Origin of the sequence: Pseudomonas sp. GM25 (assembly GCF_000282255.1) — a bacterium.
Classification (GTDB): Bacteria; Pseudomonadota; Gammaproteobacteria; order Pseudomonadales; family Pseudomonadaceae; genus Aquipseudomonas; species Aquipseudomonas aphyarum.
Map to the genome: position 1 here is coordinate 1 of NZ_AKJQ01000043.1, position 189916 is coordinate 189916.

Sequence of the window (189916 nt, forward strand, 5' to 3'; positions counted from 1 at the left end):
AACCTTATTCAGGACGAGACACTGGATGTAAAAAGGGCCGCTATTCAGCGGCCCTTTTTTTCGCTCATCAGAAACCGAGCTTGTCGCGCAGTCCGTAGTACCACGCGCCGAGCGCGGCAAACGGTGTGCGCAGCAGTTGCCCGCCGGGGAACGGGTAGTGCGGCAGGTCGGCAAACGCATCGAAGCGCTCGGCTTGTCCGCGCAGTGCCTCGGCCAATACCTTGCCGGCCAGGTGCGTGTAGGTCACGCCATGGCCGCTGCAGCCCTGGGAGTAATAGATGTTGTCGCCCAGGCGTCCGACCTGAGGCAGGCGCGACAGGGTCAGCAGGAAATTGCCGGTCCAGGCGTAGTCGATTTTCACATCCTTGAGTTGCGGGAAGGCCTTGAGCATTTTCGGGCGGATGATCGCTTCGATGTTTGCCGGATCCCGCGCGCCATACACCACGCCGCCGCCGAAGATCAGGCGCTTGTCGCCAGTGAGGCGATAGTAGTCGAGCAGGTAATTGCAGTCTTCGACGCAGTAGTCCTGCGGCAGCAGGGATTTCGCCAGCTCATCGCCCAGTGGCTCGGTGGTGATGACCTGTGTGCCGCATGGCATCGATTTGGCCGCCAGTTCCGGCACCAGATTGCCGAGGTAGGCGTTGCCGGCCACGATGATGAATTTGGCTCGGACCTTGCCTTGCGGTGTGTGCACGACCGGATTGGCGCCGCGTTCGATGCGCACCGCCGGTGACTGTTCGTAGATGGTACCGCCCAGGGACTCCACGGCGGCTGCTTCGCCCAATGCCAGGTTAAGCGGGTGGATGTGACCGCCGCTCATGTCGAGCATGCCGCCGACGTATTGATCGCAGGCGACCACTTCGCGGATGCGGCGTTGATCGAGCAGTTCCAGTTGGGTATGGCCGAAGCGCTCCCACAGGCGCTTCTGCGATTCCAGGTGACCCATCTGCTTGGCAGTAATGGCAGCGAATACACCGCCGTCTTTCAAGTCGCACTGAATGTTGTACTTGCTGACGCGCTCACGAATGATCCGGCCGCCCTCGAACGCCATCTGTCCGAGCAGTTGCGCCTGTTTCGGGCCGACGCTGCGTTCGATCACGTCGATGTCACGGCTGTAGCTGTTGACGATCTGCCCGCCATTGCGCCCCGAAGCGCCGAAGCCGACCTTGGCGGCTTCCAGCACGGTCACGCGAAAACCGTTCTCCAGCAGGAACAGGGCCGAGGAAAGTCCCGTATAACCAGCGCCGATCACACAGACATCCGTCTCCACGTCATCCTGCAGGGCAGGGCGTGGTGGTACGGCGTTGGCCGACGCAGCGTAATAAGACTCTGGGTAAGGGGTGTTCGCCATCCTGCAGCCTCTGTTTAATATATTTTACGAGTGCAGCGATCCTACCCCAGTTGAAAAACCTCCGCCAGCCACCGGGAAATCTTCTTGCGGTGGGTCGAAATTAAATATTTTGCATATTCATAGGGTTAGGTGAAAAAAAGGTGTTGACACCCCTCCGGAATTCCGTAGAATGCCGCCTCACAGCAGGCACGTAGCTCAGTTGGTTAGAGCACCACCTTGACATGGTGGGGGTCGTTGGTTCGAGTCCAATCGCGCCTACCAAACAAAATCCGCTCTGCTGGGCGGTCTGAAAGGGCTCACCGAAAGGTGGGCCCTTTTTTGTTGTCTGCGATTTTCAGAACCTTTGCAAAATTTCGGTTTGGTCGACCGCCGCTACACTTCGGCACATTTGCAGGGGTGTATTCATGAGTCGCCAATTCAGGCGCGCCGGTCCAGGCGATATCGAAAGCCTGTTGAAGATTGATCCTGTCGCTGAAAAAGATAGCTGCCGTCGCGAGTACATCACGTGGGCCGTCAGGGCAGAGGAGTGCTGGGTTGTCTGCGAGGCGGACGATCCTGGCGCTCCCCTCGGCTACGGATGTCTGGATCGAAGCTTTTTTGGAGAGTGGTTCATACCTCTCGTGGTCGTCTCTAGTGCGAACAGGCGTTCCGGCGTGGGGCGGCAGATCGTGAGCGGTCTGGAGCAGCATGCCGGTGCAGAAAAGATCTTCACGTCGACCAATACGTCCAACTCGCCGATGCGACAGATGCTGACCAATCTTGGATATCAGCACAGCGGCATGGTGGAGAACCTTGATCCGGGGGATCCTGAGCTCATTTTTGTAAAATTCTTGAGCCAGGCGCATATTGATCGTGATGGATTTTGATCCATTCGTCGCCGACCGTCGCGAGCGACCATTTAAATAGTGTGGATATTTAAGGGGTTACGGATTTTATTAACCATCCGGTTATCAAAAATACGTTGTTACATACTGGAAAAATCAGTAATATCCGCCCCGCGTTCACCACCACGGTTTATGCATTTTTAAATCCCAAGCTTCCATCAGCTGCTTGGGATTTTTTTTGCCCGCGATTTGCCTCTCCCGCACCTTTGCCCATTCTTTCGTCTCGCCCGCTTCTGTTTTACGGGAAGGGTGGCAGGCAGCCCCACATTTTTTCGACTACTACTGTTTGGCTGATTTCAACTCTGCCGGACAGGAGTTCATCGATGCTGGTTCATTGGTTTCTTGCAGCGATTCATTTACTGGCGTTTGCCTTGGGCTTCTGGGCGGTGTTGACGCGTGGAACGGCCTTCAGCCGTCTGGCGTCCGGCTCCGGTGAGGTCGGGCGCGTATTGCTTGCCGACAATCTTTGGGGGCTTTCGGCGCTGGTCTTGCTCATCACCGGCGGCATGCGCGCCTTCGGAGGTTATGAGAAGGGAACCGACTATTACCTGCATCAGCCACTGTTTCATCTGAAGATGACGCTGTTTGTGTTGATTCTGCTTCTGGAGCTCGTGCCGATGATCACCCTGATCAAGTGGCGCATGGCCAAGGCGCGCGGCGCTGCTCCTGATACAGGACGTGCGAAGGTATTCGCGCGGATCAGTCATGCCGAAGCGCTGCTGTTGATATTGATGGTCGTGGCGGCCACCGGGATGGCGCGTGGCGTTACATTCGACTAGGCGGGCGAGATTCCCGGCCGCTATTCGGAAACGTCCGACAGCCAGCCCGTTGAATGACGGTTAGTATCGGTTGCGAGAAGGGTTGAGGCAGGAAGGGGCGTGGCACGCGCCGTCACCAGGGAGGTGGGGGAATGGCAATACGGCGCTTGAATCTTTAGCCAGTCATTGCGCGCAGGCAAACGAACTGGCTACTGACTGCGGTAGGGCTCAGGGCGTTTGTGGCTTGTCCGGAGCGGTCAGGCCAGCCTGGATGCGCTGGTAGATCTCTTCCCGGTGCACTGCAACGTTCTTCGGAGCATTGATGCCGATTCGAACTTGCTGGCCGCTGACGCCGAGAATGGTGATCGTGATGTCATCACCAATGTTTATGCTTTCACCGACTTTGCGGGTGAGTATCAGCATGGTCTTCTCCTTGATTGCTTTGTAGGGCACCTGATTCAGACAGTGCAGAGGTCGGTGGTACGTATAGATTAGTGCGAAGTCTTACAGTTTGGGTGCCTCTTTCTGACGCGCAGCAGCGGCATTAATTCCCAGCGCGTAACTATACAGGGGCCGTCGGCATCAATCTCGTAGTTTTATGCCGCAATTTGCGGGGCTCGGAAAGTATTCTCGAATGTTAAGATCGCCGCTTTGAGAATTCAGAGGGAAGCGTTGTGCGCAAATTGGTCTGGGTAGTCGCGGCACTGGCATTGGCAGGATGTGGCGAAGGCAAGAGTGTGGATGCGCAAAAGCCGAAACCGGCGGTGGTAACGGCGCCTGCTGCGGTGGGCCCGCAGTGGGATCTCGAAGTGCGCGGTGAAACCCCTCAGGCCGTCAGCGACCTCAGTGGCTGGCTGATCGAGCATGGTTTTGTGGCCAGTGTCATCAAGGACGCCAGCGGCAAGACCCGGATCCTCCTCGGCCCTTTCAATTCGAAGGCTGACGCAGAGGCGCGTCAGGCGGATGTGAATGCGGCGCTGGTCAAGGCGAAGAAGCAGAACATCGAAACGCTGGTGATCGAGCGCACGGCGACGCAATAAGGATCCATTCGGCGGAGCTGACTAAAGGGTGTCCCGCGTGATTCGTTTTTCAAGGAGTCACTGAAGATAGCCAGAAGGAGCTCCGCATGGCCTCCGCCAATCCTTACAAATTGTTCGACGTCGTTTTGCGTCACAAGCAGCAGTTGAGCCCGCATCTCATGCGGATCACGCTCTCAAGCCCCACGGTCACCGAGATGGCGACCTGGGCGCCGGATCAGCGAGTGAAGCTGTTTTTTCCTGCCGCAGACGGCTCACCCGCCAAGCTTTCTCAGGGCGAGGGGTGGTACGCCCGTTTCCGCTCGATGCTGATCGATCGTCGCCCGGCGATGCGCACCTACACCATCCGTCATTTGCGAGCTGAGTCAGGTGAAGTCGATATCGATTTTGTCCTGCATGGCGAAACCGGCCCGGCCTCCCGTTGGGCGTTGCGAGCGCAACCTGGCGAGTCGATGCAGATTCTGGCGCCCGACAGCCGATTCTCGGCGCAAGAAGCAGGGGGATTTGAATGGAAGCCACCGCAAACGCTCAAGCAACTTCTGCTGGTCGCCGACGCCACAGCGTTGCCGGCCGCCATGGGGATTCTGGAAGAGCTCGCGACATTGGCCGAACCGCCGCAGACCCAGGCGTTTTTTGAAGTCGACAGTCGTGAAGACATGCTGGCTGTTCCTGACTGGCCCGGACTTTCGGTGCAATGGCTGATCCGCGATCACGCAGCTGCCGGCACGTTGATGGGGGAAGCCGTGCGGCAGGCGACATTGCCTGTCGATGCATCGCCGGTGGGGCAAGCGGTCGAGCTGGCGGATGTCGACATCGAAGAAGAGATTCTTTGGGAGATCGCCGATACGGCCAGCGAGGGGTTCTATGGCTGGATCGCTGGAGAATCCGCCGCTGTCATGAGTCTGCGCAAGTACTTGATCAAGGAGCGTGGCATCCCGCGCGAGTCACTCAATCTGATGGGCTACTGGCGTTACAACAAGTCCGGCGGCTGAGCACAAAAAAGGCCTTGAGTTTATCGCTCAAGGCCTTTTCTTTTGATCAGGCAATCAACCGCAGGCTTTCAGATTCACCGGGCCGACAAATTCGTTGCCGCGTCCCATCACGCAGGCCACGCTCTGGTTACGCTGACGTTCCCAGTCTTGCACCGGATAAGTCTTGTCCCAGGCTTCGTACAGTTGCCGATCCTGCTTCGACAAGCGCAAGCCGTATTGTTTGCTCATGTAAAAGTAGGTGCGGGCGATCATGCCGCGGATCGAAGGGCGGGGCATGACCTTCTTCGCCTTGAAGTCGACTTGAGTCAGGCAGGAGCCGTACTGACCCTTTTCGACCGGCAGCCAGCCGTAGCTGAAATTGCTGCGGTCGCCATTCACCTCGCCGATGCTCGGCACCAGGTTGTGCAGGTCGGCTTCGGCTTTCTGATAACTTGGGTCGTAGCGGGTGCAATTCTTGCGACCGCCTTCCTGCCAGCATTGACGCTGATGGCCGAACTGCCATGCGGGAACGATGTGCTCCCATTCGATGCGGGACGCCCGCTTGGCGTTCTTGCGTGGGACATAGCCGCACGCGGCCAGATCGACCTTGTTGCCGGTGTATTTGCACCCGCAATAGAACTCGGTGGATTGTGGTGCGTACAGCTTCCAGGCGACCTTCTTGGCCTCGGTGAATGTACGCGGTGCGCCGGCGTGCGCACCCAGGGAAATGAAAAGCAACAGCACAGCAGCAAAACGCAGAATCATTGAATCAATCTTCCTTCGGCACAACCCAGAAAATCTGTACGCCGCCATCGTCGCGGTAGGCGAGGGTGACGTTGTCGTTCTCGTCGATCTCTTCCAGCAAACGCTCCCAGTCATCCACCGGCTCGTCCGGAAGGCGGAAGATCAGTGCGGCTTTGGCTTTTTGTGCGGTGGGGGAGTTGATGATTTTTTGAACGCGCATGCCCATGCGTTCGTAAGCGTCAGGAGCATCAGGGGAAGTGGCCACGAGGTTATCCTTATTAAGCTGTACGTGCATACAGTATTTAACTGTAGGCATTTTCGCAACTGCTTAAAATTCAAGAAAATCCTCTGACAGCGGTTTTCCGGTTTTGATGTCACTCAGGTGAAATTTTTCTTTGGAGGAGGCGCAAGCTTCACCCTTCGTCAAGTTGACGAAGGGTGAAGTCAGTGCCCGATCGGGAAAAGATCAGGCGAGGTCAAATCAGTATTCCCAGAACATCCGTTGCAGCTCTTTGCTGTCGTTGGTCTTGGTCAACGCGACCATGGCCAGGATGCGGGCTTTCTGTGGGTTCAAGTCGTGAGCAACCACCCAGTCGTATTTGTCGTCAGGCTGTTCGGCGTTGCGCAGGACGAAACCACCGGCATTGACGTGAGACGAGCGAATGATCTGCACGCCGTCCTTGCGCAGCGCTTGCAGGGTCGGAACCACGCGGGAGGAAACCGAACCGTTGCCGGTACCGGCATGGATGATCGCCTTGGCGCCGGACTGGGCGAGGGCCTTGTAGGCCGTGTCGCTGACATTGCCGTAGGAATAGGCGATTTCTACATCAGGAAGGCTCTTGATGTTTTTGATGTCGAACTCCGAATCCATGGTGTGGCGCTTGGCTGGCAGGCGGAACCAGTAGGATTTGCCTTCTACCACCATGCCGAGCGGGCCCCAGGCGCTTTTGAAGGCTTCGGTCTTGATGTTGATCATCTTGCTGACATCGCGACCCGACTGGATTTCATCGTTCAGGGTGACCAGTACGCCTTTGCCGCGAGCTTCTTTGCTGCTGGCGACGGCCACGGCGTTGTACAGGTTCAGCATGCCGTCCGCCGACATGGCGGTGCCCGGGCGCATGGAGCCGACGACGATGATCGGCTTGTCGGTTTTTTCCACCAGGTTCAGGAAGTATGCGGTCTCTTCCAGGGTGTCGGTGCCGTGGGTGATGACGATGCCATCGACGTCTTTGCTGTCGGCCAGTTCGGAAACACGACGACCCAGTTGCAGGAGGTTTTCGTTGGTGATGCTTTCCGAGGCGATTTGCATGACTTGTTCGCCGCGCACATTGGCCAGCGTGCTCAGCTCGGGAATGCCGGCGATCAATTGCTCGATGCCCACTTTCGCGGCCTGATAGGTCGCGCTGTTGGCAGCGCTGGCGCCCGCGCCAGCAATGGTGCCGCCGGTGGCCAATACCACCACGTTGGCCAGTTTGGCCTGGGTTTCAGCTTCTTTTGCCTGGAGGGCGGTTGGCAGGAGCAGGAGGAGGGCCAAAGCGCCCGGAACGAAACTCTTCAAAGCAGATGTCATTATTTTTCTCTCTAGTAGTGAGACGGTGCTGATGCAGGTTCATCTAGATGCGCCCCGGGCCGATCTGAATGCCAGGGGTGCAGGGAGGGAGCAGGATCTGTACCAGTCGTACTGTGCTTGAGAGAAATGTTTAACCTTATGATTTAAATCAAGATTTATTCGAAGAGTGGCTGTGAGCTTCCCTCGCTCATCCGGGTTTCCGAACGTGGGATGTTTTCTCGTTCGGCTCACCGAAAAGGACTACGAGCCTCGTCCACAGACTGAACTGGCTGCTTTCCAGATCTCTGCTAAAGAAAACGGCGCGCTGGCCGATGCGCCTTGATAGGGATCCAATTTTTCAGGAGTTCAAATGTCATTGACTATCGGTTTGCCAAATCCCGGCGCGGTCACTATCGGCGGAAAAACGGCCGCGACGATCAATGCCCTGAGCGAGGCGAACGAGCAAGCATCGGCCGAGGCGCTGGGTAAAGACGCGGGCGAAACCAAGGAAGTCAGAACCGGTGGCGGCCCCGTGCAGGAAGAGGCGCCAACCGAGAGCAGTGGCAATCAAAGCATCACGATAAAAATACTGCTCAAGCGCATGAAGGAATTGCAGCAGCAATTGCAGGAGCAGCAGCAGCAATTGGCTGCCGCGCAGGCAGCGAGTTATCCGACCGAAGAAGCCAAGACGACTGTTGTGATGTCGATTCAGGGGCAGATCGCAGACACCAACGCAGCCCTCATGGAAGTGGCCGGCAACCTGGTTCGTGAGATGGCCAAGGGTTCTGGCAGCGGCGGTGTGATCAACACGACCGCGTAGGAAAAGGGGCGATGACGGTTATTCGCCCTACAAAAAAAGCAGATCTTCAGTCGTTGACAAATGTCGGCAGGATTCGCATAGTTCGGTCTACGCAAACGTTTGCGCGGCCTTCGCGATAGATTGAATTGTCGTGGGGTGCAGCGAGCTTACGCCAGCGCAAGCGTTGCTCACAATAATCATAAGATCGGAGTGAACCCATGAAGCTGCCATTCGCTGGACGTCTTCTTGCTGTTGCCATGCTGGCTGCCGCATCCGCCGCACTGCCTGTCTCTTCGGCCTTCGCCGAATCCCCTGAAAAACCAAAAGTCGCCCTGGTCATGAAATCCCTGGCCAACGAGTTCTTCCTGACCATGGAAGATGGCGCCAAGGCCTACCAGAAAGAACATTCCGCCGATTTCGACCTGATCTCCAACGGCATCAAGGACGAAACCGACACGGCGGGGCAGACGCGCATCGTCGAGCAGATGATTCTGGCGAAGGTCAACGCGCTGGTCATCGCACCGTCTGACTCCAAGGCGATGGTGCCAGTGATCAAGAAGGCCGTCGATGCCGGTATCACCGTGATCAACATCGATAACCAACTCGATCCGGCTGTGATCAAAAGCAAGAACATCAGCGTTCCGTTCGTAGGCCCGGACAACCGCAAAGGCGCGCGTCTGGTGGGTGAGTACCTGGCCAAGCAACTGAAGGCCGGTGACGAAGTCGGCATCATTGAAGGTGTCTCCACGACGACCAACGCCCAGCAGCGTACCGCTGGCTTCAAGGATGCGATGGAGGCTGCACAGATCAAGGTTGTCTCCCTGCAGTCCGGTGACTGGGAAATCGACAAGGGCAACAAGGTGGCCGCTTCGATTCTCAGCGAATACCCGGACGTCAAGGCACTCCTGGCCGGCAACGACAGCATGGCCGTGGGCGCCGTTTCCGCCGTGCGCGCTGCCGGCAAGGCCGGTCAGGTGCAGGTTGTCGGTTACGACAACATCAATGCCATCAAACCCATGCTGAAGGACGGCCGCGTTCTGGCGACTGCTGACCAGTACGCCGCGAAGCAAGCGGTGTTTGGCATCGAGACCGCGCTGAAAATCATCAAGGGCGAGAAAGTCGACAGTGGTGCGAACGGTGTGATCGAAACGCCGGTCGAGCTGGTCACCAAATAAGTCCACTGGCGACACAATGGCGCTCGTCCGTCCGGGCGAGCGCATGGAGATTTTTATGTCAGTTTCCGCTCCGAACGCTGTCCTCTCGGTCAGCGGTATCGGCAAGACCTATGCGCAACCGGTTCTGACCGGCATCGACCTGACGTTGATGCGCGGTGAAGTGCTGGCGTTGACCGGAGAGAACGGTGCCGGCAAAAGCACCCTGTCGAAGATCATCGGCGGTCTGGTCACACCCACCACCGGCCAGATGCAATTCCAGGGCAAGGAGTATCGCCCCGGCAGTCGCACGCAGGCTGAAGAGCTGGGTGTGCGCATGGTCATGCAAGAGCTCAATCTGCTGCCGACGCTGTCGGTGGCCGAGAACCTGTTCCTCGACAATCTGCCGAGCAACGGTGGCTGGATCAGCCGCAAGCAGCTGCGCAAGGCCGCGATCGAAGCCATGGCTCAAGTCGGCCTCGATGCCATCGATCCGGACACACTGGTCGGCGAGCTGGGTATCGGTCACCAGCAAATGGTCGAAATCGCTCGCAACCTGATCGGCGACTGTCACGTGCTGATTCTCGACGAGCCGACCGCAATGCTGACCGCCCGCGAAGTCGAGATGCTCTTTGAGCAGATCACCCGGCTGCAGGCGCGTGGCGTCTCGATCATCTACATCTCCCATCGCCTCGAAGAACTGGCCCGGGTCGCACAGCGCATTGCCGTGCTGCGTGACGGCAATCTGGTATGCGTCGAGCCGATGGCCAATTACAACAGCGAGCAACTGGTCACCCTGATGGTTGGTCGCGAGCTGGGCGAGCATATCGATCTGGGGGCTCGCCATATCGGCGCGCCGGCCCTGACGGTCAAAGGCCTGACCCGCTCCGACAAGGTTCGCGACGTGTCCTTTGAGGTTCGCGCCGGTGAGATTTTTGGCATTTCGGGGCTGATCGGGGCAGGGCGCACCGAACTTTTGCGGCTGATCTTCGGCGCCGATGTCGCGGACAGCGGCACTGTGGCACTCGGTTCGCCGGCAAAAACGGTGAGCATCCGTTCGCCTGTCGACGCGGTGCGCAACGGCATCGCCCTGATCACCGAGGATCGCAAGGGAGAAGGCCTGCTGCTGAGCCAATCGATCAGCGCCAACATTGCCTTGGGCAACATGCCGGAGATTTCCAGCGGCGGGTTCGTCAACAACGGCGATGAAACCAAGCTCGCGCAACGGCAGATCGACGCGATGCGTATCCGCAGTTCCAGCCCGACGCAGTTGGTGTCGGAGCTGTCCGGCGGCAATCAGCAAAAGGTGGTGATCGGGCGCTGGCTCGAGCGCGACTGTTCGGTGTTGCTATTCGATGAGCCGACTCGTGGTATCGATGTCGGCGCCAAGTTCGATATTTATGCCTTGCTCGGCGAACTGACCCGTCAGGGCAAAGCGCTGGTTGTGGTGTCCAGCGATTTGCGCGAGCTGATGCTGATCTGCGACCGCATCGGCGTGTTGTCGGCGGGGCGCCTGATCGACACGTTCGAGCGCGACAGCTGGACCCAGGATGACTTGCTTGCCGCCGCGTTCGCCGGCTACCAGAAACGTGATGCGTTGCTCAACGAAGCAGCGCCTAGGGATCTCCCATGAAAACTGCATCTTCCGCCGGCAAATCCAGTGGCAATTTCTACGGCCTCGGCACTTACCTGGGCCTGGCCGGCGCGTTGCTGGCAATGATTGCGCTGTTCTCGGTCATGAGCAGCCATTTCCTGTCGTACAACACCTTCAGCACCCTGGCCAACCAGATTCCCGACCTGATGGTTCTGGCGGTGGGCATGACGTTCGTCCTGATCATCGGCGGGATCGACCTGTCGGTAGGCTCGGTGCTGGCACTCGCGGCATCCACGGTCAGCGTGGCGATTCTTGGCTGGGGCTGGAGCGTATTGCCGGCTGCCTTGTTGGGCATGGCCGTTGCCGCGTTGGCCGGCACGGTTACCGGCTCGATTACCGTGGCGTGGCGAATTCCGTCATTCATTGTGTCGCTCGGTGTGTTGGAGATGGCCCGTGGCCTGGCCTATCAGATGACCGGTTCGCGTACCGCCTACATCGGTGATTCCTTCGCCTGGCTGTCGAACCCGATCGCCTTCGGTATTTCGCCGTCGTTCATCATTGCCTTGCTGGTCATCTTCATTGCCCAGGCTGTTCTGACCCGTACCGTGTTCGGCCGCTATCTGATCGGCATTGGCACCAACGAAGAAGCGGTGCGTCTGGCGGGGATCAATCCCAAGCCCTACAAAATTCTGGTGTTCAGCCTGATGGGGCTGCTCGCTGGTATCGCGGCGCTGTTCCAGATTTCCCGGCTGGAAGCGGCCGACCCGAACGCTGGTTCCGGCCTTGAGCTGCAAGTGATCGCTGCCGTGGTGATCGGCGGCACCAGCCTGATGGGAGGCCGTGGTTCGGTGATCAGCACCTTTTTCGGCGTGTTGATCATCTCCGTGCTGGCGGCCGGTCTGGCGCAGATTGGCGCGACCGAGCCGACCAAGCGCATCATCACCGGTGCGGTGATCGTGATCGCCGTGGTGCTCGACACCTATCGCAGTCAACGCGCAAGCCGACGGGGCTGATAAATGGCAACGATCAAGGATGTGGCGGCACTTGCAGGAATTTCCTACACGACCGTGTCCCACGTAGTAAACAAGACCCGACCGGTGAGCGAAGAAGTGCGGCTCAAGGTCGAGGCGGCGATCAAGAGTCTCGACTATGTGCCGAGCGCCGTGGCCCGTTCGCTGAAAGCGAAAACCACCGCCACCATCGGCTTGCTGGTGCCCAACAGTCTCAACCCGTACTTCGCCGAACTGGCGCGCGGGATCGAGGATTACTGCGAGCGTAACGGCTACTGCGTGATTCTCTGCAACTCCGACGACAACCCGGACAAGCAGCGCAGCTACCTGCGGGTCCTGCTGGAAAAGCGCATCGACGGCTTGATCGTCGCCTCGGCGGGTGGCGACAGTGGTCTGGCGCAAGGACTGGCGGGCGTAAAGACGCCGATGGTGATTGTCGACCGTGGACTCGAAGGCGTGGACGCCGACCTGGTGCGCATCGATCACGAATATGGCGCGTACCTCGCGACGCGGCATCTGCTTGAGCTCGGTCATCGCGACATCGCCACGATCGGTGGTCCGGCCAGCACCAGTGTCGCGCAAATGCGTCAGGCCGGTTTTGCTCGAGCGCTGAAAGAGGCCGGTGTTGAAGTATCCCCTTCGCGCATGCTGGAAAGCGACTTCACCAGCACTGGTGGTTACAACGCTGCTTCCATTCTGCTTGAACGTAACCCTCCGAGCGCGATCTTCGCCGGTAACGACATGATTGGCATAGGTGTGTTGCGGGCCGCTGCGGAACGCAACGTGCGCGTGCCTGCCGAGCTGTCGGTGATCGGCTTCGACGATATCCAGATGAGTCGTTACGTGTATCCAGCGCTGACGACCGTGGGGCAGTCGATCCTGCAACTCGGCGAGATGGCCGCGGAAGTGTTGTTGCGAAGAATTGCTACGCCGGGTCTGGCGACGGATCAGCGGATCGTGACCCCGAGTATTGTCCTGCGCGAATCGACTGCACCGCTGTCCGGCGTGTTCACCGAATACCGCTGAAACAAATTGAAGAGTAGTGATGTATGTCCGCAAATGTAGTGGTAATAGGCAGCCTGAACATGGATCTGGTCACCCGGGCGCCGCGCTTGCCCCGGGGTGGTGAGACGCTGATCGGCCATTCCTTCGCAACCGTGTCCGGTGGCAAGGGTGCCAATCAGGCGGTGGCTGCTGCGCGACTGGGTGCACAGGTGTCGATGGTCGGCTGTGTCGGCAACGACGACTATGGCGTGCAATTGCGCGACGCGTTGCTGGCCGAGCAGATCGACTGTCAGGCGGTCAGCGTGGTGGAGGATTCCAGTGGCGTGGCGCTGATCGTGGTCGATGACAACAGTCAAAACGCGATTGTCATCGTGGCCGGTGCCAATGGTTCGATGACCCCGGCGGTCATCGACCGGTTCGATGCCGTGCTGCAAGCGGCCGACGTGATCATCTGCCAGCTGGAAATTCCCGATGCCACGGTAGGCCATGCGCTCAAGCGCGGACGTGAACTGGGCAAGACAGTCATCCTCAACCCGGCGCCGGCCAGTCGCCCGCTGCCGGCAGACTGGTTTGCCGCCATCGATTACCTGATACCCAACGAGAGCGAGGCCGCCGCCCTCAGCGGTTTGCCGGTGGACTCGCTGGCGACCGCTGAAAAAGCTGCGGCACACCTGATGTCACTGGGCGCCGGCAAGGTCATCATCACGCTGGGGGCTCAAGGCTCATTGTTCGCCAACGGCACGGGTTACCAGCATTTTCCTGCACCCAAAGTGAAGGCTGTCGATACCACTGCCGCCGGGGACACGTTTGTCGGCGGATTTGCGGCTGCACTGGCGGCCGGCAAAACCGAGGCCGAGGCCATTCGTTTCGGGCAGGTCGCTGCGGCCCTGTCGGTTACCCGGGCAGGTGCCCAGCCGTCCATTCCCACTACCTCCGACGTACAGGCATTCAAACCCGCATGAAAAAGACTCCTTTGCTCAATGTCGCCCTGTCGCGGCTGATTGCTTCCCTCGGCCACGGCGACATGGTCGTGATCGGCGATGCCGGCCTGCCGGTACCGCCGGGTGTCGAGTTGATCGACCTGGCGTTGACGCACGGCGTTCCGGATTTCGTCAGCACCCTGAAAGTCGTGCTCAGCGAGATGCAGGTGGAAAGCCACGCACTGGCCAAGGAGATTTTCGACAAGCAACCGACCGCGCTTTCCACGCTGGACGAGCTGAATGACGAAGGCTCGCTGGGGCGGCGTGACCTGCTCAGTCACGAGCAATTCAAAGTACTCAGCCGACAGGCACGAGCGATTGTTCGTACGGGCGAATGCCAGCCGTACTGCAACATCGTGCTGGTGTCTGGAGTTACGTTCTAAACAGGGTTCGCCCCTTTTGATTTCATCTGCACAAGGAATGCGCCATGCACCGCTATGCTCAAAAAATGCATCAATTGATTCGGAGTCTGCTGCTTTTGTCCGTGATAACCGCGACCGGCGCCCAGGCGGCGGAAAAGATCGACCTGATCATCGACACCGACCCGGGCGCCGACGACGTGGTTGCCCTGTTGTTTGCCCTGGCCTCCCCGGAGGAGCTGAACATTCGCGCGTTGACCACCGTGGCCGGCAACGTGCGTCTGGACAAGACTTCGCGTAATGCGCGGTTGGCCCGTGAGTGGGCAGGGCGGGAAGAGATTCCGGTGTACGCCGGCGCGCCGAAACCGCTGATGCGCACGCCGATCTACGCCGAAAACATCCATGGCAAGGAGGGCCTGTCGGGTGTCGCCGTGCATGAGCCGAAGAAAGGCCTGGCCGAAGGCAATGCGGTCAACTACCTGATCGACACCCTGAAAAAAGCCAAGCCGCACAGCATCACCATCGCGATGCTCGGCCCGCAGACCAACCTCGCCCTGGCGCTGATTCAGGAGCCGGAGATCGTTCAGGGGATCAAGGAAGTGGTGATCATGGGTGGCGCCCACTTCAACGGCGGCAACATCACGCCAGTGGCCGAATTCAACCTGTACGCCGATCCGCAAGCAGCGGAAGTGGTGCTCAAAAGTGGCGTGAAACTGACTTACCTGCCGCTGGACGTGACCCACAAGATCCTGACCAGCGATGCGCGCCTGAAGCAGATCGCGGCGCTGAACAACAATGCGAGCAAGATTGTCGGCGACATCCTCAACGAGTACATCAAAGGGGATATGGAGCACTACGGCATTCCGGGTGGCCCGGTGCACGACGCCACCGTCGTGGCTTATCTGCTCAAGCCTGAGCTGTTCACTGGCCGGTCGGTGAATGTGGTGGTCGATAGCCGTGAAGGCCCGACCTTCGGCCAGACCATTGTCGACTGGTATGACGGCCTCAAGGCGCCGAAAAACGCCTTCTGGGTGGAGAACGGCGATGCCCAGGGCTTCTTCGATCTGCTGACCGAGCGTCTGAAACGTCTGAAGTAAGCGATACGCCCGCAGGTGCCAGCTTGCGGGCTTTTACTCCCTCTCGGTGTCCGATGTCCCTTTGAAGTCATCGGGATACTTCTCGAACAGCTGGGCGATGAACGATTGCGCGCCCTGTGTTCCCAGCGTCTTCACCAGCAAGTCGATGCTGATCAATGCCAATTCTTCCGGACTGCCCGGGCTGTAAGAACTGTGCCCTTGCGGCCAGGTGGCCTTGATGTCGGCGGTAATGCTTACGGTGGTCATGGCAAGGCTCGGTCGCGGGATCGGAGTTTTGAGTTAACCACTTTGCCGAGCGTTTGGCACTGCGACTTAGGCATGAGCGCAGGGCTATGCGACACTTGGTCGTTTCCGCAAAAAAAACAAGGATTGCGCTGTGCAGATCGATTTGAATAGCCCCGACGGCCTGACCCTTGATGCTGTCCGCCGGATGCTGGCGTCGGCCAGTGATGACGAACACACCCAACTGCGCGTGACCAAGGGCGGGATTGCCTATATCTCTTCGGGTGTCACTGGCGGTCAGGACATCGATGGCCTGCTGTTTCGTCTGGAGACCTGGGCAAAAGGCTCGGGATACGTGGGAAATGTCGCAGCCAGCGACGAAGTCTGGGTCATGCAGATTTTTAATGCGCTCAAGGACAACTGGCCGAATCCGCCTTACGACTACATTGATGTCTACTGAGCGTTATTAATATTCAGTGACGTTTTACGGGGTGATGCTTCAGGTGTTGCTCAGGCACACTCGGCGTTTTTCCGATCGTGGGGCAGGGTGATAGCACTCACCGTGAAACCAAACGCCGTATTGGCGGTCGCACGATCTCTGCTCAAAATTGAAATAAGGAGGCTTCAATGCCTTGGAAGTTCGCGTCACTGGGTGCACTGATGGCCGTTGCTCTGTTGGCTGGTTGCTCTACGACCTCCAGCGAGTCGCAGAAGGAACCCGTGGCGACTGAGGCCGGACATGGTCGTTGTGAAGCATCGGCTGCGGAGTTCGCTCTCGGCAAGAAAGCTTCGCCGGAGCTGTTGGAGCAAGCGCGCAAGAAAGCCGGTGCGCAGAACGCCCGGTTCCTCAAGCCGAATGACATGATTACTTTGGAGTACCGCTCCGATCGCCTCAACCTGAATACCGATCAGAACCTGGTGATCACCCGCGTCAACTGCGGCTGAGCCTTCGGGCTTTTGTTTCACCCATAAAAAACCCCGTCACATGGACGGGGTTTTTTTAGTGCGCCGAGAAATTACTCTGGGCGAACTTGTGCAGCTTGCATACCCTTTTGGCCTTTCTCAGCCACGAAGGAAACGGTTTGGCCTTCTTTCAGGCTTTTGAAACCGTCAGTTTCGATAGCTTTGAAGTGTACGAACAGGTCGTCACCGCCACCTTGAGGAGTGATGAAGCCGAAGCCTTTTTCATCGTTGAACCATTTAACGGTGCCGGTTTGGCGATTAGACATGGTGTATCTCCAAGAAACATATATTTTCAGTAGTACTGTGCTGCTCAGGCCAACTGGGCACACCGGGGTATCATAGTCGAAATGTTCGCTTTGGTAGCCCCCCGGACGTGCTGTTTGCCAATCAGTCGTGTTTTCTTTACTGCCTGTTTCGGCTGGAGGCCCCGGTTTACAAGGCTTCGAGCGAAAAATAAAGACAATAAAAAAACCTGTAAAACCTGCATAAATCGTACGAAAAGGCCTGATTCAGATGCTTTTCAGCGGTGCTGAGGGCAGTGAAAAGGCCTGTTTCATCATTTTTTCGCAGGGGCGTTGGCCTTGCATTTGGCAATTTGCCCCAGGGCTTTCTGCTGCAATTCCTGGCTGGCCTTGTTGTCCATCAGCGCCTGAATGTCTTTGGCCGGGTAGGACTTGATGGCATCTGCGCCGCACGCGCAGTGGGATTTTGCGGCAGCGGCACCGATTTGCGGAGTCGCCGCCTGGGTGCACTGAGCCATGTATTTCTCGCGCTCGCCCTTTGGCCAATCGGCGTGGGCGCTCAGCGGCAGCAGCAAAACGAGGGGGGCGACTGCAGCAAGCAGGGTGTTAAGACGCATGCGAGGATGCTCCTTGTGGGTCAATGTCTTGTTATCTGAGGGCCCAAAGGCCGATCAAGTTCAGCACTCTGGCATAAAACAGACGATTTGCCTCTCGGTAAAAACCAGAGTGCATCGGTGACCGTTCATCTGTGCTAGCATGCCCCGCTCGGGCGTTTCGCAGGCTCTGGATGACCTTCAGTCCCGGTAGCGGCAGTGCACGAATTTTCTGATTTGAATCCCAGTCACTCTGGTTCGGTTTTCCGGTTGGCCGCAAGGCTCCTGCCGCTGTAAGGCAGGCGTTCGTCATTGAATGGCCTGGATCGGATCTTGTACTGGCTCATCCCAACCCACGTGACCTTTGGTAGGGGTCACCACTAGGAGAGGAGGCGCCATGCCAACTATTACTCTTCCCGACGGCAGTCAACGTTCATTCGATCACCCGGTTTCCGTAGCCGAGGTCGCCGCATCCATCGGTGCCGGTCTGGCCAAGGCCACCGTGGCCGGCAAGGTCAACGGCAAGCTGGTCGACGCCTGCGACATCATCGACAGCGACGCGACGCTGCAAATCATCACGCCAAAGGATGAAGAGGGGCTGGAGATCATTCGCCACTCTTGCGCCCACCTGGTCGGCCATGCGGTCAAGCAGCTGTATCCGACTGCAAAAATGGTCATCGGGCCGGTTATCGACGAAGGCTTCTATTACGACATCGCCTTCGAGCGTCCTTTTACGCCGGACGACATGGCGGCCATCGAACAGCGCATGCAACAGCTGATCGATACAGAATATGACGTCATCAAGAAAGTCACTCCGCGTGCCGAAGTGATCGAAGTGTTCAAGGCCCGTGGCGAGGACTACAAGCTGCGTCTGGTCGAAGACATGCCGAACGAGCAGGCCATGGGCCTGTACTATCACGAAGAATACGTCGACATGTGCCGCGGTCCGCACGTGCCGAACACCCGCTTCCTGAAATCCTTCAAGCTGACCAAGCTGTCCGGCGCCTACTGGCGCGGTGATGCCAAGAACGAGCAATTGCAGCGCGTTTACGGCACTGCCTGGGCAGACAAGAAGCAACTGGCTGCTTACATCCAGCGTATCGAAGAAGCTGAAAAGCGCGATCACCGCAAGATCGGCAAGCGCCTGGGCCTGTTTCACACCCAGGAAGAAGCGCCGGGCATGGTGTTCTGGCACCCGAATGGCTGGACGCTGTACCAGGTACTCGAGCAGTACATGCGCAAGGTGCAGCGCGACAACGGCTATCTCGAGATCAAGACGCCGCAAGTCGTTGACCGCAGCCTGTGGGAGAAATCCGGGCACTGGGCCAACTACGCCGACAACATGTTCACCACTGAGTCGGAAAGCCGCGACTACGCCATCAAGCCGATGAACTGCCCTTGCCACGTGCAAGTGTTCAACCAGGGCCTGAAGAGCTACCGTGAGCTGCCGATGCGTCTGGCCGAATTCGGTGCCTGCCACCGTAACGAGCCGTCGGGTGCGCTGCACGGCATCATGCGTGTGCGCGCGTTCACTCAGGACGATGCCCACATCTTCTGCACCGAAGAGCAGATGCAGGCTGAATCCGCTGCGTTCATCAAGCTGACCATGGATGTTTACCGCGACTTCGGCTTTACCGATGTCGAGATGAAACTGTCCACTCGTCCGGAAAAGCGTGTCGGTTCCGACGAGCTGTGGGATCGCGCCGAAGCAGCCCTGGCTGCAGCCCTTGATAGCGCTGGCCTGCCGTACGATCTGCAGCCGGGTGAAGGTGCGTTCTACGGTCCGAAGATTGAATTCTCGCTGAAAGATTGCCTCGGCCGCGTGTGGCAGTGTGGTACCTTGCAGCTCGATTTCAACCTGCCTGTGCGTCTGGGGGCCGAATACGTCTCCGAAGACAACAGCCGCAAGCATCCGGTGATGTTGCACCGTGCGATACTCGGTTCGTTCGAGCGTTTCGTCGGGATTCTGATCGAGCACTACGAAGGTGCATTCCCTGCGTGGCTGGCGCCAACCCAGGCAGTGATCATGAATATCACTGATAAACAGGCAGATTTCGTCGCTCAGGTCGAAAAAACTCTCAACGAAAGCGGGTTTCGTGCCAAGTCCGACTTGAGAAATGAAAAGATCGGCTTTAAAATCCGCGAGCATACTTTGCTCAAGGTTCCATATCTCTTGGTTATTGGGGATAAGGAAGTCGAGATGCAGACTGTCGCTGTGCGTACTCGTGAAGGTGCTGACCTGGGCTCGATGCCCGTCGCCCAGTTCGCTGAGTTTCTCGCGCAAGCGGTTTCCCGGCGTGGTCGCCCAGATTCGGAGTAATTATTATTAAGCGTGAAATGAGACAAGATAAACGAGCTGCACCGAAAGCCCCGATCAACGAGAATATCTCGGCACGCGAGGTTCGGTTAATTGGCGCTGATGGCGAGCAGATTGGCATCGTCTCGATTGATGAAGCGCTTCGTATTGCTGAAGAAGCAAAGCTTGATCTGGTAGAAATCTCTGCAGACGCAGTCCCACCGGTTTGCCGGGTGATGGACTACGGCAAATCGATCTTCGAAAAGAAGAAGCAGATTGCTGCGGCGAAGAAAAACCAGAAGCAGATTCAGGTAAAAGAAATCAAGTTTCGTCCAGGGACGGAGGAAGGGGATTACCAGGTAAAACTGCGCAACCTGGTACGTTTCCTGAGTGACGGGGACAGGGCCAAGGTATCCTTGCGATTCCGCGGCCGTGAGATGGCCCACCAGGAGCTGGGGATGGAACTCCTCAAGCGGGTTGAAGCTGACCTGCTCGAGTACGGTTCGGTCGAACAGCATCCTAAGATGGAAGGACGCCAGCTGATCATGGTCATCGCCCCGAAAAAGAAGAAGTAATCAACAGGGCACGGCAGGCCTTCTGATTATGTTTATCAACTGAATGCGGAGTATCCGAACATGCCAAAAATGAAAACCAAAAGTGGTGCTGCTAAGCGGTTTCTGAAAACTGCTAACGGTATCAAGCACAAGCACGCTTTCAAGAGCCACATCCTGACCAAAATGTCGACCAAGCGTAAGCGTCAACTGCGCGGTAGCAGCTTGCTGCATCCGTCTGACGTGGCAAAAGTCGAGCGCATGCTGCGCCTTCGTTAATTTTTGGATCAAGAATAGAGGAAGTAACTCATGGCTCGTGTAAAGCGTGGCGTCATTGCCCGTAAACGTCACAAAAAAATTCTGAAACTTGCTAAAGGCTACTACGGCGCACGCTCCCGCGTATTCCGTGTTGCCAAGCAAGCGGTAATCAAGGCAGGCCAATACGCCTACCGTGACCGTCGTCAGAAAAAACGTCAGTTCCGCGCTCTGTGGATCGCTCGTATCAACGCTGGTGCTCGTGTTAACGGTCTGTCCTACAGCCGTTTCATCGCTGGCCTGAAAAAAGCGTCCATCGAGATCGACCGTAAGGTTCTGGCTGATCTGGCAGTGAACGAAAAAGCGGTGTTTGCTGCGATTGTCGAGAAAGCTAAAGCCACCTTGGCTTAAGTACCCCCGACAATCACCCGGCCTCACCTCCGTGGGGCCAGGTGGTAAACGTCTTAAATAGGGGAAGAGCCTTCAAGCTCTTCCCCTATTTTGTATCTGGAGTCTGTACATGGAAAACCTGGATGCGCTGGTCTCTCAAGCACTAGAGGCTGTGCAAAGCGCTGAAGATATCAATGCCCTGGAGCAAATCCGGGTTCAATACCTTGGCAAAAAGGGTGAATTGACTCAGGTGATGAAGACCCTGGGGAATTTGCCGGCAGAAGAGCGTCCGCAGGTCGGCGCCCTGATCAACGTTGCCAAGGAACGTGTCACAGGCGTTCTCAATGCGCGCATGGCTCTGTTTGAGGAAGCCGAACTGGCTGCCAAACTGTCTGCCGAATCCATTGACGTGACCCTGCCGGGCCGTGGTCAGACCTCCGGTGGTCTGCATCCGGTAACCCGGACTCTGGAACGTATCGAACAGTTCTTCACCCGTATCGGCTACGGCATTGCCGAAGGCCCTGAGGTCGAAGACGACTATCACAACTTCGAGGCGCTCAACATCCCAGGCCACCACCCGGCCCGGTCGATGCATGACACCTTCTATTTCAACGCCAACATGTTGCTGCGCACCCATACCTCGCCGGTACAGGTCCGCACCATGGAATCGAAAAAGCCGCCGATCCGCATCGTCTGCCCAGGCCGTGTGTACCGCAGCGACTCCGATATCACCCATTCGCCGATGTTCCACCAGGTCGAAGGCCTGCTGGTCGATCGCGATATCAACTTCGCCGACCTCAAAGGCACGATCGAAGAGTTCCTGCGGGTGTTCTTCGAAAAAGAACTGGCCGTGCGTTTCCGTCCTTCGTACTTCCCGTTCACCGAGCCTTCCGCCGAAGTCGACATGGAATGCGTCATGTGCAGCGGTAAAGGCTGCCGCGTCTGCAAACAGACTGGCTGGCTGGAAGTGATGGGCTGCGGCATGGTTCATCCGAACGTGTTGCGCATGTCCGGGATCGATCCGGAAGAGTTCTCGGGCTTTGCCTTCGGCATGGGCGTTGAGCGTCTGGCCATGCTGCGTTACGGCGTGAACGACTTGCGTCTGTTCTTCGACAACGACTTGCGGTTCCTCGCGCAATTTCGCTAGTCGTAACGAATTCTTAGGAGAGCAGGATGAAATTCAGTGAACAATGGCTGCGTGGCTGGGTCAGCCCGCAGGTAGATCGCGACGCGCTGGTTGCACGTCTGTCGATGGCCGGTCTTGAGGTCGATAGCGTTACGCCGGCCGCCGGTGTTTTCAGTGGCGTGGTCGTGGGCGAGGTGCTGAGCACCGAGCAGCACCCCGATGCCGACAAATTGCGCGTATGCCAGGTCAGCAACGGCGCGGAAACTTTCCAGGTCGTGTGCGGTGCGCCAAACGTGCGTCCGGGCCTGAAGATTCCGTTCGCGATGATCGGTGCCGAGCTGCCGGGCGACTTCAAGATCAAGAAGGCCAAGCTGCGCGGCGTCGAGTCCAACGGCATGCTGTGCTCGCAATCCGAGCTGCAGGTTGGTGAAGGCAATGACGGTCTGATGGAGCTGCCGGCCGATGCGCCGGTGGGCGAAGATTTCCGTGTTTATCTGGACCTGGAAGACGCCAGCATCGAAGTCGATCTGACTCCGAACCGTGGCGACTGCCTGTCCCTGGCCGGTCTGGCCCGTGAAGTCGGCGCTCTGTACGACGCTCCGGTCACTCGCCCGGTGGTGATGACCGTTCCGGCGGTGCACGATGAAGTGCGCTCGGTAGAAGTCCTGGCACCTGCTGCCTGCCCGCGTTATCTGGGCCGCGTCATCCGCAACGTTGACCTGTCCAAACCGACGCCACTGTGGATGGTTGAGCGCCTGCGTCGCGCCGAAGTGCGCAGCATCGACGCTGCCGTCGACATCACCAACTACGTGATGCTCGAGCTGGGCCAGCCGCTGCACGCTTTCGATCTCGCCGAAATCAATGGCGGCATCCGTGTGCGCATGGCGGAAGAGGGCGAGAAGCTCGTACTGCTCGACGGTCAGGAAGTCAGCCTGCGTAGCGATACGCTGGTGATCGCCGACCACACTCGCGCTTTGGCCATTGCCGGCGTGATGGGTGGCGAGCACAGCGGTGTTTCCGCGACCACTCGCGACGTATTCCTTGAAAGTGCGTTCTTCGACCAGATCGCTGTCGCGGGCAAGGCTCGTTCCTACGGTCTGCACACCGACGCTTCGCACCGCTACGAGCGTGGCGTGGACTGGCAACTGGCTCGTGAAGCCATGGAGCGCGCCACTGGCCTGCTGCTGGAAATCACCGGCGGCGAAGCCGGCCCGATCATCGAGACCGTCAGCGAGCAGCACTTGCCGTCGATCGCGCCGATCACCCTGCGTGCTCAGCGCATTACCCAGATGCTGGGCATGGAAATGGATTCGGCCGAAGTCGAGCGTCTGCTCAACGCTTTGGGTCTGAAAGTTTCCGCCGACGGAGCAGGACAGTGGCGCGTAGAAGTGCCGAGCCATCGCTTCGATATCAGCCTGGAAGTCGATCTGATCGAAGAGCTGGCACGCCTGTACGGTTACAACCGCTTGCCGGTTCGTTACCCGCAAGCTCGTCTGGCGCCACAGGCCAAGGCCGAAGCGCGCAGCGATCTGCCGGAACTGCGTCGTCTGCTGGTTGCTCGTGGTTACCAGGAAGCGATCACTTACAGTTTCATCGATCCGAAGCAGTTCGAGCTGTTCAACCCGGGCGTTGAGCCGCTGCTGTTGGCGAACCCTATCTCCAATGACATGGCCGCCATGCGTTCGTCGCTGTGGCCGGGTCTGGTCAAGGCGTTGCAGCACAACCTCAACCGTCAGCAGGATCGTGTTCGTCTGTTCGAGAGCGGTCTGCGCTTTGTCGGTCAGCTGGAAGGTCTGAAGCAAGAGCCGATGATCGCCGGTGTGGTATGCGGCAGCCGTCTGCCGGAAGGCTGGGCGCAAGGTCGCGATACCGTGGACTTCTTCGACGTCAAGGCTGACGTAGAAGCGGTGCTGGGCTTTGCCGGTGCGCTGGATCAGTTCACTTTTGCCCCGGGCAAACACCCTGCACTGCATCCGGGCCAGACCGCGCGCATTGAGCGGGAAGGGCGTGAAGTCGGCTTTATCGGCGCGATTCACCCTGAGCTATCGAAATCCCTGGGTCTCGACCGTCCGGTCTTCGTCTTTGAGCTGGTCCTGGCTGAAGTCGCTCTGGGTAAAATGCCGAAATTCCACGAGTTGTCGCGCTTTCCTGAAGTGCGTCGTGACCTGGCACTGATTGCGCACAAAGACGTTGCAGCCTCGGCTGTACTGGACGTAATCCGTGAAAATGCAGGCGAATGGCTGACAGACCTCAGGCTATTTGACGTATATCAGGGTAAAGGCATTGATCCTGATAGAAAAAGCCTCGCAGTCGGCTTGACCTGGCAGCATCCATCGCGCACTCTTAATGACGATGAGGTGAATTCGACGACGCAAAATATCCTCACCTCGCTCGAACAAAGGTTGAACGCCACGTTAAGGAAGTGACGTATGGGGGCTTTGACGAAAGCTGAGATGGCGGAACGTCTGTATGAAGAGCTGGGCCTGAACAAGCGGGAAGCCAAGGAATTGGTTGAACTGTTTTTCGAGGAAATCAGGCACGCTCTTGAAGACAACGAGCAGGTCAAATTGTCGGGTTTCGGCAATTTCGACCTTCGGGACAAACGCCAGCGGCCTGGCCGCAACCCGAAAACGGGGGAAGAAATCCCGATCACGGCTCGCCGTGTGGTCACCTTTCGTCCAGGGCAGAAGTTGAAGGCCCGAGTTGAGGCTTATGCTGGAACCAAGTCATAACGACGAACTACCCGTTATCCCGGGCAAACGCTACTTCACCATCGGTGAAGTCAGCGAGCTGTGTGCGGTAAAACCACATGTGCTGCGCTACTGGGAGCAGGAGTTTCCTCAACTCAACCCCGTCAAACGCCGCGGAAACCGCCGGTATTATCAGCGCCAGGACGTGCTGATGATCCGGCAGATCCGCGCGCTCCTTTACGATCAGGGGTTCACCATCGGCGGCGCGCGCCTGCGTCTGTCCGGCGATGAAGCCAAAGACGACACCACTCAATACAAGCAAATGATCCGCCAGATGATCGCCGAGCTCGAAGATGTTCTGGTGGTTCTCAAGAAATAATTTCCTGCTTTTAAATACTTCCAGTTTTCAAAAGCTTGCGATATATTCTTGAGCGTTCTTCGAGATGGAGAACGAGTTTCAAACCTAGTCGGGGCGTAGCGCAGTCCGGTAGCGCACTAGCATGGGGTGCTAGGGGTCGAGTGTTCGAATCACTCCGTCCCGACCATATAATTCAATGACTTAGCCCAACTTTAGCGAGTTGGGCTTTTTCATGCGCAGTGACTTTTGCAGGGGATCCAGTTGCCTCTTCATCAAGGTCAGACACTAAAGCCGATCATCCCGATCGGCTTTTTTGTGCCCTCACAAAACTAGCCCGCGATTTCACTGACAGACACCCAGCGCCGCTCCTCAGCCGCGACCCGAATCGCCGTCGCCAGTCGTTCAACTTCAAACGCTTCCTCGAAATCAGTCCCGGTTTGCCCGTTCCCGGCCAACGCCATGATCAGCTCATGCACTTCCAGCGTTTTCAGCTCGTTGTAGCCCAGTTGATGCCCCGGCGCCGGGCTGAATGCTGCGTAGCCGGGCAAGTCCGGTCCGGCCAGTAAACGCTGGAAGCCGCCCTGGCCGGCGCGACACAGGCGTAGCTCGTTCAGGCGCTCCTGATCGAACGCCAGGGTGCCTCGGGTGCCGCTGATTTCGAAGCTCAGATGATTCTTGTAGCCATGCTTGAGCCAACTGCTGCTGAAGGTGCCGCGTGCGCCGCTGGCGAAGCGCAACAGCGCATGGGCCTGATCGTCGACCGCAATGCGGCGTTGTTCCTGGCTGCCGGTTGTGGCCGGGCGTTGGCCATGGACGGTCTGGGAGTCGGCACACACCGCTTCGACATCACCCATTAGATAGCGCGCCATGGCGAGCAGGTGACTGCCCAGATCCGCCAGTGCTCCACCGGCATGTTCGGGTTCGCAGCGCCACGACCAGGGGGAGGCTGGATCGGCCATGAAATCTTCGCTGAATTCACCTTGAAAACTGATGATCTCGCCGAGTTCGCCACTCAGGATCAGCTCGCGTGTCAGGCCGATGATCGGGTTGTGCTGGTAGTTGTAGCCGACCCGGGTGACGACGCCGGCATGCTTCGCCGCCACGTGCATGGCAAGAGCTTGTTCAAGATTCACCGCCAACGGCTTCTCGCAGTAAACCGGTTTTCCGGCGGCAAGAGCGGCCATGGCCATCGGGTAGTGCAGGTGATTGGGTGTGGTGATGGCGATCAGGTTTACCTTGGGGTCGTCGATCAATCGCTGCCAGTCGCCATGGGCCTGCTCAAAACCCCAAGCGGTGGCGCAGGCTTGCGCGCGTGCGGGATCGGCGTCAGCCAGGGCGGCAAGGCGAAGGGTGAAGGGCAGTTCGAATGCCCCGCTGACATTGCGAAAGGCCAGGGCGTGGGCGCGCCCCATGAAGCCCGTGCCGATAAGGCCGATTCCGAGTTCACGCATGACAGGATCCTTTGAGTTCTTGTTTTCAGAGATCCTGTTTATAGAATAAATATTCCCCGAGTTCAAATAATGGAATAAATATTTTGAATTGCCGCATTCGCTGGGATGGCGGTTTGGTCAGTCTTCAAACCCGACCTGCTCGTGAATCTCATCCACCTTCAACTCCAGTCGATAGGCCACGGCGATAAACAGCGCCTGGCACAGGCACAGGGTCGCACTCAGGGATCGGAACGCAAACGAACTGCCTTCGTTGACCAGCAGCAGGGTGTTGGCGCGCTTGGCCAGGGGCGAGAGATTGCTGTCAGTGATGATCAGGGTTTTCGCCTGATGGTGTTGGGCGATGCGCAGGCAGTGCTGGGTTTCCTTGCCGTACGGCGTGAAGCTGATGGCGATCACCAGGTCATTGGCGCGCACGCTGCGCATCTGCTCGCGATAGCTGCCGCCGAGGCCCGAGACCAGGTGGATGCGCTTGTTGGTGTGTTGCAGGTTGTAGACCAGATAGTCGGCCACGGCGAACGAGCGGCGCACCCCGACCACATAGATATTGTCGGCATTGACCACCAGGTCCACGGCCTTTTCGAATGCCTGGTCATCGAGCTCCTGGCCCAGGCGTTCGATGCCCGACAGGGTGGCGTCGATGCATTCGCGGGCCAGATCGCCGCCGCTGGCTTTCTGCGACTTGTTGGCGATCATGCTGCGAATACGCTGCTGGTAGTTCTGCACCGGCGTGGCTTTGTGGGTATACGCCTCGCGGAACAGCGCCTGCATTTCACTGAAACCGCTGAAACCGAATCGCTGGGAAAACCGCACGATGGCCGACGGATGCACTTCGCACTCGCGGGCGATGTCGCTGATGCGGTCGACCATGATCCGGTCGCTTTGCTGGCTCATGTAACTGGCGATGCGTTTGAGCTGGCGCGGCAGGCTTTCGTATTCACGGGTGATGAGCTGCAGCAGACGCTCGGCATTGATCGGGGGGCTGGCAAGATCGCTCTCGGGCGTGCTCTCGGCGGTAGCCGGCTGATCGGTGCTGGACATAAATAATCCTTCTGACTTGTTCTTATAGGAACGTGGTTCTTCTCGTCCCCTGACAATAGGTTGGCTGTGCGCAGTCTACAGGCTCGGCCCGGACAAAATCTTGGGCTTGCGCCAGCGCGATGCCTGCTGAAACGATGCACTGCGTCTGGAGCGCCTGCACTGAAGTTTATTGGAAAAAATATTCCACGTGAAAAATAATTGGAATATTTATTGATTGTTCGATCCGGCTTGTTTTAGTCTGCATCCACCAAGAGTGTCCGGCGCGGTCACCGCGTTGGGCACGGGCTGATAAAAATAACAGGAGCCAGCATGGGCCAGACTCGTTTTGCCAGTGGACGTCAATTGGATCTGATTTGCCTCGGGCGCCTCGGCGTCGACCTCTATGCGCAGCAAGTCGGGGCACGGCTGGAGGATGTGAGCAGCTTCGCCAAATACCTCGGCGGCTCCTCCGCCAACATCGCCTTCGGCACCGCCCGGCTGGGGCTCAGGTCGGCGATGCTGAGCCGGACCGGCGACGATCACATGGGGCGTTTCCTGATCGAGTCGCTGGCCCGTGAAGGCTGCGATGTCAGCGGCATCAAGGTCGATCCGGAGCGACTGACCGCCATGGTGCTGCTCGGTCTCAAGGATCGGGAAACCTTTCCCCTGGTCTTCTACCGTGAAAATTGCGCCGACATGGCGCTGCGGGCCGAAGACATCAGCGAAGCCTTTATCGCCTCCAGCAAAGCCTTGCTGATCACCGGCACTCATTTCTCCACCGATGGCGTCTACAAGGCGAGCACCCAGGCGCTGGACTACGCCGAAAAGCACAACGTCAAACGGGTGCTGGACATCGACTACCGCCCGGTCCTGTGGGGGCTCGCCGGCAAGGCGGACGGCGAAACCCGTTTCGTTGCCGATCAGAACGTCACCCAACATGTGCAACAAATCCTCCCGCGCTTCGACCTTGTGGTCGGGACCGAAGAAGAGTTTCTGATGGCCGGCGGTTCCGAGGATTTGCTCACTGCGCTGCGCAATGTCCGACGATTGAGCGCGGCAACCCTGGTGGTCAAGCTCGGCCCGCAAGGTTGCACAGTGATCCACGGGGAGATTCCACAACGTCTTGAAGACGGCGCGATTTATCCCGGCGTGCGGGTCGAGGTGCTGAACGTACTGGGCGCCGGCGATGCGTTCATGTCGGGTTTCCTCAGCGGTTGGCTGGAGGACGCAAGCGACGAGCGTTGCTGCCAGTTGGCCAATGCCTGCGGTGGTCTGGTGGTGTCGCGCCATGCCTGCGCGCCGGCGATGCCGACCCGTGCCGAACTCGATTACCTGTTCAGCAGCCCGGTGCCGATTACCCGTCCGGATCAGGACGCCACCCTGCAACGCCTGCATCAGGTCAGTGTGCCGCGCAAACAGTGGAAGCAACTGTTCATCTTTGCCTTCGACCATCGCGGGCAACTCGTGGAACTGGCCCAGAAGGGCGGACGCGACCTCGGCGCCATCGGCGAACTCAAGCAACTGTTCATCAAGGCCGTGGAGCGAGTCGAAAGCGATTTGCGCGAGCAGGGCATCGAAGCCGATGTCGGGCTGCTGGCGGATCAGCGTTTCGGCCAGGACTCGCTGAACGCCGCCACCGGTCGAGGCTGGTGGGTGGCGCGGCCGGTCGAGGTGCAGGGCTCGCGGCCACTGGCCTTCGAGCACGGGCGCTCGATCGGCAGCAACCTGATCGCCTGGCCGCAAGAGCAAATCATCAAATGCCTGGTGCAATTCCATCCGGACGACGAACCGATGCTGCGCCTGGAGCAGGAAGCGCAAATCAAGGCGCTGTATCAGGCATCGCAAGTCAGCGGTCATGAACTGCTGCTGGAAATCATCCCGCCCAAGGATCACCCCTCACCGCATCCCGACGTGTTGTATCGCGCGCTCAAACGCCTCTACAACCTGGGCATCTATCCGGCGTGGTGGAAGATCGAAGCGCAGAGCGCTGAGGAATGGCAACAGCTCGACGAGCTGATCCAGGCGCGCGATCCCTATTGCCGAGGTGTGGTGCTGCTGGGCCTGAATGCCCCGGCGTCAGCGTTGGCCGAAGGCTTTCAACAGGCCAGTCAGAGCCAGACCTGCCGTGGGTTCGCCGTGGGCCGGACGATTTTTCAGGAGCCGAGTCGCGCCTGGCTGGCCGGGGAGATCGATGACGAGACGCTGATCCGCCAGGTACAGGGCACCTTCGTCGAGCTGATCGATGCCTGGCGAACGGCCCGGGCCTGAGCCGCGGTTGAACATTCTAGAAATAACAAAAAAAGGTGCAGCCATGCCCGCTATCCGAATTGGCATCAACCCGATTTCCTGGAGCAACGACGACCTGCCGTCCCTCGGCGGTGAAACGCCGCTGAGCACCGCCCTCAGCGAAGGCAAGGCCATCGGTTATGAAGGCTTCGAACTCAACGGCAAGTTTCCCAAGGACGCCAAAGGCGTTGGCGACGTGTTGCGCCCGTATGACCTGGCGCTGGTGTCCGGCTGGTATTCCAGTCGCCTCGCGCGCCGTTCGGTAGCCGAGGAAATCGACGCGATTGCCAGCCATGTCGAGCTGCTGGCAAAGAACGGCGCGAACGTGCTGGTTTACGGTGAAGTCGCCGATTCCATTCAGGGCCAACGGATTCCGCTGGTCGAGCGCCCGCGTTTTCACACCGAACAGGCGTGGCAGCAATACGCTGACAAGCTGACCGAACTGGCGCGCTTCACCCTGTCCCAGGGCGTGCGTCTGGCGTATCACCACCATATGGGCGCCTACGTCGAATCGCCTTCGGACATCGACACCCTGATGGCGTTGACCGGTAATGAAGTCGGGCTGCTGTTCGATTCGGGCCATTGCTACATGGGCGGCGGCGAGCCCTTGCAGGTGCTGCGCAAACACCTGTCGCGCATCTGCCACGTGCATTTCAAGGACGTGCGCAAACCGGTGGTGCAACTGGCGCGCAACAACCTGTGGAGCTTCCCCGACTGCATCATCAACGGCACTTTTACCGTTCCAGGGGACGGTGACATCGACTTCGCCGAACTGCTGGACGTGCTGCTGGCGGCCGATTACCACGGTTGGCTGGTGGTCGAGGCCGAGCAGGATCCGGCAGTGGCGCCGAGTTACGTCTATGCGAAAAAAGGCTTCGACACCTTGCGGGCGCTGCTCGACGAGAGGACTGCGCGATGAGCCTGCTGGTCAAAAGCAATGCCCGTGGCCGGACCATGGTCGAGCTGGCTGAAGGTGAACTGCAATACGTGGGATTCGCCGCCTATCGCTTGAGCCTGGGCGAAACCTTGCCTGTCGCAGCGGGCGACAAGGAGCTGTGCCTGGTGCTGCTCAGCGGTCGGATTGGCATCCACGGCGAAGCGCCGGGGCAGGGGGCTTTCAACTGGGACAACCTCGGTGATCGCCAGTCGGTGTTCGAAGACAAATCCCCGTTCGCTGCGTACCTGCCACCCGGCAGTCAGGCGCAGGTGGTGGCATTGAGTGACTCGCAAGTGGCGGTTTGTTCCGCTCCCGGTTCGACCCCCACGAACCTCGGCCCGCGCCTGATCAGGCCTGAAACCATGAAGCGCAGCGTGCGCGGCAAGGGTGCCAACACCCGCTATGTCTGCGACATCCTGCCGGACAGCGAGCCGGCGCATTCGCTGCTGGTGGTGGAAGTGCGCACGCCGTCGGGGCACTCGTCGAGCTACCCGCCGCACAAGCACGACACCGACGATCTGCCGCACCAGAGCTTTCTCGAAGAAACCTACTACCACCAGATCAACCCGCCCCAGGGCTTCGTGTTCCAACGGGTCTACACCGACGACCGCAGCATCGATCAGGCCATGGCCGTGGAAAACAGCGACCTCGTCGTCGTCCCCAAGGGCTATCACCCGGTCAGCGTGCCGTATGGCTACGAGTCCTACTACCTGAACGTGATGGCCGGGCCGAAACGCGTCTGGCAGTTCCATAACGACCCGCAGCACAGCTGGCTGCTGGATCTCTGAATTCCAACTTTCGCACGGAGAACAAGAACGATGAGCGACACCCCGGTCATAGGCCACTACATCGATGGTCAGGTGCAGTGCAGCGGTAGTGAACGATTCAGTGATGTCTTCAATCCGGCCACCGGCGGCGTTCAGGCGCGGGTCGGGCTGGCCAGTCAGAAGACTGTGGACGCTGCCGTCGCTTCGGCGTTGAAGGCCTTCCCGGCCTGGTCCGAGCAATCGTCCCTGCGCCGTTCGCGGGTGATGTTCAAGTTCAAGGAATTGCTCGATCGTCATCACGACGAACTGGCCGAAATCATCAGCCGTGAACACGGCAAGGTGTTTTCCGACGCCAAGGGCGAAGTCACCCGAGGCATCGAAATCGTCGAATACGCCTGCGGTGCGCCGAACCTGTTGAAGACCGAGTTCAGCGACAACATCGGCGGCGGCATCGACAACTGGAACCTGCGTCAGCCACTCGGCGTCTGCGCCGGGGTCACGCCGTTCAACTTCCCGGTGATGGTGCCGCTGTGGATGATTCCGCTGGCGTTGGTCACCGGCAACTGCTTCATTCTCAAACCGTCCGAGCGCGATCCGTCCGCCAGTTTGCTGATGGCTCGCCTGTTGACCGAAGCCGGTTTGCCGGACGGCGTGTTCAACGTGGTCCAGGGCGACAAGACGGCGGTCGACGCCTTGCTGCAGCACCCGGACATCGAGGCGATTTCGTTTGTCGGTTCGACGCCGATTGCCGAATACATCCACCAGCAGGCCACCGCGCGCGGCAAGCGGGTGCAGGCGTTGGGCGGCGCGAAGAATCACATGATCGTCATGCCCGACGCGGATCTGGATCAGGCGGCGGATGCTTTGATCGGCGCCGCTTACGGTTCGGCCGGTGAGCGCTGCATGGCGATTTCGATTGCGGTCGCGGTCGGTGAAGTCGGTGATCAACTGATCGCCAAACTGCTGCCGCGCATCGATCAATTGAAAGTCGGCAACGGTCTGCAAGGCGACAACGACATGGGCCCGCTGGTCACCGCCGAACACAAGGCCAGGGTGGAAGGTTTTATCGATCAGGGCGTAGCCCAGGGCGCGCAGCTGATTGTCGACGGCCGCCACTTCAAGGTGCCGGGGGCCGAGGCGGGCTTTTTCGTCGGCGCGACGCTGTTCGATCACGTCACCACCGACATGAGTATCTATCAGCAGGAAATCTTCGGCCCGGTGCTGGGCATCGTGCGCGTGCCGGATTTCGCCAGTGCCGTGGCGCTGATCAACGCCCATGAATTCGGCAATGGCGTGTCGTGTTTTACCAGCGATGGCGGGATCGCCCGCGCCTTCGCTCGCAGCATCAAGGTCGGGATGGTCGGCATCAACGTGCCGATTCCGGTGCCCATGGCCTGGCATTCGTTCGGAGGCTGGAAGCGCTCGCTGTTCGGCGATCACCATGCCTACGGAGAAGAAGGCATTCGTTTCTACAGCCGCTACAAAAGCGTCATGCAGCGCTGGCCCGACAGCATCGCCAAGGGCCCGGAATTCAGCATGCCGACGGCCAAATAAATCATCTGCGCGGAGAACAACAAGAATGAGTACTCCCCTGCGTTTTGCCCTGAACCGAATGGTCGCTCCACGTTTGTCCCTGCCGGCGTTCATCGAGTTGGCGGTGACCCTCAAGGCCGATGCCATCGAGATCCGCAACGACCTCAAAGGCATCGAGATCGAGGACGGCACCGCACCCGGACACGTGCGTGAGTTGTGCACGGCCCACGGCATCAGCGTGCTGTCGATCAACGCGCTGTATCCGTTTGACGTGTGGAATGACGAGCGCCGCGCGCAGGCCTTGAAGCTCGCTGCCTATGCCCGCGATTGTGGTGCGCGGGGGCTGGTGATGTGCCCGTTGAACGACCGTGCCGATCCGCGCAGCGTCGCCGAACGTGCGTCGGGCCTGCGCACCGCGTTGAGCGAGCTGGCGCCGATCCTGCGTGATCACGGCCTGCTGGGTTTCATCGAGCCACTGGGTTTCAAAGCCTGCTCGCTGCGCCGCAAACGCACGGCGGTGGAGGCGATCAAGGCAGTCGGCGGGCTGGATGTGTTCCGTCTGGTGCACGACACCTTTCATCACCATTTGGCCGGTGAGCAGGAGTTTTTCCCTGAGCTGACAGGGCTGGTGCACATCTCCGGTGTCGAGGAGACCGAGGCGCCGCTGGCGAACCTTTGCGATGGTCATCGGGTGCTGGTGGGCGCGGACGACATTCTCGGCAACGCGGCACAAATCAACAGCCTGCTCGCTGGCGGCTACAGCGGTTACCTGTCGTTTGAACCGTTCGCCGACAGCGTCCATGGCCTGGCGGATATCCAAACGGCGATCGGCGCGAGCATGGACCACCTGAGCAAATCCCTGAGTTGACAGTGCCCCTCGCAGGGATCGGATCTGAATTTGAAAGGTGCGGTTATGACCACAACAAGACTGACCATGGCCCAGGCCCTGGTGAAATTCCTCGACAACCAGTACATCGAGGTCGATGGCGTTCAGAGCAAATTCATCGCCGGGATCTTTACCATTTTCGGCCACGGCAACGTGCTGGGTCTGGGGCAGGCGCTGGAGCAGGACAGCGGTGACCTGATCGTCCATCAGGGCCGCAACGAACAAGGTATGGCCCATGCTGCAATCGGTTTCGCCAAGCAGCATCTGCGGCGCAAGATCTACGCCTGCACCTCGTCCGTGGGGCCGGGCGCGGCGAACATGCTGACCGCTGCCGCCACCGCGACCGCCAACCGGATTCCCTTGCTGCTGTTGCCGGGTGATGTCTATGCCTGCCGTCAACCGGACCCGGTGTTGCAACAGATCGAGCAGTTCCACGACCTGAGCATCAGCACCAACGATGCGTTCAAGGCCGTGAGCAAATACTGGGATCGCATCAACCGCCCCGAGCAATTGATGACCGCGGCGATCCACGCCATGCGTGTGCTCACGGATCCCGCCGAAACCGGCGCCGTGACCCTGGCCCTGCCGCAGGACGTGCAGGCCGAAGCGTACGACTATCCCGATTATTTCCTGCAAAAACGTGTGCACCGGATCGAGCGTCGCCCGGCCACTGAAGCGATGCTCGGCGATGCCGTGGCGTTGTTCAAAGGCAAACGCAAACCGCTGATCATCTGTGGCGGCGGCGTCAAATACTCGGGCGCCAACGCGGCGTTGCAGGCGTTTGCCGAGCGCTTCGATATTCCCTTCGCCGAAACCCAGGCCGGCAAGAGCGCGCTGGTGTCCAGCCATCCGCTGAACGTCGGCGGCATTGGCGAAACCGGTTGCCTGGCGGCAAACCTGCTGGCCAGGGACGCGGATCTGGTCATCGGTGTCGGCACTCGCTACAGCGATTTCACCACGGCGTCGAAATCCTTGTTCCAACACCCTGACGTGCAATTTCTCAACCTCAACATCAGCCCGTGCGATGCACTGAAACTCGACGGCGTGCAACTGCTGGCGGATGCCAGGACAGGTTTGTCGGCGCTGGCCGAAGCGCTGGGTGACTACCGTTCCGGCTGGGGCGATCAACCCCGTCAGGCACGGGCGCAACTGGATGAGGAAGTGGATCGCCTGTATCAGATCGACTATCAGGCCCGGGATTTCATCCCGGAAATCAACGACCACCTCGATCCGGCGGTGTTGCGCGAGTTCATCGAGCTGACCGGTTCCTGCCTGACTCAGAGTCGCGTGCTCGGCGTGCTCAATGAAACTCTTGCCGATGACGCGGTGATCGTCGCCGCTGCCGGCAGCCTGCCCGGTGACTTGCAGCGCAGCTGGCGCAGCAAGGGCGTTAACACCTATCACGTCGAATACGGATATTCGTGCATGGGCTATGAGGTGAACGCGGCGCTGGGCGTGAAGCTCGCCGAGCCTGAGCACGAGGTTTATGCGCTGGTGGGCGACGGCTCTTACATGATGCTGCACTCGGAACTCGCCACCTCGATCCAGGAGCGGCGCAAGATCAACGTGGTGCTGTTCGACAACATGACCTTCGGTTGCATCAACAACCTGCAGATGGGCAACGGCATGGACAGCTTTGCCACCGAGTTTCGTTACCGCAACCCGCAAACCGGCAAGCTCGACGGCGCTTTCGTGCCGGTGGATTTCGCCATGAGCGCGGCGGCCTACGGCTGCAAGACCTACAAGGTGAACACCGTTGAAGAGCTGCGGGCGGCGCTGGCCGATGCTCGCTTGCAGACAGTCTCGACCCTGATCGACATCAAGGTTCTGCCCAAGACCATGATTCACGGTTACCTGTCGTGGTGGCGGGTCGGCGTGGCGCAAGTCTCCACCAGCGCCCGCACCGACGCGGTGGCCAAAACCCTGAACGAACGACTGGCCAAGGCCCGTCAGTACTGATTGCCCTGAATCGAACAACTACAAGGAATCCTTTCATGTCATTGCTTTCCCAAGCGTTGCGGCTAGGCGTCATCGGCACCGGGGCCATCGGCCAGGACCACATCCGTCGTTGCAGCCAGACCTTGCTCAACAGTCAGGTCGTGGCGGTTACCGACATCAATCTGCAGCAGGCGGCCAAGGTCGTCGCTGACCTGAAACTGACCGCCGAGGTCTATCCCGACGGCCACGCGCTGATCCAGGCGCCGGACGTCGAGGCGATCCTCGTCACCTCCTGGGGCCCGAGCCACGAGGAGTTCGTGCTGGCCGCCATCGCGGCGGGCAAACCGGTGTTCTGCGAGAAGCCACTGGCGGTGACCGCCGAAGGCTGCCGCAAGATCGTCGAGGCTGAAGTAGCCCACGGCAAACGGCTGGTGCAGGTCGGTTTCATGCGTCCGTACGATGAAGGTTATCGCGCGTTGAAGTCGGTGATCGACAGCGGCCAGATCGGCGAACCGTTGATGCTGCATTGCGCGCACCGCAACCCGAGCGTGGGTGAAAACTACAAGACCGACATGGCGATCACCGACACGTTGATCCATGAGCTGGACGTACTGCGCTGGTTGCTCGATGACGATTACGTCTCGGTGCAGGTGGTGTTCCCGCGCAAGAGCAGCAAGGCCCTCGCGCATTTGAAAGATCCGCAGATCGTGCTGTTGGAAACCGCCAACGGCACGCGCATCGACGTGGAAGTTTTCGTCAATTGCCAGTACGGCTACGACATCCAGTGCGAAGTGGTGGGGGAGACCGGCATCGCCAAACTGCCGGAGCCGTCCCAGGTTCAATTGCGCAGCGGGGCCAAGCTGTCCAACGCGATTCTGATGGACTGGAAGGATCGCTTTATCGCGGCCTATGACGTCGAATTGCAGGCGTTCATCGATGGCGTGCGGGCAGGGCAGGTCGGTGGGCCGTCGGCGTGGGACGGCTTTGCCGCAGCGGTTGCTGCCGATGCGTGCATCGAAGCGCAGAACAGCGGGGCGATCGTCAAGGTCGCACTGCCTGATCGCCCCCATTTCTACAGCTGACGCAAATCCCTGTGGGAGCGAGCTTGCTCGCGATTGCGGTCTATCAGGGCACATCAATGTGGAATGTGCCGCCGCCATCGCGGGCAAGCCCGCTCCCACAGGGGCCGCGTTTTATTCAGGGAAATACTTGTATGCGCATCGGACTTGTCGGTTACGGCCATGGCGGCCGGTTTTTTCATGCTCCGCTGATCAGCAGCCTGCCGGCGGCGACGTTCGTCGGCGTGGTCACCCGTTCAGCGGAGCGCCGACAGTTGCTGGCGGCGGAGCATCCGGGTGTGCCGGCCTTCGACAGCATCGGCCAGTTGGTGGAAGCGGGAATCGATGTGCTGGTGGTATCGACGCCCCTCAAAGGACGGCCGGCACTGGTGCTCGACGGCATCGAACACGGCGTGGCGGTGGTCAGCGACAAGCCGTTCGCCGCCGACTGGCAGCAGGCGCAAACCCTGATCACCATGGCCGAGCGCCAGAATGTACCGCTCAGCGTCTATCAGAACCGGCGCTGGGACTCGGACTTTTTAACCGTGCGCAAACTCATCGAATCCGGCGCGCTGGGCCAGGTCAGCCGGTTCGAGTCGCGGATCGAGCGTTACTCGCCGTCGTCGGTTCACAACGGCAGCGGCGGTGGTTTCCTGCGCGATCTGGGCAGTCATCTGGTCGATCAGGCGCTGTTGCTGTTCGGCCCGGTGACACGGGTTTACGCCGAACTGGACTACCTGGAGAAAGATCAGGCATTCGATCACGGCTTCTTCATGTCCCTGACCCACGCCAGCGGCGTGACCTCGCATCTGGGCGGCAGTTGCCTGCAAAACAGCCCCGGCCCGCGTTTTCGGGTGAGCGGTACGCTGGGTTGTTACAGCGTCGAGGGGCTGGACGGGCAGGAGGCCCAGGCGCTGGCCGGGCTTTCGCCGAAAACCGAAGGCGAGCGCTGGGGCGTCGAGGAGCATCGCCGCTGGGGCTGGTTCGAGCACGGAGAAGAGCGCGAGCGGGTTCCTTCCGAACGCGGCTGCTGGAGTCAGTTCTATTTGCAGCTACAAATCGCGTTGCAAAACGGTGGCCCACTGCCCGTGGACGCCCGTGATGCACTGGCGACAACCCGCGTGCTAGACGCTGCGCGCCTGAGTTTCAAGCGTCATCAGGTAGTGGAACTGAGCGAGTTTGCAAGCCATGGAATAAAATCATAATAAAATTCTAAAACAGGTTGATATGGAAAATATTTTCCAATAAAGTCGATTCCAGTTTCACTGTCTCGCGACACGTTCCAACGCCTCGACTGCTTGTCCGCTTACTGAAATCGTCATGCCTCATCCATAAAACCAACAAGAATGTGGAGAAAGACTTTTCATGAAGACCAAGACCCGTTTTGCCTCACTGGCCTTGTCCCTGATGTTCGCCAGCGGCGCCGCGCTGGCCGATATGAAGATCGGCGTCAGCATGTCCCAGTTCGATGACACCTGGCTGACCTACCTGCGCGAATCCATGGACAAGAAAGCCAAGTCCTATCCCGACGGCGTCAAGCTGCAGTTCGAAGACGCCCGTAGCGACGTGGTCAAGCAACTGAGCCAGGTCGAAAGCTTCATCAGCCAGAAGGTCGACGCCATCGTGGTCAATCCGGTGGATACCGCCGCCACCAAAAAGATTACTGAAGCGGCAGTGAAGGCCGGCATTCCGCTGGTCTACGTCAACCGCCGCCCCGATGACCTGAACCTGCCCAAAGGCGTGGTAACCGTTGCTTCAAACGACCTGGAGGCCGGCGAGATGCAGATGCAGTACCTGGCCGACAAGATGGGCGGCAAGGGCGACATCGTGATTCTGCTGGGTGACCTGGCGAACAACTCCACCACCAACCGCACCAAGGGCGTCAAAGAGGTGCTGGCCAAATACCCGGACATCAAGGTCGAGCAGGAGCAGAGCGGCGTCTGGCTGCGGGATAAGGGCATGACCCTGGTCAACGACTGGCTGACCCAGGGCCGCAAGTTCGATGCGGTCGTCTCCAACAATGACGAAATGGCCATCGGTGCCGCCATGGCCCTGCAACAGGCCGGCGTCGCCAAAGGCAGCGTGTTGATCGCGGGTGTCGACGGTACGCCGGACGGCTTGAACGCCGTGAAGAAGGGCTCGCTGGCCGCTTCCGTGTTCCAGGACGCCAAGGGTCAGGCCGACGGCTCCATCGATACCGCGGTGAGAATGGCGAAGAACGAGCCGGTCGAGCCGGCGGTCTGGGTGCCGTTTCGCCTGATCACGCCGCAAAACGTTGACCAGTTCAAATAGTCCGTCCGTTCAATAACAACAATAAGCCCGCAAGGTGGCGACCGCGACCTTGCTGATGGAGTACCTGATCATGTTCGCTTCAGCGACTGCTTCGAGCACCCCTTTGACGGGGAGCCCGCCCACTGCACTACCTGTCGAAGAGCCGTACCTGCTGGAGATCCTCAACGTCAGCAAGGGTTTCCCCGGTGTGGTGGCGTTGTCCGATGTGCAACTGCGGGTACGTCCCGGTTCTGTGCTGGCGCTCATGGGCGAGAATGGCGCGGGCAAATCCACCCTGATGAAAATCATCGCCGGCATCTACCAGCCAGACGCCGGCGAACTGCGCCTGCGGGGCAAACCGTTGGTGTTCGAAACACCACTGGCAGCGCTTCAGGCCGGGATCGCAATGATCCACCAGGAACTCAACCTGATGCCGCACATGAGCATTGCCGAAAACATCTGGATCGGCCGCGAGCAGCTCAACGGCTTGCACATGATCGATCACCGGGAAATGCACCGCTGCACGGCGAAACTGTTGGAGCGCCTGCGGATCAACCTTGATCCCGAAGAGCTGGTCGGCAATCTGAGTATCGCCGAGCGGCAGATGGTCGAGATCGCCAAAGCCGTGTCCTACGACTCCGACATCCTGATCATGGACGAACCGACATCGGCCATCACCGACAAGGAAGTCGCTCATCTGTTCTCGATCATTGCCGACCTGAAAAGCCAGGGCAAAGGCATCATCTACATCACCCACAAAATGAACGAAGTGTTCGCGATCGCCGATGAAGTGGCGGTGTTCCGCGACGGTGCCTACATCGGCCTGCAACGTGCCGATTCCATGGACAGCGACAGCCTGATTTCGATGATGGTCGGTCGCGAGTTGAGCCAGTTGTTTCCGGTGCGTGAAAAGCCGATCGGCGATCTGTTGCTGTCGGTGCGCGACCTCAAGCTCGATGGCATCTTCAAGGGTGTTTCCTTCGACCTGCATGCCGGGGAAATCCTGGGCATTGCCGGGTTGATGGGCTCCGGCCGGACCAACGTGGCCGAAGCGATCTTCGGCATCACGCCCAGCGACGGTGGCGAGATCCGCCTCGATGGCGAGGTGGTGCGCATCAGCGATCCGCACATGGCGATCGAGAAGGGCTTCGCGCTGTTGACCGAGGATCGCAAACTCAGTGGTCTGTTCCCGTGCCTCTCGGTGCTGGAAAACATGGAAATGGCGGTGCTGCCGCACTACGCCGGCCACGGGTTCATCCAGCAAAAAGCCTTGCGCGCCTTGTGCGAAGACATGTGCAAGAAGTTGCGGGTGAAAACCCCGTCGCTGGAACAGTGCATCGACACCCTGTCGGGCGGCAATCAGCAGAAAGCCTTGCTGGCCCGCTGGCTGATGACCAATCCGCGAATCCTGATTCTCGACGAGCCGACCCGCGGCATCGACGTCGGCGCCAAGGCCGAGATTTACCGGCTCATCGCCTACCTCGCCAGCGAGGGCATGGCGGTGATCATGATTTCTTCGGAACTGCCGGAAGTGCTCGGCATGAGCGACCGGGTGATGGTCATGCACGAGGGCGACCTGATGGGCACCCTCGACCGCAGCGAGGCGACTCAGGAGCGGGTGATGCAACTGGCTTCGGGCCTGTCCTCGGTTCATTAATGGATACCGCTGGCGGCCGAGGCCGCCGTCGATGATGCGATAGAAAGGTGAGTGGTTATGAACGCGATACTGGAAAACAAACCGGCCACGGCACCGGTCAAGAGTCGTCGGCGCTTTCCGACGGAACTGAGCATTTTCCTGGTGCTGATCGGCATTGGCCTGGTGTTCGAACTGTTCGGCTGGATCGTGCGCGACCAGAGCTTTCTGATGAACTCCCAGCGGCTGGTGTTGATGATCCTGCAAGTGTCGATCATCGGTCTGCTGGCGATTGGCGTGACCCAGGTGATCATCACCACCGGTATCGACCTGTCGTCGGGCTCGGTGCTCGCGTTGTCGGCGATGATAGCGGCCAGTCTGGCGCAGACCTCGGATTTCGCCCGGGCGGTGTTCCCGTCACTGACCGATTTGCCGGTCTGGATTCCGGTGATTGCCGGGCTCGGTGTCGGGCTGCTGGCGGGGGCGATCAACGGCAGCATCATCGCCATCACCGGGATTCCGCCGTTCATTGCCACACTGGGCATGATGGTGTCGGCCCGTGGCCTGGCGCGTTACTACACCGAAGGCCAGCCGGTGAGCATGCTCTCGGATTCCTACACGGCGATCGGCCACGGCGCGATGCCGGTGATCATCTTTCTGGTGGTGGCGGTGATCTTCCACATCGCGCTGCGCTACACCAAATACGGCAAATACACCTACGCCATCGGCGGCAACATGCAGGCGGCGCGCACGTCCGGTATCAACGTCAAACGCCATCTGGTCATCGTCTACAGCATCGCCGGGTTGCTGGCGGGGCTGGCCGGCGTGGTGGCTTCGGCTCGCGCCGCCACCGGACAGGCCGGGATGGGCATGTCCTATGAGCTGGATGCGATTGCCGCCGCAGTTATCGGTGGTACCAGTCTGGCGGGCGGGGTGGGGCGCATCACCGGCACGGTGATCGGCGCACTGATCCTGGGGGTGATGGCCAGCGGGTTCACGTTTGTCGGGGTCGATGCGTATATCCAGGACATCATCAAGGGACTGATCATCGTGGTCGCGGTGGTGATCGACCAATACCGCAACAAGCGCAAGCTCAAACGCTGAAGTCCATCATCCCGGCCTTGGAAAAGGGATGCGCGTAAAACAGTCAAGCCGATCGGAAGATCGGCTTTTTTGTGTCTGCGAAAACTGCAGAGGCGGCAAAGTCGTTCAGGGTTTCTTTTCTTCCATCCCATCCTTTGAGCCACTGGATGTTTGCGCATCCTTCTCTGTCTCGTGGGACTCTGCACCGGAGTTCGACCCCGAGGCTTCCTCACCCTTTTTGTCGGCCTTGTCTTCCTTGGATTCGGTGCCTCCCTGATTGACTCCAGGAATGCCGGTTGGCGGGACGCTGCTTCCCGCCATTGCAAGCGGTGCGGTGGCAGACAAAAGACTTCCAAGCATGAGGGCTGCAATGGTTCTGTTCATCGTCGGGGCTTCCGCGTCGGTTGGATTTACCTTGGAAAATCAGAGGCGAAACAAAGTGCCGAGCGGCTGACGGGCGGGAGAGGTGGGAGACGGGTGGCTGTGTAGCCGCGCATCTGTGTGGAGAGCCTCCGGTCGAGCATGGCTGCAACAGGCGGCAAATTGCTGGCCCCCGAATGTTTCAAGTCCCGGCAAACTCGCCTTTTTTCAAAAGGTTAGGTGGGCTATATGCGGACGATTGTCATCACCGTAGCAACGCTTTCCCTCGCTCTGTTCGCGTTGGAGGCCCAGGCCAGGGAACTGAGCAAGAGCCATCGTTTTGCGTGTACCTGGGGTTCGGACATCGCCGCCGGTGCGCAACAATCGAAGCTTTCGGGCATTTCTCTTTATGGTGCGCGCAAGCGCTTGCAGGCGCGCAAGTTCCAGCAACCGTGGATGCGCATGACCGCCATGGGCATCACCGAGCAGACCTACGACAGCGCGTCGCGGCTCAAGCCGGCGGCCGTCAAGCAGACCTACTACGAACAGTGCGTTCGGCACGAGCTGGCCCAGCGTTGAACGCAAAAGCCCGGCCTGAAGAGGTCGGGCTTTTTCATGTCCGGTGCAATGAGAGCGTCACTTGTCACTTTCGCAATTGACCATCCACGACACGCCAAAACGATCCACCAGCATGCCGAAGCGCGCTGCCCAGAAGGTGGCTTCCAGCGGCATGTCGACACGACCGTCCTTGGCCAGGGCGTTAAACACCCGTTCGGCCTCGGCGATGCTGTCGACATTCAGGGAAATCGAGCAACCGCTCATGCCTTGGGTCGGGCGGTCGGGCGTGGTGTCCGACGCCATGAGCATCTGATCGCCGACTTTCAGGCAGGTGTGGATGATCAGGTTGTGATGCTCTTTGGGGACATGTTCGGCGGCTGGGGTTTCGCCGAAGGTCATCATCGCTTCGAGTTTGCCTTGCAGGCATTGCTCGTAAAACGTGAAGGCCGCGCGGCAGTCGCCGTTGAAGATCAGGTACGGGTTGATTTTCATGAGGGTGCTCCCGAATAGGCAGTTAGACGCGGCGCGGCCGGGTGTGTCGAAGCAGCGTCATGGATTGACTCCATCCAGCAAAGCGTTAGAACGCCGGATTGCCAGCCGATGCTGCAAGAATTTCCTTTCGGGGTGACCGATGGTCTGCGGGGAGGGGCGTCAGGAGTCGCGCGGGTTCTTCTGTACCGCGGCGCCCGCCACCCGGGCGGCAGGTCGGGTTTGCATCAGCGCATCGATCGCCTTGCGATAGTTCTGTCCGCCCAGCGCCATGCTGTTGTTGTGCGTTGCGCCCGGCACCAGCAACAGGCGTTTCGGTTGTCGGGCAGCGGCGAACAGTTGCTCGCTGAAGCGTGACGGCACGAATGCGTCGGCCAGGCCGTGCACCACCAGCAGCGGCATGTGGATCTCGGCGATCTTGTCGATGGAATCGAATTTCTGCGACAGCAACCAACGCACCGGAAGAGAGGTATTGGCCACGGCAGCCGCGACATCCGCCAGTGACGTGAACGTGGATTCGATAACCAGTCCCCGCACCGGCAGTGGGGTGTGATTTCTGGCAGCATCGCGGCCAAGTTCGGCAGCCAGATCGATGGCGACAGCGCCCCCCAGCGAATGCCCGTAGATCAGGCGTTTGTTCGGGTCCGGTTGCAACAGCTGGAAGCGTTCCCAGGCCACCCGCGCATCTTCGTACACCGTGCTTTCCGACGGCAGGTCGCCATGGCTCTGGCCGAAGCCGCGATAGTCGATGGCCAGTACCGAATAACCTGCTGCGCGCAATTGCTCGATACGAAACAGTTGCCCGGTGAGGTTCCAGCGTACGCCGTGCAGATAAAGAACGGCCGGAGCATCGGCGCGCTCCGCCGGCCACCACCAGGCGTGAATGTTTTGCCCGGCCTTGAAGCTTTTCGGTTTCAGATCGAGTTCCTGCACGCTGCCGGGCAAGCCGTGATACCAGCCGGCGGTGCCCGGTTCGATGCGGAACAACAGCTTGCGTTCGGTGTGTTCCAGCACGGCACAACTCGCCGGCACGCCGATGATCAGGGCGGCCATGCAGGCGAACGCCAGACGGCGGCGTCGAAGTCGGGTCATGAAGGCAAGGAACATTAAACGTTTCACCACGGCGTGGACAAAGAACGCTTTTTACCAGATGCCTAGACTCGCGCGTGACATTTTCGACCACCGCACGCCTGCAACGATTACAAAATGCTGCAACGACTCAGTCGATCTTCAGCACGATCTTGCCGATGTGGTCGCCCGCTTCCATGTGCGCATGGGCCTTGGCTGCGTCGGCGAGCGGGTAGACCTTGTCGATGATCGGCAGGCAGCGTCCGGCGGCGAGCACCGGCCAGACGTGTTCGCGCAACTGATCGGCGATGGCAGCTTTTTCCGCCGAGGTACGTGCGCGAAGCAGGGAGCCGGTGACCACTGCGCGCTTGCCGAGGATCGCCAGCAGATCGATGTCATTGGCCCGCGCGCCACCGAGGAAACCGAGCATCACCAACCGCCCATCCATCCCCAAGGCGCTGATATTCCCGTTGAGGTACGAGCCGCCCATGATGTCGAGGATCACATTGACGCCCTGGCCGGCGGTTTTTTCAGCGATGACAGCGGCGAAATCCTGTTCCCGGTAGTTGATCGCTTCGCCGCCCAGATTGTGGATCGCTGCGCATTTGTCCGCACTGCCGGCGGTGGCGAAGGCTTCGATGCCAAACTCGCGGCACAGCATCAACGCGGTGGTGCCGATGCCGCTGGTTCCGCCGTGGATCAAGGCGCGCTGGCCACGGCTGGCGCTGCCGAGGCCGAACAGATTGGCCCACACCGTGAAAAAGGTTTCCGGAATTGCAGCTGCCTGAATCCAGTCCAGCCCATCGGGAATCGGCAGGGCCTGGCCGGCCGGGACCGTGCAGTATTCGGCGTAACCTCCGCCATTGGTCAGCGCGCAGACCCGGTCACCGACCGCGAATGTGCTGACGCCGTTGCCAATCGCCACGACTTCGCCGGCTACTTCAAGGCCAGGAATCGGGTTCATGCCGGGCTTCATCGGGTATTTGCCGGCACGTTGCAGGGCGTCGGGGCGATTGATGCCGGCGGCGTGTACGCGGATCAGTATTTCGCCTTCTGCGGCGACCGGCAGCGGGACGCGTCGGGATTGCAGAACTTCGGGCCCGCCCGGTTCGGTGATTTCGATTCGGGTCATTTCGGTAGGCAACGTCATTTTCGATTCCTCTTGAAACAAGTGATCAGTAGATGGGAGCACAGGCAGGGCGCAATGATTCCCCTCATTGGGCGCAGCAGCGTTGTTCGACGGAGGAGGGCAGCAGTTTCATGGCGTGCTCAAGTATCAGCGCGATCACGATGGCACCGCCGGCAATCACAAAGAGCAGGACATGCTGTCCGCCCGTGGCGTTGAACAGCGCCGAATAGGCGAATCCGGCCAGCGCCTGAAACGTGGCGAACGACACCGTGGCGCGGCTCCACGCCACCTGTTGGCGATGATGATCCGGCACCAGCTCATGCACCCGGGCCAATGCCAGCGGGACAATGCCCGGTGGAAACGAACCGAGGATCACCGCCAGCAGCGCCAAGGCGAGGAACGAATGCGAAATGGCCAGCAAGCCAAGGGTGATCGCCTGCACCACCAGCACCAGACGAATGCCGGTCCGCGCGCCGAGATGATCGGCGAGGAAGCCATAACTCACCGGGCCGACGATGGCGCCCAGCCCGTACATGATCCAGACCAGCGCGCCGACGTGCGCCCCGGCGCCCAGTCCACGGGCGACGTAATCCACCAGGAAAACCATGGCCGGTACCAGCCCGGCGGCCATGAACGCGTACTGGGCAAACAGCAGATAAACAGCAGGCGGTGTCGATTCGACCGGATCCACCTGAGCCGTTGCGGTGGTTGCATGGGGCAGCTCTGAGGGCCAGCCGAACCAGCTCAAAGCCGTCAGTGCAAGCGACAATACGCCCAATCCCAGCCAGGTCGCCTCCAAACCCAGACTTAACAGCAGCGGAACAATCGTGCCCGAGCCGGCGATACCCAGACCGATGCCGAGGAAAATTGCCCCGCTGGCCAGGCCTTTGCGCGCGGCCGGTACGTGGGGCAGCACGGTCGCGGCCACCAGCACCATGATCGCGCCGCCCGCGATACCGGACAGCAGGCGCCAGCCGAAATACCAGCTCACCGACACCGGGTACGCACAGGCGAAAAACGCCACGGTCACCGCCAGCATCATCAGCCGCAAGGCGTTTCTCTGGGTGAGCCGGCGTGCCAGCGGTCGGCCGAGGAGGGCGCCGATCAGGTAACCGACCAGGTTGGCCGCGCCGAGATAGACCACATCATGGGCGGAAAACCACTGCGCCTGAATCAGCGAAGGGATCAGCGGCGTGTAGGCGAAACGCGCCAGACCGATGCTGACCAGGCTGGCGCAGAGTCCGGCGAAGATCGCCAGCCAGACACTCGTGTCCGGACGTTCAGGCGAAGCAGTTGAAGTGCGCATGACGGCAATCCTGTGGAAAGGTTTATGGCGTCCAGCATATCGGCTATCGTTGCTGCGTTAATGCAGCGAGTTTGCGTGGTTACGATGCGTTTATGCATCAATGGAGAACGGTATGAACTGGGATGACGCACGGGTATTTCTTGCGGTCTGCCGCGAGTCGACATTACGCGGCGCCGCGCGCGTGCTGGGCGTGGATCAGGCGACGGTCGGGCGACGCATCACCGCACTGGAAAAGTCGCTGGGCGCGACCTTGTTCCTGCGCACCTCCGAGGGCTATGCACTGACGGCCGTCGGCGAAGCGGCGCTCAAGTCGGTGGAAAAAATGGAGCATTCGGCGCTGGAGCTGGAGCGGCGTATCCAGGGCCTGGACGATCGCCTGACCGGCAGTGTGCGAGTCAGCACCACCGATTCGCTGGCCATCGATTTCCTGATCCCGGCCATTGCGCAGTTGCACGAACGGCATCCGGACGTGCGCGTACAACTGGACGCCTCCACGCAGATCCTCAGCCTGGCCAAACGCGAAGCGGACATCGCCGTGCGCAACACCCGCCCGGACAACCCGGACCTGATCGCCCGGCGCATCGCGCGCTGGCCGGTGGGGCTGTTTGCCTCGCAGGCCTATGTCGACAGGCATGGTGTGCCGGCGCCGGGCAGTGCGTTTGAGGGCCATGATCTGGTGGTGTACCAGCCATATCTGCAAGGCAACAAGGACCTGACCCTGGTGACTGAGCCCGTGACTCGCGGGCGGATCGTCGCCGGTCTGAGCTCCAGTCTGCTGGTCCGACGCTCGATTGCCGCCGGTCTGGGTGTAGGAGAAATTCCGGTCTACATGGGCGAGCGCGATGGTCTGCTCAGGCTGTGGCCGGAGCGTACGCGGCCGTTGCCTTATGAAGTGTGGCTGGTGACCCATGCGGATTTGCGCCATACCGCGCGGGTCAGGGCGGTGATCGAGCAGATTGTCGAAGCGTTTGCGCTGGAGAATGAGTAGTCCTTGATGCCGTGTAGGACGGCTACATCAGCTGACGATCTTGCCTACAACAGCGCCAGAATCCGCTGGCTTGTGAGTTTTTTGGCCGGGCCCTATCGTTTCTCACACCCGGAGTGAACAGGTGAAATGCTCCGAGGTAATCAATCCAGGGAAGTGTTGATAAACGTCAGAGGTGCGGAATTGATTGCAAGGGAATTCAGCCAATTTCAAGCAAGCGACATGGCCGGGCAAACGGATAGTAGTGAGTCTATGAACTACATAACGCGAGACGAATTCAGCGCCAGGATCGAGGTCATCGAGACACGAATCGATGCACGGATCGAATCCATGTCCGCCAAGATCGATGGCTTTCTGACCCAGCAGGCCGAGCGGGACAAGGTGCGGTTGGAGCAGGAGCAGTCTCAGGAAGCTGCTCGATTGGAGTTGGAAGCAACTCGACTGGAGCGAGAGCGCTCTCAGGAAGCCGCTCGTCTGGAACGAGAGCGCTCTCAGGAAAAAGTTCGACTGGAACAGGAGCAGGCTCGGAAAGAGGCTCGGCTGGAGCGAGAGAGGACTCAGGAAGAAGTCCGCCTGACTCGGGAGCGGTATCTGGAGGATTTTCGCCAGGAGCAAGAAAGGATTCGGCTGGCAAGGGAAAAGGCCAATGAAAAAGCCTGGCTGGAGCGAGAGAAGACTGAGCAAAGAATTCGTCTGGCGCAGGAAAAGGTTCATCAGGAGCGCGACAAACGTTATGCGTTGATGACGGCTCGTATGGATCGATCCCTGGAGCGTATAGACGAGGCAATGAGAATGGTCTCGACGAACAAGGCGAATTACTGGGCCGCGACCACCGTACACTTTCTGGGGATGGTTGCCATTCTCGTCGGGTCCTACTACGCGAATCAGGCAAACGTGCTCGTCACGATGCAGACAACCCTGGCAATGGTTCAGTCGGTGAAAGAGGCTGGAAATTCTGCCCCGGCAGTGCTGATGACCTTGCCTGCAGAATGAAAAACGGCCTTCAACGAAGGCCGTTTTTTCGAGTGATGAAAACCACGGGCTTATGGCATTTCCGGCAATTCCTGCGGGCGCAGGTCAAACACCAGGACCTCGGCATCATGGCCATTGCTCAGGGTCAGTGCCTGTTCTTCACGAACCCGCACGCCGTCGCCTTCCTTCAACTGCACGCCGTTCAGTTCAACGCTGCCGCGAGCAACGTGCACGTAGGCATAGCGGTTGGCAGGCAGCTTGAGGGTGACGCTTTCCTGGCCATCGAACAGCCCGGCATACACCCGTGCATCCTGGCGCACTTTCAGCGAGCCGTGGCTGCCTTCGGGTGAAATGATCAGTTGCAGGCGACCGCGTTTTTTCTGTTCGCTGAAGTGCTCTTGCTGGTAACGCGGTTTCGCGCCGCTGACGTCCGGCACGATCCAGATCTGCAGGAAGTGCACAGGCTTGGTCGCCGAGTGGTTGAACTCGCTGTGGGCCACGCCGCTGCCGGCGCTCATCAGTTGCACATCGCCGGGGCGGATCACCGAACCGGTGCCGAGGGTGTCCTTGTGTTCCAGGGCGCCTTCGAGCACATAGGAGAAAATCTCCATGTCACGGTGCGGGTGCTGGCCAAAGCCCTTGCCGGCGGCGACGCGGTCATCGTTGATCACCAGCAGGTCGGAGAAACCCTGTTCACGCGGGTCACGGTAGCTGGCGAAGGAAAAGGTGTGGAACGACTTCAACCAGCCATGATTGGCCAGACCACGGTCGGAAGCTTTACGAAGGGTCAGCATGATGAAATCTCCTTTCAGGACGTTGATTCGTCCGAGTGAGGAGAAGGTTAATGGTTACCATGCGATACAATAAGTAGATGAAAATTGAAACACTGTCCGTTTTGAGTTGACAGTTGTGAGCACTGGATCACGCATTCTTTTCCAACGGTTCCACCGTATCTGGCCATAATGCGCACACTTATGATTCCACATAGATTTTGGTGATACCCCCATGAAGACCGTGGCAATGGTGCTGTTTCCGGAATTTCTGCTGCTCGACATGGCCGGGCCGCTGGAGGTCTTTTCGGTTGCCAACCGCTACCTGAAACCGGAGGCCCACTATCACCTGACCACTCTGGGCACCGAGCGCGGGCCATTGCGTGCGTCCAATGGCGTCCTCGTGCACACCGATCGGCATATCGACGAAGCCAATGAGCGCTACGACTTGCTGCTGGTGCCGGGTGGCCCTGGCGCCTACAACGAAAAACACCCGCCGTTGCTCGACTGGCTGCAAGGCGCGGTCAAGCGAGCTGGGCAATATGGCTCGATCTGTACCGGCGCCTTCGTGCTGGGTCACGCCGGCTTGCTCGACGGCTATCGTGTGACCACCCACTGGAATTACACCGAACGCCTGATCAAGGGGTTTCCGAAGGCAAACGTCGCGACCGACCAGATTTTTGTCGCGGATCGCAACCTGATCACCTCCGGAGGCGTCACGGCCGGCATCGATATGGCGTTGGCGGTGGTCGCCCGCGATCATGGCAAAAAGGTTGCCCAGGACGTGGCCAAGGTGCTGTTGGTGGTGATGAAACGTCAGGGCGGGCAAGCGCAGTTCAGCCCGTTGATGGCGGCAGTGGCGCCCCAGGAAACCCCGATCACCCGGGTGCAGAATCATGTGCTGGAGCATCTGGAGGAAGCCTTCACCGTCGAGCGCATGGCAGGTCTTGCGAACATGAGTGCACGGCACTTCGCCCGGGTGTTCGCTCGCGAGGTCAACATGACGCCCATGGAATTCCTGCAAAGTGCGCGTATCGATTGCGCGCGAAATCTGCTGGAAACCAGCGATCTGCCGCTGAAAACCGTCGCCTACAAAAGCGGTTTCGGCAGTGTGCGGCACATGCGTTTTCTGTTCGGCGAAAAGCTCGGGCTGACCCCGACGCAATATCGCGAACAGTTCAGCTAGAGCAGTTCTGTCCGTTACGGGCATCCGGATGTCCGTGCTGGACCCCGCGTAGTGGTTGTACCGTCATCGAGGCCTGCGAAGATAACGGACATGAACAGCCTCAACGAATTGAACTCGGCGTCGGTCCTGCGTTTCGGGCCGTATGCGTTCCATTTGCGCCAACGGCTGATCCTCGAAGGGGATCGGCAATTGCGCATGGGCGGTCGTGCGCTGGACATTCTGCAAGTGCTGGTCGAGCGCGCCGGACGGGTGGTCAGCAAAGAGCAATTGATCGCGCTGGTGTGGCCGACGTCGGTGGTCGAGGAGATCAACCTGCGGGTGCACATCGCCGCGTTGCGCCGGGCCCTCGGTGATGGTGAAAACGGTCAGCGCTACATCGTAAATGTGCCGCAATGCGGGTACAGTTTCGTGGCACCGGTGCAGGGCGACAGCGTCGCCCAAGTGGTGTTCGAAAGCCTGCAAGCGCCCCAACACAATTTGCCCGCGCGGCTGACGCCGGTCACCGGGCGCGATTCACTGGTCGGTGGTCTGGTCCGGCAACTGCCGTTATCCCGGCTCCTGACGGTGACGGGACCTGCCGGCGTCGGCAAGAGCACCGTGGCGTTACGCGCAGCGGAACTGCTGCTGCAACATTTTCGAGACGGCGTGTGGCGGGTGGATTTGTCGCAGATCGACGAAGACACCCCGCTCCTCGATCACCTGCTGAAAACCCTCGACATCGATTTCCCCACCCTGGCCGCGCGCCACGCCTTGTTGGTGCTGGATAATTGCGAGCACCTTCACGCAACCTGTCGGAGCTTGCTGGAAACATTGCTCGACGCCGCGCCCCGTCTGTCGATCCTGGCCACCAGCCGCGAACCGTTGCGTCTCGGTCTGGAAGTCCTCCAGCCGCTGCCACCCCTGACCCTTCCCAAAGCCTCGGCCCTCAACAGCGTCGCCGAGGTCATGGGCTATTCGGCGGTGCAGCTGTTTGTCAGTCGTGCCCGTGCGCGTCAACACGGCTTCAGTCTGCGTGAGCAGGATCTGGAAACGGTGCGCGATATCTGTCGGCGGCTCGACGGTCTGCCATTGGCGATCGAACTGGCAGCCGCGCAGATCGATGCGCTGGCGCTGGTCGGCCTTCAGACGCAACTGGATCAAGGCCTGCAAGTTCTGAGTCACGGTCGCCGCACCGCCGTGACACGCCACCAGTCGATGAAGGCTGCGCTGGACTGGAGCTATCAGCGCTTGAGCGAACAGGAACAACGCGTGCTGCAACGCTTGTCGGTGTTCAAGATGGCATTCACCCTGGATGCCGCCATCGGCGTGATCAGTTGCGCGCAATTACCACCCTCGACACTGGTGGCAGTGGTCGAGCAGTTGGCGGCCAGGTCATTGCTGACAACGGACCGATCCAGCGGAGCACTGCGCTATCGAATGCTCAACACCACGCGCCGCTATGCCCGCGAACAGCTGGAGCAGGGCGGCGAACTGAGTGATGTCGAGCGTCGGCACGCGCGCTACCTGGGCCGTACCCGGCCAGCCTCAAGCGGCCGACTGACCGCGCAGTTCGTCGAGCAGTAAACGCACCTTGCGCAAATCCGGGGTGGCATAGCCTTCGGTGAAGCGCTGGTAGATCGGTGTCAGCAATTCGAGTGCCTCATGGTAGCGCGACTGGCGCTGCCACAACTGCGCCAGCGACGTCGCGCTGCGCAGTTCCCAGGCCAGGGCGCCTTGCGTCCGCGCAATCTCGAGCGATTGCTGCAAGGCGCTTTCGACCGTGTGATGACAGGGCGAATCAGCCGCCAGCAATCGCTCGGCCCGAGCCCGCAAGATCTCTGCCGTGCTCCATCCGGCCGCGCCACTTTGTGCTCGTTCGAGCAACGCATCATCAACGAAACCCGGATCCAGCGTGACCATGATTTCCCTGACCAGGCCGCTGTCGGCAGGCGGGATGGCGGGGGCGTTGTCGGCGTCGATCACCTGCGCGTAGTGCCGGGCCCACGTGTAGAACAGCAGCACAGAATGCTTCTGCGCCTGTTCGAGCAGCAGTTGCAGCAGCGCGCGGGCGTTTTGTACGTCGCCGTTGTAATGGGCGATCAGGCACGAGGCGAGTGCCAGGGTGTAGCAGATCGAGGTGCCGTGGTTGATCTGCACCGCGATGTCCAGCGCCTGCCGCGCCGTGCGCCAGGCCTGCTCGGGAAAACCTTGCAGCCACAACACTCGGGCGAGGACGGTCAGCGAGGCGACGCTCTGATCGTATTGCACGCCGAAACCGTGAGTGAAACGGTTGAGATGGCCGCTGTGGGCCATGCGCTGAATGACCTGTTCGGCGTGGATTCGCGCCTGATGCTGATCGCCGGCGTAATGCAGCGCGAGCACCCGCAAGCGGTGGGTACTCAGGGACAACTGCGCATCGCCGTGCACACCGAGGCTTTCGAATTGCTCGCTCTGCTCCAGCGCCATCTGGTAATGCCCGCAACTGAGATTGACCGCCATGTGCCCCGACACGGCGCGCAATTGCCCGGCCTTGTCGTCGTGCCTTTCCGCCAAGAGACGGGCACTGGCAAAGGCTTCGATGGTTTCCGGCGTGCCGCCCCAGGTGTGATAGCAGGCGCTGCCGAGGGCCAGTTTCAAGGCGATTTCCAGTCGCGGGCAGGGCTCGTCGGAGGACGCCAGCAACGCGAGTGCCCGGCGCACATGAACGCCGTACTCCTTGAGCAGGGACAGCTCCTGCCACAACGGCGCCGATGTCGCCGTCAGGCGCACGCCGAGCGCGCGCGAGCCTTGGTCATTCAACGTCCAGTCCAGTGCTGCTCGCAAGTCTTCAAGACCACGGGCGTAACGCTCGATCCAGACTTCGGTCGCTGTGTTTTCCCAATCGGCCTGGGCCTGATGCATCAGCGCCAGGCTGCGTTCGGCATGGCGTTCGCGGGTTTCGCCGAGCTCGGTGGCCTGGTCGAGTTTTTCCAATGCATAGCGACGAGTCGTGTCGAGCAGGCGATAAAACACTTCTTCATCACCGACCTCGACGTTGAGCAGCGACTTGGCGACCAGTTGCGTGATCGAGGCAAACACTTCGTTCGACTCGATGTGCTGACCGACGATAACCGCCGCCGCCGATTCCAGCGTGAACGCGCCACGAAACACACCCAGTCGACGCAGACCGGTCTGTTCGCAGGCGTTGAGCAGATTGAAACTCCAGTCCAGCGTAGCGCGCAGGGTTTCATGCCGGCCGAGGCGCGTCTGATTGCCCGCCGGCAAACGCCCCTGAAGCTGACTCAGCAAACCGTCCAGCCCAAGGCCCGCGACCTGCGCGGCGGCCAGTTCCAGTGCCAGCGGAATGCCGTCCAGCCGTCGACAGATGTCGATGATCAACGGCAGATCAGCGTTACCCGGTTCAAAGTGTTCGTGCGCCGCCATCGCCCGTTCGACGAACAGTTGCAGCGCAGAAAATCCCATCGCCTGATCGCGGTCGAGCACTGCAATCGGTGGCGGGCAATCGAGAGATTCCAGGCGCTGCACATACTCGCCCTCGGCGCGCAGGCTTTCGCGGCTGGTGGCCAGAATGTGCACCTGCGGCGCGCCACGCAGAATGCTTTCGCTGAGCAACGCCACGGCGTCGATCAAGTGCTCGCAGTTATCGATCACCAGCAGCATCTGCCGCTCGCGCAGGCTGTTGATCAGGCAGGCCATCGGTTCACTGTCATGCAGCGAAAGGTCCAGCAGGGCGGCGAGGTGCGAGCAGATCGAAGCGGGATCGTTGAGTGGCGCCAGATCCAGCAGACGAATCCCGTCGCGATAACGGCCGATCAGCTGTTCGGCGACGCGCAGGGCCACGGTGGTCTTGCCGATGCCGCCGGGGCCGACCAGGGTGATGCAGCGCTGGCGCGGCAGTTGCGTCATCAGGCTGTCGACCACCGACTGGCGACCGATCATCCGCGTGCGGCGCAATGGCAGGTTATGCCGGCCAATAGTGGCGGCGGGGCGTTGTTCAATCGATTGCAGCACGACCGGCGCGACGAAACTGTAGCCGCGCTGCGCCACCGTGACGATGTAGCGTTGCCCGGCCTGACCGTCGCCGAGGGCCTTGCGCAACGCGGCCATGTGTACCCGCAGATTGATGTCTTCCACCACGCTGTCCGGCCAGACCCCGGCGATCAGCTGCTGCTTGCTCACCACCTCGCCGGCGTGGGCCAGCAGGATCAGCAGAATGTCCATGGCGCGGCGGCCCAGGCGCAAAGGCTGGTCGCCTTCAAGCACCAGCCGCTGGCCGGGATGGATCCGATAGGGGCCGAAACCGATGGCCTGATTCGGGGAAAGACTCAACCGCTCACTCCTTCGACGTTTTTTATGATCCTGGTCCGCCTCGGTGAAGAATCCGTGACGGGCAGGGCGGGGAGCGACTCGAGGGTCACGCAAGCCGTCTAATCCGCAGTATCCGCGCATATTCCTCAGGATTTGTCGCCAGTGCAACGTGCGCACAATGCACGCGCCCCGGCATCGCTCGGCATCCAGTGCCGTCACCACTGTATTTAAAGGCCGGAACCCGTGCCGGAACCCGTGCCGGTTCACCCGACAGCCGGGAAAAATTAACAACGATTAACTCGTCCGCGCCCGCTTCAGAGCCAAAACTCCGGGGCAATGGAATGCATACGTCCGGAGGACGCTGCGATGAGCAAGGTAGTGGTGGTCTATCACAGTGGCTACGGGCACACCCGCGTCATTGCGCAGGCAGTGGCCCAAGGTGTGGAACGCCACGTGGGCAGCACCTGCCTGTTGCTGGCGGTGGAAGACGTCGAAGCCCACTGGGATGACCTGCACCGCGCCGACGCCATCATCTTCGGCGCGCCGACCTACATGGGCAGCGCCTCGGCGGCGTTCAAGCAATTCATGGAGGCCACGGCCTCGTTCTACCTTGCCCGGCCGTGGCGCGACAAGCTCGCGGCGGGCTTCACCAATTCCGGCAGCCTGTGCGGCGACAAGCTCAACACCCTGTTGCAAATGGCGGTGTTCGCTGCCCAGCACTCGATGATCTGGGTCGGGCTCGATCTGCTGCCGGCGCGTGCGTGCGAAGGTGTGTTCGACGGCCAGTTGAATCGCCTCGGCAGCTCCCTCGGCGCCATGTCCCAATCCTGCGTCGAGCAACCGCCCGAGCAGGCACCACCACTGGAAGACCAACAAACCGCCGCGCACCTGGGCGAGCGGGTGGCGCGACTGGCTCAGCGGATGGCTCGGGAGTGAAACCGCCTCAGCGGTTTTTCATGACCTGACAACGCCACGCAAACGGATTGATCCCTTCGCTGCGGGTGAAAATGTGGCAGAAGTGCGCCTGATCGCAGAAACCGCATTCGAGGCTGATCTGCGTAAGGCTGTGGTTCGTGTGCTGGATCAACAGCTTGGCCCGGGCAATGCGCTGGGTGCGGATCCAGTCTTGTGGCGAGTACCCGGTGCTGCACTTGAACGCCCGGGAAAAATGGCTGCGCGACAGTGAGCAGGCGCTGGCCAGTTCGGTGACTTCAAGGCTGTCGCCGAGGCGTTCGAGGATCAGCTGTTTCACCAGCCGCTCACGTTGCGGGCTGAGGCCGCCGGTGCTGGTCTTGCGGGGTTCGCTGGCAGGGGCGCGGGCGACGGTTTGCTGTAAGTGAGCCATGGCCAAGGTCCGTGTCGGTGGGGAACGCACGGTCAGCGCTTTCCCTCAGGTCAATAAAACAACGCTGCGCAGAGGGATTCATTGTTTGGCGAGGGGCGAAGGCTGACGAGTTAAACGTTGTTAATTCCACTGTCAGCTCCAACTCAGCACACCGCTGCAAGTCCCCATGACGGGAACCGGGCAGGATGGCGACGATGGGGAGCGGGCCATAAGGGCCGCAGAATCGGGCTCGTTCGAGGGGATGAATATGAAAGGTTTGTTCAACGGCGCAATCGGCGTGGCGTTGGTCGGTGTGATGTCCACCGCCATGGCGCAGGCGCCGCAGGTCGGCACGCAGGCGCCAGGCTATTTTCGACTGGCGTTGGGCGATTACGAAGTGACGGCGCTGTTCGACGGCTACAACGATTTGTCGCCGAAGCTGCTGCAGGGCATGAGCCAGAGCCAGATTCGCGCCTTGCTGGCCCGCCGCTCGATTGAAACGCCGGGTGTGCAGACCGCGTTCAATGCGTTCCTGGTCAACACCGGCAAACAATTGATTCTGGTGGATACCGGCGCGGGCCAGTGCATCGGCGCCACTGCCGGCCAGCTCTCGGCGAACATGCGGGCGGCGGGCTACAAGCCGGAACAGGTCGATGCGATTCTGCTGACTCACCTGCACCTGGATCACGTCTGTGGACTGGTCGACGGCCAGCAACAACCGATCTTCGCCAATGCGACGGTTTACGCCGCCAAGGCAGAAGCCGATTACTGGCTCGACCCGCAGGCCCTCGCCAAGGCACCAGCCGGCGCGCGGGAGTTCTTCAAGATCGCTCAGGACTCTACCGCGCCATACGTCTCCGCCGGGCGCTTCAAGACATTCGCGGTGGGCCAGTCGCCGTTGCCGGGCTTGGTCGAAGCCACGCTGGAAGCCGGGCACACGCCGGGCAGTACCACTTACCGTTTTACTTCACAGAATCAGAGCATCGTGTTCATGGGGGATCTGGTGCACAACCTCGCGGTGCAGTTCGATCATCCTGAGGTAGCGATCAGCTTCGACGTCAACAGCCAGCAAGCGATCAAGAGTCGTAACGCGGTGTTCAGTGCAGCGGCAGCCAGCAAGACCTGGGTAACGGCTGCGCACTTGCCGTTCCCGGGCATCGGCCATATCACCGCGGTCGACAAACACTTCCAGTGGGTGCCGGTCGAATACGGTCCCTACAAACGCGCGGCCAAAGTGCCGCTCATCGAGTAAAGTGCCCACCTTTCACGTCAGGCTCAAACAAGGAAAACGTGCCCCATGAACCGAAACGATCTGCGCCGCGTCGACATGAACCTGCTGGTGATTTTCGAAGCATTGATGTTCGAAAAGAACCTGACCCGCGTCGCCGAAAAACTGTTCATGGGCCAACCGGCGGTGAGCGCGGCGCTGGGCCGCTTGCGCGATCTGTTCGACGACCCGCTGTTGCTGCGCAACGGTCGCGGCATGGAACCGACGGCGCGGGCGCTGGCGATTCTTCGGGAACTGCAACCGGCGATGGACGTGATTTCCGGTGCGGTCAGCCGGGCGAAGGAATTCGATCCGGCGACCAGTTGCGACGTGTTTCGCATCGGCCTGTCGGATGACGCCGAGTTCGGTCTATTTCCACCGTTGCTGCGCCAGTTGCAGGAAGAGGCGCCGGGGATCGTGGTCGTGGTGCGACGCGCCAACTACCTGCTGATGCCGACGTTGCTGGCCTCCGGGGAAATCTCCGTCGGCGTGAGTTACACCACCGATCTGCCGGCCAACGCCAAGCGCAAGAAACTGCGCGACATTCCCTGCAAGGTTCTGCGCGGCGACAACCGCCCGGGCCCGCTGACTCTCGACGAATACTGCGAGCGGCCTCATGCGATGGTGTCGTTCTCGGGGGATCTGAGCGGCAACATCGACGTGGACCTGGCCAAGGTCGGTCGCAGCCGCCGGGTGGTACTCGGCGTTCCGCAATTCAGCGGCTTGCGCGCGCTGCTGGCCGGCACCGAGATGATCGCCACCGTGCCGGACTACGCCGCGTGTGCGTTGGTCGAAGGCTGTGCGTTGCGAGCTGAAGATCCGCCGTTTCCGATTGATGCGGCGCAACTGTCGATGGCCTGGAGCGGGGTGCATGACAACGATCCGGCGGAGAAGTGGCTGCGGTCGCGGATCAGTCAGTTCATGTCGGTGACGCTGGATATTCCGGTGGTTTAAGCGTGCCGTTCGTCTGAATCAACCCGCAACCTGTTAGTTCTGACAGTGGTGCGTGCTTGTCTTCCCGTGTTTGATGGGCCAATGCCGAAGCGGCCAGTTATCAAGGGAAGTGAATATGGACACGCCGATTCCTGCGCTCACCCGTGACGATCTGCCACCACTGGCAATTGAAGAAAGTTCGAAGGGTTTCCTGGTGCCAGCGGCCGCCCGGTACAACCTGACGGTAACAATCGACTTCCCTTGGTTGCCAGGGGACTTTATTACGATCAAGGTGGCTGGAACTCCAGGTTCCGGTTCCTATACGTCGCCGCGAATCCCGATCGGCGGATTCAAACGCCCTTTTACGACCCACATTGACACCACATTGGTGGCTTTCAATCTCGGGCTGACTGTCATCGCCTTTTACACGCTTTACCGTGGCACTGAACCGTCTGTGGAATCACAACCTTTGCCGCTTTACATACCGCTCATCAACCAACTTGATCTGCCCCTGCCGGTGATTAAAGAGGCAAGCGACGAAGGTGAGGGCCGTGACCTGGATGTGAGCGAACTGACTGAGGTTACATTGCGTATCCGGTCATGGCTGCTGAGCAGGCGCGAGCAGTTCTTCTGGCTCCTGCTCACAGGTGTGAAGCCCGACGGCGATGTCTGGGAGGCCTGGTATTGGCAAGCGCCGGAGAACGTCGTCGGTAATGGATTCAGTCTCGGATATTACGAACAAAAGGTCCCTGCTGCACCGCTGCAAGGTCTGAAAAATGGCAGCGTGCTGACGTTGAGTTTTTGGGCCGGGCTGCAAAACAGTCCGGATCAATCCGATGCCCAGGCATTTGCCCATCGAAACTACATCGTACGGACTGCACCTGTGAGGGCGCCGAGGATAATGTCGGTGACGGGGCCGCAGGGGCTGATTGCCGACGGCGGGGAAACTCCGTCCAGCCGTGTCACCGTCGATGGTGTTGGCACTGACGGTGCCGAGGTTGTGCTGTTTGATGGGCAAACACGCCTGGACTCGGTTTTGGTTAACGCCGGCACCTGGCAGTTTTCAGTCACGGCATTGACTGACGGCGAACACGTCTTCAGGGCCGAATATGTTGACGGCGGAGCGTCCAACACCTGGACGATAAAGGTTGTTTTCAGCCAAGAACTGAGGATCAAGGAGGCCCCGGACAACGTCACCTTGAACCCGGCGGATGCTGAGGTGAGCCTGACCGCCGTTTTGAATGTTCCCGACGACGCCGACTTCGTCAGTGCCACTTGGGCTGCCGAACCCGGTACGCCGTCTGCCGGTTCTCGCACTACGGCTTTGGTCCCCGTAAGTGCGATGCTCATGGAAATACCGTTGCCGGTCGCACTGGTGGCTTACAGCATGAATAAAACTGCAGCTATCTCGTTCACACATGTACGAGGTACGTCGGCACCGGTTACTTCGACACCCTGGCCGCTGAAGGTTTTGCCCATACCTGAGGCGTTGCGGATTCCGCCTGTGATCGCCGAAGCGAAAGGCACTGAACTCGACCTGAAAGATGTCGTTGCCGGCGCGACTGTGCAATTTCTCACCTGGCTGGGTATTGCCACCGGACAACGGCTTGAATTGAAGCTGACCGGTTTTAATGCCAGCGGCACCGAGCACAACCTCTCCATCTGGACAGACTCGCGCAATGCGGTACATCGGGCATGGGTGACGGCAGGCCGCTACAGCACGCTCATCCGCTCCGACTACATGCTTGCGCTCGGACCCGGAAGCACCTTGTCTGTGTTGTTCGCCGTGTACATGGATCAGGTGCCGGGTTCGGTAGCGCGTATCGATTTCAAAGCGCGGGAATACACAATCAAGGACACCCGTTGACCTGAGGACAAAAGAGCACACCTGTTCAATTTTGCCCTACCTGTTCGTTGCACTATTTGCGGCAATGATCGATCAAGGGTAGGGCCATGCAACTTTCTCAGCGCAATGACCAGGCGCAAAACCTCGGCCTGCTGTTCCTGCGAGTGACCGGCGGGTTGTTTCTGCTGTTTGTCCACGGCTTGCCCAAGCTGCTGGACTTCACCGCGCAGCTGCAACTGATCGAAGACCCGTTTCACCTCGGGGCCCACCTCACTTTGATTCTGGCGATCTTCGCCGAAGTCCTCTGCCCGCTACTGATCGTCGCCGGAGTGCTGGCGCGTCTGGCGTGCTTGCCTATTCTGTTTGTGCTGCTGGTGGCGCTGCTGCTTGTGCATCCGCAATGGAGTGTGGCCGAAGGGCAGTTCGGCTGGTTGCTGTTGATCCTCTTCACCACTGTTCTGATCGCCGGGCCGGGACGGCTGGCGCTCAATGTTCGTTTGCCCGGAGTGCTCCGTTATGCCTGATGCCCAGACCCTGAAAAAACCGGGACCCGAAGAAACCGTGACGCTGATCGTCAAGCACCGGGTCAAGGCCGGTTTTGAAGCGCCTTACGAAGCCTGGCTGCGCAATATCGTCAGCGTGGCGGGGCGCGAAGAAGGGCATCTGGGCGTGGACGTGATGCGCAGCCAGCAGGGCGGCCTGGCATTGTTCACCTGCGTGCTGCGTTATTGCTCGACCGACGCGATGCAGCGCTGGCTCGACTCGCCGCAGCGTCAGAAGCTGATCGATGAAGCCGCGCCGATGCTCGCCGACGGCGACCAGACCGAAGTCAACGCAGCCAATGAATTCTGGTTCACACCGACGGCCGAAGCCGGTTCGCCGCCACCGCGCTGGAAGCAGGCGGTGGTGACGCTGCTGGTGATTCTGCCGCACACCTTGCTGGTGCCGCTGATCTGGGGGCCGCTGCTGCAACTCAATGACTTTCTCTCCAACTACGTGGTCGCCACGTTCCTGATCACCCTGACCATCGTAGTGTCGGTGGTCTACGTGTTCATGCCGCCAGTGACCCGTCTGTTTGCGCCGTGGCTAGAAGCCGGTCAGTCACACAAACACCACGAATCCAACGCAAACCCGCCGCGCTGAGCCGGCGGGTTTCGCTCCGTTTCACTTATCTCGAAGGAACTGCGATGAACGCCGATCTGATTCTGTTCAATGGCCAATTTCATACGGTAGACCGCGAAAAACCCCTCGCCAGTGCCGTGGCGATCAAGGACGGCCGCTTTGTCGTCGTCGGTAACGATACGCAAGCCATGGCCCTGCGCGGCGCCGGTACGCAAGTGGTCGACCTCAAGGGCCGCTGCGTGATTCCCGGCCTCAACGACTCGCACTTGCACCTGATTCGTGGCGGCTTGAACTACAACCTCGAACTGCGCTGGGAAGGCGTGCCATCGCTGGCCGATGCGCTGCGCATGCTCAAGGATCAGGCCGACCGTACTCCGACCCCGCAATGGGTGCGCGTGGTCGGTGGCTGGAACGAATTCCAGTTCGCCGAAAAGCGCATGCCGACCCTCGAAGAAATCAACCAGGCCGCGCCGGACACCCCGGTGTTCATCCTGCACCTGTATGACCGCGCACTGCTCAACCGCGCCGCATTGCGCGTCGCCGGCTACACCCGCGACACGCCAAACCCGCCGGGCGGCGAGATTGTGCGCGATGCCAACGGCAACCCGACCGGCATGCTGGTGGCGCGGCCGAACGCGATGATTCTGTACTCGACGCTGGCCAAGGGGCCGAAGCTGCCGCTGGAATATCAGGTCAACTCGACCCGCCAGTTCATGCGCGAACTCAATCGCCTCGGCCTGACCAGCGCCATCGATGCCGGCGGCGGTTTCCAGAACTACCCGGACGATTATCAGGTGATCGAACAACTGGCCAAAGACGACCAGTTGACCGTGCGCATCGCCTACAACCTGTTCACCCAAAAGCCGAAAGAAGAACTGACCGATTTCCAGAACTGGACCGGCAGCGTCAAGTTGCATCAGGGCGATGACTTCCTGCGCCACAACGGCGCCGGCGAGATGCTGGTGTTCTCGGCAGCCGACTTCGAAGACTTCCTCGAACCGCGTCCGGACCTGCCGCAGACCATGGAACAGGAACTGGAGCCGGTAGTGCGCCACCTGGTCGAGCAGCGCTGGCCGTTCCGTCTGCACGCCACCTATAACGAATCGATCAGCCGCATGCTGGATGTGTTCGAGAAGGTCAACCGTGACATTCCGTTCAACGGTTTGCCGTGGTTCTTCGACCACGCCGAAACCATCACCCCGCAGAACATCGAGCGGGTGAAAGCGCTGGGCGGCGGCATCGCGATTCAGGATCGCATGGCGTTCCAGGGCGAATACTTCGTCGACCGCTACGGCAAGCAGGCCGCCGAAGCCACGCCACCGATCAAACGCATGCTCGCCGAAGGCGTGCCGGTCGGCGCGGGCACCGATGCCACGCGGGTGTCGAGCTACAACCCGTGGACCTCGCTGTACTGGATGGTCAGCGGTCGCACCGTTGGCGGGCTGGCGCTGTACGAAGAAGGTTTGCCACGCACCACCGCGCTGGAACTGTTCACCCACGGCAGCGCCTGGTTCTCGTCCGAGCAGGGCAAGAAGGGCCAGATCAAGGTCGGTCAACTGGCGGACCTGGCGGCACTCAGCGCGGACTTCTTCCATGTCGAAGAAGAAGCGATCAAGTGGATCGAGTCGGTGCTGACCGTGGTCGGCGGCAAGATCGTTTACGCCGCCGGTGACTTCGAAAAACTCGGGCCGGCCAGCGTGCCGGTGCTGCCGGACTGGTCGCCAGTGGTGAAAGTCCCGGGCCATTGGCGCCCGAATTCGCCCTTGCAGGCCCAGGTTCACCAGTGCAGCGGCCCGTGCGCGGTGCATACCCACAGCCATGAAAAAGCGCGGATGTCGAATGCGCCGGTCAGCGATTTCGCCGGTTTCTGGGGCGCGTTCGGTTGCTCCTGCTTCGCGTTCTGATGCTTTTGAAAAAGCGCCGCTTTGTGTGAGCGGCGCTCCCCGCAACAACCATCCATCGAGGAGTTTCACATGAGCAACGTTCCTTACAGCCGCCTGAACAAAGACGATGCCGTTGTACTGTTGGTCGACCACCAGACCGGTCTGATCTCGCTGGTGCAGGATTTCTCGCCGAACGAGTTCAAGAACAACGTGTTGGCACTGGGCGACATCGCCAAGTTCTTCAACCTGCCAACTATCCTCACCACCAGCTTCGATTCCGGCCCGAACGGCCCGATCGTGCCTGAGCTGAAAGAGCAATTCCCGGACGCGCCGTTCATTGCCCGCCCTGGCCAGATCAACGCCTGGGACAACGAAGACTTCGTCAAGGCCATCAAAGCCACCGGCCGCAAGCAACTGATCATCGCCGGTGTGGTGACTGACGTGTGCGTGGCGTTCCCGACCCTGTCGGCCATCGCCGAAGGTTTTGAAGTGTTCGTGGTGACTGACGCTTCCGGCACTTTCAATACCACCGTGCAGCAGGCGGCGTGGGCGCGGATGTCGGCTGCCGGCGCGCACCTGTTGAACTGGTTTGCTGTGGCGTGCGAGCTGCAAGGCGACTGGCGCAACGACATGGAAGGCCTGGCGAATCTGCTGTCGAATCGCCTGCCGAACTATCGCAACCTGATCAACAGCTACACCAAGTTCACTGCCCAGTAATTGGCTGGAGAAAATGCCCGCTGAAGAGCGGGCATTTTTTTGTCTGTTGAAAAGGGCTCAGCGCTTCTGCAACCACCCCAAAAACCCACCCTTGCGAACCGGCACAGGCTTCGCCATCAACGCCAGCCGACTGTTCTGCTGCCGTACCGCCTGCAACTTGTTCAACGCCCGACCCACTTCACTGCGCTGCTCCATACAAGCGCGAGTCAGGTTCTTGTCGAGGCGATAAATGATCGAAGAGGTGAGTGCTGTGAACGTCGCTTGCGAAGGCGTATCCGCCAGAATGCTCTGCTCACCCATGACCTCACTCGGCCCCATGCGCCCGGCCTCGGTGAAGCCGTTGCCGTCCGGCACGCTGGCGCTGACCACGCCGGTGGCGATCACGAACAGGCTGTCCGGGACTTCCTCCAGATCGAGCACCACCTGCCCGGCGCTGTACTGCTGCGCGACCATCGATTCGGCGAGGCGATCGCGTTCTTCATGGCTCAGCGAGCGGAAGATTTTCACTTCATCGAGCAAGGCGCGGGCGCGGGTCGAAGGTTCGATCACACCGTCCGGGTGCCGCGAAATGCCGGCCGCTTCGAGGTGGCGGTGGGCGAGGTCGAACAGTTGATTGCGCACGTCGCTTTTCTTGCCCAGCTCGGCGATGAAACCGCTGGCCACGTATTCCGACATTTCGTCGCCGGCCTCTTTCAACACCGCTTTCGGAGCAGGCGACAGCAACAGGCTGCTGCTGCCTTGCAGCGTACGGTCGAGAGCGTCGAGTACCCGGCGCGGGCGGATGTGGTTCGGCACCTTGATGCTGATCGACACGCCGTGCAGGTTGTTCGGCCGGCTGAGGTTGACGATCTTGGCCTTGGCCGCCACCGAGTTCGGCACCACGGCCAGGGTGCCGGTGCTGGTCAGCAGGTGCGTGGCGCGCCAGTTGATGTCGAGCACCTTGCCCTCGACGCCGTCGATGACCACCAGATCATCCACCTGATACGGTTTGGTGGTGTTCAGCACGATGCCGGAAAACACGTCGGCCAAGGTGCTTTGCAGCGCGAGACCGATGACGATCGCCACCACGCCGGAAGTCGCGAGCAGGCCTTTGACCGGCAGATCCAGCACATAACCGGCGGCTGCAACAATCGCCGCCAGAAACACCAGCGCTCCGATCACGTCCTGCAACAGCCGGCCGCTGTGGCCGATGCGGCGCATCAGGATCAGGCCGATGACTTCGGTCAGCACCCGCGCGGCGTACAGCCACCAGAGAATCCCCAGTGCCGTCGCCCCGAGTTGCGCCACCGGGTCATCGGCGAACAACGGCGCCTGCAACGGGCTGACACCGGCGTTGATGGCCAGCGCGTTGAAGGCCAGAAACAACACCAGTCGCACAGCGACCCGTTGCGCGCGATGTTTGAACGGCGCGAGATGCCAGAGCAGGGTATCGAGCACCAGCAGCAGGGCGCTCCAGGACAGCAGGTGGGCAGAAAAAAGGCTCATGAGGTGAACTCCGGCGGGCACAAAAGAAAACGCCACACCCGAAGGTGTGGCGAGGGGTTGCACTCAGTTCAGATGGGTCTTGAGTTCTGCCGCTGCCTGGCGCACGGCGGCTTTCACCTCGGGGATGCCGTTCAGCGGGTTGAGCAGGCCGAAGTCGTGAATCATCCCGTTGTAGCGCACCGAGGTCACCGGTACACCGGCCGCGTCGAGGTGGCGGGCGTAGCCTTCGCCTTCGTCACGCAGCACGTCGAACTCGGCGGTCTGCACCAGCGCGGCGGGCAGGCCCTTGAGCTGTTCGGCGCTGGCGTTGAGCGGCGAGGCATGGATCTGCGCACGCTCGGCCGGGTTGGTGGTGTAGTTGTCCCAGAACCACTGCATCATGCCCTTGGTCAGGAAGTGGCCCTCGGCGAATTGCTGGTACGAGCCGTTATCGAACCCGGCGTTGGTCACCGGCCACATCAGCAACTGGAAGCGCAGGGCCGGGGTTTTCTGCTCCTTGGCCATCAGCGCCACGACCGCCGCCATGTTGCCGCCGACGCTGTTGCCGGCCACCGCCAGACGTTTGCCGTCGACTCCGATGTCCTTGCCGTGCTCGGCCACCCATTTGGTTGCCGCGTAAGCCTGATTGATCGCGGTCGGGTACTGCGCTTCCGGCGACGGCGTGTAATCGACGTACACCGCGACCGCGCCAGAGCCCACCACCAGATCACGAATCAAGCGTTGGTGCGTCGGGAAGTCGCCCAGCACCCAGCCGCCACCGTGGAAGAACATGAACACCGGCAGCTCGCCTTTGACCTTGGCCGGGCGCACCACTTTCAGGTTGATGGTCTGGCCATCGACCTTGATCGCCTTGTCGCTGACTTCAACGCCGGACAGGTCAACCTTCACCGAAGCCTGGGCGCCAGTCAGCACTGCACGGGCGTCTTTCGGGCTCAGTTGTTCGAGCGGTTTGCCACCGCCGGCGGCGAGGGCGTCGAGGAAGGCCTGAGTGTTGTGTTCGACGCCAGTGCTTTCGGCGGCGAACGCGTTGCCGATGGACAGGGCGAGGAGGGAAGCGGCGAGGGTTTTCTTGATGTTCATGTGCAATTCCTTTTTAAGTCGTTTGAGTTTTTGTATGCCTTGGGATCGGGCTGCTGTGGCGCTGGGCTTCAGGCCTCAGCAACACCGTGAGCACAGATTAATGAGGTGCCGGAAAGTGAAAAAGCGGCTATAAAGCGTTTAACTGTCAACCAGAGAGTGACAATGAACCCGTTCGAAGACATGCGTATTTTTTGCCAGGTGATGGACTCCGGCAGCTTCACGGCGGCGGCCGATCAGTTGGGCCTGTCCAAGCAGTTCGTCAGCCGTCGGTTGATGCAACTGGAGGAGCGCCTCGGCGTGCGATTGCTCAACCGCTCGACCCGGCGCCTGGACGTGACCCCGCTGGGCCAGAGCTATTACGAATCGGCGCTGCGTTTGCTTGGCGAAGTGGAATCGGTGGAGCAGGGCATCGCCGGGCAGACCGCCGAGCCGCGCGGGGCGATTCGCGTGAGTGCACCGCTGTCGTTTGCGCTGGCCCATCTGGGCTGCCTGCTGCCGCCGTTTCTGCAGCGTTATCGCGAGGTCACGGTGGAGGTGGACCTGAGCGACCGGCCGGTAGACTTGCTGGGCGAGGGTTACGATCTGGCGCTGCGCATCGGCGTGCTGGAGGACTCGACCCTGATCGCCCGACGCATCGCTTCAATCGAGCGGGTGTACTGCGCCAGTCCTGGGTATCTGGCCGAACGCGGTACGCCGGTCAAACCGGAAGACCTGCTCGGCCACGACTGCCTGCCTTACGGCCATGGGCGTTCGGTGCAGTGGCGGTTCAACGCGGGGCAGGGCAAGCCGCTGCTGGTGAATGTCACCGGGCGGATGCGCGTCAACAACGGTGAGTTGCTGCGGGATGCGGCGGTGGCGGGGATGGGGATTACCTATCTGCCGACGTTCATTGTCGGCGCGGCGCTGAAGGATGGCCGGCTGGTGCCGGTGCTGGATGAGTTTCGACCGGAACCGCTGACGCTGTCGGCGGTGTACCCGCAGCATCGTCAGGCGTCGCGACCGGTGCAGGCGTTGATCGAGTTTTTGCGGGAGCGGCTGGATAAGGCACATGCGATTTTGTAGCCGCTCAAATCTTCAGTAGCCGATAACTGTGGGAGCGGGCTTGCTCGCGAAAGCTTTCTGTCTGCCAGCGAAGAGGTTGTGTGTGCCGACGCCTTCGCGAGCAAGCTCGCTCCCACAGGTGGTGTGTTTCAACGTGAGTCAGTTGGCGCGCTTGTCATCGCCAGGCTCACCGCCGACGTGAACCCCGCGATTGTCACCGGGTTCGCCCGCCGCATGCAGGCCGTGGTCATCACCGATTTCGCCGGCACGATGTACGCCATGGTCATCACCGATCTCGCCAGCGCGGTGTACGCCATGGTCATCACCGATTTCACCGGCGCGATGCACACCGTGGTCATCGCCGATCTCTCCGGACCGATGCACACCATGGTCGTCGCCGGGCTCTGAATGCGTGCCGCTACGGCCCGATGACGCCGTATTGCCGGAATGGCCCGAGCCGTGGTCACTGCCGCTGTGGCCACTGTTGCCACCGCCGCCACTGCCACTGTTGCCGCCACTGCCGCTGCCGCCGTGACCACCACCATTGCCACCGCTGCCGCCGCCACCTCCTCCATTACCGCCACCACCGCCACCGCTGCCGCCACCTCCATTGCCGCCGCCACCGCCTCCGCTGCCACCCCCGCCGTTACCGCCTCCGCCACCTCCGCCGCTACCTCCACCACCACCGCCACCACTTCCCCCATCCTTGGCCTGAACACTCGACACCCCGGACAGGCTGTCCGGAATCAGTACGGTAGACGCCGACAGGACTGCGCCGATGGCCATTGCGAGCACGAGCTTTTTAATGTGCATATCGTTCTCCGTCTTTGTTGTCTTGATTGGGAACGTGGATGTGCCTTGTTTTGCGTGTGATCCGACCCGTTCCCGAGGTCAGTGGATACTCGAAGCCAGTTCGAAGATCGGGATGTACATCAGGATCACGATGACCCCGATCAACAGGCCGATGAAGGTCATGAGCAGTGGTTCGAACAGACGCACGAACCACTCGATCCAGCGGCTGATTTCTTCGTCGTAGAAATCGGCGCTGCGTTCCATCATTTGCCCCAGGTTGCCGGACTGTTCGCCGGCGCGCAGCAGGCGCAGGGACACGGGCGTCACCAGGCGATTGAGCTCCAGCGCGGTGGACAACGACTGCCCCTCGCGCACCCGCTCGCAGGCCTGATCCAGGCGGGCTCGCGAGGCTACGGTGAGCAGGCCGCGCACCATGCCCATGGCCGTCACCAGTGGAATCCCGCCTTGCAGCAGAATCCCCAGTGAGCGGTAAAACCGCGCCAGCTCATACATGAAAATCCGCTGGTGCACGGCAGGCAGTTTCTCCACCAGCCGATCCAGCCCACGGCGAAACGCCGGTTGTTTCTGCAGCACGGCGAGGGCGATGACGATCGTCGCCAACAGGCCGAAAAACTCACCCTGATGCGCATGCAGAAACATGCCGCTGCTCATCAGGATCTGCGACAGCCACGGCAGGTTCGAGCCCAGCCCTTCGAACACCAGGCTAAAGCGCGGCACCACGTAGCCCATCAAAAACAGCACCACGCCACCGCCGACCACCAGCAACAGCAGCGGGTAGATCGAGGCGCTGACGATCTTCTGCCGCACCTCGTCCATGCGCTGGCGATAGCTCACGTAACGGCCCAGCGCATCGCCGACCGCGCCGGTCTTCTCGCTGGACTGTACCAGCGCAACGTACAAGGGCGGGAAAACCGCCGACAACTGGCCCAGTGCCTGGGAGAACGATTTGCCCTCGTACAGCAGCCGCACCAGCTCGCTCAAGGTTTTGCGGGCGGCGGGGGCGGTTTCTTTTTCGGCGAGGCTTTCCAGCGCATCGATCAGCGGCAGACCGGCGTTGAGCAGGGTGGTCAGTTCCTGGCTGAACAGCACCAGATTGAAGGTTTCACGCTTGCTCAGGCGCAACGAGCGCCAGTGGCGCTCGGCGTGCAGGCTGACCACGCGCAAGCCCTGATCCTCGGCGATGCGCCGCGCTTCGCTCTGACCCGGCGCCTCGACACTCAGCGACACCACCCCGGCCTTGCCCACTGCTTTGAGTTGAAATCGCATGCCGTGTGCTCCGCTTATTGCCAGTTGGTGACTTCGGCGTTTTCGCCTTCGCCGCCAGGCTGGCCGTCCTTGCCCATCGAGAGCAGGTCGTACTCGCTGTTTTCGCCGGGATAGCGGTAGGTGTAGTTACGCCCCCACGGATCCTGCGGCAGTTTTTTCTGCAGGTACGGGCCGGTCCATTTGGCTTCGTCGCTCGGTGCGGTCACCAGCGCCTGCAAGCCCTGTTCGGTGGACGGGTAGTGGCCGACCTCCAGCCGGTACAGATCCAGTGCCTTGCTCAGGCCTTCGATCTGCGCCTTGGCGACCTTCACCTCGGAACGCCCCAGCTGGGCGAAATATTTGGGCGCGACGATCCCGGCCAACAGGCCGAGCACCACCAGCACCACGAGCAATTCGAGCAGGGTGAAACCGCGTTGGGCACGCGGACGAAAATGCAGCTTCATGATGACCTCCCGTGAGTGGCAGCCGTGTCGCCGAAAGGGCTTATGCAATTGCCATGCTCAGCCCCCGATAAATTCGGCTGTCGGGCTGAGGCCCTTGTATTACGGGCTTTTCAAGAGTCGGCACAGTGCTTGCGTACGGCTGATTGACGACGGGTCAGTGGGGCATTTCCCCCAATTTTTCGGGGCCTGTCAGGGGAGGCCCAATGATCCATTCATTCACTGCAGGACTGCTCGGCTGTGTGCTGTTAAGCGGTGTCGCGCAAGCCGATGTCTTCGTATCCGTGGACGCCAAGGGCAGCTACGTGCTGTCCAACGTCCACCGTCCCGGACGCACCTACGAGCGGGTGATCCGCGAAGCCGATGCGCCGCTGGTCAGCCTTGACCGGCAGCCGCAATTGATCGCCAACCAGCCCTACGCCGAGCTGGTATCAGCCGCCGCCACCGCCAATCAGCTGCCCGAAGCCTTGCTGCATGCGGTGATCAAGTCCGAATCCAATTACAACCCCGGCGCCACCTCGTCCAAGGGCGCCGGCGGGCTGATGCAGCTGATGCCCGGCACCGCGCGGGACATGGGCGTGACCGACGTCTACGACCCCAAGGCCAACATCCAGGGCGGGGCCAAATACCTCAAGCGCCTAATGACGATGTTCGACAACGACATCGCCCTGGCCGTGGCCGCTTACAACGCCGGGCCAGACGCGGTGCTCAGCCGGGGCCGGGTGATCCCGCCGTTCGCCGAAACCCAGCGTTATGTCCCGAGCGTGCTGCGTCAGTACCGGCGGTTGCAGGGGCTGGCCGTGGATGCACCGTTGTAAAGGATGTCCCCGGTTTCCCCACTATCGGGGCAAACCGATGGCCCCGGAAAAAGTGGGGAAACGGGTGGGGAATATCCCCCGGATTCTCAAGTGGTTTGTGTAACTGGTTGAGATGGAAAGCAATTTTTTGTGGCACGCGGATTGCTCCAAGGGGTTTATCGAGAATCGTTCCCTGTGAGCACCCACTACGAGGTTTCCGATCATGGTTGGCATTCACCACGCACCGTCCCTGTTGAACTGGCTGCTGTTGCTGGCTTCGATGCTCAGCGTCGAACTGGCCAGCGCCGCCGTGCGCTGCGAGCGCAATCTGGTGGCCAATGTGGTCGCCTTCGATCAACCGCTGATGTTCAACCGCCTCGGTGCGCAGAACGTCAACGGGATGATGTTCGCGTTGCGCCGCGATGTGGTCGATGACCATGACGTCTCGCTGGCCTACGGCGGCAGCGCAGTGCCGGGGAAAGTGTCGCTGCGTGCGGACAAGCGTCCACGGCCATTGGTGCTGCGGGTGGCCGCCGGTGATTGCCTGACGATCAATCTGCAGAACCTGCTCGATTATCAGGCCAACCCCAACAAGCACTTCGAAGGGCCTGAGGGCGAAGAAGAAGGCGAGGAGGGCATCGAGAACGCCGGCGGTGCGGAAGACTTCAAGGTCGACGAGCAGGTCGCCGACCGCCATGTCGGTTTCCAGGTCAACGGCCTGCAAGCGGTGAACAGCATCGACGACATTTCCTCCTACACCGGGCGTAATGCCAACACCCTGGTGCCGCCGGGCGCGAGCCGTTCGTACGTGCTGTACGCCGAGCGCGAAGGGGCGTTTGCCGTCAGCAGCCGTGGCGCGACATTCGGCGGGGAGGGCGCGGCCGGCAACGTCGCCAATGGCCTGTTCGGCCAGGTCGTGGTGGTGCCGAAATCGGGACGCACCTATCGCAATACCCTCACCGAAGAAGAAATGCGTCTGGCAACCACCGGCCGCACACCGGCCGGTCACCCGATCGTCGATTACCAGGCCCGCTACCCGCAGCGCGAACCGTGGTTGCGCGAAGGCAAGGCCGGCACGCCGATCATCAGCATGGTCGACGGCAACGAAATCATCTCCAGCGAAAGCGATGCAATCGTCATGGGCAGCAACGCCGATGGCAGTTTTGCGAACAGTACCTATCCGCTGGAATCGGTGGGCAAGCGCAACCCGGCGATCCCCAACCGCCTCGAGCCGTTTCGCGATTTCGCCTCGCAGTTCCAGGACGAAACCGCCGCCACCCAGGCATTCCCCGCCTACTGGGCCGACCCGGTCATGGCCCATGTGCTGGAGCCGACCCGCGACTCGTTCATGATCAACTACGGTTCCGGCGGCATGGGCGCTGAAGTGGTCGCCAATCGCCTCGGCGTGGGACCGATGCACGACTGCCTGTCGTGCGCCTACGAAGAATTCTTCCTCAGCTCGCACACTGTCGGTGACGTGGCGATGCTGGTGGACGTGCCGGCCAATACCGGGCTTGAGAACATCGCCCCCGGCCAGACACCCAGCGCAGATCAGGTCGGCGTCAAGGCCACCATGGCCCTGTATCCGTCGGAGCCGTCGAACGTCAACCACAGCTACATCGGTGACTTCGTCAAATTCCGCAACACCCACAACGGTCACGAGCAGCACATCTTCCACCTGCACGGCCATCAGTGGCTGTTCAACCCCAACGACGACAACTCCGATTACGTCGACGCCCAAGGCATCGGCCCAGGCGCCGGCTATACCTACGAAATCGCCAACGGCGGCTCGGGCAACCGCAACCGGGTGGCCGGCGATGCGATCTATCACTGCCACTTCTACCCGCATTTCGCCCAGGGCATGTGGTCGATGTGGCGGGTGCACGATGTGTTCGAAGAAGGCACCCGGCTGGAAGTCTCGCAACAGGGCTCCGATGGTTATCACAGCGAACCTTACGCACTGCGCAGCGGTAAACCGGCCGCCGGTGCCCGGGCCTTGCCGGATGGCGAGATCATTGCCGGCACGCCGATTCCTGCCGTCGTGCCGCTGCCCGGCAAAGCCATGGCGCCGATGCCGGGCAAAGTGGTGGTGGTGCCGAAAATCGGCGAAACCCTGGTCGCCGGCCACGATGACGACGATGAGGAAGAAGAGGGCGATGACGACGGCGAACACCACGGCGGCAACGGTGGTTCGCAAGCCATTGGTTCCCTGGCCCTGGTCGATCGCAGCGAAGCCAACCGCAACGCCGACGGCAGCCTGAAAAACCCTGGTTATCCGTTCTGGATCGGCGGCATGGAAAGTTCGGTGGGTCAGCGTCCGCCAACCCCACCGCTGGACATGCTCGACGCCGCCACCGCGCAATCGTTGAAAGCCAGCGGCAAAGCGCTGTGGGCCAACCTCGACCCGAATCAGTCCGGCGGCTGGGACGGCGGATTGCAGCGTCACACCCTCGACGGGGTATCAGCCGGAGGCGCGGCGCACACCGTGACCACCTCGCTGGACTTCTCCAAGGAAGTCACCCGCGCCAAACCGATTTACCTGCCGGAAGAGGGCACTGAAGTGGAACAGGCCGCGATGGCGTTCCACGCGAAAAAGGATCACCCGAGCTTTGCCTTGCTGCCCGGCAACCAGATCGTGGCCAAGGCCTTCCGCACCAACGGCGCCTTGCCGATTGCCGGCGCGCCGTACTACGAACCGTGCATGGACGACCGGCAAAAACGCCTGACCAGCAGCGCCGGCAGCGGTGAATTCGCCAGCGGCGACCGGCTGGACGGCATGTCTTTCGTCGGCGCCTCGACCTTCACCGCCGACCGGCCACGGATCTACAAGGCCGCCAACATCCAGTTCGACGCGGTCTACAACAAGGTCGGCTATCACTTCCCGCAAGCCCGGATTCTGGCGCTGTGGGAAGACGCCTGGCCGGTGATCACCAAGCAGCGTCCGCCAGAGCCTCTGGTGATGCGCATGAACACCTTCGACTGCGTGCAATACCAGCAAACCAACCTGGTGCCTGCCACCTACGAGATGGACGATTATCAGGTGCGCACGCCGACCGACGTGATCGGCCAGCACATTCATCTGCCGAAGTGGGACCTGACGTCCGCCGACGGTTCCTCCAACGGCTGGAACTACGAGGACGGCGTGCTCTCCCCGGGCGCCGTTCAGGAACGCATTCACGCGATCCGCGAATTCAACCAGTGCGAGGGCACCGACCCGCGCGACGGCACCCAGGCGTGCCCGAAAGCCAAGGCGCATCCGTTCTTCGGCCAATTCGGGCGCAGTGACTGGATGGGCGCGCGCACGGCCATGCAGCGCTGGTTCGTCGACCCGGTGGTCAACGCCAAGGGCGTGGATCGTGGGCTGGGCACCATCTTCACCCACGACCACCTCGGCCCATCGACTCACCAGCAGATCGGGCTGTATGCCACGGTGTTGGCGGAACCGGCCGGTTCCACCTGGTTCCACGCCGAAACCGGCGAGCCTCTTTACAGCGGCGCGCGGCAGGACGGCGGGCCGACCTCGTGGCAGGCGGTGATCAACACCGGCGACCTCGACGGCGACGGCAAGAACGACAGCTTCCGTGAGTTCTTCCTCGAATACAGCGACTTCCAGCACGCCTATGAAGCCGGTGTGTACGTGGGCGCCGGCCCCAACGGCGTGCCTAACCCGCAAGCGTTCCCCGCTACGGCCGACAGCTTCCGCTACGCGATCAACCCGCCGGTTCGCAACAACGCCAGCACCCTGCTCGAAGGCGTGCTGGAAGTGCAGGGCGGTCAGGTGCCGGGCTGCCCGAGCCGGCCTTGCCCGCAAGCGATCTCCGTGGATGATCCGGGCATGTTCGTCGTTAACTATCGCAACGAGCCGCTGGCCCTGCGGGTTTACGATCCGAACAAGGTCGGCCCGGACGGCAAGCGCGGCATGCAGGCCGACGGCCTCGGCGGCGATCTGGCGTACGCCATGCAAAGCCGTACCGACCGGGCGATCCCGGCGATGAACCTGGCGCCGAACCTGGTCACGGCCGCTACCGGTCCGACTGGCGGCACCACATTGTTCCCGCCGCACATCAACAAGGGCGGCAGCGAGCCGGGCGATCCTTTCACCCCGATGCTGCGTACCTACACCGGCGACAACGTGCGTCTGCGGGTGCATGCCGGCGGCCACGAGGAAGAGCACAACGTCACCCTGCACGGCGTGAAATGGCTGCAGAGCGGTTCCGGTTTCGGCAACAGCTCCAACTCTGGCTGGCGCGCCTCGCAGATGATCGGCATCTCCGAACAGATGGGCTTCATCGCCCCCGTGTCGATGCTGTCCAGCTCTGCGGCGACCACCGGTGACTATCTGTACTCGATGGATGCTTCGATCGAAGGCTACTGGAGCGGAATCTGGGGCGTGATGCGCAACTACACGGCCAAACGAAATGACCTGTTCGCCATCCCGAACAACCCGAGTCCGGCCGGCATGCGCAATACCGTGGCGTTCGAAGGCAGTTGCCCACGGATCAGCGCCAACCCCAACGGCATTGGCACCCGGCCGACGGTGCAGCGCAACTATGAAGTGGTGGCGGCGTTGGCCAACGACATCCTCGGCAATCCGCTTGGCCTGAGCATCGGCGATTCGGCCGGGCTCGGTCAGCATGTCGGCGGGCCGCTGAATCCGGCGGGCGGCACCCTGGTGCTGAACTCGCGCACGGTGAGCATCCCGCAAGTGACCGTGACCGATCCGGAGGACGGCGAGACCATCACCATCGGTGGCCAGAGCGGGCCGCTGCATGATCCGACGGCGATCCTGTACGTGCGCAAATCCGACCTCGATCCGGTCAGCGGCAAGCTCAAACCCGGCATTCCGGTCGAACCGCTGGTGCTGCGCGCAGCGGCCGGGGACTGCATCAACATCACCCTGGAAAACCGTCTGCCGAGCGTGATGCCGGACCTGACCCAGACTGCGGTGATGCAAGGCATGGTCAAGCGCGACCGCAACAGCGGCCTGGGCTCGACCACCTTCAGCAACAACCTGATGCGGCCGTCCAGCCACGTGGGGCTGCACGCCCAACTGCTGGCCTACGACATCACCAAGTCCGACGGCACCAACGTCGGCGCCAACCCGACCCAGACCGTGCCACCACGGGTTGGCAGCAGCGGCGCCTACCCGACCCGTACCTATCAGTACTACGCCGGGCACCTGGAGCGTGAAGGCAAACCGATCACGCAACTGGGCCGCAGTGTCGACAACATCAACGCCACGGCCGTGGAGTTCGGTGGCCTGAACTTCACCCCGGCGGATGTGATCAAGCAACCGCAAAAAGGCCTGGGTGGTGCAATGAGCATCCTGCCGATCGGCGCGACCTGGGTCGACGATGCACGCAAGGTCAACGCCACGGTCACCGCACCGGGGCAAACGACCTACCGCGACTTCGCGATGGTCTGGCACAAGGCGCTGAATACCCGCTGGGCCAATGGCCGGCCGGTCGAAGGCATCGCTGCCGAGGGCTTCGGTGTGCCGACCGATCCGCAGGACAACTCGAGCATGGCCATCAACTACAAGACCGAGCCGCTGTGGTATCGCTTCGGCCTCGCCCCGGATGCGCCGTTCGGCCATGCCGATGGCGCGGGTTACGGCGACATGACCAACGCGCACATGGCCTACAGCAATGCGCTGGTGGGGGGCGATCCGCAGACGCCGGTGCTGTATGCCAAACCGGGTCAGCCGTTCCGTACGCACATCCTGATGCCGAGCGGCGGCAGTCGCGGCACGACGTTCCAGCTCGACGGACACGTCTGGTCGCTCAACCCGTTCCAGGCCGAGAAGAGCGACACCGGCGGCTACCCGATGGGTGCGCCGGGCGTGGGGTCGGTGCGCTTCGGCTACAACCCGATGTCGATGTACATCGGCGCTCACGAAAGCGTCCTGCCGGCGGCGCACTTCAGCTTCATGATCCCGAGCGCCGGGGGCAGCAACGCGATACCGGGGGACTACCTGTTCCGCGATTACGCCGCCTATGGCAACACCTCGGGGCTGTGGGGATTGCTGCGGGTGACCAATGAGCCGGAGCCGGCGCCGCCTGCTCAGTAGGTGCCAATGCGCGGCCTGTGGGAACCGGTGAACCCGCTCCCACAGGTGAGGAAAGGTTTGTAGGGGAGAGAGGTATGAACAGGATCATCAACATCATCGGCGTCTGCCTGCTGGCGATGGCCGGCGCGCTGCTCACGCTGAGCGAGATTGCCTTGGCGCAAACCAGCGCGGAGCAGGTGCTGACCCGCGACGGCGTGTCGATCGCCTTCGATCTGAAGCCGCTGGCCAGCGACGGTCAGTTGCGTGAGGGCGAGTTCGCCGACGTGCAGTTTCGCGTCACCGACGGTGCGTCCGGCCAGCCATTGTCCGGTGTGGCACCGGGGGCGTGGATCGATCCGCAAGCCGTTGCCGCCGATCAGGCCCAGGGCCGCGACCAGAGCTGCAAGTCGCGGGTCGGCACGTTCCTCAAATCCAACATCGGCGCGCGGCCGTTGCTCGACCTCAACAGCTATTTCCTGCTGGTAATGAACCGTGATGCCAGCGTTTCGGTAATCGATCCATCGGTGTCGGTCGGCGGCATCACCAGCACTTTGGCGCGGATCGAACTCAAGCAATCGCCGATGGACTGGGTCACGCCCAAGGACAACAAAAAGGTCTTCGTGTCGATGCCGACGGCGGGGGAAGTGGCGGTGATCGACAGCGAGCAATTCAAGGTGATCGACTCGGTGGCCGCTGGCAGCCAACCGGTGCGGGTCGCGCTGCAACCGGACGAGCGCCTGCTGTGGGTCGGCAACAACGCGAGCAAGGCTGAAGAATCCGGGGTCACGGTGATCGACACCCAGAGCCTCAAACCGCTGAAACACCTGGCGACCGGGCGCGGCCACCACGAAATCACGTTCAGCAAGGACAGCCGTTTCGCCTTCGTCAGTAACCGCGACGACGGCACCCTGAGCGTCATCGACATTGCCAGCCTGAGCCTACTGCAACAGGTCAAGACCGGTGCCAGCCCGTTGTCGGTGGCGTATTCGCCGCTGTCCGGCGCGGTGTACGTGGCCGATGGCAAGGACGGCACCGTCACTGTGATCGACAGCAACAGCCGCGCCGTACGCCGGGTGATCAAGCTGCAACAGGGCCTCGGCCCGATGGATTTCAGCGCCGACGGCCGTTTTGGCGTGGTGCTGAACACGGTGGAAAACCGCGCCACGGTGATCGACGCGGCCAACGATTCGGCGATCCATGATCTGGAAGTCTCGGCCGAACCCTATCAAGTGGTGTTCACCCAGGCCTATGCCTACGTGCGCGGACTGGCTTCGCCGAAAGTCACCATGATCAACCTGTCTTCGCTCGGCGAAGGGCGTCAGCCGATTACTCAGGGTTTTGAAGCCGGGCCGCAACCGCCACGGCTGGCCGGGGATCTGCCGCTGGCACCGAGCCTCGCGGTGTCGCGCGATGACAACGCGGTGTTCGTGGTCAACCCGGTGGACAACACCACCTATTTCTACGCCGAAGGCATGAACGCGCCGATGTCCGGTTACCCCAACCGGGGGCAGATCGCCCGCGCCGCGCTGGTGATCGACCGCAGCCTGCGCGAAGTCTCGCCGGGGCTCTACAGCGCCCGGGTCAAGCTGCCGGCGGCGGGACGCTTCGATGTGGCGTTCCTGCTCAACCAGCCGAACATCATTCATTGCTTCAGCGCCCAGGTGGCGTCCGACGGCGCGCCTGAAAAACACCTGGGCGCGGCGAAAGTCGAGTTCCTGCTGGACAAGACCGCCGTGGCCCTCAACGACCCTTACGTGGTGCGCTTTCGCATCGTCCAGGGCAAACAGAAAATCCAGCGCAGCGGTGTGACCGACGTGCAGTTGCGCTACTTCCTCGCGCCGACATCCCGGCCCCGCGAAGTGGCCGCACGGGAAGTCGCCGACGGCGTGTACGAAGCGCCGGTGACCCTAGACCGCAGCGGCGCCTGGTACCTGCATGTGCGCGCGGCCTCGCTGGGCGCCGGTTTCGACGACAAGACATTTGCCAGTGTCCGGGTGCTGCCCGGCCAGACTCAGTGACGAGGAAAAGACCATGAACCGATTTGCATCCCGTGGCCTGCTGACCCTGTGCCTGTTGGCCGTCGGTATCCAGCAGGCCAGCGCCCACTCGGCGGACGAGCATGCCGGGCACACGGCACCGGCCGCCAACAGCCAGGAGCACGCCCAGGTCAAGTTCGCCGACGTGCCGCTGCTCGACCAGAACGGCAAGACCGTGCACCTGGAGCAGGATCTGGTGCACAACAAGATCGTCGTCATGAGTTTCATCTACACCAGTTGCACCACGGTCTGCCCGGTGGTCTCGTCGATCATGGGCAAGGTGCAGAAACAGCTCGGTGCCCGGGTCGGCGCGGAAGTGCAGCTGGTGTCGATCAGCATCGACCCGCAGCGCGACGACCCGAAACGTCTGCAGGATTACGCCCGCACCTTCCAGAAAGGCCCGGGCTGGAGCTGGCTGACCGGTTCGCCGCAATCGATCACCGCCACCCTCAAGGGCCTCGGCAGTTTCAGCGGCGACTTCAAGAATCACCAGCCGCTGATCCTCGTCGGTGACGGCAACAGTCGTCACTGGACGCGTTATTACGGCTTCACCGACCCGGCACTGCTGGCCAAGGAAGTCGAGAAACTCAGCGGCCTGCGCACCCACGCCAAACACACCGCGATTGCCATGGAGCAACAACCATGAGAACCCTGGACTGGATCACCCTGACGGTTTGTTTCTGGATTTTCAGCGCCATGGCCCTGGCTCACGAAGGCCACGAACAACCGGCACCGGCAACGACAACGACAACGACCAGCGCTGCGCCCGCACCGGCCAAAGGTACCCACGACGCGAAAACCTGGTTCACCGATACCCCGTTGCTCGACCAGCACGGTGACGTCCAGCGTTTCTACAGCGATGCGCTGCACAACCGCGTGGTGCTGCTCAACGTGATCTTCACCAGTTGCAACGACGCCTGCCCGCTGATCACCCGCAAGCTCAAGGAAGTCCGCGAGCTGCTGGGCGACAAGGCCGACGGCATCACCTTCATTTCCCTTACCAGTGATCCGCTGCGCGATACGCCGGCGGTGCTCAAGGCTTACACCTTGAAGCAGGGTGCCGATGACCCTCACTGGCTTTTCCTTACCGGCGACAAGGCGCAGATGGACCTGGTGCTGGGCCGCATCGGCCAGATCGTGCCGACGCCCGAGCAGCACTCGACCCAGTTGATCGTCGGCGATGTGGCCAACAAACGCTGGAGCAAAATCCGTCCCGACGCCCCGGCCGCCGCCATTGCCCAGCGCTTGCAGCTGCTGACAATGCCCGTGGCCGGCCGCTGAGTCCGCGCCATGAACCTCGGCCGCGTCCTCGCCCTGATCCTGCTCGCCGGCGTCAGCCTCGGCGCGGTCGCATTGCCGCTGACCGATGAGGAAAGCGCCGGCAAGCGCCTGTACCGCGAAGGCCTGTCTGCCAGCGGCGAGCCGATCATGGCGCGGGTCGGCGCGGCGGATGTGTTGCTACCGGCTACCAGCCTGCCGTGCGCCAACTGCCACGGCGCCGATGGTCTGGGCCGACCCGAAGGCGGGGTGCGTCCGCCGGAGCTCAACTGGTCGCGGCTGACCAGCATCCATGGGCAGCAACAGGTCAACGGCCGCAACTATCCGGCCTACACCGACAGCAGTCTGGCGCGGGTGATCCAGCAGGGCCGCGACCCCGGCAACAATCGCCTCGACCCGAGCATGCCGCGCTTCCTGCTGTCGATGAAGGATCAGCGCAACCTCACGGCGTACCTCAAACGCCTGGCCGATGACCGCGATCCGGGGCTCGATGACCAGACCTTGCACCTGGGCACCTTGTTGCCCAGCCAGGGGCCGCTGTCCGAGGAGGGCGCCACCATCGCGGCGGTGCTCAACGGCAGCGTCGCGCGGATCAATCAGGCCGGCGGCATTCACGGTCGGCAGTTGCGCCTGACCGTGGCCGATCCCGGCCCGGATCGCGCCAGCGCCGAACAGGCCCTGCAACGGCTGATCGAGGAAGAGAAAGTCTTCGCCCTGATCGCACCGCTGGCCCCGGCGCTGGACAGCGAACTGGCGCCACGTCTGGAGCAGTCCGGCGTGCCGCTGATCGGGGCCATGTCGCTGCTCGGCCCGGTGCAGGCCAGCCCGCAGATTTTCGAACCGCTGCCGGGGCTGCGTGAGCAACTGATCGCGCTGGCCGATTACGCCACCGCCAGTTTGCGGGTGCTGCAAGGGCCGACGCTGATTGCCTATCCCGATGACCCGGCGCAAGTGCTGGCGGCGCAGACCCTCGGCCGCTACTTGCAGGATCACGGCTGGCAAAAAGTCCATTTGCAGGCCTATGACCCGACGGCGGACAGTTTGCCATTGGGCTCGCGCTCGGTGTTCTACCTGGGCAGCGGCGGTGGTTTCAGTCGGCTGGCGACCGGATTGCAGAATGCCGGGCAGGTGCCGTACCTGTTTGCCGCATCGAGCCAGGTGGCGGGGGATCTGCTGCAAGTGCCGGAGGGTTTTTCCCGGCGGGTGTTTCTGGCGTATCCGTTCGTGCCCAGCGACTGGACCCAGGCCGGGCGCATGGCGCTGACGCTGTTGCGCGAGCATCAAGGCCTCGGCGCCCAGCACGCGGTGCTGCAAGTCGGCGCCTACGCCTCGATGCTGTTGTTCAGCGAAGGCATGAAGCAGGCCGGCCGCGACGCCAGCCGCGAAAAACTGGTGGCGGCGCTCGAAGGCCTGCACGACTTCGACACCGGCCTGACCCCGCGCCTGAGCTTCGGTCCCGGCCGACGATTGGGCCTGAGCGGGGCGCACGTGGTCACCGTTGACTTGCCCGACCAGCGTTTTTATCTGGTCGCTCCCTACAAACCGATTATTGCCACGCCCTGACCGGAGGCCCTGATCATGAAGCTCAAAACCCTGTGTTTGCTGCTGACATGCTGGTTGCCGGTGGCGCTGGCGCTGGCGAACAATGAACCGGTGGCCGCCCGGGTCAACGGCGAGGCGATTTCCGAGTTTCGCCTGGAGCGCTTTTTCGCCGAGTACCTGGAAGATCAGGGCCGCGCCGTGGCGAGCATCCGCAACCCCAAGGCCTATAAACAACTGCGTCAGGCCGCGCTGGACACGCTGATCGACAAGGAACTGCTCTGGCAGGAATCGCGCAAGCGCGGGGTGAAGATCGATGCGCAAGCCGTGCGCGAACAGGTCGAGCAGACCCGCACCGCCATCGGCGGCACCGACAAATTCCTCCAGCGTTTGCAGGACGCCGGTTTCGATGAGGCCTCGTTCACCGAGTACACCCACCGCGAACTGGCGGCGCAACGGATGTTTGCCGAGCTGACCCAAGTCCAGGCCCCGGACGAGCAAACGGTGCGGGCTTTTTTTGCAGAACACCGCGCTGAAATGGGCGCGCCGGAGCAGATTCAGGCCCGGCACATTCTGGTCAAGGTTGCCGGCGATGCCGATGCCGCCACGGTTGAAGCGGCGCGGCTACGCTTAGAAGAGTTGCGTGCCGCTATCGCAGGGGGGCAAACCTTTGCTAGCGTCGCTCAATCGGGATCGGAAGATGTCACCGCCAGCCAGGGCGGGGACCTGGGGTATTTCGCCCGTGGGCAAATGGTACCGGCGTTTGAAACGGCGGCCTTTGCTCTCAAGCCTGGCGAAGTCAGCACGGCGGTGCGTACACCGTTCGGCTGGCATTTGATTTTTGTCGAGAACCACAAGGAGGCGGCCGATGTCCCAGAGGAGCAAGGGCTGGAAACAGTCAGGGCGTACCTCGCCCGACAGCAACAGACCCAGGCTCGTCGTCAGGTGCTCGCGCAATTACGGGCAGAGAACAGGATCGAACGAATTGACGACGACTGAAGGTTCCCCCCCAATAGTGGGGAATGGCTTCGATGCCCATTCAGGTGCTTCCCCGTTTCTGGGGAACGGGGTACCGGGACGAGCGGGCATTTCCATTCAATTCAAGGACATGAAGACAAAAAATTACCGGCACTCAGCCTGGCATGAAGTGTGCGTTACCTCTTGTGAGGCGCACTCCAGCAGGCTCCGCTTTCGGGATCTGTAGCTGCAAGGAGTTCACCTTGGTTAACAAAGTACTGGTTGTCGAAGACGAACAGCTGCTTGCACAGAACCTTCAGGATTATCTGTCGGCGCAAGGGCTGGAAGTCCGGATTGCACATGACGGCGCAGAAGGAATCGGCCTGGCCGAGACTTTCGCCCCCGACGTGCTGGTGTTCGATTACCGCTTGCCCGATATGGAAGGGTTCGAGGTGCTCGACGCGGTTCGCCAGAACAGGACGTGTCATTTCGTGCTGATAACGGGTCACCCGACCGCTGAAGTCTGTGAGCGGGCGCGGCAACTGGGGGTCAGTCACATCCTGTTCAAACCGTTTCCACTGGCGGAACTTGCCCGAGCTGTCTGCGACCTTCTGGGGATCCAGCGCGAAGCGAAACCCGGGGCGAGCCCATCCGAAGGCTTCGTCGAACGACGCCAGAGCAGGACCGAGAGCTTCCCGTTGCAGTTGTACGATGGCAGTTGGGTGCTGGCGGACCGCCGACGAAACAGGTCGGAGGCCATGGCACCGGACGACGATCAAATGCTCACCGGGGAGTAATGGCGCGATAGACGTTCCGGCACTCGCCGAATTCGCCTCCCGCGCCGTCAGGGCCTCAAGCCCCGGGTGTTGGAGAGCAAGCCATGGATCGTCTGTCCGTTGTCGTCGAACCGCTGTCGGTCAATCCTCCACAGGAGGCACAGACCCCGCCACGCTTTTCCAGTGAGCAACTGGCCCAGGCCCGGGCACGGGCCTCCACTTCCGGGGAACGGGTGCTCGACGCGCTGGCCGTGCTCTGCGAACTGGCGCCAATGCCGTTCATTGCCAGCCTCGGCGCCACCCTGCATTACCCGGTGCTCGACACCGACACGCTGTTTCTGGCGACCCCGGTGTTCGACCGGGTCACCCTCGCGCAATGCCTCAAACGTGAATTCATCCTGCTGCGCCACAACGACGAAGTCATCGGCGTGTTCGCAGACCCCTTCGACACGTCGCGTCTGGCCTGGATCGACGAATGCCTGCACGGCGCGCCGCTGTATCTGGTGCACGCCGATGACCTCAAAGCTTATCTGGCCCGCCACGAAGAAAGCTTTCACGCCGTCGAATCGCTCAACGCCCAGGCCGACGCCGGCAGCGAGACCGACACCCTGCAAAGCCTGTCGCTGACCAGCATCAGCGAAGACTCGAGCGTAGTGGTGAAACTGGTCAACTCGACCCTGTACGACGCGCTGAAAATGCACGCCAGCGACATCCATCTCGGCACCACCGGCCAGGGTCTGGTGATCAAGTACCGGATCGACGGCGTGCTGAACAACATCGGCAAGATTCAGGGCAGCGAGTTCGCCGAGCAGGTGATCTCGCGGGTCAAGGTCATGGCCGAACTGGACATCGGCGAAAAACGCGTGCCCCAGGACGGTCGCTTCAAGATCGGCATCAGCGGCCGGCAGATCGACTTTCGGGTGTCGATCATGCCGAGCATCTTCGGCGAAGACGCGGTGCTGCGGGTGCTGGACAAACAGGACCTGGCCGACAAGGTCTGCGGCGTGCAACTGCAAGCGCTGGGCTTTGAAGACGAAACCCTGCGCCAACTGCGCCGCCTGGCTGCCGAACCCTACGGCATGGTGCTGGTGACCGGCCCCACCGGCAGCGGCAAGACCACCACGCTGTACGCGATGATCACCGAGATCAACCACGGCGTGGACAAGATCATCACCATCGAAGACCCGGTGGAATATCAGCTGCCCGGCGTGCTGCAAATCCCGGTCAACGAGAAAAAAGGCCTGACCTTCGCCCGGGGCCTGCGTTCGATCCTGCGTCACGACCCGGACAAGATCATGGTCGGCGAGATCCGCGACCCGGACACCGCGCAGATCGCCGTGCAATCGGCGCTCACCGGTCACCTCGTATTCACCACCATTCACGCCAACAACGTGTTCGACGTGATCGGCCGCTTCACCCAGATGGAAATCGACCCCTACAGCCTGGTCTCGGCGCTCAACGCGATTCTTGCCCAGCGTCTGATCCGGCTGGTGTGCAGCAGTTGCAGCACGCCGGTCAACCCGAGCGATGAAGAGCTGCGCGCTTCGGGCCTCGATCCACAGAAAGTCGATCACTACCACTTCGTCCACGGCAAGGGCTGCGGCCACTGCCGGGGCAGCGGCTATCGCGGCCGCACGGCGATTGCCGAGCTGCTGCACCTGGACGACGAACTGCGGCAGATGATCGTCGAGCGCCAACCCATCACCCAGATCAAAGCCCTGGCCTGCGCCCGTGGTTTGCGCCTGTTGCGCGAATCGGCGCTGGAGCTGGTGGAGCACGGTCGGACCACGCTGGAGGAGATCAATCGTGTCACTTTTATCGCGTGATCAATTTATCGCCGTGCTCGGCGCCAGCGGTGTCGGCCTCGGCCAGCGCCGGGGCAGCGACACCCTGTGGCTGGGCAGCGTCGGCTACATCGACGAAGGCTTCCAGAGCTACGCGGTGGCGCTGGACACCCTCGACCGTCTGCTCGGCGAACACACCCGCGCCGGTGCCGAACTGAGCGTGGTGATCTCCGGCCACTTCAGCCGCTTCTGCCTGGTGCCGTGGAGCGAGCAGATCAGCAGCCCTGACGAACTGCGTGGCTTCGCCCAACTGTGCTTCGAAGACCTGTTCGGCGCCCCGACCCAACCGTGGAGCCTGGTGTTGTCCGCCGAGCCTGCCGGGCATGACCGGATCGCCAGTGCCTTGCCGCAGGACTTGCTGGAACGCCTGCGCACGCTGGTCACGGGTCGCGGCCTGCGTCTGCGCTCGGTGCAGCCGTACCTGATGACCGCGTTCAACCGCTTCGACAAAAGCCTCGATGCCGGCGACTTCCTGTTCATCGTCGCCGAACCGCAACGCAGCGTGTTGCTGCTGGCAAGGGAAGGGCGCTGGTCGTCAGTGCGCTCGGTGGGCGGCAGCGACAGCGATGCGGCACTCAGCGCGCTGATCGGTCGCGAACGGCAGCTGCAAGCCTCCACCAGCGAACGCGCCTTCAACGTTTATCTGCACGCCCCGGCGCGCCTCGATGCGCAACCGGATGTGGCGGGGGTGCACCTGCGCACTCTCGAAGACGACTCGATGACCGTGCGTGACGCCTTGTACGTCATGTCCCGGGCGGTGGCCTGACATGCGCGCCTTGAACCTCGACTTCCAGCCTCGTCCGCGTTCCGGCCCGTTGGGCTGGAGCCTGCTCGGCGGCGGTGTGTTGCTCGCGCTGGTGTGCTTCGGCGTGCAGCAGCACCTCGGTGATCAGGCCGAGCAACAGCAAGGTCACCTGCAACACACCCAGCGCCAGCTCACCGGCGACAGCGGCAGCAAGACAACGCTGAGCCCGGCGGAAACCCGCGAACAGGCGCAGAACCTCGCCGAAATGCGCAAGGTCTCGCAGCAACTGCGCCGCCCCTGGGAACGCCTGTTCGCCATGCTCGAAGCCATGCCGCGCGACGACATCGCCTTGCTGACCCTGACCCCGGATGCACGCAAGGGCCAGGTACGGATCAGCGCCGAGGCGCGGGATCTGCAAGCGATGCTGGATTTCCACAAACGGCTGGAGGCCAGTGACGAGCTGTCCGACGTGTCGCTGCTGAGCCACGAAATCGTCGTCAAATCGCCGGAGCAACCGGTGCAATTCAACCTGTCGGCGACCTGGGAGATAGGCGATGCGAATCCCTAGACTGATCGTTCACGAATACCTGCAAGGCCTCGGCGTTCCGGGCCTGGCCGGTCTGGCGCTGCTGCTGGTCACGGTTGCCTGGGCACTCGGCGGTTTGCTGCCGGGCTGGCAGTCGCTGCAACAGCTCAGCCAGCAAACCCAGGAAGCCACCGAATACCTGGCCAAGGTCGAGGACGGCAGCATCGCGCCGCCGGTGGTGCCGCAACGTCAGCTCGATGATTTTCGCAACAAGCTGCCGGCCCAGCCGCAAGCCACCGTCGCCATCGATCGCATCTATGCGTTGGCTGCGCAGGAGCACATCACCCTGGCGCGCGGCGAATACGCCCTCGGCGTCGATCCCAAGACCCATCTGGCGCGCTACCAGATCCTGTTGCCGGTGCGCGGCAGCTACCCGCAACTGCGCCGCTTCCTGCACGCCTTGCTCGGCCAGTTGCCGGCGGTGGTAGTGGAAGACGTCGAGTTTCAACGCAAGAAGATTGCCGACACCGACCTCAGCGGCCGGATCCGTATGACCCTCTACCTGTCGAGGTCGTGATGGACACCAAACGCATAACCGGCTGGGTGGCGTTCTTCGGGGTAGCGGCGGCGCTGGCCTGGTTGCCGGAATATTTCTCGCCGAGCGACGAGGCGGATTCGACCGAGGTCGCCGTGGCCAGCCCGGCCAAAGCCAGCGCCCGTGGCGCCTTGCCCGCCAGCAGCGCCAAGGCGAATGCGGCGCCGATCAAGGACTTGAGCCCGGCCGGCGACCTGTTTGCGAGCAAATCCTGGAAGGCCGCGCCGACCCTGGCGACGGTCACCGAACAAGCGATCAACCCGACCCCGGTGGTGCAAGCCCCGAGCCTGCCACCGGTGCCGTTTCAGTTCGTCGGCAGGCTGCATGACCGCAGCGACCTGCAGGTGTTCTTGCAGGACGGCGAGAAAATCTACGTCGTGCGCAGCGGGGATGTGATCGACGACACCTGGAAGATTGCGGCGATTTCCGATGTGGAACTGAGCCTGGTCTACCTGCCTTTGCATTTGTCGCAGACCTTGTCTGTGGGGAGTACGCAATGAACAGATCCCGTTTGCTGATGAGCCTCGGCCTGTGTGCCGGGCTGGCCGCGTGCAGTTCCGCGCAGGTCGCCAACAAGGAGGCTTCCGACCTGATCGAGCAGGGTCAATACGAGGCCGGGCTCGCCCGGATCGAAGAAGGCTTGCGCGAAGATCCTCGCGACACCGAACTGCATTTGCTGCTCAACAGCGGACGGGCCAAAGCCATTACCGCGCTGCTGACCTCCGGCGACACCGACCGCGCCCGCCGCGATTTCGCTTCGGCCCGCACCGCCTACAGCCGGGTGCTGACCATCGAGCCGAACAACCGCCGCGCCCAGGATGCCCTGCGCCAGCTCGACTACCTGCGCAGCATGGACGAGAAGCTGGAACTGGCCCGTGGCGATCTGCGCCGGGGCGACATCTACGGCGCCGACCGCCAGGTCAAACAGATCCTCGAACTCGACCCGAAAAACGACGGTGCGCTGGAGCTGCAAGGCAACATTCGTCTGGTGCAGAGCCGCAACGTGATCCAGTACCCGCAACTGCGCACCCGGCTCGATCGCCCGGTGACCCTGGAATTTCGCGACGCCAACCTCAAGACCATTTTCGAAGTGCTGTCGCAGGTCGCCGGCCTGAATTTCATCTTCGACAAGGACCTGCGCCCGGACATGAAAGCCACGATCTTCGTGCGTGACGTGCGCATCGAAGACGCCGTGCAACTGCTGCTGCAACAGAACCAGCTGCACCAGAAAGTGGTGAACGAAAACACCTTGCTGATCTTTCCGGACTCGCCGCAGAAGCTCAAGGATTACCAAGAGCTGGTGATGCGCACCTTCTACCTGACCAGCATCGACGCCAACACCGCGCTGAACATGATCAAGACCATGCTCAAGACCCGCGACGTGTTCGTCGACGAACGCCTGAACACCCTGACCATGCGCGACACCGAAGACGCCGTGCGCATGGCCGAGAAACTCCTGCAATCGCAAGACCAGTCCAACCCCGAAGTGGTGCTGGAAGTGGAAGTGATGGAAGTTGCCACCCAGCGGATTCTCGACCTCGGCCTGCAATGGCCGAACACCTTCGGTGTGGTCAACAGCGACGGTTCGGCGGTGACCATTCTCGATCAACTGAAGGGCATCAACTCCAGCCGGATTTCGATCTCGCCGTCGCCGCAAGCCAAGATCAACGCCCAGGACAACGACATCAACACCCTGGCCAGCCCGGTGATCCGCGTCAGCAACCGCGAACAGGCGCGCATCCACATCGGTCAGCGGGTGCCGATCATCAGCGCCACCTCGGTGCCGTCGACTCAAGGCCCGGTGATCACCGAAAGCGTCACCTACCTCGACGTCGGTCTGAAGCTCGAAGTGCAACCGACCGTGCACCTGAACAACGAAGTGGCGATCAAGATCGCCCTGGAAGTAAGTAACGCCACGCCGCTGGAGCCGACCCGCCAGGGGACGATTCCGGTGCAGGTCGATACCCGCAACGCCCAGACCTCGCTGCGCCTGCATGACGGCGAAACCCAGATCCTCGCCGGCCTGATGCGCAACGACCACGGCGCGACCGGCAACAAGATTCCGGGCCTCGGCGACATTCCGGGTCTGGGCCGGTTGTTCGGCAGCAACAAGGACACCATCGGCAAATCGGAACTGGTGCTCTCGATCACCCCACGGATCGTGCGCAACCTGCCGTACCAGAGCCCGTCGGACATGGAATTCCCGACCGGCACCGAAACCAGCATGCACATCCAGGCGCCGGACCGCTCTCAGAACTACACCATGCCAGCGCCTGCCGCGCAGCCTCGTGCAGTCGGTGAAGCGGCCGTGGCAACCACTCACGTTACCGTCGAGAAGCCTTGATCATGAACGCCTCCCAGCGCGGTTTTACCTTGATCGAAGTCGTGGTGACGCTGGCCCTGATCGGCCTGCTGGCCGGCATGGCCGCGCCGCTGACCGAGACCCTGGTACGGCGTGGCAAGGAGCAGGAACTGCGCACCGCGCTGTATCAGATTCGCGATGGCATCGACGCCTACAAGCGTGCCTTCGATGCCGGCTACATCGAGAAATCCCTGAACAGCAGCGGCTATCCGCCGAACCTTAAAGTGCTGGTCGAAGGCGTGCGCGACGTGCGCAGTGCCAAGGGTGCGAAGTTCTACTTTCTGCGCCGGATACCGCGGGATCCGCTGGTGCCGGCCAAACGTGACGACAACGGCGGTTGGGGCCTGCGGGCCTACAACAGTTCGGCTCAGAACCCGCGCGATGGCGAGGACGTGTTCGACGTCTACTCCCACGCCCGGGGTAAAGGCCTCAACGGCATCGCGTACCGCGAGTGGTGATTCTCATGCGCCGGGAAAAGGGTTTTACCTTGCTCGAGCTGATGGTGGTGATGGCGATCATCGCGACCCTGATGACCATCGCCTTGCCACGCTACTTCAACAGCCTCGAGGCCTCGAAAGAGACCACGTTGCACCAGAGCCTGTCGGCCATGCGCGAGGCGCTGGATCACTATTACGGCGACACCGGGCGCTATCCCGATTCCATCGAACAACTGGTGGAAACCCGCTACCTGCGCAACGCGCCGCTGGACCCGATCACTGAACGCAATGACCAATGGGTGCTGATCGCGCCGCCGGACGGTGTGGCGGGCGGCGTCGCCGATATCAAGAGCGGAGCTACCGGGAGGGCGCGTGATGGCAGCCAGTATTCCGAGTGGTAAGCACGTGGAGCAGGGTGGGTTCACCTACCTGGGCGTGCTGTTCCTGATCGTGATCATGGGCATGGGCCTGGCCAGTGCCGGCGAGTTGTGGTCGACCGTGTCGCGCCGCGATCGCGAGAAGCAACTGCTGTGGGTCGGCACCCAGTACGCCCAGGCGCTGCGCAGCTACTACCGCAGCTCGCCGGGCCTGGCGCAGTACCCGAAAGAGCTGGTCGACCTGCTGCAGGACGAACGTTTTCCGGAAGCCCGCCACCACCTGCGTCAGCTCTATCCGGACCCGATCGGCGGTGGCGAATGGGCGCTGCAACGAGGTTTCGATGGACGCATCACCGGCATCAACAGTGCCTCCACCGAGGTGCCGTTGAAGCAGGCGGACTTCCCGTCGCAGTGGTCGGATTTCGAAGGCATGCAGCGTTATTCGGACTGGCAGTTCGTGGCCGAGAAAGCCTTTCTTGATGGCACCAACGGCCCTGCAAAAGGCCAGTCAGCGCTGCCGCAGGCGTTGCAGCCATGAGCCGGAAATGGTGGTGCGCGTTGATCCTCGCGGCCGTGGCGTCTTTCGCCAGCGCCAGCGAAGAAGACGAAATGATGGGCTTCATCGTCGACGACACGATCTCGCACATCGGCCACGACTTTTACTACTCGTTCAGCGAGCGCCTGCGCGACACCAGCCGCATGGATTTCAACCTGGTGGTGCGCGAGCGCCCCGACGCACGCTGGGGCAGCCTTGTGACCGTCGAATATCAACAACGCCTGGTGTATCGGCGCTTCCTGCCGCCGAACACCGTGGAACTGAAGGACGAGGCCTACGAGGCCGCCGACTCGGTTCGACTGGAGGTCGTCCGGCGCAAGCTGGAAGCCTTGTTGCAGGACACCACCGACCTTGAGAAGGACGAACTATGAACACGACAACGTTCTCACGGCGCAGCGGATTCTGGATCTCGGGGTTGTTGATCGGGCTTGCCAGCGCCGCTGCCGTCCAGGCCACCGAACTGGTCTACACGCCGGTCAACCCGTCGTTCGGCGGAAACCCGCTCAACGGCACCTGGCTGCTCAACAACGCCCAGGCGCAAAACGACCACGACGATCCTGACCTCAAGAAACGCTCGACGGTGGCCGGCACTTCGGCCCTCGAACGTTTCACCAGCCAATTGCAGTCGCGGTTGCTAGGGCAACTGCTGGACAACATCTCCACCGGTAACACGGGGAGCCTGTCCACCGACGCTTTTATCGTCAACGTCGTTGATGACTCGGGGGCACTGACGATTGAAGTGACCGACCGAGCGAGCGGCGAAGTTTCCGAAATTCAGGTGAACGGCCTCAACCCATGACGGGATGACGGTTCCGGGGAGTGATGGACATGAAAAAAATAATAGCGCTAGGGCTGATGTTGGCAGCATTACAAGGGTGCAGTCTGCGCGAGCCGATGCCGGCCGAGCAGGACACCGATACCCCGACCCTGACCCCCAGGGCCTCGACCTACTACGACTTGCTGAAAATGCCGCGACCCAAGGGCCGGCTGATGGCGGTGGTGTACGGCTTCCGTGACCAGACCGGGCAGTACAAACCGACCCCGGCGAGTTCGTTTTCCACCAGCGTCACCCAGGGCGCGGCGTCGATGTTGATGGACGCGATGCAGGCCAGCGGCTGGTTTGTGGTGCTCGAGCGGGAAGGGCTGCAGAACCTGCTGACTGAACGCAAGATCATTCGGGCTTCGCAGAAGAAGCCGAATACGCCGGTGAACATTCAGGGTGAGCTGCCACCGTTGCAGGCGGCGAACATGATGCTCGAGGGCGGGATCATCGCTTATGACACCAACGTGCGTAGCGGTGGGGAAGGGGCGCGGTATCTGGGGATCGATTTGTCCCGTGAGTACCGGGTGGATCAGGTGACGGTGAATTTGCGCGCGGTGGATGTGCGTAGCGGGCAGGTGTTGGCGAATGTGATGACCAGCAAGACGATTTATTCGGTGGCGCGCAGTGCGGGGATTTTCAAGTTTATCGAGTTCAAGAAGTTGCTTGAGGCTGAGGTCGGGTATACGACTAATGAGCCGGCGCAGTTGTGTGTGTTGTCGGCGATTGAGGCGGCGGTGGGGCATATGGTGGCGCAGGGGATTGAGCGGCATCTTTGGCAGGTGGCGGGGGATGCTTCTACCCCGGGTCAGGATGATGTTTTGAATCGGTACCTGACTCAGAACAAGGTTGATCCGGATGCCGAGTGAACGTGGCGGCCTTCGGGCCGACCAGGTTCTTGTTGGGTTGGGTGAATATCCGTTTCTTCGGGTGTTGCCGCTGGCGGTTCCGCTCTTACAGCGGCTCACTTTTTCAAACGCCAAAAAGTAAGCAAAAGGCTTGGCCCCGGCGTTCGGCCCCTCGCTGAGGCTCGGGGTTCCTTCGCTCCGGGATTCATCCGGGGGCATCGCCTCCGGTTTGCTTCGCTGCACCTCCTCTCGATGCATGCGGCTTCGCCGCATGGTCGCTGCGCTCCCACCCCCGGATAAATCCCTCCACTCAGCCTTCCGAAGGGGCCGGCACGTCAAAAGCGGTACTCGAGCTAACGCTCATTGTGTTGAGTGGTGAGAAGCGGAAAGCGAAAAACAGAAAGCGGATTGCTTTTGCTTTGATCGTTCCCACGCTCCGCGTGGGAATGCAGCCCGGGACGCTCCGCGTCCCATTCTCGAATGTTTAAAAGTTGTTTCGATTTTGCCGATCCTTCCCACAAGGTTTTCAGGTTGTCCGTCGGAAGCGCGGGCTCTAGCCTGTTTCGGTCGCTGCCAATTCAGCGATCGGGATTGGAAACCCCGACTAGAACCGAGCGCACAAGCGCTTTTCATAACGTATGCTTGCGCACCTTGAAAAGTGTGCACTCCGTTATGGCGGCTGTGCGCGGGAGACCTTCGGGTCAACCGGGTTCTCCGTTCCCCGGGTTTCCAGCCTGCGTACAGCTGCCACCCCTTCGTTCGGAAACCGAATGGGCCAGCTTCATTTCAGGATCGGAGATTCACCATGTTCAAACCAACGCCAAACCCACCCGAAACCCAATCCAACCCCGAAACCGACCCAACCTCCCCATACACCTCCGTCAACTCGAAAAAACTCCACGAAGCCGCCGAACGCGCGCTCGATCATTACCTATGCCCCGGCGCCCACATCATGGGCAGCGTCAACGAACCCGCCCCGATGTACCTCGCCAACCCGGCCTACAACACCGAATCCCTGCTCGCCAACGCCAGCGAATCCCTGGGCTCTGCCAGCGAAATGCTAAACAACTTTGCCGCCACCCTCGACCCCGCCCACCGCAAAACCGCCCTGGGTATCGCGCAGATCCTCATGCTGGGTGAACTGGCCGTAAATCAGGCCTTGGATCATGTCGAGCTGAAGGACTGATCCATCACCAACCCAATAAAAAAACGCGACCCAGCAACGGGTCGCGTTTTTCTCATTCAAACTGGAGCCACCATGGATCCCCTGATCTCCACAATCGTTTCAGACTTCGAAAGCGAAGAGCAGGCCGCCAGCTACGACCGCTGGTTGATTGCCAAAATACAGGCTTCAATCGATGACCCACGCCCCAGCATTCCGAATGAGCAGGTGATGGCTGAAATGTCGGCCCTGATGGAGGACAAACGAAGAAAGCATGAGGCGGGGTAAGTGCTTTGCGTTGGCAAAGTGAAAAGTAGAAAAGCGCAATGCCGATTTTGGCTACTCTACCGCTTCCTGACGACTAACTATTTTTGAGGAGCGCATGGACCTTTCACCACCACTGGAAATCGACAGCGCAGCCTATGCAGAATTCTTGGGTCTGTGGGAAATGGGCTCTTTTGATAACCAGCGATTGGGGCAAGCCTTCTACAACCATTTTCGCCTCCATCGGTTAACCGATCAGGCTTTGTTACAGGGGCTGTACGAGGCAGACGGCAAGAAGGCTCGAGCCGCTATAAGTCGTATATTTCATCTCAATTAGCATCAGCCCTTTTGCGCATCGATTCCATCAAGGCATATATCTCGGCCATCACCTGGTCATGCGGAATGCTCGGACGCGGATCATCGAGAGAAGCCTGTACTTCGGCCCGAAACCAACGGTCATAACTCGCAGCCTGCTCCTCGGGATCAAGGTCCGAACCCACCGGGCACAGTGGGTCGAACGGTATCGCTGTCGTCGCTGTCTGAATGAATTGCATGTGGGCCAAGCTCCATGGGGATCAAGTTGTCCCGGCAAATCCTAGAGCCTGCACTTCCGACGGCCAACCGCCAGAACTCGTCAGAAAATTCCCGAAGCTTCTGAAAACGTTCCATTTTTCCGTAGGACGCGACCATGGGCTTTTACCCATGGGTGACGTTAGAATGCCATCACTTTCAGTGTGCAAATCAAAAGGAATGAATAAGTGCTCATACTGTTCGCGCTGGCGCTGTTGTTTACCGTGACGTTCGCCTTGATTGGGGTGGTTGGTGTGATAGCGCCGAAGCTTTTCAGGGACAGAAAAACCGGTCGGATCCCCAGCCGGTTCAGCCTGTTCCTGGCAGGGTTGGTCATGAGTGGAGCGTCTTTCGCTCTTCTCACCTATACCTCCACCAAGGTTCAGCAGGCCGCAGGCTTTGGCGGGTCGGGGGGCGTTTCCGCCAGCGCCAACCGCGACGCTTCACCTTCTGCGACTTCCATGGGATTGAGCGTCGACGAGTTTCATGACGCGTTCAACGCCGCTATCGGTCGATACAAAAAAGAATACAAAGCCGCCGACTTTGATGTCGACACAACCGGCGTTACGGGGGTGTTCAATTACATTTTCAGCCAGGACCTGACGATGATGGGAACCCTTGACAAGGATGACGGCAACGTCGACTTGATCATCATCAATATCTCTCCAAACGAGGAGGAGGCGGAGCAGCTTCGTATGTTGACTGTTCTGTTGGCGACCACCGAGGCACTCAATCCTGACATTCCAGTGGAGGAGAACAAAAAGATGGTGATGGAGGTATTCCATGAATCCATTGTGAAGTTCAATTCTGAAGATTCAGTCGAGCGTCGGGTAGGCGACCTCAAATACTCGGCGAGGACGGGTGATCACACAGGCATGATGTTTTCTGTCGTGAAGAGCAGCGAAGGCTGAATCGTCCTGCTGGCATAAAAAAGCCGCGATCCCTCACCCGGGGATCGCGGTTTTTTTTACCCAACACTTACTGCTGCAAAACCGTCGCCTGGTTAGCCGACCCGAACTGTTGAATGGTCGCGGTCTGTGTCATCCCGCTCTGATCCACGTTCGCAATGTTCCCGGTCCCGCCCTGGGTCACGTACGCCACGTTCATGGTGTCAGCCTGTTTCACGGTGATCATGTTGTCGCTGCCATACAGCTGCGCGGTGTAGGCCTGGTTGCCGGTGCCGGATTGGTCGAATTCGGCACTGTTGCCCGAGCCGTTCGATGAGCCTTGAACCAGGTTGGTGGTGCCGCGTTGGTCGGCGATGAGGATGTTGTCGCTGCCGTTCTGATCGAAGTACAGCTCGTTGTAGGAATCAGCCTGGCTGACCGTGGTTTTGTTGCCAGTGCCGGTCTGGTTGGTGGTCATGATGTGGCCGATGCCGTCCTGTTTGAAGCTGGCGATGTTGCCGTTGCCGGCCTGGGTGACGGTGGCGCGCTGGCTGCTGCCGAACTGGCCGCCCAGTTGCGGGCCTTTCCAGTTGCTGGCGTAGACCTTGTTGTCGTTGCCCACCGAGGTGGCGTTGAGGGTGTGGCTGTCGCCGTTCTGGTAGGTGAAGTGCACGTTGCCGTTGCCGACCTGATAGAGCGCCAGGGTCGAGTTGACCGACTCGAACTGGTCGGCATAGATAGCGTTGGTGTTGCCGACCTGGGTCACGGCGGCGGTGTTGTTTTCGCCGAAGCTCTGGTCGACCACGGTTTCGTTGCTGTCGCCGTACTGGTTGACGGTGGCCTGGCTGGCCAGTTGCGAGTCTTGCCAGATTTCGGTGCCGTTGAGGTTGCCGAACTGGTTGATGGTGATGTTGCCGCCGGTGCCGTTGCGCTGGTCGCCGTAGGCGTAGTTGTTTTCGCCGGCCTGGTTGATGCCGATCTGGCCGCCGTTGTGCAGCACTTGTTCGGCGGTGCCGTAGTTGGCGGTGCCGTACTGGGTGATCACCGAGCTGTTGCCGGTGCCTTCGTACAGTTGCTCGATGTTGGCTTCGTTGCTGTCGCCGAACTGGAAGGTCTTGCCTTCGCTGCCGTTCTGCGAGTCTTGATAGACGAACGAGAAGTTGCCGGTCCCTTGCTGTTGTTGCAGGGCCTGATTGCCGGCGCCGAAGCCGAGGGACTGGCTGGCGTGGGTGGTGTTGAAGGCGCCGACCTGTTGTTGGGTGATGGTGCTGTTGTCTTCGTAAAGCTGTTCGGCGTAACCGGCGTTGTAGTCGCCGACCGCGTCCTGGGTGATGACGCTGGTGGCGGTGTCTTGCACGGCGGCGGCGTCGTTGCCCTGGCCCAGTTGAGTCTGGGTGGCGGTGCTGAACGGGGCCTGGGTCTGCTTGACGTTGGCGATGTTGGCGGTGCCGAGCTGGCTCTGGGTGGAAATGCTGTCGTCGGCCATGGCCTGGGCACTGATCATGACCAGGATGGCGGCGGTGAGGGGCGTCAGTTTGAACATGATGAACTCTCCGATGATTGCAGTGCTTAGCGATATTGCTTGACCGAAACGCTCATGCCGTTGCCCGACTGGGTCACGGCGCTTTGCAGCCCCGTGCCGGCCTGCTCGATGCTGGCGTCGTTGTTGTTGCCGTTTTGCGAAATCTGCGCACGGTTGTGGCTGCCGGTTTGCGTGATGGACGCGGCGTTGCCGGAGCCGTTTTGCGTGATCAAGGCCATCAGGTCGCTGCCTTGTTGCAGGATGTACGCCTCCTGATTGCTGCCCGACTGCACGATCTTGCCCAGCAGCGACTGACCGTTCTGCGAGAGCAGGGCGAGGTTGACCTGGCCGTTCTGGTCGATCAGGGCTTGCTGGCCCACGGGGGGCGGCAGTTCGCCGAGATCGGCGCTGTTGGGCGCCAGGTCATCGTTTTCCATCAGGTCGTCGGCGCGCACGCCCGCACTGACGCACAGGGCGAGCAGGCAAAGCAGGGCGGCGGTCGGCGTGTTCATGGCGTTGTCCTGTGTTGTGTGTTGCTCAAATCCGGAATCGCGGCTGAGTCAGCCCCACCCACCCCGCGCCTGGCGGTGTGGGTTGGGTGGGGCGTGGGCTCAGAGCGTGGTCACCGAGATGGTGCGAACGGTGCCCTGGGACGAACGGATGGTGGCGGTCGGGTTGGCTGATGGCACGACCAGCGTGTTGTTCAGCGTCAGCCGCCAGCGTCCGGTCACCGGTACCGTGGTTGTGCCCAGCGTTACCAGCCCGGTCGGGGTGGTGACCTGCACGGTGATGGTGTTGCCGGTGGTCACCGACGAGGTGCCGGCGAAGTCCCAGTTGAAGCGGCCGCCGGAACGGGCCTGCACGGTCGAGGTGGTGATCGTGAAGGTTTCCGCCGCTGGCCGTGGCGACACTTGCACCGTGACGGTCGCCGGCGTCGACTGGGCGTTGAAGCTGTCCCGGGCGATGTAGGTGAAGGTCGTGGTGAAGGCCGTGGTCACGGTGGCCGGTGGGGTGTAAGTGATCACCGTACCGTCGGTGCTGACCGTGCCGCGTCCTGCTGGCGGTTGGGTCAGGCTGGCGACGCCCAGCGGTGTGTTGCCTTCCGGATCGGTGTCGTTGGCCAGGACGTTGATCGGGATCGCGACACCCAATGTGGCGACGCTGTCGGCGACGGCGGTCGGTGGCCGGTTAGGCGCGACGGTCACCGTCACGGTCGCCGGGTTGGCCGAGGCCAGACCTTTGCTGTCTTGCGCCTTGTAGGTGAAGGTCGTGGTCAACGGTGTGGTCACCACGGCTGGCGGGGTGTAGACGACCGAGGTGGTGCCGCTCAGCGCAACGGTGCCTTGGCCGGCGGCCGGTTGAGTCAACGCGGTGATGGTCAGCGGCACGTTGTTGTCCGGGTCGCTGTCGTTGGTCAACAGGCTGAGGGTGATCGGCACGCCGAAGCTGGTGCTGCCGGTGTCGGCGTTGGCCAGCGGCGCCTGGTTTTCACCGGTGTCCGGTGCTGCACCGACCACTACGACTGGCTCGGTATCGCTGCCGCCGGCGGCGGATTTGACCGTGACGGTGGCTGGAGGCTGGGTCAGGTCGGCGACGGTGATTTTTTGCAGCGTGCCGGTTTTCGACAGACGTCCGTAGCCTTGCGCGACCATGTCCGGCACCGCGACTTCATCGGTCGAGGTGGCTTCGATCAGCAGGCTGTGGTTGGCCCAGCTGTAGCGGGCGGTCTGGATTTTCACCACGTCGGTGAGCTTGGCCGAGACGGCGGTCGGACGGGTGGTGCCGGCCGGGTTGGTCGCGGTCACGACCACCACCGACGGCAGGGTGCCGTTGCCCAGGCGCTGGCCGAAGAACAGCCCGTTGTTGTCACCCAACAGACTGGTCTGGCACGGCGTCGGCGGTGGGCCGGGCAGCAACGCCAGGGTTTCGCGGAAGCACAGGGTCGTGCTGCTGTCAGCCTTGGCGAACACCTCGGCACGCACACCCGCCGAAGTCCGGCGATAGGTGGCGCGGTCGATGGCGACATGGGTCTGCTGACGGTTGTCGAGCACCTTGCCGGCGACGGTGAACAGGTTGGTCTGAATCGAGCCGGCACCCGACGGACCATCGATCCGCAGGAAGTTGGTGTTGAACGGACTGCCGGTCACCGCTTCGGTGAGGTTCGGGTCGCCGACGAAGGTTTCGATGCCGCCGGTGTCCGGGTTCACTTCGGTGTATGGGCCGTTGATGCTGCGCAGGAACGGGCCGATGGCGCCGTTGAGCGCACCGCTGAAGTTGCCCGGCGCGCCGATGCCGATGTCCTTGGTGATGTTGATCGCGCGCCGGCCCGGTGTGGTGACGTTGACGGTTTCAACGCCATACGGGTGGGTGATGGTGTAGGTGCCGGCCACCGGGACGTTCACCCGGATACGAATCCGCGCGAAGCTTTGCTGATCGCCATCGACCGGATTCTCCGAGGCGAACGCCGCTTCGATGCCGGCGACATAGGCGTCCACGCCGAAACCGGCGCCGTTGTTGGGGATCGCGGTTTCCGCCAGGAACCAGAAGGCTTCCGGCGGCCAGTTGTCGGGGAATACCATCGGCAGGGTGTCATCGAACACGCCCGGTTCCGGCAGCAGGGTGCACATGTACGCCGGCGGGGTGCTGACCGGCACCCGCGAACTGGCGGCGCGCGACTGGCAGAGCTCCATCGACAGCAGGTTGTTGTCCTGGTACCACATCGGGAATTTCCCGGTGGCGAAGGTGTAGGGGCCGGGATCGACGGCGGCCAGTTGCGCGAACGCACTGCCGGTCAGCGAGATTGTCAGCCCGAGCGCGTTGAGCGCGAAGCGTGGCCACTTGTTCATGATGCCTCCTGATGCGGATCTGGGCATGTGAGCGTTCATTGCACGATGACCACTTCTTCGGTATCGCTGCCGCCGTTGGACGACGTCACCCGAACCTTGGCCGGTGGAATCGGCGTGATCCCGGTGGCCAGGGTTTTCACCGCGCCGTCGCCGCCCAGCGCACCAATGGCGGCGCCGGTGCCGGAGGTGGCGGTGAGCACCGGTGGCGAGGTTTCGTCACTGGTCGAGGCCACCACGGTCAATTGCCCGGAACTGAGGCTGTACTCGGCGCGCTGGATCACCACCAGGTCGGTCAGGGTCATGGGCAGGGTGGTCGGTGAACTGGTCGCGATCGCCAGATGGTTGTCGGCGGTCACTTGCAGCACGGTCGGCAAGGTCGGGTTGACCGCCGATTGCGCGTACCAGCTGCCGGTGCTGTCGGCTTCTTTCATGTTCACCACAGGCGTGCTGCTGGTGACGGCGGCGGTGCCTGGCGCTGGCGGGGCCTGGACGAATACGTCTTGCTGGGCCACCGGCGCACTGTCACCCGGTTTGCGCGAGTAGGTGCTGCGCTGCGGAATCAGCGGGGTCGGCCGCACCACCGTCGACAACTTGCCGGACACGGCGAAGGTCGTGGTGCGCAGGTCAATGCCGCCCGGGCCTTCGATGCGCACGTAGTTGGTGTTGAACGGGCTGCCGGTCACGGCTTCGTTGAGGTTCGGGTCGCCGACAAACTGCTCGGCCGCGCCACTCACCGGGTTGGTCTCGGTGTACGGCCCGTTGACGCTGCGCAGGAACGGACCGATGTCGCCCTTGAGCGCGCCGTCGTAGGTTTTCGGAGTGCCGATGCCGATGTCGCGGGTCATGTTGATGGCGCGGCGACCGGGGGTATCGACGTTGAACACATCGACCCCGTAAGGGTGGGTGATGACGTAGGTGCCAGCGGTCGGCACATCCACGCGAATGCGAATCCGCGCGAAGCTGACCTGATCGCCTTCGACCGGCTCTTCGGCGGCAAACGCGGCTTCGACGGCGCTCACGTAACCGAGGTTGATTCCGCGCGCGGCATCGACCAGCGAGGTCTCGCCGGTGAACCAGAACGCTTCATCGGGGAAGTTGGTGGGGAACACGATCGGCTGCGTGTCATCGAACACGCCGGGGGTCGGCAGCAGCGAGCACATGTACGACGGGGCGCCCGGTGTGCTCGGCACGCGGGAGCTGAGCGCTTTGGACAGGCACAGATCCAGGGTGCGACCGTGGGTGTCCTGATACCAGCTGGCGAAACCGCCATTGGCCGGTGTGTAGGGACCCGGATCGACGGCGAACAGAGCGGCCTGGGCAATGCCCTGGGCCAAGGCGCTCACGACCAGGACGGTCGCGGTTTTGGACAGTAAAGGGTGCATGAGTTAATCCCTCTATCAAAGTACCTGCCCCTTGGGGATGGGTCAGTTGCAGAGGGCTTTACAACTTCCATACCAACGACGGGCCAACCGGCCGCAAACGCCCGTGGCGCAAGGGTTCGCGGCTTGGCGTGGGGGAAAAGGGCGCAAGCCCGGATAGGGCGACTGTCCCCAGCATTGGGGATTGTGGGGGCATGAACGCCTGGCGGTTTTTGCCTGACCGGGAAATCGGCCGAGCATGGGGCCGTTCACCCCCCGGATCCGGGCAAACACCCAACCGTGGGCTATAACCCTATAGGGACGTATCGGGAAGTCGCCGCCATGAACATGCAGTCAAAATCGCTACCGATCGAGGAGAGCAGCCAGCGGCTGAACTCGCGCAAGCAGCCGTTCAACCTGTTGCGCTGGTTTTCATTGATCAGCATGGCAGTGATCGGCACCGTGGCCGTGGCGCTCGGAGCGGTGTCGACACGGTTCGTGATCGAAGAAAGCGTGCAGCGTGATGCCTTGCTGACCGCGCAGTTCATTCAGGCCATCGCGTCGGCGGAAGTGCGCCACGTCTCGATCCCCAATATCCGCACCATGGGCGAATTGCTCGACCCGCGCCAGGACAAGAACTTTCCCGACGTCGACCCGCAAGCCCGAGCCAGCGCCCGGGGCGAATTTCTCGATCACATCGAACACCTGCCGGACGTGATCCTCGCCAACATCTATGCGCCGGACCGTACCGTGATCTGGTCGACCAACCCCGCGCTGACCAACACCCGCATTCATGCCGACGAAGACCTCGACCGGGCGTTCGATGAAAAGATTCCGGTGTCGGCGAGTTATCACGATGTGGACAAGGGCCGTGAAGAACAGAAGTTCGTGGTGCCGCCGGAATACATCTTCATCGAAAACTACATCCCGCTGTTCGACGCCGAGGGCAAGAACGTCACGGCGATGGTCGAGATCTATAAAGAGCCCAAAGACCTGATCGCCCGCATGGAGCGCGGGCTGACGCTGATCTGGCTGGCCACCGCGCTGGGCGGCGGGCTGATTTACCTGGGGTTGTACTGGATCGTGCGGCGGGCGGCGATCTTGCTGGCGGCCCAGCAAAAACAACTGATTGCCAACGAAACCTTTGTCGCGCTGGGCGAGATGTCATCGGCGGTGGCTCACAGCCTGCGCAACCCGCTGGCGACCATCCGTTCCAGCGCCGAACTGGCGCTGGAGTTCGACGCGGGGCCGGCGCAGAAGAACATCAAGGACATCATCGGCCAGGTCGACCGCATGTCGAAGTGGGTGCGCGAACTGCTGCAATCGTTGCGCCCGCTCAATGACGACCCGGAACCGGTGAACCTGGTGGCGGCGCTGCACGACAGCCTGATGGCGTTCGAGCAGCAGATCGCCAAGGCCGGCGTGCACGTGGTGTTTCATCCCCAGCAGACGCCGATGGTGCTGAGCCAGCCCATCCAGCTCACGCAAATCCTCAACAGCCTGCTGGCCAACGCGCTGGAGGCCATGGACAAGGGCGGCACGCTGACCATCACCCTCGAACCGAGCGACAGCCGTGGCGTGAGCGTGATGCTCAGCGACACCGGCAAAGGCATGAACGAGGAACAGCGCAGCATGGCCTTCCGGCCGTTCTTCACCACCAAGCAGGGCGGCCTCGGCGTGGGGCTGGTGCTGGTCAAACGGATCATGGAACGCTTCGGTGGCGGCGTAAGCCTGGACAGCCGCGAAGGCGAAGGAACCACCGTTCGTCTGGCGTTTCAGCTCATTCAGTAAATTGGGGTGAACTTTCCCCCAGCAGTGGGTGTCAGGCCCCGGTCACCGGGGAGTGGGGAATGCAACAGCGCGCCCAAGTCCCTGTAACAACTGGAAATGATTTTCTGGCGAGGTAATTGCAAAACACCATCACCCCTTCCTTAGATGAGGCGGCTGGTGATGGACAGAGCAATGCGTGACCCCAAAAAGCTGTTTCTGTTGACGCCACTGAGCGTCTTTCTGATGTTGACCCTCGGCCAGATGACCGCGGTCCGAGCGAGCCCGATCGACGACGAGAACCAGCCGGAAACGTCTGACCCGTCGGCCTATTACGACGAGCCCGCAGACCGCGCCGGTGCGCTCAACGCGATCCTGACCATGCCCGAGGCCAACGAAGACTCCTTCGATCTGCCCGATGGCATCAAAGGCACGCGGAACACGACGCGCACGGAAAACATCCTGCCGCCCACCGTCCAGACCAGTTTCAATTACCCCACCAACGGCAAGCCGAGCCCGCTGTACGGTGCCCAGCCGTTTACTCAGCAACTGGTGCTGTTCGAAGAGTTCGGCCCGGAAAAACTCGACCCGACCACACCGGCCGCGCCGTTGAGTTTTCCACCGGCGGCCATCGGCCCGGCGCCGGCGCAAGACCCGAACAACATCGCTCGCAGCGCGCCTCCCGGTACGGCGCTGGATGCGTTCCTGCGTCAGCCGGGGCTCACGCCGTTTCCGAGTCAGTTCGCCAACACGGTTGACCGCAACCCGTGGCAGGCGCAGATCGAACTGTTCCTCAACCGTCACATCGGTTCGTCTGCCGAAGGCCGGCCACCGGGAAAAGGCTGGGCCCATCAGCGCTGGAACGAGTTCTACCCGCAAGTCGCCTACAAGACCGTGCAGACCGGTGCGCGCCTGAACGGCGGCCTGCGTGACAGCCGGCAGATGCACGGTTATGCCGTCGGCGAATTCGGCCCCGGCGGTCTGTACCACAACGTCGCGGGCGTGCCGGCGACCGATGGCACGGCCAAGGGTGTCGACCCACGGTTCCACCCGGCGATGCCGGTGCAGGACCACAACTCGGTGTGGACCTTCGACGGCACGCTGCCGCCGAAACTGTTGATGGTGCGCTATGGCCAGCCGGTGCTGATGCGTCACTACAACGGCTTGCCGATCGATCCTTCCGCCAACCGCGGGTTCGGTCTGCACACCATCACCACCCACGAGCACAACGGCCACGCGCCAGCGGAAAGCGACGGTTATGCCAACGCGTTCTTCTTCCCCGGCCAGTACTACGACTATCGCTGGCCGATCCAGCTCGCCGGTTACGACAGCATCAATACCAAGGCTGAAGACCCACGCGCGGCGTTCCCGTGCGCACCGGGGGAAACCCTGTGGGTCAACGATATTCAGCCTGCGAAAAAGACCTGCGACCACGGCACCATCAAGATTCGCGGCGACTGGCGCGAAACCATGAGCACCCACTGGTTCCACGACCACATGCTCGATTTCACCGCGCAGAACGTCTACAAGGGCAACGCGGCGATGATGAACTACTACAGCGCGCTGGACCGTGGCAACGAATCGGTGAACGACGGCGTCAACCTGCGTTTCCCCAGTGGCAGCGCCTTGCCGTGGGGCAACCGCGACTACGACGTCAACCTGGTGTTCGCCGACAAGGCCTGGGATCAGCAAGGTCAGCTGTGGTTCAACCCGTTCAACACCGACGGCTTCATCGGCGATCAGGTGTTGGTCAACTGGCAGTGGAAACCGACCCTCGACGTGCGGGCCCGCAGTTATCGCTTCCGCATCCTCAACGGTTCGGTGTCGCGCTACTTCAAGCTCGCCCTCGTGCGTGAAGTCAAAGGCAACGGCGGCGAATTCCAGGGGCCGAAAAACTCCGGCGTGTCGTACACCCGTGTGCCGTTCCACATGATCGCCAACGACGGCAACATCATGGAGCACAGCGTGCCGTTCGACGGTTCGATGGACCTCGATGCCGACGGCGACAAGCAGAACCACAACGCGATCCTGCCGACCCAAGGCATCGCCGAACGGTTCGACATCATCGTCAACTTTGCGAAAAACGGGATCAAACCGGGCGACAAGGTGTTCTTCGTCAACCTGCAAGCCCAGGACGACGGCAAAGGCCCGAAAGAAGTGATCCCGCTGGCCGACGTGCTCTCCGAGAAATACCTGCCGGTGATCAAGCAGACCAGCAAGGGCCCGCAGTGGGACAAGGGTGACCCGGTGGTGGGCAAGGTCCTGCAGCTCAACGTCAAGGCGTTCACCGGCCAGGACCTGGCCATGGACCCGGCGGCCTACGAGCCGGCCAAACCGGGCAAGGCCGAAGGCATGGTGATGATTCCGCTGAAGATCCACCGCGACAACGCTGCCGACAAGGCCCTGCTCGCGAAGGCGCTGCACCGGACCTTCATCTTCGGCCGCTCCGACGGTACCGATGAAGCGCCGTGGACGATCAAGACCGATGGCGGTTTCGGCTTCCACATGGACCCACGCCGGTTGAATGCCTCGACCAAACTGGCCAGCGGCCCGACCGACGCCGGGGTCAGCGGCACCGGCACCCTGGAAGTGTGGAACATCAAGGCCGGCGGCAAGGGCTGGAGCCACCCGGTACACGTGCACTTCGAGGAGGGGATCATCCTCAGCCGTGGCGGCAAGGCACCGCCAGAGTGGGAAAAATGGGCGCGCAAGGACGTCTACCGGATCGGTTCGGAAGCCGACGGGCTGGACAGCGTCGAGATGGCGATCAACTTCCGCGAGTTTGCCGGGACTTACATGGAGCACTGTCACAACACCCAGCATGAGGACAACTCGATGCTGCTGCGTTGGGACCTGGAAAAACCCGGGCAACTGCAGTTGATGCCGACACCGCTGCCGAGCTGGGATGGTGTGCGCTACGTCAACTCCGCCGCACTGCCAACCTTCCGCACTGGCGATGGCTTCGGCCCGCAAGTGACCGTGAAACCATGAGCAGGGAGGGAGCCGACATGACACAGCCAACGCCGCGCTCCCGCGCCCTGGGCATGCACCTGATTCTGGTGCTGGTCACCTGCCTGCTCGGCAGTCAGGTGCTCATCGCCCATCAGGCGCAGCCCGAAGGCGCCAGCGAATCCGCCACCCCGTGGGGTGGCGACTATTTCCCCAACACCCTGCTGACCGATCAGGACGGTCGGCAGGTGCGTTTCTTCGATGACCTGATCAAAGACAAAGTGGTGGTGATCAACTTCATCTTCACCTCGTGCAGCGACTCTTGCCCACTGGAAACCGCGCGCCTGCGCCAGGTGCAGAAACTGTTGGGGGACCGGGTCGGGAAAGACATCTTTTTCTACTCGATCACCATCGATCCGCTGAGTGACACCCCCGAAGTGCTCAAGGCCTATTCGCAACGCTTCAAGGTCGGCCCCGGCTGGAAATTCCTCACCGGCGAGTTCGAAGACGTCACCGACCTGCGCAAGAAGCTCGGGCTGTTCATCGAAGGCGTCGACAACGGCCGCACGAAGGATCACAACCTGAGCCTGATCGTCGGCAACCAGAGCACCGGGCGCTGGATGAAAGCCTCGCCGTTCGAGAACCCGTGGATCCTCGCCGACCAGCTCGCCAATACCCTGCAGAACTGGAAGCAGGCCAGCACCGAAGAAAGCTACGCGGACGCCCCGCAGATTCGTCCGCCGAGCAATGGCGAAGAACTGTTCCGCACCCGCTGCGCTTCGTGCCACAGCCTCGGCCCGCAGGATGGCGAAGGCATCGGCATGCGCAACATCGGCCCGGACCTGATCGGCGTGACCCGCCAGCGTGACCCGGCCTGGCTCAATCGCTGGATCCGCGAACCGGATCGCGTGCTGGCGGAAAAAGACCCGATCGCGCTGCAACTGTTCGAGCAATACGAGCGCATCCCGATGCCGAATCTGCGTCTGGATGAAGCTTCAGCGCAATCGGTCATCGACTTTCTGAGTGCCGAAACCGAGCGTCAGCATCCGTCCGTGCAACCCTTGGCCGACGGGGCGTTGACGCCAGTAAAACCGGGTTCTGCAAGCGAAGCGGTGAGTCGTATGCAGTAGCGGCTAAATAGCATCATTGAACCGTGTGTCACGGTCATTGCCACCTACACTCATTCGAGAAGGCGGCTGTAACGGGCTCGACACAAAAACGCCAGGGCATTCCCATGCAGCGACTGGAAGAACAAAAAACAGCAGCGCCGAACGTAGCGTTGGCAGCCATCAAGAGTTGGGGCGGGCAGTTCAATCTGCTGCGCTGGTTCTCGCTGGCCAGTTTTTTCATCATCGCGGCCGTGGCGCTGGGGCTGGGGTATATCTCCACGCGCTTCGTGGTCACCGAAAGCGTGGAGCGCGATGCGCTGCTCACCGCGCAATTCGTGCAAGCCATCGGCGATGCGGAAATGCGCCACGCCAACATCACGCCGCAACGGACCATGGGCGAGATGCTCGACCCGCGCCAGGACGGGAACTACCCCGACGTCGACCCGCTGGCCCATGCGTCGGCCCGCGCCGAGTTTCTCGATCATGTCGAACACTTGCCCGACGTGTTGCTGGCCACGGTGTACGCCCTGGATCGCACGATTATCTGGTCGACCAACCCCGAGCTGATCAACGTCAAGATCGAAGATGACGACGAGCTGGACGAGTCGTTCGAAATGAAAGTGCCGGTGTCTTCCAGCTACCACAAGATCGACGACGAAAAGCCCGAACAGAAGCTGTCTCGCGAACCGAAGTACCTGTTCATCGAAAACTACATTCCGATGTTCAACGCCGACAAAAGCAAAGTCGTCGCCATGGTCGAAATCTACAAGGAACCGGCGGATCTGGTGGACCGCATCGATCGAGGGTTCGCTTCGATCTGGGCCGCGACGATCCTCGGTGGCGCGGCGATTTACCTCGGATTGTTCTGGATCGTGCGCCGCGCCTCGACGCTGCTGCAGAGCCAGCAACAGCAGCTGATCAGCAACGAAACCTTTGTCGCCCTGGGGGAGATGTCCTCGGCGGTGGCCCACAGCCTGCGCAATCCACTGGCGACCATTCGTTCCAGCGCCGAACTGGCCCAGGAAATCGCCAGCCCGGGCGCGCAGCGCAATATCGGCGACATTATCAGCCAGGTCGACCGCATGTCGCGCTGGGTGCGCGAGCTGCTGGTGTCGTTGCGCCCGATGAGTGACGACGGCGAGGCGGTGGAATTGCTGGCGGCGGTCGAGGACACCCTGGGGGCGTTTGACGCGCTGATCCGGCGCAATGGCGTCGAAGTGCGATTCACGCCACAAAATTGCCCGCCGGTCGTCAGTCAAAAGGTGCTGCTGACGCAAATACTCAATAGCCTGTTCGCCAACGCCCTGGAAGCGATGCCCAAGGGGGGCGTACTCAGTGTCGAGATTGAAACACCGCACACCGGTCATGTGCGCATGACCCTGAGCGACACCGGCAAAGGCATGAGCGCGCAGCAGCAACAGCTGGTGTTCAAACCGTTTTTCACCACCAAGCAGGGCGGCCTCGGGGTTGGCCTCGCGCTGGTCAAAAGAATCATGGAGCGGTTTCAGGGTTCGGTCATTCTGACCAGCCGGGAGCAGGAAGGAACCCGCGTCAGTCTCAACTTTAGAGTGGCATCGGGAGGGGAATATGGAACACAGCATTCTGCTGGTCGAGGATGACGAACTGCTGGCCGAGAATATTCAGACCTACCTGGAGCGCAAAGACTTCGAGGTGACGGTCTGCCACTCGGCCGAGGACGCGCTGGGGCAACTGGAAAGCTTCATGCCGGATATCGTCCTGACCGACAACTCGCTGCCGGGCATGAGCGGTCACGATCTGATCCAGAAGCTGCGCATCAGCGCGCCGGAACTGAAAGTGATCATGATGACCGGCTACGGCAACGTCGAAGACGCGGTGGTCGCAATGAAGGAGGGCGCCTTTCATTACGTCACCAAACCGGTCGCGCTGCCGGAACTCAAACTGCTGCTGGACAAGGCCCTGGCCACCGAACGGATGGAGCGCACGCTGTCGTTCTATCAGGAGCGCGAGGCGCAGAAGTCCGGGGTGCAGGCGCTGATCGGCGAGTCGTCGCCGATGCAGTACCTGAAAAACACTATCGGCCAGTTGCTCGACGCCGAGCGGCGCATGGCCAACACCGATCTGCCGCCGGTGCTGGTGGAAGGCGAAACCGGAACCGGCAAGGAACTGGTGGCCCGCGCGCTGCACTTCGACGGCCCGCGCAGCAAAGGCCCGTTCATTGAGTTCAACTGCGCGTCGATTCCGTCCAACCTGGTGGAATCGGAACTGTTCGGCCACGAGAAAGGCGCGTTCACCGACGCCAAGGATCGCCGGGTCGGGCTGGTGGAAGCGGCGGACGGCGGCACGCTGTTTCTCGACGAGATCGGCGAAATGGACCTGCTGCTGCAGGCCAAACTGCTGAAGCTGCTGGAGGATCGCACCATTCGCCGGGTCGGCTCGGTGAAGGAACGCAAGGTCAACCTGCGGGTAATCAGCGCCACCAATTGCAACCTTGAGCAAATGGTCCAGCAGGGCAAGTTCCGCCGCGATCTGTTTTTCCGTTTGCGGATCATCTCGATCAAGGTGCCGCGCCTGTACGCCCGTGGCGAAGACATCTTGCTGCTGGCCCGGCACTTCCTCGCCAGCCACGGCAAGCGCTATGGCAAACCGAACCTGCACTTCAGCGATCAGGCCGAAGAGCTGCTGCTCAGTTACACCTGGCCGGGCAACGTGCGCGAACTGCGCAACATGCTCGAACAGACCGTGCTGCTGGCGCCGAGCGACACCATCGCCGCGCATCAACTGAACGTGTGCATGAGCCTGTGCGATGAGCTGCCACCGCAGCATCAGCACGAGGTGCCGCACACGCACTTCGAAGCGCGCCCGGCGAGCAACACCGAATCGATGAACCTGCCGGAGGTCGAGCGCGACATGGTGCGCAAGATGCTCGACAAGACCGACTGGAACGTCACCAAATCGGCGCGCCTGCTGGGCCTGAGCCGCGACATGCTGCGCTACCGCATCGAAAAGCTCGGCCTGGCCCGTCCGGACAAGCGTCAGTGGTAGACCGCGTTGCTGCGCGGACTCGGTGTGCCGAGGCATTCCAGCACGCACGTCGGGTCCAGCACTTCGTCGTTGACGTAGATGCCGCGTTCGGCATCGTAGGTGCGGATGAATACCCGCACCGTCGCATCGGCCACAGTGGGCAGTTGCGAGTCATGGAACACGTGGCGATCCGGGATGACGATGAAATCCTGCGGCGACGCGTCATCGAACGGCCGAGGTGGCTGAGCGGACAGCGACGGCGGAGCAGGGTGGGCAAAAGGCTGGTCCGCCCCGTAGTAGTTGAAGTTGCTGTCCAGCGCCTGCACCTGCGTGGCGGCGAGCAGACAGGCGGACAACAGCAGTCGATTGAACATTCCCATGGCAGCACCTGTGGAAGCGGATTTCCCCAAGGCTATTAACTATAGCTGTCCGCGGTGCAGGCGTAGGTGCAGGCGTTGGTGCAAGTGTTGTCGGCTTACAAGTTCGCAACAACCTGTTGCGCGAGGCTGAACTAGACTCGGGCCCGCTCAATTGTGAGCATCGCCCGGAGTGCGCCATGGAAGTGCCAAATAATAAAAACGCCGTCGAGAGCAATCGTCAGGCGTGGAATGATTCCGCCCGTCATCACCAGGATTCGCCCGACTGGCAGGCCTTGCTGACCGAAGTCACGCAGGCTGACTTTTCCTGCCTCGACGACACCCTTCGCGGCTTGCTCGAGCAGGTCGGTGTCGATGGCAAAGACGTCGTGCAGCTGTGTTGCAACAATGGCCGCGAAAGCCTGTCACTGTTCGCCCTCGGCGCCCGGAGCGTGGTCGGTATCGATCAGTCCAGCGCGTTTCTCGAACAGGCTCGCGAACTGAACAAGCGTTCGCCGCACAACGCCGAATTCATCGAGGCCGATATTCATCATTTGCCTGATTCGCTGCGCGTCCGTTTCGACGTCGCGCTGATCACCATCGGCGTCTTTGGCTGGATGCCCGACATCGGCGAATTCTTCCGCCACGTCGTCTCGACCCTGAAACCGGGCGGACAACTGGTGATCTACGAAACCCACCCGTTCCTGGAAATGGTCGACCCCGAGGCCGAAGACCCGTTTCGCCTCGCCACTTCATATTTCCGCGAAGAACCTTTCGTGCTGGAAAAACCGATCGTCTATGTCGGCAAGGTCGAACAGCCGGCGGCCAAGTCCTACTGGTTCGTGCACACCCTCGGCGCAATCTTCACCGCCGCCATCGAGGCCGGCCTGAACATCACGCACTTCAAGGAATACCCACACTCGAACCGGGAAGAAGTCTATGACCAGTACCAGAACCGCGAGGCGCAGATGCCGATGTGTTTTACGTGGGTGGGGGTGAAGCGCTGAGGCAGGTACAAGAGGGGGAGGCGAGAGGCGCTGTTACTTTTTCGGTGAGTCGGATACGGGCTTGCGTCACGTATCCGATTGCTCGAAACAACTCTTCATCGTCACCTTCTGCCAGTACCTGAGAGAGGTACTCACGGATGGTATTCAGATCAACCAGAAGTGCCGTCATTTCAAAATCGGATGTGTTTTGTTCCATCGGTTTGTCTCTGCGTTTCTGCATGAATGTATTCATTCACATGATTGCGAGCAGCCAGATGGAGCCGAAACTGAATGTCGCTGGTTCCTGTACGAGCGTAGGAAGATTCTGCGGCGCCGTCCTGGCCGCCGCAGGTTAAACCCTTCAAGCCTGCGCAGCCGCCGTCACCACCGGCCGTCCCGGTTTGCGCAGCGGGTCCAGGCGTGAGCCTTCATAGCGGGTTTCGCGGAAGAACCGCCATTTGCCGAACAGGCAATAGACGTGCATGACGCGGCCCTGCTCGTGGTAGCCCATGCGGATGTGCAGTTTCAGCGCCGGGATGTTGTGGGTTTCGCAGACGTCGACCACTTTGTTGCAACCCTGGGCTGCCATGGCTTCCCAGAGGGCGACCTGGACGTCCACCGACAGGCTGCTGCCGAAGTAGGCGCGGGTCATCTCGCCGCCGAATTCGAAGAACTCGCCGGGTTTGACCGGGAAGGTGCAGCCGTAATAGTGGCGGTCGTGGTAGTCGCGAATGCTGCCCCAGATAAACCCGACCGCGTGGCCGTCGGCGTCCAGGTACATGTGCCCGGTGTGGCCCTCGTTGGCCAGCTCGGCCATGGTCTCCACCCGGTCACCGAAGTGCCTGGCGAACGCGCCGGCATTCTCGGCGGTGATGTCGACTTTGCGCAGGCCGTCGTAAGGGCGCAGCTTGTGCGGCGGTACCGGGCTGACCAGGTCGCGTTCCATCCACAACAGTTCCCAATGGAAGAACACGTAGCGTTTCCACAACGTGCCGAAAGTGCGGCCCAGGCCTTTTTGCTTGATACGTTCGCGCAGCTTTTCAATGACGCTCATGATGCCCTCCGTGGCCGAAGCCCGGGTGTTGTGGATGACGCTTTTGTGGGTATAGATCACCCCTGCAAGTCCATGTCAAAGCGCCAGCTTTGAAAGTATTGCAAGTTGTGTAACGGTTCAGAGTGCCGCAGCACCGCGTAGAAAATCCTTGTTCAGATCGGCATAGGAAACCCGTGGAACGCCCGCCAGCCGCTGCTCTAGCACGCGGCTCAGGGACTCTCCGGGTTGCAGATAGGCGTCACCGAAATCCGCACCGAGCTGGTTCGGATGGGCGACGATTTCCAGCACGCCGTCGGTCGGCGCAGCAGCGTTGCGCAGGTCCACCGGTGTACAGACGTAATCCGCCGTGGCCCCGGCCAGACCTTGCAACCGACGGTTGAGCAAACCCTTGAACACGCGTTTGGGCAGGCTGAGGTTTTGCCCCAGGTTGCGCGCCAGGCGCACCGGCACACCTTGATGGGCAGCGAAGCGCGCGACGATCTCGCCGATCGGCCAGATGTTGTGCACGTGCTGATGCGAATCGAGGTGACTGGGACGCACACCGTGATCGACGCAGCGCTGCCACTGCGCCTGCAATTCTTCCTGCACCGCCTCGCGATCTTCGCGGCCCAGCCACAGGCTGTGGCGCGCCAGGCTGAGGTCGAACACGCCGTGGCTGTCGCAGAAGGTGCGACGCTCGAGAATGGCCCGGCTCAAGGGCCGGCCGTAGGTCAGGTTGAAGTGCAGACCGATCCGGCCTTCCAGCAGCGGCAGCCGGGCCATGGCGCAGGCCGCTTCGAACGCCGGCATGTTGGCCATGGCGGTGGCGGAGCTGATGACCCCGGCCTGGAACGCACCGAGGATCACCGCGTTTTCGTTCGGGCTCAGGCCGAAATCGTCAGCGTTGACTATGACTTGGCGAGGCATGTTCGCCCTCCTTGGTGGGGTTGATCACAGGTGTCGCAATGACCGCCGCCTTGGCCGCCGCACGCTTCGCCCGCCATTGTTGCAACGCAGGCTTGAGCCGGTGCCAGACGCGCAGACCGAGTCCCAGCAACAGACCGCTGGGACGCCACGAGTAGAAGCTCCAGCGCCAGTGTTCCAGTTGCCCGGTCATGCGTTCGTGCAGTTGATGGCTGGAGTTTTCCAGGCTTACCCGCGAGGCATCGATCCAGCGCCAGTTGTCGTCCAGCCCCCAGCGAATCCATTCCTCCAGCAGCACCCGGCCGCTGCCCAGGTCGGCGTATTGCGGCAGGAAAGCGAGGTTGTAGTCGTAGAGTCGGCCCTGCTCGAACAGACCGAGCCGATAGCTGATGCAACGCCCGTCCAGTTCCAGCACCACCACGCGCACCCGGCCCGAAGCGGCGAGGGCGGTGAAGGCGTTTTCCATGCAACGGCGGCTGCGTTCGCTGGCAAAGATCCCGACGCCTTCGTCGCCTTTCCAGCTCACCGCCTCGACTTCGCTGATGGCCTGCAACAACGGGCCCATGGTGGCTGCGTCGGGAATGATCCGCCGGACTTCGGCGCCACACGCGGCAATCCGCTTGCGGGCTCGGCGCAGTTTGTAGCGGGGATCGCCCGAGACTTCCTGGCGGTCGGCGTCGCTGATCAGGTGCACCGGCACTCGGCAGCTCAAGCGACGTTCGCCGGTGGAGCTGTGGGCCATCCATTCGGTGAGCACGCTTTCGTCGCCGACCGGCTCGGCGATTTCGTTGAGTTGCAGCAGGGCGTGGGGCACTCGCTGGCGAATCAGCCGCAGGGCCTGGCGCATGTCGTCGGCATTCAGCAGTGATAGCAACGCCAGGCGATCGGCCAGCGGATAACCCAGGTGATGCACCACCCGAAACGGCAATCCGAAAAACTGTTCACGGCTCGTCACCAGTGGCAGGCACAGGCGCAATTCGTCTGCTTCCCAACCCAGCAATACATGCAGCCGCTCGTGCGCATCGAGCGCCTGCTCTGCCGCGCACAGCCAGTCGAGGCTGTTGAACGGCGTGTGATCCGTCACCCGCAGGCGCAGCGCTTCATAGGCCGCCGCCGGGAAATCAGGTGCGCACAACGAGGTGCGCCATTCGAATTGCGCCATAGGCTCAGGTCGCCGTTGCTGTGACAGGTGGACGGGAAGGTTTGCGCAGCGCGTCCAGGCGCGATCCGCTGTAGCGGGTTTCGCGGTAGAAGCGCCAGCGACCGAACAACTCATACACATTCATGATCCGGCCCTGTTCGGTATAGCCCATGCGCAGGTGCAGCTTGAGCGCCGGGATGTTGTGGAACTCGCAGACGTCCACGACCTTGTCGCAGCCCTGGGCGGCCATGGCTTTCCACAGTTCCAGTTGCAGGTCCACCGACAGTTCGGTGCCCCAGTACGAGCGGGTCAGTTCGCCGCCGAACTCGAAAAACTCGCCGGGTTTCACCGGGAACATGCAGCCGTAGTAATGGCGGTCGAAATAGTCCCGCGCGCTGCCCCAGATGAACGCCACCGCATGGCCCTGATCGTCCAGGTGCATGTGCCCGGTGTGATTTTCCCGGGCGAGTTCCGCCATGGTGCCGACGCGGTCGCCGAAGTGGCGGGCGAAGGCACTGGTGTTGTCCGGGGTGATCTTCACCACCCGCAGCGGCGGGTAGGGTTTGAGGCTGTGAGGTGGCACCGGACTGACCAGATCGCGCTCCATCCACAGCAGTTCCTGGTGAGAAAAGACGTAGTGCTTCCACACCTTGGCCACGGTAGCCCGCAGGCCTTTCTGTTTGATGTGCTCGCTGACTTTTTGCAGAACATTCATGGTCGTTGCTCCTGATGACGAGTCATCGCGCGGCCAGAGGCCTGCGCGGCCGGACATCAACAGGGCGGTCATGAGGCGCTCCAGCTCAGGGCAAACAGGGTTTGTCCCGGCAGCTCGAAGCGCACGCGACCGTCCTGACAGCGAAAAGGCGCGTCGCGGCTGCGGTTGTCGGCGCCGAAGTAGCGCAGCGCGCCGTTGTTCAATGGGCATTTGGCGCCCGCCAGATCGACACGCTGCAAACGCGTGCCCTTGTTCACGCCGAGCAGCCCGCGTTGATCGTCGCTGGCCATCGCCAGCACATCGACTTCGAACGCGTCGTTCTCCAGCCACAGCACGTTGTGCATCCAGTGCTGCTGGATGAACTGCTGCGCCAGGCCCACCGGTTTCAACTCGAAGCGGTCATCGCCCAGCACCCGCAACATGCCTTTGGGGTATTGCGGCTCATCGGCGGCCTGGAACCAGTTGAGCATCGTCAGCAGACCGTCCTGGGAGGCGTTGATCACCACCGAGGCCCACCACAGCGAGGTGAAATGGGTTTCCTGATCGTAGGGGCTCAGGCTCGAGCCGCTGGACAGGTTGGTCTGATCCAGCAGCAAGGCCTTGCGCGGCTGGCCCTTGGCATCGAGGCCGACCAGATCGGCAGCGCGGCGCACGCTGTCGCGGTACACGCGAGTGGCGAGCAGGTCGCGAATCATCCATTCGTGCCAGGCCAGCGCATCGACCTGATCGGCGGATTCACTCAGCAGGCGCCGGGCCCAGTCGATGCCACGCTTGTTCGCCGCGTTGTCAGCGAATGGCCCGTTGACCAATCGCGAACTGGCCGGCATCGCGATGCGCACGCCTGCCTTGGCATTGGCCGGATCGCTACGCACCTGCCGGGCCATGCTGGTGAAGATCGAACGGTATTGCTCGTAACTCGAATAATTCAGGTTGGGCTCGTCGGCGAACCCGATGTAGTGCGTGCCTTTGCCGCCCAGCGCACGGGTGCCGGCGAGCCAGGCGTCGAGTCCGCTGTTGCTTTGTACGTCGGCGCGCAGGTCAGCCTGGCGCTGACTGCCGGCGAGCAAAGTGATGTCCTGACGGATGCCGAAACGGTCCTGATAGACCTGGCGAAACGCATCTTCGAAGTGCGGCTTCTTCGCCGTCACGTCGACGAAACTGTAGTAACTGGCGGCCGTCGGTTTCAGCGCATCGAGCACCGGATGGCTGGCGGGCGGCGGCATCACGTAGGGCAGGGCGATGCCCAGATCCGGGGTGCGGCCAAGGACTTTGTCGTGCAGGGTCAGGCGCGTCTGGCCGTCGTCTTCGCGCAGCGGTTTGAGCTGTTGCGGGGTCTGCGCGAACAGATTGGCCGTGCCGTCGAGCCAGAACGCCGCTTTGCCGCTGCCTTGCAGACGCAGGCGCCAGACTTGTTCGCGTTCGCTGACCGGCAACGCCACCTGATCGAACTGCCAATAGGCGCGATAGGGTTTCAGCGCCAATGTCAGGGGCTGCCCGTCACCGACCCGCTGCGCTTGCAGGGCGCTGACCCCGCCGTGGAACTTGCCCGCCAATATCGCGTGCTCACCCGCGGCGACCTTGAAATACAGCTCATCGCCGTTACGGGTTTCCGCACTGAAATGCACCTTGGCCGGAGCGAACAGGGCCACGGTGTTTTCGTCGTGCTCGACTCGATAACTGCGGAAACTGTAGCCGGGGATTTCCAGCTGATAACTCGCGGCCCCCGGCGCCAACGGCCAGCTCTGGCTGCCACGGGTTTCACTGGCCTTGATGAAGCGCTCGCCCTGCAATTTGCCCCGGCCGTCGAGCAGGAAGAGGTGCTCTTCGTTGGCTTCTGCCTGCCACGCCGGCGCCCAGCGCACGGTCACCGTGTCGGGGCGATCCGCTTGCAGGTACAGGCTGCCGTCACGAATGTCGCCCCAGCGCATCGACGCCGCGAAGGCGTCCAGCGACAGGCCGAGACCGAACAGCAGGGCCAGGCCTTTCATGCTGACTTCCGTTGTAAAAAACGACGCTGCAACATCAGCCACATCGGCGTAAGGTCGCTGGGCAGGATGATCAGGGTTTGCCAGAACGCCACGCCGCTCAACCGGCAGTACAACACCAGCATCGCCACGGTCACCGCCAGATAGGCAATCGACGAAGCCGCCGCCGCGCCGACGATGCCGTAGGCCGGAATCAGCAGCAGGTTCAGCGCAAGATTGAGCAGCGCGCCGATCCCCATCAGCAACGACACCGTGCCGGGGCGGTTCTTGCCGATCAGGTCCAGGCGCAGGATGCTCGCGTAGCACAGGCCCAGCAGCCCCGGCAGCAATGCGAGCAGCGCCGGATACGCCGGTTGGTAGGCGACGCCGAACAGGGTGACGATCAGCCATTCGCCGATCACGGCCATGGTCAGGCAGGCGCCGAGCATCACCGTGGCGGTCAGGCGCAGGGCCAGCGGCGTGACCTTGTCCATGCCTTCGTCCTGTTGCAGCAGGCGTTTCATCAGCGGCGTGGTCACCGCTTCCGGGACGATCAGCAGCAGCTCGGCGGCGGCGCTGGCCATCGCGTAATGCCCCAGGGCTGTGCTGCCGAGCAAGGCGCCGATGAACAGGTAATCGGAACGCAGGATCACTTGCTGGAACAGCAGATCCGGGTGGCTGCGTGCACTGAAGCGCAGCAGCTCGTTCTGGCTGGCGCGATCCCATTGCAGCTGCAACGGCTGCGCACGTTTGAGCCACAGCCAGCCGACCAATACCACCAGGCTGATGCCGGCCAGCCAACTGATCAGCGCGGCTTCAAGGGCCGCTTCTTTCCACATCCAGAACAGCGCGAGAAACAGCAGCAGCGGCGCCAGGGATTCCACCAGCCGCAAGGCGTTGAACGCGACCACGCCGCCGGACGCATTGTGCAAGGTCAGCAGACCGCTTTTGAGCACGGTCAACGGCACCGCCAACAGCAACAGCCACGCCAGCAGACCGAGTTGCATCGTCACGTCCAGTTCACTGCCGAACTCGCGCACCAGTGCCACAACCAACAAGGTCAGCAGACCCGCCAACAAGCAGCCGAACACCAGCACTTGGGCGAGCAACAAACCCATCGGCCGTTGCTTGGCGGCCTGATAACCGACCGCCGAATTCAAGCCGCCACTGGTGGCCGCGCTGATCAGATCGGGCAACGTGCTGAGCAGAGCGAACAGGCCCCGTTCGCTGGGCCCGAGAATTCGCGCCAGCAGCACATTCCTCAGCAGGCGCAGGGCGATCATCGCCAGTTTGGTGCCCATGCTCAGCGCCAGATGCTTGAGGTAACTGCTTCGACTCATGGTCGCGCCCCGCGATAGATCCGCCACGACAGCAGTTCCGGATTGCGCGCGGTGCGCTGACTGACGCCGAAGCGTGGCAGGTTCAGCGGATCACCGGTGCCGCGATAGATGCCGCTGCCAGTGCCGAGCGCGAAGGGGTAATCGTGATGGGCGATCTGTTCGCGCACCCGCTCATCGTTGTCGCCGTTGGGGTAGCAATAAACCGGCAACGGCCGGTTGCAGCCATTGAGCATGGCATCGCGGCTGCGGCTGATTTCTTCGCCCAGGCGCACATCATCAAGACCGGTGAGGATGGCGTGACTGGCGCCGTGGGGACCGAACCGCACCAGGCCGGAAGACTCCATTGCCCGCACCTGATGCCAATCGAGTGCCTGAGGCTGCGACTCTTGCGGGCATTCGTCGGTCAGGCGTTCAAGCATCATCGGGTCGAGCGCTTTAAGCCCTTGCAGGTAATGCAGCAGGGTCAGACTGCGCCGATCCACATCGATGTCATCCAGAAGCACCGGCACGGGATGGTGGATCGACTGCAAATATTCGATCAGGTGCATGCGCGGCTTTTCGCCATGGCTGCCCCACAGGGTTTCGCCGATGCTTTCCCACCAGAAACGCTGACGGCTGCCGATGAAATCGGTGGAGAGAAAAATGCTCGCCGGCACCTGATGTTTCTGCAGCAACGGAAAGGCATTGGCGGCGTTGTCGCGCCAGCCGTCATCGAAGGTCAGCGCCACCTGCGGACGCTCGGTGCGCAAGGCGTTGGGCTGGAGGATTTCCATCAGCGGCACGCAATCGAAATGCTTGCGCAGCCACACCAGCAAATGTTCGAAGGCCTTGGGCCCGACGCACAGTTCGTTGCGGTGCGGCAGGTCGGCGGCGCGATCGTTGGCCAGCACCCGGTGCAACATCAGGATCACACCGGCGCCGTGTAACTGGTTTCGTCCCACGGACGAGTTGAGATAGAGCCAGCCGCTGGTGCGTTTAATCAGTTGTTTGATCGCCATGGCTCTGTCCCTCTCAACGGTTTTGGTCAGGGTTCCACTGGGCGTAACGCTGGCCGCGCAGGAACTGCCACAGGCCGATGCTCATGCCCGCCAGTGTCACCAGCAGGAATGCCGCAAGGCGGAACGGTTTGGGTAAGCGGTGTTGCGAATCCAGCAGGCCGGCAATCGCGATGGCGTAGCCGACCAGTTGCGCGATCAGGCAGAGGCGATAGAAACCGTGCTCTTCCCACAGCCAGAAATTGCTCAGCAGCAACGGCAGCAACAGGATCGGCGCCAGGCGGCGGATCAGCTTGTGGCTGATCAACGCAATCGAATACAGCCCGTGCTTGAACGGGTTGAGCAGTTCGCTACGTTGCGCCAGGCTTTGCAGACCGCCGACGGTGACCCGCTGGCGACGGCGAAATTGCTTGTCGGCTTCGTCGACGCCGTGGTCGATCACCTGCGCTTCGGGCACGTAGACGATGCGTTTGAATTTCACCGGGGCGCAGGTGCTGATGAAGAAATCGTCGTTGACCTCGGCCGGCACATTCTCGAACAGTTCGCGGCGCAGGGCGAGCAGGGCGCCGTCGGCGGAAACCATGCAACCGGTGCGATTCTCGACCCGGCGCAACCAACCTTCGTAGTGCCGATAAAGGCTGTCGCCGATGCTTAAACCGCCGCCGGTGACCGGAATCACCATGTGCCCGGCGCAGGCGCCGACCTGCGGATCGCTCAAGGGCGCCAGCAGGTAGCCGAGGGTTTCCCGCGACCATTGGTTGTCGGCGTCGGTGAACACCAGAATGTCACCCGTGGCCAAAGCCGTGCCGGCGTTCAGCGTGGCGGCCTTGCCCTGGCGGGGCAGGTCGAGCACGGTGATTCGCGGGTCGACGACCTTGTGCGCGCAGGCCACGGTGTCGTCGGTGGAGCCGTCGCTGGCCAGAATGATTTGCAGGGTCGCCGGCTGATAATCCTGGGACAGCAGCGAGCGCAGCTTGTGTTCGATGTGCCGCGCTTCGTTGTGGGCGGCGATGACGATGCTGATGTTCAGCGGCGGTGCCGGGCTGTGGCGCCACGCCGGGAAAAGCGGCGCGAGCAGCGTCAGCAGCAGCGGGTAGCCGACATAGGCGTACACCGGCAGCAGCAGGCACATCCAGAAAATGAATTCAGCCACGGGCAGGCCTCCTGGCGTTCCAATGACACAGACTGAGAATGAACGCGGCGCCCGCCAGGTGCAGGCGCACCCAGTGCAGGCCCCACAGTTGCAGGGTGAAACCGAGGTCATGTTGCCGGCGGCTCTGACGCACGCTGAGTACCAATCCTGGAATCAGCGTCAACATCACCATGATCGCGGCGTGATGGGGAAAGCCGTCGAGCAGGGCAGAAATCGCCAGGAAATCGAGAATCCAGACGAAGATCGACAACATTGGAAATCGCAGCAGGCGCAGGCTGAACCCGTGACTGCGCAGCAGTTGCAGATGGCTGCCCTGGCGCCACAACTCCTTGCCCATCCATTCGCGCCAGTTCATTTCGTAGCCCCAGTGCAGGGCCACGCTTTCGTTGACCGCGAGTAACTGGGCGCCCCGTTCGCGCAGACGCAGGGTGAACTCCTTGTCCTCGCCAGTGCGCAGGGTTTCGTTGAAGCCGCCGACCTTGTCAAACCAGGACCTGCGCATCAACAAATTGGCGCTGGGCAGCCAGTCGACGACGTGGGCGGCGTGGTTCGTCGGGCGTAAGGTGCGGCGCTGCCACGCGGTGGCGTACCACGGCGCGGCGGCGGGGGTGTGCAGGTCGAGCCCGAAGACATCGGCCTGGCCTTCGGCTTCGAGCGCGAACAGTTGGGTGAGCCAGTCTTCGGGCATTTCGATGTCGGCGTCGATGAACGCCAGCCATTCCCCGGTGGCAATCGCCGTGCCGCGATTGCGCAGCGCACCGATCAGTAGCCCCGGCATCACCAGCACCTGGGCGCCGAACTGCCGGGCGATCTGCGGGCCGTCGTCGCTGGAGCCGTTGTCGACCACGATCAGCTCGCACTCGACATTCGCCGCGTGCGCCGCCTTCTGCGCGGCCAGCAGGGTGCGGCCAATGTGCCGGGCCTCGTTGTACATCGGGATGACGATGCTGATCCGGCTCATGCCCTGGCCTCCGTCGTCGGAGCCTGCTCGGCTTTCAGGCGCAGAACGCTGGTCAGCGCGAGCATGATCCACAGGTATTTCTGGTTCGGTGCGCTGAGGAACATCAGGAACAACGTCAGCGACAGAAAACTCACGCCCAGATGGGTCATCAGATCCGCCTGTTGCCAGTTGCGCCGCAGCATCCATTCCTTGCGCGCACGCATCAGGTTGTACAGGCCCAGCGCGAGCATGCCGACGAACATCAAACCAGCGGGAACCCCCAGTTCGCTGAAGATTTCCAGGTAAGTGTTGTGCGCCCGGCGGTACAGGTCGCCGATCTTGCGGTTGGCGGAAAACGCCTTGGCGTAGCCGGTGGTGGCGTAGTGCAGCGGGAAGGTGCCGGGGCCGGAACCGAGCAGCGGGTTCTCGCGGATCATCTGGCTGCCGACCACGATGTACGAGGCGCGGCGGCCGAGGGATTCGTCGTTGTGCCCCTTGGCCCCGGCGCTCAATACGCTGAGGGACTGGATGCGCGCGATGTAGCCGGCAGGCATCGCGTAGATCGCCAGCGGAATCGCGATCGCCGCGCCGAGCATGGCGAAGCCGAGATGACGCGGACGAATCCGCGCCAGTTGCGCGCGGTAGTGCCAGCAACCGATCACCAGACTCAAGGCCAGCACCACCAGCCCGGAGCGCGACTCGGTCTTGGTCATGCCGCCGAGCAACAGCAGGCAGCAACCGCCCCAGAACAGGCGATGCAACAGGTTCGGGCTGCGGATCACCAGCAGCAGCCCCAGCGGAATGGCGAACGCGATCAGCAGGGCGAAGGCGTTGGGGTCTTCGAGCAGGCCGGCGGCGCGGCCCTGATCCTGGAATTTGGTGGAGAACATGGCCATGGCGCAGGTCGTGCTGACAGCCAAAGTCACCAGTCGGGCAAACAGGTCGAGGTTCAGCTCGCGGCCGATCAGCAAGGTGATGACAAACAGAATCAGGCCGACGCTGATTTCCCGCAGGTGACCGAGCGACATGCCCATGTCATCGGTGTTCAGCAGGCTCAGAAAGTACAGGGTCATGAAGGCGATCAGAAAGCGCCAGATATTGCTGCGCAGACGATCCGAAGGAATCTGGTGCATCGCCAGTTGCAGCATCAGGATCACCGCCAGCGAAGCGCCGATCAGTTTGCTGCCCGACAGTGAGCTGTCTTTGAAGAAGCCCTCGAACGGCACCAGCGCGGCAATCCCGAGCAGGCCCCAGGTCGGTTTGCGGTACAACACCGCGAACCCCACCAGACCGAGCACGGCGCCCGGCGCGAGGTAGGGCCAGGGGCTGGCCAGCAGAGCGATGCAGACCAGGCCCAGCAGACTGACGATCGAGAGCGGAAAAATCATGCGCGTGCCTCCCGTGCCGTGCGGATGTACAGCTGCGACCAGCGTTCGGCCAGGGCCTTGAGGTCGTAGCGGTCCTGTTGCGTGCGTTTTGCGTTGTCGCGCAGTTGCCGCGCCAGGCCAGGCTCGGACAGCAACGTGTCGAGCTGGCGGGCGAGGGCGGCGCTGTCGGTCGGGGCAGCGAGCAAACCGTTGTGGCGGTGCTCCAGCACATCGGGAATCCCGCCGACACCGAATGCCACCACCGGTACCCCGGCCTGCATCGCTTCCAAAAGAATCATCGGCGTGCCTTCGGTGCGCGAGCTGATCACCAGCGCATCGAGTTGCTGCCACCAATGCCGCATGTCGGTCTGATAACCCGGCAAGCGGATGCGTTGCTGCAAGCCCGCGGCGTCGATCCGTGCCTGCAAGTCTTCGCGTTCCGGGCCGTCGCCGAGCATCACCGCGTCGAGTTGCGGGTGCTGATGACACAGCGGGATCAGCGCGTCGAGAAACAGATCCGGACCTTTCTCACTGCTCAAACGCCCAACGTAGCCGGCGAGCCAGCGTTGCCGGGGCGCATCGGAAAGCAGCGCGGCGGCTGCCGGCAATCCGTTGGGGATCACCTGCAACTTCTCCGCACGCACGCTGGCCTGACGGTGCAACACCGCGATGCTTTCGGCGACGCACACCACCCGATCCACCGATGCCGTGCGGCACAGTTGCAGGCTCAGCCAGGTGTAGAACTTCTGCTTGCGGCTGCGCGGGGTGAAACCGTGTTGAGTGATCACCAGCGGCAGGCGCAACAGCGTGGCGCCGACCCAGCCGAACAACAGGCCTTTGAAATTGTGGGTGTTGATCAACGGCCGTTCACCGCGACGCTGACGCAAGTGCCGCAGCAGGGCAGCGAGCCCTGCGCAGCCTTGTGCATCGACGCCGGCCTCGCGAAAGCGCGCGATCAGTTCCGGCGGCGCGTCGAGGAACAGCACCTGGTGCTGCCCCGGCGTTGCCAGGCAATGATCGAGCAACATCCGCTCGGCCCCGTAGAACCCGCCGCTGCTGAGCAAATGCATGATCGGCAGCGCGGCGTTCTGGGTAGAGGGCGTGTTCAATTGCGCACCCAGTGCAGGAAGCTCGGTACGGTCCAGTTCTTGTGCGGGTTGCTGGGCAGCGCGTTCTGGTCGTTGATCACCAGCAGCACCGGCAGGCCCAGCTCGTGGCTGATTTGCGCCGGGTGTTTGAAGCGGTGATCGAAGAACTCACGCACATAGACCAGTGCAATCGCCAGCAACAGACCGGTGAACAGCCCGAACGGAATGATCAGCATCGGTTTGGGGAACGCCGCTTCGGTCGGCTCGAACGGCGGGCTCAAGACCCGGGCATTGGACAAGTCGTCGTTCAGCGAGCGGGTGGTGCTGCTTTCGGCAAAACGCTGGGCGTAGGTCGAGAACGCGGCATGCATGGCGTCGATCTCGGTGTCCATCTGCCGCAGCTTGCTCTGGGTTTGCTGCAGCTCGTGGATGCGGTTCTTGAACTCGGCGATGCGCGCGGTTTTCTGGTCGATCACCTGTTTCACCACGGCCAGGTCGTTGGTGCGTTCCTGGATGCGGTTGCTGACCACTTTGAGGAACTGCTGGCGGGTGCGGGCGATCTGCTCGCGGGTCAGCAGCATCGGCTCGCTGCCGGGCTGGAACACCGCCAGATCGTTCATGTAGCGGCTGACCTGAGTGGTCAGTTGCTCACCGAGCTGTTTGATTTCCCGGTCTTCGAACGCCACGTTGTCCACGGTGGTGGTGAAGGTGTAGGGGAAGGTGTAGTCATTGAGTTTGTTGTTGCTGGCGGCGGCCAGGCTGGTTTTCAGGTACTCCAGCCAGCGTTGGCTTTGCAGCAGGCGATCCTGGTACAGGTTCAGCGCCTGCTCCTCGGTGTTGATCGCGTTCAGGCGGAAGGTGATTTCCTCCTTCGGATCCGACGAGCCGACACTTTCCAGCAGTGCCTGACGGTTGCCTTCCAGGCCATCGAGGCGCACTTGATAAAGCTGCTTCTTGGACTCGTAGAACGATTGCGGCAGGTCGATCGATTGCAGCGCCTGACGGCTCACCAGATAGTTCTGCAACAGGGCGGCGACGAAAGTCGTGCCTTGATGCGGATCGGGGAAGCTGTAGACGATCGAGATCACGTTGGAGCCGGGCAGGGTCTCGATTTTCAGGCTGTCGATGGCTTGCTGGGTCAGTGCATCGAGCGCGGTGTCGCGCACCGGATCGGTCTCAAGCCCCAGAGCGTTGCGCACGGGGTTGATCACATACTGGCGCAGCGGCGAGCTGATGTAGCGCTTGAACGGCTCGCTCACCAGCTTGTTGAACATTCCGGGCGACGGAGTGTATTCGCCCTTGTCGCGCAGTTCGCTGATGGTCTGACGGATCAGCGCCGGCGAGCGCAGGATATTGCTCTCGGTTTCCATGTCCGCCAGCGACGGCGGGATGAAGGTGGCGTTGTCCACGGTCAGCGACGTGGTGGCGTCGCCCTGTGAAAGTTTTTTCGACTGCACGATCACCTGAGCGGTGATATCGAAGCTCTGTTTGAGCAACAGCGGCAGCACCAGCGCGATCACTGCAAAGATCAGGAAGACCCGTTTCACCAGTTGCTTGTTGGCGAAGAAGATCCTGAAGAACTCATGCAGGTAGTTTTCCTTTGGATTCATGTCGGTCACCTGAGAGTCAGTTGCTGTCACTGTCTTTGTTGTCGACGCGGTAGCCGAAGCTGAAGCCCACGCCCTGGAACAGCACCACGTCGGCCAGTTGCCTTGCGAGTTCGCCGGCGCTGGCCAGTTTGGTTTTTGGCACGTACAGCATGTCGTCCGGTTGCAGGTAGGCGATTTGCGGCGCCTCGCCCGACAACGCTTTCTCGACGTCGTAACGCACGGCCTGCACCTGATTGCCGTTGCGCCGCATGATCACCACCGAATCGAGCCGCGCCTTGACGTTGGTGCCGCGCGCCAGGGTCAGCGCTTCAAGCACCGACACTGGCCGGCGGATCGGGTAGGACCCTGGCTGGCCGACTTCGCCCAGCACGTAGATCTCGTTGCCGGCGGTGGACTTGAGCAGCACGTCCACGGTCATCCGGCCCGGCAGTTGCGCGTACTTCTTGTTGAGGAAAGTTTCGAGCTGATTGACGGTCATGCCTTGCAGCGGCACCGCACCGATTTCCGGGAAGCTCGCGTAGCCGTCGGTGCCGACGGTGATCTCGCGGCTCATGCCGGTGGCCGGGTGGTTGAGGGCGTTTTTCAGGTTCTGCTCGTTGGTCAGCGGACTGATGATCTGCACCGTCAACTGATTGCGGTTGGGCTGGAACAGCTGTTTGCGCTGATAGGCGCGCTGGATTTCCTGGCGCGCTTCTTCGCTGGTCAGCCCGGCGATTTTCACCGAGGTGTTGGCGCCCGGCAGTTCGATGGTGCCGTCCGGCAGCACCAACTGGTTGCCGTTGAGCTGGCTGGCGGCGGTGAAGTTCAGGCCGATCTGGTCACCCGACTGCACGCGGTAAGCGTCCGAGCCGCTGGTGCTGATGTGGAAGATCACGTCCAGCACATCCTGCGGGCGCAGGGTCTGCTCGATCTTCGGCATGTCGGTGGCCTGGGAGTTGGCCGGGGTGGCGGTGAGAATGTTCACCGGCATGTTCTGGGTTTCGGAGGTGCTCGAGCAGCCTGCAAGCGGCAGCATCAGCAGCACAAGAATCCTGGCGTTCATGGCGTCATCCTTTGCGGTTGCTTACAGGTTTTTGTAGAGCCATTTGGGCATGTAGTACTTGCGCCGGTTGAACACGCTGCCGACCACTTTCGCCCCGGCCTGGGTCAACCGCTGCACCGCCGCTTGCGCGACTTCCCAGCGGGTGTCTTCGGCGCGTACCACGAACACCACGCCGTCGACCTGAGTGCTGATGACCAGCGTGTCGGCGGCCGAATACACCGCGTCGCCGTCGATCACCACAAAGCGGTACTGGCTGCCCAGTTGATCGAGCATCGGGCTCAGGCGCTCGGCGGTCAGGTGTTCCATGGTGCGGATCGGCCGGCCGTTGGGCAGCACGTGAAACGGCAGGCTCGACACCTGCACCACGCAGTCCTGCAACAGCGGCGGGTTGTCCGGGTTGAACAGCAGGTCGCGCAGGCCGCGCTCCTTGCTCAGGTTCAGTTGCTGGGTCAGGTTGCTCGCCGACTGGCTGGCGTCGACGTACAGCACCTGGCCGCTGCTCATCTGCGCCAGTTGACTGGCCAGCGCCAGGGCGCTGGTGGTGGTGCCGGCGCCGGGGTTGGCGGCGGTCAGGAACAGGATCCGCAGATCCAGGTCCAGCACGGTCGAGGTCAGATTCGACTCGCTGGGGCTGGCAATGCTCAGGCTTTTGTTGGTTGAACCGTCCATTAGCTTGCTCCGTGGCCGCTGAATACTTTGAAGGGGGTTTTCAACAGAATCTTCAGATCAAGCAGGAGGCTCTGCTCGGCGATATAGCTGAGGTCCAACTCAACGCGCTGGTCGAAGTCGATATTGCTGCGTCCGGAGATCTGCCACAGGCCGGTCATGCCGGGGTAGATCGCCAGACGGGCGAGGTGACTGTCTTTGTAGCGGTAGGCGTTGAACGAGGTCGGGCGAGGGCCGACCAGGCGCATGTCGCCGGTCACTACGTTGATCAGGTTGGGCAGTTCGTCGAGGCTGGTGCGCCGCAGGAAGCCGCCGATCCCGGTGATGCGCGGGTCCTGGTCGATCTTGAAGTCGATGGCGTCGGCACCGTGCTTGTTCAGGTGGCGCAGCGACTCCTTGAGCTCTTCGGCGTTGGCGACCATGGTCCGGAACTTGTACATGCCGAACTTGCGCCCGCGATAACCGGTGCGCTTTTGCACGAACATCACCGGGCCTTTGCTGGTGAACTTGATGGCCAGCGCCAGACCGATCAGCAGTGGCGAAATCATCAGCAGGATCATCAGCGCGCCGAGGCAGGCCACCACCCGGTTGGTGCGCGACAGTTGCCACGGCCGGCCACCTTCGCGGCCGGTCATCCAGCCCTGACCCTGGCGATGGATCGCCGCGTCGAGGCGCATTCGCTGTTCCGGATCCATGCGTTTGTCACGCACCAATTGTTGGATCGGTACACCTTTCTCATGTCCAGTCATGGAGTCCTCCGCTGATGGTCAGCCGCGTGCGGCGCGTGGGCGATAGGCAGTGGGGTAGTAATCGCGGAACCAGGCGATGAACCGCCCCAGTCCCTCATCCAGCTCTATCCGGGGCTGGAACCCGGTGGCCTGGGCCAGGTCGCTGGCCTCGGCGCAGGTGTTGAGTACGTCGCCCGGTTGCAGCGGCAGCAGCTCGACCACGGCTTTCTGGCCGAGGTGTTTTTCCAGCAGGGCGAGGTAGGTTTTCAGCGCCACCGGGTGCTGGCCGCCGATGTTGAACAAGCGCCACGGGGCCATGCTGCTCGCCGGATCGGGTTGTTCGCGGTCCCACTCGGGGTTGGCCCGGGGCGCCCGCTCGATCAGGCGTGCGATGCTTTCGATGATGTCGTCGATGTAGGTGAAATCGCGCTGATGCTCGCCGTAGTTGAACAGCTTCAACGGCGAGCCTTCGCTGATCGCCTTGGCGAACTGGATCGGCGACATGTCCGGCCGGCCCCACGGCCCGTAGACCGTGAAAAACCGCAGCCCGGTGCAAGGGATGCCGAACAGGTGGCTGTAGCTGTGGGCCATCAATTCATTGGCTTTCTTGGTCGCGGCGTACAGCGACAGCGGGTGATTGACGCCGTCCTGCACCGAATACGGTGTGCGCTGGTTGGCGCCGTACACCGAACTGGACGAGGCGTAGATAAGGTGCGCGACCGGGTACTGGCGGCAGCACTCCAGAATGTTGAGGAAACCATCGAGGTTGCTGTGCAGATAGGCCCGTGGATTTTCCAGCGAGTAGCGCACCCCGGCTTGCGCCGCGAGGTGCACCACGACTTGCGGCCGTTCGCGAACGAACAACGCTTCCAGCGCCGAGGCGTCTGCCAGATCAATCGTGGCGAGCTGGAAATCCCCGACCTGCTCGCGCACCCAGTCCACCCGATCGTGCTTGAGCTGCGGGTCGTAGTAGCCGTTGAAGTTGTCCAGGCCGATCACCTGATGCCCGTCGCGCACCAGCCGCAGCACGCCATGAGCACCAATGAAGCCGGCCGCACCGGTGACGAGGATTTTCATGGCCGCAACCCGTCAGGCGCGATGTGGCGCAGACCGATGCCGCTGTAGTGCAGGCCGGCGGCTGCCACTTGTTCCGGGTTGTAGAGGTTGCGTCCGTCGATGATGACTTTCGAGCGCAGCTTGCTGGCCAGCAGCTCGAAATCCACCACGCGGAAATTCTTCCACTCGGTGCAGATCACCAGAGCGTCGGCGTCTTCAAGAGTGTCGTCGCGGGTGGCGCACAGGTGCAGGTCATTGCGGTAACCGTAAATGCGCCGGCACTCGGACATGGCTTCCGGATCGTAGGCCTGCACGCTGGCGCCTTCGGCCCACAGCGCATCCATCAGATAGCGGCTGGGGGCTTCGCGCATGTCATCGGTGTTCGGCTTGAACGCCAGGCCCCAGATCGCGATCGACTTGCCGGCCAGGCCTTGGGGGAATTGCGCCCTGAGTTTGCTGAACAGGATGTGCCGCTGCGCGTCGTTGACGTCGGTGACGCTGCGCAGCAGTTTCAGCGGCATGCCGTTGTGTTCGGCGGTGTGCAGCAGGGCGCGCAGGTCCTTGGGAAAGCACGAGCCACCGAAGCCGCAGCCCGGGTAGATGAAGTGATAGCCGATGCGCGGGTCGGAACCGATACCCTTGCGCACCGCTTCGATGTCGGCGCCGAGCAGTTCGGTGAGGTTGGCCAGCTCGTTCATGAAACTGATGCGGGTGGCGAGCATCGCGTTGGCCGCGTACTTGGTCAGCTCGGCGCTGCGGTTGTCCATGAACATCAGTTTTTCGTGGTTGCGGCAGAACGGCGCGTACAGCTCGCTCATCTGCTCGCGGGCCAGGTCGTCGCGGGTGCCGACGATAATCCGGTCCGGCCGCATGCAGTCGGCGAGGGCGCTGCCTTCCTTGAGAAATTCCGGGTTGGACACCACCCGCACCGCCAGGGCGCTTTTGCCGCGCCGCTGCAGTTCTTCTTCAGCGGTGTGCAGCACCTGATCCGCCGTGCCGACCGGCACCGTGGATTTGATGATCAGCGTGCGATCGTCCTCCATGAAGCTTGCGATCTGCCGCGCCACGTTGAGTACATGGCTGAGGTCGGCGGAGCCGTCTTCGTCGGCCGGCGTGCCCACGGCGATGAAGATCAGTGCGGCATGTTCCACCGCATCGCTGGCCTGGGTGCTGAACAACAAACGCCCGGCCTTGATGTTTTCTTCCAAAGTTGCCGAAAGACCCGGTTCGCTAATAGGCGGTACTGCCTGTTGCAGTTGTTTAATCTTGTTCGGGTCAATATCGACGCACAATACGCGATGTCCGACATCGGCAAGTGCGGCTGCTTGTATCAGGCCAACATAGCCCGTACCAAATACGCTCACGTCCATATTGGCGTGCCTCGTAAGACGGTGATGGAAGATCGAAATGGAACTGTCAAAAGGGGTATAGCGCAGCGTGGGGAAAGCGTGTCAGCAAAATGACATGTTGCAAGGGTATAACACCCCCATTTTTGGGGGCGAAAGGCCATCAAGTGCTTGCTGTAGATGGATTTGTCCCGTTCTTGACGGGTTTTTCACATTCCGAAGAAAACGATAAACGGTCGTAGGCCGCGAAATTCAAGGGTTTTAACGACTTGGGTGTGTCAGATTTGAGTCAACAGTTTTTTGACGCTTTTGCATTATGTCCGACATTTCTTGCGCTTTGATGGCCCGGTGCTAGTGTCAGATTTTGACCGACAAATGATTGACCATGTCTCGTCGGACGCGCCCCGGAATTGCCATGTTTCGATACCTGAAAGAACTGCTTTTAATTATTTATCTGCTGCTTTATTTCGAATATTACCTTGACCGCTTAAATGCGATGGGTATGGGGTTGGCAGTACTTCTTTTTGGCGCGATGTTTTTGACGCTGACTTTCGCATTATTACTAACAGCCTATATACGTCAGACTTTCATTCGGCATTTGTTCGCATTAACCCTGTTTGTTTCGGCGGTGTTCTTCGATGTTTATACGAGGGTGACCGCCGATTACCTGACCTACAGCAGTTTCGTCTCGCTGGTGTACTCCGGCGGCTTCATCCAGGAGGCGGCGTATCAGTACCGGGGGGCGATTATCCACGGGCTGCTCAACGGGTTGTTGCTGTTGTTCGGGATCGGTCTCAAGCCCCGGCACGCGATCCCGGTGCCCAATGCCTTGCGGATCGCTGCGCCGTTGTGCGGTGTATTGCTGCTCAGCGCCGTGTTGTTCGTGCGGGCCGGCGAGGGCGCGCGCGGGTTGCCGATCATGTACACGCCGCTGGCCTATCTGAACCTGTTCGGCTACGAAGCGCTGCACAACACCGTCGGCCCGCGTGAGCCGGTGACCCTGGCGCGCAATGGTCCTGCGGTCGGCCACGACATCGTGCTGATCATCGACGAGAGCATTTCCGGCAATTACCTGGACATCAACGCGCCGTTCGGTGTGCACAGCAACCTCAAGCAGGCCCGTCCGGGCGTCGAGATCTTCAATTACGGCTACGCGGCGTCCATCGCCAATTGCAGCGCCGACACCAACATCACCCTGCGCTACGGCGGCACCCGCGCCGACTACATGCGGATCAACAGCACGCTGCCGTCGATCTGGCAGTACGCCAAGAAGGCCGGCATGCGCACGGTCTACATCGACGCTCAGCGCACCGGCGGCAACCTGCAGAACCTGATGAACGATGCCGAGAAAAAGGACATCGACGAATTCGTGCAATTCGACCAGACCAGCGTGCGCGACCGCGACATGGCCGCCGCCGCCAAGCTGATCGAACTGCTCAACGACGACAAACCGGAGCTGGTGCTGATCAACAAGGTCGGCGCGCATTTTCCGGTGCACGACAAATACCCGGACGCCTTCATGGCCTACCGCCCGACCTTGCCCCGCGGACAGTTCACGGAAGTCGCCGACACCGGTGAACGCACCGGTTTCAACGGCCAGCCGGATGACTGGGTGCTGTATCGCAATGCCTACAAGAACACCGTGCTGTGGAACGTCGGCGAGTTCTTCTCGCGGGTGTTTGCCCAGGCCAATCTGAACAACGCGCTGCTGATCTACACCTCGGATCACGGCCAGGATTTGCACGAGCGCGGTAATCCGGGACTCAACACCCACTGCGGCGGCGACCCGGTGGAGGAAGAGGGGCTGGTGCCACTGGTGGTGATTCAGGGCGATCAGTTGCAGACGCTCGACTGGTCGGCGCAACTGGCGGCCAACAAGGATCGCTCCAGTCACTACAACATCTTCCCGACCCTGTTGCAGTTGATGGGCTACGACCTGCCGGGAATCGAGTCGGTGTACGGCAAACCGCTGAGCGTGGCGACGGCAGATGAATTCACCTTCAACTACCGCTTCAACGCACGGCTGGGGGCCAAACCCGAGTGGAAACACATCGACCTGAACAGCATCGTCACGCCGGGTGAGGTGCCGACGAGTGTGGCGGTGGGTCAGTAACGCGTCGGTATCCGCTATCCTTGGCCGACACGGATCGATCGGATGGCGGCATGCTCCAGGTTCAAAACGTCTTCAAAAGCTACCTCACCCCGCAAGGCCCGTTGCCGGTGCTGCAAGGCATCGACCTGACGCTCAAGCCCGGCAGCAGTCTGGCGCTGATGGGCGAGTCGGGCAGCGGCAAGAGCACGCTGCTGCACCTGATCGCCGGGCTCGACAAAGTCGACAGCGGCAGCATCAGCAGCGGCGAACATCGGCTGGACCGGATGAACGAGGCGCAACTGGCCAACTGGCGGCGCACCGAAATCGGTCTGGTGTTCCAGCAGTACAACCTGATCGGCAGCCTGCGCATCGAAGACAACCTGGCGTTTCAGGCGCGGCTGGCCGGGCGGCATGACCCGCGCTGGCAGCATCATCTGGTGCAGCGTCTGGGGCTGGGCGAATTACTCAAGCGCTATCCCGAACAACTCTCCGGCGGCCAGCAACAGCGGGTTGCGCTCGGCCGGGCGCTGGCGGCGCAACCGAAACTGTTGCTGGCCGACGAGCCCACGGGCAGCCTCGACGAAGCCACCAGCGACGAAGTGTTGCGGCTGTTGCTGGAATTGCTCGATGACACTCCGACCACCTTGCTGATGGTCACCCACAGTCAACGCGTGGCGGCGCGGCTGGCGGAGCGCGTGGTGCTGTCCAGCGGTCGCTTGACGTGAAGGTTTTCCGCCACGCGTTGATGGCGCTGCTCAGTCACTGGCGGCGCCATCCGGTGCAGTTTTTCAGCGTGCTGACCGGGTTGTGGTTGGCCACCAGTCTGTTGACCGGAGTCGAAGCGCTCAACAGGCAGGCGCGGGACAGTTACGCCCGGGCCAGCCAGTTGGTTGGCGGCGAACCCCAGGCCAGCCTCAGCACGCCAAACGGCGCGACGTTCCCGCAACAATGGTTCGTTGATCTGCGGCGCCTGGGCTGGCCGGTGTCGCCGGTGCTGCAAGGGCGCCTGATTCTTAAAGGCCACGAAAACCAGCGTCTGCAATTGATGGGCATCGAGCCGGTGTCGTTACCCGGCGACAGCGCGGTGGCCGGGCAGGCGATGCCGATCGAGCGCATCGTCGAGTTCTTCAGTCCGCCGGGCAGCACCTGGATTTCTCCCGAAACCTTGCGGGCGCTGAACCTCGCCGAGGGCGCGACCCCGGCCACCGAAACCGCTCAGACGCTGCCGCCGCTGCGCGCGCAAACCGACATGGCACCCGGCGTGCTGCTAGTGGACATTGGCGTCGCTCAGCGCGTGCTCGAACAGCCCGATCAACTGTCACGTCTGCTGTTGCCGAAGGATTTTCACGCCGAGGTGCCGGCCGCGTTCAAAGGCCAGTTACAGCTCAAAAGCAGTGGCGAAGAAAACAACCTTGCTCGACTGACCGAAAGCTTCCACCTCAACCTCGATGCCCTCGGGTTTCTCTCGTTCATCGTTGGGTTGTTCATTGTTCACGCGGCTATCGGTCTCGCGCTGGAGCAACGCCGGGGATTGCTGCGCACCTTGAGGGCCTGCGGGGTCAGCGCGCGGATGCTGATCGCTTGCCTGATCGTTGAGCTTGGCGCGTTGGCGTTGATCGGCGGATTGTTCGGCGTGGTCAGCGGTTACTGGCTGGCGAGCGTGCTGTTGCCGGACGTCGCGGCCAGCCTGCGCGGTCTGTACGGCGCGGAAGTGGCGGGGCAGTTGCGCCTGAGTCCTTGGTGGTGGTTCAGCGGTATCGGCTTGAGCCTGCTCGGCGCGTTGCTGGCCGGGGCCAACAGTTTGCTGCGTGCAGCGCGACTGCCATTGCTGGCGGTGGCGGATCCGCAGGCCTGGCATCAGCAACATGCGCGCTGGTTGCGGCGTCAGGGTTGGGTGGCCGGCGTATGTGCAGTGATTGCCTTGGCCGCGCTGGTATGGGGCAACAGCCTGGCCAGCGGTTTTGTGTTGATGGCGGGGCTGTTGCTCGGCGCCGCACTGGCGTTGCCGGTGTTGCTCAGCGCGCTGCTCAACGGTTTGCTCGGGCGCAGCCGCTCGGTGCTCGGGCAATGGTTTCTCGCCGATTGCCGCCAGCAATTGCCGGCGCTGAGCCTGGCCTTGATGGCGCTGCTGCTGGCGATGGCGGCGAACATCGGCGCCGGCAGCATGACCGCCGGTTTTCGCCAGACCTTCAACGACTGGCTCGAACAACGGCTCACAGCCGAGCTTTATCTGAACCCGAGCAACCCGGCGCAGGCGCGAGAGCTGTACACCTGGCTCAAACAGCAACCGAACGTCACCGCGATCATGCCCAACTGGCAGGTTTCGGTGACGCTGCAAGGCTGGCCGGCGGACGTGTTCGGGATCATCGATCATCCGCACTATCGCCAGCACTGGCCGTTGCTCGAATCTCGAAGAGACGACCCGTGGGCGGCGCTGGCCAAGGACGATGCGGTGATGCTCAGCGAACAACTGGCGCGGCGCTTGAAAGTGACGCCGGGCGATCACCTGACGATTCCCACGCCGGGCGGGTCGTGGTCGCCGCGCATAGTCGGCATTTACGCTGACTATGGCAATCCCAAGGGCCATGTGCTGATCAACAGCAATCACCTGTTGCGCGGCTGGCCGCAGTTGACGCCGAACCGCTTCAACCTGCGCATCGACCCGCCGAACATCCCGGCGTTGCTCACGGCCTTGCAGGCACGTTTCCAGCTCGATGACAGCCGGATCGTCGATCAGGCGCGGCTCAAAGGCTGGTCGGTGCAAGTCTTCGAACGCACCTTCGCCGCGACCGCCGCGCTGAATAGCCTGACGTTGGCCGTCGCCGGTGTGGCGCTGTTCATCAGCCTGCTGACCCAGAGCCAGAGCCGTCTCGGCCAGCTCGCACCGTTGTGGGCCCTGGGCGTGACGCGACGGCAGTTGATGTTGCTCAATCTCGGGCAAACGTGGCTGTTGGCGCTGCTGACGCTGGTGCTGGCCTTGCCGTTGGGCATCGGCCTGGCGTGGTGCCTGGACGCGGTTATTAACGTTCAGGCCTTTGGCTGGCGTCTGCCGCTGCGGGTGTTTCCATTGCAGTTGCTGCAACTGATGGGGCTGGCGCTGCTGGCGACGTTGCTGGCCTCGGCGTGGCCGCTGTATTCGCTGTACCGCACGCAACCGGCGGACCTGCTGAGGACGTTTGCCCATGAGGACTAGGTTTGCGCTGGTGTTTCTGGCGTTGTTGTTGAGTGGTTGCGACAACCCCGCACCGGAGCAGAAGGGTTTCGCCGGGATGGGCGCTCAGGCACAGGCCTTCACGCCGGTGGTGCCGGGACGGGTATTCAGCTTTCCGGCGGATCACGGCGCCCATGACGGTTTTCGCATTGAATGGTGGTACGTGACGGCCAATCTCAAGGATGCGCAGGGTAACGATTTCGGCGTGCAGTGGACGTTGTTTCGCAGCGCTCTGAACGCCTCACCGCAGCAGCCGGGCTGGGCAAACCAGACGATCTGGCTCGGGCATGCGGCGGTGACTTCGGCCAGCGTCCACCACGCCGCCGAGCGTTACGCTCGTGGCGGCGTCGGGCAGGCCGGCGTGCATGCAGCGCCGTTCGAGGCGTGGATCGATGACTGGCGTTTCGTCAGTCAGGCGAGCGATCCGCTGGCCGACCTGCAACTCAGCGCCCGGGACAAGAACTTCAGCTACCAGCTGCGCCTGACCTCCAGCCGCCCGCTGGTGCTGCAAGGCGACAAGGGTTTCAGCCAGAAATCCGAACAGGGCCAGGCGTCGTATTACTACAGCCAACCGTTTTTCCAAGCCAGCGGAACCCTGCAGATCGACGGCCAGACCTACACCGTCAACGGCCCGGCGTGGCTCGACCGCGAATGGAGCAGCCAGCCACTGACCGCCAACCAGACGGGGTGGGACTGGTTCTCTTTGCATCTGGATGGCGGCGAACACGTCATGCTGTACCGCATGCGCCAGAAGGAAGGGGCGCCATATCTCACCGGCACGTGGATTGCCGCCGATGGCCAGACCGAAACCCTGCACGCCGACCAGATCAAGCTGACCCCGCAGGACACTGCGAAGGTGGCCGGACGTTCGATGCCGGTGCGCTGGTCGATCGACATTCCGGAAAAAAACCTGCAGATCACCCTCAATGCAATCAACCCCGACGCCTGGATGAACATGCGCATCCCCTATTGGGAAGGGCCGGTGCGCCTGAGCGGCAATCGGAGCGGGCAGGGTTATCTGGAGATGACCGGGTATTGATTCCGCGCGCCGTGCCGCGAAGGAATCGATTGGAACTCTGTCTGGGATGCCACCTCTACCGAGGAACATGGCCGAGGATCCGATCCATGAGCGAGGAACTGAAATCTCCAGACCTGACGACTTGGCAGCAAATGTTTGACGATCAGACGTACTGGCAACAATCCCCGGATGCCCATTACTTCGATCTGCAGCGCATTGCTGACGATTTGCTTGGTCAAGGTGCAATCGATCTTGAGCAGTGGCAGATCCTCAGAGCCAAAGCCGATGACCTGCACAAGGACTCACCTGCTGTGAACGTTGCGCGGGAACTCGATGATCCGGAAGCCTGAGGAGGCCTGGAATGAACACTGTCCCTGATAACGAGCACCCCGACGAGCCTCGTCCGCCGGGTGAAACCGAGCGCGACAACGACGCGCTGCGCCCCACCGATCCCAAACAGCGGCAGAGCTCCGGTAAAGGCACCCCCAGTGGCGAGTCCACGGCGCAGGACACTGCGCAACGATCGCGGAACAAACCCTGAAGCGCGTCTATGCTCACTGGCACATCCGTCGCTGACCACGTTGGCGCCGGGTGTTGCCATCCATCACAGGGAAAGTACCGCTTATGAAGCTCCAAGCACTGACGCACGCCATTGCACTTGCCACTGTCCTTTCTACTGCCAGCTTTTCGGCGGTGGCCGCCGATATACCGCTTTCGGCCGCTGTCGAGGCCGACCGGGTCACCACCAAAGTGCTGGCGGTTGACCCGGCCAATCATCAAGTGGTCCTGGAAGGCGCGGAAGGTCGCCAGGTGCACATTCAGCTCAGCGACAAGGCGAAAAACCTCGGCAACCTGAAGGTTGGCGATCAAGTTCAGATCCAGGTGACACGTTCGGTCGCCGCTTATCTGGATACAGACGTGGATAAAGGTCTGCCAGGCTCCACCGAGCGCACCGGTGAACTGCGCAACGCCGTGGGCAGCAGCAACCCCGGTGGCGAGGCCTTCCGCCAGGTTCAGGTGCAACTGAAAATCACCAAAATTGATTTGGCGAAAAACCAGGTGACCCTGGAAAACCCGTCGGGCCAGTCGAAAACCCTCAACGTCGAAAAGCCTGAGATTCAGGCCAAACTGAAAAACCTGAAAGTCGGACAGAGCGTCGTGGTCACTTACACCGATGTATTAAAAGTGACCAGTCAGCATGAAAGTTGAGTATTGACTCTACAGAATGACTGTTCTTGTACAAGTAATGGTATGAGAACAGTCATATAAAATGTTCGAGTCGGATAATTCTGAAAGTTTGTCGGGAAATATCGGTCATCAATATCCGTTAACGTTTTAGTACATAAATTTCATCTTCAATTTGCACGACATATCCGCCAACTTCCATTAAAATCCCTCCCGTTCGCCCAGTGTCAGGGCTCTTTACCGGTGCATGGATTGCCAGGCCATTACACTGGGCGAACACCTCCCCGGAGTGGAGGCCAAAGAATTCAGATGCAAAAAGGGCGACTTTGAAGTCGCCCTTTTTTATTGTCTTACTATTTTGCAGGTCGCATGCCTTGTTGTAACTGCAGGCGCTTGAGCGTTTCCTGATACATGGTGGTGCGGCGGTGTTGTGTACCGTATCCACCGATCGCGGCCACGGTGCCGGCCTGGATGTGATCCAGGTAGCGGAAGATCGTCCGTGGCGAGAGACATTTGATGCCGTAGCCAAGGCTGCTTAAACGATCCTGCAGCGTGTATCCCGGGACCCGGTCGTCCATCGAAAAATGCAGCCCGTGAGCCTTGATCAACCGTGCATTCCACAAGGTGCAGAAGCTTTTCAGATGAGTTTCCCGATAGGGTTTTGGATCTCTGGAGGGCAACCCGAAGTGCTGTTTTGCCCGGCGGAAATAGTGTTTGAAGTAACGCGAAGACAAGCGCCAGGTGTCTCTCAGGACGCCGCGATCTAATTGCTCGACGCAACCTACCGCTGCTGTATCCAAAGATTGCATACACTCATTCATCATCATCGAAAAGACAGTACTGTCAAAAACGAAAGTGTCGGTGTGCAGCAAAAACAGGTAATCGGTTTCAACTTTCGCAAGTGCCAGATCAAGTGCCTTGCCATGAGCGATATGTCCCGCTTCCTTGCCGGGTGAAGGGCGCTCGATCAAGTTGATCCAGTCCAGAGACCGCAAGTAGATCAGGCTTTCATCGGCGGAATCGTTGTCCACCACCCACACCGGAATTTGATGCTCCTTGACGTATTGCTGGAGAAACTCCAGGCACATCCGGGTTATTTCCGGCGTCTTGTAATTGACCAATACAAGACTGAAGGCGGGCAGTTGTTTAGAGGTGGAATCGATCGCACTCATGGTCCGGGCTCACTTCAAGTTGAAGGGTTCTGCTGACGGCAATCAGCACACAGAACCGCTGCTTTGTGGCCCGGATGGTAGGGACGCAACCTTAGTTGAAGCTTAATTTCCGAGCGCCCGGGCCGGGCGACTTGTTACGGCTTGCGACACCGGCGAGGCGCTTGGCGATCAAGCGCGGTTCCACGGTAAGATGCGCCGCCCTTTAAAGCTCAAGGAAGACCACGGCCCGCGCCGTTCGCCAAGGATGAAACCACTTTCTCTCTACCACCCGGCCCTTTACTGGCTGCGCGTGTGGCAAAAAAGACTGTTCCGCCACATCGCCTGGCACTGCTCGAGCAAACGCTACGCGCGGCCTGCCACAACGTCCGCGCGCCTGCCTTACCGCTACCTCAAACACACCTCAAAACTGATCCGCAAACTCGGCGACTCCGACCTCGCGCTGCAACACAACAAAGTCATCAACCTCAAACTCGCCGTCGCCGCCATCGACGGCGTCACCATCGCCCCGGCGAATATTTCTCCTTCTGCCGCCTCGTCGGCCGCCCGACCCGCCAACGCGGCTACGTCGAAGGCATGGAACTCTCATTCGGCGAAGCCCGCACCGGCATCGGCGGCGGCATCTGCCAACTCAGCAACCTCATCCACTGGATGGCCATTCACTCACCCTTGGTCGTCATCGAACGCGCCAACCACAGCTTCGACCCCTTCCCGGACGACGGCCGCGTCCTGCCATTCGGCTCCGGCGCGGCGATCTTCTACAACTACATCGACCTGGTACTGCACAACCCGACGGATCGCAGCTTTCAGCTGAAGCTGAAGGTGGGGGAGACGCAGCTGGAGGGGGAGTTGTTGTGTGATCGGGAGCGGGCTTATCGGTATCACGTGTTTGAAGTGGGGCATCGGTTTGTGCGGGAGGGGGAGCGGGTGTATCGGGAGAATGAGATTTGGCGGGAGGTGAGGGAGAAGGGGCAGGTGGGGGCGTTGGTGGAGAGGGAGCGGTTGTATGGGAATCGGGTGGTGGTTAAGTATGAGGTTGAGGAAGGGGCTTTTGAGGTGACGTAAATCTATTGGCTGGTTGTTTTTTTCAATTTTATCGATTCACAAGGACGTTTTAATGAACCGCTGTTTCAAGACTTTCATCCCGGCCGGTGTGGCGCTTTTTACTCTGTTCAGCACAGGCAACACGTGGGCACAGGAACCGCGAGCGCTGTACGACGCGATGAAGGGCGGGGTCTGTTCGCCTAACTCGGAGCGCTTGCACGAAGACGCGGTAAAGGGTGACCTTCAAGCACAACTGGAATTTGGCAAAGCCATTCAGCAGAACCTTTGCGGGGTGGTAGAGCAATTCTCGCCCGGCATGCCTGAGGAGTGGTTTCGTAAACCCGCAGAACAGGGCAATGCCGAGGCACAAGCCGAACTCGCCCACGAACTGAGTTCGGACTGGAGCGTAGAAGGTGAAGACGCCGGGGTTTACTGGAGTCTGAAAGCTGCGGAGCAGGGCAATGCGAAAGCGCAATTCCATCTGGCGCAGATTTATCATCGTGGTGGCCGCTCGATAAAAAATCTCAAGGATATGGACAAGGCTATGGCCTACTACAACCAGTCCGCCGAGGGCGGTTATCCCGATGCCTACATGCTATTGGCGATGATCTACCAAGAAGGGGATGGGGTTCTACAGGATGACGTAGCGGCAGCCACATGGTTCCGTAAGTTCGCCGAGACGGGGAATGCTTCTGGGCAGTTTGATTTTGCAGAAGTCCTGGCTGCCGGGCGAGGTGTCGAAAAAGATGAAGTCAGTGCCTTCGATTGGTTTAGCAAGTCGGCTGCCAAGGGAAATAAGTACGCCCAATATGAAATGGCGCAGATGCTCGAACAGGGCCGTGGAACGAAGCGCAATGAACGGGAAGCGGCCAATCTTTATCGCAAGGCGGCCGATGCCAAATATGGCAAAGCTCAATTGGCGTTGGGAAACATGTACGCGCAGGGCAGAGGTGGGTTGACCAAGAGCAAAACCAAGGCGAAATTCTGGATGCTCAAGGCGATTGAAAGCTCGGTACCCGGGGCTCAGGAAGCGTTAAACAAGCTTTGAAGTGGCTAGCAACAAGGGGCGATTGAAGTCGCCCCTTGTTGTTCATCAGACTTCCTGTTTCCAGGCGGAAAGGGTGATCACAGTTCCCTCTTCTTTTCGATTGTTGATCTCGATTTTGTAGGTCCCGCCACCGATATACCCCTCAACAAGTGCTTTTCTCTCGGTGCCGCTGATCTCGGCATCTTTGGCATGTTGTTTGTAAAATTCCAGCACGCTTGCGTACTCGGTGTAGGTCCGCAGAATGACCTCGAACTCATGTCGTGGCCGGCCGGCCATTTCATCCCAGTCGCCATCCATACGTGCGCCGACCATGCCGGGCGTTGTGAATTCTCCGTGTGCTCCAGCACCGATCAAATAAGCTTGCTCGGGAAGCAACGGAAGCATGAATTTGGGAAAGTCGGAAGGAAGCTGTGAAGCGCTCCACGCCGCCTTTTTCGGATCTGTGGGAACGTATTCGACAGTCGCAATCTTCTGCACATTAGCGCGTGTTTCAGGATTGTCGCTCTCGGCAAGGATGGCTTGCATGGGCGGCAGTTGTTTACTCCAGGTAACAAGAGACGCAGCATCATCTTTGTTCGCGCCTTTCGGCTGGAAGATAGTCAGCACAGTGTCCGTTAGGTCATTACAGCTCAACGACCCTTCTCGGGACTTTACTGTGCAGTGTCCGTTTACCAACCCGACGGCTACCAATTGGCCCTTTTCATCCAGCAACAAGGCAGCCCGTTCGATACCGTTATTACGGTCATTCATGGCTGTAATCATCTTTTTCCCGGCGGGTACCCCTTCTTCAAAAGTCGAAACTTCTGAATCGAGGGATTCAAGCACCTGCTGCACGATCATGGTGTTGTCGTTTGTGTAGCTACCGGTCGCATAGCCAAAAAAAGCAACCAGTGAAGTTCGAATTGCCGGATCCTGATTGAGTGTCGGGGGAGTGGGCGCTGCGGGATCATTTGTCAGCAACAACGCAACGGTGCCGTCGGGACGTTTTTCTGAGTGTAGTGACAGGGCGGTTGCGTTCAGGGACAGAGTCAAAGCGAGGATGAGAGCTAGTGAGCGTGTTAGGTGTGGCAAGAGACAGTCCTTTGTGTGGGTTGTAAATCAGATTGAGAGGTTGGTTTTGTGTGAGATATAACGGATTTGCTTTTCAGGATGAAAAGAGGTGAAAGGGGGCAGGTCCAAGGTTTATTTTTTCAACGAAGAATAAATCCGAACAATAAATCTGTCCCCTTAGACTGGTCCCCTTTGACTGGACTGGTTCCCCTTTGGATTGTTTACCAGAGATCAATTCGGCCGCATTTGAACTCGATTAGGTCGCCAGTATTTATGCCGCCGGGTAAGTAGTCATCGATTAATAGTTTTATTCCACCCACGGCCACCAGGTGCTCTGATGCATTTATTACTCTGGCAATTACTTTTCGAGATAGCCCAGGTTTCTCTGTGTTCCAGATCCCTACTGCCGACTCGATTTCACAGATCATTGCATCTTTTAACGAGAAAATATGCAGTGGCTCATTTATGGTTTCTCCAATATTCGCACTGCATGGCTGAGAAAAGGCAATGCAGGTAAAGTTTCCGTCACTGATCTCAACTTCCGCCTCAGTCGAGTCTCTGGATATCCAACTGATGTCCTTAATTAACATGTCTATTGCTCTGTCTTTAATTCGTAAGGAGACTTCCATCCGACCTAAATGAAAAGGGGACAGATTTATTTTCTTTAACGAAAAATAAATCTGTCCCCTTTGGCTTCTTTTGTTGTGTTATCAAACGCTGATTGATATTTCTAAAATAGTATTGGCGTTGTTTTGTGAGCCGTCCGCTGCTGGCTGGTTCTTCAATGGTTCGTGTGCATACTTTATTTTTACCTTTGCTCCTTCTTTATAGAGGGTTTTGTCATCTTCATTGTTTGCATACATTCCTTCTGTATGGATTTTTTGTTCTGTGGTTATGATGTCTATCGTATTCTGTTTTTCAATGTTGTCTTGGCCTGTGCGATAGACTTTTACAATCGTTCCTTCAATTTCTGTTTGAGGGATTGCATTGTTTTCTATGTTGGTCCACCACTCTTTCGATCCAAAAAGGCCGTATGTGCCTTTTAATCCTAAAAGTGGTTTTGAGCTGTTCAGTGTTAGAGCTTGTACTTTTTCCATATATGCCGGGTTCGTATTGAGCTTTATTGCTAGATCGTAGATTTTTTTCACTGTTATGGTCCTGAATTAATTTAGTTCTTCGAATTTTATGATGTTGGTATTGAAGGTATCTAGCGCTTTCCCGCTTCCAAGCCCTGTGTTGACAACGCCATTTCCATTGTTTACATGAGCCTTCTTTTTCCCTTCTAGCTTAAATAACGCATTTTCTAGCGTCCACCCCTTTTTTGCCTGCTCCATATCGGGGAATAAAGGCGCGGTGCCTTCGTTTGCGGTCACGCCGATTTTTTTCAATTCGCCCATCGTTCCAGGCTTAGTCGTGAACCGCACAAGCTTTCCTGAATAACCAGATGAGTATGCTTGTGAGGGAGATATAAATGTTTCACTTGTTGGTGGGATTTCACCTGTCGCTTTGAGTTCTTCCAAGTGCTCGGGACTAAGAGTTCGATAGTATATTTCGTTTCCGTAAGCATCTGTCTCAAGCGAGGGGCTTAAGGGGTTTTTTGAAGTTTTAACCGGTTTGCCAATTTCTCCCGCAGGTGCACTAGATGCTCCAGGGCAATCAATTTTTCCTGACGTCCAGCCTAACGGATCCACCCAGCCGGTTGGGTTAGGTACGTACTGGTAGTTGTTCAAACCACCTGCCAGCTTGATCGGGTCGGGCGTCAGATATCGTCCGATGTTGGGATTGTAGTAGCGGTGCCGGTTGTAATGTAACCCTGTCTCCGCATCGTAATACTGACCCTGGAATCGCAACGGGTTGTCGATTTCGCTGACGTCCAGCGCCGCGAGGTTGCCGTACGCGCGGTATTTCGCGGACCACATGATTTCACCGCTGTAGTCGGTGAGTTCCTGCGGTGTGCCTAGGTGATCGAGCTGGTAGTAGAATGGCGTTGCCTTACGCGGGCCTTCACCGTCGAGCATCGCCAGCGGGCGGAAGCTACCGGGTTCGTAGATGTAGGTGCGATATCGGTTGTCGCCGCTTTCGGCGATCAGGCGTTCGCCTTGCCACAAGAATTCGGTTGTGTGGCCGTCGACGGTTTTCTCGATGCGGCGACCGAAAGCGTCGTACTTGTAGGACGCGGTGCTGCCACCCGGCAGGCTCGCGCCGATCAGTCGATGCTGGCAGTCGTAGCGGTATTCGGTGACGAGTTTCTGTCCGGTGCCACGGCGTTCGCGGATCAGGTTGCCATAGGCGTCGTAGTCGTAGTGGCGGTCGCCTTGCATCAACAGGCGGTTGCCTTTGACGTTTGCGAGGTTGGCTGTGCCTTCGTTGTTCTGGCCGAGTAGGTTGCCGGCCGGGTCGTGGGCGAAGGTTTCCGGTGTCGCGCCACGCACGCTGGTCAAGCGGTCCAGCGGGTCGTAGTGGAAGCTGCGGTTGCCCTTGCGGCTGTCATCGATGCCGGCGAGGTTGCCGTTGGCGTCGTAGTTATAGCGACGCTGGAACAGGTTTTTCTCGCGCTGGCTGACGCTGTGCGCTTGCAGGCGACCTTGTTCGTCGTACTGGTATTGGCTGAGCAGCAGTCCTTGTTGGCGTTGCTGTTCGCGACCGGCGCTGAATTGGTGGCTGGTCAGGCGTGAGCCGTTGAGATCGATACTGCTCAGACGTCCGCCGGACAAATGACGGTAGTCGAGTGTGCTGCCGTCGGGGAGGCGGCAGTGACCCAGTTGTCCGACGCTGTCGTATTCGTAACGTGTGGTGCCCCAGCCCTGATGCTCGGTGATCAGGCGATCCTGCACGTCGTATTCGTAGGCCAGCGGCCAGTGTCCGTCGTCGACATTCACCAGACGGCCAAGGGCATCGTACCGGTAGTGAATTTCTTCGCCATCGGCGAGGGTTTTCACCAGCAGTCGTCCGGCAGCGTCTCGCTGATACTCGGTGACCAGTTCGCTGCCGTCGTCGCCGAATTCGGTTTTCTTCAGCAACTGGCCGTTGAGGTCGTATTCGTACGCGGTGCGGCGGCCGTCGAAACCGGTTTCCTGCTGGATCAGGCCATTGGCGTAGTAGTCGAGCTTGTAGTGCTCGCCGCGTTCGTTTTCGATTTCAGTGAGTAGCAGTCCGGCGTTGTCGTAGCGATAGCGCAATTGGCTGCCGTCGGAATTGATGCGGCGGCTGACCAGATGCAGGTTGTCGGCGTATTCGTAGCGGGTGATGCGGCCGAGCTCATCGCGTTCGGCGGTGACGCGTCCGTACGGGTTGTAGGTGAAAGCACGGGTGGCGCCGCCGGGGAGGGTGACCTGAGTCAGGCGGTCGACGGCGTCCCATTGGTAATGGGTGATGGCGCCGAATTCGTCCTGGCGGGTGATCTGCCGTCCAAGTGCATCGTAGCGATACTTGCGCTGACCACCGTCCGGAAGACGTTCCTCCAGCAATTGACCGAGATTGTTCCAGCCCAGTTGATGGCGACTGCCATCAGGGTGATGAATTTCCAGCAGCCTGCCTTGGCGGTCGTAGCTGTAGCGGGTTTCGTTGCCCTGCGGGTCGATTTGCTGGGTGATGTCGCCTTGTTGATTGCGGTCGTACTGCCAACGGGCCTTGCCACGTTTGACTTCAATCAGTTGCCCATCGAAGTAGTTGTAGAGGGTTGGTTCTTCTTCCGGCGGGATGACAGCCATCAGTCGTCCGGCATCGCTGTATTGATACTCGGTGATGGCCCCCATTGGATCTTTTACAGCAACCAGACGTCCCTGATCGTCATAGGCATTTTGCGTTTCAGCACCATCGGCAGCGGTTTCACTGATCAGCCGTGCATTTTCGTCATGCACGTAAACCTGTTCACTGCCATCGGCGTTGTGAACCGTAACTGTGCCTTTGTCATCCCACTCGTAGCGAGCTTCCAGTTGCGAATAGTTGGCCCAATGACGTACGCAACGGGAAAGTTTGCCTTCACGTTCCCATTCCCAGAAAAAACTGGCGCCACCGGCCAGTTGTCGCTCGAGAATGACGTGCTGATCGTTGTAGCGGTAATGCTCGGTTTCCCCTGCGGCATTGGATGCCGAGACCAATTGGTTGCGAGCGTTATAGCGGTAGGTGACAAGGTTCTGAATGGTCAGCCAAGGATCCTGACGCTCACCGCGCTCGTCATACTCAGAACGCTGCTGTTGCTGATCAACGGCAACGATATGGCGATCGTCGTAGCGCAACAGCAACGCGCGGCCAGCACCGTTATCGATGCGCTGGATCCGCCCCACCAGGTCATAGCTGATATGCACCTGATTTCCGTAAGAGTCACTGACCGTCGTCAGGCGGTCTGCGCGGAAATGATAAAAGCGTGGTTTTGCTCCTGCTTGGGTGAGGATCAGTTCACCCGGCGCGCTACCCAGATAAATCGCCGCCTGAGCCAGACTGTTGGTAATGGCTGGCCGTTGTTCGGTCGGCATCGGGAAGCGGGTCTGACGGTTTTCGTTATCAGTCCACAACACGCCTTCATCGTTGATTTGCAGGCGATGGGATAGGGAGTGGCTCCAGCCATGGCCGAGACGCCCGTCGATTTCAACCGCGCTGCTGCGATAGAGACGTGTCCATTCAATGGGTAGCAGCCCACCCAATACGCCGTCAGTGAGCGTCAGCAATTCCTCGCCGGTAACCATCGATACCGGTTCACCGTTAGTGCAGGTCTTATCGGCGCACTGAGCAGGTTGATCCGCCGGGTTTTTGGGCTGGTCGGGCGCGTTGTCTACTTTTTCCTGTTGTTGAGCGCGGGTGCGGTTTTCCTTCTTGCCGCGTGCATGAATCTGCGCATCCGTCTCTACAGCACCTCCGGAAACGGGCGGTTTTTTCTTTGGTGGTGTAGCGGTCTCTGCGGGTTTTGGAGGCGCGATTTCTACGCTCGCCTTTCTCGCCTGGTTCAGTGGCGAATTGCCGTTGAGCATCAACGGTTTCGCCGTATCGGCGTGTGCTGTCGCATTCTTCTTGCTGATCTTCATCAGCATCGACGTGAAGTCTTCAATCAGTGCCATGACCTTGCCGCTGTTCCTTGCAGCATTAAGGCCCTTGGTGCCAATACGGACGGCCAAACCGATCCCGCCCGTCAAAACAATACCGATCAGGATGTTCAGCAGTACTTCCGTAGTCAGTTCTGCCAGCACTTCAGTGCAGGTCTGCGGAGGCAGCATTTTGACCCACGCTACGATAGCTGCGACGTAGATCCACATAAGTGGCTCGTCACTGGCGATCAGCAGGGCTGTTTGAATGGCTTCTTTTGAAGCGTTATAGATCTTCTTTATCTGTTCTTCGGTGAAGAATTTTTTGAGTTTTTCGTAGTTTTCCCGAGGGTGTGCAACCAGGTCGTAGAGACTTTTGATGTCCCCCCACAGCCCCATGATCGCCTTGAGGAACCCCTTCCACGCCGACTCCAATTGCTGCAATGCCCGTCCAGCCATGGATGCATTGGTATGCGCTTGCCAGAGTGGCAGAAAATCGGTGGTCCACTCTGTTTGCAGCCAGCCGCTCAGGTCCCCGATTACGCCTTGATAGGAGTTGAACAGGCTATCGATCTGAGCCTTGGTGGGATTCGGGAAAAAAGTGATTTCATATTGCTGATGCGGTTTGAGGCCTGTGACCTCCAGAATCCCGCTTGGACCGATTTTGACGTTGATCGGTTGACCGACTTCGTTCTTTCCGTAGAGCTTGCCATTCTCCACCGGCACCAGTCGCACCGGCGTATTGCCGATAGGTACAAAACGCGCAGACTCAAAACTATGTACAAGTTTGAGTTTGCCGTTGGCAGGGCAGTTGGCATAAAGGGTATTTTCCTTTTTGCTGTCTTTGTCCGCCGTACCGACTTCGTCACCGACCTTGAACTGTTGCTCTGCATCCAGAATGCCGCCGTACCAGGCTTCGGCATGCTCGCGATAATCCTTCAGGCACTTCTTGAAGTCGCTGATGATGGCCTGAGCATCAGGCTGTTTTGCATTGAGATTGGCAACAATCTCACCCATCAAAATGCTCATACAGCCACCTCACTTTCCAGATGGGCCTTCAGCAGGCCGGTAAAATTTTCTTCCGTGAGTGGCGTGCGTTTTACGAAGCGCGCCACTTTCTTTTGCAGGTTCGATTCCGGGAACGAAAAGTACAGGTCGGCATGCTCTTCCTGCAGCCACTGCATCATGTTGCCGATCACGGTCGACGGGTTTTCTGCCATCAAGCTGTCCAGCAGATCTTTCGGCACCTCCCACCACGGCCAATCCTTCGCCTTCGGCACCACCCTCGGCCCGACGTCCAGGCTCCGCCCATTAATCAGATACCGCTCAAACACCGGCAACACTTCCCCAGCCGTCTCACCCAGCCCTTCAAGAATCGGATAGATATGCCGCCCATCCCAGAACCGGAAAAACACTTCGGTCCCGTCCGGCATCTTCACTTGGGTCAAGCTGCGCAGATGTTCGAAAACTTCGTTGGGCTCCGAGCGGGAGACCGCCAGCCAGCCCCAGTCGAGGGCGTCGGTTTCGGTGATCCAGGGCAGGAAGGCCGAGTTGGCCTGGAGTTCGGCGACGTATGGCATCACCGGTTGCCAGGTGGAGTAGGGCGTTCCACCCCAGACGGGAATGGCCTGGACGGACGGTTCGCTCTGATACAAGGCCTTGAGCGCTTCTGCATCGCTGGCAGCGCTGATGACCAGATACAGATGTTCGTCTTTCTGCAGCGGCTGTTGTGTCAGCCAACCCTTGGGTGTCAGTCGATTAGATGGCACAGGCACCTGCCTTACACTTCTCACACTCTTCACAGAACGGCGCATTACGTTTGAGGGTGTTGATTTGCGCCGGCGACAGTACGGCGCCAGCCTTGTCGGCATCCGCCTGCTTCAGCACGCCCGGCATCAACGGTGCAGCACCGGTGCCGCTGCCCGGTCCGCCGCCGGAGTTGATGTTGATCGCCGGCCCGCTCATGGTCACGCCGCCGCCATCGATCTTGATGAAGCTGCCACCGCCGACCAGCGTCAGTTCGGCCCCGGCTTCCAGCACCACCTTCATGCCACTGCTCAGGTGAATTTCCTGGCCAGCGTCGATGAATTGCCCGGTGCCGATCTTGATGTGCTGGTTCACGCCCACGGTCAGGTGGTCGTTGGCCCGTGCTTCGACTTTGCGGTCTTCGTAGACGGTGTGGTGTTCTTCGGCTTTGAATTCCGTGTAGCTGTTCTTTTCCACGACGTCGTGGCGTTCGTTGCCGACGCGGATTTTCTGGTCGTGTTCGATGTTCTCGTCCCAGTCGCGCTGGGCGTGGAGGAAGATTTGTTCCTGGCCTTTCTTGTCTTCGATGCGCAGTTCGTTGAAGCCGCCACCGCCCATTGAGCTCAGGGTCTTGAAGGTGGTGCGCGTCTTGTTCGCCGGCAGGACGTAGGGGACGGTGTTTTCCTTGTGGTACAGGCAGCCGCTGATCAGCGGCTGGTCGGGGTCGCCTTCGAGGAAGGTGACCAGCACTTCCATGCCTATGCGCGGGATGGCGATGCCGCCGTACTGGGCGCCGGCCCAGGCGGAAGACACGCGCAACCAGCAGCTGGTCTTGTCGTCGGCCTGACCTTCACGATCCCAGTGGAACTGGACTTTGACGCGGCCGTATTCGTCGCAGTGGATTTCTTCACCCTTGGGCCCGGTGACCACTGCGCTCTGGCTGCCGAGGATGCGCGGTTTCGGGTGGCGCAAGGGCGGGCGGTTCGGCACGTCCCATGGGGTGGCCTGGAAGCGGTTGCGGTAGCCCTGATGGAAATCGTCTTTCAGCGCGGTGGTGTCACTGGTCACCGACTCTTCCAGCACCTGCGGCTGCTTGCCTTCGTGATGGACTTCGGTGAGCAGCCACAGGTCGTTCCACTTGGCTTTCGGGTGTTCTTTCAGCGCGAGGAAATGGCCGCTGACCAGCAGCGGCTGGTCGCTCTTGCCTTCGGCGAGCTGGAAGTCGCTGCGATGACGTTCGAGGGCGCGTTTGGCCAGGTGCTTGCCGCGTTCGCGGTCGATGAAACGGCCGGGGTAGTCGTAGTCCTCGAGGTCGGGCAGGGCGTCGCCACGGTTTTCGCTTTCGAGGGTGATCCGCGGTTTTTCGAAGTCGTAGTCGCGGCGGGTGGTGCGGCTGGTGCGGGTTTCCAGGCGCAGGTCGAAGCGCTTGATCACCGGGTCGCTGGCGACCATGCCGGAGTCCTGCTGATAGGCCACCGGCGCCAGTTTCTTAAACACCGTCTGGTCATCGCCGAACACCAGTTTGTGCGCCGTCGCGCTGTGCTGGAAGTGGTAGTGAATGCCTTCTTCTTCGCACAGGCGCTGGATGAAATGCAGGTCCGATTCGTCGTACTGCACGCAGTAGAGGCGATCGGGGTAGATCGAACCGGTCTGAAACTCATAGGCGTTGCCCTGGATGCCGTGTTCTTCGAGGACCTTGCCGATGATTTTCGGCACGCTGAGGTTCTGGAAGATCCGCTGGTTGATCCGGTGGGCGAGGTACGCGAGTTGCGGGCGCAGGGTCACGGAGTAGCGCGTCAGGCGCTTGCCGGAATCGCCTTGCGCGGCGCGATAGATCAGGCCGTGGATGCCGCTGCCGTCGGGCGACAGTTGCAGGAAGGCCGGTTTGTGCAGCAGGGTTTCGAGGTCCAGCGACGGCTGCTCACTGACCAGCTCCACCTCGAATACGAAAGGCTGGCTGACGGCTTCCCGACCGGTGAGGGTAAACACCTGGAAATCGGCGGAAAGACCTTCGATGGTCAGGGCAAAGTGGGTTTCATTGGCCGGCGCGAACATCCCTTGTTCCTCGTGCTGCATACGGCGTGTGTCGACGACCGCCAGGCGGTTCAACGCACGCGAAATTCTGGAGGGGCGTAAACAACATCGACCAGCAGAGCTGGCCGATGCTTGAAACGATCAGCCGTAATTAAACGACTGGAGCACGCCAGTCATCGGAACCCGAAGTACCGGATACTTCGTGGGTCCAGGTGATTTTGCGGTAGGTGAACTGCACTTCTTCCAGGTGGGTGAAGTGCGAGTTGCCTGGATCCTGGCAGTTGTGCATTTTGTTGTTGATGGCGACGATGATCGCGTCTTCCAGTTTGGTGGTGTAGTAATGCTCTTGGGTACCTTGAGCCGAAGTGCGGTACCACTGGATAACGATTTCGCTCATGCGCTCGCCGGAGGTCAGAGCAGCTTGCAGCAGTGGCGAAGCCTTGTCGTAGACCTTGGTGATGATCACTGGCTTGTGAACGCGCTGACCGGTTGGCTGACCGGATTGCGGGTCACGCGGGATGATCACGTCGTGGCTGAACGCCTGAACCATGACCTGGTCTTCGTGACCTTCCTGGTAGGTGTTGCCAACGGAGTCGGCGGTGAAGGCGCCGGCAGTGATCAGGCCTTGTTTTTCGCCGGTAACCGACATGTACGCTGGTGTTGCCATGGGATGCTCTCCTTGCGGATAAAGTTAGGGTGCCCGGGAGGCGAAATCGCCCGGTGGGTGGCTGACTGTTATCAAGGAGCGTGCCAGCTTTTGGCACATGCCCGGGAGCTGGGGACTTCGCCGCTCTGTTTCGCGGCTTTGAGCGTTTTTTGAACAGCGAAATGGCTGGAAGTGCGCAAGAAGTTGCGCAGTACTGCGCAACTTCTTGCGCACTTGGCTGGAGGCCTTGAAAAACATGGCCTCCAGCGGAATCGGCGAGCGTTTTCAGGGAGCAAGTGCGCAACTTCTTGCGCAGTATGGCCAATCGCCTCTTTTCACGCGGATCGGGCGATTGTAGTGAGGCATTCCTCGATCGAGCGTTGCTGGGTTTCGGCATACAGGCTCAACTCATCAATGGTCGAACGCCCCAACGCCAGTTCGAACGCCCGGCGGTTGGAATGCTCGCCATAGTGCGTCTGCGCTGCGTCTCCCAGGTTCGACTGAAAAATCCCCGCTGCACTGACCGGCAGGAAATCTTCGTACACCAGCGGTTCGGCTTTCACATAGCCGTCGCGCAACAACGCTTGCAGCGAAAAATCAGCGGGACGACCCGCCGTCAGCCCTTTGTCTGTCAGGAAATAACGGAAGTACGCCAGTTCCTGCTCGCGCATGCCCTCGAGGCTGTCAGGGAATTCGCTGAAATGCTGGGTCATCAGCGCGTTGTAGCGTGAGGCATTGGCTTCGTTGGGGAAATCGCCGAGTTCATCGCGCGCCGCGTTCAGCAGGCGGTCGTAAAGCGCGCGGCCCTTGGGTGTCAGCGCCGCGCCACGCTGTTCGATTTCGCCGAAACGGGCGCTGTGGCTGCCGCGGGTTTGCGTCTGGTCGGTGAAGGCGATTGGCTCATCCAGCGCCTTGAAACTGGTCTGACGCAACAGGATCGGATGCTGCCGACGCGGTGGACCTTCGATCACCGCTTTGGGCGTTATGCCGTGCAGCGGCATCTGTGCCTGGACGATGTCGATGTCCAGCGTGCGCGGGGTCAGGTGGTTGATGTGCGGGCCCTTGAAGGCCACGACATCGGCAATCAGGCGATGCTGGGCGCTGAGGGTCTGATACTGCGCGGCGGTGACGGTGGCGCTGTGATGCCAGCGAAAAGTCTCCAGCGCTTGCAGGACAAATTCCCCGGCCTCGGATTCATTGAGGCCGCCAGCGGACTCGGCCTGTTCGATCAGCCTTAGCGCCGAAGGTGTAAAGATCGAACGCTTATCCAGCACCGATTCAGCAAAGGCTCGCAGCTCGGGGTCTTCAATCAACTCCAGTCGCAGCAACGAAGTGAACACCCTGAACGGGCTGACCTGCAGCGCCTCTTCATGCACCGCGCGAAATGCCGTGGAATGCACCGGCACCCCGGCAGGTGTCAGGTCGTAATAGCCTACCGGTTGCATGCCCATCACCGCGAACAGGCGGGCGAGGGTGGCCAGTTCAGCGGCGGTGCCGACGCGGATTGCGCCGTGGCGCTCCATGTCCAGCCGTTCGATTTCGCCGGTGCTGTGCAGTTGGCTGGCGATTTGCGGCTCGCGTGCGAGCACGTCGCGGTTGGTCTGTTCCACCAGTTCCATCAACGCGCCGTACAGCGGCACTTCTTCGCGGTACATGTCGGACATCGCTTTGGAGAAGCGTTGGCGGATCAGGTCGGGGCTGACGAAAGGCTGCACGGTCATGAAAAAAATTCCTGGCACGGTCACGTAAAGGATGTCGGAAAAGATCGCAGCCTTCGCCGACGCGGGCAAACGAAGAATCCTACGAACTTCATTCTGCCAACGACTGACCGTTTACCTGTCCTGACGCGAATTCTCCCCCAGAAACTCCCGATACAGACGTGCTGTGTTCGACGGCTGTTCGACCATCGGCATATGGCCGACGCCATCCCAGACATCGACCCGCAAATTGCTGATGCCTTTGCTCCAGACCGGCACGCTGCTGACGTCGATCAACCGGTCCTTGCGGCCCCAGAGCAACAGCGCCGGGCACTTGATGTCCGGCAGTTTCGGCTCCATCGGCGGGCTGGCGCGAAAATCCCGGAAGATCTCTTCCAGTTCGTCGCGGCATTGTTCGTAGCGCTGGGCGATCGCGTCGAGCACCAGACCGGGCACCCACGGTGGCGAGGCCATGGTCATCGCATAGAAACGTCGGAATTCTTCCCGGGAATTGATCAGAAACGGATTGTGCCCACGGGCCAGATGGCGCTCCATGTCGCTGGCTTCGGGCGCAGTGACGCCGGCCGGGTCGATCAGCGCCACCGAAGCGATGCGGTCCGGGTAGGTCGCCGCCAGCCACGCGGCGATGTAACCGCCCATGGAGTTGCCGATCACGTGGACCTTCTCGACGCCGCAGACGTCGAGCAACTGAATCATGCGCTTGGCCTGCACCGGAATATCGTAACCGCCGCCGGCCTTGAAGCCGGTTTCACCATGACCGGCCAGATCCGGGATGATCACCCGGTACTGCCCGACAAAATGCCGGGCAAAGCGCAGCCACAAGTTCTTTTCGGCGCTGTAGCCGTGCAGCATCAGGATGCTGCTCGACGCTTCATAAGGCCCGCCTTGCCAGGTCGACACGGTCATTTCGGCAATCGGAACTTCAATCTTGTGCAACCGGTACAGCCTGGCCTCCAGGGCCGCGCTCAGATCGTAGAGCCAATGGCCGACCGCCGGGTAGCTCAACCAGCTCCAGGCCACGAAAACCGCGAGGGCGACAAACAGCAAAAGCATCGTGGGTCTTCCTTGTTCAAGACAGAATGTGGTCGGCCGGTTTCAGCGCCCGGGTCAACCGGTGGTAGCTGAAACTGAAGCCGGGGAACATCGCGATCACATGACCGCTCCTGCTTTGATACCAACTGTGGCAGCCGCCGGTTTTCCAGACCGTTCGTTCCATCTCCCGATGAATCATCTGAGTGTAGGTACGTTCTGCTTCGGGGCGAACTTCGATGCTGCGCAGACCTTTGGCCTGCAAGGTGCGGATGCAGTCGAGGATGTAGTTCATCTGCGATTCGATGATGAACAGCGCCGAGGTGTGGCCAATGCCGGTGTTCGGCCCGGTGACGATAAACAGGTTGGGAAAGTCCGGCAGACTCGTGCCGAGGTAGGCGCGCGGGTATTGCGCCCAGACATCGCGCAGTTGCACAGCGTTTTTTCCGCTGACGGGGTAGGAAATCACGCCATCGGTGGCGTCGTATCCGGTCGACCAGACGATCAGATCGACGTCGATGTGCTGGCCGTCCGTGGTGACGATGCCGGTTTCGTCGAGCCTGGCGATTCCCTGTTCGCGGCTGTGCAACGTGACGTTGGGCCGGGTCAGCGCCGGGTAATACGTGCTGGAGAGCAATACCCGTTTGCAGCCGATGGTGAAGTCCGGTGTCAGTTTTTTCCGCAACTCGGGGTCCGTCACCTGGCGTTTGAGAAACTTCAGAGCCTGGCGCTGCACCATGTGAATCGCCGGTTTCGAGTATTTGAAGGCGATGACCCGGGTTTCGAACTGCCAGTAGATCATCCAGCGCAGCAGTTTGTAGGCCGGTTTCAGACCCAGCAGCCAACGCTGGAACCGCCCGAACGTACGGTCGGCCCGGGGCAGCACCCAGTGCGCGGTGCGCTGAAACACGTGCAATTGGGAAACCTTCGGTGCAATCGCCGGAATCACCTGAGCCGCACTGGCGCCGCTGCCGACAATCGCTACCCGTTTACCGTGATAGTCGTAGCTGTGATCCCAATTGTTTGTATGAAAGGTCTTGCCCTGAAAGCGATCCTGGCCGGGGAAGTGTGGGATAACCGGTTGGCTCAGTGGCCCGGTGGCATTGATCAGGAACTGCGCATAAAAAATGCCTTTGGTGCCGGTGTGTACGGCCCAGCGTTTTTCGGTGTCGTCCCATTCAACACGCTCGACGTTGGCCTCCAGTTCTACCCGATCACGGAGGCCGAAGCGTTCGACCACATGGTCGGTGTAGCGGTGCAGTTCGGCCTGTTCGGCGAACATCTGCGTCCAGCGGTACGGCGCAAACGACAGCGAATACAGCGGCGACGGTACATCCACCGCTGCGCCGGGATAGGTGTTCTGGCACCAGGTGCCGCCGAAAAAGTCCCGGCGTTCCAGCAAGCGAAAGTCGTCGATACCGGCCTTGAGCAGATTGACCGCCGCGCACTGGCCGCCAAAACCGCTGCCGATGATCAACACTTGGTAGGTTTGCATGGGCCTCCTTCTTAGAGTCTTTTTTCCATTTTCCTACTTTCATGTATAGCCAATCATTTGCCCGCCGTGTGGCGGTAATGACGGGGTATTCGGCCCGCTGGCCGGTGATGGCTATTTAACGTCGCCCTGATAGACTCCCAGCACATCCGGTCTGCGGTCTGCGCAGTGCCGTCGAGTGGTCGAGGCCCCTATGGGAAGAACGGGAGGAAAGGGACTTTCACTGGCCAGGAGGCTCTATACATCGCGAACCCTCGGGCTGGTCCTGGGGCTTTTGTGCGTGAGTGTCGCGATGTACCCGCTCGACCCGCCGGCCTGGGTCTGGGCGCTGATGCTGTACAACGGCCTGGTCTGGCCGCACCTCGCGTATCAATGGGCCCGCCGGGCGAAGGTTCCGTACCACGCTGAACACCGCAACCTGTTGATCGACGCGTTCCTCGGTGGCTTCTGGGTCGCCGCCATGCACTTCAATCCCTTGCCCAGTGCCACGACCATCTCGATGATGGCGATGAACAACGTTGCCATCGGCGGCCTGCGTTTTCTACTGGCCGGGGCCGCGGCTCAGTTGCTCGGCGTCGGCGTTGGACTGGTGGTGTTTGCCCCCGCGTTCGTCCCGATGACCACGCCGGCACAGCTCTATGCCTGTCTGCCATTGTTGATGCTGTATCCGCTGGCGCTGGGCTGGATCTGCTTTCGCCAGGCCTACACCCTCGGCCTGCATAAACGCGAATTGCTGGCCCTGAGCCGCACCGACAGCCTGACCGGTCTGCTCAATCACGGCGCCTGGAAGGATCAACTGGAAATCGAATTCGAACGTTGCAAACGTCAGCAGACCGGTGCCGCGATTGCGCTGATCGACATCGACCACTTCAAGGCGATCAACGACACCTACGGGCATGTGGCGGGCGATATCGTCCTGCGCCAGCTGAGCAAGATGCTCAAACAGAACCTGCGCATGGCCGATGTGGCGGGGCGCTACGGCGGCGACGAATTTTGCGTGATCCTGCCGGACTTGCCGCTGTTCAACGCGGCGCAGGCGATGGAAGCCTTGCGTGAGCGTTTTTCCTTTCTGGTGTACGAACAGAACCCGGCACTGAAAGTCAGCCTGAGCATCGGCCTGGCGGCGCTCGATCCGGTTCACGGCGACGCGACACGCTGGCTCGATGACGCCGATCAGGCGCTGTACGAAGCCAAGGCCAGCGGTCGTAATCGGGTGATCTGCTGCAGCGACGACAAGCCACGGCGCGAGGTATTCGATTCGGTTTGAACGGATCGGGTGTCGCATCCGGGATAGAGCCTTGGCGCGATGTCAGGTACGGTTCAGTACCCGACACGAAACAAGGATTGATTCATGACGTTCAAATTCCCTCGTTCCCTGCTGGCCGCCGGTCTCGGCCTGACTCTTTCTTTCGCCACCGCTGGCGCCTTCGCCGAACCGCACAAACAGGTGCTGGCCGACGCCGAGCAATACAAACCCGAAGCCCTGAAACTGCTCGAACGCCTGGTCAATATCGACTCCGGTTCCGGCTATGAACCGGGGATCAAGCAAGTCAGCGACATCGCCATCGATGAGCTGAAAAAGCTCGGCGCCACCATCGAACTGGTGCCCAACACCCCGGAAAAAACCAACCACGTACTCGCAACGCTCAAAGGCACCGGCAAGGCGAAAATCCTGCTGATGGCACACATGGACACGGTGTTCAAGGAAGGCTCCGCCGCCGAGCGACCGTTCCACATCAAGGACGGCCGCGCCTACGGGCCGGGCGTAATGGACGACAAGGGCGGGATCGTCGCCGGCATCTACGCGCTGAAAATTCTGAAGAACCTCGACTTCAAGGACTACGCGCAAATCACCTTCCTGCTCGATGCCAGCGAGGAAACCGGCTCGGACGTCGCCACCGACCTGATCAAGAAAACCGCCAAACTTCACGACGTGACCCTCAACCTCGAACCGGGCCGCCCGGCCGATGGTCTGGTGGTATGGCGCAAGGGCAGCGCCACCGCGCTGGTCGAGGTCAAGGGTAAAGCCGCCCACGCCGGCGTCGCGCCGGAACTGGGGCGCAACGCGGCGATGGAAGCGGCGCACCAGATCCTGCAACTGGGCAAGTTGGGCGACGAAGCCAAGAAAACCACCATCAACTTCACCGTGCTCAAGGCTGGCGATCGCACCAACGTGATCCCGGATCAGGCCACGGCCAAGGCCGACGTGCGGGCGGCGGTGCCGGAGGAATTCGACCGGATCGAAAAGGATCTGGCGCGGGTGTCGCAGGACAAATTGATCCCCGATACCGAAGTGAAGACCTCGCTGCAACGCGGCTTGCCGCCAATGCCGCAGACGGCGGAGTCGGATCGTTTGATGGCGATGGCCCAGGGGATTTACGGTGAGATTGGCCGCAAGTTGACCGAAGAAGGCAGCGGCGGGGCGGCGGATGCGAGTCTGTCGGCCGGGGTTGGGACGCCGACGCTGGACGGGTTCGGGATTGTCGGCGGCAACATTCATACGCCGGAGGAATACGCGGAGGTGGAGAGTGTGGCACCGCGGATTTATCTGTTGTCGCGGATGATTATGGAGTTGGCGAAACGGTAACGGCAGGCAGCGGTTTCGCGGCGGGCGCCATGCGAGTGGACTCGTGATGGCGTCGGGCCGCTCTGCCTCTTTGTAGCGTGTTGCGAGGTTACTCTTTGACGCTCATGTATTCCTTGGCCCAGAGGATGTATTCCTCAGGCTGGGTGTAGGTGTGGGTCAGTTCGGTGGCGCTCAGGTCCGAGGCCTGGGTGAAGATCTGGCGTTGTTCGCGCAGGCTGTCGTAGGTCGCCTTGATCGCCGCGAAGTAGGCACCGTGGCCATCGATGGTCACGCGCACACCCAGTTCGGCCAGGCGTTTGTCGTCACGCAGTGCCGGGTTGCCGTAGGTCACCAGCATCAGCGGGACGGTCAGGTGTTCGGCGATCTGCTCGAGCTGATCGAAGTCCTGAATCCCGACCATGCAGATACCGTCGGCACCGGCGGCCTGGTATTGCTTCGTGCGGCTGATGATTTCCTGGTTCGGCAGGATGCCGGCGTTAGTCCGGGCGATGATTGCCATCTCCGAATCGACCCGTGCTTCCAATGCCGCGCGGATCTTGCCGACGCCTTCGGCGACGGTGATCAGGTCGGTGGATTTACGGCCGAATTGAGCCGGCAGCAGGGTGTCTTCGATGGTCAGCGCGGCGACGCCGGCGCGTTCCAGTTCGACGATGGTGCGCATCACGTTGAGCGCGTTGCCGTAGCCGTGGTCGGCGTCGGCGATCACCGGCAATTGGGCCACGCGGCCGATCCGGGTGGCCTGTTCAGCGAATTCGCTGAGGGTGATCAGGGCAAAGTCCGGAGCGCCCAGGACCTGCAACGAGGCGACCGAGCCGCCGAGAATCCCTACTTCAAAACCCAGGTCAGCGGCGATGCGGGCGGACATCGGATCGAACACCGAGGCGGTGTGATAGCAGGTGTCGGAAGCCAGCAGCTGACGGAAGTTACGGCGCAAATCTTGATGAGAAAGCCTGGTCATACGAGTTCCACCAATACAAAGGAATGGAAAGGCTTGAGCAAAGGTGTCAACGCCGAAGGTGAAAAGGCTATCACGCCAATGGGTCAAGGATCATGACGAATTAACGAGGAAGTTAACCAGGAAAATCCTGTTCAGGCTTTCTTGTTGCAGGCAGAGGCGCTCAGGCCGCCACCGCCTGCTGCTGTTGATTGGGCAGCGGCACCGCCCGCACCGAGTTGCCCGGCTGCAATTGCAGGCGCTTGGCGGTGAGGCGATCGATCACCAGACTGCTGCCGACCCTACGTCCCGGCGCGACGGTGATGCGGCAGTTTTCCAGACGGCGGTTGTGGATCAACCACAGCGGCGCCTGATCGTCCGGCGTGCCAATGCTCAAGGTCAGTTCCAGGCTGTCGCGCACGGTGCGGATGCTGCGGATCGGTGCTTCGATCACCGGGCCGCCGTCGAAGATGTCGATATAGCCTTTGTGAGCGAACCCCTCGGACTGAAGGATTTTCAGTGCCGGCTCGGTGTTGGGGTGGGCCTGACCGATAACGGCCTGAGCCTGTTCGGTGAGCAGGCAGGTGTACAGCGGCTGGCGCGGCATCAGTTCGGCGATGAAGGCCTTGTTGCCCAGCCCGGACAGATGGTCGGCATGGCTGAAGTCCATCTGGAAGAAGTGCCGGCCCAGACTGTCCCAGAACGGTGAGCAGCCTTGTTCGTCGGCACTGCCGCGCAGTTCGGCGATCATTTTCTCGCCGAACAGGTGCGGGAATTCGGCGACAAACAGCAAGCGTCCCAGCGACAGCAGGCGACCATTGCTGCCGTGGCGCTGGTCGTGGCGCAGGAACAGCGAGCACAGTTCCGATTGGCCGGTCAGTTCATTGTTGAGGAACAGCGTCGGGATCTGCCGCTGGATGCCCAGATCCGGCGCCGAGCTGACGGTCAGGCCGACCCGATAGTTGTACCAGGGCTCACGCAGGCCGACGGCCCCGGCCAGGGCGCTGACCCCGACCACTCGCTGCTCGTCGTCTTCAAGCACGAACAGGTAATCGGCATCGGCCCGCTCTACCTGTTCGGCGAAGGCGCGTTGGGCCCAGCGTACCCGGTGGGCCAGGCGATCTTCGTTGGCGGGCAGGGTGGTGAACCCCGGCCCGGCCTGTTGCACCAGCGTCATCAACGCTGGCAGGTCGCTGACTTGGACCGGACGGACAATCATGCTGCAACTCCTTTTGCGCGCCTGCTCGGGCACTGTCGTTGGGTAGGGGCGCGGTTCACAGGGCGATCAACCGGATCGTGCCGCCAGCGCGGACGTTGAGCGCCGCGCACAGGGCCGGGTCAAGCCCCAGGGGCTGACCGGGCTGGAAATCCAGCTCGGTGACCACCGCCCGAAAGCCATGTAGAGCATCGTTGCTCACCAGATAGCGACCGCGAGCATCGATCAGCGGTTCCTCCTGAACCGTGACTGTCTGGCTCTGCGCGATCGAACGGATGTTGGCGGTGCGGGCATACAAGGTCGGGCCGGCATCGAACAGATCGATATAGCTGTTGGTTTCAAAACCCTCGCGCTCGAGGATGTCGAAGGCTTCCTGGCCGTCCGGGTGGATGCGGCCGATGCAGTCCTGCGCCGCCTGCGGCAGCATCGGCACATAGATCGGGTATTGTGGCATCAGTTCGGCGAGAAACGTACGGCTCTGCAAACCGCACAGGCGTTCGGCCTCGACGTAGGGCAGGTCGAAGAAATGTTTGCCCAGCGCATCCCAGAACGGTGAATGCCCTTGCTCGTCGCTGTAACCGACGATTTCGGTGATCACCGCTTCGGCAAATCGCGGCGCGTGGGCGGCTATGAACAGCAGGCGTGCCCGCGACAGCAATTCGGAAAACGGCGTGCGCACCAGCGCTGCGTCGATGTGAAAACCGCGCAGCAGCGTATGCCCGCTCAGGTCGTGACACAGCGACAGCGCCGGCACGCCGTGCTCGATGTTCAGCTCCCGCGAGGCACTGGTGAAGTGGCGGTTGCGCAGGCTGTAGAACGGCTCGTTGAAACCTGCGGTGGCGAGGATTTCCGAGCAGCCGACCAGTCGATGGCTGTCGATGTCTTCCAGCACGAAGAAGTAGTTCTCCGGGCCCTGAGCCGCCGCATCGCTGTCGAACGAGGCGCAGGAGGCGGCGATTTTTTCGCCCAGGTGCTCGCTGTCGTCCGGCAGGGATGTGACGCCCACCAGGCTGTCGCGCGCCAATTGTTGCAATTGAGGCAGGTCGTTTGGCTCGACTGGGCGTAAGACCAGCATGGATGCACTCCTGTATCAAAAGGTTCGGCCCATTCGCCGAACCTGACTATCACTGTCGGTTTCCACGCGTTAAAGCGGCGGTCGCCTGATTTGTTGTCAGACGCCGCTCTTTTTCTTGTCAGCCATTGCTCGGGTCTGGCAGCGCGGTACTGGCGCCGAGCTTGTTCAGGAAGAACAGGTACACCAGACCCAGTGCGATCCAGATCAGGCCGAGTTTCTGTGCATCGACGCCCATGTTGTACATGATGGCCGCGACGATGATGAAGCCGATCACCGGGCAGATCAGGTGACGGATCACCTGCCCGGATTTCTGCCGGCGCCAGTAGTAGTTGATCACGGTCAGGTGCAGCAGCATGAAGCCGCTCAGGGCGCCGAAGTTGACCAGCGAAGTCAGGGTGTCCACCGAATTGATGAACAAGTAGCAGATCACCAGCGACAGCACGGCCACCAGATAAATGCTCAGGTACGGCGTGTTGTGTTTCGGGTGCACCTTGGCCAGCACTTTCGGCAGCTTGCCGTCGCGGGCCATGCCGAACAGCAGGCGCGAGACCGCAGCTTGCGAAGTGATCGCCACCGCCACGCCCCAGGCCAGGGCCGTGGCCACGCCGGTCAAGGTTGCGAGCCAGCTGCCAGCGGCGATTTCGGCGATTTCATAGAACGCGGTGTCGGCGGACTTGAAGCCCATGCCGGCTGCCAGATCGGTAGCGATCCAGGTTTGCGCGACGAAAATCACCCCCATCACCACCAGCGTGATCAACGCCGCTTTGCCGACGCTTCGGCCCGGGTCGCCTTTGATCTCTTCGGCGAGGGTGGAGATCGCATCGAAACCGAGGAACGACAGCACCGCAATTGACACCGCTTGCATCAGCAGGGCGAAGTTGAAGGTTTCCGGGTGATACAGCGGTGCAAGGGTCAACTGGCCGTTGCCGCCACCGCTGTGCAGGGCATTCCAGGCGTAGAACAGGAAAATGCCCAGCACAACGAGTTGCGCCAGCAGGAACACAATGTTCATGCGCGCGGTAAAGGTGATGCCGCGCAGGTTGACGAAGGTCGCGCTGACCAGAAACGCCAGAATGAAGCCGACTTTCGGGATGTCCGGATACAAATGGTTGAGCGCCATCGCCGCATATACATAAAGCAGCGGCGGAATCAGCAGGTAATCGAGCAGCATCAGCCAGCCGGCGATGAAACCGACGTGTTGATTCAGGCCCCGTTGCGCGTAGGAATACACCGATCCGGCAATCGGAAAGGCCCGGGCCATGCTGCCGTAACTCAGCGCGGTGAAGACCATCGCCACCATGCCAATGATGTACGCCAGAGGCACCATCCCCGGTGCCTCGGCGTTGACGTAGCCATACACGCCGAATGGGGCGATAGGGATCATGAAGATCATCCCGTACACCACCAGGTCGGTCAGTGTCAGGCTACGTTTCAACTCCTGTTTGTAGCCGAACTCTTCTATTTCCATGAAGCGCAACTCCTTGTCAGCCAATCGGTCGTTTTAGTTGTTATATCGGTCCGTCGTTTACAGCGTCAGCAGTGGTTACAACAATCCTTACAGCAATGGAGCCAGATAATTCGCCCAGCGAGTCACCGCTTCAGGGCTGCGCAGCAGATCGTTGCGCACTTCGATCAACACCGACTCCAGGCCCCGGGCATCGCCGTGCACCGGCACGGTCATGTCGCCCAGCGGGTCGATCTTGTACGGCTGGTTGCCGGCGACTTTCAGCGGGTGTCGTTCCAGACCGTCGAGCATCCGCTGGGCGTAGGCCCGGGCCTGACCGAACAGCACGCCGACTTCCAGCTCGCGCGGCTGGCCGTAGTACACCGGGGTGAAACTGTGAATCCCTACCACCCGCACCGGCCGACCTTCGGCCAGACGGGCATCGATCAGTTGTTGCAGCCGTGTGTGAAACGGCTTGAACAGGCACTGGCGCCGGTATTCGCGGGTGGCTTCGTCGAGCTCGCGGTTGCCCGGCACCTGATAGATCTCGCTCTGCGCCGGGATGCTGTCGGGCGCATGCCGGGGGCGGTTGAGGTCGATCAGCAGGCGCGAATAGTTGGCGCTCAGCAACGTTGCACCCAGTTGCTCCGACAGTTGCTCGGCCAGCGCCAGGGCACCGATGTCCCAGGCGATGTGTTCGCGCGCCGCCGTGTCATCCAGGCCCAGATTGTTCAGGGCCTCGGGGATGTAGCGGCTGGCGTGTTCGCACACCAGAATCAGCGGGTGCGTCGAATCTTCACGGCTCAGGTTGTAGACCGGTCGGGTGTACAACCCAAGCTCGGCGGATTCAGTACAGGCGTGCATAGTGCTCACAAAGGTCAGCGGGCGAGAGCTGTTCCGTCAGCGCCAGTTCCTCGGTTTTAAGGGCGAAAAAGGTTTCGAGCAACGCGCTTGGCAGCGCTTCGACCAGCGCTTCACTGCGACGCAGGCAATCCAGTGCCTGGGCCAGGGAGGCGGGCAGGGCAACGATGCCCCGGGCCTTGCGTTGTTCATCGTTGAGTGAATCGGGGATTTCATCGGTGATCGCGTTCAGCGCCAGACGCTGCTCGATGCCCAGGCGTCCGGCGATCAGCAGCGCGGCCATTGCCAGATGCGGCGAGGCGGTGGCGTCCATGGCGCGGAATTCCAGGTTGTATTGCTTCGCCACGGGCTTGTTGCCCAGGCTCACGGTCGGGCAGATGCGCAGCGCCGCTTCGCGATTCTGCTGTCCCAGGCAGGCGTAGGACGCGCTCCAGTGATGCGGCTGCAAGCGTTCATACGACACCGGCGTCGGTGCAGTGAACGCGCACAGCGCCGGCAAGTAATGCAGCACGCCCGCCGCCCAGTGCTGGCCGAGGGTCGACAGGCCGTTGCTGGTGCCGGCGTCGTAAAGCATCGGCTGACCGGCCAGATCGAGCAGACTGACGTGCAGGTGCACACCGTTACACACTGCGTCGGCAGCGGTCTTCGGCGCAAAACTCAGATCCAGGCCCATCTGCCGGGCGATTTCGCGGGTGATCTCGCGCACGTTGACCGCGCGATCTGCCGCCGCCACGCCGAGGGTCGGGCGGCAGGTGATTTCGTATTGATGCTTGCCGTATTCGGGCAGGAACATTTCCGGCTCGACGCCACCGGCGCGCAACGCACTGAGCAGCCAGCCACCGAATTCGGCGCCCTGGCGCTGGGCTTCGAGCGAGAACGCCAGATGTTCGGCAAACCCGGCGTGCAGATTGAATTCGTGTTCGAACGCGGCGTTGACCTGCAAGCCGAGCTCATCGCGATAGCGCTCGACCTCGTTGCGCAACAGCGTGCGCGGGCAGGCGGCCCACGGCCGGCCATCGGTTTCGCGGATGTCTCCGTGGATGAAATCCAGCGCTGGTGCTGCGGCGTCCGGACCGTTGCCGACGGTGACGCGGCTGGCCAGATCGGGAATCAGCCGCAGGTCGCCATAAGCGCCCCACGGGCTGGTCGACGCGATGATGTCCTGCGGCGTCAGCGCGCTGTTGGCCGGCACCCAACCACAACCGGCGGCCTGATAGTGCTCCAGCTCATCGGTGGGAAACGAACGGCCACGGGTGACGCCGATCAGGTCGGTGGTGACGATGGTGGTCATCGGCAACGGCGACAGGCGTTCGCTCATGGCTGCATCTCCTGCAACCGGCCGAGCACGGTGTCGGTGTCGGTGATCCAGCAGTAGCCCTTGATCGCATTCAGACAGGCGTCGTGGCGTGCTTCGGTGTAGGTCGCGCAGGCGTCCGCCACCAGAGTGACGAGGTAGCCACGGTCAGCGGCGTCACGCACGGCCATGTCCACGCATTGGTCGGTGACGATGCCGGCGATGATCAGGTGACGGGTTTCAAGGTTGCGCAGCACGTAGTCGATGTTGGTCGAGTTGAAGACCCCGGACGAGGTCTTCGGCAGCACGATTTCGTTTTCCGCCGGGGTCAGTTCGGCGATCACCTGTGCCTGCGGGCTGCCCTTGGGCAGGTGCATGTCCGACAGCTTGTGATCCAGCGAGCGATCGCGGCCGTCGGCGGTCAGGCTTTCGATCAGGGTGTGCAGCACGTTCTGTCGTGCGTCGCGGAAGGCGTTGAGCAATCGGACCTGATTGGGCACCACTTGCGAGCGCGTGCGGTTGAGGAAGTACGCGGCATCCGGGCCTTCGAGGTGCGGGTCGAACTGCGGCTCGAGCCAGGCGCGCTGCATATCCACCAGCAACAGAGCGGTGTGGTCGGTGACAAACGGCAGGTCCCGTGGCGAGCGATGGGGAAGGCTGAACATCCTTATTTATCCTCCAGCAAATGGGTGTCGAAGTCGTTGCGCAGGGCATCGATGCCTTCCAGGCGATCGGCCAGGTCCGGGCAACGCAGGGTCAGGCAGGCAATCAATGCCTCGACCTGGGCCAGCGCCGGGACCATGGTGTCGAACGGCGAGGCCGACTCCACCGGAGCGCTGATGATCATGTCGGCCAGTTCGCGCAGCGGCGAGGCATAGATGTCGGTGAACAGCACGACGCGGGCGTTGTTGTTCTTCGCCGCGCTCGCCACGCGCAGGGCCTGGGTCTGGTAGCGGCGATAGTCGAACACCAGCACCACATCCTGACGTTGCAGGTCGAACAGGCGGTCCGGCAACTGCGCGTTGTCTTCCAGTGCAAAGCAACCGGGGCGCAGCAAGCGCAAATGATTGAGCAGGTAAGTCGCCATCAGACTGCTGAAGCGCCCGCCGAAGCAGTACACCTGATGCCGGGTGTCGAGCAGCCAGTCGGCCAGAATTCGCACGTCTTCCGGTTGGGTCAGGGCCTGGGTTTCGGCCAGCAGGTTGTGGCTGTGAGCCAGATAATGACTCCAGGCATCGTCTTTATTCTGATGCGAGCGTGGCTGCAACAGCGTGCGAGGCGAGCGCAGGCGATGGTCCATGTCGCTGAGCAGGGCGTCCTGGAATTCGGCGTAACCACCGAAGCCGAGCTTTTTCACCAGCCGCACGATGGTCGGATCGCTGACGCCGGCATGTTCGGCCAGGCGCGCCATCGGGCCAAGCCCGTTGCGTGGATACTGATCGAGCAAGGCGCGAACGACTTTGCGCTCCGACGGCGTCAGGTCAAGGCCGGGGTCGGTGATCAGGTCTCTTAAAGGGGGCATCCGGGCTCCTGCTGGATGGGGTGTTGAATTCGCTTCATAATCCGTTAAAACAGTATTTATGTAACTGACGCTACATGTCTAGCGAATTTTTCCGCGTTTAAACCGAGCCCCAAAATGGGGCGGGATGCCCGTAACGCAAGGGTTACACGGATGTCGATCGGTCTTGTAGTCCATTGCCCATAGCGGTGTCAGACATTGCCGTCATGACTGGCTCAAGTCGCTCAATCGACTTGCCCGGAACCTCCCGGTTTACGGCACAATTGCCGCTCTATCCGCGATTACGCCGATGACCGTCCTGTCTCCCATTCGAGTGACTTCCCGTGCAGACCACCCGTTTGACATTGATCTGCCATGCCAGAACAGTCGCACAAAAATTGGCGCATTTTCCTACGAGCGAACCTGTTGAAGAAACGGCGCTGGCGTCCGGCTCGCTGGCTTCGCGTTTCGACACGGCATCCCGTCTGATTTGCGGCCCGGAACTGCGCACTCGCCAGACGGCAGCGTGGTTTGGCTCTGAAGCGCACATCGATCAGGCCCTGCGTGATTGCGATTGGGGACGCTGGCAAGGTCAGTCGATCAAGGATTTGCAGCGGAACGAACCCGAGGCATTGCAAGCCTGGCTCGAAGATCCGCACGCCGCCCCCCATGGCGGTGAGTCGGTGGCGCAACTGCGCGAGCGAGTGGCCGCGTGGCTGGTTTCACTGCAAGCCACCCCGGGACACGTGGTGGCGGTCACTCATCCGTTCGTGATTCGTGCTGCATTGATGCAGGTCGTGCAGGGCGAGGCGTTTCACAGCATTGATGTCGAGCCGCTGGCGACGGTCGATCTGCGGTTTGCCGGGCGCTGGCGGCTACGCTTGTCCGGCATGAACCTGGAAGGAGCGGAGCAATGAAGCGATTGCTGGTGATCGGCATCGGTGCCGGCAACCCGGACTACATCACGATGCAGGCGGTGAAGGCGCTGAATCGGGTGGACGTGTTTTTCCTGATGGACAAGGGCCAGAGCAAGGACAAGCTGATCGACCTGCGGCGAGAAATCTGCGAACGCTACATCACCGATCGTACGTACCGTTTCGCCGAAGCCCACAGCCCGGAACGCGAGCGCGGCGATGTGGACTACAGCGCCAGCGTCGATGATCTGAACCGCGCGAAGCAGCAAACCTTCGAACGCCTGATCAATGACGAATTGGCTGACGGGCAGTGCGGCGGTTTTCTGGTGTGGGGCGATCCTGCGTTGTACGACAGCACGATTCGCATCCTGCAGACGATTCTGGCCTTGGGGCGATGTGCGTTTGAATTCGAAGTCATTCCCGGCATCACCAGCGTTCAGGCCCTGGCGGCGCAACACAAGGTGCCGTTGAACACCATCGGCCGCTCGATTGAAATCACCACCGGCCGGCGCCTGGCGGCGGGGCAGGTGAGTGACACCGACAGTCTGGTGGTGATGCTCGACGCGGAAGATTCCTACCACCAGGTGGCGGATCAGGAGACCGAGATTTATTGGGGCGCCTACCTTGGCACGCCGGATGAAATCCTCATCAATGGCAAGCTCGGCGAAGTTGCCGATGAGATCGAACGGGTGCGCAAGGCTGCCCGAGCCGAGCATGGCTGGATCATGGACACTTATCTGTTGCGCAAGCCTTGATCTCACGACCAAAGCGCTCGCGATACACCGACGGCGGCACCCCGACCACGCTGCGAAACGCCACACGAAAGCTTTCCACCGAGCGATAGCCACAGCGCAGGGCGATCTGCTCGGTGTTCTGCGGCGTGCTTTCCAGTAATTCCCGGGCCCTGGCCAGACGCTCGTGTTGCAGCCAGGCCTTGGGTGACTGGCCGCTGGCTTCGGTGAATTTGCGCAGGAAGGTGCGCTCGCTCATCGCCGCTTCGCTGGCCAGATCGCGCACCTCCAGTGGTTCATGCAAGCGCTCGCGGGCCCACTGCATCACGCGCGACAGGTCGCTGCGCGGCGTTGGGCTGACCGGTGTCGGAATGAATTGCGCCTGACCGCCGGTGCGCTGCGGCGACATCACCAGCCGTCGCGCCACCGAGTTGGCGATCTGGGTGCCGAAGTCCCGCGCTACCAGGTGCAGGCAGGCGTCGATCCCGGCCGCGCTGCCGGCCGAAGTAATCAATTGGCCGGAATCAACGTAAAGCACATCCGGGTCGACATCGATGGCCGGGAATCGCTCGGCCAGCTCCGAGGTGTAGCGCCAGTGAGTGGTCGCGCCGTGTCCGTCGAGCAGGCCGCTGGCCGCCAGAACAAACACGCCTGAGCAGATCGACAGCAACCGGGCGCCGCGTGAATGGGCGTCACGCAACGCTTCAAGCAAGGCTTCCGGCACCGGCGCACTGCGGTCGCGCCAGCCGGGAATGATGATGGTGCGTGCATCCGCCAACAGCTCAAGACCGCCATCGGCCAGCACCTGAATCCCGCCCATGGCGCGCATCGGGCCTTGATCGACCCCCGCGATGCAGTGCTCGTACCACGCGAAATCGAACTCCGGCCGGGCCAGGCCGAAGATCTCCACGGCGATGCCGAACTCGAATGTGCAGAGGCCGTCGTAGGCCAGAATCGCGACCAATCCAGGTGAATCAGGCATTTGGCGGAAAATTCCCGGTGAGTGTCTTGTGCGCCACTGTAGCGGCAAGCGGCGGCTCGATAAAGTCTGTTCATCCCCACAGACAAAGGAGTGATTCAACATGCCCAGCCTGGTTCGCGAAATTCCTGCCGCCCCTTCGGCGATTGCCCTGATGCATTTCAGCAACCGTCTGACCTTCGAAACCGATTGTTCCGACGTCTTCAGCAGCCACGAAGCCGGTGAAGTCGACTTTGTGCTGGTGGACGTGCGCGGGCCACTGGCCTTCGAGCGCGGCCATGTGCCGGGAGCGATCAATATTCCCGGGCGATTGCTGACAGCTGAAGGGCTGGCGGACTACTCGAAAAACACACTGTTCGTGGTTTATTGCGCCGGTCCCCACTGCAATGGCGCCAACAAGGCCGCGGTGAAGCTGGCGGCGTTGGGTTATCCGGTCAAGGAGATGATCGGCGGGGTGACCGGCTGGCTGGATGAAGGCTTTCAGTTGAGTGTTGCGACACCGCGCGTCGCCACCGCGCCGATCGCTTGCGATTGCTGATAACCGGAGGGTTGCCGCTTCGGCGGCACCTTTTGTCGGCTTTGTCCTACAACCCTTGCACCGCTCTGGCGCACACTTTTCCCACGTGATGGCACTCGCCGATTTTCTGTAAGTATTTGTCGCTTAAACACAATTTGCCCCGTGCGCGCCGCCATAGACTGCCGGCCACTTCGGTTTCTTTGCGCTACACAGCCCAAGGCCGAACCTGACAATCGAAAGCTGCCAATAAAAGCCTCCGCACACGGGAGTAATAAATGAAAAAGCTGGTTATGTTCGGTGCCCTGGCACTGTCGATGTTGTCCCTGACCGCCGTGGCCGAAGACGCCAAACCGATCCGTATCGGTATCGAAGCCGGTTACCCGCCATTCTCGATGAAAACCCCTGACGGCAAACTGGCCGGTTTCGACGTGGACATCGGCGATGCGCTGTGTGAGCAGATGAAAGTCAAATGCACCTGGGTCGAGCAAGAGTTCGACGGCCTGATCCCGGCGCTGAAAGTGAAGAAGATCGACGCGATCCTGTCCTCGATGACCATCACTGACGACCGCAAGAAAAACGTCGATTTCACCATCAAGTACTACCACACCCCGGCGCGCTTCGTGATGAAGGCAGGCTCGGGCGTGAAAGACCCGCTGGTCGAACTCAAAGGCAAGAAAGTCGGCGTGCTGCGCGCCAGTACCCACGACCGTTACGCGACCGAAGTGCTGGTTCCGGCCGGGATCGAACTGGTGCGTTACGGCTCGCAGCAGGAAGCCAACCTGGACATGGTTTCCGGTCGTATCGACGCGATGCTGGCCGACTCGGTCAACCTGAGCGACGGCTTCCTGAAAACCGACGCCGGCAAAGGCTTCGAATTCGTCGGCCCGACCTACGAAGACGCCAAGTACTTCGGTGGCGGCGCCGGTATCGCAGTGCGTAAAGGCGATACCGAGCTGGCGGAGAAATTCAACACCGCCATCAACGAAATCCGCGCCAACGGCAAGTACAAGCAAGTGCAGGACAAGTACTTCGACTTTGACGTGTACGGCCATTAATACGCCGTAGAAAAAAGTGGCCCCGTTTCCGCGGTGGCCACTTTTTTTTCGCCTGTGATTTATCCTGTCAGCACATTTTCAATGCAGTCATTGCCTCGGCAGCGACCACAGAATTTCCGGAGTTCCCCATGCAACGCATCGATCATCTTCTGCCCTGGAGCCACTTGGGCAGCGAACGTTCCCTGAGCGTGTTCCGTTACGGCGCCGGCCCGCGCAAGGTCTACATCCAGGCCAGCCTGCACGCCGATGAACTGCCGGGCATGCGCACCGCGTGGGAACTGAAAAAACGCCTGGCCGAGCTGGAAAGCAACGGACAGTTGCAAGGCGTGATCGAACTGGTGCCGGTGGCCAACCCGATCGGCCTCGATCAGCACCTGCAAGGCAGCCACATGGGGCGTTTCGAGCTGGGCAGCGGCAAGAACTTCAACCGCTCCTTCGTCGAACTCAGTGCGCCGGTGGCCGAGCGCATCGGGAGTCAGTTGGGTGGTGATGCCCAAGCCAACATTGCGCTGATCCGCCAGACCATGGGTCAGGTGCTCGACCAACTGCCGGCCCCGGCTTCGCAACTGGAGGCACTGCACCGTCTGTTGCTGCGCCACGCCTGCGAGGCCGACATCACCCTCGATCTGCATTGCGATTTCGACGCCGCGATTCACATTTACGCACTGCCGCAGCACTGGCCGCAGTGGCAATCCCTCGCCGCACGCCTGAAGGCTGGCGTGGCGCTGCTGTGTGAAGATTCCGGCGGCAGCTCGTTTGATGAATCCTGCTCTTCGCCGTGGTTGCGACTGGCCCGGGCTTTCCCGAACGCGGCGATTCCGCCGGCCAACCTCGCTACCACCTTGGAACTGGGCAGCATGGGCGACACCCGCGTCGATCAGGCTCAGGCCAATTGTGAGGCGATCCTGGGCTTCCTGGCCGAGCAGGGCTTCATCAGCGGCGATTGGCCGAAAGCGCCGGACGAATGCTGCGAAGGCATGCCGTTCGAAGGCACCGAATACCTGTTCGCACCGCACCACGGCGTGGTGAGTTTCCTGCGCGATGCCGGCGAGTGGGTCGAGCGCGGTGATGCGCTGTTTGAAGTGGTCGATCCGTTGAACGACCGCGTGACCACCGTGCGCGCCGGCACCAGTGGCGTGTTGTTCGCCATCGATCGCGGACGTTACACCCAGCCGGGCATCTGGCAGGCGAAGGTGGCGGGGGGGGAGCCGATTCGAGTCGGGAAGCTGATCAACGACTGATACCCCATCCTCCGGATCACAGTGTTAGGCTCTGCCCCGAACCCTGCACTGTGTGAAGGAAAGCTTATGTTGAAGGTGTTTGCGCTGTTGACGCTGCTGGCGTCCACTGCCGTTCAGGCTCAGATCTCGCTGCAAAACGATCTGCCCCTCAACTACCTGGCCCAGGTGCACCCGGACGCCGAACCGCGTCCGCTGGTGATTTTCCTGCATGGCTATGGCAGCAACGAAGCAGACTTGATCGGTATGAAATTTCAGCTGCCCAAGCAGTACAACTACCTGTCGGTGCAGGCACCGATGGCGTTGGGGGAAGGGCGTTTCCAGTGGTTTCGCAAGAAAGGCGAAGGTGCCTACAACGGCGAGACCGATGATCTGAAAGCCAGCAGCCAGAAACTGCGGGCCTTTATCGCTGCGGCGGCGCAGAAATATCACGCGCAACCGGACAAGGTGTACCTGATCGGTTTCAGCCAGGGCGCGATGATGACCTACGAGGTCGGGTTGCGGCAGCCGGCGGCAGTGGGTGGCATTGCCGCGTTGAGCGGGCGGGTGTTGCCGGTGCTCAAGAGCGAGCTGAAGTCAGAGCAACAGCATCCGCCGCTAGAAATCTTCATCGGTCACGGCACGGCGGATGACCGGGTGCCGTACAGCGGTGGCACCGAGGCCGATGCTTTGTTGCAGAAGCTGTCGTACAAACCGCAATTTCATGCCTATCCCGGCGTCGGCCACAGCATCAGCGCGGCCGAGCTTCGGGATTTGAACGACTGGTTGCAGCAACTCAATCCCTGAGAATCACTTTTCCTTGAGGATGGTTTTCACCAATGCCTCGTGACCGCTCTTGTCGCTGGCCCGGGAAATCACCTGGACCAGCGCCATGCGCGTGCCGGAGCCGGCCAGCAACGTTGTGTTGAGAGTCTGGCCGCCGCCTTGGGTGGCGGTGCTGTCGACCTGGCGCAGGCCCAGGCCATTGCCTTTCTGGGTCAGGCTCTTTTCGCTGAGTTTGTTGAAGTCCGGCAGGGCCTTGCGCTGGGCTTCGATGAAATCGGAGACGGTGCCGTCGAGGAACGCGCTGTCGTTGTCCTTGACGTTGTTGCCTTCGGGAATCTGGTTTTCGGCGACGATGACCACCGTCTTGGTGGCGTCGTTGCTGTACATGGTGCCCTTGGCGCCAGTCGGACCTGCCGGCAGCGGGTCGCCGACAAAGCCCTTGGGCAGGACAAAACTGAATTTGCCGTCGAGCATCGAGACCTTTTCGGTGACAACCTTCTCTTTGGCCTTGGCTGCCTGAGCATTGATGGCGCCGAAACCGGCCACCGCCGCCAGCAACAGGACGACGGCTTTCTTGCTAAGCAATGACATTCGAATCTCCGAGGGATGGTCGCGCTTGGGCGGCGATCATCCCACGGAGCGTGCATGGCACTCCAGAGCGGTTTGTCCGGGCGGGCTCAGTTCGGCGACGGTGCCGGTGCGGGTTTGGCCAGCAACTGCCGGGTGACGCCCAGCATCGCCACCGAAACGGCCACGGCCACCACGAAACCGCCGAAACCCAGATTTGGAACCGTCAGCGCCAGCACCAGACAAAACGCCGAAAACGAATACATCCCCGTCGCCGTCGCCCGCAACAACGCGGCGGTAAACGCCGGGCCACGGGTCTGCTGGGAAAACACCGCCATCACGCTGCCCAGAACCGGGAATACTGCGAGCAATCCACTCCAGCGCTCGCCGACGGTGCTGGCCAGCATCGTCACCACCAGCGTCAACGCGGCCCCGGCGATCATCCGCCACACCAGTTTGTCCGACTTCGGCGCCGGGCCGCTCACCACCGGTTGCACCTTGGGGAACAGGTACGGCGCGGCAAGAAGGGCAATTGCAGCGGCGGCAATCGAGAAAGGCAGCGAGGCCGGAATCAGCGACAGAATCAACGCCAGCACGGCCCATACCGATAAGGAAACCAGCAACGCCAACGGCCAGTTCGCCCGCTGCGCCACCTGCGCATAAGTGACGCAAAACGCGATCATCGCAAACATGGCCGACAGCGCCGCGACCGCCGATTGCGCGGCAAACGCCGGGCCTTGTTCGATGGCGAGGAAAAACAGAATCGGCCCGACCACCACCGGCAACCCCGACAGCCACCCGGCAACGCTGGGGCCCCAACGCTTGCCCGCGAGGGAAATCAGCAGCAGGAAACCGGGAATCAGCAGCAGTTTGAGGATCAGCACGCAGGTGTCTCCGTGGGGTGAATGAGGGCCACGTTAGCATTGTCGTTCGCAGATTGCTGCATATGTATGCAAAACATGTATACAAAATGACGAACTCAATAGCGGACTATGCTCTGAGTATCAGGGTTTACCGGAGTCGATGCCGCGATGAGCACTACACCGAAGGTGTTACGTGGATGCTGCGGGCTCGGCTTGTGGGCATTGTTGCTGACACCCACCTGGGCCAGTTGGCAGGACGCGGTGCCCGGTGCGCAGATCATCGGCACTGGTGATTTCAGCGTGTTCGGTTTCGACGTCTACAACGCCCGGTTGTGGAGCGCGGCGCGACCGCTGGCCGATGGGCAACCCTTTGCCCTGGAGCTGATCTACCGGCGCTCCATTTCCCGCGATGACTTGGTGAAGGCCAGCGTCGATGAGATCAGGCGCCTGGCCGGTGCCTCCCTCAGCCCGGTGCAATTGGCCGTGTGGCAAACCCAGATGCAGCAATCGTTCGTCGACGTCCAGGCCGGCACTCGGATCACCGGGGTCTATCTGCCGGGGCAGGGCGCGCGTTTCTTTGTCGGCCAACAGTTGCAGCATGAAATCGATGATCCGCAGTTTGCCCGGGCGTTTTTCGACATCTGGCTCGACCCGCGCACACGCAGTCCCGAGCTGCGCCAGCAACTACTCGGCAACGCCAAACCCTGAGCGCAGCACATCTGCGCTTGGGCACATCGACTGAAACGTCTAAGCTGCGCCTTTCGACTTGTTTCTGGATGTGTGCGTGAAATTCAGCTTGCCCAAAATCGCCACGGCGCCGTTCTGTCCGCCGGAAGTGGCCGGCAGTGTCCCGGTCGATCCCAACGCCTCGTTCTTCAAACGCGTGCTGCGTTTTGCCGGCCCCGGTTTGCTGGTGTCGATCGGCTACATGGATCCGGGCAACTGGGCGACCGCGATCGAGGCCGGTTCGCGCTTCGGCTACAGCCTGTTGTTCGTGGTGTTGCTGGCGAGTCTGGCGGGCATGGTTGTGCAATGCCTGTGCTCGCGGCTGGGCATTGCCACCGGGCGCGATCTGGCGCAGCTGTCCCGCGAACGCTACAGCACTCCGACGGCGCGGCTGCAATGGGTGCTGGCGGAAATCTCGATCATCGCCACCGACCTTGCGGAAGTGCTCGGCTGTGCGCTGGCGTTTCACCTGCTGCTCGGTTGTTCGCTGACGTTCGGCATCGCCCTGACCGCTTTCGATACGCTGCTGGTGCTGGCCCTGCAAAACCGTGGTTTCCGCCGGCTGGAGGCAATCATGCTGGTGCTGGTGGGCACCATCGGCGCGTGTTTCTTCGTTGAATTGCTGTTGATCAAACCCTATTGGCCGGACGTCGCCCAGGGCTTCAAACCGTCGCTGTCGGCGATCAGTGATGCCGCGCCGTTGTATCTGGCCATTGGCATCCTCGGCGCCACCGTCATGCCGCACAACTTGTACCTGCACACTTCGATCGTGCAGACGCGACTGATCGGCAAGGATCTGGCCAGCAAGCAGGACGCGGTGAAACTGGCGCGCATCGACACCATCGGTTCGCTGGCGCTGGCGTTGCTGGTCAACGCGGCGATCCTGATTCTCGCGGCGGCAGCCTTTCATCAGTCCGGGCACACCGACGTGGTCGATATCCAGGACGCCTATCATTTGCTCGATCCATTGGTGGGCGGCGCGCTGGCCAGTGTGTTGTTCGGCGTGGCGTTGCTGGCGTCGGGGCAGAGTTCGACCTTCACCGGCACCATCGCCGGGCAAGTGATCATGGAAGGCTATCTGAACCTGCGAATCCCTTGCTGGCAGCGGCGCCTGATTACCCGCGGGCTGGCGCTGATCCCGGCATTCATCGGCGTGTGGCTGATGGGCGACGGCGCGGTGGGCAAGTTGCTGGTGCTGAGCCAGGTGGTGTTGAGCCTGCAATTGCCGTTTGCGCTGTATCCGTTGATTCGCATGACCAACGACAAACAGTTGATGGGGCCGTTTGTGAACCGGTTGCCGACCAAGGTGCTCGCGTGGGGATTGTTTGTGGTGATCAGCGGGGCGAATGCCTGGCTGATTCTGCAGCTGGCCGCCTAACGGCCAAACGCCTCGACCACAAAATCAATGAACACCCGGGTCTTGGCCGGCAGTAAGGTGCGGCTCGGGTAGTACAGCGATATCGCCCCGGCATCGCATTGCCAGTCGGGCAGCAGTCGCACCAGTTCACCGCGTTCGATCTGCGCGCTGACATCGGGCAGCACCAGCATCGTCACGCCCAGACCCAGCAGCGCAGCGGTGCGCATGGCCATCGGATCGTTGAGCACGATGTTCGGGTTGAGCAGGGCGCTGGCCTGTTCGCCCGCTTCGTTGTGCATCTGCCATTGGCGCAGGCGCCCGGTGCGCAGGCCGCGCATGACGATGCCGTGGTGATCGGCGAGATCGGACGGATGTTGCGGCAGGGCACGTCCGGCCAGATACGCCGGCGACGCCACCGCCAGCACTTCGGCGGACGACAATGGCCGGGCGACCACGCCGGGCGTCAGTTCGAAGCCGCCGCCAATCGCCACGTCATAACCCTCGGCGATCAAATCCACCTGACGATTCTCGAAGTGCCATTCCGGGCGAATCAGCGGATAGCGCGCCAGAAACTCCGGCAACAGCGGCAGCATGTGATCGATGCCGAACGTCGGCGGCAGGCTGATCTTGAGCACGCCCGCCGGCTCGCCGCGCTCGGTCGCCACCGTCGCAATCGCTGCCTGCAAGGCATCGAGATTGCCGCCGATACTTGCCAGAAAGCCTTCACCGGCCTCGGTTAGCGACAGCTTGCGGGTCGAGCGCTGAAACAGCCGCACGCCGAGATTGCGTTCCAGGATCGCCACGTTGCGGCTGACCGCTGCCGGGGTCAGCGCCAGCAACCGTGCGGCGGCGGAGAAGCTGCCGGTCTCGGCGCTGCGGACGAAGGATTCAAGATTGGCGAGGGTTTCCATGGGATCGACCTGATAGCGATGCTTGAAGATCATTCAAGGCATTACCGGCTAATCAAGTGGGAATGGCAAGCGCAAGATTCGATTCGAGTCTTACCCACTTTGAGGAAAACATCATGAGCACTATCGGAATCATCGGCGCTGGCGCCATCGGTTCAGCGTTTGCCAAAGCCTTGTCGCGTCAGGGCATCCCGTTGGTCATCGCCAATAGTCGCGGGCCGGACAGCCTGGCTGAACTGGTTGCAGAACTCGGCCCGACCGCCCGCGCCGTTACCCGTGAAGAAGCCGCTGCCCAGGACATCGTGCTGGTCGCAGTGAACTGGTCGAAACTGCCGACGGCGCTGGCCGGACTGCCGGACTTCGGCGGGCGGATCGCCATCGACGCCAACAACTCGATTGAAGCGCCGTCGTTCAAACCGGTGGACTTGCAGGGGCGGCCGTCCAGCGAAGTGTTCGCCGAATGGGTGCCGGGCGCGCGGGTGGTCAAGGCGTTCAACCACCTGCTGGCGCGTTTGCTGGAAGCGGATCCGGCGTCGGAGGGTGGCAAGCGCGTGTTGTTCCTGTCCGGGGATGATGCGCAGGCCAAGGCTGAAGTCGGCGCGCTGATCGATCAGCTCGGCTTCTTCGGTATCGATCTGGGCGAGTTGAGTGTAGGTGCGCGACTGGTGCAGTTCCCGGGCGGACCGTTGCCGGTGCTGAATCTGGTGAAATTCGCCTGACGACCGGGCGAAAAAATACCCGGTGCGACGTCAGTCGTACCGGGTTTTGTTGCCAACGGGTAGTGGATGTCGTGGATCCGCCGCCCGCTGTTGAACCTCTTTGCGCTTACGCGCGTTCCAGCGCCAGGGCCACGCCTTGACCGCCGCCGATGCACAGGGTCGCCAGACCCTTTTTCGCGTCACGCTTGATCATTTCGTGCAGCAAGGTCACCAGTACGCGGCAGCCCGATGCACCGATCGGGTGACCGAGGGCGATGGCGCCGCCGTTGACGTTGACCTTGTCCAGATCCCATTGCAGATCCTTGGCCACCGCCAGCGATTGCGCAGCGAAGGCTTCGTTGGCTTCGATCAGGTCGAGCTGGCCGATGCTCCAGCCGGCCTTGTCCAGACAGCGGCGAGTAGCGGAAACCGGGCCGATGCCCATGATCGCCGGGTCGACGCCCGCGTTAGCATAGGCAGCGATTTTCGCCAGTACCGGCAGGCCCAGGGCCTTGGCTTTTTCGGCGCTCATCAGGATCACGGCGGCGGCGCCGTCGTTCAGCGAAGAAGCGTTGCCGGCGGTGACGCTGCCGTCCTTCTTGAAGGCCGGACGCAGTTTGGCCAGGGATTCGGCGGTGGTGTCGCCGCGTGGCTGCTCGTCAACCTTGAACGCCACCGGATCGCCTTTGCGCTGCGGGATCAGGATCGGGGTGATTTCATCGACAAACCGGCCGGCCTCGATGGCAGCGGCGGCTTTCTGTTGCGACGCGGCAGCGAAGGCGTCCTGCTGCTCGCGGCTGATCTCGTACTTCTCGACCAGGTTCTCGGCGGTGATGCCCATGTGGTAATCGTTGAACGCATCCCACAGGCCATCGCTGATCATGGTGTCGACGATTTGCGCGTGACCCATGCGCAGACCGGTGCGTGCGCCCGGCATCACATAGTTGGCCAGGCTCATGTTTTCCTGGCCGCCGGCGATGATCACGTCAGCGTCGCCGCAACGGATCGCCTGAGCACCGAGGTGCAGAGCCTTGAGGCCCGAGCCGCAAACCTTGTTCAGGGTCATGGCCGGTACGGCGTGGGGCAGGCCGGCCTTGATCGCCGACTGGCGCGCCGGGTTCTGGCCGGCGCCGGCGGTCAGCACCTGGCCCATGATCACTTCATCGACCTGAGCACCGTCCAGACCGGTCTGCTCAAGCAACTGGCGGATGACCGCTGCGCCCAGATCCACGGCGGAGACGGTGGCCAGCGATCCCTGGAAACTGCCGATCGCGGTACGCGTGGCGGCAACAATGACGACGTCTTGCATTTTCGAATTCCTCACTCGGCAGCGAACTGCATTTCCGGTACGTGATCCGGGACTATCAGTTTACCAGCGGTTTTGGCGACGATTTCCTCGACGCTGACGCCAGGTGCGCGTTCCTTGAGGACAAAAGCGCCATTTTCGATTTCCAGGTAGGCGAGGTCGGTCAGCACGCGCTTGATGCAACCGGCGCCGGTCAGCGGCAGGCTGCACTGGCTCAGCAACTTGGACTCACCGTCCTTGGACGCGTGGGTCATGATGACGATGATGTTGTCGGCGCCGGCCACCAGGTCCATTGCGCCGCCCATGCCCTTGACCAGTTTGCCGGGGATCATCCACGAGGCGATGTTGCCTTGTACGTCCACTTCGAAGGCGCCGAGTACGGTCAGGTCGACGTGACCGCCGCGGATCATTGCGAAGGATTCGGCAGAGCTGAAGATCGAAGCGCCGATGCGCGCGGTCACGGTCTGTTTGCCGGCGTTGATCATGTCGGCGTCGATGGTGTCTTCAGTCGGGAAAGGGCCCATGCCGAGCAGGCCGTTTTCCGATTGCAGCATGACTTCCATGCCTTCGGGGATGTAGTTGGCGACCAGGGTCGGAATGCCGATGCCGAGGTTCACGTAGTAGCCGTCCTGCATTTCGCGGGCGACGCGTTGAGCCATTTGTTCGCGGGTAAGTGCCATGTTCTTGTTCTCCGTCAGCCTGGATTATTTGCGGATGGTGCGTTGTTCGATGCGTTTTTCGAACGTGCCGCAAATGACCCGGTCGACGTAGATGCCGGGCGTGTGGATGTGTGCCGGATCCAGCTCGCCGGGTTCGACGATTTCTTCGACTTCGACCACGGTGATCTTGCCGGCGGTGGCGGCCAGCGGGTTGAAGTTCTGGGCGGTGTGGCGGTAGATGACGTTGCCGAAGTGGTCGGCTTTCCAGCCTTTGACGATGGCGAAGTCACCGGTGATGGACTCTTCCATCAGGTACTTGCGGCCGTGGAACTCACGCACTTCCTTGCCTTCGGCAACCGGGGTGCCGACGCCAGTGGCAGTAAAGAAGGCCGGAATGCCGGCACCGCCCGCGCGCATTTTTTCGGCGAGGGTGCCTTGCGGAGTCAGGACGACTTCGATGTCGCCTTTGAGCAGTTGCTCTTCGAACAGTTTGTTTTCGCCGACGTAGGAGGCGACCACCTTGCTGATCTGGCGGTCGGTCAGCAGCACGCCGAGGCCGAAGCCATCAACGCCGCAGTTGTTGGAGACGACGGTGAGGTCGCGGGTGCCCTTGCGCTTGATCTCGGCGATCAGGTTTTCCGGAATGCCGCACAGGCCGAAGCCGCCGGCGATCACGGTCATGCCGTCTTCAAGACCTGCCATGGCTTCCTCGTAGGAATACACGCGCTTGTCGAAACCTGCCATATGCACCTCTTTTATTGTTTGTCGGGCGGCTGGCTAGCCGAATGACTGGAGTGTCTCGCTCAAGAATATATTTGTTAAGTTGATTTTTAAGGTTGATTGATTGATAAAGCTCATTAAATGTCCGCCGTGGTCGGCGGACGGATGTTCAGCTTAGTCCGTCGAGTAACACAACCATGACCATCAAGCAGATACGCGCTTTTCTCGCCGTAGCCCAGAGCCTGAGCTTTGCCGTGGCCTGCGAGCGCCTGCATCTGTCGCAATCGGCGTTGAGCCTGACCATCAAGGCGCTGGAAGAAGGTTTGGGCGGGCGCCTGTTCAGCCGCAACACGCGCAACGTGGCGCTGACCCCGGAGGGCGAATCGCTGCTGCCGTTGGCCCGGCGCCTGATCGCCGACTGGGACAACGCCGAGGACGAAATGCGCCAGCGCTTCAGCCTGCAGCGCGGGCGGGTGACGCTGGCGGCGATGCCGTCGTTTGCCGGCAACCTGCTGCCGCCGATCCTCAAGACCTTCCGCGCGCGTTATCCGAACGTCAACGTCACGGTTAACGACGTGATCAACGAGCAAGTGCTGGAAATGGTTCGTGATCGTCAGGTTGAGCTTGGCGTGGCGTTCGAGCCGATGCAGAACACCTCGCTGACCTTCACGCCGCTTTACCGGGATCGCTTCGTCGCCGTCGTGCCGCAGGATTCGCCGCTGGCCACCCGTAGCGACATTGATTGGCAGACCTTGTTGCAGGAACCGTTCATCACCCTGCAACGACCATCCACGGTTCGGGTGATGCTGGAAGAACACTTGCAGGCCCGAGGGATGAAACTGCCGGTGGAATTTGAAAGCCATCAACTGGCGACGGTCGGGCGAATGGTGGCCAGCGGACTGGGCGTCAGTGCGGTGCCGGCGTTGTGTGCCGGGCAGATGCGCGAGTTGGGCGCGCATTGCCTGACCTTGCACGAGCCGGTGGTGGAGCGGGCGATTGGCGTGCTGACGGATCCGGGGAATGAATTGTCGGCGGCGGCGCAGGCGTTGTTCGACATCCTTAAGGCTGAGCATTGAGGCTTTGTGCCAGTAGCGGCAATAGCTGTTCGCACGACCCCTCAATCTTCAAATCCAGCAACTCATCCGCCCGCGTCTTCCCCAGATTGATCGCGATCAGCGGCTTGCCCCGATCCGCAATCACCCGGCACAGGCGAAACGCCGAATACGCCATCAACGACGATCCAACCACCAACATCCCGGCGGCATTTTCCGCCAGCGCCATGGCCCGTGCCGCCGTCGGTTGCGCCACGTTCTCACCGAAAAACACCACGTCCGGCTTCATCCGTTCGCCTGCGCAATGCGGGCAATGCGGCACCTGAAATCGTGCTTCGAAGGCCGGGTCGAGTAAGGTGTCGCCATCCGGTGCCTGTATGGCATCGACGCCGGCCAGATACGGGTTCTGCGTTTCCATCAATTGCTGGATCGAATCCCGCTCGCTGCGCTGGCCGCAATCCAGACACAGCACCCGGTGCAGGCTGCCGTGCAGTTCGACGACATCGTGACTGCCGGCCTGATCGTGCAGGGTGTCGACATTCTGGGTAATCAAACCGCCGATCCGCCCGTGGCTTTGCAGACTGGCCAACGCCTCATGGGCCGCGTTCGGCCGTGCCTGGCGCACGCGCGGCCAGCCGAGCATCGCCCGGGCCCAGTAGCGGCGACGCGATTCCGGGGCGGCGAGGAATTCCTGGTACATCATCGGCTGCCGGCCACGGCGTACGCCGTCGGTGTCGCGGTAGTCCGGAATGCCCGACGGCGTGCTGATGCCGGCGCCGGTCAGCACAATGAAGTCGCCGTCGGCCATGACCTGTTGCAGATAGTCGAGCGGGTCGGGGAGGGGACGGTCGAGCATGATCAGCGCTCCGCAGGCTGTAAGTGCCTTGCAGGTTAGCACCGACGGACGCCTCTTTTCAGAGGCGTCCGCTGCTCGATGGTTACTTGCGTGCCTCCAGGATCAGGTTGAACGGCGTCTGCGTCGCGCGCCGGAAGTGTTTGAAGCCGGCTTCGCTGAACACTTTGCGCAATCGCATCTCGCCGGCCTGCGCACCGAGCCCCAGTCCCACTTCCTGGGACAGCGAGTTTGGCGTGCAGATGAACGTCGACGCGGCATAGAACAAGCGCCCGACCGGCGTGATGTTTTCGTCCAGGGTGTCGTTGGCAAACGGCTCGACCAGCAGCACAGTGCCGTCGTCTTTCAGGGATTCAAAGGCATGTTTGGCAGCGCCGACCGGATCGCCCATGTCGTGCAGGCAGTCGAAATAGCAGATCAGGTCATAGTCATCGCCGGGATAGCTTTTCGCGGTGCCCTGGAAGAACCGCGCGCGACTGCTGACGCCGCCTTCTTCGGCCCGTTGGGTGGCGACGGTGATCGAAGGTGCGTGATAGTCGAAGCCGACGAACCGCGAGTTGGGATAGGCCTGAGCCATGATCACCGTGGACGCACCGTGACCGCAGCCGATGTCGGCGACCTTGGCGCCTTCCTCAAGTTTGGCCACCACGCCGTCCAGCGCCGGCAGCCACTCGGCGATCAAATGCCCCTTGTAACCTGGACGAAAGAACCGCTCGGTACCGGTGAACATGCACGGATGGTGATCGCCCCAGGGCAGGGCGCCGTTGCCGCGCATGGCTTTGACCAGTTTGTCCTTGTCATGGAAAAACGACGCCACCACGCCGAGGCCACCGGCCACGTACACCGGCGAATCTTCTTTGGCCAGGGCCAGCGCCTGTTCTTCCGGCAGACGAAATTTGCCGTCGTGGTGTTCCATGTAGCCGGACGCCGCGTGGGCGCTCAGCCATTCGCGCACCAGTCGCGGGTTGCAGGTGGTTTTTGCAGCGAGGGATTCGGGGCTGACCGGCTGGCTGTCGGCCATTGCCCGATACAGGCCGAGTTCTTCGCCGACAATGACATTGGCCAGCATCGCCGCGCCGCCCATGTCGTTGACCAGTTTGCCCATGAATTCGTTGAGTTTGGCCTCGTCCATTTCATGTGCTCCTTTGACAGGATCACAGTCCGGTGGCGTTGGGGGTCGAGGCATTCACCACCGGGCGGTGGTCGTGGAAACGGGCAGGGCGACACTGCTGTCCTGCGTCCCCCTCGACTGGGTACTGATTGAGTCTAGCCGCTGTTGGCGCCGGTGGGAGCGGGCTGTGTGGATTTCGGGGCTTGTATCGCGATGGTGCGCTCTCCCACTTTAGCGTGGGCTCCCGAATTATCCGCCGACGGTTCCTGTCCTATGCCAAACGATGCGACTCAGGGCGATCTCGCCAAGAGGCCAAGACAAACCGCCGGCCCATGTCCGCCTGGAGCAAATGATGGGCGAAAAAAAACCGCCTTGCGGGGCGGTTTTTTAGCAAGCCTCAGATTGCGGCTGAGGCTTAGTGCGTCTCACCGGAAGCACTGGCGTGGAAGGCATGTTATTGAGCTTTTCCTATCCTTGCAACGTAATTTTTTCCAACCCCGAGTGGGTGTATTGGAGATCCTGGACGGTGTTTTCAGTACCTGATGTAGGAGAGTAGTGCTGGCAGAAATAACGGTTTACAAAATGCGCGCTTCTTTCATTTAAGAATCACTGGGCTGAGACTTACCACCTGCGATTCTGGGTTAATATGCCCGCGCTCACACCCTGGTGCAGCGGTAGGGTTTGGCTGGTGGCCTAACGGTTTCACGCCCTCTGACACGGTTTTGCATCCGTGCCGGAATGATGATTCGGAGGGATTTCAACCGGCCGCCTCACCGGAAGTACTGGCGTGTTCTTCCGAAGGTACGCGTGATCCGGTAAGTGCGCTGGAGGTTTGGCCCCCAACCTTGGAGGCCAAAACGTATGAAGCTTTTGTTGCGTACGTTGAGCCTCGTATGGAGATTGTTGAAAGCGTTTCGCTTTTACGAGTTCCTGCGAGACCACTTTGACGACCTGAAGTAACTGTCGTTGATGTGGGGGGAAACCCGTGTCAGTTTCGGCTGATGCGGGTTTTTTTTGCTTCATTAATCTGTCAAAAATGATAATTCAATCAGCTGGTTCTCGTGCGAAGGTAGGGCATTTCGTCTGCATCTGTAGGTGCCTTCCGTAAGCTATGGACAAACAGGGTTGTATGTGCAGTTTTTGAGTTGGTTTAAACCGATGAACTCGCCGCTCACTAAGAAGGCAGCAAGTCTGTATCCCATTGTGTACAGGCCCGCCGCCGATACAAAACCCGCCACCTCCCGCGCATTGCCCACACAGCCGCGATACACCCGCCGGTTTTACTGAGGCTGTCAGTCGCCGCACCCGGCGGCTCCTCAGCAGAGATCTTGCCCATGCAGATTCCCCACCCCACCTTGCAGGCCAGCGTCGGGCTCGGCCTGCGTCGCGGCCTGATGAAAGACTTGCAAGCCGCTCGCACCGGCGATTTCGACTTTCTGGAAGTCGCCCCGGAAAACTGGATCGGCGTCGGCGGTGCCCATGGCGCCGCGTTGCGTGAGCTGGCCGAGCGGTATCCGTTGTCCTGCCACGGATTGTCGTTGTCGCTCGGTGGCTCGGCGCCGCTGGATGTCGGTTTCCTCCGGGAAGTGCGGACCTTTCTCGATCATCACAAAGTGCCGCTGTACAGCGAACACCTGAGCTATTGCAGCGATGACGGTCACCTCTATGACCTGCTGCCGTTGCCGTTCACCGAAGAGGCGGTGCACCACGTCGCCGCACGGATCCGCCAGGCACAGGACATTCTCGGCCGGCGGCTGGCGGTGGAAAACGTTTCCTACTACGCCGCGCCCCGGCAGGACATGGACGAAGTGACCTTCACCAACGCCGTGCTGTGCGAGGCCGATTGCGACCTGCTGCTGGACGTGAACAACGTCTACGTCAACTCGATCAACCAAGGTTTCGATCCGCAGACATTTCTGGCTGCCATCGAGCCGGGCCGGGTGGTCGGGATGCACGTGGCGGGGCACTTTGATGAGTCCGACACGCTGAAAATCGACACCCACGGCGCCTCGGTCAAACCGGTGGTCTGGTCGTTGCTGGCCGACGCTTATGGCCGATTCGGCGCGCAGCCGACCTTGCTGGAGCGGGATTTCAATTTCCCGGCGTTTTCTGAACTGGTGGCCGAACTGCAAACCATCCGCCGCCTGCAAGCCGAAGGAGGCTCGCGTGGATAATCTTCTGCTGCAACAACAGGCGTTGACCCGCTATTTGCGCGATCCAGACCATGAAGCGCCGCCCGCCGACATGAACGCGGCGCGGGTCAATGTCTATCGCGATCTGGTGTTCAACAACGTCTCGCAACTGCTGGGCGGTACGTTTCCGGTGCTGATCCGGATCATCGGCCAGGAACGCTGGCGCACGTTGATCCGCGGTTTCCTGCGGGACTACCGCGCCCAGACGCCGAAATTCGGCGAGATCGCCGAGGAGTTTGTCGGTTACCTTGCGTCGGAACCTGCGGTGTTTAGCGAGGGCGGGTGGCCGGCGTTTCTAGTCGAGCTGGCGCACTACGAATGGGTGGAAATGGTGTTGCAGCAGTCCGACGCCGAACCTTTGCCCGCGAGCGATCCGGCGCAGTTGCTGGAGAAGCCGTTGCAGGTTTCGGCACTGGCCTGGCCGTTGGCGTACACCTGGCCGGTGCAGATGCTGGGGCCGGATCATCAACCGGCCACGCCACCAGCCCAGCCGACGCTTTTGTTGGTACGGCGCACGACGGACTGGAGTGTGAAGTTTTCCGAGTTGAGCCCGCTGGCGTGGCGGTTGTTGCAGCGGATCGAGGAATTCCCGTTGCTGAGCGGTCGTGAGCAACTGCAAGGCTTGGGATTGGAGACGGGGTTGCCGGCAACGGTGTCATTCATGGACAGCGGTCTGGCGTTGTTGCAGCAACTGCATGAGGACGGAGTGATCGGCATCAACTGATCTCACCGACAACAAAAAGCCCTGTGAGAGCATTGGCTCTCACAGGGCTTTTTGTTGGTTCAGGCCTGTAGCGGCAATTTCAGCTCCGCACACAACCCGCCACCGTCGCGATTGCTCAGGGTCAGCGAACCGCCCAACGCCATCGCCAGTTGCTGGGCAATCGCCAGGCCCAGCCCGGTGCCGCCGGTGCTGCGGTTGCGCGAGTTTTCCACGCGGTAGAACGGCTCCATCACCTGGGCCAGTTCTTCTTCGGCGATGCCCGGGCCGCGATCCATGACCTTGATCGAAAGGCCGTTCTTGTCCCGTTGAATCAGCAACTCGGCAGCCCCGGCGAACTTCAGCGCGTTGTCGGTCAGGTTGACCAGCACCCGGCGCAACGCGTGGGGGCGGGTGTCGATGACCGCTTCACTCTTGCCACTCAACTGCACTTCCTTGCCCATGTCCTGATAGTCGAACACCAGACTGTCGAGGAACGAATCCAGGTTGGTGCGCCGGCTTTCTTCGGTCGAGCCGTGGATGCTGCGGGCATAGGCCACGCCCTCGCGCACCAGATGTTCCATTTCGCCGAGGTCGTTCCACAGTTTGTCTTTCTCGGCCGAATCGTCCATGAACTCTGCCCGCAGTTTCATGCGGGTGATCGGGGTTTGCAGGTCGTGGGAGATCGCTGCCAGCAGTTGCATGCGCTCCTTCAGGTACGCGGCGATGCGCGCCTGCATCGAGTTGAAGGCGCGGGCGGCGTAGGCCACTTCGTTCGGGCCTTTTTCGTCGAGGTTGATCGGGTGGGCGTTGGGGTCGAGGGTTTCCACCGCGTTGGCGAGGCGGGTGAGGGGGCGGATGGCGATGCGCACCGCCAGCCAGGTGCAGGCGAGCATCAGCGCCAGTTGCCCGAGCAACACCACCGGCAGCCATGGCGACAGCGGCACCATCGACGGACGCACATCGATGGTCACCGGGCTGCCGTCGCTCAGGCGCAGGTGGCCCTGAAAGTGTTTTTTCGGGCCGGGAATGTCGGTGAAAGTCAGCGGGTACGCTTCGCCGATCGCATCGGTGATCGAGGTCACCGCAATCGGCACTTCACCCGGACCGATCGGCGTACCCGGTTCGCCTTCGCTCAGCAGGTAACCGTAATTGTTGCGCGCCAGGCGCTTGAGCCACATCGGGCGCTCTTCGGCGGGCAGGCGGTCGAGGATGGCAATCGAGGTCGAGACGTCGGTTTCGAGGTTGCCGAGCATGGTGTTTTTCGCGCTTTCGTAGCGCTCGTAATATTGCGCACCGAACGACAGCGCCTGAGCGAGGATCAGGCCGATCAGGAAAATCAGCGACAACCGTGAGGCGAGGGTGCGCGGCCAGCGCAGGGCGACATTCATGCGGGGGCTCCGAGGACTTCGACCGGCAGCGAGAACACATAACCTTCGCTGCGCACGGTCTTGATATAGGCCGGTTCGCGGGCGTCATCCAGCAGGCGCTGGCGCAGACGGCTGACCAGCAGATCGATGGAACGGTCGAACAGATCGGCATCGCGGCCCTGGGTCAGGTTGAGCAATTGATCGCGGCTCAACACACGTTGCGGATGGTCGAGGAACACCCGCAGCAAACGGTATTCCGCGCCACTCAGCGCGACCATGGTGCCGTCCTTGTCCAGCAGATGCCGGGCCGACGTGTCGAGCTGCCAGCGACCGAACGCCAGCAGCCGGCCGCTTTCGGTGACCACCAGATTCGGCGGCAGCATCCGTGTGCGCCGCAGCACGGCGTTGATCCGCGCCAGCAATTCGCGGGCGGCGAACGGTTTGGTCAGGTAGTCGTCGGCGCCCATTTCCAGACCGAGGATGCGGTCGGTTTCATCGTTGCGCGCGGTGAGCATCAGGATCGGCGTGGCCCGGTGTTTGCCCGAGCGCAGTTCGCGGCACAGCAGCAGGCCATCGTCGCCGGGCATCATGATGTCGAGCACGATCAGGTCGACGGTGTTGGCTTCCAGAAAACTGCGCATCTGCCGGCCATCGGCAACTACCGTGGTGCGCAGGCCGTTCTTCTTCAGGTAATTGCCGACCAGTTCGCGAATCTCGCGGTCGTCGTCGACGATCAGGATGTGATCGACATGTTCCATGGGGCCAAACCTCAATCAAAGGGGATTGCCGGGCAGTCTATCGAGCCTGCGCGAGGCCGCCTGCCTGCCTTTGTATTGCAGTGTATCCAGCGCTGTGACGGATACACGCCGACGCAAAAAGCGGATTTTTACAGGGTTTTGTATCGCTGTGTATCCCGGGCGCGCGCGGATACGTAGCGATTTATACACGGCATTTGCCGACACATGCGCGATACCTCGCGAGCTTTAAATGAGCTCCATCGAGGCACACACAGAACGCCTCGGCCAAATCAACGTTTCAACCATTGAAGCCCCGAGGAAAACGCCATGAACACCAAGACCAAATCGATCGCTGCCGCCTGCCTGTTTGCCGCTTTGAACATCTGCACCCTGTCGGCCCGCGCCGAAGCCGATGTCACCCCGCAAACCTACTCCTACGGCAGTCACCTGGACATCCAGAAAGTGGTGTCGCTGAAGCAGGACAACTCGATGACCTGCGGCATCGTCGACGCCCGCCTGACCTACCTCGACTCGGCCGGCAAGACCCAGGTGCTCGACTACCGCAAATTCGCCGACGGCTGCAACGAAGACAACTGATTACCCACCTCTATAAAAGGAACATCGCCATGAACAACGTATCGCGCTATCTGACCGCTGTTGCCTTCTCCCTCGCCGGCGTCGCGGCCCACGCCAACGCCGCTGTCGAACAGAACAGCTGTGGCAGCAGCACCTGCTTCCAACTGGCCCCGGTGGCCAAACCGGGCAGCGACGGCCTGATCGCCGCCGACGGCGCCAGCCGCACACCGCAGGGGCAGATGATCGCCGCCGACGGTTCCAGCCGCACACCGCAGGGGCAGATGATCGCCGCCGACGGTTCCAGCCGCACACCGCAGGGGCA

At 61.1% G+C, this 189916-nt stretch carries 178 protein-coding genes, 2 tRNA genes and 1 pseudogene; 104 read left to right on the plus strand and 77 right to left on the minus strand.

Annotated elements, in window-relative coordinates:
- Positions 1 to 67: 67 nt before the first annotated feature.
- Entirely contained in the window at positions 68 to 1351 is a 1284-nt protein-coding gene (locus PMI24_RS16920) for an NAD(P)/FAD-dependent oxidoreductase (protein ID WP_007955995.1), read from the minus strand.
- A gap of 184 nt (positions 1352 to 1535) precedes the next feature.
- On the opposite strand from PMI24_RS16920, the gene PMI24_RS16925 reads away from it, so the two are divergent.
- The 3 genes from PMI24_RS16925 (at position 1536) to PMI24_RS16935 (ending at position 3014) form a co-directional block, all read left to right on the plus strand.
- Positions 1536 to 1612: transfer RNA gene (locus PMI24_RS16925), tRNA-Val, on the plus strand.
- Between the two features lie 143 nt (positions 1613 to 1755).
- Positions 1756 to 2217 carry a GNAT family N-acetyltransferase gene (locus PMI24_RS16930; RefSeq protein ID WP_007955997.1) on the plus strand — a complete coding sequence of 154 codons (462 nt, stop codon included), beginning with the start codon at positions 1756 to 1758 and terminating at the stop codon, positions 2215 to 2217.
- Between the two features lie 341 nt (positions 2218 to 2558).
- The gene (locus PMI24_RS16935) at positions 2559 to 3014 is read left to right on the plus strand and encodes a DUF2214 family protein (RefSeq protein ID WP_007955998.1); all 456 of its coding nucleotides are present in this window, start codon (positions 2559 to 2561) and stop codon (positions 3012 to 3014) included.
- 207 nt (positions 3015 to 3221) lie between these two features.
- On the opposite strand, the gene csrA is transcribed toward PMI24_RS16935, so the two are convergent.
- Complete coding sequence (csrA, locus tag PMI24_RS16940; protein WP_003179932.1) at positions 3222 to 3416, minus strand: carbon storage regulator CsrA; 195 nt, start codon at positions 3414 to 3416, stop codon at positions 3222 to 3224.
- A gap of 251 nt (positions 3417 to 3667) precedes the next feature.
- Here csrA and PMI24_RS16945 point away from each other — a divergent pair, with 251 nt between their 5' ends.
- Together PMI24_RS16945 and PMI24_RS16950 are read left to right on the plus strand one after the other, a co-directional pair.
- The gene (locus PMI24_RS16945) at positions 3668 to 4033 is read left to right on the plus strand and encodes an SPOR domain-containing protein (RefSeq protein WP_007955999.1); all 366 of its coding nucleotides are present in this window, start codon (positions 3668 to 3670) and stop codon (positions 4031 to 4033) included.
- A gap of 86 nt (positions 4034 to 4119) precedes the next feature.
- On the plus strand, positions 4120 to 5022 hold the full coding sequence (locus PMI24_RS16950) for a siderophore-interacting protein (RefSeq protein WP_007956000.1): 903 nt from the start codon (positions 4120 to 4122) through the stop codon (positions 5020 to 5022).
- A 54-nt stretch (positions 5023 to 5076) separates the two neighbouring features.
- Here the strand turns inward: PMI24_RS16950 and PMI24_RS16955 are convergent, their stop codons facing one another.
- The 3 genes from PMI24_RS16955 to PMI24_RS16965 all read right to left on the minus strand — a co-directional run bounded on the left by PMI24_RS16955 (position 5077) and on the right by PMI24_RS16965 (position 7315).
- Positions 5077 to 5766, minus strand: a complete 690-nt coding sequence (locus PMI24_RS16955; protein WP_007956001.1) for an endonuclease — start codon at positions 5764 to 5766, stop codon at positions 5077 to 5079.
- 4 nt (positions 5767 to 5770) lie between these two features.
- A complete protein-coding gene (locus PMI24_RS16960) occupies positions 5771 to 6040 on the minus strand; it encodes a DUF1654 domain-containing protein (RefSeq protein WP_371857356.1) in 270 nt (89 codons plus the stop codon).
- A gap of 186 nt (positions 6041 to 6226) precedes the next feature.
- Entirely contained in the window at positions 6227 to 7315 is a 1089-nt protein-coding gene (locus tag PMI24_RS16965) for an asparaginase (protein ID WP_007956004.1), read from the minus strand.
- 349 nt (positions 7316 to 7664) lie between these two features.
- Between PMI24_RS16965 and PMI24_RS16970 the strand changes: the two genes are divergently transcribed.
- From PMI24_RS16970 to PMI24_RS17005, 8 genes are all read left to right on the plus strand, one after another.
- Complete coding sequence (locus PMI24_RS16970; RefSeq protein WP_007956006.1) at positions 7665 to 8114, plus strand: hypothetical protein; 450 nt, start codon at positions 7665 to 7667, stop codon at positions 8112 to 8114.
- Positions 8115 to 8311: 197 nt separating this feature from the next.
- A complete protein-coding gene (locus PMI24_RS16975; RefSeq protein WP_007956008.1) occupies positions 8312 to 9268 on the plus strand; it encodes a sugar ABC transporter substrate-binding protein in 957 nt (318 codons plus the stop codon).
- Positions 9269 to 9323: 55 nt separating this feature from the next.
- On the plus strand, positions 9324 to 10877 hold the full coding sequence (locus PMI24_RS16980) for a sugar ABC transporter ATP-binding protein (protein WP_007956011.1): 1554 nt from the start codon (positions 9324 to 9326) through the stop codon (positions 10875 to 10877).
- Positions 10874 to 11851, plus strand: a complete 978-nt coding sequence (locus PMI24_RS16985) for an ABC transporter permease (RefSeq protein ID WP_007956013.1) — start codon at positions 10874 to 10876, stop codon at positions 11849 to 11851. Before PMI24_RS16980 ends, PMI24_RS16985 begins: the two co-directional genes overlap by 4 nt.
- Positions 11852 to 11854: 3 nt before the next feature.
- Positions 11855 to 12874, plus strand: a complete 1020-nt coding sequence (locus tag PMI24_RS16990) for a LacI family DNA-binding transcriptional regulator (protein WP_007956014.1) — start codon at positions 11855 to 11857, stop codon at positions 12872 to 12874.
- 23 nt (positions 12875 to 12897) lie between these two features.
- Positions 12898 to 13815, plus strand: a complete 918-nt coding sequence (gene rbsK, locus PMI24_RS16995; protein ID WP_007956015.1) for a ribokinase — start codon at positions 12898 to 12900, stop codon at positions 13813 to 13815.
- Positions 13812 to 14216, plus strand: coding sequence for a D-ribose pyranase (rbsD, locus tag PMI24_RS17000; RefSeq protein WP_007956017.1), 405 nt, complete (start codon positions 13812 to 13814; stop codon positions 14214 to 14216). The genes rbsK and rbsD overlap by 4 nt, the downstream gene beginning before the upstream one ends.
- Positions 14217 to 14260: 44 nt before the next feature.
- On the plus strand, positions 14261 to 15289 hold the full coding sequence (locus PMI24_RS17005; RefSeq protein ID WP_007956022.1) for a nucleoside hydrolase: 1029 nt from the start codon (positions 14261 to 14263) through the stop codon (positions 15287 to 15289).
- Between the two features lie 33 nt (positions 15290 to 15322).
- Here PMI24_RS17005 and PMI24_RS17010 read toward each other — a convergent pair whose 3' ends face one another.
- The gene (locus PMI24_RS17010; protein ID WP_007956023.1) at positions 15323 to 15535 is read right to left on the minus strand and encodes a hypothetical protein; all 213 of its coding nucleotides are present in this window, start codon (positions 15533 to 15535) and stop codon (positions 15323 to 15325) included.
- 130 nt (positions 15536 to 15665) lie between these two features.
- Here PMI24_RS17010 and PMI24_RS17015 point away from each other — a divergent pair, with 130 nt between their 5' ends.
- Positions 15666 to 15971 carry a hypothetical protein gene (locus tag PMI24_RS17015; RefSeq protein ID WP_007956024.1) on the plus strand — a complete coding sequence of 102 codons (306 nt, stop codon included), beginning with the start codon at positions 15666 to 15668 and terminating at the stop codon, positions 15969 to 15971.
- A 167-nt stretch (positions 15972 to 16138) separates the two neighbouring features.
- The gene (locus tag PMI24_RS17020) at positions 16139 to 16456 is read left to right on the plus strand and encodes an I78 family peptidase inhibitor (protein WP_007956025.1); all 318 of its coding nucleotides are present in this window, start codon (positions 16139 to 16141) and stop codon (positions 16454 to 16456) included.
- A gap of 71 nt (positions 16457 to 16527) precedes the next feature.
- On the opposite strand, the gene PMI24_RS17025 is transcribed toward PMI24_RS17020, so the two are convergent.
- Positions 16528 to 16740, minus strand: coding sequence for a cold-shock protein (locus tag PMI24_RS17025; RefSeq protein WP_007956027.1), 213 nt, complete (start codon positions 16738 to 16740; stop codon positions 16528 to 16530).
- Between the two features lie 290 nt (positions 16741 to 17030).
- Positions 17031 to 17333: a hypothetical protein gene (locus tag PMI24_RS17030; RefSeq protein ID WP_007956029.1), complete on the minus strand. Its 303-nt coding sequence runs from the start codon at positions 17331 to 17333 to the stop codon at positions 17031 to 17033.
- Between the two features lie 373 nt (positions 17334 to 17706).
- Between PMI24_RS17030 and thrS the strand changes: the two genes are divergently transcribed.
- The 9 genes from thrS to PMI24_RS17075 all read left to right on the plus strand — a co-directional run bounded on the left by thrS (position 17707) and on the right by PMI24_RS17075 (position 25162).
- Positions 17707 to 19629 (plus strand): threonine--tRNA ligase, encoded by a 1923-nt coding sequence (gene thrS, locus PMI24_RS17035; RefSeq protein WP_007956031.1) that lies wholly within the window; start codon positions 17707 to 17709, stop codon positions 19627 to 19629.
- Positions 19629 to 20180: a translation initiation factor IF-3 gene (infC, locus tag PMI24_RS17040; RefSeq protein ID WP_170929410.1), complete on the plus strand. Its 552-nt coding sequence runs from the start codon at positions 19629 to 19631 to the stop codon at positions 20178 to 20180. Before thrS ends, infC begins: the two co-directional genes overlap by 1 nt.
- Before the next feature lie 60 nt (positions 20181 to 20240).
- The gene (rpmI, locus tag PMI24_RS17045; protein WP_002553160.1) at positions 20241 to 20435 is read left to right on the plus strand and encodes a 50S ribosomal protein L35; all 195 of its coding nucleotides are present in this window, start codon (positions 20241 to 20243) and stop codon (positions 20433 to 20435) included.
- A gap of 30 nt (positions 20436 to 20465) precedes the next feature.
- Positions 20466 to 20822, plus strand: coding sequence for a 50S ribosomal protein L20 (rplT, locus tag PMI24_RS17050; RefSeq protein WP_007913489.1), 357 nt, complete (start codon positions 20466 to 20468; stop codon positions 20820 to 20822).
- A gap of 109 nt (positions 20823 to 20931) precedes the next feature.
- Positions 20932 to 21948 (plus strand): phenylalanine--tRNA ligase subunit alpha, encoded by a 1017-nt coding sequence (gene pheS / locus PMI24_RS17055; RefSeq protein WP_007956034.1) that lies wholly within the window; start codon positions 20932 to 20934, stop codon positions 21946 to 21948.
- Between the two features lie 26 nt (positions 21949 to 21974).
- On the plus strand, positions 21975 to 24353 hold the full coding sequence (gene pheT / locus PMI24_RS17060; RefSeq protein WP_007956036.1) for a phenylalanine--tRNA ligase subunit beta: 2379 nt from the start codon (positions 21975 to 21977) through the stop codon (positions 24351 to 24353).
- A gap of 3 nt (positions 24354 to 24356) precedes the next feature.
- On the plus strand, positions 24357 to 24659 hold the full coding sequence (gene ihfA, locus PMI24_RS17065; RefSeq protein WP_002553164.1) for an integration host factor subunit alpha: 303 nt from the start codon (positions 24357 to 24359) through the stop codon (positions 24657 to 24659).
- On the plus strand, positions 24640 to 24996 hold the full coding sequence (locus PMI24_RS17070; RefSeq protein WP_003179985.1) for a MerR family transcriptional regulator: 357 nt from the start codon (positions 24640 to 24642) through the stop codon (positions 24994 to 24996). The genes ihfA and PMI24_RS17070 overlap by 20 nt, the downstream gene beginning before the upstream one ends.
- Before the next feature lie 89 nt (positions 24997 to 25085).
- Positions 25086 to 25162: transfer RNA gene (locus PMI24_RS17075), tRNA-Pro, on the plus strand.
- A 142-nt stretch (positions 25163 to 25304) separates the two neighbouring features.
- Here the strand turns inward: PMI24_RS17075 and PMI24_RS17080 are convergent.
- Both PMI24_RS17080 and PMI24_RS17085 read right to left on the minus strand, forming a co-directional pair.
- Entirely contained in the window at positions 25305 to 26426 is a 1122-nt protein-coding gene (locus PMI24_RS17080; protein ID WP_007956038.1) for a Gfo/Idh/MocA family protein, read from the minus strand.
- A 117-nt stretch (positions 26427 to 26543) separates the two neighbouring features.
- Complete coding sequence (locus PMI24_RS17085) at positions 26544 to 27464, minus strand: MurR/RpiR family transcriptional regulator (protein ID WP_007956040.1); 921 nt, start codon at positions 27462 to 27464, stop codon at positions 26544 to 26546.
- Between the two features lie 309 nt (positions 27465 to 27773).
- On the opposite strand from PMI24_RS17085, the gene PMI24_RS17090 reads away from it, so the two are divergent.
- The 11 genes from PMI24_RS17090 to PMI24_RS17140 all read left to right on the plus strand — a co-directional run bounded on the left by PMI24_RS17090 (position 27774) and on the right by PMI24_RS17140 (position 41856).
- A complete protein-coding gene (locus PMI24_RS17090) occupies positions 27774 to 29711 on the plus strand; it encodes a bifunctional 5-dehydro-2-deoxygluconokinase/5-dehydro-2-deoxyphosphogluconate aldolase (protein ID WP_007956042.1) in 1938 nt (645 codons plus the stop codon).
- Positions 29712 to 29754: 43 nt separating this feature from the next.
- Positions 29755 to 30648 carry a myo-inosose-2 dehydratase gene (gene iolE, locus PMI24_RS17095; RefSeq protein WP_007956043.1) on the plus strand — a complete coding sequence of 298 codons (894 nt, stop codon included), beginning with the start codon at positions 29755 to 29757 and terminating at the stop codon, positions 30646 to 30648.
- Positions 30645 to 31454, plus strand: coding sequence for a 5-deoxy-glucuronate isomerase (gene iolB / locus PMI24_RS17100; protein WP_007956044.1), 810 nt, complete (start codon positions 30645 to 30647; stop codon positions 31452 to 31454). Before iolE ends, iolB begins: the two co-directional genes overlap by 4 nt.
- Before the next feature lie 30 nt (positions 31455 to 31484).
- Positions 31485 to 32987: a CoA-acylating methylmalonate-semialdehyde dehydrogenase gene (locus tag PMI24_RS17105; RefSeq protein WP_007956045.1), complete on the plus strand. Its 1503-nt coding sequence runs from the start codon at positions 31485 to 31487 to the stop codon at positions 32985 to 32987.
- 25 nt (positions 32988 to 33012) lie between these two features.
- A complete protein-coding gene (locus PMI24_RS17110; RefSeq protein ID WP_007956046.1) occupies positions 33013 to 33834 on the plus strand; it encodes a TIM barrel protein in 822 nt (273 codons plus the stop codon).
- Positions 33835 to 33879: 45 nt separating this feature from the next.
- A complete protein-coding gene (iolD, locus tag PMI24_RS17115) occupies positions 33880 to 35811 on the plus strand; it encodes a 3D-(3,5/4)-trihydroxycyclohexane-1,2-dione acylhydrolase (decyclizing) (RefSeq protein WP_007956047.1) in 1932 nt (643 codons plus the stop codon).
- Between the two features lie 35 nt (positions 35812 to 35846).
- Positions 35847 to 36872, plus strand: coding sequence for a Gfo/Idh/MocA family protein (locus PMI24_RS17120; protein WP_007956048.1), 1026 nt, complete (start codon positions 35847 to 35849; stop codon positions 36870 to 36872).
- A 131-nt stretch (positions 36873 to 37003) separates the two neighbouring features.
- A complete protein-coding gene (locus tag PMI24_RS17125) occupies positions 37004 to 38053 on the plus strand; it encodes a Gfo/Idh/MocA family protein (protein WP_007956049.1) in 1050 nt (349 codons plus the stop codon).
- A 160-nt stretch (positions 38054 to 38213) separates the two neighbouring features.
- Positions 38214 to 39140, plus strand: coding sequence for a sugar ABC transporter substrate-binding protein (locus PMI24_RS17130; RefSeq protein ID WP_007956051.1), 927 nt, complete (start codon positions 38214 to 38216; stop codon positions 39138 to 39140).
- Between the two features lie 70 nt (positions 39141 to 39210).
- On the plus strand, positions 39211 to 40776 hold the full coding sequence (locus tag PMI24_RS17135; RefSeq protein WP_007956053.1) for a sugar ABC transporter ATP-binding protein: 1566 nt from the start codon (positions 39211 to 39213) through the stop codon (positions 40774 to 40776).
- A gap of 57 nt (positions 40777 to 40833) precedes the next feature.
- The gene (locus PMI24_RS17140; RefSeq protein ID WP_007956055.1) at positions 40834 to 41856 is read left to right on the plus strand and encodes an ABC transporter permease; all 1023 of its coding nucleotides are present in this window, start codon (positions 40834 to 40836) and stop codon (positions 41854 to 41856) included.
- A gap of 105 nt (positions 41857 to 41961) precedes the next feature.
- Here the strand turns inward: PMI24_RS17140 and PMI24_RS17145 are convergent, their stop codons facing one another.
- A complete protein-coding gene (locus PMI24_RS17145; protein ID WP_007956057.1) occupies positions 41962 to 42219 on the minus strand; it encodes a hypothetical protein in 258 nt (85 codons plus the stop codon).
- 225 nt (positions 42220 to 42444) lie between these two features.
- Between PMI24_RS17145 and PMI24_RS17150 the strand changes: the two genes are divergently transcribed.
- Positions 42445 to 42774 (plus strand): hypothetical protein, encoded by a 330-nt coding sequence (locus tag PMI24_RS17150; protein WP_007956060.1) that lies wholly within the window; start codon positions 42445 to 42447, stop codon positions 42772 to 42774.
- 57 nt (positions 42775 to 42831) lie between these two features.
- Here the strand turns inward: PMI24_RS17150 and PMI24_RS17155 are convergent, their stop codons facing one another.
- From PMI24_RS17155 to PMI24_RS17170, 4 genes are all read right to left on the minus strand, one after another.
- Positions 42832 to 43245 carry a VOC family protein gene (locus tag PMI24_RS17155; RefSeq protein ID WP_007956062.1) on the minus strand — a complete coding sequence of 138 codons (414 nt, stop codon included), beginning with the start codon at positions 43243 to 43245 and terminating at the stop codon, positions 42832 to 42834.
- A gap of 159 nt (positions 43246 to 43404) precedes the next feature.
- Positions 43405 to 44349, minus strand: coding sequence for an alpha/beta hydrolase (locus PMI24_RS17160; RefSeq protein ID WP_045121796.1), 945 nt, complete (start codon positions 44347 to 44349; stop codon positions 43405 to 43407).
- Positions 44350 to 44461: 112 nt separating this feature from the next.
- Positions 44462 to 45460 carry an NAD(P)H-quinone oxidoreductase gene (locus PMI24_RS17165; protein ID WP_007956069.1) on the minus strand — a complete coding sequence of 333 codons (999 nt, stop codon included), beginning with the start codon at positions 45458 to 45460 and terminating at the stop codon, positions 44462 to 44464.
- Between the two features lie 64 nt (positions 45461 to 45524).
- Entirely contained in the window at positions 45525 to 46745 is a 1221-nt protein-coding gene (locus tag PMI24_RS17170; protein ID WP_007956070.1) for a YbfB/YjiJ family MFS transporter, read from the minus strand.
- 112 nt (positions 46746 to 46857) lie between these two features.
- On the opposite strand from PMI24_RS17170, the gene PMI24_RS17175 reads away from it, so the two are divergent.
- Positions 46858 to 47733: a LysR family transcriptional regulator gene (locus PMI24_RS17175; protein WP_007956071.1), complete on the plus strand. Its 876-nt coding sequence runs from the start codon at positions 46858 to 46860 to the stop codon at positions 47731 to 47733.
- Positions 47734 to 48060: 327 nt separating this feature from the next.
- Entirely contained in the window at positions 48061 to 48723 is a 663-nt protein-coding gene (locus PMI24_RS29505; RefSeq protein WP_238553835.1) for a hypothetical protein, read from the plus strand.
- 50 nt (positions 48724 to 48773) lie between these two features.
- Here the strand turns inward: PMI24_RS29505 and PMI24_RS17185 are convergent, their stop codons facing one another.
- On the minus strand, positions 48774 to 49496 hold the full coding sequence (locus PMI24_RS17185) for a pirin family protein (protein ID WP_007956073.1): 723 nt from the start codon (positions 49494 to 49496) through the stop codon (positions 48774 to 48776).
- Positions 49497 to 49707: 211 nt separating this feature from the next.
- Between PMI24_RS17185 and PMI24_RS17190 the strand changes: the two genes are divergently transcribed.
- Both PMI24_RS17190 and PMI24_RS17195 read left to right on the plus strand, forming a co-directional pair.
- Positions 49708 to 50658, plus strand: a complete 951-nt coding sequence (locus tag PMI24_RS17190; protein WP_007956074.1) for a GlxA family transcriptional regulator — start codon at positions 49708 to 49710, stop codon at positions 50656 to 50658.
- Positions 50659 to 50748: 90 nt separating this feature from the next.
- Positions 50749 to 52221 (plus strand): ATP-binding protein, encoded by a 1473-nt coding sequence (locus PMI24_RS17195; RefSeq protein ID WP_007956075.1) that lies wholly within the window; start codon positions 50749 to 50751, stop codon positions 52219 to 52221.
- Here PMI24_RS17195 and PMI24_RS17200 read toward each other — a convergent pair.
- Positions 52183 to 54966 carry an ATP-binding protein gene (locus PMI24_RS17200; protein ID WP_007956077.1) on the minus strand — a complete coding sequence of 928 codons (2784 nt, stop codon included), beginning with the start codon at positions 54964 to 54966 and terminating at the stop codon, positions 52183 to 52185. The genes PMI24_RS17195 and PMI24_RS17200 overlap by 39 nt on opposite strands.
- 345 nt (positions 54967 to 55311) lie before the next feature.
- On the opposite strand from PMI24_RS17200, the gene PMI24_RS17205 reads away from it, so the two are divergent.
- On the plus strand, positions 55312 to 55881 hold the full coding sequence (locus tag PMI24_RS17205) for a flavodoxin family protein (protein WP_007956078.1): 570 nt from the start codon (positions 55312 to 55314) through the stop codon (positions 55879 to 55881).
- Positions 55882 to 55888: 7 nt separating this feature from the next.
- On the opposite strand, the gene PMI24_RS17210 is transcribed toward PMI24_RS17205, so the two are convergent.
- Positions 55889 to 56290 carry a helix-turn-helix domain-containing protein gene (locus tag PMI24_RS17210; protein ID WP_007956080.1) on the minus strand — a complete coding sequence of 134 codons (402 nt, stop codon included), beginning with the start codon at positions 56288 to 56290 and terminating at the stop codon, positions 55889 to 55891.
- A 247-nt stretch (positions 56291 to 56537) separates the two neighbouring features.
- Between PMI24_RS17210 and PMI24_RS17215 the strand changes: the two genes are divergently transcribed.
- The 7 genes from PMI24_RS17215 (at position 56538) to ycaC (ending at position 64037) form a co-directional block, all read left to right on the plus strand.
- Positions 56538 to 57521, plus strand: coding sequence for an MBL fold metallo-hydrolase (locus PMI24_RS17215; RefSeq protein ID WP_007956082.1), 984 nt, complete (start codon positions 56538 to 56540; stop codon positions 57519 to 57521).
- A gap of 45 nt (positions 57522 to 57566) precedes the next feature.
- Entirely contained in the window at positions 57567 to 58490 is a 924-nt protein-coding gene (locus PMI24_RS17220) for a LysR family transcriptional regulator (RefSeq protein ID WP_007956084.1), read from the plus strand.
- 115 nt (positions 58491 to 58605) lie between these two features.
- Positions 58606 to 60336 carry a hypothetical protein gene (locus PMI24_RS28580; RefSeq protein WP_007956086.1) on the plus strand — a complete coding sequence of 577 codons (1731 nt, stop codon included), beginning with the start codon at positions 58606 to 58608 and terminating at the stop codon, positions 60334 to 60336.
- Between the two features lie 86 nt (positions 60337 to 60422).
- Complete coding sequence (locus PMI24_RS17235) at positions 60423 to 60839, plus strand: DoxX family protein (RefSeq protein WP_007956088.1); 417 nt, start codon at positions 60423 to 60425, stop codon at positions 60837 to 60839.
- Positions 60832 to 61458, plus strand: coding sequence for an antibiotic biosynthesis monooxygenase (locus PMI24_RS17240; RefSeq protein WP_007956090.1), 627 nt, complete (start codon positions 60832 to 60834; stop codon positions 61456 to 61458). Before PMI24_RS17235 ends, PMI24_RS17240 begins: the two co-directional genes overlap by 8 nt.
- 44 nt (positions 61459 to 61502) lie before the next feature.
- Positions 61503 to 63341 carry an amidohydrolase gene (locus PMI24_RS17245; protein WP_007956093.1) on the plus strand — a complete coding sequence of 613 codons (1839 nt, stop codon included), beginning with the start codon at positions 61503 to 61505 and terminating at the stop codon, positions 63339 to 63341.
- 69 nt (positions 63342 to 63410) lie between these two features.
- A complete protein-coding gene (gene ycaC, locus PMI24_RS17250; RefSeq protein WP_007956095.1) occupies positions 63411 to 64037 on the plus strand; it encodes an isochorismate family cysteine hydrolase YcaC in 627 nt (208 codons plus the stop codon).
- 57 nt (positions 64038 to 64094) lie between these two features.
- Here the strand turns inward: ycaC and PMI24_RS17255 are convergent, their stop codons facing one another.
- Positions 64095 to 65522 carry a mechanosensitive ion channel family protein gene (locus PMI24_RS17255; RefSeq protein ID WP_007956097.1) on the minus strand — a complete coding sequence of 476 codons (1428 nt, stop codon included), beginning with the start codon at positions 65520 to 65522 and terminating at the stop codon, positions 64095 to 64097.
- A 63-nt stretch (positions 65523 to 65585) separates the two neighbouring features.
- On the minus strand, positions 65586 to 66602 hold the full coding sequence (locus PMI24_RS17260) for an alpha/beta hydrolase (protein ID WP_007956098.1): 1017 nt from the start codon (positions 66600 to 66602) through the stop codon (positions 65586 to 65588).
- A gap of 162 nt (positions 66603 to 66764) precedes the next feature.
- Here PMI24_RS17260 and PMI24_RS17265 point away from each other — a divergent pair, with 162 nt between their 5' ends.
- The gene (locus PMI24_RS17265) at positions 66765 to 67664 is read left to right on the plus strand and encodes a LysR family transcriptional regulator (protein WP_007956099.1); all 900 of its coding nucleotides are present in this window, start codon (positions 66765 to 66767) and stop codon (positions 67662 to 67664) included.
- Between the two features lie 138 nt (positions 67665 to 67802).
- On the opposite strand, the gene PMI24_RS29430 is transcribed toward PMI24_RS17265, so the two are convergent.
- From PMI24_RS29430 to gspG, 3 genes are all read right to left on the minus strand, one after another.
- Entirely contained in the window at positions 67803 to 68456 is a 654-nt protein-coding gene (locus PMI24_RS29430) for a hypothetical protein (RefSeq protein ID WP_007956100.1), read from the minus strand.
- Between the two features lie 78 nt (positions 68457 to 68534).
- A complete protein-coding gene (locus tag PMI24_RS17280) occupies positions 68535 to 69722 on the minus strand; it encodes a type II secretion system F family protein (RefSeq protein WP_007956102.1) in 1188 nt (395 codons plus the stop codon).
- A gap of 14 nt (positions 69723 to 69736) precedes the next feature.
- Complete coding sequence (gene gspG / locus PMI24_RS17285) at positions 69737 to 70165, minus strand: type II secretion system major pseudopilin GspG (protein ID WP_007956107.1); 429 nt, start codon at positions 70163 to 70165, stop codon at positions 69737 to 69739.
- A gap of 203 nt (positions 70166 to 70368) precedes the next feature.
- Here gspG and PMI24_RS17290 point away from each other — a divergent pair, with 203 nt between their 5' ends.
- The 23 genes from PMI24_RS17290 (at position 70369) to PMI24_RS29805 (ending at position 94467) form a co-directional block, all read left to right on the plus strand.
- Positions 70369 to 70980, plus strand: a complete 612-nt coding sequence (locus tag PMI24_RS17290; protein WP_007956109.1) for a lytic transglycosylase domain-containing protein — start codon at positions 70369 to 70371, stop codon at positions 70978 to 70980.
- Between the two features lie 202 nt (positions 70981 to 71182).
- On the plus strand, positions 71183 to 77029 hold the full coding sequence (mnxG, locus tag PMI24_RS17295) for a manganese-oxidizing multicopper oxidase MnxG (protein WP_007956110.1): 5847 nt from the start codon (positions 71183 to 71185) through the stop codon (positions 77027 to 77029).
- A gap of 74 nt (positions 77030 to 77103) precedes the next feature.
- The gene (locus PMI24_RS17300; RefSeq protein WP_007956111.1) at positions 77104 to 79026 is read left to right on the plus strand and encodes a YncE family protein; all 1923 of its coding nucleotides are present in this window, start codon (positions 77104 to 77106) and stop codon (positions 79024 to 79026) included.
- A gap of 13 nt (positions 79027 to 79039) precedes the next feature.
- Entirely contained in the window at positions 79040 to 79690 is a 651-nt protein-coding gene (locus tag PMI24_RS17305; protein ID WP_007956112.1) for an SCO family protein, read from the plus strand.
- The gene (locus PMI24_RS17310) at positions 79687 to 80325 is read left to right on the plus strand and encodes an SCO family protein (RefSeq protein WP_007956115.1); all 639 of its coding nucleotides are present in this window, start codon (positions 79687 to 79689) and stop codon (positions 80323 to 80325) included. The genes PMI24_RS17305 and PMI24_RS17310 overlap by 4 nt, the downstream gene beginning before the upstream one ends.
- 9 nt (positions 80326 to 80334) lie before the next feature.
- Positions 80335 to 81885 (plus strand): ABC transporter substrate-binding protein, encoded by a 1551-nt coding sequence (locus tag PMI24_RS17315; RefSeq protein ID WP_007956117.1) that lies wholly within the window; start codon positions 80335 to 80337, stop codon positions 81883 to 81885.
- Between the two features lie 15 nt (positions 81886 to 81900).
- Positions 81901 to 82860, plus strand: coding sequence for a peptidylprolyl isomerase (locus PMI24_RS17320; RefSeq protein WP_007956120.1), 960 nt, complete (start codon positions 81901 to 81903; stop codon positions 82858 to 82860).
- Positions 82861 to 83081: 221 nt separating this feature from the next.
- Entirely contained in the window at positions 83082 to 83615 is a 534-nt protein-coding gene (locus tag PMI24_RS17325) for a response regulator (RefSeq protein WP_007956122.1), read from the plus strand.
- 83 nt (positions 83616 to 83698) lie between these two features.
- Entirely contained in the window at positions 83699 to 85420 is a 1722-nt protein-coding gene (locus tag PMI24_RS17330; RefSeq protein ID WP_007956124.1) for a GspE/PulE family protein, read from the plus strand.
- Positions 85401 to 86204, plus strand: a complete 804-nt coding sequence (locus PMI24_RS17335) for a hypothetical protein (RefSeq protein WP_007956127.1) — start codon at positions 85401 to 85403, stop codon at positions 86202 to 86204. Before PMI24_RS17330 ends, PMI24_RS17335 begins: the two co-directional genes overlap by 20 nt.
- A 1-nt stretch (position 86205) precedes the next feature.
- Positions 86206 to 86751: a PilN domain-containing protein gene (locus PMI24_RS17340; protein WP_007956129.1), complete on the plus strand. Its 546-nt coding sequence runs from the start codon at positions 86206 to 86208 to the stop codon at positions 86749 to 86751.
- Positions 86738 to 87286 (plus strand): GspMb/PilO family protein, encoded by a 549-nt coding sequence (locus PMI24_RS17345; RefSeq protein ID WP_007956132.1) that lies wholly within the window; start codon positions 86738 to 86740, stop codon positions 87284 to 87286. The genes PMI24_RS17340 and PMI24_RS17345 overlap by 14 nt, the downstream gene beginning before the upstream one ends.
- On the plus strand, positions 87286 to 87804 hold the full coding sequence (locus tag PMI24_RS17350) for a hypothetical protein (protein WP_007956134.1): 519 nt from the start codon (positions 87286 to 87288) through the stop codon (positions 87802 to 87804). Before PMI24_RS17345 ends, PMI24_RS17350 begins: the two co-directional genes overlap by 1 nt.
- A complete protein-coding gene (locus PMI24_RS17355) occupies positions 87801 to 89648 on the plus strand; it encodes a secretin N-terminal domain-containing protein (RefSeq protein WP_007956135.1) in 1848 nt (615 codons plus the stop codon). Before PMI24_RS17350 ends, PMI24_RS17355 begins: the two co-directional genes overlap by 4 nt.
- 2 nt (positions 89649 to 89650) lie before the next feature.
- Positions 89651 to 90124, plus strand: coding sequence for a type II secretion system protein (locus PMI24_RS17360; protein WP_007956136.1), 474 nt, complete (start codon positions 89651 to 89653; stop codon positions 90122 to 90124).
- Positions 90125 to 90129: 5 nt separating this feature from the next.
- Positions 90130 to 90504 (plus strand): type II secretion system protein, encoded by a 375-nt coding sequence (locus PMI24_RS17365; RefSeq protein ID WP_007956137.1) that lies wholly within the window; start codon positions 90130 to 90132, stop codon positions 90502 to 90504.
- Positions 90479 to 91018: a type II secretion system protein gene (locus PMI24_RS17370; protein ID WP_007956138.1), complete on the plus strand. Its 540-nt coding sequence runs from the start codon at positions 90479 to 90481 to the stop codon at positions 91016 to 91018. Before PMI24_RS17365 ends, PMI24_RS17370 begins: the two co-directional genes overlap by 26 nt.
- Complete coding sequence (gene csgE, locus PMI24_RS17375; RefSeq protein WP_007956140.1) at positions 91015 to 91407, plus strand: curli production assembly/transport protein CsgE; 393 nt, start codon at positions 91015 to 91017, stop codon at positions 91405 to 91407. Before PMI24_RS17370 ends, csgE begins: the two co-directional genes overlap by 4 nt.
- Entirely contained in the window at positions 91404 to 91835 is a 432-nt protein-coding gene (locus tag PMI24_RS17380) for a curli assembly protein CsgF (protein WP_007956141.1), read from the plus strand. The genes csgE and PMI24_RS17380 overlap by 4 nt, the downstream gene beginning before the upstream one ends.
- A 29-nt stretch (positions 91836 to 91864) precedes the next feature.
- Complete coding sequence (locus PMI24_RS17385; protein WP_007956142.1) at positions 91865 to 92725, plus strand: CsgG/HfaB family protein; 861 nt, start codon at positions 91865 to 91867, stop codon at positions 92723 to 92725.
- Between the two features lie 784 nt (positions 92726 to 93509).
- Positions 93510 to 93890 (plus strand): DUF6124 family protein, encoded by a 381-nt coding sequence (locus tag PMI24_RS17390; protein WP_007956143.1) that lies wholly within the window; start codon positions 93510 to 93512, stop codon positions 93888 to 93890.
- A gap of 72 nt (positions 93891 to 93962) precedes the next feature.
- Complete coding sequence (gene relB / locus PMI24_RS17395) at positions 93963 to 94154, plus strand: type II toxin-antitoxin system RelB family antitoxin (protein ID WP_007956144.1); 192 nt, start codon at positions 93963 to 93965, stop codon at positions 94152 to 94154.
- A 94-nt stretch (positions 94155 to 94248) separates the two neighbouring features.
- Complete coding sequence (locus PMI24_RS29805; RefSeq protein ID WP_007956145.1) at positions 94249 to 94467, plus strand: hypothetical protein; 219 nt, start codon at positions 94249 to 94251, stop codon at positions 94465 to 94467.
- Here the strand turns inward: PMI24_RS29805 and relB (PMI24_RS17405) are convergent.
- On the minus strand, positions 94460 to 94684 hold the full coding sequence (relB, locus tag PMI24_RS17405; protein ID WP_007956146.1) for a type II toxin-antitoxin system RelB family antitoxin: 225 nt from the start codon (positions 94682 to 94684) through the stop codon (positions 94460 to 94462). The genes PMI24_RS29805 and relB (PMI24_RS17405) overlap by 8 nt on opposite strands.
- 204 nt (positions 94685 to 94888) lie before the next feature.
- Here relB (PMI24_RS17405) and PMI24_RS17410 point away from each other — a divergent pair, with 204 nt between their 5' ends.
- Positions 94889 to 95611: a hypothetical protein gene (locus PMI24_RS17410; protein ID WP_007956147.1), complete on the plus strand. Its 723-nt coding sequence runs from the start codon at positions 94889 to 94891 to the stop codon at positions 95609 to 95611.
- Between the two features lie 67 nt (positions 95612 to 95678).
- Here the strand turns inward: PMI24_RS17410 and PMI24_RS17415 are convergent, their stop codons facing one another.
- The 4 genes from PMI24_RS17415 to PMI24_RS17430 form a co-directional block, all read right to left on the minus strand.
- Positions 95679 to 97130: a curlin gene (locus PMI24_RS17415; protein ID WP_007956148.1), complete on the minus strand. Its 1452-nt coding sequence runs from the start codon at positions 97128 to 97130 to the stop codon at positions 95679 to 95681.
- 26 nt (positions 97131 to 97156) lie between these two features.
- A complete protein-coding gene (locus tag PMI24_RS17420) occupies positions 97157 to 97621 on the minus strand; it encodes a curlin (RefSeq protein WP_007956150.1) in 465 nt (154 codons plus the stop codon).
- A gap of 99 nt (positions 97622 to 97720) precedes the next feature.
- Entirely contained in the window at positions 97721 to 99955 is a 2235-nt protein-coding gene (locus PMI24_RS17425; protein WP_007956151.1) for an Ig-like domain-containing protein, read from the minus strand.
- Between the two features lie 35 nt (positions 99956 to 99990).
- Positions 99991 to 101337 (minus strand): hypothetical protein, encoded by a 1347-nt coding sequence (locus tag PMI24_RS17430; RefSeq protein ID WP_007956153.1) that lies wholly within the window; start codon positions 101335 to 101337, stop codon positions 99991 to 99993.
- A gap of 318 nt (positions 101338 to 101655) precedes the next feature.
- Here PMI24_RS17430 and PMI24_RS17435 point away from each other — a divergent pair, with 318 nt between their 5' ends.
- The 5 genes from PMI24_RS17435 (at position 101656) to PMI24_RS17455 (ending at position 110162) form a co-directional block, all read left to right on the plus strand.
- Positions 101656 to 103104, plus strand: coding sequence for a sensor histidine kinase (locus PMI24_RS17435; RefSeq protein WP_007956154.1), 1449 nt, complete (start codon positions 101656 to 101658; stop codon positions 103102 to 103104).
- 159 nt (positions 103105 to 103263) lie between these two features.
- A complete protein-coding gene (locus tag PMI24_RS17440; protein ID WP_007956155.1) occupies positions 103264 to 106071 on the plus strand; it encodes a multicopper oxidase domain-containing protein in 2808 nt (935 codons plus the stop codon).
- A gap of 17 nt (positions 106072 to 106088) precedes the next feature.
- Positions 106089 to 107159, plus strand: coding sequence for an SCO family protein (locus PMI24_RS17445; RefSeq protein ID WP_007956156.1), 1071 nt, complete (start codon positions 106089 to 106091; stop codon positions 107157 to 107159).
- A gap of 104 nt (positions 107160 to 107263) precedes the next feature.
- Positions 107264 to 108757, plus strand: a complete 1494-nt coding sequence (locus PMI24_RS17450) for a sensor histidine kinase (protein WP_007956157.1) — start codon at positions 107264 to 107266, stop codon at positions 108755 to 108757.
- Positions 108726 to 110162 (plus strand): sigma-54-dependent transcriptional regulator, encoded by a 1437-nt coding sequence (locus PMI24_RS17455; RefSeq protein ID WP_007956158.1) that lies wholly within the window; start codon positions 108726 to 108728, stop codon positions 110160 to 110162. Before PMI24_RS17450 ends, PMI24_RS17455 begins: the two co-directional genes overlap by 32 nt.
- Here the strand turns inward: PMI24_RS17455 and PMI24_RS17460 are convergent.
- Complete coding sequence (locus tag PMI24_RS17460) at positions 110153 to 110521, minus strand: hypothetical protein (protein ID WP_007956160.1); 369 nt, start codon at positions 110519 to 110521, stop codon at positions 110153 to 110155. The two genes, PMI24_RS17455 and PMI24_RS17460, sit on opposite strands and share 10 nt — an antisense overlap.
- A gap of 176 nt (positions 110522 to 110697) precedes the next feature.
- Here PMI24_RS17460 and PMI24_RS17465 point away from each other — a divergent pair, with 176 nt between their 5' ends.
- Positions 110698 to 111504, plus strand: coding sequence for a class I SAM-dependent methyltransferase (locus tag PMI24_RS17465; RefSeq protein WP_007956161.1), 807 nt, complete (start codon positions 110698 to 110700; stop codon positions 111502 to 111504).
- On the opposite strand, the gene PMI24_RS29630 is transcribed toward PMI24_RS17465, so the two are convergent.
- The 18 genes from PMI24_RS29630 to PMI24_RS17550 form a co-directional block, all read right to left on the minus strand.
- Positions 111479 to 111736, minus strand: a complete 258-nt coding sequence (locus PMI24_RS29630; RefSeq protein ID WP_338009802.1) for a hypothetical protein — start codon at positions 111734 to 111736, stop codon at positions 111479 to 111481. The two genes, PMI24_RS17465 and PMI24_RS29630, sit on opposite strands and share 26 nt — an antisense overlap.
- Positions 111737 to 111844: 108 nt before the next feature.
- Positions 111845 to 112537 (minus strand): hypothetical protein, encoded by a 693-nt coding sequence (locus PMI24_RS17470; protein WP_007956163.1) that lies wholly within the window; start codon positions 112535 to 112537, stop codon positions 111845 to 111847.
- A 117-nt stretch (positions 112538 to 112654) separates the two neighbouring features.
- On the minus strand, positions 112655 to 113443 hold the full coding sequence (locus PMI24_RS17475; protein WP_007956164.1) for a ChbG/HpnK family deacetylase: 789 nt from the start codon (positions 113441 to 113443) through the stop codon (positions 112655 to 112657).
- Positions 113415 to 114602 carry a GNAT family N-acetyltransferase gene (locus tag PMI24_RS17480; RefSeq protein ID WP_007956165.1) on the minus strand — a complete coding sequence of 396 codons (1188 nt, stop codon included), beginning with the start codon at positions 114600 to 114602 and terminating at the stop codon, positions 113415 to 113417. The genes PMI24_RS17475 and PMI24_RS17480 overlap by 29 nt, the downstream gene beginning before the upstream one ends.
- A 4-nt stretch (positions 114603 to 114606) precedes the next feature.
- The gene (locus tag PMI24_RS17485; protein WP_007956166.1) at positions 114607 to 115296 is read right to left on the minus strand and encodes a GNAT family N-acetyltransferase; all 690 of its coding nucleotides are present in this window, start codon (positions 115294 to 115296) and stop codon (positions 114607 to 114609) included.
- Positions 115297 to 115364: 68 nt separating this feature from the next.
- Positions 115365 to 117284: a hypothetical protein gene (locus PMI24_RS17490; protein ID WP_007956167.1), complete on the minus strand. Its 1920-nt coding sequence runs from the start codon at positions 117282 to 117284 to the stop codon at positions 115365 to 115367.
- Positions 117281 to 118600, minus strand: a complete 1320-nt coding sequence (locus tag PMI24_RS17495; RefSeq protein WP_007956175.1) for a lipopolysaccharide biosynthesis protein — start codon at positions 118598 to 118600, stop codon at positions 117281 to 117283. Before PMI24_RS17495 ends, PMI24_RS17490 begins: the two co-directional genes overlap by 4 nt.
- Positions 118597 to 119598: a polysaccharide deacetylase family protein gene (locus PMI24_RS17500; RefSeq protein WP_007956178.1), complete on the minus strand. Its 1002-nt coding sequence runs from the start codon at positions 119596 to 119598 to the stop codon at positions 118597 to 118599. The genes PMI24_RS17495 and PMI24_RS17500 overlap by 4 nt, the downstream gene beginning before the upstream one ends.
- A 13-nt stretch (positions 119599 to 119611) precedes the next feature.
- Positions 119612 to 120748: a glycosyltransferase gene (locus tag PMI24_RS17505; protein WP_007956180.1), complete on the minus strand. Its 1137-nt coding sequence runs from the start codon at positions 120746 to 120748 to the stop codon at positions 119612 to 119614.
- A complete protein-coding gene (locus tag PMI24_RS17510) occupies positions 120741 to 121709 on the minus strand; it encodes a glycosyltransferase (RefSeq protein ID WP_007956182.1) in 969 nt (322 codons plus the stop codon). Before PMI24_RS17510 ends, PMI24_RS17505 begins: the two co-directional genes overlap by 8 nt.
- Entirely contained in the window at positions 121706 to 123076 is a 1371-nt protein-coding gene (locus PMI24_RS17515; protein WP_007956184.1) for an O-antigen ligase family protein, read from the minus strand. Before PMI24_RS17515 ends, PMI24_RS17510 begins: the two co-directional genes overlap by 4 nt.
- Complete coding sequence (locus PMI24_RS17520; protein WP_375748072.1) at positions 123073 to 124125, minus strand: glycosyltransferase family 4 protein; 1053 nt, start codon at positions 124123 to 124125, stop codon at positions 123073 to 123075. Before PMI24_RS17520 ends, PMI24_RS17515 begins: the two co-directional genes overlap by 4 nt.
- A gap of 35 nt (positions 124126 to 124160) precedes the next feature.
- The gene (locus tag PMI24_RS17525; protein ID WP_007956188.1) at positions 124161 to 125753 is read right to left on the minus strand and encodes a GumC family protein; all 1593 of its coding nucleotides are present in this window, start codon (positions 125751 to 125753) and stop codon (positions 124161 to 124163) included.
- Positions 125754 to 125769: 16 nt separating this feature from the next.
- The gene (locus tag PMI24_RS17530) at positions 125770 to 126795 is read right to left on the minus strand and encodes a polysaccharide biosynthesis/export family protein (RefSeq protein WP_007956189.1); all 1026 of its coding nucleotides are present in this window, start codon (positions 126793 to 126795) and stop codon (positions 125770 to 125772) included.
- A gap of 21 nt (positions 126796 to 126816) precedes the next feature.
- Complete coding sequence (locus tag PMI24_RS17535; protein ID WP_007956190.1) at positions 126817 to 127464, minus strand: CpsD/CapB family tyrosine-protein kinase; 648 nt, start codon at positions 127462 to 127464, stop codon at positions 126817 to 126819.
- Positions 127464 to 128210: a sugar transferase gene (locus PMI24_RS17540; RefSeq protein ID WP_007956191.1), complete on the minus strand. Its 747-nt coding sequence runs from the start codon at positions 128208 to 128210 to the stop codon at positions 127464 to 127466. Before PMI24_RS17540 ends, PMI24_RS17535 begins: the two co-directional genes overlap by 1 nt.
- Before the next feature lie 18 nt (positions 128211 to 128228).
- Positions 128229 to 129266 (minus strand): NAD-dependent epimerase, encoded by a 1038-nt coding sequence (locus PMI24_RS17545; RefSeq protein ID WP_007956192.1) that lies wholly within the window; start codon positions 129264 to 129266, stop codon positions 128229 to 128231.
- Positions 129263 to 130615, minus strand: coding sequence for a UDP-glucose dehydrogenase family protein (locus PMI24_RS17550; protein WP_007956193.1), 1353 nt, complete (start codon positions 130613 to 130615; stop codon positions 129263 to 129265). Before PMI24_RS17550 ends, PMI24_RS17545 begins: the two co-directional genes overlap by 4 nt.
- 391 nt (positions 130616 to 131006) lie before the next feature.
- On the opposite strand from PMI24_RS17550, the gene PMI24_RS17555 reads away from it, so the two are divergent.
- The 7 genes from PMI24_RS17555 to PMI24_RS17585 all read left to right on the plus strand — a co-directional run bounded on the left by PMI24_RS17555 (position 131007) and on the right by PMI24_RS17585 (position 138121).
- Positions 131007 to 132704 carry a sulfatase-like hydrolase/transferase gene (locus PMI24_RS17555; RefSeq protein ID WP_007956195.1) on the plus strand — a complete coding sequence of 566 codons (1698 nt, stop codon included), beginning with the start codon at positions 131007 to 131009 and terminating at the stop codon, positions 132702 to 132704.
- Positions 132705 to 132754: 50 nt separating this feature from the next.
- Positions 132755 to 133408, plus strand: a complete 654-nt coding sequence (locus PMI24_RS17560; protein ID WP_007956196.1) for an ABC transporter ATP-binding protein — start codon at positions 132755 to 132757, stop codon at positions 133406 to 133408.
- Positions 133405 to 135876: an FtsX-like permease family protein gene (locus PMI24_RS17565; RefSeq protein WP_007956197.1), complete on the plus strand. Its 2472-nt coding sequence runs from the start codon at positions 133405 to 133407 to the stop codon at positions 135874 to 135876. The genes PMI24_RS17560 and PMI24_RS17565 overlap by 4 nt, the downstream gene beginning before the upstream one ends.
- A complete protein-coding gene (locus PMI24_RS17570; RefSeq protein ID WP_007956198.1) occupies positions 135866 to 136933 on the plus strand; it encodes a lipocalin-like domain-containing protein in 1068 nt (355 codons plus the stop codon). The genes PMI24_RS17565 and PMI24_RS17570 overlap by 11 nt, the downstream gene beginning before the upstream one ends.
- Positions 136934 to 137019: 86 nt before the next feature.
- Positions 137020 to 137262, plus strand: a complete 243-nt coding sequence (locus tag PMI24_RS17575; protein ID WP_007956199.1) for a hypothetical protein — start codon at positions 137020 to 137022, stop codon at positions 137260 to 137262.
- 11 nt (positions 137263 to 137273) lie between these two features.
- A complete protein-coding gene (locus PMI24_RS17580; RefSeq protein WP_007956200.1) occupies positions 137274 to 137453 on the plus strand; it encodes a hypothetical protein in 180 nt (59 codons plus the stop codon).
- Between the two features lie 83 nt (positions 137454 to 137536).
- Positions 137537 to 138121 carry a hypothetical protein gene (locus tag PMI24_RS17585; protein ID WP_007956201.1) on the plus strand — a complete coding sequence of 195 codons (585 nt, stop codon included), beginning with the start codon at positions 137537 to 137539 and terminating at the stop codon, positions 138119 to 138121.
- Between the two features lie 329 nt (positions 138122 to 138450).
- Here PMI24_RS17585 and PMI24_RS17590 read toward each other — a convergent pair whose 3' ends face one another.
- Entirely contained in the window at positions 138451 to 139269 is an 819-nt protein-coding gene (locus PMI24_RS17590) for a glycosyltransferase family 2 protein (protein ID WP_007956202.1), read from the minus strand.
- Between the two features lie 244 nt (positions 139270 to 139513).
- Between PMI24_RS17590 and PMI24_RS17595 the strand changes: the two are divergent.
- Both PMI24_RS17595 and PMI24_RS17600 read left to right on the plus strand, forming a co-directional pair.
- Positions 139514 to 140331: pseudogene (locus PMI24_RS17595) on the plus strand (VanW family protein).
- 52 nt (positions 140332 to 140383) lie between these two features.
- Positions 140384 to 141358, plus strand: a complete 975-nt coding sequence (locus tag PMI24_RS17600) for a tetratricopeptide repeat protein (RefSeq protein WP_007956204.1) — start codon at positions 140384 to 140386, stop codon at positions 141356 to 141358.
- 45 nt (positions 141359 to 141403) lie between these two features.
- On the opposite strand, the gene PMI24_RS17605 is transcribed toward PMI24_RS17600, so the two are convergent.
- From PMI24_RS17605 to PMI24_RS17645, 10 genes are all read right to left on the minus strand, one after another.
- Positions 141404 to 142429, minus strand: coding sequence for a hypothetical protein (locus PMI24_RS17605; protein WP_007956205.1), 1026 nt, complete (start codon positions 142427 to 142429; stop codon positions 141404 to 141406).
- 200 nt (positions 142430 to 142629) lie between these two features.
- The gene (locus PMI24_RS17610; protein WP_045121806.1) at positions 142630 to 142998 is read right to left on the minus strand and encodes a hypothetical protein; all 369 of its coding nucleotides are present in this window, start codon (positions 142996 to 142998) and stop codon (positions 142630 to 142632) included.
- 120 nt (positions 142999 to 143118) lie between these two features.
- Positions 143119 to 143556, minus strand: coding sequence for a hypothetical protein (locus PMI24_RS28935; RefSeq protein ID WP_081493575.1), 438 nt, complete (start codon positions 143554 to 143556; stop codon positions 143119 to 143121).
- 15 nt (positions 143557 to 143571) lie between these two features.
- Positions 143572 to 148455 carry an RHS repeat-associated core domain-containing protein gene (locus PMI24_RS29635; protein WP_007956206.1) on the minus strand — a complete coding sequence of 1628 codons (4884 nt, stop codon included), beginning with the start codon at positions 148453 to 148455 and terminating at the stop codon, positions 143572 to 143574.
- Complete coding sequence (locus tag PMI24_RS17620) at positions 148452 to 149195, minus strand: DUF4123 domain-containing protein (protein ID WP_045121799.1); 744 nt, start codon at positions 149193 to 149195, stop codon at positions 148452 to 148454. Before PMI24_RS17620 ends, PMI24_RS29635 begins: the two co-directional genes overlap by 4 nt.
- The gene (gene tssI / locus PMI24_RS17625; protein WP_007956218.1) at positions 149185 to 151227 is read right to left on the minus strand and encodes a type VI secretion system Vgr family protein; all 2043 of its coding nucleotides are present in this window, start codon (positions 151225 to 151227) and stop codon (positions 149185 to 149187) included. The genes PMI24_RS17620 and tssI overlap by 11 nt, the downstream gene beginning before the upstream one ends.
- A gap of 130 nt (positions 151228 to 151357) precedes the next feature.
- On the minus strand, positions 151358 to 151873 hold the full coding sequence (locus tag PMI24_RS17630; protein WP_003226246.1) for an Hcp family type VI secretion system effector: 516 nt from the start codon (positions 151871 to 151873) through the stop codon (positions 151358 to 151360).
- A gap of 314 nt (positions 151874 to 152187) precedes the next feature.
- Complete coding sequence (gene hglS / locus PMI24_RS17635) at positions 152188 to 153573, minus strand: 2-oxoadipate dioxygenase/decarboxylase HglS (protein WP_007956221.1); 1386 nt, start codon at positions 153571 to 153573, stop codon at positions 152188 to 152190.
- A 111-nt stretch (positions 153574 to 153684) separates the two neighbouring features.
- Entirely contained in the window at positions 153685 to 154623 is a 939-nt protein-coding gene (locus PMI24_RS17640) for an alpha/beta fold hydrolase (protein WP_007956226.1), read from the minus strand.
- A gap of 16 nt (positions 154624 to 154639) precedes the next feature.
- The gene (locus tag PMI24_RS17645) at positions 154640 to 156094 is read right to left on the minus strand and encodes a flavin-containing monooxygenase (protein ID WP_007956228.1); all 1455 of its coding nucleotides are present in this window, start codon (positions 156092 to 156094) and stop codon (positions 154640 to 154642) included.
- A 190-nt stretch (positions 156095 to 156284) separates the two neighbouring features.
- Here PMI24_RS17645 and PMI24_RS17650 point away from each other — a divergent pair, with 190 nt between their 5' ends.
- Together PMI24_RS17650 and PMI24_RS17655 are read left to right on the plus strand one after the other, a co-directional pair.
- Entirely contained in the window at positions 156285 to 157358 is a 1074-nt protein-coding gene (locus PMI24_RS17650) for a diguanylate cyclase (RefSeq protein ID WP_007956230.1), read from the plus strand.
- Between the two features lie 84 nt (positions 157359 to 157442).
- A complete protein-coding gene (locus PMI24_RS17655; RefSeq protein WP_007956237.1) occupies positions 157443 to 158678 on the plus strand; it encodes a M20/M25/M40 family metallo-hydrolase in 1236 nt (411 codons plus the stop codon).
- An 88-nt stretch (positions 158679 to 158766) separates the two neighbouring features.
- Here PMI24_RS17655 and PMI24_RS17660 read toward each other — a convergent pair whose 3' ends face one another.
- From PMI24_RS17660 to PMI24_RS17695, 8 genes are all read right to left on the minus strand, one after another.
- Positions 158767 to 159636: an isocitrate lyase/PEP mutase family protein gene (locus PMI24_RS17660; protein ID WP_007956238.1), complete on the minus strand. Its 870-nt coding sequence runs from the start codon at positions 159634 to 159636 to the stop codon at positions 158767 to 158769.
- Between the two features lie 160 nt (positions 159637 to 159796).
- The gene (gene astA / locus PMI24_RS17665; RefSeq protein ID WP_007956239.1) at positions 159797 to 160831 is read right to left on the minus strand and encodes an arginine N-succinyltransferase; all 1035 of its coding nucleotides are present in this window, start codon (positions 160829 to 160831) and stop codon (positions 159797 to 159799) included.
- Positions 160832 to 160886: 55 nt separating this feature from the next.
- Positions 160887 to 161903 (minus strand): arginine N-succinyltransferase, encoded by a 1017-nt coding sequence (locus tag PMI24_RS17670; protein WP_007956240.1) that lies wholly within the window; start codon positions 161901 to 161903, stop codon positions 160887 to 160889.
- A 118-nt stretch (positions 161904 to 162021) separates the two neighbouring features.
- On the minus strand, positions 162022 to 163371 hold the full coding sequence (locus PMI24_RS17675; RefSeq protein ID WP_007956241.1) for an APC family permease: 1350 nt from the start codon (positions 163369 to 163371) through the stop codon (positions 162022 to 162024).
- Between the two features lie 87 nt (positions 163372 to 163458).
- Positions 163459 to 164211: an N-formylglutamate amidohydrolase gene (locus PMI24_RS17680; protein ID WP_045121800.1), complete on the minus strand. Its 753-nt coding sequence runs from the start codon at positions 164209 to 164211 to the stop codon at positions 163459 to 163461.
- Positions 164195 to 165526: a glutamine synthetase gene (locus tag PMI24_RS17685; protein ID WP_007956243.1), complete on the minus strand. Its 1332-nt coding sequence runs from the start codon at positions 165524 to 165526 to the stop codon at positions 164195 to 164197. The genes PMI24_RS17680 and PMI24_RS17685 overlap by 17 nt, the downstream gene beginning before the upstream one ends.
- Entirely contained in the window at positions 165523 to 166167 is a 645-nt protein-coding gene (locus PMI24_RS17690; protein ID WP_007956245.1) for an isochorismatase family cysteine hydrolase, read from the minus strand. The genes PMI24_RS17685 and PMI24_RS17690 overlap by 4 nt, the downstream gene beginning before the upstream one ends.
- Positions 166168 to 166169: 2 nt before the next feature.
- Positions 166170 to 167024 carry a MurR/RpiR family transcriptional regulator gene (locus PMI24_RS17695; RefSeq protein WP_007956246.1) on the minus strand — a complete coding sequence of 285 codons (855 nt, stop codon included), beginning with the start codon at positions 167022 to 167024 and terminating at the stop codon, positions 166170 to 166172.
- A 320-nt stretch (positions 167025 to 167344) separates the two neighbouring features.
- Between PMI24_RS17695 and PMI24_RS17700 the strand changes: the two genes are divergently transcribed.
- Positions 167345 to 167917: a histidine phosphatase family protein gene (locus PMI24_RS17700; RefSeq protein ID WP_007956247.1), complete on the plus strand. Its 573-nt coding sequence runs from the start codon at positions 167345 to 167347 to the stop codon at positions 167915 to 167917.
- Entirely contained in the window at positions 167914 to 168669 is a 756-nt protein-coding gene (gene cobF / locus PMI24_RS17705; protein ID WP_007956248.1) for a precorrin-6A synthase (deacetylating), read from the plus strand. The genes PMI24_RS17700 and cobF overlap by 4 nt, the downstream gene beginning before the upstream one ends.
- Here the strand turns inward: cobF and ftrA are convergent.
- The gene (ftrA, locus tag PMI24_RS17710) at positions 168638 to 169627 is read right to left on the minus strand and encodes a transcriptional regulator FtrA (protein ID WP_007956249.1); all 990 of its coding nucleotides are present in this window, start codon (positions 169625 to 169627) and stop codon (positions 168638 to 168640) included. The two genes, cobF and ftrA, sit on opposite strands and share 32 nt — an antisense overlap.
- Positions 169628 to 169727: 100 nt before the next feature.
- Between ftrA and PMI24_RS17715 the strand changes: the two genes are divergently transcribed.
- The 4 genes from PMI24_RS17715 to PMI24_RS17730 all read left to right on the plus strand — a co-directional run bounded on the left by PMI24_RS17715 (position 169728) and on the right by PMI24_RS17730 (position 173220).
- The gene (locus PMI24_RS17715) at positions 169728 to 170162 is read left to right on the plus strand and encodes a rhodanese-like domain-containing protein (protein ID WP_007956250.1); all 435 of its coding nucleotides are present in this window, start codon (positions 169728 to 169730) and stop codon (positions 170160 to 170162) included.
- 254 nt (positions 170163 to 170416) lie between these two features.
- The gene (locus PMI24_RS17720; RefSeq protein WP_007956251.1) at positions 170417 to 171196 is read left to right on the plus strand and encodes an ABC transporter substrate-binding protein; all 780 of its coding nucleotides are present in this window, start codon (positions 170417 to 170419) and stop codon (positions 171194 to 171196) included.
- A gap of 128 nt (positions 171197 to 171324) precedes the next feature.
- Positions 171325 to 172437 (plus strand): succinylglutamate desuccinylase/aspartoacylase family protein, encoded by a 1113-nt coding sequence (locus PMI24_RS17725; RefSeq protein WP_007956253.1) that lies wholly within the window; start codon positions 171325 to 171327, stop codon positions 172435 to 172437.
- Between the two features lie 66 nt (positions 172438 to 172503).
- On the plus strand, positions 172504 to 173220 hold the full coding sequence (locus PMI24_RS17730; protein ID WP_007956255.1) for an alpha/beta hydrolase: 717 nt from the start codon (positions 172504 to 172506) through the stop codon (positions 173218 to 173220).
- 3 nt (positions 173221 to 173223) lie between these two features.
- Here PMI24_RS17730 and PMI24_RS17735 read toward each other — a convergent pair whose 3' ends face one another.
- Positions 173224 to 173790 (minus strand): hypothetical protein, encoded by a 567-nt coding sequence (locus PMI24_RS17735; protein ID WP_007956257.1) that lies wholly within the window; start codon positions 173788 to 173790, stop codon positions 173224 to 173226.
- 86 nt (positions 173791 to 173876) lie between these two features.
- Positions 173877 to 174650: a hypothetical protein gene (locus tag PMI24_RS17740; protein ID WP_007956259.1), complete on the minus strand. Its 774-nt coding sequence runs from the start codon at positions 174648 to 174650 to the stop codon at positions 173877 to 173879.
- A gap of 147 nt (positions 174651 to 174797) precedes the next feature.
- Between PMI24_RS17740 and PMI24_RS17745 the strand changes: the two genes are divergently transcribed.
- Together PMI24_RS17745 and PMI24_RS17750 are read left to right on the plus strand one after the other, a co-directional pair.
- The gene (locus tag PMI24_RS17745) at positions 174798 to 175337 is read left to right on the plus strand and encodes a chalcone isomerase family protein (RefSeq protein ID WP_007956262.1); all 540 of its coding nucleotides are present in this window, start codon (positions 174798 to 174800) and stop codon (positions 175335 to 175337) included.
- A gap of 127 nt (positions 175338 to 175464) precedes the next feature.
- Positions 175465 to 176733 carry an Nramp family divalent metal transporter gene (locus PMI24_RS17750; protein WP_431768360.1) on the plus strand — a complete coding sequence of 423 codons (1269 nt, stop codon included), beginning with the start codon at positions 175465 to 175467 and terminating at the stop codon, positions 176731 to 176733.
- Here the strand turns inward: PMI24_RS17750 and PMI24_RS17755 are convergent.
- A complete protein-coding gene (locus PMI24_RS17755) occupies positions 176730 to 177623 on the minus strand; it encodes a LysR family transcriptional regulator (protein ID WP_007956266.1) in 894 nt (297 codons plus the stop codon). The genes PMI24_RS17750 and PMI24_RS17755 overlap by 4 nt on opposite strands.
- Positions 177624 to 177736: 113 nt before the next feature.
- On the opposite strand from PMI24_RS17755, the gene PMI24_RS17760 reads away from it, so the two are divergent.
- Complete coding sequence (locus PMI24_RS17760) at positions 177737 to 178339, plus strand: NADPH-dependent F420 reductase (RefSeq protein ID WP_007956268.1); 603 nt, start codon at positions 177737 to 177739, stop codon at positions 178337 to 178339.
- A 106-nt stretch (positions 178340 to 178445) separates the two neighbouring features.
- Here the strand turns inward: PMI24_RS17760 and PMI24_RS17765 are convergent, their stop codons facing one another.
- From PMI24_RS17765 to PMI24_RS17775, 3 genes are read right to left on the minus strand one after another with little or no spacing between them, the layout of a single operon-like run.
- Complete coding sequence (locus PMI24_RS17765) at positions 178446 to 179627, minus strand: acetyl-CoA C-acetyltransferase (protein ID WP_007956270.1); 1182 nt, start codon at positions 179625 to 179627, stop codon at positions 178446 to 178448.
- Positions 179628 to 179638: 11 nt separating this feature from the next.
- Positions 179639 to 180304, minus strand: coding sequence for a CoA transferase subunit B (locus tag PMI24_RS17770; protein WP_007956272.1), 666 nt, complete (start codon positions 180302 to 180304; stop codon positions 179639 to 179641).
- Positions 180305 to 180328: 24 nt separating this feature from the next.
- The gene (locus tag PMI24_RS17775) at positions 180329 to 181027 is read right to left on the minus strand and encodes a CoA transferase subunit A (protein ID WP_007956274.1); all 699 of its coding nucleotides are present in this window, start codon (positions 181025 to 181027) and stop codon (positions 180329 to 180331) included.
- 173 nt (positions 181028 to 181200) lie between these two features.
- On the opposite strand from PMI24_RS17775, the gene PMI24_RS17780 reads away from it, so the two are divergent.
- On the plus strand, positions 181201 to 182079 hold the full coding sequence (locus tag PMI24_RS17780) for a LysR family transcriptional regulator (RefSeq protein WP_007956275.1): 879 nt from the start codon (positions 181201 to 181203) through the stop codon (positions 182077 to 182079).
- Here PMI24_RS17780 and PMI24_RS17785 read toward each other — a convergent pair.
- Together PMI24_RS17785 and PMI24_RS17790 are read right to left on the minus strand one after the other, a co-directional pair.
- Positions 182063 to 182911 (minus strand): NAD-dependent protein deacetylase, encoded by an 849-nt coding sequence (locus tag PMI24_RS17785; RefSeq protein WP_007956277.1) that lies wholly within the window; start codon positions 182909 to 182911, stop codon positions 182063 to 182065. The two genes, PMI24_RS17780 and PMI24_RS17785, sit on opposite strands and share 17 nt — an antisense overlap.
- An 82-nt stretch (positions 182912 to 182993) precedes the next feature.
- Entirely contained in the window at positions 182994 to 184040 is a 1047-nt protein-coding gene (locus tag PMI24_RS17790) for a class I SAM-dependent methyltransferase (protein WP_007956279.1), read from the minus strand.
- A gap of 1313 nt (positions 184041 to 185353) precedes the next feature.
- Between PMI24_RS17790 and PMI24_RS17795 the strand changes: the two genes are divergently transcribed.
- Both PMI24_RS17795 and PMI24_RS17800 read left to right on the plus strand, forming a co-directional pair.
- Positions 185354 to 186193, plus strand: a complete 840-nt coding sequence (locus PMI24_RS17795) for an HvfB family MNIO-type RiPP peptide maturase (RefSeq protein ID WP_007956282.1) — start codon at positions 185354 to 185356, stop codon at positions 186191 to 186193.
- Positions 186186 to 186935, plus strand: coding sequence for an HvfC family RiPP maturation protein (locus PMI24_RS17800; RefSeq protein WP_007956284.1), 750 nt, complete (start codon positions 186186 to 186188; stop codon positions 186933 to 186935). Before PMI24_RS17795 ends, PMI24_RS17800 begins: the two co-directional genes overlap by 8 nt.
- Before the next feature lie 59 nt (positions 186936 to 186994).
- Here the strand turns inward: PMI24_RS17800 and PMI24_RS17805 are convergent, their stop codons facing one another.
- Together PMI24_RS17805 and PMI24_RS17810 are read right to left on the minus strand one after the other, a co-directional pair.
- Positions 186995 to 188302 carry an ATP-binding protein gene (locus tag PMI24_RS17805; RefSeq protein ID WP_007956286.1) on the minus strand — a complete coding sequence of 436 codons (1308 nt, stop codon included), beginning with the start codon at positions 188300 to 188302 and terminating at the stop codon, positions 186995 to 186997.
- Complete coding sequence (locus PMI24_RS17810; RefSeq protein ID WP_007956289.1) at positions 188299 to 189039, minus strand: response regulator; 741 nt, start codon at positions 189037 to 189039, stop codon at positions 188299 to 188301. Before PMI24_RS17810 ends, PMI24_RS17805 begins: the two co-directional genes overlap by 4 nt.
- Before the next feature lie 306 nt (positions 189040 to 189345).
- Here PMI24_RS17810 and PMI24_RS17815 point away from each other — a divergent pair, with 306 nt between their 5' ends.
- Positions 189346 to 189615, plus strand: a complete 270-nt coding sequence (locus PMI24_RS17815) for a DUF2790 domain-containing protein (protein WP_007956290.1) — start codon at positions 189346 to 189348, stop codon at positions 189613 to 189615.
- Positions 189616 to 189644: 29 nt separating this feature from the next.
- On the plus strand, positions 189645 to 189916 hold a 272-nt coding region (locus PMI24_RS17820; protein ID WP_007956291.1), incomplete at its 3' end, for a hypothetical protein.

What these genes read in the sequence shown, in the direction of transcription:
- PMI24_RS17420 (WP_007956150.1), bottom strand. Translation starts at nt 97,621, where the DNA reads ATGAACACGCCGACCGCCGCCCTGCTTTGCCTGCTCGCCCTGTGCGTC.
- PMI24_RS17680 (WP_045121800.1), bottom strand. Translation starts at nt 164,211, where the DNA reads ATGCACGCCTGTACTGAATCCGCCGAGCTTGGGTTGTACACCCGACCG.
- PMI24_RS17280 (WP_007956102.1), bottom strand. Translation starts at nt 69,722, where the DNA reads ATGCGATTTCAACTCAAAGCAGTGGGCAAGGCCGGGGTGGTGTCGCTG.
- PMI24_RS17340 (WP_007956129.1), top strand. Translation starts at nt 86,206, where the DNA reads ATGCGCGCCTTGAACCTCGACTTCCAGCCTCGTCCGCGTTCCGGCCCG.
- thrS (WP_007956031.1), top strand. Translation starts at nt 17,707, where the DNA reads ATGCCAACTATTACTCTTCCCGACGGCAGTCAACGTTCATTCGATCAC.
- PMI24_RS17530 (WP_007956189.1), bottom strand. Translation starts at nt 126,795, where the DNA reads ATGAACGCCAGGATTCTTGTGCTGCTGATGCTGCCGCTTGCAGGCTGC.
- PMI24_RS17540 (WP_007956191.1), bottom strand. Translation starts at nt 128,210, where the DNA reads ATGACTGGACATGAGAAAGGTGTACCGATCCAACAATTGGTGCGTGAC.
- tssI (WP_007956218.1), bottom strand. Translation starts at nt 151,227, where the DNA reads ATGTTCGCGCCGGCCAATGAAACCCACTTTGCCCTGACCATCGAAGGT.
- PMI24_RS17310 (WP_007956115.1), top strand. Translation starts at nt 79,687, where the DNA reads ATGAGAACCCTGGACTGGATCACCCTGACGGTTTGTTTCTGGATTTTC.
- PMI24_RS17675 (WP_007956241.1), bottom strand. Translation starts at nt 163,371, where the DNA reads ATGGAAATAGAAGAGTTCGGCTACAAACAGGAGTTGAAACGTAGCCTG.
- PMI24_RS17720 (WP_007956251.1), top strand. Translation starts at nt 170,417, where the DNA reads ATGAAAAAGCTGGTTATGTTCGGTGCCCTGGCACTGTCGATGTTGTCC.
- csrA (WP_003179932.1), bottom strand. Translation starts at nt 3,416, where the DNA reads ATGCTGATACTCACCCGCAAAGTCGGTGAAAGCATAAACATTGGTGAT.
- PMI24_RS17575 (WP_007956199.1), top strand. Translation starts at nt 137,020, where the DNA reads ATGAGCGAGGAACTGAAATCTCCAGACCTGACGACTTGGCAGCAAATG.
- PMI24_RS17440 (WP_007956155.1), top strand. Translation starts at nt 103,264, where the DNA reads ATGGACAGAGCAATGCGTGACCCCAAAAAGCTGTTTCTGTTGACGCCA.
- PMI24_RS17715 (WP_007956250.1), top strand. Translation starts at nt 169,728, where the DNA reads ATGCCCAGCCTGGTTCGCGAAATTCCTGCCGCCCCTTCGGCGATTGCC.
- PMI24_RS17470 (WP_007956163.1), bottom strand. Translation starts at nt 112,537, where the DNA reads ATGAGCGTCATTGAAAAGCTGCGCGAACGTATCAAGCAAAAAGGCCTG.
- PMI24_RS17485 (WP_007956166.1), bottom strand. Translation starts at nt 115,296, where the DNA reads ATGAATGTTCTGCAAAAAGTCAGCGAGCACATCAAACAGAAAGGCCTG.
- PMI24_RS17380 (WP_007956141.1), top strand. Translation starts at nt 91,404, where the DNA reads ATGAACACGACAACGTTCTCACGGCGCAGCGGATTCTGGATCTCGGGG.
- PMI24_RS17655 (WP_007956237.1), top strand. Translation starts at nt 157,443, where the DNA reads ATGACGTTCAAATTCCCTCGTTCCCTGCTGGCCGCCGGTCTCGGCCTG.
- PMI24_RS16975 (WP_007956008.1), top strand. Translation starts at nt 8,312, where the DNA reads ATGAAGCTGCCATTCGCTGGACGTCTTCTTGCTGTTGCCATGCTGGCT.
- PMI24_RS16930 (WP_007955997.1), top strand. Translation starts at nt 1,756, where the DNA reads ATGAGTCGCCAATTCAGGCGCGCCGGTCCAGGCGATATCGAAAGCCTG.
- PMI24_RS17155 (WP_007956062.1), bottom strand. Translation starts at nt 43,245, where the DNA reads ATGAAAATCAACCCGTACCTGATCTTCAACGGCGACTGCCGCGCGGCC.
- PMI24_RS17805 (WP_007956286.1), bottom strand. Translation starts at nt 188,302, where the DNA reads ATGAATGTCGCCCTGCGCTGGCCGCGCACCCTCGCCTCACGGTTGTCG.
- PMI24_RS16985 (WP_007956013.1), top strand. Translation starts at nt 10,874, where the DNA reads ATGAAAACTGCATCTTCCGCCGGCAAATCCAGTGGCAATTTCTACGGC.
- PMI24_RS17815 (WP_007956290.1), top strand. Translation starts at nt 189,346, where the DNA reads ATGAACACCAAGACCAAATCGATCGCTGCCGCCTGCCTGTTTGCCGCT.
- PMI24_RS17220 (WP_007956084.1), top strand. Translation starts at nt 57,567, where the DNA reads ATGAACCGAAACGATCTGCGCCGCGTCGACATGAACCTGCTGGTGATT.
- PMI24_RS17450 (WP_007956157.1), top strand. Translation starts at nt 107,264, where the DNA reads ATGCAGCGACTGGAAGAACAAAAAACAGCAGCGCCGAACGTAGCGTTG.
- PMI24_RS17360 (WP_007956136.1), top strand. Translation starts at nt 89,651, where the DNA reads ATGAACGCCTCCCAGCGCGGTTTTACCTTGATCGAAGTCGTGGTGACG.
- PMI24_RS16965 (WP_007956004.1), bottom strand. Translation starts at nt 7,315, where the DNA reads ATGACATCTGCTTTGAAGAGTTTCGTTCCGGGCGCTTTGGCCCTCCTC.
- PMI24_RS16950 (WP_007956000.1), top strand. Translation starts at nt 4,120, where the DNA reads ATGGCCTCCGCCAATCCTTACAAATTGTTCGACGTCGTTTTGCGTCAC.
- PMI24_RS17660 (WP_007956238.1), bottom strand. Translation starts at nt 159,636, where the DNA reads ATGACCAGGCTTTCTCATCAAGATTTGCGCCGTAACTTCCGTCAGCTG.
- PMI24_RS17165 (WP_007956069.1), bottom strand. Translation starts at nt 45,460, where the DNA reads ATGACGTTGCCTACCGAAATGACCCGAATCGAAATCACCGAACCGGGC.
- PMI24_RS17490 (WP_007956167.1), bottom strand. Translation starts at nt 117,284, where the DNA reads ATGAAAGGCCTGGCCCTGCTGTTCGGTCTCGGCCTGTCGCTGGACGCC.
- relB (WP_007956144.1), top strand. Translation starts at nt 93,963, where the DNA reads ATGGATCCCCTGATCTCCACAATCGTTTCAGACTTCGAAAGCGAAGAG.
- PMI24_RS16920 (WP_007955995.1), bottom strand. Translation starts at nt 1,351, where the DNA reads ATGGCGAACACCCCTTACCCAGAGTCTTATTACGCTGCGTCGGCCAAC.
- PMI24_RS17105 (WP_007956045.1), top strand. Translation starts at nt 31,485, where the DNA reads ATGAGCGACACCCCGGTCATAGGCCACTACATCGATGGTCAGGTGCAG.
- PMI24_RS29430 (WP_007956100.1), bottom strand. Translation starts at nt 68,456, where the DNA reads ATGCACATTAAAAAGCTCGTGCTCGCAATGGCCATCGGCGCAGTCCTG.
- PMI24_RS17255 (WP_007956097.1), bottom strand. Translation starts at nt 65,522, where the DNA reads ATGAGCCTTTTTTCTGCCCACCTGCTGTCCTGGAGCGCCCTGCTGCTG.
- PMI24_RS17130 (WP_007956051.1), top strand. Translation starts at nt 38,214, where the DNA reads ATGAAGACCAAGACCCGTTTTGCCTCACTGGCCTTGTCCCTGATGTTC.
- PMI24_RS17110 (WP_007956046.1), top strand. Translation starts at nt 33,013, where the DNA reads ATGAGTACTCCCCTGCGTTTTGCCCTGAACCGAATGGTCGCTCCACGT.
- PMI24_RS17215 (WP_007956082.1), top strand. Translation starts at nt 56,538, where the DNA reads ATGAAAGGTTTGTTCAACGGCGCAATCGGCGTGGCGTTGGTCGGTGTG.
- PMI24_RS17415 (WP_007956148.1), bottom strand. Translation starts at nt 97,130, where the DNA reads ATGTTCAAACTGACGCCCCTCACCGCCGCCATCCTGGTCATGATCAGT.
- PMI24_RS17775 (WP_007956274.1), bottom strand. Translation starts at nt 181,027, where the DNA reads ATGGCAGGTTTCGACAAGCGCGTGTATTCCTACGAGGAAGCCATGGCA.
- PMI24_RS17135 (WP_007956053.1), top strand. Translation starts at nt 39,211, where the DNA reads ATGTTCGCTTCAGCGACTGCTTCGAGCACCCCTTTGACGGGGAGCCCG.
- PMI24_RS17140 (WP_007956055.1), top strand. Translation starts at nt 40,834, where the DNA reads ATGAACGCGATACTGGAAAACAAACCGGCCACGGCACCGGTCAAGAGT.
- PMI24_RS17005 (WP_007956022.1), top strand. Translation starts at nt 14,261, where the DNA reads ATGCACCGCTATGCTCAAAAAATGCATCAATTGATTCGGAGTCTGCTG.
- PMI24_RS17385 (WP_007956142.1), top strand. Translation starts at nt 91,865, where the DNA reads ATGAAAAAAATAATAGCGCTAGGGCTGATGTTGGCAGCATTACAAGGG.
- PMI24_RS17510 (WP_007956182.1), bottom strand. Translation starts at nt 121,709, where the DNA reads ATGAGCCGGATCAGCATCGTCATCCCGATGTACAACGAGGCCCGGCAC.
- iolD (WP_007956047.1), top strand. Translation starts at nt 33,880, where the DNA reads ATGACCACAACAAGACTGACCATGGCCCAGGCCCTGGTGAAATTCCTC.
- PMI24_RS17555 (WP_007956195.1), top strand. Translation starts at nt 131,007, where the DNA reads ATGTTTCGATACCTGAAAGAACTGCTTTTAATTATTTATCTGCTGCTT.
- PMI24_RS17725 (WP_007956253.1), top strand. Translation starts at nt 171,325, where the DNA reads ATGCAACGCATCGATCATCTTCTGCCCTGGAGCCACTTGGGCAGCGAA.
- PMI24_RS17240 (WP_007956090.1), top strand. Translation starts at nt 60,832, where the DNA reads ATGCCTGATGCCCAGACCCTGAAAAAACCGGGACCCGAAGAAACCGTG.
- PMI24_RS17695 (WP_007956246.1), bottom strand. Translation starts at nt 167,024, where the DNA reads ATGCCCCCTTTAAGAGACCTGATCACCGACCCCGGCCTTGACCTGACG.
- PMI24_RS16990 (WP_007956014.1), top strand. Translation starts at nt 11,855, where the DNA reads ATGGCAACGATCAAGGATGTGGCGGCACTTGCAGGAATTTCCTACACG.
- PMI24_RS16980 (WP_007956011.1), top strand. Translation starts at nt 9,324, where the DNA reads ATGTCAGTTTCCGCTCCGAACGCTGTCCTCTCGGTCAGCGGTATCGGC.
- PMI24_RS17365 (WP_007956137.1), top strand. Translation starts at nt 90,130, where the DNA reads ATGCGCCGGGAAAAGGGTTTTACCTTGCTCGAGCTGATGGTGGTGATG.
- PMI24_RS17525 (WP_007956188.1), bottom strand. Translation starts at nt 125,753, where the DNA reads ATGAATCCAAAGGAAAACTACCTGCATGAGTTCTTCAGGATCTTCTTC.
- PMI24_RS17175 (WP_007956071.1), top strand. Translation starts at nt 46,858, where the DNA reads ATGAACTGGGATGACGCACGGGTATTTCTTGCGGTCTGCCGCGAGTCG.
- PMI24_RS17350 (WP_007956134.1), top strand. Translation starts at nt 87,286, where the DNA reads ATGGACACCAAACGCATAACCGGCTGGGTGGCGTTCTTCGGGGTAGCG.
- PMI24_RS17520 (WP_375748072.1), bottom strand. Translation starts at nt 124,125, where the DNA reads ATGCATTTGCTCAGCAGCGGCGGGTTCTACGGGGCCGAGCGGATGTTG.
- PMI24_RS17670 (WP_007956240.1), bottom strand. Translation starts at nt 161,903, where the DNA reads ATGCTGGTCTTACGCCCAGTCGAGCCAAACGACCTGCCTCAATTGCAA.
- PMI24_RS17765 (WP_007956270.1), bottom strand. Translation starts at nt 179,627, where the DNA reads ATGCAAGACGTCGTCATTGTTGCCGCCACGCGTACCGCGATCGGCAGT.
- PMI24_RS17205 (WP_007956078.1), top strand. Translation starts at nt 55,312, where the DNA reads ATGAGCAAGGTAGTGGTGGTCTATCACAGTGGCTACGGGCACACCCGC.
- PMI24_RS29805 (WP_007956145.1), top strand. Translation starts at nt 94,249, where the DNA reads ATGGACCTTTCACCACCACTGGAAATCGACAGCGCAGCCTATGCAGAA.
- PMI24_RS17170 (WP_007956070.1), bottom strand. Translation starts at nt 46,745, where the DNA reads ATGCGCACTTCAACTGCTTCGCCTGAACGTCCGGACACGAGTGTCTGG.
- PMI24_RS17500 (WP_007956178.1), bottom strand. Translation starts at nt 119,598, where the DNA reads ATGGCGATCAAACAACTGATTAAACGCACCAGCGGCTGGCTCTATCTC.
- PMI24_RS28580 (WP_007956086.1), top strand. Translation starts at nt 58,606, where the DNA reads ATGGACACGCCGATTCCTGCGCTCACCCGTGACGATCTGCCACCACTG.
- PMI24_RS17370 (WP_007956138.1), top strand. Translation starts at nt 90,479, where the DNA reads ATGGCAGCCAGTATTCCGAGTGGTAAGCACGTGGAGCAGGGTGGGTTC.
- PMI24_RS16960 (WP_371857356.1), bottom strand. Translation starts at nt 6,040, where the DNA reads ATGCACGTACAGCTTAATAAGGATAACCTCGTGGCCACTTCCCCTGAT.
- PMI24_RS17730 (WP_007956255.1), top strand. Translation starts at nt 172,504, where the DNA reads ATGTTGAAGGTGTTTGCGCTGTTGACGCTGCTGGCGTCCACTGCCGTT.
- PMI24_RS17445 (WP_007956156.1), top strand. Translation starts at nt 106,089, where the DNA reads ATGACACAGCCAACGCCGCGCTCCCGCGCCCTGGGCATGCACCTGATT.
- PMI24_RS17125 (WP_007956049.1), top strand. Translation starts at nt 37,004, where the DNA reads ATGCGCATCGGACTTGTCGGTTACGGCCATGGCGGCCGGTTTTTTCAT.
- PMI24_RS17235 (WP_007956088.1), top strand. Translation starts at nt 60,423, where the DNA reads ATGCAACTTTCTCAGCGCAATGACCAGGCGCAAAACCTCGGCCTGCTG.
- PMI24_RS17550 (WP_007956193.1), bottom strand. Translation starts at nt 130,615, where the DNA reads ATGGACGTGAGCGTATTTGGTACGGGCTATGTTGGCCTGATACAAGCA.
- PMI24_RS17515 (WP_007956184.1), bottom strand. Translation starts at nt 123,076, where the DNA reads ATGATTTTTCCGCTCTCGATCGTCAGTCTGCTGGGCCTGGTCTGCATC.
- PMI24_RS17465 (WP_007956161.1), top strand. Translation starts at nt 110,698, where the DNA reads ATGGAAGTGCCAAATAATAAAAACGCCGTCGAGAGCAATCGTCAGGCG.
- PMI24_RS17025 (WP_007956027.1), bottom strand. Translation starts at nt 16,740, where the DNA reads ATGTCTAATCGCCAAACCGGCACCGTTAAATGGTTCAACGATGAAAAA.
- ihfA (WP_002553164.1), top strand. Translation starts at nt 24,357, where the DNA reads ATGGGGGCTTTGACGAAAGCTGAGATGGCGGAACGTCTGTATGAAGAG.
- mnxG (WP_007956110.1), top strand. Translation starts at nt 71,183, where the DNA reads ATGGTTGGCATTCACCACGCACCGTCCCTGTTGAACTGGCTGCTGTTG.
- PMI24_RS17150 (WP_007956060.1), top strand. Translation starts at nt 42,445, where the DNA reads ATGCGGACGATTGTCATCACCGTAGCAACGCTTTCCCTCGCTCTGTTC.
- PMI24_RS17630 (WP_003226246.1), bottom strand. Translation starts at nt 151,873, where the DNA reads ATGGCAACACCAGCGTACATGTCGGTTACCGGCGAAAAACAAGGCCTG.
- PMI24_RS17265 (WP_007956099.1), top strand. Translation starts at nt 66,765, where the DNA reads ATGAACCCGTTCGAAGACATGCGTATTTTTTGCCAGGTGATGGACTCC.
- PMI24_RS16935 (WP_007955998.1), top strand. Translation starts at nt 2,559, where the DNA reads ATGCTGGTTCATTGGTTTCTTGCAGCGATTCATTTACTGGCGTTTGCC.
- PMI24_RS17495 (WP_007956175.1), bottom strand. Translation starts at nt 118,600, where the DNA reads ATGAGTCGAAGCAGTTACCTCAAGCATCTGGCGCTGAGCATGGGCACC.
- rbsK (WP_007956015.1), top strand. Translation starts at nt 12,898, where the DNA reads ATGTCCGCAAATGTAGTGGTAATAGGCAGCCTGAACATGGATCTGGTC.
- PMI24_RS17070 (WP_003179985.1), top strand. Translation starts at nt 24,640, where the DNA reads ATGCTGGAACCAAGTCATAACGACGAACTACCCGTTATCCCGGGCAAA.
- iolE (WP_007956043.1), top strand. Translation starts at nt 29,755, where the DNA reads ATGCCCGCTATCCGAATTGGCATCAACCCGATTTCCTGGAGCAACGAC.
- PMI24_RS17770 (WP_007956272.1), bottom strand. Translation starts at nt 180,304, where the DNA reads ATGGCACTTACCCGCGAACAAATGGCTCAACGCGTCGCCCGCGAAATG.
- PMI24_RS17685 (WP_007956243.1), bottom strand. Translation starts at nt 165,526, where the DNA reads ATGAGCGAACGCCTGTCGCCGTTGCCGATGACCACCATCGTCACCACC.
- PMI24_RS17210 (WP_007956080.1), bottom strand. Translation starts at nt 56,290, where the DNA reads ATGGCTCACTTACAGCAAACCGTCGCCCGCGCCCCTGCCAGCGAACCC.
- PMI24_RS16955 (WP_007956001.1), bottom strand. Translation starts at nt 5,766, where the DNA reads ATGATTCTGCGTTTTGCTGCTGTGCTGTTGCTTTTCATTTCCCTGGGT.
- PMI24_RS17080 (WP_007956038.1), bottom strand. Translation starts at nt 26,426, where the DNA reads ATGCGTGAACTCGGAATCGGCCTTATCGGCACGGGCTTCATGGGGCGC.
- PMI24_RS17810 (WP_007956289.1), bottom strand. Translation starts at nt 189,039, where the DNA reads ATGGAACATGTCGATCACATCCTGATCGTCGACGACGACCGCGAGATT.
- PMI24_RS17430 (WP_007956153.1), bottom strand. Translation starts at nt 101,337, where the DNA reads ATGCACCCTTTACTGTCCAAAACCGCGACCGTCCTGGTCGTGAGCGCC.
- PMI24_RS17290 (WP_007956109.1), top strand. Translation starts at nt 70,369, where the DNA reads ATGATCCATTCATTCACTGCAGGACTGCTCGGCTGTGTGCTGTTAAGC.
- ftrA (WP_007956249.1), bottom strand. Translation starts at nt 169,627, where the DNA reads ATGCCTGATTCACCTGGATTGGTCGCGATTCTGGCCTACGACGGCCTC.
- PMI24_RS29635 (WP_007956206.1), bottom strand. Translation starts at nt 148,455, where the DNA reads ATGAGCATTTTGATGGGTGAGATTGTTGCCAATCTCAATGCAAAACAG.
- PMI24_RS17085 (WP_007956040.1), bottom strand. Translation starts at nt 27,464, where the DNA reads ATGTCCAGCACCGATCAGCCGGCTACCGCCGAGAGCACGCCCGAGAGC.
- PMI24_RS17585 (WP_007956201.1), top strand. Translation starts at nt 137,537, where the DNA reads ATGAAGCTCCAAGCACTGACGCACGCCATTGCACTTGCCACTGTCCTT.
- PMI24_RS17795 (WP_007956282.1), top strand. Translation starts at nt 185,354, where the DNA reads ATGCAGATTCCCCACCCCACCTTGCAGGCCAGCGTCGGGCTCGGCCTG.
- PMI24_RS17535 (WP_007956190.1), bottom strand. Translation starts at nt 127,464, where the DNA reads ATGGACGGTTCAACCAACAAAAGCCTGAGCATTGCCAGCCCCAGCGAG.
- PMI24_RS17460 (WP_007956160.1), bottom strand. Translation starts at nt 110,521, where the DNA reads ATGGGAATGTTCAATCGACTGCTGTTGTCCGCCTGTCTGCTCGCCGCC.
- PMI24_RS17435 (WP_007956154.1), top strand. Translation starts at nt 101,656, where the DNA reads ATGAACATGCAGTCAAAATCGCTACCGATCGAGGAGAGCAGCCAGCGG.
- PMI24_RS17260 (WP_007956098.1), bottom strand. Translation starts at nt 66,602, where the DNA reads ATGAACATCAAGAAAACCCTCGCCGCTTCCCTCCTCGCCCTGTCCATC.
- PMI24_RS17330 (WP_007956124.1), top strand. Translation starts at nt 83,699, where the DNA reads ATGGATCGTCTGTCCGTTGTCGTCGAACCGCTGTCGGTCAATCCTCCA.
- PMI24_RS17390 (WP_007956143.1), top strand. Translation starts at nt 93,510, where the DNA reads ATGTTCAAACCAACGCCAAACCCACCCGAAACCCAATCCAACCCCGAA.
- pheT (WP_007956036.1), top strand. Translation starts at nt 21,975, where the DNA reads ATGAAATTCAGTGAACAATGGCTGCGTGGCTGGGTCAGCCCGCAGGTA.
- PMI24_RS17645 (WP_007956228.1), bottom strand. Translation starts at nt 156,094, where the DNA reads ATGCAAACCTACCAAGTGTTGATCATCGGCAGCGGTTTTGGCGGCCAG.
- PMI24_RS17475 (WP_007956164.1), bottom strand. Translation starts at nt 113,443, where the DNA reads ATGCCTCGCCAAGTCATAGTCAACGCTGACGATTTCGGCCTGAGCCCG.
- PMI24_RS17010 (WP_007956023.1), bottom strand. Translation starts at nt 15,535, where the DNA reads ATGACCACCGTAAGCATTACCGCCGACATCAAGGCCACCTGGCCGCAA.
- iolB (WP_007956044.1), top strand. Translation starts at nt 30,645, where the DNA reads ATGAGCCTGCTGGTCAAAAGCAATGCCCGTGGCCGGACCATGGTCGAG.
- PMI24_RS17785 (WP_007956277.1), bottom strand. Translation starts at nt 182,911, where the DNA reads ATGCTCGACCGTCCCCTCCCCGACCCGCTCGACTATCTGCAACAGGTC.
- PMI24_RS29505 (WP_238553835.1), top strand. Translation starts at nt 48,061, where the DNA reads ATGTCCGCCAAGATCGATGGCTTTCTGACCCAGCAGGCCGAGCGGGAC.
- cobF (WP_007956248.1), top strand. Translation starts at nt 167,914, where the DNA reads ATGAAGCGATTGCTGGTGATCGGCATCGGTGCCGGCAACCCGGACTAC.
- PMI24_RS17755 (WP_007956266.1), bottom strand. Translation starts at nt 177,623, where the DNA reads ATGGAAACCCTCGCCAATCTTGAATCCTTCGTCCGCAGCGCCGAGACC.
- PMI24_RS17020 (WP_007956025.1), top strand. Translation starts at nt 16,139, where the DNA reads ATGCCTTGGAAGTTCGCGTCACTGGGTGCACTGATGGCCGTTGCTCTG.
- PMI24_RS17570 (WP_007956198.1), top strand. Translation starts at nt 135,866, where the DNA reads ATGAGGACTAGGTTTGCGCTGGTGTTTCTGGCGTTGTTGTTGAGTGGT.
- PMI24_RS17735 (WP_007956257.1), bottom strand. Translation starts at nt 173,790, where the DNA reads ATGTCATTGCTTAGCAAGAAAGCCGTCGTCCTGTTGCTGGCGGCGGTG.
- PMI24_RS17590 (WP_007956202.1), bottom strand. Translation starts at nt 139,269, where the DNA reads ATGAGTGCGATCGATTCCACCTCTAAACAACTGCCCGCCTTCAGTCTT.
- PMI24_RS17320 (WP_007956120.1), top strand. Translation starts at nt 81,901, where the DNA reads ATGAAGCTCAAAACCCTGTGTTTGCTGCTGACATGCTGGTTGCCGGTG.
- PMI24_RS17650 (WP_007956230.1), top strand. Translation starts at nt 156,285, where the DNA reads ATGGGAAGAACGGGAGGAAAGGGACTTTCACTGGCCAGGAGGCTCTAT.
- PMI24_RS17560 (WP_007956196.1), top strand. Translation starts at nt 132,755, where the DNA reads ATGCTCCAGGTTCAAAACGTCTTCAAAAGCTACCTCACCCCGCAAGGC.
- rplT (WP_007913489.1), top strand. Translation starts at nt 20,466, where the DNA reads ATGGCTCGTGTAAAGCGTGGCGTCATTGCCCGTAAACGTCACAAAAAA.
- PMI24_RS17245 (WP_007956093.1), top strand. Translation starts at nt 61,503, where the DNA reads ATGAACGCCGATCTGATTCTGTTCAATGGCCAATTTCATACGGTAGAC.
- PMI24_RS17640 (WP_007956226.1), bottom strand. Translation starts at nt 154,623, where the DNA reads ATGCTTTTGCTGTTTGTCGCCCTCGCGGTTTTCGTGGCCTGGAGCTGG.
- PMI24_RS17455 (WP_007956158.1), top strand. Translation starts at nt 108,726, where the DNA reads ATGGAACACAGCATTCTGCTGGTCGAGGATGACGAACTGCTGGCCGAG.
- pheS (WP_007956034.1), top strand. Translation starts at nt 20,932, where the DNA reads ATGGAAAACCTGGATGCGCTGGTCTCTCAAGCACTAGAGGCTGTGCAA.
- PMI24_RS17160 (WP_045121796.1), bottom strand. Translation starts at nt 44,349, where the DNA reads ATGTTCCTTGCCTTCATGACCCGACTTCGACGCCGCCGTCTGGCGTTC.
- PMI24_RS16970 (WP_007956006.1), top strand. Translation starts at nt 7,665, where the DNA reads ATGTCATTGACTATCGGTTTGCCAAATCCCGGCGCGGTCACTATCGGC.
- PMI24_RS17185 (WP_007956073.1), bottom strand. Translation starts at nt 49,496, where the DNA reads ATGCTGACCCTTCGTAAAGCTTCCGACCGTGGTCTGGCCAATCATGGC.
- PMI24_RS17090 (WP_007956042.1), top strand. Translation starts at nt 27,774, where the DNA reads ATGGGCCAGACTCGTTTTGCCAGTGGACGTCAATTGGATCTGATTTGC.
- PMI24_RS17190 (WP_007956074.1), top strand. Translation starts at nt 49,708, where the DNA reads ATGAAGACCGTGGCAATGGTGCTGTTTCCGGAATTTCTGCTGCTCGAC.
- gspG (WP_007956107.1), bottom strand. Translation starts at nt 70,165, where the DNA reads ATGAAGCTGCATTTTCGTCCGCGTGCCCAACGCGGTTTCACCCTGCTC.
- PMI24_RS17690 (WP_007956245.1), bottom strand. Translation starts at nt 166,167, where the DNA reads ATGTTCAGCCTTCCCCATCGCTCGCCACGGGACCTGCCGTTTGTCACC.
- relB (WP_007956146.1), bottom strand. Translation starts at nt 94,684, where the DNA reads ATGCAATTCATTCAGACAGCGACGACAGCGATACCGTTCGACCCACTG.
- PMI24_RS17345 (WP_007956132.1), top strand. Translation starts at nt 86,738, where the DNA reads ATGCGAATCCCTAGACTGATCGTTCACGAATACCTGCAAGGCCTCGGC.
- csgE (WP_007956140.1), top strand. Translation starts at nt 91,015, where the DNA reads ATGAGCCGGAAATGGTGGTGCGCGTTGATCCTCGCGGCCGTGGCGTCT.
- PMI24_RS17425 (WP_007956151.1), bottom strand. Translation starts at nt 99,955, where the DNA reads ATGAACAAGTGGCCACGCTTCGCGCTCAACGCGCTCGGGCTGACAATC.
- PMI24_RS17580 (WP_007956200.1), top strand. Translation starts at nt 137,274, where the DNA reads ATGAACACTGTCCCTGATAACGAGCACCCCGACGAGCCTCGTCCGCCG.
- PMI24_RS17600 (WP_007956204.1), top strand. Translation starts at nt 140,384, where the DNA reads ATGAACCGCTGTTTCAAGACTTTCATCCCGGCCGGTGTGGCGCTTTTT.
- astA (WP_007956239.1), bottom strand. Translation starts at nt 160,831, where the DNA reads ATGATTGTCCGTCCGGTCCAAGTCAGCGACCTGCCAGCGTTGATGACG.
- PMI24_RS17745 (WP_007956262.1), top strand. Translation starts at nt 174,798, where the DNA reads ATGAGCACTACACCGAAGGTGTTACGTGGATGCTGCGGGCTCGGCTTG.
- PMI24_RS17790 (WP_007956279.1), bottom strand. Translation starts at nt 184,040, where the DNA reads ATGGACGAGGCCAAACTCAACGAATTCATGGGCAAACTGGTCAACGAC.
- PMI24_RS17195 (WP_007956075.1), top strand. Translation starts at nt 50,749, where the DNA reads ATGAACAGCCTCAACGAATTGAACTCGGCGTCGGTCCTGCGTTTCGGG.
- PMI24_RS17120 (WP_007956048.1), top strand. Translation starts at nt 35,847, where the DNA reads ATGTCATTGCTTTCCCAAGCGTTGCGGCTAGGCGTCATCGGCACCGGG.
- PMI24_RS29630 (WP_338009802.1), bottom strand. Translation starts at nt 111,736, where the DNA reads ATGAATACATTCATGCAGAAACGCAGAGACAAACCGATGGAACAAAAC.
- PMI24_RS17480 (WP_007956165.1), bottom strand. Translation starts at nt 114,602, where the DNA reads ATGGCGCAATTCGAATGGCGCACCTCGTTGTGCGCACCTGATTTCCCG.
- PMI24_RS17545 (WP_007956192.1), bottom strand. Translation starts at nt 129,266, where the DNA reads ATGAAAATCCTCGTCACCGGTGCGGCCGGCTTCATTGGTGCTCATGGC.
- PMI24_RS17315 (WP_007956117.1), top strand. Translation starts at nt 80,335, where the DNA reads ATGAACCTCGGCCGCGTCCTCGCCCTGATCCTGCTCGCCGGCGTCAGC.
- PMI24_RS17300 (WP_007956111.1), top strand. Translation starts at nt 77,104, where the DNA reads ATGAACAGGATCATCAACATCATCGGCGTCTGCCTGCTGGCGATGGCC.
- PMI24_RS17305 (WP_007956112.1), top strand. Translation starts at nt 79,040, where the DNA reads ATGAACCGATTTGCATCCCGTGGCCTGCTGACCCTGTGCCTGTTGGCC.
- PMI24_RS17030 (WP_007956029.1), bottom strand. Translation starts at nt 17,333, where the DNA reads ATGCGTCTTAACACCCTGCTTGCTGCAGTCGCCCCCCTCGTTTTGCTG.
- hglS (WP_007956221.1), bottom strand. Translation starts at nt 153,573, where the DNA reads ATGACCGTGCAGCCTTTCGTCAGCCCCGACCTGATCCGCCAACGCTTC.
- PMI24_RS17355 (WP_007956135.1), top strand. Translation starts at nt 87,801, where the DNA reads ATGAACAGATCCCGTTTGCTGATGAGCCTCGGCCTGTGTGCCGGGCTG.
- rbsD (WP_007956017.1), top strand. Translation starts at nt 13,812, where the DNA reads ATGAAAAAGACTCCTTTGCTCAATGTCGCCCTGTCGCGGCTGATTGCT.
- ycaC (WP_007956095.1), top strand. Translation starts at nt 63,411, where the DNA reads ATGAGCAACGTTCCTTACAGCCGCCTGAACAAAGACGATGCCGTTGTA.
- PMI24_RS17610 (WP_045121806.1), bottom strand. Translation starts at nt 142,998, where the DNA reads ATGTTAATTAAGGACATCAGTTGGATATCCAGAGACTCGACTGAGGCG.
- rpmI (WP_002553160.1), top strand. Translation starts at nt 20,241, where the DNA reads ATGCCAAAAATGAAAACCAAAAGTGGTGCTGCTAAGCGGTTTCTGAAA.
- PMI24_RS17780 (WP_007956275.1), top strand. Translation starts at nt 181,201, where the DNA reads ATGACCATCAAGCAGATACGCGCTTTTCTCGCCGTAGCCCAGAGCCTG.
- PMI24_RS17760 (WP_007956268.1), top strand. Translation starts at nt 177,737, where the DNA reads ATGAGCACTATCGGAATCATCGGCGCTGGCGCCATCGGTTCAGCGTTT.
- PMI24_RS17145 (WP_007956057.1), bottom strand. Translation starts at nt 42,219, where the DNA reads ATGAACAGAACCATTGCAGCCCTCATGCTTGGAAGTCTTTTGTCTGCC.